The organism is Nocardiopsis sp. ATB16-24, assembly GCF_030271535.1.
Classification (GTDB): domain Bacteria; phylum Actinomycetota; class Actinomycetes; order Streptosporangiales; family Streptosporangiaceae; genus Nocardiopsis.
In genome coordinates this window covers 1-171180 of record NZ_JASCXJ010000012.1, presented here as the reverse complement: position 1 = coordinate 171180, position 171180 = coordinate 1, and the positions used below count along the sequence as shown (strand labels likewise).

Genomic DNA, 171180 nt, shown 5'->3' with positions numbered 1-171180 from the left:
CCGGGGTTGCGTAACCCGGTTTAGAAGATCATCGGTAAGCCGTGTGCGGGAAAACCGCACGCACGGATTGAAAGGGGGATGAGGAAACGGGCCCGGGAACGGGTACCGCGCCTCTGACTACCAATGACCCGCATCATCGCAGGGACGGCCGGTGGACGGCGCGTCCACGTCCCCGAGGGCCGCACCACCCGGCCCACCAGCGACCGTGCCCGCGAAGCGTTGTTCTCCTCCGTCCGCTCCGACCTCGGCGACCTCCGCGGACTGCGGGTGATGGACCTGTACGCGGGGTCGGGGGCGATCGGACTGGAGGCCCTGTCGCGGGGCGCGACGCACGCGCTCCTGGTCGAGGCCGACCGTGGGGCGGCCCGGACGGTCAGGAGGAACATCGCCGCGCTCGGCCTGGCCGGAGCCGAACTGGTGGTCGACCGCGTGGAGCGGGTACTCGGTCGGGGCAACACCGGTGACCCCTACGACCTCGTGGTCGCGGACCCGCCCTACACCGTCACCGACGCGGAGGTCGCCGACATGTTGGTCCGCCTGTCGGGCGGTGACTGGTTGGTCGATGACGCCGTGATCGTCGTCGAACGCTCCAAACGCGGAGCCGAACCCGCGTGGCCGCCGGGAGTGGAGCGCGACCGCAGGCGGGGATACGGGGAGGCGGTGCTCTGGTACGCCCGCCCCGCCCGGGACGGCGCCTTCCGCTCTCGGAGCCTCCCGACTCCGGGAACGCCCTGAAACGGGTGTTGCCCGCGAGGGCGTGAAGGCCAACCCCTACCATCGCGGTACTCGAACGTAGTTTCCGAAAGGGGCGATCCACCGTGCGTCGTGTCGTTTGTCCGGGCTCCTTCGACCCGGTGACCTACGGTCATATCGACATCATCGGCCGGGCGGCCAAACAGTACGACGAGGTCGTCGCCGCCGTGCTCAACAACATCAACAAGCGTGGCCTGTTCACCGTCCCCGAGAAACTGGACATGCTCCGTGAGGGCACCGCGGACCTCGACAACGTGAGGGTCAGCGAGTTCGACGGACTCCTGGTCGACTTCTGCCGGGAGAACGGCATCGAGACCATCGTCCGTAGTCTGCGCTCGGTCAGTGACTTCGACTACGAGTTGCAGATCGCCCAGATGAACTACCGGCTCTCGGGGGTGGAGACCGTGTTCATGACGGCCAACCCGCAGTACTCCTTCCTCTCCTCCAGCCTGGTCCGCGAGATCGCCCAGCACCGGGGGGACGTCTCCAGTCTGGTCACCCCCTACGTCCAGGACCGCCTGCGGGAGAAGTACGCCCAGCGGGCGGGGGAGGCGGGCTGACCCGATCTCCCTGTGCGACGCGGGCCCGGTTCCGGAGGGGCGTGAGCCGGATCTCCAGGAGGCCGGCTCGGGCTGATTTGGGTGGTCGGGTGCATGGTAGGTAGAATCGCGGTTCGACCATGCGTGTCGCCGGTGTTCGGCGTGCACTCACGCCGGCCGGCACGCGATCTTCTCGCGCCCGGCACACCGAACTCCTTGTGAAAGTCCGATGACCCTGTCTCGCCTAGATCCTCGTGACCCGTTCGTGGTCGACACCCGCCCGCTGGGCCGCCAGCCGGGGTCGATGCGCACGGTCAACCGCATCGTGACCGTACCCGAGGCGTTCTCCACGGCGGTCGCGACCGTGCCGGAGGGCAGTGAACTCGAACTGGACCTGCGGCTGGAAGCGGTGATGGAGGGTGTCCTCGTCACCGGCACGGTCCGGGGTCGGCTCAACGCCGAGTGCTCGCGCTGCCTGGATCCGATCTCGGACGAGATCGAGGCCGGTCTCCAGGAGCTGTACCGGTATTCCGCCGACGAGGACGACGTCCCCGGAGCGGTCGAGGACCCCGGCGACGACGATGAGGAATACTATCTAGAGGGCGATCTGCTCGACCTCGGTCCCGTGGTCCGAGACGCCGTCGTCCTCGCGATCCCTCTCATACCGCTGTGCGGTCCGGACTGCCCCGGTCTGTGCACCGAGTGTGGTGTCAAGCTCGCCGAGGCCGGTCCCGACCATGGTCATGGGGACGACGTCGACCCGCGCTGGGAGGCACTCCGCGGACTCGCGGAGGACCCCGGCGAACGATGAACTCGTGAACCGGTCGACGGACGGCCGCCCCCGGGCGTCCCCGTCGAGCGGAGCACGCATTCCCCGCCACAGCGCGCGGGGTGACCAGATAAGCGACCTCCCGCGACCGCGGGGGTGACCCAGGAGGATTGAAGTGGCCGTCCCGAAGCGGAAGATGTCGCGGAGCAACACCCGGACCCGCCGTTCCCAGTGGAAGGCGTCGCGCCCGGTGCTGGTCAACTGCCCGCGTTGCCGCGACCCCAAGCAGCCCCACATCGCGTGCCCGACCTGTGGCACCTACAACAACCGCCAGGTCACGAACCCCGCCTAGGGCCTTCTCGGTGGAGTTCTGCTCGGCCACCAGGGGTTCCTCCGGTCACCGGCTGAGACCGGCGGTGGGTGTGCGGGCATGTGATGAGAGCACCCCACCACGCACGGGACTCGGGCCCCGGCGCCCGACTCCCGAGTCGCTTCGGGGCGGACCCGTCTCACGGGTCCGCCCCGAAGCGCTGTCGCGGCGTGCCCGGACGCCGTGCCCTGGTGCGCGTGCGTCCGCACGGACCACCGCACACGCGGGACCGCGTTCGACCGGGGCGGGGCACGAGTCCCCGGACACCCCGAGCGTCGGCACGCGGGGGTTTGTAAAGTGAGTCGGAGAACACCGACGAACACCAGGATCGGACGTCGCACGAGTGACCCGGACGCCCGAGGTTCCCGAGCTCGTGGTGGTCGCCGGGGGAGTGCGCCTCCCGCGACGGTCACCTCGCTTTCGAGCACCCTGGCGGGGGCACGGGTCATCCACCACCATCAGTGCGCCTCACCACGGCGTGCCCGAGCAGGGAAGTGAACCAGTGGCCAGCCAACTCTCCGCATCCGAAGTCAGGTCCTTCCACAAGGCCATCGGGGTCGAGGTGGACCCGAAGGTCCTTCTGCGGGCCCTGACCCACCGCTCCTACGCCTACGAGAAGGGCGGACTGCCCACCAACGAGCGCCTGGAGTTCCTCGGGGACTCCGTGCTCGGCCTGGTGGTCACCGACACGCTCTTTCGCAAGCATCCCGACCTGCCCGAGGGGCAGCTCGCCAAGCTGCGTGCCGCCGTGGTGAACATGCGCGCCCTCGCCGACGTCGCCCGGAGCCTGGGCATCGGCGCCTACATCCGACTCGGCCGTGGTGAGGAGGGCACCGGCGGGCGTGACAAGTCCTCGATCCTGGCCGACACCCTGGAGGCCGTCATCGGTGCGGTCTACCTGGACTGCGGTCTGGACGTGGCCTCGGAATTCGTGCACCGCCTCTTCGACCCGCTCATCGCCACGGCCTCCGGACTCGGGGCGGGGCTGGACTGGAAGACCTCCTTGCAGGAGTTGACCGCCGCCGAGATGCTCGGCGTCCCGGAGTACCACGTGGACGAGAGCGGCCCCGACCACCAGAAGACCTTCCGCGCCACGGTCCGTGTCGCGGGCCAGAGCTACGGCCGGGGCGAGGGACGGAGCAAGAAGGAGGCCGAGCAGCAGGCCGCGGAGTCGGCCTGGAAGGCCATCAAGTCCCGTTCCGAGTCCGGTGGGACCGTCGCCGGTTCCACCGGCGGGGAAACCTCCGGCGCCGGACGGGGGTGAGGAAGGGTGCCCGAACTCCCCGAGGTGGAGGTCGTACGTCGCGGCCTGGCCGAGCACGCCCTGGGCCGTACCGTCGGCGCGGTGGAGGTCCTGCACCCCAGAGCGGTGCGCAGGCACCTGGCGGGTGCCACGGACTTCGCCGCCCGTCTGGCGGGACGCGTACCCGTCGAGGCGCACCGGCGCGGCAAGTACATGTGGCTTCTGCTGGACAGCGGTGAGATGCTCCTCGTGCATCTGGGCATGAGCGGGCAGATGCTGGTCCAGCCCACGGGCAAACCCGACGAGAAGCACCTGAGGGTGCGCCTGCCCCTGTCGGACGGTGTCGAACTGCGCTTCGTCGACCAGCGGACCTTCGGTCATCTGATGGTGGACGTGCCCGGTGTCCGCCAGGACGTGCCGGCCTCGGTGGACCACATCGCCCTGGATCCGCTGGACCCCGACTTCGTCCCCGAGGTCTTCGTACGGGCGCTGCGGGCCAGGAGGACCGAGGTCAAACGCGCGCTGCTGGACCAGTCGCTGATCAGTGGCGTCGGTAACATCTACGCCGACGAGGCGCTGTGGCGCTCACGGTTGCACTGGGCGCGTTCCACGCACGGACTGTCCAAGGCACAGGTCGTGGAGCTGCTGGGACACGTACGCGATGTGATGATCGAGGCGTTGGAGGTGGGCGGCACCACCTTCGACGGTCTCTACGTCGACGTCAACGGTGAGAGCGGCTACTTCGAACGCGGTCTCAACGCCTATGGTCGCCGCGACCGTCCATGCGGCCGGTGCGGCTCCTCGATCATCCGGGAGGCGTTCATGAACCGCTCCTCCTACAGTTGCCCGAGCTGTCAGCGGGCGCCCCGAGGTCGAGGCTGAGCCGTCGTCGCCGAACGCGGTGAGAAAAGTATGTCCGCCAGGTAAGTAAGGAGTCGGCTCGTGGGTGAGGACGCCGAAGCCGTCCGATTGACCGCGTGGGTACGCGGGCGCGTCCAAGGGGTGGGTTTCCGCTGGTGGACGCGGTCCAAGGCGTTGGAGCTGGGATTGAGCGGCGCCGCCACGAACCTTCGGGACGGCAGGGTCGAGGTGGTCGCGGAGGGACCCAGGGGCGCGTGCGAGCGACTCCTTGGTCATCTCAGGGGCGAGGGAACACCTGGCCGTGTGGACTCCGTGGTCGAACGTTGGTCCTCGGCCGGGGGGACCTTCAGCGGATTCGTCGAGCGATGAGTATGCTTATGGTGTAACGCGATTCGAGCACACCGTGAGGCCGCTGCGGCCACGAGGGGTTCGCGGTGGGCGGCCTGGCGGGTGAGGGGCGAAGGACGTGTGGCGTCCGCCCCGTCCCACGACGCTCCGGCGAAGCCCGGGGTGCCTGTGTTCGAATCGTGCGCTGCCACCTGCCCGGTTGCATTCGTCCGGACGGTGGTCGTTACGGACCGTTGTAATCAAATCTTGACCAGCGACGCGCACGGTGAGACTCTGGAAGGTACATCGCGCAACCTTTCCACCCGTAGGGAACATCGCCACTCGGCGTCACCACGGGCATCACGGGCGCGGATCATCACTGGTCACTCAGCGTGGAGGACCCATATCATGGCGAAGGCTCTGTTTGGCCACGTCGGCGGCTCTGACCCTCGGATGGTCTCGGAGATGAGGCGACTGCAGAAGCGGGTACGTGACCTTGAGGACGAGATCAGCCGTCTTCAGGCCAAGAACGACCAGCTCAGCATGGCCGTCACCGAAGTCGCTTCCAGCGCGACCGATCGCGAGCCCGCACTCGCCTGACCTGACACCGTCGACGACGGGGCCCCGTCAGAACGGCCTCGTGAGGTGAACGATCCACTCATGGGGACGCCGATCGTGAACCAGGCGTCCCTAGCCGGAAACGTCGACGGACGGGAGTGAGAGACTCCCCGCCGGCCGAGCCGCAGTATCTTCTCTTCCTTTCTTTGCGGACTCTTTGCCGTCGTTGTACCCGGCGGGCTCCATCACAACCCTCCGTGTCCGCCGGACTCCCCCGTCCTTTCCGTTCGGGCGAGGTGACATCACGTCCACCGGCCCGCTCCAACAGGGAACATCGGCCCGAACCTCACCCTTCGGTCACTGCTTCGTGGCACCCTTAGGTGGTCGCGGTGTGTACCAACGGTGGCCGTCGTGGGAGGTGCCGGTGTATCTGAAGAACCTGACGCTACGCGGATTCAAGTCGTTCGCGTCGGCCACCACCTTGCGTTTCGAACCGGGGATCACCTGTGTGGTCGGCCCCAACGGATCGGGCAAGTCCAACGTGGTCGACGCCCTGTCCTGGGTGATGGGCGAACAGGGAGCCAAGTCCCTGCGCGGCGGCAAGATGGAGGACGTCATCTTCGCCGGTACCTCCACCCGACAGGCCTTGGGCCGCGCCGAGGTCAGCCTCACCATCGACAACACCGACGGCGCGCTGCCCATCGACTACACCGAGGTCACCATCAAGCGGACCATGTTCCGCAACGGAGGCTCGGAGTACGCCATCAACGGCGACACCTGTCGCCTGCTCGACATCCAGGACCTGCTCAGCGACTCGGGGATCGGTCGGGAGATGCACGTCATCGTCGGGCAAGGGCAGCTCGACACCGTTCTGCACGCGGGTCCCGAGGAGCGCCGAGCCCTCATCGAGGAGGCCGCGGGCATCCTCAAGCACCGTAAGCGCAAAGAGAAGGCGATCCGCAAGCTCAACGCGATGCAGGGCAACCTGGACCGGGTCACCGACCTGACCGCCGAACTGCGCCGCCGGCTCAAACCTCTGGGGCGTCAGGCCGAGCTGGCCCGCCGGGCCGCCGTCATCCAGGCCGACCTGCGGGACGCCCGCCTGCGCCTGCTCGCCGACGACATCGTCACCCTCACCGAGCAGCTGGCCAAGGAGGAGGCCGACGAGAAGGAGATCCTCGCCCGCCGCACCTCCACCGAGACCGCCCTGGCCCAGGCCCAGGAGCGCGAGGCCGAACTGGAGGCGCAGTCCGCCGAGGCGGCTCCGGCCCTGGCCCGAGCCTTGGAGACCTACCACTCCCTGTCCCGTCTCACCGAACGTCTGGACGCCGTACGCGGGCTGGCCGACGAACGCCACCGCAACCTGGCCTCCGTCGACGACGAGCCCGTCCACCGCCGCGACCCCGAAGAGCTGGAGAGGGAGGCCGAGGAGGTCGCGGCCCAGGAGGAGGAGCTTCTCACCCGTCTGGAGGAGGCCCGGGAGGCGCTGGAGGTCACCGTCACCGAGCGGGTCGCCGCCGAGGACGCCCTGCACCGAGAGGAGAAGCGGTGGGAGGCCGCCGCCCGGGCCGCCGCCGACCGCCGGGAGGGACTGGTGCGGCTGTCCGCGCGGGTGGAGAGCCTGCGTGGTCGTCTGACCTCGCACGAGGCCGAGATCGCCCGCCTGGAGGAGGCTGCGGCACAGGCCGCCGAGCGCGCGGAGTCGGCCCAGGCCGAGTACGAGATGGCCGCCGAGGAGTCGGCCGGCCTCGACGAGGGGGACGCCGAACTCGACTCCGCCCAGGAGCGGGCCGCCCGGAGGCTTTCCGAGGCCGACGCCGAGCTCGACCGCCTGCGCGACGCAGAGCGCGCCGCCGAGGGCGAGAGGGCGGCTCTCGCCGCCCGGAAGGAGGCGCTGGAGCTGGGCCTGGCCCACAAGGACGGCGCCGGTACCCTCCTGGACGCCGATCTGCCCGGCACGCTCGGCAGTCTGGCCTCCCTCGTGCAGGTCGAGGCCGGTCAGCAGACCGCGGTGGCCGCCGCCTTCGGAGCCGCCGCGGGAGCCGTGGCCGTGGAGGACCCCGACACCGCCGTGGCCGCCCTGGACCTGCTCAGATCCGAGGACGCGGGCCGTGCGGGGATCGTCATCGCCCGGGCCACGGCCTCGGTGCCGCGCGGGGAATGGCCCCGACTGCCCGCGGGAGTCCGTTACGCGCGTGAGGCGGTCGTGGCCCCCGAGCACCTGGACGGCGCGGTCACGGCCCTGCTGGACCGTGTCGTCCTGGTGCCCGACGTCGAGACCGCCCGAGACCTGGTCGGCAAGGTGCCCGGAGTGCGGGCCGTCACCTCCGAGGGCGACGTGTTCTCCACGGCGCTGGCGCACGGCGGCTCGGTGGCGGCCCCCAGTCTGCTGGAGGTCCAGGCCGCGGTGGACGAGGCGGCCCAGAGGCTGGAGGAGGCCACCGAGGCCGCGGAGCGGATCGCCGCCGAGCTGGAGGAACGCAGGGGTGAACGCGAAGCCCTGGCCGTCGAGGTCGGGGAGCTGACCGCACGACGTCGCCAGAGCGACCGTAAACGCCACGAGTTCGCCCAGCGGCTGGGCAAACTCGGGGGCCAGGCGCGCTCGGCGGAGACCGAGTCCGAACGGTACGCGGCGGCCGCGGCCAGGGCCGTGGCCGCCAGGGACGAGGAGGCCGAGAAGCTGGAGCGGATGGAGCAGGAGCTGGCGGAGGCCGAGGAGACGGCCGCCTCCATCGAGGAGGAGGCCCCCGACGCCGACACCCGCGACGAGCTGGCCGCCCAGGCCTCGCGTGCCCGTGCCGCCGAGATGGAGCGCCGTTTGGCGGTGCGCACCGCGGAGGAGCGTGCCCGCTCGATCGCCGGACGCGCAGAGCGGCTGCGGGCCCAGGCCTTCGAGGAACGTCGCGCGGTGGAGCGCGCGCGGCGGCGCCGCCGGACCCGTATGGCGCAGGCCGTCATCGCCGAGGCGGTCGCCAGGAGTGCCCGGGAGGCCCTGGAGCGGATCGCGGTGTCGCTGTCGGCGGCCGAGTCCGAGCGGCGCGCGGCCGAGGCACGCAAGGAGGAACGCGACGCCGAACTCAAGGCGGTGAGGACCCGGGTGAGGGAGCTCTCCGTGGAACTGGAGAAGCTGACGAGTTCGGCGCACAGCGGCGAAGTGGCCCGGGCGGAGCGGCGTCTGCGCCTGGAGCAGTGGGAGACCAAGGCCAGGGAGGAGATGGGCGTGGACGTGCCCACCCTGATCGCCGAGTACGGCCCCCGTGTGCCGGTGCCTCCTCCCGCCGACGCCGGCGAGGACGCCGTCCCGTTGCCGTACGTGCGTGAGGTGCAGGCCAAACGGGCCAAGGCCGCGGAGCGTCGACTCCACCAGTTGGGCAGGATCAACCCGCTCGCGCTGGAGGAGTTCGCGGCCCTGGAGGAGCGGCACGCCTTCCTCAACGCCCAGTTGGAGGACCTGAAGAAGACCCGCCGGGACCTGATGGACATCGTCCAGGAGGTCGACGCCCGGGTGCAGGAGGTCTTCTCCGCCGCCTACCTGGACGTGGAGCGTGAGTTCGCGGCGATCTTCGGACGTCTGTTCCCCGGTGGGGAGGGGCGACTGCTGCTCACCTCGCCCGAGGACATGCTGACCACTGGTATCGAGGTGGAGGCCCGCCCACCCGGTAAGAAGGTCAAGCGGCTGTCGCTTCTGTCGGGAGGTGAGCGCTCCCTGACCGCGGTGGCCTTCCTGGCCGCGATCTTCAAGGCGCGGCCCTCCCCGTTCTACGTGATGGACGAGGTCGAGGCGGCCCTGGACGACACCAACCTCCAGCGTCTGCTGGTGATCTTCGAGGAGCTGCGGGCCTCCTCCCAACTGATCGTGATCACCCACCAGAAGCGCACCATGGAGGCCGCCGACGCGCTGTACGGCGTGACCATGCAGGGCGACGGCATCTCCCAGGTGATCAGCCAAAAGCTCGAACGCCCGGCCTGAGGCCCGGACGTGGCCGCGCGCGACCGGCGAGGGGCGGTGTCACCGGCCGTGTCCGGCCGGACGCACGAGGCCTCCCGCGCGGCCAGGGTCGGAGAACGGCCGGGGCCGCCCTCCCGAAGGAGGACGGCCCCGACTCAACGGACACGGGGTTCGGACGACCCCGCGCCGCGCGGCTATCCGCGGGCGATGGTGATCACCGGGGAGGTCCAGGTCTCCCAGTGCTCGGCGTTGTCGGGATCGCCGAGCGCCTTCAGCGCGCGGACCTCCAGACGGTACTCACCGTCCTTGACGGGCCTGATCCGGTCGTGCCTGTCCACGACCGTGCCGTCCCAGGGGTAACTGAAGAACGAGGTCCCGGTCGCGTTGCGGTGCACGTAGTCCACCGACACGCCGATGTTGCGGTGGGGGTGCACCGGGCGTCCGGTGCGCTCGTCGACGACCACCATCTGGAGCGTGGTGACGTGGTGGTCGAAGTGGGCGATCACGTAGGGCACGTCCGGCAGCCCGTCGACCCACCGCATGGTGTAGGTCGCGCCGTCGGGCTGGTTCTGGAACGTGCCACCGTCGGCGGCGGCGCACTCCAGACCGGAGAAGGCACCGCACTCGGTGATCTTGGTCAACCACGGCAGGTCGAAGGTCCCGCCCTCGGCGTCGGTGATCGGGGTCATGGCCTCGATCTCCTGGTAGTCGCCGTTGTAGGCGGCGTACGGGACGCGGTAGGTCTCACCGTCGACCTGGTCCACGGTGACGTATCCGCCGTAGATCATCTGGACGAAGTCCCGGGCGGGCGGAGTGACGGTCACCGCGACCTCGACCGACGCGCCGGCCGCGACGGTCACCTTGTCGGAGTCGAAGGAGACCCCGGCGAAGGCGTCGTTGTACCCGGGGGTGAAGGTGTTGCCGTGGGTGCCCAGGGCGGCCTCGTGACCCAGCTCGTAGACGGCCTCCTCGTCACCGTCGTTGGTGATGGTGAGGGTCTCGGTCACGGCGCCCTGCGTGGCGCCCAGGGACAGCTTGCCGGGAGTCACGGTCGTGGTGGCGAGCACCGCGCCGGGCACGTCCACCATGCCCGCGCCCTGACGGTGCACGTTGTCCGAGTGGCCCAGACCGGGGTTGCCCCACCAGGCCTGGGGGTCGGCGCTGTTCTGGAGGACGTCACGCACCTCGTGCGCCTTCAGGTCGGGACGGGCCTGCAACAGCAGGGCGACGCCGCCGGCCACGTGCGGGGAGGACATCGAGGTGCCGCTGAGGGTGGCGTAGCCGCCCTTGGCCATGGGGTAGGGGGCGTTGATCAGGCCGCCGGGGGCGCCGATGTCCGGCTTCAGGCTCAGGTCGGGGGCCAGACCGAAGGAGCTGAAGGAGCTGATGAGGCCGCCGGTCGGGTTCGGAACGGTGGCCTTCTCCCCGGTCCAGGTCAAGGTGACGGGCTCGTCGCCCTCCAACAGTTCGCGCAGGTGGGCTCCGGAGACGTCGGAGATCCCGATGGAGAAGGCACCCTGGTCGACGATGCCGCCGCCCGCGAACATGCCCGCGACGTTGTTGTACATGACCACGCCGGTGGCGCCCGCCGCCAGGGCCGTGTCGTACTTCTCGGCGAAGGGGCACTCACCGCGCACCATCAGCGCGGTCTTGCCCTCGGGGTCGCCTTCCAGCGTGTCGCCCAGGGAGGCGCAGCCCCGGCCGATGTAGACCAGTTCGTCGGTCTCACCCGAGGTGGGCGGTGCGGTGGCCTCTCCCATCGCCATGTAGGCCATGCTCTCGCCGCTGGGGTTGGCGGTCACGGACTCGGCCTGGATGTGGGTGTTGTCGAAGGAGGCGACGCCGATCACCTTCTCGCCCAGACCGGGGGCACCCGCGGAGTACAGGCCCGTGTCACCCGAGTTGCCGATGGAGGCGACCACGACCATGCCCTCGTCGACGAGGTTGTCGGAGGCGACCGCGGTGGGGTACTGCGGCCAGGAGTGCGCGGAGCCGATGCTCATGTTGAGCACGTCCATGTCGTCGGCCAGAGCCTGCTCCATGGCGGCGATCATGATGTCGGAGGTGGTGGATCCGCTACAGCCGAACACCTTGTAGGCGCCGAACTCCACCTCGGGGGCCACGCCGGTGATCTCTCCCTGGGCGCCCACGATCCCCGCCACGTGCGTGCCGTGGCCGTTGCAGTCCTGGGGGTCGTCGTCGGGGACCGGTACGGAGCCGGGGACGCCCGCGTTGAAGGCGTCACCGACGAAGTCGTGTCCGGTGACCACGCGGTCGTTGGGGAAACCCCCGCCGCCCAGGTCGGGGTGGGTGTAGTCGACGCCGGTGTCCATGATGGCCACCCGCAGGCCCTCGCCGGTCAGGCCGAGTTCGTTCTGGGCGATGTCGGCGCCGGTCATGGGCAGCGCGGTGTCCATGTCGGGAGTGCTGTCGTCGACCTCGGGGATCTGGAAGGTGACGACGGGGTGGATGGCCTTGACGCCGGGGATCTCCCTGGCCGTGCCCACTTGGGCGTCGTCCATCTCGACGGAGAAGCCGTTCCACAGGTCGCTGAACGAGTGCCGCTCGGTGTACTCCAGGCCGTATTCCTCGGCTTCGGAGCGGAACTCCTCGTGCTCGCTCTCGATCTCGGTGTCGGAGGAGCCCTCGACGGTGGGCGGGCTCTCCAGCTCGATGAACCACAGGCCGGCGGCCTGGTGGGTCAGTTCACCGTTCTCGGCGGAGGGGGCGGGGTACAGGGGTGCGAGTTCGGAAGACTCGTCGGCGCTTGCCGGTGTGGCCGCGACCAGGCTCGCTATGAGTGTCAACCCGGCGAGCGGAGCCAGGCGAGTTCGGTGGGGTACCACCTTGTCAACACTTCCTTTCTCGGTGCGCGCCGCAGGACGCCGGGGGAACGAGGTACCCCACTGGATACGACTGTGGTGCGCAGGGGGATACGCCGCTTAATGTCCGTAATTCGGTTAATCGGCGCGCATGGCAACGCGATCATTGCGGTGCGCAATAAGGGTGTCAATGTTCGCCAAGACTCAATCTGGCCACATAGTGGGACTGTCGGATGACCCCGCGTTATATATCCACAAAGCGGTCAAAATGCGCTTTTCTCTTTTTCTGGGATAAACAGTGACGAGTGGGCAGGGAGTCTCCCCAGGTCCGTCCCTCAGAGGCGGGGGTCGACACAGCTCCGGGGCGCCCGCGGCGGCGCGCACCGAGCCGAGTAGTCTGAGAGGACCGGGTCGCCCACGGGCGGCCCCCGGTGTCGAAGAAGCGAAGTCCGGTGCCCGCGGCCTCCAGGCCGCCCAACCCGGCGCTGTCCCGCAACTGTGAAGCCCCGTGACCGCACGGGGACGAGCCAGGTCGCCTTCCCGACGCCGACGTTCCCGTCCTCGTGGGAAGGACAGGCCGTCCCCACCGGACCGTGCTCCTTCCCCTGCCCCGAAAAGGAGCACCGTGCGAACCGCACGCCATCTTCCCCTCGCCCTCCTGGGAGCCGTTCTCGCGCTGACCGCCTGCGGTGCACAGGAGGACACCGGCTCCGGAGCCGACGCTCCCGCCGCCGGTGACGGCGCCTTCCCCGTCACCGTCACCGACGCCCTCGGCGAGGTCACCATCGAGGAGGCCCCCGAGCGGATCGTCTCGCTGTCGGCCAGCCACACCGAGATGCTCTTCGCCATCGGCGCGGGCGACCAGGTCGAGGCCGTCGACGAGCACTCCGACCATCCCGAGGAGGCCCCCACCACCGAGCTGAGCGGCTTCGAGCCCAGCGTGGAGGCCATCAGCGAGTACGACCCCGACCTGGTCCTGCTCGCGCGCAGTGCCGAGGCCACCGCCGAGCAGTTGGAGGCCGTGGGCGTCCCGGTGCTGGTCTTCGACGCCGCCACGGAGCTGGAGGACACCTACGAACAGATCCGACTGCTGGGAGAGGTCACCGGCCGGGCGGAGGCGGCCCAGACCGAGGCCGAGCGGGTGCGGACCGAGTTCGACGCGATCGTGGAGGAGGTCAACGAACAGGTCGGTGACACCGAACTGACCTTCTACCAGGAACTGGACGACACCTCCTACTCCGCCACCTCCGCCACCTTCGTCGGACAGATCTACGCGTCCTTCGGCCTGGTCAACATCGCCGACGCGGCCGACGACGGCAGCGCGGGCGGCTATCCGCAACTGTCGCAGGAGTACATCGTGGAGGAGGACCCCGACATGATCTTCCTCTCCTACGGCGACGAGTCGACGGTGGAGGACCTGGCCGGACGTCCCGCCTTCGACACCGTCACCGCGGTCGAGAACGACGCCGTCTACCTGCTCGACGCCGACATCGCCTCCCGGTGGGGACCGCGCGTGGTCGAGTTCGCCGACGTCGTCGGCCAGGCCGTCATCGAGAACGCGGGCGACTAGGGTGCGGGGCCGTGTCGGCCTACCGGCCGGGTGGCTCGCGGGCGGGTTCGTCACGTTGACCGTGGCCGCCCTCCTCGGCGTCTCCGCGGGCGCGGCCGACATCTCCTCCGCCGACATCGCCCGGCACCTGCTCAGCCTCCTGCCGCTCGACATCGACTCCCCCCTGACCGAGCGGCAGGAGGCCCTGCTCGTGAAGTTGCGCCTGCCCCGTGTGGTGATGGGCGCGGTCGTGGGCGCTCTCCTGGCCACCGCGGGCGGCGCCTACCAGGGGGTGTTCCGCAACCCGCTGGCCGACCCCTTCCTTCTGGGAGCCGCGGCCGGGGCCGGCCTCGGCGCGACCATGGTCATCGTCTTCGGCACGCAGTTCAGCGACTCCCCCCGCGCCCTGGTCCCCCTCGCTGCCTTCGTCGGCGCCCTGTTCGGGGTGGCCGCCGCCTACCTGCTCGGCGCGACCGCGGGCGGAGGCGGAACCGCCTCGCTCGTCCTGGCGGGCGTGGCCGTCTCCTCCTTCCTCTCCGCGGTGCAGACCCTCGTCCAACAGATAGGGGTGGACCAGCTCCAACGCATCTTCTCCTGGCTGCTCGGAGGGATCGGACGCGGCGGCTGGGACGACGTGCGTCTGGTCTGGCCCTACGCGGTGGTCGCGCTGGCGGTGTTGCTGGCCTGCGGCTACCTGCTGGACCTGCTCGCCCTGGGAGACGACAAGGCGGTCAGCCTGGGCCTGAACCCGGCGGTCGTGCGCGTGGTGGTGATCGGCGCCGCGTCCCTGGCCACCGCCGCCGCCGTCTCGGTGAGCGGCCTGATCGGTTTCGTGGGCATCGTCGTACCGCACGTCGTGCGCCGCCTGGTGGGCTCCGACTACCGGGCGATCCTGCCGGTCACCGTGCTCTTCGGCGCCGCCTTCATGGTCCTGGTGGACATCGTGGCGAGGACCCTGGTGGCACCCGCCGAACTGCCCATCGGCGTGGTCACCGCCTTCCTGGGCGCACCCTTCTTCGTGCTCATCCTGCGCACCACACGCCACCGCGGTATCTGAGGTGCCTCGCCCACGCGGGACCCGGCGCGCGGAGAACGTCCGTTCCCGGCACGCCACCCCTCCGTGACGCGAACGAGCCGCGTGCTCTGGAAGACTGGGGATGCTATGGACATCACCTTGCTCGTCGCCATCATCATCGCCGTCGTGCTGCTGGCCGCCGGCGGACTCTTCCTGGTCAGCACCCGGAGCTCGGTCAAGCCGGGCAAGGACGAGGAACGTCCCGAGGTCACCGGGGAGTCCGCGGGAGCGACCGCGGTCGAGGACCGGGAGCGGGACCCGGGAACCGTGACCACGCCGCCCGCACAGGCGCCTCCTCCCGTGGAGGAGGTCGTCGAACCCGTCGAACCGGAGCTGGAGACCCCGCCTCCCTCCGCCGGACGCATGGTCCGTCTGCGCGCCCGACTCGCGCGCTCACAGAGCTCCTTCGGCCAGGGGCTGCTCAACCTGCTCGCCTCCGACTCCCTGGACGAGGACACCTGGGAGGAGATCGAGGACCTCCTCATCACGGCCGACATCGGCGTGACCTCCGCCACGCAGATCGTGGAGAGCCTCCGGACCCGTGTCAAAGTGCTCGGCACACGCGGTCCCGAGGAGGTGCGCGCGCTGCTGCGCGAGGAACTCCTCACGCACATCTCCACCGACGCCGACCGCACCGTGCGCACCGAGCCGCACGGCGAGCGTCCGGCCGTGATCATGGTCGTGGGCGTCAACGGCACCGGTAAGACCACCACCACCGGCAAACTGGCCCGGGTCCTGGTCGGAGACGGACGCAGCGTGGTGCTCGGCGCCGCCGACACCTTCCGCGCCGCGGCCAGCGAACAACTCCAGACCTGGGGAAGCCGTGTGGGAGCCCCCGTCGTGAGCAAGGAGGAGGGCGCCGACCCCGCCAGCGTGGCCTTCGACGCCGTCTCACGGGGCATCGAGGACGGCGCCGACACGGTCATCATCGACACCGCCGGCCGCCTGCACACCAAGACCGGCCTCATGGACGAGCTGGGCAAGGTCAAGCGCGTCGTGGAGAAGAAGTCGCAGGTCGACGAGGTGCTGCTCGTCCTGGACGCGACCACCGGACAGAACGGCCTGCGCCAGGCCCGGGTGTTCGGCGAGGTCGTGAACGTGACCGGCATCGCGCTGACCAAGCTGGACGGCACCGCCAAGGGCGGCATCATCGTGCAGGTCCAACGGGAACTGGGGGTGCCGGTCAAGCTGGTCGGACTCGGCGAGGGCCCCGACGACCTGGCGCCCTTCGACCCGGAGGTCTTCGTGGACGCGATCCTCTCCCGGGACTGACGGACACCCGACCGACGATGCGGCCGGACGCCCCCGGGGGCGTCCGGCCGCACCCGTGCGAGAGGGGTGTCGCGTGCGGGGCCGCGTGCACGGACCCACGCCGAGGTCTCGGTTCACCGATCCTTCACACCTCCCGCCGACCCTTCACGTCCGCGTAACCTTTCGCGCCCCCCGAGGAAACACCCCGACCGGAGAGTTGCCGTGCGGTGTTCCCCGCGGGTCCGACGACGCACCCGCCGATCGCCGCCCCCACAGACGATCCCCGTCCGTCCCATGGAGGCGATGTGATGACCGACTCCGGCAACACGGCGTGGCTGCTGGTCAGCGCGGCCCTCGTGATGCTCATGACACCGGGCCTGGCTTTCTTCTACGGAGGCATGTCGCGGGCCGGAAGCGTGCTGAACATGATGTTGATGAGCTTCGTGAGCATCGCGACGGTGAGCGTGCTCTGGGTCGCCGTCGGCCACTCGCTCACCTACTCCGATGGTGGTCCCGTCGACCTCTTCGTCGGTGGCCTCGCACACGTGGGCCTGACCGATCTCATCGGCGGCGTCGAACCCTGGGACGGAGAGGGCGGTGGAGGCTACCCGCTCCTGGCCGACGCCGGGTTCCAGATGATGTTCGCCGTCGTCACGGTGGCCCTGATCAGCGGGGCCGTCGCCGACCGCGCCGAGTTCGGCGCCTGGGTGCTCTTCGTGCCGACCTGGACGCTCCTGGTCTACTTCCCCGTCGCCCACTGGGTCTGGGGCGGCGGTTGGATCGGCCGCCTGTCGATCGGTGGTCACGAGGTCATCGACTTCGCGGGCGGCACCGCCGTCCACGTCAACGCCGGTGCCGCCGCCCTGGCCCTGACCCTCGTGCTCGGTCGTCGCGAGTGCTTCGGCTCGGAGTCGACGCGCCCGCACAACCTTCCGTTCGTCCTGTTGGGCTCCGCGCTCCTGTGGTTCGGCTGGTTCGGCTTCAACGCCGGTTCGGCCTACGCCGCCGACGCCACCGCCGCGTTGGCCCTGGTCAACACCCAGGTCGCGACCGCCGCAGCGACGGCGGCCTGGATGCTCGTCGAGCGCCTCCGGTACGGAAGGGTCAGCGCTCTGGGCTTCGCCTCCGGTGCCGTCGCGGGCCTGGTCGCCATCACCCCCGCCGCCGTGAACGTCACCCCGCTCGGCGCGATCGCGGTCGGCGCTCTGTCCGGAGCGGCCTGCTCCTACGCGATCAGCGTCAAGTTCAGGTTCGGCTACGACGACGCACTCGACGTCGTGGGCATCCACATGGTCGGCGGCGTCGTCGGCTCCCTTCTGCTCGGACTCCTGGCCGCGGGAGCGACCGGTGGCGTCGACGGCCTGCTCCACGGGGGTGGGCCGGGCCTCCTGGCGGTCCAGGTCATCGCGGTCGCCGGCGTCACGGTCTACTCCTTCGCCGTCACCTGGGTCATCGCCAAGGGCGTCGATCTGCTCGTGGGGTTTCGTCTGCCCGCGGAGATCGAGACGAACGGACTGGACCACGAGCTGCACGCGGAATCCGCCTACGCCTTCGACGAACCGGCCAGAGGGGAGGAAAGGACGGTCTCCTCGCCGACGCCTCCGGGCGAGGAGACGGCCTCGCCGCGGGCCTGAATCCGGCCCCTCAGCGTCGAGGTACCGGATTCCACGCCCCTGACGCGGTGAGGTGTTCCCGGGGCCGACGGAGCGTGTTCTCCGTCGGCCCCGTCCGTGTGCTCAGCCACTTTTCACACCACGTATGGATATTCCCGGCGCTGTACTGGCCATACTCCTTGCGTCGGTTCGATACCCTTTCTTGGCGGTGCGGCGTTGGAGCGCGATCGTGCTCCGCCGACGGCGGTGGTCCTGTTTCTCACGGAACCGCCCGAGCTCCCTCCCGAAGAACACACGGCACAACCGGGAGCCGAGCATCCGCGTCCCATGTCATGAACGGGCCAGGGGTCGGCCTCTTCTTCCGCCGCCCACCCGGAAACCATGCTGATTCGTACAGTGCCCCGCAGGTCGGGGTCAGGAGGCAAGATGGCGCCGGTTAGTCATATCAGGGGTCGCAGGGGCGCGCGCGTCGCGTCCGCCGCCGCGGGCACGGTCCTCGCGCTCGGTCTGGCCGGATGCTCCATCGACCTCAGCGGTCTGCGTTCGGGGGGCGAGGCCGAGGAGGAGCCCAGCCCCGAGGCCGCCGAGCCGGTCGCCGCGGCTCCGCTCCTGGAGGAGGCCCTGGCCGACCTCGCCGCCTACCCGGCGCTGACCGCGACCGGACAGGTGGCCGACAGCGTCGGCTCCTCCGACATCCGTGACACCTCCCTGACCGTGGCCGACTCCGGAGCGGCCGGCGGCACGATCCGAGCCAACGACGCCGAGGCGGAGGTGATCAGCGCGGACGGCAGGATCTTCCTGCGCGCCGCCGAGGACTTCTGGCTCGACCAGGGTGTCTTCGGACCCGACTTCGACGACTTCGACGGCAACTGGGTGCGCGCCTCCAGCGCGCAGGCGGGGTTCGACCCGAGCGCCACCCTGGCCCCACCGGAGCTGTCCGCGATCCTGGGCGGCAAGGAACTGGAGTCGGAGGAGGCGGTCGAGGAGAACCTGGACGGGACCCTCACCTACCGGATCGACCTGGCGGGCGAGCGCGATCAGGTGTGGATCAACGCCGAGACCAACCAGATCCAGCGCATAGCCATCGAGGAGCTCGTCCCCGAGGAGGCCGAGAGCGGACCGCAGGTCCGCCTGGACCTGGCGGAGGCAGACACCGCCGCGGTCGAGGAACTCTACGACGGCATCATCACGACCACGGAGGAGGAGCTGACCGACTCCAGGGACGCCCGCATCGAGGTGAACTGGGACGGCAGCCCCGACATGTCGTGCGAGGAGGGTCCTCACTGCACCTGGTCCGGCACCGTGCGCGACGCCGGCGGCGACGGCAGTGGAACGGTCCACGTGCGCATGGACGTGACCTTCAGCAACGACGAGATCGGTGAGCAGACCTGCCAGGACAGCGGCAGCCTGGAGGCGGGCGGCACCCTGGACCTGTCGTGCAGCGCCGATTACGCGATCGTCAGCTCCGACCCGCAGACCTACCAGATCGGGGGCGAGTCGAAGCTGTCCACGCGCGGGCTGACCGGTGGCCGGCAGGAGGAGATGCTGGCCAACCTCAACGAGCAGCGCGAGGCCACCCTGTCGGGAGACTCCTCCCCGGAGGAGGAAGAGAGCGGCGACTGACCGCGCGCGGTCGGGGCGCGCCGGGGTGGTCCCCGCCCCCCGACCGGAGGTCTCCTCCTCGGCTCGCCGATACTCCAGGACGACCGGGGCGGGTAGGCTGGGAGATCAATTCCGAGACGAAGGACTGGCCACACTCGTGTTCGAGACGCTTTCCGACCGGCTGACATCGGTCTTCTCCTCGCTTCGCGGCAAGGGTCGCCTGTCCGAGGAGGACATCAACGCGACCGCGCGGGAGATCCGCCTCGCGCTGCTGGAGGCGGACGTAGCACTGCCCGTGGTCCGCGAGTTCATCTCACGGATCAAGGAACGCGCGCGGGGAGAGGAGGTCTCCAAGGCCCTCAACCCGGCGCAGCAGGTCATCAAGATCGTCAACGAGGAACTGGTCGAGGTCCTCGGTGGCCAGACCCGACAGATCCGTTTCGCCAAGAACCCGCCGACCGTGATCATGCTCGCGGGTCTGCAAGGTGCCGGTAAGACCACCCTGGCGGGCAAGCTCGCCAAGTGGCTGGCGGCCGACCGCAACACACCGCTGCTGGTCGCCGCCGACCTACAGCGACCCAACGCCGTCACGCAGTTGCAGGTGGTCGGCGAACGCGCGGGTACCCCCGTGTTCGCGCCCGAACCGGGCAACGGCGTCGGTGACCCGGTCCAGGTCGCCCGCGAGTCGGTCGAGCACGCGCGCCGCAACAACCACAACGTGGTCATCATCGACACCGCCGGCCGCCTCGGTGTGGACAGCGAGATGATGCAGCAGGCCGCGGACATTCGCGACGCCGTCGAACCGGACGAGATCATCTTCGTCGTCGACGCGATGATCGGGCAGGACGCGGTCAACACCGCACAGGCCTTCCTGGACGGCGTCGGCTACGACGCGGTGGCGTTGACCAAGCTCGACGGTGACGCGCGCGGTGGTGCGGCCCTGTCCATCCGCCACATCACCGGCCGTCCCATCATGTTCGCGTCCACCGGCGAGAAGCTGGAGGACTTCGACCTCTTCCACCCGGACCGGATGGCCTCGCGCATCCTGGACATGGGTGACGTGCTCACGCTCATCGAGCAGGCGCAGCGCACCTTCGACGAGGCCGAGGTCGAGAAGATGGCCTCGACCATCGCCTCGGACGAGGACTTCACGCTGGACGACTTCCTCCAGCAGATGTCGATGGTCCGCAGGCTCGGTCCGATCGGGAACCTGCTCGGCATGATGCCCGGTATGGGGCAGATGCGTGAGCAGATCGACAACATCGACGACAAGGACCTGGACCGTATCCAGGCGATCATCCAGTCGATGACCCCGGCCGAGCGCGCGAACCCCAAGATGATCAACGGCTCGCGTCGTCTTCGTATCGCCAACGGCTCGGGCACGCAGGTCAGCGATGTCAACGGTCTGGTCACCCGTTTCTTCGAGGCGCAGAAGATGATGCGCAAGATGAAGAACGGCGGCATGCCGGGGATCCCCGGCATGCCCGGGATGCCGGGCGCGGGCGGTGGTAACCGCAAGAAGGCCAAGGCCCAGGGCAAGAAGGCCAAGAAGGGCAAGCAGCGCAGCGGTAACCCGATGAAGGCCCGCCAGCAGGAGGCCGAGCGCGCGGCCGAGCGCCGACGCCGTCAGGAGGAGGGCGCCCAGCAGCCGCAGTTGCCCCCGGGCCTGGGCGGTGGGGACGGCGGACAGCCCACGCTTCCGCCCGGTTTCGGCGGTCCCAACATGCCGGACCTGTCGAACTTCAAGCTTCCCAAGAAGTAGCGGAACGGGACACAGGGACCGCCCTCCGCCCGCCGAGGGCGTGTTCGGGGGAAGGGCGCACGCCGTGAGTTCGGTGTGCGTCCGTCGGTCATGTCCTAGGATGCGGATGTGCTCTCCGCCTCCCGCGCCGCGGACACGAACGGGCCGCCGGCCCGCCGGGCCCGCCTCGTCGGTGAGCGGACGGCATGGTCGGGAGACCGGCCAGGCGGCCCGTCTACGTTCCGGGGACGGGCCGCCCGAACCCGGTGTGGTGTCCTGGGAACCTGTCGGAGTCTGGCACAATGAGGAGTTGACTAACGGTGTCGGGCCGGCCCTCTAACTAGCCCGTCACCCACGTCTGTCCCGCCGGGCGCCGCAACCCCACGTGGCCTACCCGCCGGGCGCACCACGCCGTTAATCGGGAGAAGACCACTCCAGTGGCTGTCAAACTGAAGCTCAAGCGTATGGGCAAGATCCGTACGCCCCAGTACCGCATCATCGTCGCCGACGCCCGCAACAAGCGTGACGGCAAGGCGATCGAGGAGGTCGGCAAGTACCACCCCAAGGAGCACCCGAGCCTCATCGAGGTCGACTCCGAGCGGGTCCAGTACTGGCTGTCCGTGGGGGCCCAGCCCTCCGACGCGGTCAAGGTCCTCCTGCGCAAGACCGGTGACTGGCAGAAGTTCAGGGGCCTTCCCGCCCCCGCTCCGCTCCAGGTCGCCGAGCCCAAGGACCCCGAGGCCAAGGAAGCCGCCTTCCAGGCCGCTCTGAAGGAGCTCGTGCTCCCCGGATCCGAGGGCAAGAAGACCGCCAAGAAGTCCGAGAAGAAGGCGGAGAAGGCGGACAAGCCCGCCGAGACCGCCGAGACTGAGAAGTCCGAGGGCGAGGCCTGACGTGCTTGAAGAGGCGCTGGAGCACCTCGTGAAGGGGATCGTTGCGAACTCCGACGACGTCCAGGTCAGAGCCAAGAGGCTCCGCAAGGGCAAAGTCCTGGAGGTCAGGGTCCACCCCGACGACCTGGGCAAGGTGATCGGTCGCAACGGCCGCACGGCCAAGGCTCTGCGGACCGTCATCGGCTCCCTGGCCGGGGGCCGCTACGTCCGCGTGGACCTGCTGGACCTTCACGAAGTGCGCTGACGCGCCTCACGGGGGCGCCGACCGTTCGCGGGCGGCGCCCCCAGCCGTGCCCGAAGACGGCCCGGCTCCTCCCCGTGTACGGGTACAAGAACGGGAGTTCCCATGCGACTCGTTGTCGGCCGGATCGGTCGCGCCCACGGCATCCGTGGCGATGTCGCCGTCGACGTGCGCACGGACGACCCCGAGGCCCGGTTCGCCGACGGCTCCGTCCTGGAGACCGACTCCGCCGAGGTCGGCCCGCTGACGGTCACCTCCACCCGCCGCCACAGCGGGCGTCTGCTGGTGCGCTTCAAGGGTGTGGACGACCGCGACGCGGCCGAGGCCCTGCGCGGCACCGCCCTGTACGTGGACTCCGCGGACATCGCCCCCTTGGACGACCCGGACGAGTTCCACGACCACGAGCTCATCGGCCTGAGCGCGGTCACCACCGAGGGGGAGACGGTCGGCACGGTGGAGGACGTCCTCCACCACGCACAGGACCTGTTGGTGATCACCACGGACGGAGGCGGTGAGGTACTCGTGCCCTTCGTGGCCGCGCTGGTGCCCGAGGTCGACGTGGCCGGGGGCCGTATCGTCCTGGACCCGCCGGCCGGTCTGCTCGACCTCGCCGACTGAGGAAGCACACCGTGCGCATCGACATCATCAGCATCTTCCCCGACTACTTCGGTCCCCTGGAACTGTCCCTGATCGGGAAGGCCCGCGCGTCCGGCCTGCTCGACGTGCGGGTGCACGACCTGCGCACCTGGACCCACGACCGGCACAACACCGTGGACGACACCCCCTACGGCGGTGGCCCCGGCATGGTGATGAAGCCCGAACCATGGGGTGAGGCACTCGACGAGGTCGTGGCCGGCGGACCCGCCCGCCTGATCCTGCCCACCCCCAGCGGTCGTCCCTTCCGGCAGGCGGACGCCGAGCGGCTGGCCAAGGAGGAGTGGCTGGTCTTCGGGTGCGGCAGGTACGAGGGCATCGACTCCCGGGTCGCGGTCGACGCGGCCGGGCGGATGCCGGTCGAGGAGATCAGCATCGGCGACTACGTGCTCAACGGCGGGGAGTCCGCGACCCTGGTCATGGTGGAGGCGATCACCAGGCTGCTGCCGGGGGTGCTGGGCAACACCGAGTCCGTGGTGCAGGACTCCTTCGCCTCCGGCGGTATGGAGAACCTGGTGGAGGGGCCGGTCTACACCAAGCCCGCCACCTGGCGGGGCCAGGAGGTACCACCGGTACTGCTGTCGGGCAACCACGGGGCCGTGGACCGTTGGCGCCGTGACCAGGCCCTGCGCAAGACCGCGCGCAACCGCCCCGACCTGGTCGAGGCGCTGCCGGAGGAGGCCCTGGACCGGCGCGACCGGGAGATCCTGGCGGAGGAGACCGTTCGAGACGCCACCTGAGATGTGGCAGACTGTACGGGTTCCCCCTGGTGACCGGTGGCATCCGCATGCCGGCGGCACGACGTCGGCCTCTGTGACGGTCACCCGGGCGGTTCGCAAGTTCAGACCCATGTAGGTCCCTCGCCCGCGCACCCCTCCCCCGACGGGGACAGGACGCGGAGCGCTATCGATGAGGATTCGCCAGATGCACACCGCCATTCAGGAGCTGGAGAAGGCCCAGCTGCGTTCCGACGTCCCGGAGTTCCGTCCGGGTGACACCCTCAACGTCCACGTCCGTGTGACCGAGGGCAACCGTACCCGTGTCCAGGTGTTCAAGGGTGTGGTCATCCGACGCCAGGGTTCGGGCAGCCGCGAGACCTTCACCGTCCGCAAGGTGAGCTACGGCGTGGGCGTGGAGCGCACCTTCCCCATCCACACCCCGGCCATCGAGAAGTACGAGGTCGCCGCCCGCGGTCGTGTGCGCCGCGCCAAGCTGTACTACCTGCGCGACCTGCGGGGCAAGGCCTCCCGCATCCGCGAGCGCCGCGAGCCCGCGGCCAAGTAGGCGGCGCCGTCCGACGCGTCTTCCCACGGACCGAAACCCTGTGTGCCCGACGGGTTGCAGGATAGGCTTCGGCTCGATGAACAAAGACGATGAGGACCTCGGCTCGGACGGGGTTCAGGACGAGGATTCCGCCCGGTCGGGACCGAAGGAGCAGCACGGCTCCGCCACTGGCTCCCGGGAGCACGGCGTGCCCCCGGGAGCCAGTGGTGTCTCCGAAGCCGGTGACCAGGGATCGGAGGAGAAGGCGGCCACCAAGATGAGCAAGTCCCAGAGCAGCGAGAAGAAGGGGTCCTTCTGGAAGGAACTCCCCATCCTGATCGTGATCGCCTTAGTGTTGGCGTTCGTGATCAGGACCTGGCTGGTGCAGGCCTTCTACATCCCCTCCACCTCGATGGAGAACACGCTGCTGGTCGGGGACCGCGTCCTCGTCAACAAGGTCGTCTACCAGATCCGCGACATCGAGCGCGGCGAGGTGGTCGTCTTCAACGGCGACGGATCATGGGACGATCCGAACACGGTCTCGGTTCCCGAACCGACCAACCCGGTCTCGGGAGCCTTCACCTGGCTACAGCAGCAGTTGGGGGCGGCCCCCACGGGCAAGGAGTACATCAAGCGGGTGATCGGCCTGCCGGGCGACACCGTGGAGTGCTGTGACGAGCAGAACCGCGTCATGGTCAACGGGATCCCCCTGGAGGAGGACGACTACCTCTATCCCGGCAGTGTGGCCAGCCATACGGAGTTCGGACCGATCGAGGTGCCCGAGGGCCACCTGTGGCTGATGGGGGACCACCGGGCGATCTCCTCCGACTCACGGCTGAACCAGAACAACCCCGGCGGCGGGGCGGTGCCCATCGACCACGTGGTCGGCCGGGCGTTCGTGATCATCTGGCCGTTCGGCCAGGCCGGTTTCCTGAGCGCACCGGAGTCCCTCAAGGAACTGGACACCGCCGAGGGGTGAGGTGCTCGCTCCCCTCGGTGTCGTGGGCGAAGCGCTTCGGCGAGGGTACGGACAGGGTCCTGTCACGGGCCCCGTCCCCCCCGATCAGCCGAAGGAAATCCGCCCGACCGGGTACACGAGCCCCTTCTGTGACGCATGATGGAGCTGGATCGTATCGGCGTTCCTCGCCGCGGGACCACCGTGGGGGAACAACCCGCGCGGTGGCGGTGTCCAGTGGAAGGGGAGCGGCACACGCGACCGGAGAGTGCGACGAAAGCGAGCGCGTGCATGAGTTCTGAGGACCTGGAGAAGTACGAGGCCGAGATGGAGCTCCAGCTCTATCGCGAGTACCGGGACGTCGTCGGGCTGTTCAGTTACGTCGTGGAGACCGAACGACGCTTCTACCTGACCAACCATGTCGACCTCCAGCCGCGTTCGACCGAGAACGGGGAGATGTATTTCGAGGTCGTGATGGAGGACGCCTGGGTCTGGGACATGTACCGTCCGGCCAGATTCGTCCGCAACGTGCGCGTGGTGACGTTCAAGGACGTCAACGTCGAGGAGATCACGAAGGCCGACCTGGAGATGCCGCCCACCGACGGCGGTGACCGGGGCTGATCCCCGGCCCCGCGCGGTCGTCCACAGGAACGGCTCCGCTCTGGTGAAGTGAGCGTCGATCACCGACCGTTGTGACGGGAGGTGGTCGACCTTGGAGCGGTGGGCCCGATACCGAAGGAACCTGGGGGACCACGGCGAGGAACTCGCCGTGGTCTTCCTCCGCCGTGCGGGCATGCGGGTGATCGCACGTAACTGGCGTGTCCCGGCGGGAGAGATCGACATCGTGGCCAGGGACGGCCCCGTCCTGGTCGTCGCCGAGGTCAAGACCCGCACCGGCCTGCGGTACGGACATCCGGTGGAGGCGATCACCCCGGACAAACGTCGTCGCCTGCGTCTGCTCGGCCACGCCTGGGCCGTCCGACACCGGGTCCCCCCGTACCCCCTGCGGGTGGACGGTGTCTGCGTGCTGCTCAGCGGCGGGCGCGTGTTCGTCTCCCACGAACGGGGGCTGGCATGATGACGCTCGCCCGCACCCGCTGCATCACCCTGCTGGGAGTCCAGGGGCACGTCGTCGAGGTGGAGGTGCACCTGGGCGGCGGCGACCACGGGGTGACCCTGGTGGGGTTGCCCGACGCCGCACTGCGCGAGGCCCGGGACCGCATCCGCGCGGCCGTGGTCAACAGCGGCGAGGACTGGCCCAGCGGCCAGATCGTCATCAGCCTGTCCCCGGCCAGCCTGCCCAAGGCGGGCAGCCTGTTCGACCTGGCCATCGCGGGCGCGGTCCTGGCCTCGACGGGGGCGGTACCGGTGGACCGGTTGCGGGACACCGTGCTCATCGCCGAACTGGGTCTGGACGGACGGGCCCGGCCGGTGCGGGGGGTCCTCCCCGCGGTGGTGTCGGCGGCCGAGCAGGGCCACCGCGCCTTCGTCGTCTCCCGGGACAACGCCGCCGAGGCCCGACTCGTGCCCGACATCGAGGTCACGGCGGTGGGCAGCCTGGCGGAGCTGTGCGGATGGCTGCGCGGGGAGGAACTCCCACAGGACCCCGAGGAGTCCGTGCCCAGGCCACGGGAACCCCGCGACCGGGGCCCCGACTTGGCCGACGTGCTGGGACAGCCGGTCGCGCGCCGTGCGGTGGAGATCGCCGCGGCGGGGGGCCACAACCTCATGATGCTGGGGGCCCCGGGCACCGGCAAGAGCCTGTTGGCCGAACGGCTTCCCGGCGTGCTGCCCCGACTGCGTCCGGAGGAGGCGTTGGAGGCCACCGCCATCCACTCGGTGGCGGGCACCTTGCCCTCGGGTTCTCCCCTGGTCACCGTGCCGCCCTTCGCCGCGCCGCACCACACCTCCACCCGGGCCGCCATCATCGGCGGGGGCAGTGGTCACCCCGCTCCCGGTTGGGTCTCCAAGGCCCACCACGGCGTGCTGTTCGTCGACGAGGCGCCCCAGTTCGCACGTGGAGTACTCGATTCCCTGCGCGAGCCCCTGGAACGGGGCGAGGTGGTCCTGGCCCGGGCGGCGGCCACCGTCACCTTCCCGGCCCGCTTCCAGTTGGTGATGGCGGCCAACCCCTGCCCCTGTGCCAAACCCGGTCCGCTGTGCACCTGTCCGGCCGGGGAGCGGCAACGCTACCTCTCGCGACTGTCGGGTCCGCTGTTGGACCGGATCGACCTCAAGGTCGAACTGCCACCGGTGTCCAGGGCCGAGTTGCTCGCCGACCGTGCCTTCGCCGAGTCCTCGGAGGTGGTGGCCGCCCGGGTGGAGAGGGCCCGAGCCCGTGCCACCGAGCGGCTGGCGCACACACCTTGGAGGACCAACGCGGCCGTCCCGGGGGCGTTGTTGCGCAGGGAGTTTCCGGTGGAGCCCGCCGCGCTGAGGGTGCTCGGCCGGGCCATGGACCTGGGGCAGATCAGCGCCCGGGGAGTGGACAGGGCACTGAGGGTGGCGTGGACCCTGGCCGACCTCGGCGACCGGGAACGCCCCGGTGAGGAGGAGACGGCCTATGCCTTCGCGCTGTGGTCGGGACGAACGTGGTGACCGGACGAGAGGGGTCGCGATGACGGCAAGGGACACGGAGGCGGAGGCCGACGCCAGGGCACGGGCCTGTCTGACGGCGGTGACGCCGCCGGGGGACCTGTGGCTGGGGGCGATGCTCGCCGAACACGGAGCCGCACGGGTCTGGGCGGAACTGGTGGCGGGAGCGGCTCCGCCGCACGTGACGGGGGAGGAGGAACCCGGGCCCGACGCACGGGCGCGCCTGCGGCGACGCTGGGACCGGTGGAGCGCGGGCGCGGCACGCGTGGACCCCGACGCCCTCCTCGCCGACTCCGCCGAGGCCGGGGTCCGCTTCGTCGCGCCGGGGGACCCCGAGTGGCCGGGGCGGCTGGAACAGCTGGACCTTCCGGGCGGACGTCGTTCGCACGGGCTGTGGGTGCGGGGCAGGGGCGACCTGCGCAATCTGTGCCTGCGCTCGGTGGCCGTGGTGGGGGCGCGCGCGGCCACCTCCTACGGTGAGCACGTGGCCTCGGAGATGGCCTACGGGCTCGCCGAACGGGCCGTCGTGGTGGTCTCGGGCGGGGCCTACGGTATCGACGGGGCCGCGCATCGGGCCGCCAACGCCGTGGGGAGCACGGTGGTGGTCCTGGCCTGCGGACTCGACGTGGACTATCCCCGTGGACACGCGGGCCTCTTCGCCGCCGTCGCCCGCACCGGCGTGTTGGTGAGCGAACGGCCGGTGGGCGTCGCCCCGCGTGCCCCCGACTTCCTCATCCGCAACCGGCTCATCGCCGCCCTCACCCCCGGCACGGTGGTCGTGGAGGCGGGGCGGCGCAGCGGCGCGCTCAACACCGCCTCGCACGCCGCCGAGCTGAACCGGGTGCTGATGGCGGTTCCCGGTCCGGTGACCTCGGCGATGTCGGTGGGCTGCCACCTGCTGCTCCGCGACTGGCAGGCGGGGTGCGTCACCTGCGCGGACGACGTCGTCGCCCAGGTCGCCCCCTTGGACGAGCGGTCACCGTCGTCCGGACCGTTGAGGGTGCGCGCCGATCTGGACCGGGACAGTGCCCGGGTCCTGGAGGCGGTGTCCTCGGTGGGGAGGGGACCGGCGGTGATCGCCGACTCCAGCGGCCTCCCCTTGGACGCGGCCATGCGCATCCTGGGGCTGCTGGCGGCCGCCGGTCTGGTGGAGCGCTGTGCCACGGGTTGGCGGCGGCCACGGTAGAGCGATCCCGGCCTGGGTACGGTGTCGCGTATGGCACAACCCTACAGTGACGCCCTGGTGGCGGACGGTCCCTTGCTGTTCGTCTCCGGACAGACCCCGGAAGGGCCCGAGGGAGAGGTCGTCGGAGATATCGCGGGACAGACCCGTCAGATCTTCGCCAACATGGAGGAGGTCCTGGCCCACCACGGCGCCGACCTCGGCCACCTGGTGAAGCTCACCTACTACCTGCGCCATATCTCGGACCTGGACGAGTTCCACTCGGCGCTGCTGGACTGCCTGCCGGGAACGCACCGTCCCGCCGCGTCGGTGGTGGAGGTGAGCGCCCTGGTCGACCCGGCCCATCTCGTGGAGATCGACGGGATCGCCTGCCTGCCGTCGGGGGGATAGACGTGCTGGAGCGTTTCTCCGCGTACCTGTCGGGCGAGTTGGGGCGCTCGCCCCACACGGTGCGCGGCTACCTGGCCGACGCGCGTTCGCTGTGGGCCCATCTGGAGGCCCGAGGGTACGGGCCGGGCGACATCGACCTGCCGCTGATCCGGAGCTGGCTGTCGAGGGCCCGGGAGAAGGGCGCGAGCCGTGCCACGGTGGCCCGGCGCGTGGCCTCGGTACGCGCCCTCACGCGCTTTTTGCACCGCGAGGGCGTGCTCGCCGTCGATCCCGGGCCCCTCCTGGCGAGCCCGTCCCAGCAGCGCTCCCTGCCCACGGTGCTCGACGAGGGGCAGGCGGCCGAGGCGCTCTCGCGTGCGCCGGCCCAGACCCCGACGGATCTGCGTCGTCACGCGGTGGTGGAGTTGCTCTACGCCACCGGTGTGCGTGTGGCCGAACTGTGCGCCCTGGACCTGTCCGACGTGGACCGCGAGCGGCGGACCGTGAGGGTTCTGGGCAAGGGAGCCAAGGAGCGTACGGTCCCCGTGGGCGAGCCCGCTTTGGACGCCTTGGACGACTGGATCGTCGCGGGCCGTCCGGCGATGGCCGGTGTCCACAGCGGCACGGCGCTGTTCCTCGGGGCCCGGGGCGGTCGCCTGGACGTGCGTCGGGCGCGTGAGGACGTGCACGCCCACCTGCGGGCCGCCGGGGTCGACGGCGCACCGCACGACCTGCGGCACAGCGCCGCCACTCATCTGCTCAACGGCGGGGCCGACCTGCGCAGCGTGCAGGAGTTCCTGGGCCACGCCAGCCCGCGCAGCACACAGATCTACACGCACGTGTCCGTGGAGCGTCTGCGTGACACCTACCGTCGGGCCCATCCCCGCGCCTGACCGGCCCCGGGCGGGTCGGGGCTCGGCCGGCCCCCGTGGGGTGAGGCCGGGGTGTCGTGGACGGGAGGGGCAGCAGTCGGACGTCACCGAGACCGAGGAGAGCGAGGGGGTCGAGGTGGGCGTCACCGCGGAGCAGCCCCCAGTGCAGGCACGGGCGGTCGCGACAGTGGACGGGCTCGGTGGCGAGCGTGCCCAGGGGGTCCCCCGCGGCGACCCGGTCGCCGCGGACCAGATCGGACTCCACCGGCAGGTAGGTGGTGCGCAGCTCACCGTGGGCGACGCTCACCACCGGTGTGCCCGCCACGGTGCCCGAGAAGTGGACCCTCCCGTTCCCGGCCGCGTGGACCTGTTGCCCCGGCTCCGCGTCCAGGTCCACGCCCAGATGACCGGGCAGCCACCGCTGTTCGGGGGGAGCGAAGGGGCGGAGGACCTCGGGCGGTTCCACCGGCCAGCGCCAGACGGGCACCGCGGGGTATAGGAGGGACAGGGCCAGGAGGAGACTCAGGAGGGGCATGTCCTTCAGGGTCCGTGCGGTGGGAGGGGATCGCCAGGGGGAGGATGAACCTGTGGAAAGCCGTCGCACGTCCCATCGGAGGATAGAATCATCCGTGGCTCTTCGGGGCCACCACAATACGCACGTCCACGAGCCTCCCCAGTGAGGGGCCGTGTCGGCGGTCCGTACCCTGCGAGGTGCGGCGGCACGGCCGGGGCGTCAGGCACAACCGAAGGCGGGAGACCCCCTCCCGCCACCGCAAGGAGGACCAGGTCATGGCCACAGTCGTGACGATCCGCCAGCTCCTGGAGAGCGGCGTCCACTTCGGGCACCAGACCCGACGCTGGAACCCCAAGATGAAGCGCTTCATCTTCACCGAGCGCAACGGCATCTACATCATCGACCTCCAGAAGTCGCTGGCCTACATCGACCGGGCCTACGAGTTCGTCAAGCAGACGGTGGCCCACGGCGGCACCATCCTGTTCGTCGGCACCAAGAAGCAGGCGCAGGAGGCCATCGACGAGCAGGCCCGCCGCGTCGGCATGCCCTACGTCAACCAGCGCTGGCTGGGCGGCATGCTCACCAACTTCTCCACCGTTCACAAGCGGTTGCAGCGCCTCAAGGAACTGGAGGAGATCGACTTCGACGACGTCGCCGGTTCCTCGCTCACCAAGAAGGAGCTCCTGAACCTGCGCCGTGAGAAGGACAAGCTGGAGCGCACCCTCGGTGGTATCCGCGACATGTCCCGCGTGCCCAGCGCCGTGTGGATCGTGGACACCAAGAAGGAGCACATCGCGATCAGCGAGGCCCGCAAGCTGAACATCCCGGTCGTGGCCATCCTGGACACCAACTGTGACCCGGATGAGGTCGACTACCCGATCCCGGGCAACGACGACGCCATCCGCAGTGTCAGCCTGCTCACCCGCGTGGTCGCCGACGCCGTCGCCGACGGCCTCATGGCCCGTTCCGGCGCCACCGAGGGCGCGGGCGAGCAGAGGGCCGCCGAGGAGCCCCTGCCCGAGTGGGAGCGCGAGCTCCTGGAGGGCAAGGCCGAGACCACCGAGGCCGAGGCCGGCGAGGCCGCCGCCGAGCAGGCTCCGGCCGAGACCGCCACCGTCGCTCCGGCCTCCGAGGTCGCCGCCGAGGCTCCGTCCGAGGCCAGTGCCGAGGAGGCTCCCGTGGACGCTGCGGTCAAGGCTCCCGAGACCGAGTAGTACCGGGCCCTGGCGCACCGCCGTCGCCCCGCCCGTGGGGAGGGGCGACGGCAGGGTGCCCGACCGGATCCGCTCCACTTTCCGTACAGAATCTTCAAAGGGAACCCGAGAATGGCGAACTTCACCGCCGCGGACGTCAAGAAGCTGCGAGACATGACCGGCGCGGGCATGATGGCCTGCAAGAAGGCCCTGACCGAGGCCGAGGGCGACTTCGACAAGGCCGTCGAGGCCCTGCGCGTCAAGGGAGCCAAGGACGTCGGCAAGCGTGCCGAGCGCACCGCCGCCCAGGGCATGGTCGTCCTCAAGCGGGAATCCGAGGGTAAGGCCACCCTCGTGGAGCTCAACTGCGAGACCGACTTCGTCGCCAAGAACGAGCAGTTCATCGAGCTCGCCGGCCAGGTCGCCGACTTCGTCTCCGCCCAGGACAGCGACGACCTCGCCACCGTCGCCGCCGCCGAGATCGAGCCGGGGACGAGCCTTCAGGCCTTCATCGAGGGCAAGAGCGCCGTCATCGGAGAGAAGCTGGAGTTCCGCCGCTTCGCCAGGTTCGAGGGCGCCTACGTGGCCAGCTACCTGCACAAGTCCGACCCCGACCTGCCTCCGACCACGGGTGTGCTGGTCGAGCTGGACAAGGCCGACGAGCAGGTCGGTCGTGACCTGGCCCAGCAGGTCGCCGCGCTGGCTCCGCAGTACGTCGACAAGGACGACGTCCCCGCCGAGGTCGTGGAGAACGAGCGTCGCATCGCCGAACAGACCACCCGTGAGGAGGGCAAGCCCGAGCAGGCCATCCCCAAGATCGTGGAGGGTCGCCTCAGCGGCTTCTACAAGGAAGTGACGCTGCTCGGGCAGCCGTTCGTCAAGGAGAACAAGAAGACGGTCCAGAAGGTCGTCGACGAGGCGGGCGTGACCGTCAAGCGCTTCGTCCGCTTCAGGGTCGGTCAGGCCTGAGGGCTTTGAGATGATGGAGGTGCCGGGGAGAACGTTCCCCGGCACCTTCGGTGGATATGGGCGGGTTCGGGACGTACGTCAGCCCGGCCCGCGGCAGGAGCACTCGGGGGACCCTGTGCCACTCGGGGACGACAAGGGAGGCTACAGGCCGTGAACGAAGTGACGAGCACCGAACCCGCCATGCACGACACCGGTTGGAAGCGTGTCATGCTCAAACTCTCCGGAGAGGCCTTCGCCGGTGGGGGAGGACTCGGGATCGATCCCGAGGTCGTCCAGTACGTGGCCGAGTCCATCGCCGAGGCGGTCTCCGAGGGGATCCAGGTCGCCGTGGTCGTCGGCGGCGGCAACATGTTCCGCGGCGCCCAGCTCACCGAGGGCGGTATCGAGCGGGGCCGCGCCGACTACATGGGCATGCTCGGTACCGTCATCAACTGCCTGGCGCTACAGGACTTCCTGGAGCGGCTCGGTGTGGACACCCGCGTGCAGACGGCCATCCACATGAGCCAGGTGGCCGAGGCCTACATCCCGCGTCGCGCCGTTCGGCACCTGGAGAAGGGCCGCGTGGTCATCTTCGGCGCCGGGCTGGGCGCACCGTTCTTCTCCACCGACACCACCGCGGCCCAGCGCGCCCTGGAGATCGGCGCACAGGCCGTCCTCAAGGGCACGCAGGTCGACGGGGTCTATGACTCCGATCCCCAGCGCAACCCCGGCGCGGTCAAGTTCGACAAGCTCAACTACAACGAGGTCCTCACCCGGGGCCTCAAGGTCATGGACGCCACCGCGGTCAGCCTGTGCATGGACAACGGGCTGCCCATCGTCGTGTTCGACCTGATGAGCCAGGGAAACATTCTGCGCGCGGTGCGTGGTGAGAAGATCGGCACCATCGTCGGGCCGACCCCCGCCTGAGACGGCCCCGCGACCACAGTAAGAACCACGACAGTCCGAACCGGGAGCGCCCACATGATCGAAGAGACACTCCTCGAGGCCGAGGAGAAGATGGAAAAGGCGGTGGTCGTCGCGAAGGAGGACTTCGCCGCGATCCGTACCGGCCGTCCCACGCCCGCGACCTTCAACAAGATCACGGTCGACTACTACGGCGCCCAGACGCCGATCAATCAGCTGGCCTCCTTCTCGGTTCCCGAACCGCGCATGGTGGTCATCTCGCCGTTCGACATCAATTCCCGCACCAGCATCATCAACGCCATCCGCAACAGCGACCTGGGCGTGAACCCTTCCGATGACGGTCAGGTCATCCGCGTCGTCTTCCCGGAGTTGTCCGAGGAGCGCCGCAAGGAGTACGTCAAGGTCGCCCGGACCAAGGCCGAGGACGGCAAGATCTCGATCCGCAACGTCCGACGTCACGCCAGGGACGCCTTCGACAAGGCCACGAAGGCTGGGGAGATCGGTGAGGACGAGGCGCACCGGGCCCAGGGCGAACTGGACGAACTGTCCCAGAAGTATGTCGGGACCATCGACGAGCTGCTGAAGCACAAGGAAACGGAACTGCTCGAGGTGTAGTCGGTGACCCTTCCTTCCTCCAGCGGCTCGGGAGGCGATGACCACTCGCCCGAGCACAGATCCGGCCAGGGGCCGTCCGAGGGCTCCGAACCGTCCGGTCAGCGCTTCGTGCTGCACAAGCCGGGAGGCGAGCCGGTGCGGACCGGCCGTAACCTCCCGGTGGCCATCGCCAGTGGGTGCGTCCTCGGCGCCCTGGTGTACTTCTCCATCTTTCCCTGGCCTCAACTGTTCACGATCATCACCTCCTTGGCGGTGCTGATCGGGTTGCGGGAGGTGAACCGGGCCTTCGCCGGAAAGGGCATGGGCCTGGCCGTCCTGCCGCTGGCGGTCGGAGGGGTGGCCATGCAGGTGGCCGCCTACTTCGGTGGGACCGAGTGGCTGGTGGGAGCAACCGCGCTGACCGCGATATTCGCCTTGGTGTGGCGGCTGCGCGGTGGCACGGAAGGGTTCGTGGCCGATGTCGCGGCGAACCTGTTCACGCTGGTCTACCTGCCGTTCCTGTTGGGAACGTGGTTGTTGCTCATCTCCCACCCGGAGGACGGGCAGTACCGTCTCGTGACCTTCATCGTGGTGACGATCTCCAGCGATATCGGCGGTTACTTCGCCGGGATCCTGCTGGGTCGACACAAGATGGCGCCGGTGATCAGCCCGAACAAGACCTGGGAGGGCTTCGGCGGTTCCGTGGTGGGCTGCTCGGTGGCCGGTGCCCTGTGCGTGACGCTGATGTTGGACGGGCCGTGGTGGGTCGGCGTGGTCCTCGGTCTGGCGGTCGTGCTCGCCGCCACCGCCGGAGACCTCATCGAGTCGCTGTTCAAGCGCGATCTCGGCGTCAAGGACATGGGCCGGTTCATGCCGGGGCACGGTGGGCTGATGGACCGCATGGACTCGCTGCTGATCGCCGGTCCGGTGGTGTGGATCGTGCTCAGCCTCCTGTTGTAGTGGACGGCCGGTGTGGAGGGGGCGGGTCCGTGTCGGACCCGCCCCCTCGGTGTCGGTGGGTCACGCGCGGGGATGGCCGGGCGGTGGGCGGACGGATACGCTCGACGGGTGGAAGAACCGCTGATCGAACGAATGCGTGTGTACGGTGAAACGATCTTCGCCGAGATGACGCGGCTGGCCGTGGAGACGGGTTCCGTCAACCTGGGGCAGGGCTTTCCCGATACCGACGGCCCGCGCTCCCTTCTGGAGGCGGCCTCCGGACACATCCTGAAAGGTGTGAACCAGTACCCGCCCGGTCCTGGGCGCCCCGAGTTGCGGGAGGCGGTGAGCAGGTACCGGGCCCGCCACTACGGCATCGAGTTGGACCCTGAGACCGAGGTCTACATCACCGTGGGCGCCACGGCCGGGATCGCGGCGTCGATGCTCGCCCTGCTGGAGCGTGGCGACGAGGTCATCGTCTTCGAGCCGATGTACGACTCCTACGCCGCCATGATCACCCTGGCGGGTGGGGTGCGCAGATCGGTCACCCTGCGCCCGGAACCGGAAACGGGACGTTTCACCTTCGACCGGGGGGAGTTGCGCGCGGCCGTGGGCCCGCGTACCAGGATGATCCTGGTGAACTCACCGCACAACCCCACGGGGACCGTCTTCACCGCGGAGGAGTTGGAGGAGATCGCCGAGGTCTGCCGCGAGCACGACCTGATCGCCTTCACCGACGAGGTGTACGAGTTCCTCGCCTTCGACGGAAGGCCGCACGTGCCCCTGGCGAGCCTGCCCGGCATGCGCGAACGCACGGTCTCGGTGTCGTCGGTGGGCAAGATGTTCGCCGTGACCGGGTGGAAGACCGGTTGGGTGATGGGACCCGAGTCCCTGGTCAACGCGGTACGGACGGTCAACCAGTTCCTGACCTTCTCGGCCAACGGCGCGTTGCAGCTCGCGGCCGCCGAGGCCATCGATCGGCAGTGGGACTGGATCGTGGCCCAGCGCCAAGCTCTCCAAGGCAAGCGTGATCGTCTGGCGGAGGGGCTGGCCGGCACCGGTTTCGACGTGAACGTGTGCGAGGGCACCTACTTCCTCATGGCCGACATCCGTCCGTTGGGGTACACGGACGGGGTGGAGGTGGCCCGCGCGCTTCCGAAGGAGGCCGGTGTGGCGGCGGTGCCCGCGCAGGTGTTCTACGACCATGAGGAGGAGGGCGCCCACCTGCTCCGGTTCGCGTTCTGCAAGAGGGACGAGGTGCTGGACGAGGCGGTCTCGCGCCTCACGGGTTGGCACGGACGCGGGGTCTGAGAGCCCGATGCTTCGAGTCCGTTCCCCCGCGTGAGCGTGAGGGGCCGGTGGGGTGCGGCGCCGAAGGGGCTCGGCCCTTCGGCGCCGCGCTCACTACCGCTCGGGTTCGAGCCAGACCGCGCCCAGCGGCGGCAGCGTGATCTCCGCGGAGAACGGCCGGCCGTGCCAGGGCGTGGCCTCGGCGTCCACGTGTGCGGGAGCGGGATACTCCGAACCGCCGAAGCGCGCCTCGTCGGTGTTGAGCAGTGAGTTCCACCGCCCCTCGCGCGGTAGGCCGATCCGCCAGTTCGCGCGCGGGACCGGTGAGAAGTTCACCGCGCAGGCCAGTACGGAGCCGTCGTCGCCATGACGCAGGTAGGACAGGGTGTTGCCCTCGTGGTCGCCGCCCTCCAACCAGTCGAAGCCCGCCGGGGCGGTGTCGAGCGACCACAGAGCGGCCCGCGGCCGGTAGATCTCGTTGAGCTCCTTCACCAGGCGCTGCACACCCGCGTGATGGTCGAACTGCAACAACCACCACGGCACACCCTCACGGTGCGACCATTCGTCGCCCTGCGCGATCTCCCCGCCCATGAACAACAGCTGCTTGCCCGGGTGGGACCACATGAACGCCAGGAGCGCGCGCAGGGTCGCCGACCGCTGCCACTCGTCCCCGGGGGGCTTGTTGAACAGCGAGCGCTTGCCGTGCACGACCTCGTCGTGGGACAGGGGCAGCACGTAGTTCTCGCTGTAGGCGTACACCATCGAGAAGGTGATGTCGTTGTGGTGGTGCTGCCGGTGGACGGGGTCCTTCTTGACGTACTCCAGGGTGTCGTGCATCCACCCCATGTTCCACTTGAACCCGAAGCCGAGTCCGCCGTGGTCGACCGGGGCGGTCACACCCGTATAGGCGGTGGACTCCTCGGCGATCATCGCCACGTGCGGGTTGCGCCGGTAGACGGTGGTGTTGAGCTCCTTGAGGAAGTCGATGGCCTCCAGATTCTCCCTGCCGCCGAAGACGTTGGGCTCCCAGCCGCCGGAGTCGCGGGAGTAGTCGAGATAGATCATCGAGGCCACCGCGTCGACCCGCAGGCCGTCGATGTGGAACTCCTCCAGCCAGTACAGGGCGTTGGCGATGAGGAAGTTGCGCACCTCGGTGCGCCCGTAGTTGAAGATGAGCGTTCCCCAGTCCGGGTGTTCGCTCCGTCGCGGGTCGGGGTGCTCGTACAGCGCGCTTCCGTCGAAGCGCGCCAAGGCCCATTCGTCCTTGGGAAAGTGCGCGGGGACCCAGTCCAGGAACACGCCGACGCCCGCTCGGTGCAGACAGTCCACCAGGTGCCGGAACTCGTCCGGAGAACCGAAGCGGGGGGTCGGGGCGTAGTACGACGTCACCTGGTAGCCCCAGGACCCGTCATAGGGGTGTCCCGCCACGGGCAGGAACTCCACGTGTGTGAACCCCATGTCGGTCACGTACGCGACCAGTTGGTCGGCCAGTTCCCTGTACCCCAGGCCGGGCCGCCAGGAGCCCAGGTGTACCTCGTACACGCTCATGGGCGCACGGTGCTGCTCCACTCCCTTGCGTTCGGCCATCCACTCCTGGTCGCCCCAGGTGTAGGAGGAGGTGGTGACGACCGAGGCGGTCGCGGGCGGGACCTGCGTGCACCGCGCCATCGGGTCGGCCTTGTCCCTCCAGTGCCCGTCCGAGCCCAGGACCTGGAACTTGTACAGGTCTCCGTCGCCCACTCCGGGTACGAAGAGCTCCCACACACCCGTGGCGCCCATGCTCCGCATCGGGTGGCCCACGCCGTTCCAGTAGTTGAAGTCCCCGATCAACCGCACTCCGCGCGCGTCGGGGGCCCAGACGGAGAACCCGGTGCCGGTCACCTCGCCCATCGCGGTGTCCTCGACGCGGGTGTGCGCCCCCAAGGCGTTCCACAGCTCCTCGTGGCGTCCCTCGCCGATCAGGTGCAGGTCCAACTCCCCCAGGGTGGGCGCGAACCGGTAGGGGTCCGCGGTCACGTGCTCGAGGCCGTCGGCCTCGTAGCGGGCGGCGATCCGGTAGTCGGCTGCGGCCCCCAGCCTGCTCTTGGCCACCTTGGCGCCGAACACGCCCCGGTGCAGGTGGTCCAGGCGCAGTCTCGAACCGTCGGCCAGGAGCGCGTGCACCTCCACGGCTCCCGGCCGTAGGGCGCGTAGCACGGTGCCCCGGCCCTCGGGGTGCACGCCCAGAAGGGAGTGCGGGTCATGGTGGTGGCCGTCCACCAGACGGTCCAGCGCGGCGATCAGTTCGGGATCGACCGGTGTCCTCTTCCTGGCCGTGGACGTGCCGCCGGGGGCGGTCCTTCCCGCTTTGGACCGATTCGTAGTGGTCTTCCGTGCGGTTCCGGACCTTCCCCCGGTGGTCGTCTTCTGCGCCGAGGTGGTCCCGGCGGACGCCGTGGTCCTTCTCGTGGTGGTCTTCTTCGTGGGTGCCCCGGACTTTCCGGTGCTCGTGGACGGGGCCCCGGTCACGGCTCCCGTCTTCGTGACCGGGATCTCCTCCACGACGGGTGTGGTGCCGTTCGCCGTGGAAGCGGCCTTGGTCGTCGGTTTCTTCGGATCGGCCTTGGCGGCGTCGGCGGGCGGGCGCTGTTCGCTGCGCGGCGAGCTCAATACGGACTCCGTTGTACTCGTGCGGACGGATCGGGGGGTGGTGGGCGGCCGGCATCCGTACGGGATGTGGCCGCCGGTCGGGTGGTGTGGTCTTCGGGGCTCCGCTTCGCCGTGGGTTCGGGCGCCTCGGTGCGGGAGCCCTCGCTGTCCATGGCGGGCCGACTCGTTCCTCGCGGACCCGCCCGTGGCACCTCCAGAGCTCCGCCGGTGCCCGAGCTAACCGGGGACGGGCGGCGCCGCGGCCGCTGTGGCGATGGACTCCAGCGGGACGCGTAGCCAGTTCGGCCGGTTCCTGGCCTCGTACAGCACCTCGTAGACGGCCTTGTCGAACTCGAACGCCCGTAGCACCACCAGGTGCTTCTCGGGGTCGGCTCCGCCTCCGTCGGCGTACCCCTGACAGAAGGCCTCCCGGTTGTGACGGGCCCAGGCCCGGGCCGCCCACTCCAGGGCGGGGTCGCCCGGGTTGGTGACCAGCAGGTATCCGGCCGCGTAGTCGAAGGAACGCAGCATCCCCGCCACGTCCCGCAACGGGCTGGACAGGCGCTGGCGGTCACGCACCGGCACGGTGGGTTCGCCCTCGAAGTCGAGCACCACCCACTCGGAGCCGTGCCGGATGACCTGCCCCAGGTGGTAGTCGCCGTGGATGCGCTGTATCGGCAGCGGCTCGTCCACCTCGGAGAAGTCGGCGTAGGCCTCCATCACCAGGGGCGCGTGCTCGGCCAGCTCGGGCACCTCGGCGCTGGCCATGGCCAGGCGCTCGACCATGGCGTCGGCCATCTCGGCCGTCCCCGCGGGTGTGAGCACGTCCGTGGGCAGCGTGCGGGCCAGTGTCTGGTGCACCTCGGCGGTGGTGCGGCCGAGCTGCTTGGCCTCCGTGGTGAACGCGGTCTCGCGCCCGCCTCCGGTCTGCTCCAACAACGCGCGTACGTTGGCGGTGGCGAGGACCCATCCGTCGGTGGCCTGAGGGATGTAGGTCTGGAGCATGGCCAGGGTCGTCGGCGTGGAGTGCCCGACCAGGTCGGCCTCTATCCATCCGCACGGTCGTGCCACGTACGGAGATCCGGACAGGGCCATGTTCAGCTCCAGGTCCGGGTTGGTCCCGGGCCAGAGTCTGCGGAAGGTCTTGAGGACGTAGTCCTCTCCGTAGACGAGCGAGGTGTTGGACTGTTCGCCGGTGAGCAGCCGCCCCGTCGACCCGGTGCGGACCCGACGGCCGGGCAGGGTACGGAAACGTACCCTGCCCGAGGGCTCGGCCCCGGTGGGGGCGGCGAACCGCTCCAGCAGCATTCCGGTCAGTTGCGCGTCATGGGCCGCGTCGTAGATCACCCTCGGTCTGCCGCCCGAGATCTGACACACGCCGATGGCGACGCTCGCCAGCTCCGGTGGCAGGGAGCGCGGCGGGCGCGAACCCAGCAGCAGCTGGTAGCGGGAGCTGCGTCCGCGCTGTCCCGCCTGGAGGACGAGGACGCTCAGGTCCGGACCCTCGGGGCGGGCCGAGACCAGCGTGTGCCTGCTCTCCACCCGGATCTGGCGGATGGGGATTCCCTTGCCGGAGAACCAGCGCTGTCGGGGCAGCCAGACGGCCAGGAGTTCTTCGAGTTGGGACATGTCAGAAGAACCTGTTCCCCTTCTCGTGGCCACCCCGGTCCGCGCACTCGGCCATCGGGACCGAGGAGCGCGAGACGTGTTCGCGTGTCGTGGCAACGGGTCCGGGTGCGCTCGCGTCGCACAGGGGGGCGCCACCGACCAGGGCGTCGGCCCCCACCTCCACCGGACGTTCCTCCCCGTGCGGTCGACGCGCTCCCGGGCCCTCCTCGGAGGCGTCGAAGGAGGTGTGCACGCGGACCCCGGCCGCGGGCAGACCGTAGGACGGTGTGCTGTCCCGGTCCGCGTCCGCGTGCTCGGGAACGGCGGCCGTGGGCAGCTGGAACCAGTAGAAGCCGTGACCGGGCAGGGTGAGCAGGTACGGCAGTTCACCGATCTCGGGGAAACGCACGCCTCCCACGCACTCCACCGGATTGACCCCCGCGTACCTGGACAGGTCCAGTTCCACGGGCTGCGGGTACTTCGACAGGTTGTTGACGCAGAGCATGCGGTCGTCACCGTACTCACGGATGAACGCCAGCACGCTGGGGTTGGAGGCGTTGAGCTCGGTGAACGCCCCCGTACCGAACACGGGGTGACGCTTGCGGATCTGGATCAGACGCCGTGTCCAGTTGAGCAGTGAGCCGGGGTTGTCGCGCTGGGACTCGACGTTGAGCGCCTGGTAGCCGTAGACGGGGTCCATGATCAGCGGCAGGTACAGCCGGGCGGGGTCCGCCTTGGAGAATCCGGCGTTGCGGTCCGAACTCCACTGCATGGGCGTGCGTACGGCGTCGCGGTCGCCCAGCCAGATGTTGTCGCCCATGCCGATCTCGTCGCCGTAGTAGAGCACCGGAGAGCCGGGAAGCGACAACAACAGTGCCGTGAACAGTTCGATCTGGTTGCGGTCGTTCTCCAGCAGGGGCGCGAGCCGCCTACGGATCCCCACGTTGGCGCGCATACGGGGTTCCTTGGCGTACTCGGCGTACATGTAGTCGCGCTCCTCGTCGGTGACCATCTCCAAGGTCAGCTCGTCGTGGTTGCGCAGGAAGATCGCCCATTGACAGTTGCGCGGGATCGGCGGTGTCTGGGCGAGGATCTCCGAGATCGGGAAACGCAGTCCCTGCCGTACCGCCATGAACATGCGTGGCATCAGCGGGAAGTGGAAGTTCATGTGGCACTCGTCGCCGCCGGACTCGAAGTCCCCGAAGTAGTCGACGACGTCGGAGGGCCACTGGTTGGCCTCGCTCAGCAGTACGCGGTCGGGGTAGAGCCGGTCCACCTCGGCGCGTACGCGCTTGAGGAACTCGTGCGTCTCCTTGAGGTTCTCGCAGTTGGTGCCCTCACGCTCGTACAGGTAGGGCACGGCGTCGAGACGGAAACCGTCGATCCCCAGGTCCAGCCAGTAGCGCAGGACCTCCAGGATCGCCTCCTGGACCGCGGGGTTCTCGTAGTTGAGGTCGGGCTGGTGGGAGAAGAACCGGTGCCAGTAGTACTGCCCCCGGACCTCGTCGTAGGTCCAGTTGGAGGTCTCGGTGTCGACGAAGATGATGCGCGCCTCTCCGTAGCGCTCGTCGGTGTCCGACCACACGTAGAAGTCGCCGTAGGGACCGTCGGGGTCCTCCCGCGAGGCCTTGAACCACGGGTGCTGGTCGCTGGTGTGGTTCATGACCAGATCGGTGATGACGCGGATTCCGCGTCGATGCGCCTCGTCCAAGAGCTCCACGAAGTCGGCGGTGTGCCCGAACTCCGGAAGGATCTTGAAGTAGTCCGAGATGTCGTATCCGCCGTCGCGCAGAGGGGATTGGTACATCGGCAGCAGCCAGATGCAGTCGATCCCGAGCCACTGGAGATAGTCCAGTTTCTGCACCAGTCCGGCGAGATCGCCGGTGCCGTCGCCGTTGGAGTCGTAGAAGCCTCGGGCGAGTACCTCGTAGAAGACGGCGTGTTTGTACCAGTAGGGATCACTGGTGCCACCGGAGGACATGAGAGGGCCGGTGGCGGCCCCGGTGGCCGGGGTGAGCGGACCGTGTTCAGCGGAACCGTTTCCGCCGGGGCCGGGCTCGTCTTTGCTCATCTACTGCTCCCCACCAAAATGTTCGACGTCGGATCAACGGGCGTTCGGGACATGGCGGGAGCACCGCCGGGTCGAACCGGCGGGCTCCGGACCTGTTCCGGGGCTGCTATCTGCCGCTGACGGTGAACACGTGTGCGGGACCGGTCGCGGGGTCGAGACGGACGTAGTTGTCCGCGCCCCAGGTGTAGGAACGGCCGGTCAGCTCGTCGGTCACCTTGAACTCCTCCTTCCGTGTGAGGCCGATGGACGGCAGATCCAGGTGCACCGTGGCCTCGCGGGCGTGGTGCGGGTCGAGGTTGACGACGGCGATGACCACGTCGTCGGGGTCTGTGGGGCCGGCGCCGGGCCGGTGCTTGGAGAAGCAGAGGAGCTCGGGCCGGTCCACGTGGTGGAAGCGCAGATTGCGCAGCTCCTGGAGCGCCGGGTGCTCGCGGCGCAGTCGGTTGAGCAGCGTGATGAGTCCGGTGAGGCTCTCTCCCGAGGCCTCGGCCGCGGCCCAGTCACGTGGCCGGTACTGGTACTTCTCCGAGTGCAGGTACTCCTCGCTGCCCGGTGCGGCGGGGGTGTTCTCGCACAGTTCGAATCCGGAGTAGATGCCCCAGGTGGGAGAGAGCAGCGCCGCCAGGACCGCGCGTACCGCGAAGGCGGGCCTGCCTCCGTTCTGGAGGTAGGCGTGCAGGATGTCGGGGGTGTTGGCGAAGAAGTTGGGGCGTAGGTAGTGGGCGGTCTCCCGACTCAGTTCGGTGAGGTAGTCGGTCAACTCCTCCTTGCCGTTGCGCCAGGTGAAGTAGGTGTAGGACTGGTGGAAGCCGATCTTGGCCAGGGTGCGCATCATCGCGGGGCGAGTGAAGGCCTCGGCCAGGAAGAGCACGTCCGGGTGCCGGCGGGCGACGTCCGCGAGCAGTCGCTCCCAGAAGACGACGGGTTTGGTGTGCGGGTTGTCGACGCGGAAGATGCTCACTCCGTGGTCGATCCAGTGCTCGACCACCCGCAGGATCTGTGCGTACAGCCCCTCGAAGTCGTTGTCGAAGTCGAGGGGGTAGATGTCCTGGTACTTCTTCGGCGGGTTCTCGGCGTAGGCGATGGAGCCGTCGGCCCGGGTGGTGAACCATTCGGGGTGCTCGGTGACCCACGGGTGGTCGGGTGAGCATTGCAGAGCCAGGTCCAGGGCGATCTCCAGGCCGTGCTCGCGCGCCTCGGCCACGAAGGCGTCGAAGTCCTCGATCGTGCCGAGGTCGGGGTGCACGGCGTCGTGACCTCCCTCGGCGGAGCCGATGGCCCACACCGATCCGGGCTCGCCGGGGCCGGCGGTCAGGGCGTTGTCGGCCCCCTTGCGGTGGGTGGTGCCCACCGGGTGGATGGGCGGCAGATAGACCACGTCGAAGCCCATGTCGGCGATGGCGGGCAGGCGCTTGGCCGCGGTGGCGAAGGTGCCCGAGATCTCGTGGCCGGGTGCCGTGTCGACCTGCGCGCCCTCCGATCGCGGGAAGAACTCGTACCAGGAGCCGAACAGGGCACGTTCGCGGTGCACGACCACGCTGGTGCGCTGGGACCTGGTGACCAGTTCGCGGAGGGGTGCCCGCTCCATCTCGGCGAGGACCTCGGGCGTGAGCGCCGCGGCCAGGCGCCGCGTCGGGCTGAGGGAGGTGTCGCGCAGGGTTTTGGCGGCCACGGTCAACACGGGCTTGCGGGGAACGCGGCGCGCGGCCCGGGCGAGCAGTCGGGCGCCCTCCTCCAGGACCAGGGCGGTGTCCTGGTCCAGCGGGACCTTGACCTGTGCGGTGTGGTGCCAGGTGAGGAAGGGGTCGGTCCACGACTCGACGGCGAACGACCACTTCCCCTCGGCCGGAAGACTGATCTCGGCCTCGTAGCGGTCGGTACCGGGAGAGTGTTCGCGCATGGGGACGAGGCGCTCGCGGCGTCCCTTGGGGGAGTAGACGACGACGCCCGCGGCGAGGGAGTCGTGTCCCTCGCGGATCACCGTCGCGCCCACGGTAAAGCGTTCTCCGGGAACGGCTTTGACCGGGCCGAGATCGTTGTCGGGAGTGATGTCGAGGATGGGCAGGCGTCCGATCACTGGCTACACCGTAATTGTCGTGGTTCGGGCGTTTTGGAGGAGTTCTGATTTTCGGCAGGCGAAAATAAGCAGAACTTGATGGAGGGCAAGGTGGAGTTAACGAAGCGTCCGGAACCGAAGCTGCCCGGATTGCGTCTTCGATGTCATCCACGGTCTATCGTCAGCCCTCTTGTGGGGTTTGGCGGAGTAGCCGGGCCGAATAATTTCTGTGATCCTCGCCACACCGGATGTCCAGGTGAAGAGCTGGTATTTGGCGGGTTCCTCCCGGACAAACCACCACAAAGCGGCCATAGAGTTGCAGCTGATGCAGGCGTCTCTGTGGTTGATTTGCGGCGACTTCTGGGGAAATGCCGAAAAACTCAGTGGTCACGTTGCGTCGCGCGGCGGGGTGGGTAGGGATGAACGAATGCGCCTCTGAGACCCGCGGGCCTATTCCGGACACCCCGGTGTGGCCGAAAGCCATCCGAAGAAGACCTTCCGCCGGGTTCGATTCTCCATGAGGGAATGGTTCTTCATGATTCCCCTGTGCCCTGCCGTTGTATATCTTGTCGTGCGTCTGTTTTGTGCCATTGGGGAAATATATTCACCCTGGGATGCTTTGCTGTGGATTGGTGAAGCTTTTCAGTGACACGCCCGGTTCTTGGGCTGCCTCTTCGCGGTGGGTCTGGGAGCGTGGTCGATGGACAGCTCTGTCCGCGCGATCCGCGGGCGGAGCGGGACACGGTCGTAGGGGGCGACGTGACGGAGTCGAACAAGCGCCCGCCGAACGGGCGGCACGAGATGCCGCGCGGGAGGGGAGAACGCGCCGCATCCTCGCTTCGGCGGTTGCGGGGCGCGATCCCCGAGCAGTGGCTCACGGTTCTGCGCGAGAGACTCTCCCGGCCGACGCCGGAGAGAACCCGCAAGGACACGGCCCGACGTCTGGCGGGGACCAGTGCGGTGGCCGGACTGCTGACGGCGGCGATGGTGCTGCCGTGGGCGGGGGCCCTGGGACTGGCGGCCAAGGACTCGGCGGCGGCCTTCATGGCCCTGCCCAGCGACCTGGACGTCCAGCCCTTGTCGGAGAGGATCCTGCTCACCGACGTGGACGGCGAGCCGATCGCCGAGGTCGCCGAGAGCGAGCGCGACGTGGTTCCCCTGGACGAGATCAGCCCCTGGGTGCCCGCGGCGCTCATGGCGATCGAGGACGACCGCTTCTACGAGCACTCCGGTCTGGACCTGCGCGGTCTGTTCCGTGCCGCGGTGCGCACCGCGTTGGGGGACACCCAGGGCGGCTCGACCATCACCCAGCAGTACGTGAAGAACCTCCTCATCGAGCAGGCCGACGACGAGGAGGACGTGGAGAGCGCCAGCGCGCAGACCCTGGCGCGCAAGATCCAGGAGCTGCGCTACGCCATCGAGGTCGAGGAGCGGTTCACCAAGGACGAGATCATGGCGGGCTACCTGAACCTCGCCTACTTCGGACAGGGAGCGCACGGGATAGAGATCGCCTCGCGGCGGTACTTCTCCGTTCCCGCCTCCGAACTGGACCCCGCACAGGCCGCCACGATCGTGGGGCTGGTGCGCGCGCCCTCGTACTACGACCCGCTCACCAACCCCGAGGCCGCCCGCGAACGGCGTGACGTGGTGCTGGACCGGATGGCGGCCACCGGACACCTGCGGGAGCAGGAGGCGGAGGAGTACAAGGCGACGGACCTGGCGGTGGACGCGACCCCACGCGGGGGCAGCTGCTACCACAGCGAGAACCCGTCCTTTTGCGACTACGTCATGCGGTGGCTGCGTGGGTCCGAGGAACTCGCCGATACCCAGGAAGAGCGCGACCGGATCATCGAGCAGGGCGGCATCACCGTGCGCACCACGCTGGACGGCGACATGCAGGCCGCCTCGAAGGAGGCGATCGAGAGGTTCGTCCCGGCGGACGAGTCCACCAAGTTCGCCGCCCAGGTGATCGTGGAACCGGGCAGCGGCCGGGTCCGCGCGATGGCCCAGAACATGGGCTACGGCTTCGACGACGAGCCGGGCACCACGTCCATCAACCTGTCCGTGGACCAGGCCGACGGCGGCTCCTCCGGATTCCAGGCCGGATCGACGTTCAAACCGTTCACTCTGGCGGCGGCCCTGGACTCCGGACTCAAGTACAGCACCAGCTTCTCCTCGCCCAAGACCGTGTCGGTCAAGGGGATGCGCAACTGCGAGGGCGGCACGATGGCCTCGTGGGACGTGCGCAACGCCGGCGAGAGCGACGGTGGCAGCCACGACATGGTCAGCGGGACCAAACAGTCGGTGAACACCTACTTCGCCCAGTTGCAAAAGCGCGTCGGCCTGTGTGAGACCGCGGAGATGGCCGAACGGCTGGGGGTCCACCGCGCCGACGGCCAGGAGATGGGCGTGTGGAACTCCTTCACCCTGGGGGACCAGGAGGTGTCCCCGTTGACCCTGGCGAGCGCCTACGCCACCTTCGCCGCCCGGGGCACCCGTTGCGAGCCGGTTCCGGTGGCCTCCATCCGGACGGAGGGCGAGGGAGCCGAGGAGATCGAGGTGGACACCGACTGTGAGAAGGAGGCGATCGACTCCGAGGTCGCCGACGGTGTCAACCACCTGCTTCAGCAGACCTTCGAGGGGGGCACCGCCGACGGCCTGGACATCGGACGCCCGGCGGCGGGCAAGACCGGTACGACCGACAGCGCCGCCTACGCGTGGTTCGCGGGATACACGCCCAATCTGGCCTCGACCGTGGTGGTCGGGGACATCCGCGGTGGCGAGGAGAACCCGCTTCAGGGCGTGACCATCGGCGAGCGGTACTACGGGATCGTCTACGGTGCCACCCTGCCCGGACCGATCTGGCAGGCCTCCATGCGCGAGGCCGTCGCGGGGCTCCCGGAGGAGAAGTTCGCCCCCTCACCGAAGGCCTATGGCAGTCCGTCCGGTAAATCCTCCGGTTCGGGTTCCGGAGACGGCGGTGGCGGCACCGGCGGTGGCGGTACCGGTGGTGGTGGAGGAACCGACACGGGCGGTGGCACCGGTGGTGGAGACACCGGTACCGGAGGCGGTACCGACACCGGTGGCACAGGCGGTGGTACCGGTGGTGGGGGCACCGGCGGTGGCGGTGAGGGAACCGGTGACGGTGGCGGTACCGGTGACGGTGGTGCCGGCGAGGACGGTGCCGGCGGTGGTGGTGACACCGGCGGTGGCGGTGGCGGTGACACCGGCGGTGGTGGATCCGACACCGGTGATGGCGGTACCGGTGGAGAGACCGGTGAGGGTGGCGAAGGAGGGACCTGACGAGACCGTGGAGAGCCCTGGGAACTCCGGGGCGGAGGGAGCCGTGGGACGGAACATCCCACGGCTTTCTTTGTTGGCCCATAATGGAAGGAACCGACAGGGGAGCGCGCGAGCGCTGAGAGTGCGGCACAGGGCCGCAGACCCTTACACACCTGATCTGGGTCATGCCAGCGAAGGAAGTCGTGGGAACCGTCACCGGCGGTGTGCTCCCGCGCACCGGGGAGGTCCCCGGCCGCGCGCCCGGCGCACACCCTCGGTGCCGCTCTCGGCCGTGCGGCCCTCGTCATCTCCGGCGAAGGGACACAGTCGTGAAGCAGAACACAGCCAGGACCGGCTTCTGGTGGGAGATCCTCGACCGGTTACGGAACTGGCGCACGGTTGACATCGTCGTGGCCGCGGTCCTCGGTGTCGCCGTCGGCGTCGTCTTCTGGCTGTGGAACATCGTGTGGTCGGTCGCGTCCCCGCTGTTCCTGGGCTTCCCACCCGCACAGGCCGTCCTCTACGGCATGTGGTTGATCTCCGGAGTCCTCGGAGGACTGATCATCCGCAAGCCCGGGGCCGCCCTCCTCACCTCCGTCGCCGCCGCCTCGGTGTCGGCGATCCTGGGCACGCAGTGGGGGGTCACCGTCCTCCTGGAGGGCACACTCCAGGGTCTCCTGCCCGAGTTGGTCTTCCTCGCCTTCGGTTACCGGCGCTGGGGCATGGGGGTCGCCGTGCTCGCGGCGGCGGCCGCGGGACTGTCCCCCGCCGTTCGCGACAACCTGGTCTACTACGTCACCTGGCCGCTCCACTTCCAGATCGTCTACGGCGTCATCCTCCTGATCAGCGCCGCGCTCATCGCGGGTGTGGGGAGCAGGTTGCTCACCACCGCCCTGGCCCGCTCCGGGGCCCTGGCGCCCTTTCCGTCGGCGAAGGGCTGATCCGTGAACGGTACGGGGGAAGGCGACAGGGCGGCGGGAGCTCGGGTGGAGCTGTCCGGCTGGGGGTGGCGGCACTCCGGGCGCACGGAGTACGCGCTGCGCGGTGTGGATCTGACCATCGAGCCCGGCGAACGGATACTGCTGCTGGGACCCTCGGGAGCGGGCAAGTCCACCCTGTTGCACGCACTGGCGGGTCTGACCGGTGATGACGCCGCCATCAGCGGGGACCAGGAGGGCGCTCTGCTCGTGGACGGGAAACCGGCCGACCGCGGTCGGGGCGCGGTCGGTCTGGTCGGCCAGGATCCCGAGACACAACTGATCATGGCGCGCGCGGGCGACGACGTGGCCTTCGGTCCGGAGAACCTCGGTGTGGACCCGGAGGAGATCCGGTCACGTGTCCACGAGGCGCTTCGCGCCGTGGGTTTCCCCTACGGGCCCCGTCACTCCACCGGCGCGCTCTCGGGTGGGGAGAAACAACGCCTGGCGCTCGCGGGGACGTTGGCCATGCGCCCGCGCCTGCTGCTGTTGGACGAGCCCACCGCCAACCTCGACCCGGAGGGGGCCGAACTCGTGCGGGGTGTTCTCGCGCGCCTGCTCGCCGAGACCGCGGCGACCCTGGTCCTGGTCGAGCACCGTGTGGCCGACGTGGTCGATCTGGTGGACAGGGTCGTGGTCGTGGAGCCGGGCGGGGGCGTGACCGCGGACGGTGACCCCTCCACCGTGTTCGCCGAACACGGGCGTGCGCTGGCCGCGCGGGGGGTGTGGGTGCCGGGGAGCGAGCCCGAACCGGTCCTGTCGGCGGCGCCCGGTGGAGGGGCGCGGTTGGAGGCCGTGGGGGTGACCGCGCGCACACCCTTCCGACTGGGCGCGCGTTCCGCGCCCCGGCGTGTGGTGCTCGAGGACGTGGACCTCATGCTGTGCGCCGGGACGGCGACGGCATTGACCGGCCCCAACGGCGCGGGCAAGTCCACGCTGTTGACCATGCTGGCCGGATTGTCCCGACCCCACCGGGGGCGAGTACTGCCCCACGGGCCGTTGGCGGAGGCCGACCGGCGCCCACTGGTGCGCTGGCCGGCCCGGCGGTTGGCCCGGCACGTGGGAACGGTCTTCCAGCACGCCGAGGACCAGTTCGTCACCACCACGGTCCGCGACGAGCTGAGGTTCGCCCCCCGGCGGGCCGGGATGGGCGAGAGCCAGACCGACGCCTGGGTGGAGGAGTTGATGTGGCGGCTGCGCCTCACCCCGCTGGCGGACGCGCACCCCTACACCCTCTCGGGAGGGGAGAAGCGACGGCTGTCGGTGGCCACCGCGCTCAGCTCCGGCCCCTCCCACGCACCTGACGTGCTGGTGTTGGACGAGCCGACCTTCGGTCAGGACACCCGTACCTGGACCGAGTTGGTGGAGTTGCTGGGGGCTTTGAGAGCGGAGGGGCGGGCCGTGGTCATGGCCACCCACGACGCCCTTCTGCTGCGGCACCTGGCGGACGTGCGGGTACGCGTGGAGGGGGGACGCGCCGTGCCCGGGGAGGGGGATCGCGAGGAGAGGGCCCCGGTGGGGGACCGGACCAGGAGGGCCCATGACTGAGCGTCGAGCCTCGGGCGGGGACATGTTGACGCTGGACGTGCCCGAGGACGGTGGGGTCCGCTACTGGTTGCTCGGGCTCAACCCCGTGGCCAAGCTGCTCGCCGCCCTGACACTGAGCGTCGGTCTCCTCCCGGCCATGGACGCGGTGACCGGCGGCGTGGTGCTGGTGGGCGTTCTCCTGCTCCTGCCGTTCAGCGGGATCGACGGGCGCACTCTGCTCGTTCTCGGCACGCCCTTCCTCCTCATGGGCCTGTCCAGTGGTCTGGTCAACTACGTGTACGGCGAACACGGGGTGGAGGGCGCGCTGGGGGCGTCGGTGCGTCTGTTGGCCATCGCCCTGCCGGGTCTGCTCGCCGCCGTGAGCAGTGACCCCACGGAGATGTTCGACGGACTGGTGCAGCGGCTGAAGGTCCCCGAACGACCCGCCATGGGGGTACTGGCGGCGCTGCGTCTCATCCCGTTGCTCGCGGACCAGTGGCGCACCATCACCCTGGCACGGCGGGCACGGGGACTGGAGGCCGGATACGACCCGGTACGGGCGGTCACGTTGTTCTTCGGTCGTCTGTTCGCCCTGCTGGTGCGCTCCATCCGTACCGGCACACTGCTGGCGACCGCGATGGACGCCCGTGCCTTCGGGACCGGTCCGCGCACATGGGTCAGACGGAGCCGCTGGCGGATCGCGGACACGGCGCTGCTCGTCGGCACGGTCCTGCTCCTTGGCGCGGCCTACACGCTTTCGGCCCGATGGGGCACCCTGGTGCTGCTCTTCTCCTGAAACAGGTGGTAGGCAGTTGCGGACGTTGAAGTCGAGAGGAACGAGGTGGAGATCGTGGGCGAGTTCGTTCGAGTGGAGAGGGACCCGGACCACGCGGCGGTGGCCGTGATCCGGCTGGACCGGCCGAAGGTCAACGCGCTCAACGCGGTGTTGACGGCCGAGATCGCCGAGGCCGCCCGGCGGGTGTCCGCCGACTCCGACGTCCGGGCCGTGGTGGTCTACGGAGGAGAGCGCGTCTTCGTTGCGGGCGCCGACATCAAGGAGATGGCCGACCGTACCGCCGTTCAGATGCGCGAGTACGCGCGTGACCTACAGAACGCGCTGACCCTCGTGGCGAGGATCCCCAAGCCGGTGGTGGCGGCGGTCACCGGGTACGCGTTGGGCGGAGGGTTGGAGTTGGCGCTGGCCGCCGACTTCCGGGTCGCGGGCGCCGGAGCGAAGCTGGGCGTCCCCGAGATCCAGTTGGGCGTGATCCCCGGCGCGGGCGGGACACAACGCCTGCCGCGTCTCATCGGTCCGGCGCGGGCCAAGGAGCTGATCTTCAGTGGTCGGCACGTGAGGGCCGACGAGGCCCGGGAGATCGGCCTGGTGGACCACGTCGTCCCGGACGAGGAGGTCTACGGGGAGGCCGTGGCGCTGGTGGCCCGGTACGCCGACGGCCCGGCCGTGGCGTTGGCCGCCGCCAAGGAGGCCGTGGACCGGGGACTGGAGACCGATCTGGACACGGGTCTGGAGATCGAGCGCGTGCACTTCTCCGGGCTGTTCGCGACCGAGGACCAGAAGATCGGTATGCGCAGCTTTGTCGAGCAGGGCCCCGGCAAGGCCGTCTTCGAGGGACGTTGAGCCGGGTGAGGACACTCTCACACGGGTGTTGAGCGGGGTGGGAGGGGCGGCGGTGGTTTTCGCCGTCCCCCCGGCCTTGGTGACGTTCAGGATGTTCTACGGCTTTCGCCGGGTCGCGTAGCGTGAGGGGAAGCCCCGAGCGTCCGCATCCGGCCGGCCCACGCGCGAAGAGGGGGGAACCGTGTGCCCGAGTTTTCCGTCATACTCGTGGTGGTCCTCCGAGCACGTACGCGTCTGCCGGGCCCGTACCACGCAGGCGCGGAAGCGACCGAACGGGCCCCGCACGGGCCACACAAGCCAAGGTTGACCCATCCCCCCGGCCGATAAGCTGGACGTGGCGGTATGCGGTCTTTTGAGGGGATGAGTTCTCGATGGCAATGTCGGCAGGTTTCCCCATGGGCGAGGAGCTGCCGGAGCGCATCGGCCATTACGTGATCCGCCGCCGTATCGGGCAGGGCGGCATGGGCGTGGTGTACCAGGCCGAGGACCCCCGGACCGAGCAGTTCGTCGCGGTGAAGGTCCTCAAGCCCGAGGTCGCGGGAGACCACATCGCCCGGGCCCGGCTCGCCCGCGAGGTCGAGACCATGCGCCGGGTGCACAGTCCCAACGTGGCCGAGGTCATCGAGGCGGACACCCAGGCCGAACTGCCGTGGGTGGTCACCGAGTACATTCCCGGACCGACCCTGGACGCGACCGTCACCGACCACGGGCCCCTGCGCGGTCGCGCGCTCACGCGGTTCGTGACCGGGCTGGCCCGGGCGATCAAGGACATCCACGCGGTGGAGGTGATCCACCGCGACCTCAAACCCGGCAACGTCATCATCTCCAACGGTGAGCCGATCGTCATCGACTTCGGTATCGCCCACGCCGTGGACGGCGCCAAGCTCACCCAGACCGGTACGTTCGTCGGTACGCCCAGTTACCTGTCCCCGGAAGTCATCGAGGGTACGGACCTGGGGCCGGCCACCGACATCCACGCCTGGGGCGGAACCGTCGCCTTCGCCTCCACCGGACGTCCGCCCTACGGCGCGGGCTCCTTCGAGGTCATCTTCTTCCGCATCCTCAACGGCGAGATCGACATGGACGGGATGCACGAGGCGCTGCGGCCCCTGGTCAACCGCGCCGTCTCCCGGGACATGGCCCGCCGACCCACGGCCGCGGAGCTCGTGGAGGAGACCAGCCGCCTCAATCTCGACCTGCCCTGGACCGAGGACCCGGGGAGTCGGACCGGGCTGACCGGCAACCACACCATCTACAACCCGGCCGCGGGCGGCCACCTGGGTGGGACCAGGGGCGGTGGCGAGGCGGGTGGGGCCGGTGGCGGCCTGGGCGGCGCCGCGGCCGCGGGCGCCGCCGGAGCCGGCCTCGGGGGAGCCATGGGTTACCTCGCCGGCCGCGCCGCCAAAGGAGACGAGGGCTGGGGGCCCTCCCACACCAGTGGTGGCGCCGACCCGGCCGCGGCCTCCTGGTCGCTTCCGAAGGATCCCCCACGCTCGACCCACGCCGCCCACTCGGGCGGTCCGCACGACGGCCCCGGGTCCACCGACGATCCGGGCGGGTCCCAGGGGACCGAGCCGATCACCCCCGGCGGTGCGGACGATCCGTACGATCCGCAGGGGACGATGCGGATCGACCCCGTGAGCGGGGGCGAGGATCCGGACGACGCGCAGGGCACCCGGCTCATCCAGCCCCAGGAGCTCGCGCGTGAGGACCCGCAGGGCACCATGATGCTGGACCCCGTGGACGCGGCCGATCACGGTGGGCACCCCGTGGCCCGGCACGAGGAGGATCAGCAGGCGCCGCAGACACAGTTCTTCAACACCCCATTGCACAAGGGCGACTTCGCCGACATCCTCACGCCCGTGGACGACGGTCGTCGTCACACGCGGACCCAGGAGTTCGACGAGGAGGACTACGGCGGTGGTGGCGGTTGGCTGAGCCGTTTCAGGCGGGGCAGCAACGACCGGGTGGGCGACTACTTCCGCGGCGACACCGGTGAGTACGACGACCATGACGACTACTACGAGGAGCAGGTCTGGCGGATGCATCCGCTGGTGCTCGTCCCCGTCATGGTCCTGTTGGCCGGGGTGGCCCTGTGGTTCCCCTGGTTCGGCGTCCTGCTGGGTGTGGTGCTCATCGCCGGGTTGAGCGCCCTGGACGTGGTCAAGGCCGAGCACGCCCGCCGGCTACAGACGCGGGGACCGCGCAGTTCCGACACCATGGTGGTCGCGCTCAGTTTCCCCTGGGCCTTCGGGCGCATGGCGTTGCGCACGGTCGGGTTCGGTCTGGTCTACCTGCTCGCCGGAATCCTGGTCGGCATGATCTACGCCTCCCTCATGGACGTGCCTGGTGAGGGGGCCAACTACACCGGTGCGTTCGCCATCTTCGTGATGATCCTGCTCAGCTACATCATGCCCAGTGGACGCGAGGCCAGACACCAGGCGGTCTGGCTGGTGGAACGGGTGCGCTTCCACAACCTGTACGTGTACATCGGCGTGATCATCGGCGTCCTGTTGCTGACCATGTTGGTCCTGTCCATCGGACTCACCGCCGCTCCGGAGTGGAGCCCGTTCGGCGGCCCCTCGGACTGGTTCTCCTGATCCGCGTCCGTTCGGTGGTGTCCGCCCTCCCCGAGGGTGCCCGACCGATCTCGTACGGCTCCGGAGCGCGGCGCCCCCGCCCGTCACGGGAAGGGGGCGTCCTCGCTTTCACGGACCTCCACCGGTGGTGTGACCGGTTCCGACGGAGCTCGTTGCGACTAGGGTGGAAAGCGGGCATCGAGGACCCCCATGTTCGACGTCGGCGCTGGTGAACCGCGGGAGGGCGGGGTGGTGGCGATCGATGGAACGGAGATGGTTAGGGTTGCCTCAGTCACACCGGGGGCCGCGGCTTGGCCCCCAAGCTACTAGCCAGTAACATTTGAGGCATGAGCACATCGCGGGACCGGTCGTAAGGCGGCCCCGCCGCCGGATGGCCGAACGGCATTCGGCATTGTTGGCATCAGGGGGCGCGCCAGCGTCCGGCCGCCTCACGGCGGATCATGGAGTGCAGGGAGGTCGGCCACCGGCCATGAATATTGTCGTTTTGGTCAAGCAGGTCCCGGACACGGCGACCGAGCGGAAGCTCAACGCCGATGACAAGACGCTCGACCGCGCAGCGTCCGACGGCGTCATCAACGAGCTCGACGAGTACGCGATCGAAGAGGCTCTCCAGCTCAAGGAGAAGCACGGTGGCGAGGTCACCATCCTGACGATGGGCCCGGACCAGGCCACCGACTCCATCCGCAAGGCCCTGTCCATGGGTGCGGACAAGGCCGTCTTCGTCAACGACGAGGCGATCCACGGCTCGGACGCGCTCCAGAGCGCCTACGCCCTGGCGCAGGCCCTGGGCGGCATCGAGTACGACGTGGTCGTGCTGGGCTCGGAGTCCACCGACGCCCGTACCGGCGTCGTCGGCGCCGCTCTGGCCGAGTACCTGGGGCTGCCGCAGCTCACCTTCGCGCGCAAGGTCGACATCGACGGCGACACCATCAGGATCCAGCGTCAGACCGACTACGGCTACGACGTCGTCGAAGCCCGGCTCCCGGCGGTGGTGTCCGTGGTCGAGAAGATCAACGAGCCCCGCTACCCGTCCTTCAAGCTCATCATGCAGGCGAAGAAGAAGCCGGTCGACAAGAAGTCCGCCGCCGACGCGGGCATCGACACGACCCGGGTGGGGCTGGCCAACGCCACCACCGAGACCGTCGACTTCGCCGACGCGCCGCCGCGTGCCGCCGGCACGGTCATCAAGGACGAGGGCGACGGCGGGACCAAGCTCGCCGAATTCCTCGTCGAGAAGAAGTTCGTGTAGGTACGGCGAGAGACTCAGGAAGGTTCAAGGATTATGGCTGAGGTCCTCGTCCTCGTCGACCACGTCGACGGACAGGTCAAGAAGGTCACCAGCGAGCTGCTCACCGCCGCCCGCCGTATCGGCGAGCCCGCGGCCGTGTGGGTCGGCGACGGCGTGGAGTCGGGCAAGGCCACGCTGGCGGAGTACGGCGCGGAGAAGGTCTACGTGGCCTCCGCCGAACTGAACGACCACGTGGTCGCCCCCAAGGCCGAGCTGCTCACCAAGCTCGCCCAGGACAAGGGCGCCGCCGCGATCCTGGTCTCGGCCACCGCCGAGAACAAGGAGATCGCGGGACGTACCGCCGTCAAGCTGGGCTCGGGCGTGCTCACCGACGTGGTGGACGTCGACGCCGACGTCGTCGCCGAGCACAGCATCTTCGGTGGCTCCGTCATCACCCACGCCCGGGTGCGCACCGGTGTGCCCGTCGTGGCCGTACGTCCCAACTCCATCCCGGCCGAGCCCTCCTCCGGCGCCGCCGCCGAGGAGGCCGTGTCGGTGGAGGTCTCCGACGCCGCCAAGACCGCCAAGGTCATCGAGCGCGTCCACGAGGAGCAGGGCGAGCGTCCCGAGCTCACCGAGGCCGCGGTCGTGGTCTCCGGTGGTCGCGGTGTCGGCTCCGACGACTTCTCCGTCGTCGAGAACCTCGCCGACGTCCTGGGCGGGGCCGTGGGCGCCTCTCGGGCCGCCGTCGACTCCGGTTGGTACCCGAACCAGTTCCAGGTCGGCCAGACCGGTAAGACGGTCAGCCCGAACCTGTACGTGGCCCTGGGCATCTCCGGCGCGATCCAGCACCGTGCGGGCATGCAGACCGCGAAGAACATCGTCGCGATCAACAAGGACCCCGAGGCGCCGATCTTCGAGCTGGCCGACTTCGGAGTGGTGGGCGACCTGCACACCGTGGCTCCGCAGCTGACCGAGGAGATCAAGAAGCGCAAGTAGTACCGACCGGTACCGCGCACGCGCGTCCATTCCCGAACGCCCGGCCAGGGACGACCCAGGCCGGGCGTTCGCGTTCACCACGGGCCCCTCTTCTCACCGGGGCATCACATCTAGGCGGGCCGCACGACGTGGAGGGGAGCGGAAGACGGCCACGAGGACGGCGTGTGGTGGAGGTGCGCCGATCGCCGCGCCGCTCACTCGGGAGGAGCCGGGGTCGGCGCAGAGGGCCGGCATCGAGCTGGAGCGCCGAGAACGCCCCTGCGCGGGACCGGGACCTCACGCGCGCTCTCCGCGCAGGGCTCCGGAGAGGCCGGAGCGAGGCGCGCACGGCTCTCGGACACCTCGGACGTGAGCGGGGAAGGCGGCGGGGGACGGGCGCCACGTCCGCTCCGGAGGCGGTGATCCGACCTCGTCCGGTGTGTGGTTCGTGGGTCTGGGGGAAGGAACCTCCTGTTTCGGGCGTCTACAGTCGATCTGGGGGAATCCCATGGAGGGCTACGAGGTCCAGATCGGCCTCGTGCTGGTCCTGATCGTGGCCAACGCCGTGTTCGCGGGCAGTGAGATCGCGTTGATCACCCTGCGGGAGGGGCAGATCAGACGGCTGGAGGGGCAAGGGCCGGGGGGTCGTGCGGTGGCCAGGCTGGCCCGTGATCCCAACCGGTTCCTGGCCACCATCCAGATCGGCATCACCCTCGCCGGATTCCTCGCCTCCGCCACCGCGGCCGTCTCCCTGGCCCGGCCCCTGGTCGAGCCGTTGGGTTTCCTCGGTTCCTACGCGGCCCCGGTCTCGGTCGTCCTGGTCACCATCGTGCTCACCTTCGCCACCCTGGTCCTGGGGGAGTTGGCCCCCAAACGCATCGCCATGCAGCGCGCCGAGTCCTGGGCGCTGCTCGTGGCCCGGCCGCTCGACGCGTTGGCCGTGCTCTCCCGGCCCGTGGTGTGGCTGCTCAGCGTCTCCACCGACCTGGTCGTCCGCCTGGGCGGGGTGGACCCCCGGGGTGACCGGGAGGAGACCACCCAGGAGGAGCTGCGTGACATGATCGCGACCCAGGGCGGTATGACAGCCGAGCAGCGCACCATTCTGTCGGGCGCCTTCGACATCACCGAGCGGACACTGCGTCAGGTCCTGGTTCCACGTCCCGAGGTGGACACGGTTCCGGCCGGTACACCCGCGAGGGAGGCGGCCCTGCTGCTCGCCGAACACGGTCACTCCCGTGCCCCGGTGGTCGACGGAGACGTGGACGACGTCGTGGGGGTCGTGCACTGGTCCGACCTGATCCGGGGCGAGGGCGAGGCGGGGGGCCTGGCCCGCAAGCCGCTTCTGCTGCCCGTCTCCTTGACGGTCTCCTCGGCACTGCACCGGATGACCATGGAGCGTCAGCAGTTGGCCGTCGTGATCGGTGAGAGCGGGGGTGTCAGCGGCATCGTCAGTCTGGAGGACCTGCTGGAGGAGGTCGTCGGTGAGATCTATGACGAGACCGACACGACGGAGGCCGTCCCCACACGTCTGGAGGACGGTGCCCTGCGACTTCCCGGCTCCTATCCCGTCCACGAACTGGAGGACCTCGGAGTCGTCCTCACCGACCGGCCGGAGGGAAGCTACGTCACCATCGCCGGAATGGTCCTGGTCCTGCTCGGCCACATCCCCGACGGGCCGGGGGAGGAGGTCACCGTGGGCGGTTGGACGTTCACGGTCGCCGAGGCCGATGGCCGTGTGATCGGAGCGCTCTTCCTCACCCCGGACCGATGAGGATTCCGAGCGCCCCGCGTCCACCGGACACGCGGTCAGGGGGTGGGAGGTCCGGGTGCGTGCTCCCCGCGCTTGCGCAGCACCAACAGCAGGTTCCACGTGACGATCTCGCGCAGCAGGGGGACGTGCACGATCGGTTTGGCCCATCCGGGCAGGTAACGAGGGCGGATGTCCACGGGGTCCACATCGGTGCGTCGGCGGACCCACCGCAGCATCTCCTTGGCGTACGCGGCGTACATGGTGTTGCCGAAGTCGTTCTTGGGCCGACGTCCGTGCCTGCGTGCGAACCGTTCGGCGGCGTAGGCGCCGCCCAGGTAGTGCCACGGCGAGGTCTCGTGCCCGCCCCACGGCGACAGCCACAGCGTGTACGACAGGTACACCAGCCCGCCCGGCCGGGTCACCCGCACCATCTCGTCGGCCATCCGGACGCGGTCCGGCACATGTTCCAGCACGTTGGAGGAGAAGCACACATCCACCGAGTCGCTGCGCAGCGGCAGGTCCAGCGCGCTGCCCTGGACGCCGTGGACGTCCGCCGCGCGTCCGTGCAGTCTCATCTCGTGGGCGTCGGAGTCCACGCACAGGCAACGCGCACCGGCGGCGCGCAGTTCGTCGGCGAAATAACCGGGGCCACCGCCCACGTCGGCCACGAGCCTTCCCCGCAGGGGGGTGTAGGAGCGCAGTTGCGCGACGGTGTCCCTCGCCAACGTGCCGTAGAAGTGGGCGGGGTCGCTCTGCTCCCGACGGAAGGCGTTGAACAGCCCCACCGACCGGCCCAGTGTGGCGCGAAAGGCCACGGTGCCGTCGGAGCGGGGCACGGAGGAGGTCATCGTCCCTCCTCCACCACCACGTAGTGGCGCAGATGGCGCCAGTGGTCCCCGCCCCAGTACTCGTCGGAGGCGACGATCCGGCCCTCGGGGACCAGCGCGGCGACCCTCTCGGTACGCAGGGTGTGCATCCGCATCGGTGCCGGATAGCGCAGCAGCACGCGCTGGGCCAGGGCGATCAGCGGCCAGGGGGCGTACCGGAACACCATCCCCTTGAAGGTGCGCCGCTCGGACTCGGGCACACCCAGCACCATCGCGCCGCCGGGGCGTACCACCCGCGCGAACTCGCGTACGTAACCCTCGGCCAGCTCGGGAGGCAGGTGTTGCAGGACGAGGTCGGTGTAGACGAGGTCGAAGGAGTCGTCCTCGAACATCGACAGGTCGGGGCGCTCGTTCAGCGCGAAGGTGATCCGGCCACCGGAGCGGTCCAGACGGCGGGCCTCGGCCAGCATCGGCGCGGAGATGTCCACCCCCACGACCTCGTCGAAGTGGGCGGCCAACGCGTTGGACAGCCGTCCCGCGCCACAGCCGAAGTCCAGGACACGGCCGCCGTCCGGGCGGATGCCCAGTTCCTCCAATCGGGCCACGGCCGGATCGATGTCGGCTCGGCCCGAGGCGAGGAACTCGTCGTCGTCCCAGCCTCCGTCCCGCTTCTGCGGGTCCACGCACACCGCCCACAGGGGCTCGGTGGAACCCAGCCGGGTCCAGTCCCGGCGTACCTGTTCGAGTCCCACCGGCCTCACCTCCACGGTGCTCACGACCCCGGCGGGACACGAAGGTGAATCATGTTCCTGTTCTGATCGTGCAAAGCCGGAAGGCCTGCGGTAAGGGCCGGGGAAGAAAGTGGAACGTGTTGTATTCTGGCACCCATCTTCCGGGTTGGCCAACCTGCGGCGGGAGGGAATCTATGCCGCCTGTCCCCCCTACGGCGAGTGAGGGTCCCAAGGCCCCGGAGACATCCGCCGCGGTAAGGGTACGACCTTCGGACTCCGAGATCGAGGAGGAGGGCCCCGCTCTCGGGGAGCGACTGCGTACGGTGGGGGTCGCGACCCGCCGGCTGGCGAGTGATCGCCTTGTACTGGCGGGGCTTGTGGTGGTCGCGGTGGCCGTGGGGCTGCGCGCGTACGTTCTGAGCGAGTCCTACTTCGTCGAGGACGACTACCTGTTCTTCGCCTCCGCCTACGCGGGCACCCTGAGTCCGGAGTACCTGTTCACCCTGCACAAGGGGCACCTGATGCCGGGCGCCCTGTTCCTCGTCTATCTCCAGACCACGTTGTGGCCCTACGAGTGGTGGTTCAGCGCGGGTTCCATGCTGGCCTTCCAGGCCGCCGCGCTGCTCGGTCTCCTCCGTCTGCTGTGGGTGCTGTTCGGTCGTCGCCGGGCCCTGCTGATCCCGCTGACGGTGTACGCGTTGGCCCCGCTGACGGTGCCCGTCCTGGGCTGGTGGTCGGCGGCGCTCAACGCGGTCCCCTTCCAACTCGCCATGGTGCTCGCCCTGCTGTGGACCGTGCGCCACCTGCGCACCGAAGATCCCCGCGCCGCCTGGTGGGCGGGTGGCGCGGTGGTCTTCGGCATGGCGTTCACGGTCAAGGCGATGTTCCTGCCTTTGCTGCTGTTCGGAGTGGCGGTCGCCCACCTCTACCCGGGAGGGGTGGTCGCGGGGGCCCGCCGCGCCTGGAGGCTGCATCGGCCGTTCTGGGCGGCGATGGCCGGTCTCTTCGTCGCCTACACGGTGTTCTACCTCGTGCGGATGCGCGCCTCGGAGGGTGGAGAGGGAGCGGGGGTGCCCGAGGCGCGGCCCGCGCTGACGATGTTGCGCGGACTGCTCACCGAGGTCTTCCCGGTCGGTGCCCTGGGCGGTCCCCTCGAATGGGGGCCGGTCACCCCGACCGGCGGTCTGATCGATCCGCGCGGTGTGGTGGTGTTGGGCGCCTGGGCGGTGTTCGCGGTGATCGTGCTGACCGGCCTGTGGTTCCGGCGCGGATCGTGGCGGCCCTGGGTGTTGCTGCTGGGTTATGTGGTGGTCGTGGACATCGTCCCGACGATCATCGCGCGAGGGCGCTTCCAGGACGTGGCCGCCACCGATCCCCGGTACGTGGCGGACGCGGCCCTGGTGTTCGCCCTGTGTCTGGCCCTGGCCTACCTGCCCACCCGGGAGGAGCGGGCCAGATCCCTGGTCGGCGGTGCGGGAGAGGGGGCGAAGACCGCGGTCGGGCCCTACCGGGTGCGGCCCCGGCGTGGCGCTCGGACGGCCGCGGTGCTGGCGACGGTGGTGTACGCGGCGGCCGCGGGCCACTCCACGTACGCCTACGCCCAGACCCTGAGCGGAGACCGTCTCCACTGGTACCTGGACACCGTGCGGGCGGCGCTGACGGACGTGCCCGAGGAGGGCGGCCTGTACGCGCGTCCGGTCCCCGAGGACGTGGTGCTGGAGTGGAACGGTCAACGTCGCCTGAGCTCCTGGGTGTTGCCGCCGCTGGCCTCGCCCGAGGTCGCCCGCAGGATGGTCGACCCCGAGGAGTCCGACACCGCGTACGTGTTCAACGACGCGGGCTACCTGGTCCCGGCCCGGCCCTCGGAGGGCGGCTACATGTTCGCCCCGGGCCCGGCCGACGACTGCCTGGAGCCCTGGGAGGGGCTCATGTCCTGGCCGGTGCGCGCGGACGGCGGTTCGGACCAGATCGTCTCCCTGGGCTACACGTCCGAGGAGGACGTCGACGTGGTCGTGGCGGTGGGCGACGACTGGATCGAGGTGGAGCTGCCCGCGGCGTCGGAGAACGGCACCTGGTATGTGCCGGCGGGCGCGGTCGGAGAGCAGTTGTCGGTGTTCGTGCCCCAGGACGAGGAGGACCGGGGAGGGCTGTGCCTGAGCTGGGTGTCGATAGGTCAGATGGAGCCGACCGTGGAGGGTGACCCCTGGGCCTCGGAGGAGGACGGGCGCGCGACGGGGGACTGAGGAGCACGGGGCCCGGGCGGGCGCGCCCCGGGTCCGCGAGCGGGCGCGGGCCGCGCTCGGCTAGGTTCGGAAGAACTTGCGGGACCAACGGCGGCAGGGTTCCTCCACCCATCGGTGGGTGGCCATGGCCAGCAGGATCGTCCCGAGGGTCACGGGCACCACGTCCAGCCAGAAGGAACCGGTGAAGATCTCCTGGCCGGTGAAGTCGCGCCACAGGTACAGCACCATGAACTGCCACAGGAACACGCCGTAGGAGATCCTCGCGAGGAACTGGCACACCCGGTGCCGCAGCAGCGTGTCCAGCCACCGGCCACCCCGCCACGCGGAGAGCCGCCGCAGCGGAAGCGGCGGTGAGGTGGGGCGGGGGGCCAGCGCGGCGGGCGCGATCACGAAGAAGGCGAAGCCGATTCCCGTCAGGGAGTCCACCGCCGAGGTCCAGATGTCGCCGGAGCCGATGAAACGGCCACCGGTGGCGTCGGTGGCGTTGAGGGCCAGGAATCCGCCCGCGACCAGCCAGCACAACCCCGGGGAGGCCGCGATGGTCCGGCACAGACGGCGCACCGGACCGTCCGGGCCGGGTTCGCGCCAGGCCCACTCCGAGAGCACGGCCAACGCCATCCCCGCCGCGAACAGCCCCATGGCCCGGGGGAGCCAGGCGTGCATGTACTCGCGGGGCTCGGGATAGAACTGCGGGACCAGTGCGGCCAGACCCAGCACGGCCAGCACGAGCAAGCCGGTGAGCAAGCGTCTGCCGCGGGCGTCCACGTCCCCGCCCCGGCGTGCCCACAGGGCCAGGACCAGACCGAACAGCGGCAGCAGCAGGTAGAAGCTCACCTCCACCGACAGACTCCACATCTGGCCCAGGCCGTAGGGGCCGGTGCCCACCCAGGAGGGGTCGGTGTCGAAGACGAAGGTCAGGCTCAGGACCTCCCACCAGTACCTGGGCGAGCCGATCTCCTCCTGGGAGTAGACGAGCAGCGCCACCACGGCCACCAACCAGTAGGCGGGGAACACGCGCGCGGCACGGCGCCACAGGTAGGGACGGGCACGCGGCCCGCGCACCCCGGACAGGGCGGCACGGGCCCAGGGCCTGTACAGCAGGACCCCGGACAGGGCGAAGAACAGGGGCACGGCCAGGTCGAAGGCGGAGAGCAGCCCGCCGACCACCCCGGGCGCCAGGGAGTCACCGGTCTCGGTCGCCACGTGGAAGACCAGGACCATCATGGCGGCCATGGCGCGGATGCCGTCCAGGCTTTCGTGTCGACCACTCACCTGGGGCAGGACCAGTGCGGGATCGGGGGCCGACGAGGGGGTGCGTGCGCCGCCGGAGGGGGCGCCGGTGGGCTCCTCGGGCGCGGTGGGAGTGGGCGCCATGGGCCTTCCAGATACGGGGAGGAGTGCGGAACGTCGTTCACTAGAACGTGTTATAAAAATTTCGACACGCCCTGGTGACGCCGTTCCCTACCGGGCAGTACTCTACCCGGAACTGAACCTAGTTTCATAAGGGTGTGTTCGATGGACGCCGCACGTGGTAAGGCGATGACGCGCGCCCTCCGAATATGCCTTGGACCCAGTTCCAGATCTGGACTCTCATACGCCCAGGAGGGCACATGCGCCGTACTGTTGCGGTCGTTCTCGTCGCGTTTGGGGTCTTCTTCCTCGCCCTTGCACCCATGACGCGTACGTGGCTGTCGAGCTCCCTGATGAAGACCCCCCTGGACTACTACAGCGAGACGGTCCTCACCGCCGAGGGGGCCACCTACTTCAACATCGAGGACGTGGAGCTGGTCGAGAACGCCAACCTGGAGGCCAACTCGACCATCCGGGCCGACGTGGCCTCCAGCACCGACGAGACGGTGGTGTGGGACCAGTTCACCTGGCTCAGGGACGCCGACACCGACTTCGGCATCACCTCCACCAGCCGTCGGGCCGGGCACGACCGCGTCACCGGTGAGGCCGTCGACTGCTGTGACGCCATGATCAACGACGAGGCCGTCGCCCAGAACGGCCAGGCGTGGAAGTTCCCCTTCTTCACGGAGCAGCGCGACCACGACTTCTTCGAGACCACCGTCCAGGAGAACGTCCCCATGCGCTTCCAGGGGACCGAGGAGGTCAAGGGGGTCGAGACGTACAAGTTCGTCCAGGAGGTCGAGGACGAGGTCGTCGGGGAACGCACCCTGCCGCGCTCGGTGGCCGGCCTGGAGGGCGACGGCGACGTCACGGGCGACGAGGTCTTCTCCATCACTCGCACCTACTGGATCGAGCCCGTCACCGGCTCCCCCCTGAAGATCGGCGAGGCTCAGAACCGCGTCGTCGTCGTGGACGGGGAGGAGGTCCTGACCATCCTGGACGCCGACCTGGTCTCCAACGACGAGTCGATCCAGAACGCCGTGGACAAAGCTGACGCGGGCCGTACCATGCTCCCCCTGCTGCACACCACCCTGCCCATCGTCAGCCTCGTGGTCGGTGTCGGATTCATCGGCATCGCCGTCATCCTGCTCCTCACCGGTCGCCGCAGTGACCACCACGGCTGATCTCCCCACCCACCCCGCACCGGTGCGCCCGCTCGGGCGCGCCGGTGCGGGCGTTCCCGCCTCGGGGCCATGGTGACGAAAGGGGTCCCGGACCCGGGGGCCGCGGTGGACGAGGGCCGGCACGGCGTCCTGGGGAGGGCGGCCGCCCTCCTCCGGGCATGCCGCCCTCGACAGTGGCTGAAGAACCTGCTCGTCCTGGCGGCCCCCGCCGCGGCCGGGGCGCTCACCCGCCCCGAGACAGCGGCGACCTGCCTGGCGGTGTTCGTCCTGTTCTGCGTGGCGGCGAGCGGTACCTACCTGCTCAACGACGCCCACGACGTCCATCGTGACCGCGCGCACCCGCGCAAGCGTCACCGGCCGGTCGCCTCCGGAGACCTCCCGGTCCCCGTGGCCGTGACCGCGGGGAGCGTGCTCTGCGTCGCCGCGCCGTCGGCCTCCCTGCTCCTGGACGACATCGCGCCGTCCCTCCTGCTCACCGGGTATGTGCTGCTCACGCTGGCCTACACCCACCGCCTCAAGGACCTCGTGGTGGTCGACCTGGTCGCGGTCGCCGCCTGTCACGTGCTGCGCGCCGTCGCGGGGGGCGTGGCGGTCGGGGTGCCGCTGACCTCATGGTTCGTCATCGTGGTGTCGTTGGCCGCGCTGTTGGTGGTGGTCGGTAAACGCGAGGCCGAACTGCGCGCCGGAGGGGTCGGGGACGAGGGCGCGGAGGCGATCCGACCCGCCCTGCGCGGCTACACCACCGACTACCTGTCCCAGACCCGCAGCATGGCCTCGGGCGCCATGATCGTCACCTACTGTCTTTGGGCCCTGGACCAGGGCGACGGACCACTGACGCTCTTCCACGCGGTGAGTATCGTCCCCTTCATCATGCTCGTCCTGCGTTACAACCTGCTCGTGTCCCGGGGAGTCGGCGAGGAACCCGAGGAGATCGCTCTGCGCGACCGCCCCCTGCAACTCGTACTCGTGGCGCTCGTGACGCTCGTAGGACTGGGGATCTACCTGTGAACGACCGGCGAACCCTTCTGCACGGGTGGGGGCGCACCTCGCCCACGGCCGCCCACGTGGTGCGTCCGCGCACACCCGAGCAGGTGGCCGAGGCACTGGCGGGGGCCGGAGAACGCGGAGCGCTGCCGCGCGGGCTCGGTCGCTCCTACGGAGACGCCGCCCAGGACGCGGGGGGAGTGGTGCTGGACTGCACCGGACTGACCGGTCCCGTGCGCCTGGACGTCGAACGCGGCGAGGTCACCGCGCCGGCGGGGACCAGCATGGACCGCCTCATCGCCCACCTGCTGGAGCGCGGCCTCTTCGTCCCCGTCACCCCCGGAACCCGTCACGTCACCCTCGGCGGGGCGGTCGCGGCCGACGTCCACGGTAAGAACCACCCGGCGGACGGCTCCCTCGGCGCACACGTACGCGCGCTCACCCTGGTCACGTCCGATGGGAGCGCGCGCCGTCTGCGCCCCGAAGGTGACGGCTCCGACCTGTTCTGGGCGACGGTCGGGGGCATGGGCCTGACCGGGGTGATCACCGAGGTGACACTCGCGGTGATCCCGGTCGAGTCCGCCTACATGCGGGTGGACACCGACCGGACCGCGGACCTGGAGGCCACCCTGGACCTCATGGCACGCACCGACCACCGCTACTCGGTGGCCTGGTTGGACCTGTTCGCACGGGGAGGGGACCTTGGCAGGGGAGTGGTCACCCGAGCCCACCACGCGCGCACGGGCGACCTGCCGCACGCCCTGCGCCGACACCCTCTCCGGTACGGGAGCACGAGTCTGCCGCTCCCGCCCCTCACCCCGCCGGTGGGGGTGGTGAACACGTGGACCGTCGGTGTGTTCAACGCCCTCCACCACGGACGGGCGCCCCGCCGCAGACGCGGCCAGGCGCGATCCGTGACCGCCTACTTCCACCCGCTGGACGCCCTGCGCGGATGGAACCGGATGTACGGGCGTCTGGGTGTGGTGCAGTACCAGTTCGTGGTGCCCTTCGGGGAGGAGGACACCCTGGCCGGTATCGCCGCGGACCTGTCCACGGCGCGGGCGCCCTCGTTCCTGGCGGTCCTGAAGAGGATGGGCGGGTCGACGCCCGGACCGCTGTCCTTTCCCCGGCCGGGATGGTCCTTGGCGGTGGACCTGCCCGCCGACGTGCCGGGACTCGGTGCGATGCTGCACGGGTTCGACGAGCGGGTGGCCGAGGCGGGAGGCCGCCTGTACCTGGCCAAGGACAGCCGGGCCCGGGCCGAGACCGTGCACGCCATGTATCCGGAACTTCCCGCCTGGCGTCGGGTCCGGGACCGGGCCGACCCCGACGGGGTCCTGATCTCCGACATGGCCAGACGCCTGCGACTGCTCTGAGAGCGACGACTGTGGAAGGGACGGGGAGCGCCGTGCGCGACTCGGTGGGATCGGTGCGCAGCGTACTGCTGCTGGGCGGCCGTAGCGAGATCGGACTGGCCATCGTCGAGCGGCTGGTCAGGGAGGGGGCCCGCGAGGTGGTGCTGGCCGCGCGGGGCGGGGTGGACCCCGTGCCGAACGCGCTCACGGGTTCGGGCGCCACCGTGCACTCGGTGGAGTTCGACGCCGCCAGAGCCGACACCCACACCGGCACCGTGGCCGAGGCCGTGAAGCTGGTGGGCGACCTGGACGTGGTGGTGGACGCCTTCGGGGTGCTGGGCGAACAGTCCGAGTACGAGGCCGACCCGGTCGCCGCCGCGCGCGCCGCCACCGTCAACTACACCGGACACGTGTCCGCGGGCCTGGCCGTGGCCGCCCGTCTGCGCGAACAGGGACACGGGACGCTGGTGGTGCTCTCCTCCGTGGCCGGGGTGCGGGTGCGCAGGTTCAACTTCGTCTACGGTTCGGCCAAGGCGGGCCTGGACGGTTTCGCGCAGGGTCTGGCCGACTCCCTGCACGGCTCCGGCGCGCGTGTGCTGGTGGTCCGGCCCGGCTACGTGCCCACACGCATGTCCGCGCACGTGGATCCGGCGCCCTTTCCCACGACCCCCGCCCAGGTCGCCGAGGTGGTCGCGGGCGGTCTGCGCTCTGGTGCCACGACCGTGTGGGCACCGCGTGTACTGCGACCGCTCTTCGCCGGGATGCGGTTGATGCCGCGCGCCCTGTGGAGGCGCCTGGGCCGTTGAGACGGGGGCGGGGAGGAACCCGACGCGGGTCGCGACCTCGTCACCGGCCGGGTCCACGTCGTGCGCCACGGCCACGGGCCGTCGCGGGGCGCGCTCACCGAGGCCCGTCCCGAGTTCCAAGGGAACTCGTGGGCGTCAAGGATCCGTATGCTCCGTGCGCGGTCGGCCTCGACGTTCAGGTTGTGGGCCCGGCTGTGGAGGGCGGAACGCTCCCTGCGGTTCCTCGGAGGGAGGGAGAAGCGGGGGGTAGGGCACGCGGCCGGGCCGCGTGCCATGGGTGGGGCCGCGGACGTCACCTCTCCGTGGGTTCGGGCTCCCCCGTCTCCGGCGTCGTCGTGAGGGCTTCGGAGGCGGAGGCCGGTGCCAGGCCCTGGCCCGGGGCGGGGACCCGGGAGCCCGTGGCCGCGATCTCCTCGGTGATCATGCCGTGCGGCACCGGGCATCCCTGGGGGAAGGTGCCGATACGGGACGGGTCGTAGCCGTCGGGGTAGCTGCGGATGTTGGGGCTCTGCCGGGCGAAGCGGGGTTCGGTGCGCGGGGGCATCAGCCGTACGATCCGCGCCCTCAGTTTGAGGGCGCCGGAGCTGATCTTGCGCCAGGCGGTCGAAGGTTCGGGGTAGCCGAAGGCACGGATGAGAGGCTCGTCCAGCAGCGCCTTGGTGAAGGGGCGTACCAACGGCCGCTGCCAGGCGGGGTAGAAGTTCACCATCAGTTCGAGGGTGGCGTCGGAGACGGCCCGGCCTCCGTCGCTGTAGGCGAAGTGCTCGTGCTCGTAGGAGTCCATCAGTTCACGGAACTCCGCGTAGGTTCCGGGGATGTCCTTGATCCCCATGTGCTTGCCGAGCTTGCGGTAGTAGTTGGTGCCGGCGGCGATCTCGTGGTCGGTGAGCCTGCGCCAGCCGTAGCCGTAGTCGTTGAGCCACCGTACGGGCATGACCACGAACGTGCTGAGCACGTACAGGTAGTCGTCGTTGCTGATGTCGTAGGCGCGGTGCATCTGGTTCATCCGGCGCAGCGCGTCCCGGCCTCTGCCGGGGCCGAAGCCGTGCTCCAGGATGTCGTTGAGGATCAGCGCGGTGTCGTCGTATCGGCGCTGGGTGCGCTCGGTGAACTCGCCGGTCCGCCCCAGCAGTTCGCCGACGCTGGGTACGGCGTAGGTGCGGTACAGGGCCAGACCCAGGGCCTGCTCGATGTCCCACGGAAACTCGTGTGCGCTGAGGATGCGCACGATCTGTTCGCAGTCGGCCTCTGCGTCCAGGGCGTGGATCCGGTCGCGCCACTCGAACCGCTTCATGGAGTTCTCCAGTCACCTTTGTGCGGACCCGTGCGAACGGGTCCATGGGCTGCGGGTGGGTGGTGCCTCACAGGCGTCCCACGGGGCGCACTTTACCTGGAAGCCCTTGGTGTACAGCGGTTCTGGGTACCAGTAATTTGTCGGGAGTCATCAATTGTGTCCTGAATGTGCGCTTGTGACTGCTTTGAGGGTGGCCGATGAGAAAAGGGCCGGGGGCGACGCCCCCGGCCCTGATCACGCGCCTCTCAGGCCGCCATTTGTTCGACCACGCGGTTGACCAGCGTCAACAGTACGTTCTTGGCCGACTCGCGTTCCCGGGCGTCGCACAGCACCACCGGGATCGCCGGGTTCAGACTCAGCGCCTCCCGGACCTCGTCGGGCTCGTAGGTGTGGGCGCCCTCGAAGCAGTTCACCGCCACCACGAACGGCACGCCCCGCCGTTCGAAGAAGTCCACCGAGGCGAAGCAGGTCTCCAGGCGGCGCGTGTCGGCGATGACCACCGCCCCCAGCGCGCCCTCGGAGAGCTCCTCCCACATGAACCAGAACCGTTCCTGCCCGGGCGTGCCGAACAGGTACAGCACCAGTTGCTCGTTGATGGTGATGCGACCGAAGTCCAGTGCCACGGTGGTGGTCGTCTTGGACTCCACCCCGGACAGGTCGTCGATGCCGTAGCTGGCCTCGGTCATCACCTCCTCGGTGCTCAACGGTGCGATCTCACTGACCGACGCGACCATCGTGGTCTTACCGGCCCCGAAACCCCCCGCCACGAGGATCTTCAGAGCCGCCGGAACAGGCGCCTGTGCGTCGTCAGAGTCTTTGGATGCCATCAAGAACCGCCTGGAGTACGTCCCGGCTTACCGGGCTCTTCGCTGTGTAGGGAGCACGGGCCAACGCGAGGCCGCGGTTGAGGAGGTCGCTCAGCAGGACCTTGACGACGGCCACCGGGATGTCCAGGTGCGCGGACACCTCGGCCACCGACTGGGGGCGACGGCACAGCTCCAGGATGCGGAGCTGCTCCGGCTCCAGCGCCATCTCGTCGACCTCGGCCCGCTTCGCCGCGATCACCACGCTGATCATGTCCAGCTGGACGGTGTCCGCGTGGTCGCGGCCCTGCGCGATCACGTAGGGCCGAACGAGCGGTCCCGCGTCGTCCACGGACTCCTCGTCGTATCCGCCGACCACATCGCGTTGTGGCAGGTCGTGCGGCCTCTCCTCCGGTGAAGATCCGTTGTGCGCTTGCATGCCGTCCCCTAACGTGAGGCTTCTCCGGAAGCGCCCTCATGCCTGGGCGCGGCGTCCATGTAGCGGCCCACCTGCTCGACCAGCACGTTCATCTCGTAGGCGATGAGGCCGACATCGGCACTCTCCTCGGCCAGCACGGCCAGGCACGCGCCACGTCCGGCCCCGGTGACGAACAGGTAGGCGTTCTCCATCTCCACCACGGTCTGGAGGACCTGGCCGCCGCCGAAGTGGCGTCCGGTGCCCCGTGCCAGGCTCTGGAAGGCGGACGCCACCGCGGACAGGTGCTCGGCGTCCTCCTTGACCAGGTCGCGGGAGCGTCCGATCAGCAACCCGTCCGCTGACAGCACGATGGCGTGTCGAGAGCCCACCGCGCGGTCGAGCAGCTCGTCCAACAGCCAGTTGATGTCCTTGCCCGCACCGCTTCCGTTGTCACGCTGGGCGCTTTCGGGAGTACTCGTCACGGTTACGTGTCCTTGTCGGTCTCGTTGGTCTGCTGCTTGCCTTCGCGCCGTCCGCGGTCGGTCCCCTGCTGGAACGCGGACATGTTCCGGCGTAGGCGAGCCAGCCGCTCCGTGTTCTCCTGGGGTGTGCTCGGGGCGGACGTGCCGCCCTCCGCGGGGCCGTTCCCCGAGTCGGTCTCCAGGCTGTTCGCCAGCTGCGGTGCCAGGTTCTCCTGGGGGCGCCGCTTGGGCAGCGGCGGCCTACCGCCTCGGGCTTGGACCATGCTCGGTGACGCGGCCCCGGAGTCCGGGGGGGTGGGAACCGTGCTGATCGTCGGCTTCCGTGTGGGCAGGGCAGGGCGGCCCGTGGCCTCGGATTCGATGGGAGCGTCGCCCAGGAGGTCTTCGTCTCTTCCGGCCCGGGGTCCCTCGGAGGGGGACGTGGCCTTGCCCGCGCCCTCCTTGTCCGGAGTGGAGACCGGGGACAACACGGGCTTGGCGCCGTTGCCGGGCTCCGGCGTGCCGGAGCTCCGCTCGAGGATCTCGCGCACGTCCCACGTGTTCTCGGCGGTGTCGCCCTCGGGGAGGGCGGTGCGTTCCCCGGAGATGAGCTCGTGCGGCAGCAGGACGATCGCCTGTACGCCCCCGTAGGGGGACGGGCGCAGGTGCACGCGGATGCCATGACGGTGTGCCAGACGTGAGACCACGAACAGGCCGAGGCGCATCTTCTCGTTCAGGCGCATGACGTCGAACTCGGGAGGACTGCCCAAAAGCTCGTTCGCGGCCTCGAACTCGCTCTCGGTCATGCCCAGGCCGCGGTCCTCGATCTCGATCGTCACACCGTTGGGCACCTCCTCGCTGCTCAGGCGCACATGGGTGTGCGGCGGGGAGAACATCGCGGCGTTGTCCACCAGCTCGGCGACCAGGTGGATGACGTCGGCCACGGCCGGACCGTTGAGGTGCACACGGGCCATGCGCTCGCGTTTGACACGGGTGTAGTCACCGGACTCGGAGATGGCGCCGCGCAACACGTCGATCAGCGGCATCGGACGGTGCCAGGTGCGTCCCGGCGCCTCACCGCCCAGGATGAGCAGGTTCTCGGCGTTGCGGCGCGAACGGGTGGCCAGGTGGTCGAGCTTGAACAGCTGGGCCAGCTGCTCGGGGTCCTCCTGCTCGCGCTCCATCGCGTCCAACAGGCGGAGCTGACGGTGGACCAGAGTCTGGCTGCGGTGCGCGATGTTGAGGAACACGCGATTGACGCCCTGGCGCAGTTCGGCCTGCTGCACCGCCTCGTCGATCGCGGCGCGCTGGGCGGTGTTGAACGCCTTGGCGACCTCACCGATCTCGTCGTCCTCCACGGTCAACGTGGACATGGTGGCCTCGGTGTCCACCCGATCACCGGCGTGCAGACGCCGCATGAGCTCGGGAAGACGGTTGTCGGCCAGGTCGTTGGAGTCGTCGCGCAGACGCAGCAGGCGCTCGGTGAGCGTCTGGGAGGAGCGGCGGGCGAGCAGGAAGGCGACCACGATGACGGCGGCGACGCCCAGGCTGCCCCCCAGGGCCACGAGCACGGCGCGGTTGGCGCTCGCGCGAAGGAGCGCGGTGGAGTACACGGCCTCGTCGGCGCCGATCTCGGTGAACTCGGCGAGCACGTGATCGTAGGCCTCGGACCACTCGGCCTGGTCCACCGGCATGGACAGGTCCTCGACCTCGTCGGGCATGAGGGTGATCGGGTCGGTGACCGTCTCGGTGGTGACCTGACGGTCGATGATGGCGTCCTGCATGCGGGTGAGGGCGGCGTACTCCTCGCTCTCCAGCACCGCGGTCAACCGCTCCTGCTGGCCGTCGCCCTCCAGGTAGTGGCCGTTGGCGGAGAGGAAGCTCTCGTAGGCCCCGACCAGCTCGGTGAACTTGCGCTGGTCCTCCAGCGTGAGCTCGTCGTTGGCGAAGGCGCGCGTGATCTGTGTGTCGGTCTGGGAGAACAGGTCCACCGCGCGAAAGACGTAGACCGCGGTGAAACCGGGGCTGACCGCATCCCCGGAGGTGCCGTAGCGGCCCTGGCTGTCGAAGCTGTCCGCTCCGTGCAGGACCAGTTGGTTGTAGTAGTCGAGGACGTCGCTCCGGGAGGCCTCTCCCGAGTCCACCGACTCACGCATCGCGCCGATGTCCTGGTACCGCTCGTGCAGCAGTTCGATGTGGAGACCGCTGTCACCGGCGGCCAGGTCGGCGAAGTCGATCAGCTCCTCGACGACCACGCCCATGGAGTCGTCGGTGCGCTCCCGGGCCTGTTCCAACCGGCTCTCCAGATCGGGGTCCTCGGGGTGTTCGAGGTAGGCGATCGTCTGTGAACGCTCCTGCATGATGTCCACGAGGCCGATCGCGGCGGGGATGACCATTTCGTCGGTGGCCTTGGAGCGGAGGAGCTGGATGACCGCGTCCCCGGTGAGGACGAGGGTGAGGATCAACCAGAGCACCACCAGGGCGGTGACGGGGATCATGACCATCGCGCGGATACGGGCGGTGATGCTCCGGCCGCTTCTTCTGGGTACTGCCTGCACGGTTCTCCTGTCGATCCGCGTCCGGGGTCCTTCGGGGGTGGGCCTTCGTCACCGGGTACCTGGGGTCCGGTACCTCACGGCCCGCCTGTGCGTGGCCCTCCGCCCGCGTGCGGCGCCCTCTGGGGGCTTCGGCCCGGGACCATCGCAGGGCGACCACGAACGCGGGATTTCGGCGTGGGGATCGTATCTCGCCGATGAAACGCTGAAATATCCGGGACGGGGGCAGTCTGCCACGAAGAGCGAGGATGTCCACTCGGAAAGAGGGGTGTCCACTTCCCAGATGCCTGTTAGGAGTGTTCTCTCCTGTTAAGGATGTGACAATAGGACAAAGGTCACATACGCGGGAGGTGTGCGCAACCTGCGCTCCGACCCGTTCGTCGCTTCGTCTCCGATCTCGGGTGACGCGTCCACGTTCCGCACACGACTAACGCCACTCCAGATAGCCCAACAGCAGTCCCGTGGACATCAGGACCACTCCCAGGGCCGCGAACATGCCCCGGACCCAGTGCGACAGCCACGGCGCGGCCACGATCCGGGCCAGGTCGGGCCGGTCGGGGTCGTAGGCGACGGTCACGATCTCCCCGGAGCGGGAGGCGGTCCATCCGGTGTTCTCGTGTTCGGCGTGCACCTCCTGGCCGTCCTCGGTGCGGAACTGCACGATCATGCGCGAGGCCGTGGAGGTCTCGTGGTAGCCGATCACCCGCGCCTTGGCCCGCATCCCGTGACGGACCAGGCGGAGTTCGACACGGGTGTCGCGCGCCACCACCCAGAGGATGACCACACCCGAGAGAAGGGGGAGCAGGGGGTAGAGGTGGACCATCGCGGGCGTCCTCCCAAAGTTTCCAGGGGACAGGCTGACATGGCGACGGTACTGCTCGAAGGGTCGTACACGTTCGGGACCCGCGCGGTCACGTGAGGCGTGGGCGGGAAGCGATCCCGAGGTTGGGATTGGATGGGGACCGCGGATCATCGAGGGAACAGGAGGAACCAGGGTGTCGGAGATCGCCGAACGGGTCGCGCGTGTCCTGGACGACCCCGAGAACTGGCCCGACGACCCCAAGGAGGCCGTCGCGCTCCAACGGCGCCTGGCCGACCGGGTGCGCGTGGAGCCGCTGGACGTGGACGCGGTGCGGCTGGTGGCGGGCCTGGACGTCAGTTACGCCAAGGACAACACGGCCCTCGCCGCCGCGGCCGTGGTCATGGACGTCCGGACCCTGGAGGTGGTCGAGTCCGTCACCATCTCCTCCGAACCCTCCTTCCCCTACATCTCGGGACTCTTCGGGTTCCGCGAGGCACCGCCGGTCCTGGAGGCGCTGGGCAGACTGCGGGTGACCCCCGACGTCTACCTGTGCGACGGCTTCGGCCTGGCGCATCCCCGTCGGTTCGGGGTCGCCTGTCATCTGGGGGTGCTGCTGGACCTTCCGGTGGCGGGTTCGGCCAAGTCGGTGCTCTACGGCAGACACAGCGTGCCAGGGAACGAACGGGGGGACTGGACCCCCATGGTCGCCGGACGCTCGGAGGTGGTCCCCGACTCCTTCGCGCTGGCCGAACAGGGCCGCGAGGTCATCGGGCGCGTGTTGCGTACACGTGTGGGCGTCAAACCCGTCTACGTGTCCGTCGGACACCGGGTGGACCTGGAGGGCGTGGCCGAGCTCGTGCTGCGGTTGGCCCCCCGGTACCGGGTGCCCGAGCCGGTCAGGTACGCCGACAAACTCTGCGGCGAGTACCGCAAGGCGGTACTCGCCGAGAAGGAGGAGGGAGGGGACGCGGCCCGATAGCGTGTTCCCTCGGGCCGGCCGCTCTGGCGGACCGGGCGGCCGACCCTCCCCACCGGGCCGGTGGCCTACCAGCTGGTGTGGACCGGGCGCCCCTCGTTGTAGCCGGCCGCGGACTGCACACCGACCACGGCACGCTCGTGGAACTCCGCCAGGGTGGTGGCGCCGGCGTAGGTCATCGAGCTGCGCACCCCGGCGATGATCTGGTCGATGAGGTCCTCCACCCCCGGCCGCTCCGGGTCCAGGTACATCCGGCCGGTGGAGATGCCCTCCTCGAACAGGGCCTTGCGGGCACGCTCGAAGGGGGAGTCGTCGGAGGTGCGCAGGCGGACCGCACGGGCCGACGCCATGCCGAAGCTCTCCTTGTACTGCCGGCCCTCGGCGTCGCGCATCACGTCGCCCGGCGACTCGTAGGTGCCCGCGAACCACGAGCCCACCATCACGTTCGAAGCGCCCGCGGCCAAGGCGAGGGCGACGTCACGGGGGTGTCGCACACCGCCGTCCGCCCACACGTGCCGACCCAGCTCGCGCGCCGCCTCCGCGCACTCCAGCACCGCGGAGAACTGGGGACGGCCCACGGCGGTCATCATGCGGGTCGTGCACATCGCCCCCGGGCCCACACCGACCTTGACGATGTCCGCGCCCGCCTCGATCAGGTCGCGGGTGCCCTGCGCCGTGACGACGTTGCCCGCCACGAGCGGCACCTCGGGCGACAGCGAGCGGACCTTGGCCAAAGCGGTGGCCATCTTCTCCTGGTGACCGTGCGCGGTGTCGATCACCAGCGTGTCCACGCCCGCGGCCAGCAGGTCGGCGGCCCGGCCCGCCACGTCTCCGTTGATGCCCACGGCGGCGGCCACGCGCAGGCGTCCCTCGGCGTCCACCGCGGGGGTGTACAAGGTGGAGCGCAGGGCGCCCGTGCGGGTGAGCACGCCCACCAGGGCGCCGTCACCGTTCACCACGGGTGCGAGTCGGTGTCGGAAGTCGTGCAGGATCCCGAAGGCCTCACGCGGCTCGGTGCCGGCCGGGATGGTCAGCAGTTCGGTGGACATCACCTCCCGCAGTTGCGTGAAGCGGTCGATACCGGAGCAGTCGGCCTCGGTGACCACACCGAGGGGACGGCGGGAGTCGTCGACCACGATCACGGCGTTGTGCGCGCGCTTGGGCAGCAGGTTGAGGGCCTCCCCGACCGTGCTGTTGGGGTTGAGCGTGATGGCGGTGTCGTGGACCAGGTGCCTCCGCTTGGTCCAGGCGATGACGTCGGAGACCACATCGATGGGGATGTCCTGGGGGATGACCGTGATCCCGCCGCGTCTGGCGACGGTCTCGGCCATTCTTCGCCCGGCGACGGCGGTCATGTTCGACACCACCAAGGGGATGGTGGTGCCGGTTCCGTCCGGCGAGGACAGGTCCACGCTCAGCCGCGAGCCCACCGCGCTGCGGTTGGGGACCATGAAGACGTCGCTGTAGGTCAGATCCTGTGGGGGAACCCGGTCGTTCAGAAAACGCAATGCCTCACACCCTGGTCGAGACCGAAAGGGGGTGGACCATTCGCCGCTCACGCGGGCGACCGCCTGTTGATCCCCCTCTTACCAGACAAGTATGACGCGATGGATTAGGTCGAAGGCCCTCCGGTCTGGCATGATGACTCGGATCTTCGCCGACATCGCCCTCCTCCCCGTCCTCGTCAGCGTGTCGTCGAGCGCCGGGACCCTGGTGGGGGGAGGGCCTTCCTGGAGAACCCGCATGCCGCGTTTCACGTTCGCGCAAGTCAAGGAAGAGACCTACAAGGCCAAGGACGCCTGGTGGACGGTCTTCCTTGTGGACCCACTGGCCGGACGCCTGGTCGTTTGGACCGCGAACCGCACGAGCATCACCCCCAACCAGTTGACGCTGGGAGCCGGGGTGCTCGGACTGTTCTCCGCGCTGTGCTTCGCCGCACCGGCCTTCGTCGACGGCAACGGTCGGCCCTGGTTGCTGCTGGGGGCCCTGCTGTTCCACCTCAGCTTCGTGCTGGACTGCATGGACGGCAAGATCGCCCGGCTGAAGGGTACGGGTTCGGTCTTCGGGAGCTGGGTCGACTTCGTCTTCGACCGCATCCGGTTCTTCGGCTGTGTGATGGCCCTCCTGCTCGGCCAGTGGGCCGTCACGGGCGAGGTCGCCTACCTGATCGTGGCTCCCGTGGTGGTCTTCTTCGACCTGCTGCGCTACCTCAACGGTACGCAGGTCGCCAAGACCCGCAGGTCCATGAAGCAGAAGATCGCCGAGCTGACCGGTGACACCGACCAGTTGCAGGCCGTGGGGCGGAGCGAGGCCGATCCCGAGGACGACGAGATGGCCGACGTCCCCGAACGTCAGGAGGGGGCCGCCTCCACCGGCTTCTACCCGCGTGTGCGCGATGCGCTGTTGCGGCACCGGGTGCGCCCGCACCTGTTCAGCGGCATCGAGTTCGAGATGTTCCTGTGCGTGGTGGCCCCGGTGACCGTGCTGGTGGCCTTCTTCACCCCGTTGAACAGTCTGATCATCCCGGTCGCGGTGTTCTCCGTCGTGGCCCTGGCCTTCTTCGAGCTGGTCCTGGTGCTGCGGCTGTGGAAGGACACGCGCAGGTTCGAGGCGCGTCGTCGCACGCTGCTCGCCTCCCGGGCCGTGGGCGCCGACCAGGCCGGCGTCTCGGCGTCCGGCGGCGGAAGCTGAGTCCGACCGCCACGCGGTGGCGGGAGGACGGGCGGGGCGGTGCGCCACGGCGCACCGCCCCGCCCGTCCTCCTCGGTCACCCGGTGATGCCCTGCGAAGAGGGTCAGGTCTTCGCCTCGTCCCGGTCCTCCTCCTTCGCCCTGGAGGTGTCGTCCTTCGCCCCGGAGGTCGGGCTCCGGTTCTCGGGGCGAAGAGGGGAGTCCTTGCGCAGGAACCATGTCAACTGGGGCTCCACGGCCCACCGCATGCCGCGGCGTACCCAAGGGGCGCACAGGACGAGGGTCAGCACCAGGGCCAGCGCGATCGTGGTGAGGAGCCCCATCGCCCCGGACATGAGGTCGTACCAGGGCGAGGCCTTGAGCAGGAGCAGCGCCACCGAGTGCCCCAGGTACACGTAGAGGGTGTAGGCGCCCAAGGCCGTGAACCACGTGCGTCGTCTCGGCGTCAACGCGAGCATGGCGATGGTCATCGCCAGAGCCAGGCCCATGAAGGCCAGCCGGAGGCCGAAGCTGGGCAGCAGCGGATCGATGTCCCGGTCGGTGAGGCTGTCCCTCCAAAAGAGCCAGTCCCGACTCAGGTGGTCGGAGATCGGCACGGCCAGGACCGCCGTCGCGCCCAGGACCAGCACGGACGCGATCCGGACCCACAGCCTGTCCAGGTGGGCGAAGTGCTCGCGGCGCAGGCTCAGCCCCAGGACGAAGAACGGCAGGAAACTCAGGACGCGGCCCAACGACAGCGTCCCTCCCAGGTCGGCGGTGGCGGCGAACATCGAGACGGCCACCGCGATGAGCACCGGCCAGCGCAGCCGCTTCCAGACCGGTACGCTCAGGCGCCAGAGGAAGAGGGCGACCAGGAACCACAGGGTCCAGGTGGGCTTGAGCACCGACAGGGAGTCGGGCATGCCGCCGCGCTCGACGAAGTAGATGCTCTGGTGGACCGTCCAGAAGAGGAGATAGGGCACCGCGAGGGACAGGACCAGTTTCTCCACCCGGTTCGACGAGGCGTCGAAGGACCGGGACAGGTAGCCGCTGATCAGGATGAACGCGGGCATGTGGAAGAAGTAGATCCAGTAGTACAGGGCACTGGTGGGCCCGTAGTCGCGTAGTGGCTCGATCGCGTGGCCGACGACGACCAGTGCGATCAGGATGAACTTGGCGTTGTCCAGACGTGCGTCACGGTTCGGTGAGGGTGCCGACTCAGCGGATGTCGTGTCCTTGGCCAGGGTGGTCGCGCCTTGCCCCGGTTCCGGACTCTGGGACGCCGGACTGATTGCGGATGAGGCCACGAGTGGACTCCGAGATCACTCTGTTTCTGGGACATGTGCGTGTTGTCCCCGGTCGCGTGTTCGTGACCGGGGCCGACGGGACGGGCCGGTACGCGGCAGGGATCGGTGTCGCATGGCGGGCGAGGGGGCACCGTGGTTTCGGGCGGAGGAACATGTGCTGCGTTACCTTACTGTGATGTAGCAAGGGATGCCAGCAGTTCTCCCCTTGATTGAGGAAAGTCACCGAAACCCTCCCCACACGGAACCTGTGGGACCGGTGTACGAGGGCGGCGCGGCGGGGGATGGCTTTCCGCATGCAGACCCTAACTCATACGACACGCCGAGGCACACCGTGGGTGAACGCGCCAGTGTGTGCCGGTGATCGGGTGCGCCGATAGGCTGTGCGGTCAGATGCCCGCTGGGCAGTTCCGACCCAGTCGAGATACGGAAGAAGGCGGTGGAAGCCGTGCCGCACGCGGTGGACCCCGACCGTGCCGCCCAGCACGGGAACGCGGTCATGCGACTCCTCGACGAGCTCTTCCCGCTCGTGGAGGGGTTCTACGTCGATCTGCACAAGAACCCCGAGCTCTCCCACGCCGAGCACCGCACCGCCAGCGCGGTGGCCGAGTGGCTCGTGCGAAGCGGTTACGAAGTGCACAAGGGAGTGGGCGGAACCGGCGTCGTGGGCATCCTGCGCAACGGCCCCGGCCCCACGGTGATGCTGCGCGCCGACATGGACGCACTTCCCATGGAGGAGAGGACCGGACTGCCCTACGCCAGCACCAGCCGCACCACCGACGCCGACGGTGTCGAGGTCCCCGTCATGCACGCGTGCGGGCACGACGCCCACACCGCCTGCCTCGTGGGCGCGGCCGACCTCCTCGCGGAGACCCGTGACGAGTGGGCCGGGACGGTGATGATCGTGGCCCAACCGGGGGAGGAGACCCTCGACGGCGCGCAGGCCATGCTGGAGGACGGGCTCTTCGACCGGTTCGGCCGCCCCGACGTCGTCCTGGGCCAGCACCTGGGTCCCCAGCCCGCCGGGCTGATCTCCCATCGCGCCGGTATCATCCTGGGCGCCTCTCACTCCTACCGGGTGCGGGTGTACGGGGAGGGAGGCCACGCCTCTCTGCCGAACACGACCGTGGACCCGGTGGTCATCGCCGCGAACATCGTCACCCGTCTCCAGGGAGTGGTCTCGCGCGAGATCAGCCCCAGTGAGATGGCGGTGCTCACCGTCGGCAGGATCCAGGCCGGGACGAAGGCCAACATCATCCCCGACGAGGCCTACCTGGAGATCAACACCAGGGCCCTGAACGACAACGTCGCCATGTTGTTGGAGACGGCCATCGAACGGATCGTACGCGCGGAGGCGGCCGCCTCCGGCGCCCCCCGCGAGCCGGAGATCGAGTGTTTCCAGAGTGCCGGCGTCACCTTCAACGATGCCCAGAGCACCGCCGCCGTCGCCGCCGCGCACCACGCCTACTTCGGTGACGACTACGTCATCCACCTTCCCGACCCTTCGCCGGCGACCGAGGACTTCGGTTACTTCGGCCTGCCCGGGGACTCGCAGCCGATCCCGTACGTGTTCTGGTTCGTCGGCGCCACCCCGCACGACGTGTGGGAGGCCGCCCCCGGGGCCACCCCGTACGAGAAGATGGGCAACGTCCCCAGCAATCACTCGCCGTTCTTCGCGCCCGCCCGCGAACCCACCCTGCGTGCGGGGCTCGCGGCGATCACCGTCGCAGCCCTCACCTATCTGGGCAGTGACACCAACAAGGGTCGTGCCTCCGCCGCCCCGGCGGGAACGGCCTTCCCCGGCCCGGCCCCCGAGGCCCCCGCCGATCCGTACGCGACCACCGGGGGCTCCTTCGAACCGCCGGTGGACCCACCCGCGCCGGACCCGCGGTCCGCTCCTTTGGGGCCGCCTCCGTCCGGTTCCCCCTTCGGCTCCAACGACGCCTACGACAGCGCCTACCTCGCCTCCTCCTGGGCCGGTCCGGAGGAGGACCACTCCACAAGGACCCATGACACCGACATGGACTCGGTGATGGGCGCCCAGGACCGGGAGTCGCGCGACGAGTGGCGTGGCGAGAGGGCCGAGGAGTCGACGATGTCCGCGGACATGGCCGCCCTGTTGGAGGACGACGACCTTCCGCAGGGCACGCCCCCGCCCCAGGGCCCGCCGGCGGGCCCCGCCTACGGGGGACCGCCGCCGCAGGACGGCGCGCACGACGGATCGCCCGGCTCGGACCCCGACGACGACCGGTCCGACCCCGACCACCGCCTCTGACCACGGATGGGGGTTCTCCTCCCCTGGCGGTGGGGTGACCGTCGTCTGCGCAGGTCCCTGCGTCATCCCCGGGAGATCCCCCTGCTCGTCATGTGCGTGGGGGTCACCCTGTTCACCGTGGTGGGCGCGTTCAGTCGAGCCTACTCCGGTGACCCCAACGAGCCGCTGTTGCTGCTCAGCATCCCCGCGCTCGTGTACTTCGTCCGCGGGCAGCTGTACGCGCGTCAACGCGTCAACGGCGTGCGCATCACGGAGGAACAGTTCCCCGAGGTCCACCGGATGGTGGTGGAGGCCGCGACCGCGTTCCACATGCGTCGCGTTCCCGAGGCCTACGTCGTACTGGGCAACGGTGTGATCAACGCCTTCGCCTCCGGGCACGGGTTCCGCCGCTACGTGGCCGTCAACAGCGACCTGTTCGAGGTGGGAGGGCGCCTGGCCGACCCCGACGCGCTGCGGTTCGTCATCGGTCACGAGGTCGGGCACATCGCCGCCGGTCACACCTCCTTCTGGCGGCAGTTCGGTGTCTCGGTGGCCAACGTGATCCCGGGGGTGGGCGCCACGCTGGGACGCGCACAGGAGTACACGGCGGACAACCACGCCCACGCGTTCTGTCCCGAGGGCGTCCAGGGGCTGCGGGTGCTCGCGGCGGGCAAGTACCTGTACAAGTCCGTGGACTTCGACGACATCGCCGCGCGCGCCCGTACCGACACCGGCTTCTTCGTCCTGCTGGTCAACCTCCTGTCCAGCCACCCGGTGAACACGTTCCGGTTCGCCGCCCTCGCCGACCGCGACAGACCCGGCCGCGTCCTGTGAGGGCGGTGTCGTTCCTCTCGTGTCCGCCCCCGTGGACGCGGGGGCCTTCGGTGTCGGACGGACTCACTCGCCCCGCGTGGGGGCGGGCAGCCTGGCGGCGACCTGTGGCGGCAGCGGTTCGTGGCGCAGGTAGGCGCGGGTGAAGACACCGGTGCCGTGCGAGACCGACCGCAACTGCACCGCGTACCGGATGATCTCCATCTGGGGCACCTCCGCACGCACCACCACACGCCCCCCGTCCGCGGTCTCGGTCCCCACCACCCGTCCACGCCGTGCCGACAGGTCGTTCATCACCGCGCCGAGGTAGGCCTCGTCCACCTCGACGGACACCTCGTCCACCGGTTCCAGCATCGACAGCCTCCCCGTGGCCGCCGCGTCCCTCAGGGCCAGACGTCCGGCCTTCTGGAAGGCCATGTCCGAGGAGTCCACCGAGTGCGCCTTGCCGTCGTAGAGCGTCACCCGGATGTCCACGAGCGGGTACCCCGAGTCCACGCCGTCCGCCATCTGGGCCCGTACACCCTTCTCCACCGAAGGGACGAACTGGCGGGGCACGACCCCGCCCACGATCTCGTTGACGAACTCCAGACCCGAGCCCGACTCCAACGGTTCCACGCGGATCCGGCAGACCCCGAACTCGCCGTGGCCGCCGCTCTGTTTGACGTTGCGCCCCATGCCCTGCGCCGGCACCGCGAAGGTCTCCCGCAGCGGTACGCGCATCTCGCCGGTCCTCACCCGTACTCCGTGGCGGTGCTCCAGGCGGTCCAGAGCGGCGTCCAGGTGGGCCTCGCCCAGACTCCACAACACCATCTGGCGGGTCTCGGCGTTCACCTCCACCCGCAACGACGGGTCCTCCGCCACCAGCCGGGACACCGCCTGTGACAGCCGGTCCTCGTCACCGGAGGAAGCCGCGGTCAGCGAGACCGGTAGGAGCGGTTGGGGGAAGCGCCACGGCCTCACCCGCAGCGGGCGGTCCGGATCGGAGAGGGTGTCCCCGGTACGGGCGTCGGGCAGCTTCGCCACCGTGCACATGTCACCGGCGATCACCCGGCCCACCGGACGGCCCTCGCGACCCAACGGGACGGACAGGGCGCCCAGGCGCTCGTCGTTGCCGGTGCGGTCCAGGTCCTCGGCGCCCCTCAGTCCGCAGGGCACCCCATGTCCGTGCAGGTGGACCTGGGCGTCGGGGTACAGGGTCCCGGAGAAGACGCGTACCAGACTCACGCGACCCACGTAGGGGTCGGTGGTGGTGCTCAGCACCTCCGCGACGAGGGGGCCGTCCGGGTCGCACGACATCTCCCCCGGCGTCCTCCCCCCGAACGACTCCACCGACGGGAACGGTCGCCGGGTGGGGTCGGGACACGACAGCGGCAGTTCGCGCAACAGTTCGCGCACACCCACGCCACGGGTGGAGTCGATGGCCAGGACCGGGTGGAATCCACCTGCGGCGACCGCGCTCTTCAGGTCGGCGACGAGCAGATCCGGATCGAGTTCGCCCCCCTCCATGTAGCGCTCCATGAGATCCTCGTCCTCGCTCTCGGTGATGATCTCCTCGACGAGGGTCTCTCTGAGCGGGCCGACGGTCTCGCGCAGCCACGCGGGCACGGGGCGCGGGGAGGGAGGGGACCCGCTGGCGTCCTCCCCTGAGTAGTCGTAGTAGCGCTCGGAGACCAGACCCCACACGCCGACCACGTGGCGGTCGTCCCCGGTGCCCTCCACGGCGGGGACGTAGGCGGGGTGGACCCCGGGGCCGAAGGCCTCCCTGCACCGGGCGACCATCTCGTCGTAGTCCGCGCGGGGATGGTCGATCTTGGTGATCGCCACCGCGCGGGGCATGCCCACGGCGGCGCACTCCTCCCACAACACCCGTGTGCGCCCGTCCACGCCGTCCAGGGCGGAGACGACGAACAGGGCGGCGTCGGCGCCGCGCAGGCCGGCACGCATCGCTCCGATGAAGTCCGCGTAGCCCGGGGTGTCGATCAGGTTGACCTTCACGTCACCGACCATGAGCGGACTGACGGTGAGGTGGACCGAGCGTTTCTGACGGATCTCCACCTCGTCGTGGTCGCTGACGGTGGTGCCCTCCTCCACGCTGCCGAGGCGACCGATCTCTCCGGCGGCCAGGAGCAAGGCCTCCACCAGACTCGTCTTGCCCGCGCCGGACGGCCCGACCAGCGCGATGTTGCGGATGTTCTGGGGCCTGTCGGCCCTCGGTACCTCTACGGCTCGGTTGACCATCCCTACCACCCGACCCTTCGGGAGACGGGCGGTGGGCCCGCCGGTCCGGACGCCACCGCCGTGGGTGTGACCTGTGACACTTCTACGGTCGCCCTTTGTGGCCTGCACGGCAAGAGGTCGTCGAGGGTTGATATCCGGCAAGTGCACTATGACTCTTTTCGGCCCTCTACTATTGCCCCGTGCCATGGTCGGATTCCCTTCCTCAGTTCAGTCTCGCCGGAACCGTTCTGACGGTCCTGCTCCTTCTCTTCGCGGCCGTCGGTGAGCCCTTCCTCGGTAGGAGGGCCTTTCGCTGGCTGTCCCGCAGACGCGACAGCGACGGGCGGGCCCTCACACGCGTGTACGCCGCCACCGTGGGAGTCCACGTGCTGTGGGGACTCGCGGTGGTGGGGGTGCTGTCGCTGTCGCCGAATCTCGACGCCGCGGACCTCGGGCTGCGCTCCCCCCATGCCTGGGGCCCGGTGGTGGGAGGTGCCGTCGGCGGAGTGATGGCGCTGGCGGTGCTGTGGGTGTTGGTCAACGGACTTCCGAAGAACCTGCCTCTGCCCGTGGGCGGAGCCGGGCGAGGCGGCAGGGGAAGGCGCTCGGCCGGATCCCGGGGCCGTGACGAGCTTCCCGGGTCCTCCGGAGAGGAGGTGCGGGAGGCTTCACCGGAGGACGGCGCCGACGACGCCCGCGCCCCCGGCCGCCGCGGACGGCGTGCCGCTCCCGCACCGCTCACCCTGCCCGAGCCCGAGCGCGAGCGCGGACTGCTCGCACCGCGCACCACCACCGAACGCGCCCTGGCGGCGGGGGCGGCCGTCACGGGGGGCGTGTTCGGAGAGCTGCTCTACCGAGGACTGTTCATCGTCCTGGTCGCCGGCATGGGCGTCCCGCTGTGGATCGCCGCGGTGTTGTCGGTCGCGCTCTTCTCCGTCGCCCACCTCTACCAGGGGTGGTGGGGGCTGGTCAGCGCCGGCGCGTCGGGCACCCTGTTCACCGTGCTCTACCTGGGCACCGGAAGCATCTGGGTGCCGATCCTCGTGCACGTGGCGCTCAACCTGCGCTCCTTGGCGTTTCCGCCCGCGGAGGTCCGCGAGGCCGCACGACGAGGTGAGGACGGCTACGAGGAGGAGTACGGCGACGAGTACGACGAGTACGACGACGCGGTGTACGACGACGAGTACGAGGACCTCGGCCACGGGCGGTCCCACCGGTACGAGGACGCCCATGGCGGTCACGGAAGCGGGCCCGTGACCGGGCCACCGCCCGGAGAGGGCGGTGAAGGCGGGGACACGACCTTCGTGCATCCGCCGGTCACCACGGCCTTCCACCGGGACGCCCCCGCGTCCCGAGGCGGTGCGCCGGGGGACGGGGCGCTCGGAGCGACCCCGCCGTACGGAACCCCCTCACGTGGTGCTCCGGACTACGGCGACGCGGTGGGTCCGCCCACCGACACCCGTGCCCCGGTCTTGGGCGGGCACCCGGACCGGAACGTGGAACCAGGACACGGGTGGACCCGGGGACCCGCGCCGGTGGAGGGAAGCCCTCCGGTGCCCCACGGGCCCCGTGGCGGCGTGTCCGGTCGCGAGGACGCCTGGAACCCGCCCCCCACCCCTTCCCCGGGTCACGGGGTCTTCGGCCACGAGCCGTCCCACGACGCCTCCGCACAGGCGGGGCCGGCGGGAGCGTCCTACGGCGCCATGGGCCATGACGGTCCTTCGGAGCGGTCCCACGTCCACGACCGCCCCCTGTCGTCCGGCGACGACCTCGGCCCCCGGTCGTCCCACGACGCCCCCTCCTGGGGGGTCCCGCCCTCGGACCGGCCCGCCCGGGCGGCCGTCCCCGGCCCCGAGTACGGACCTTCCGGCGACCCGACACAGGGCGGAGCGTCGTCTCACGGCCCTTCCTCCGGTGACGTCCTCGACGGTCCGGGCGACGTCCTGGGAGGCGCCGGGGAGAGACCTCGCCCGGAGGAAAGGGGCCTCTACCCCGACGAGTGGATCGATCGCAGGTACGGTGAGGGAGATCACACGTCGGGGTCGGGCTCTGACTCCTGGAGATGATCGGGCACGATGGTGGGGTGTCCGACGCCATTGATCACCCGCTCTCCCGGCCTCGGGAGAACCGTTACCGGCTGACCACCTCCGACGGGGTCGGGATCGACGCCCTGCTTCTGAGCGGCTCCCGGCCCCGTGCCACCGCGGTGGTCCTCGCCAACGGATTCACCGGCAGCTACCGCAACCCCGGTTCCCGCGCCGTCGCCGAGGCGTTGCTACCGGTCGGCGACGTGATGACCTTCGACTTCCGGGGGCACCACGGTTCGGGAGGTCTCAGCACCGTCGGGAACGCGGAGATCCACGACGTCGAAGCGGTCGTCTCGCATCTGAGGGAACTCGATTACGACTCCGTCTCCGTGGTCGGCTTCTCCATGGGCGCGGCGGTCGCGATCCGACACGCCGCCATCTACGGCGGTGTCGACGCGGTGGTCTCCGTGAGCGGCCCCAGCCGCTGGTACTACAGGGGCACGCGTCGCATGCGGCTGCTCCACCTCGGGATCGAGGCGAGCGCGGGCCGCTTCTTCCTGCGCAACTTCCGCAAGGTCCGGGTCATCGACCGTCAGTGGGATCCGAGACCGGCCGAGCCCCGTGAGGTGGCCGGGGAGATCTCCCCGGTGCCGCTGTTGGTCGTGCACGGGGACGCCGACACCTACTTCCCCGTCTCCCACGCCACGGAGATATACGACGCCGCCCGTGAGCCCCGCGATCTGTGGATCGTTCCGGGGATGGGCCACGCCGAGCGCGCCGTCGGCCCCGAGCTGGCGGCACGCATCGGGGACTGGATCGTCGAGAAGACCGCCGCCTCCGGCGACTGATCCCGGAGCACACCGGTGGGTGGGGTGGTATCGCGGCTCCCACCCGTCCGTGCGGGCACGCCATCCGACCTGGCAAAGGGTGTGAACGCGCCCGAGGGGCACTTTGTCGACAGGTGTGCTCATGTGGGCTACAAAGGACGAATGGTCCGATCTCGTTCTTCCTCATCCGGGAACGGAACACCGTCCGACGAGGACACCGCGGACACTCTGCCGGGTCTGCGCGGTAAGGGCTTCGCCCTGTTGATCGCGGCCACGGCGATCAGTCTGTGCGGTTTCGCCGCCGTCCTTCCCCTCGTCCCGCTGTGGGCCTCCCGCGGCGGCGCGGGCGAGTTCGGCGCGGGAAGCACCACGGCCGCCTTCATGCTCACCACCGTGCTCACCCAGATCGCCATGCCCTGGCTGCTGGAGAGGGGCGGATACAGGTGGGCGTTCCCGGTGGGATCGCTGATCCTGGGCCTGCCCACACCACTGTTCGCCCTGACCACCGACCTGGGGCCGCTGGTGGCCATCTCCGCGGTGCGCGGGATCGGCTTCGGCATGGTCAGCGTCGCGGGCACCGTCCTGGCCGCCCGTCTGGTGCCCCAGCGCCAGGTCGGCCGGGCCACGGGTTACTACGGATTGGCCGTCGGCCTGCCCCAGGTCCTCATCCTGCCCGGCGGGGTGGGGCTGGCCCTCAACATCGGCTTCACCACCGCGTTCTGGATCATCGGACTGTGCTCACTGGTGGGCGCGGCCCTGGCGGGGGGGATCTGGTTCGCCGACGGAGGGCGCAACCGTCCGGCGCTGCGCAGCGACGACCGGTCGAAGCGGAACGTCCCCGAGGAGTCCCAGGGCGCTCCGCTGATGCGGGCCCTGCTGGCACCGTTGGTGCTCATGCTGCTGACCGCGTCCTCCGCCGGCGCGATCATCACCTTCCTGGCCATTCCCCTGGAACAGGCGGCGTGGCTGGTGGGCGGAGCCCTGGCCGCCTACGCGATGGCGGTCGTGGTGGGCCGCTGGAGCGCCGGAATGCTGCACGACCGCTACCGACGCACACTCTTGCTGCTGCCCGGCATGCTCTGCGCCGTCCTCGGCATGGCCCTGGTCACCGCCGGCCTGTGGTCGGTCGAGAACGGTCCGGGGCCGGCGACGGCGGTCCCGGTCCTCCTCGGCTCGGCCATGCTCGGTCTCGGCTTCGGCGCGGTGCAGAACGAGACCGTCACCCTCATGCTCAACCGCGCCGGTCCGGCCGGTTACGGCAGAGCCGGCGCGGTGTGGAACATCGGCTACGACGCGGGCGCGGGCGCCGGCGCGATGGGCCTGGGCCTGGTGATCCAGCTGCTCGGCTACGGCCCCGCCTTCGCGGTCATGACCGTCGCACTGCTGGCCGTCCTACCGCTCGCCCTGGACAGGAGAGCTCCCCGCGCTTGAGCGTGTACGGACTCCGCCGACGGTGGGGGCCACGGAACGGCCGCCCCGGCCGGGCGGGCCTCCGCGGTCGCACCCGGTCGTCAGTACGACGAGATGTGTACGTGGTCGTAGTGGTTCTGGGTGTAGCTGCCGCGGTCCTCCATCCACTTCCACTGGCGGTTGGCGGAGTGCCAGATCTGCTGCTCCCAGATGATGTACTTGACACCCAGACGGTCGGCGTTGTCGATCGCGTACTGGGAGATCTGCATGCCGAGGGCCTTGTTCTCGGCTGAGGGCAGGGCGCCGTTGGCGCTCATCATGAAGTCGCAGGCCTGCCCCGTGCCGTGGTCGTCCGCGCTGCTGCGCAGGCAGCCCACCGGATAGGGGGCACCGAACCGCATGACGATCTCGTCACGGATGGCGGCCATACGAGGGGTGGCCCCGCTCCAGCCCCAGCCCTTCGCGCTCTCGGGGATGGTGCCGTTGCCGGGCGTCTCCGGAGGATCGGGGACCTGCTGTTCCTCGTACTCCTTGATGCGCTCCGCGACGTTCTCGCGCTCGGCCTCCAACTCCTCGATGAGCTCCGCGGCCTCGTCCTTCTCGCTCTGGAGTTCCTCCGCGACCTCCGCGGCCTCGTCACGTGTGGCGATGAGTTCGGCGATCTGTTCGGCCTGGCTCTCCCCGAGGTAGGCGAGGGTCGCCGCGTCGGCGAACATCTCCTCCGGGTCGCTGGAGAAGATCACCTCGAAGGCGGGGTCGAAGGCACCGCCGCTCTTGTACTGGGTGGAGGCGATGGTGGAAACCCCGACCCGGGAGGACTCCAGCCGCTCCTCGATCTCCTCCAGGTCCTCCTCGGCCTTCTCCACGCGTTGCTTGATCTCGGTGAACTGGAGCAGTTCACCGTCGTAGGTCTCCTCCAGCTCTTCGGCCCGCCGGGTGAGTTCGTCGATGTCCACCTCGTCGTCGTCCGGTTCCGCCTGAGCGGTGCCCGGAAGGGCGACCAGGATCGCCGCGGCCAAGGCCGTCAGGGAGAGGGCGGCACGCCTGCCGCGCGGAAAGGAGGGAGGAGTGGGTGTCATGTCTCTTCTCCGGGGATGGTCTGAGCGCATCCTGTCGACCGACGGCGTGCGGCGGGGAGTGCCGTGGCGGAGGGGGTGCTCAGCAGACCATACGAGATCTTGGCGTTATATGCCTAGTGCGTTGACTCATGTGAGTTGGGGGAGTGCGCGGGGATGTGTCCGAAGATACCCGGAAGAGGAACCCGATCCGACCGGTGGGGCGAGGATCGGCGGCGTGAGGCCGGTCGACGGAGTCCCTCAGCCCGTCCCCCCGAAGGCGCTGGGAAGACCGGCGATGGTCTTCTCGGGCCGACCGTCGAGCATGAACCAGTCGGAACGGCGAACGTCGCGCCGGGCCTGTTTGCGGATCCGGGGATCCAGACGTTCCAGGTAGAGGATGCCGTCCAGGTGGTCGGTCTCGTGTTGGAGGCAGCGGGCCATCAACCCGGTCCCCTCCAGGGTGACCGGCTCGTTGCGCAGGTCGACGCCGGTCACCACGGCGCGCTCGGCACGCGTGGTGGGGTACCACAGTCCCGGCACCGACAGGCAACCCTCCTCACCCTCCTGGAGTTCCTCGGACAGCTCCGCGATCTCCGGGTTGATGACGTAGCCGATGCGTCCCTCGACGTTGTAGCTGAACACGCGCAGGCCCACCCCGATCTGGGTGGCGGCCAGGCCCGCCCGCCCGGGGGAGTCGACCGTCTCCAACAGGTCCCGCACCAGCGCCTCGGTGTGCTGGTCGAACCTGGTCACGGGGGTGGTCGGTGTGGTGAGGACGGGGTCGCCGAAGCGGACGATGGGGCGCATGGTCATGAATCCCAGATTAAGGGGAGAACGCGGTGGGGCGTACGCGAGTCCAGGGCCGGGGGAGGCTCCTCAGACGGCCAGGCCCGGACGCAGGGCGTCGTCCAGCACCATCTCGATGTAGTCCAGGGCGGCCCGTCTTCGCGCCAGGGCGCTCTCGTACAGGGAGGGGGAGTCGGCGCTGCGACGCACCCGTAGGCACTCGTTGACGATGCGCTGCCAGCGCTCCGGGAAGGCGTGCAGGGCATAGGCGCCCGCACCGGACTTGGAGGTGATCTCACCGGTCTTGAGGGTGAAGTGCAGGCGGCTGACGCTCAGCACGCTCCACGAGGGCGCGAGCGAGCCCAGGACGGCCAGGCCGCGTGGGGTGACCAGCCGTCCGGCCTTCTCCCGCCAGCGCCGCCAATGCTCGTCCAGGGAGCCGAGGGACCAGGTGCGCAGACTCTCGGGCTCGTCCCACACGTCGAGTTCGACCGGGTGCGGGCCGCGGACGGTGACGCCGTGTTCGGCCAGGATGTGCCAGGTGACGGGATTGACGTCCGCGCCGGCGCGGTGACGAAAGCGGCCACCGGTGACGGAGGCGACCGGGCCGCAGGCCGCGGGGTCGTCGACGAGGTCCTCCCAGGTGACGTGGATGCCGTTGAACTGGGGGCGGGGGACGTCGGCACGGGTGCGCGCGTGGGCGTCGCGCAGCAGGTCGAGTTCGCGAGGTCCGGGCCTGTGGCCGGTGACGATGACGAAGTCGACGTCGCTGGCGTGGGGACGGAAGTCGCCGAGGGCGACGGAACCGGTCAGATAGAGGCCCTCGACCAGGCCGGGGGCCCCGTGGTCGGCGTGTGCGAGGAAGGTCTGGGCCAGCGTCTGCACCCGAGGGTGGACGGCCATGCTCACTCCAGTCTGAACGATTCGATGCGGCGCCTGGAACGATCCCGCGGTGTCCGGCCTGCGAAGATCCGTTCCATCGCTACCAAGTGTGGGCGGACCGGGCGGCCGTGGCAAGCGGTCGCGCCCGACTCGCATCCTGCCTCCCCCTGCCGGGTGGTGCGTGGTCACGGGGCCGTGGGGGAGTACGCACCCTTGACAGGAGGGGTGCGGATATGACATGTCACCCGTCCGGCGTCCGCGCCGGCCCCCCGCGAACCCGTTTTCGTCGTTTTCCTCGCTCACCGAAAGTCCGGTCGAGGTATCGGCGCACGTGCATCCGCACCGGGCAAATGCATGGGAAGGATTTCGTCGGTGATTTCTCTAGAGAAGTCACGGTGGAAATGGGCGACTTGTTCGCGGGGGAATCGAGGTGTGATGTCCGTCATGTCGTGCTAGGTGGTTTTGTGTTATTTCGGCAGTTCAAGGGGCGCCTTCCCGCTCTTCCTCGCGGTGGATTTCCTCTCCGTCATGGGCGGTGAGGTGCACGCCACTCTTCGGTGAAGTGGACACTCCGGAGGTTTTTGGAGATTGTTATGGTTCACCGGTGGTTCCGGCGGCGATAACCACCACAGCCATTGTTCGCGGTTTTCCTCCATGTGACATGACAGAAACCCCCCGGAGTAAATCCGCTCATGTCCGACGGATTCTCCCAAGCGATGCACGAAGGAGCCCTGCATGGTCCCCACGATGGTCCTCGTAGCCGACGACTCGCGTGACACCCAACGGAGAGAGGCGCTGCGCGGCCTGGCGGAGGCCGTCGCCGGCAGGGGAGAGGCGCCCGTGGCCCCGGCCTTCGGCACCCCGGAGGACGTCACCGCGGTCATCCGCTCCGTCCGGGGGCCCAAGGTGGTCGTTCCCGCCTTCGTGGCCGGCGGTGACGTGGCCAGCGCCCGCCTTCTCTCCCGGATCGGCCTGGGGCGGATGGAGAACTCCTGCCACACCGCGCCCCTCGGTGCGGTCCCCTCCATCGTCGCCGACCTCGCCGGACGGCTCGCCGACGAGGGGTGGAAGCCCTCCGACGGCGTGGTCCTGGCCGCAGACGGCACCACCGGCATCGAGGAACGCCAGGTCGTCATGGACGTGGCGCGCATGCTCAGCCGCCGCATCGACTCCCCGGTACAGGTCGGTTACCTACGGACCTGGGCGCCGTCGGTGTCCGACGCCGTCGACAGACTGCGCCGCCACGGCCACGACAAGGTCGTCGTGGCCACGTGGCGACTGGTCGACGGCCTCGACTCCGCCCTGTTGCGCGAGTTGGACGTCACCGCGACCACCGCGCCCCTGTGGCCCTCCGACCTGGTCGTGGACACACTGCTGGCCCAACACCGGGCGGCGAAGGGACGGCTGGCCTGACGGCTCGCCGAGGTGCGACGCCGTTATCGGAGGCACGGGGGTGGGTATGACCCCGACCGGGCGGGAGCCTCCCGCACCCACGAGAGCGGTACCCGCCCTCGCGTCCGGAGGCGGAACGGGCGTGGCCCCCTCCGCGGTCCCGTGTCGAGGCGGAGGGTCGCACACGCCCGCCCGTGCCCACAACAGCGCTCGTGAGACCAGGTGTCACCTGATCCGTCGGCCTTCGGCCGGTGTCGGCGCGAGCGATCTAAGGTGGAGGTATGAACGACGTCACAGCCCGGTTCGTCGATGACCAGCAGCGGCGGCGTCTCGAACGGCGCTTCGGCAGTCACGTCGAAGAGTGGCTGACAGGGCTCCCCCGAGTCGTGGAGGAACTCGCCTCGGAGTGGGAACTGACCGTCGAGGGTCCGGCACCGCACGGCCGGACCTCCGTCGTCATCTGCGTGCTTCGTTCCGACGGCGCCCTCGGAGTGCTCAAGATCTCCCCGGACGGCGGCCTGGCCGTGTCCGAGGCCAGGATGCTGCGGATATGGGAGTCCTCCGGGAGTGTGCCCGTGGTGTGGGAGGTGGACGGCGAACGGGGCGCCATCCTGATGGAGTGGATCGAGGGCGACACCGTCGCCGCGGGCGGGGTGGTCCCTCCCATGGAGGTGATCGGCGCGCTCATCGGCCGACTGCACGCCGTCGAGGTGCCCCACAGGGAACTGCTCGAACTACGTCCACTGGCCTCGCGTGTGCAGTTCGTCTTCGACCTGTGGAACCGGGAGCGCAACGAGGGGCCGGCGGCCGAGTTCGTCTCCGCCTCCTCCATGCACCAGGGTTTCTGCCGGGCCCGCGACCTGGCCAACGGGGAGGTCGACGTCGTGCCGTTGCACGGGGACCTGCACCCGGGCAACGTGATCGACGGGGGAGAGCGCGGACTGGTGGCCATGGACCCCCGCGCCTGTCTGGGGGACGGTGCGGTCGACGCCGTGGACTGGGCGTTGTGGAAGGCCACGAACCTGCCGGAGGTGGTCCACCGTGTGGACGTGCTCTCTCGGGTCCTGGGAGTGGACGGCGACCGGATGATGGAGTGGGTCCGCGCCTTCGCCCCCTGCCTGGCGGTCGCCAAGGCCAATCGAGGGCATGTGGGAACCGAGGAGTTCGACATGCTCATCGAGCTCTCCGAGGGTCTGACCTTCGCGATCTGACCTTGAGGACCCCTGAAGCGCTCCGGCCGCGGAGGTGACCGCACGACCGGGGGCGGGAACACTGGAGAACGACGTCCCCGACGCGCTTCCACGCCTTGATCCGGGGCGGGGGACGATTCCCGGCCGTACCGCGCGGCCGAAGAGGACGGGGGAGGAGGCGCGGCGTCCGTCCACGCCGCGGAGCCGATGACCGATCTTCCGAACGACGGTTCGTTCCCCGGACGAGGACCCGGCTCCCACGACGGGCCGGGCTTCGACGGTGGGCCGGCGACGCCCTCCGGCGATCCGACCCCGCGCCCCGGACACGGCGCCCCTGGCGGGACCCCTCCCGGTCCGCCACCGGTGCCCGGCCACCCGGAGCGGCCGGACGGCCCTCGACGACGCGGGACGGCGCTGATCGTCGCCGCGGTCGCCGCCACGCTCCTGCCCGCGACCTCCCTCGGTGTCGTGATGTGGAACACCGTGGGCGATCGCCCCTACGCCGACCTGCCCTCGTGCCGCCGTCTGATGCCCTCCGACATGCTCGTCGGCGTCCCCGGCGCGGACCGTCTCCACGTGAACGGTGAGTACTACGACGTGGAGGAGGAGACCACGCCCCTGGAGGACGAGGAGGTCCTCGGCTATCTCAACTGTAGGGTCGAGGACGGCGACGGCGTCCGTGTGTACGTCGACGTCGGCCTGTTCGAGTACGAGGACGACGGCGAGGCCGCGGAGAAACTGCGTCGGGAGGCCGAGGAGGACCTGGAGGACCGGCGGGCGGAGAACCATCCGGAGGAGGGCGGGGAGGGGCTCGTGGTCCTGGCGTGGCGACCCGTGTCGGCGGGCGACGTCGGGCACGCGGTCCTCTACGAGGGCGACGGCCATCTCGTCGAGGAGTCCTTCGGCGTGGCCACCTTCGTCACCGCCAACCTCGTGGTCAGCCTCTCCTACGTCGTGGAGGACCCCGACCTCCGGGACGAGGAGGTCCTGGGCTTTCTCGACGACTTCGCCGGGCAGGTGGAACGGCAGCTCTCCCGGGAGGCGGAGCGGGCCTGACGGCCCGCCCAAGGACGCGCGTGGCGGGCCCGAACCGCGATCTCCCGCGCCCACGGCTCTCAGGGGTCGGGGATGAGTTTGCCGGGGTTGAGCACCCCCACCGGGTCCAGCGCCGTCTTCACGGCCCGGAGCACCTCGCCGCCCAACGGCCCGATCTCGGCGTCCATCCATGGCCGATGGTCGGTTCCCACCGCGTGATGGTGGGTGATCGTCCCCCCGTGCGCGGTGATCGCCTCCGAGGCCGCACGCTTGGCCCGCCCCCATCGTTCCAGGGGCGCGGAGCCCGCCGCGGTCGCCACCGTGAAGTACAACGAGGCACCGGTGGGATAGGTGTGCGAGACATGGCACATCACCACGACGCCGCCCTCCTCGCCCTCCAGGGCGTGGGTGAGCGCCTCCGACACGGCCGTGTACAGCGGCAACAGAGCCGACCAGGAGGCGGCGGTCTCCAGGGTCTCGGTGAGGACTCCCGCCGACAGCAGGGTGTCGCGCAGGTAGGGCGCGGAGAAACGGTCGCTTCGCCAGTGCGCCACCGGTTCGGCCCCCAGCACGGTACCGCCCGAGGACTCCATGACCTCCTCGACCGCCGCCGTGAGGACCTCCACCTCCGACTCGGTGCCCTCCAGGCCCAGCACGACCTGGCAACCCGGCGTCGCCTCGCGTCCGCCCATGGCCGCCCCCACGAAGGTCTCCGTCTCGTCCGACACCCGTGCCATGGTCGGACGAAGGCCCGACTGGGCCAGGACCCGCAGCGCCTCCACACCGGTGGGGAAGTCGGGGAAGGACCACGCCTGGTCCACCACCCGTTCCGGGCGTCGGCGCACCCGGAGTCCGACCTCCGTGATCACGCCCAGAGTCCCCTCCGACCCCAGCAGCAGACGGCCCAGGTCGGGGCCGGCGGCCGAGGCCGGGGGTCCGCCCGTCTCCAGCGTGCCGCGCGGGGTGGCGACGCGCAGCGACACCACCATGTCCTCGAAGCGGCCGTACCCGGAGGAGGCCTGACCACTGGACCGGGTGGCCGCGTACCCGCCGATGCTCGCGTACTCGTAGCTCTGCGGCAGGTGCCCGAGCGTGCAGCCATGATCGGCCAACATCGCCTCGGCCCGTGGAGTGCGCACCCCGGCCCCCAGGACGGCCGTCATGGACGTGGTGTCCAGGGACACCAACCGGTCCAGACGGCGCAGGTCCAGACAGACCACGGCCTCGAAGTCCCCACGGAGCGGAGTCACCCCGCCCACCACACTGGTGCCGCCGCCGAAGGGCACCACCGCCACGCGTTCGTCCGAGCACACCCGCAGCAGACGCTGGACCTGGTCGTGGTCCGCGGGATACAGGACGGCATCGGGGGCGGGATCGGCCATGCCCGCGCGGCGTAGGAGCAGGTCGGGGGTGCTCTTGCCGCCGCTGTGGCGCAACCGGACCGCGTCGTCGGTGCGCACGTGCTCGGCGCCGACCACCTCGGCGAAGGCCGCACGCAGGTCCGGGCCCAGTCGTGGGGGAGCGAGCTCCACCCGCTCCTCGGAGACCGGGGGCAGGTCCGTCAGGGGCGCCCGCAGTACCTGGGAGACCAGGTCGCGCAGGTCGGGGTCCAGGGTGCCCGTACGTCCGGGGTCGCCCCAGGCGTACCAGCTCATGTCCGGCGCGTGATCGGTCCCGATGTCATCGGAAGGGGAGGTGCTGTCAATCATGCTCTACAGTTTTACACATGGCGTCAAAACGTAACGTTGAAGATCGGATCCTGGACGCGACCCGCGCCTGTGTCGAGGCCTTCGGTGTGCGTCGCACGACTCTGACCGACGTCGCACGCCGCGCCGGGGTCAGCAGACCCACGGTGTACCGGCGTTGGCCCGACGCGACCGCGCTGGTGGCGGACCTGCTCACCAGGGAGCTACGGCGGATCCTGGAGGAGGAGGCCTCGGAGGTCGCGGCCGGGGAGAACGTGCGCGAGCGCCTGGTCCGGCACGCGGCGGGGGTGGCGCGCGCCATGCTCGCCCACCCCCTCCTCACCCGGATGGTGGACACCGAACCCGAACTCCTGGCGACCTACACCTTCCACAGGCTGGGGGCCAGCCACCACGCCGCACTGGAGATCGTGGAACCGGTCGTCTCCGAGGGACAGCGGGACGGATCGGTACGAGAGGGCGACCCCGAGACGCTGGCCCGCTTCGTCCTGGTCACCGTCCAGGGCACCGTCACCGCCCGACGCCTGTTCGCCGACGTGCTCGACGAGACCGGACTGATCGACGAACTCACCGCCGCGCTGGACGGCTACCTCGCCGTCCGTCGACCGGACGAACGCCGACGCGCCACCGCTCCCCGCGACCGGACCGACCACCAGACATCGACGAACGGAGCATGACCGCTCATGAGCCCCGCAGTGTCCGCCTCCTCCCTCAACGCCGTACGGCGAGCCACCGACCTCACGGCGCTGGAACGAGACCCCCGCGTGGACGTCCTGGTCGTCGGTGGAGGAGTGACCGGTGCCGGAGTCGCGCTCGACGCCGCCTCGCGCGGACTGTCCACCGTGCTGGTCGAACGCCATGACCTGGCCTTCGGCACCAGCAGGTGGAGCTCCAAGCTCGTGCACGGAGGACTGCGCTACCTGGCCCGTGGACAGGTCGGCATCGCCTACGAGAGCGCCCGCGAACGGGACGTGCTCATGCGGGTGACCGCACCCCACCTCATCCGACCCCTGCCCATGGTCATCCCCGTCCATCGCGGCACCGGGGCGGCGCGCGCCCTGTTCGTGCGCGCCGGGGCGGGACTCGGCGACCTGTTGCGGGTCCTGGCCTCGACCCCGGCGGACGTGCTCCCCCGCTCCCGCCTTCTCAACGCACGCCAGACCCTCCGGCTGCTCCCGGGGGTGGCGCGTCAGGGCCTGCTCGGCGGCATCCTCTCCTTCGACGGGCAACTCGTGGACGACGCCCGACTCGTCGTGGGGCTGGCGCGTACGGCGGCCCGGGAGGGGGCCCGGATCCTCACACGCTGCTCGGCCGAGAACCTCTCCGCCGACGGGGCCGTCCTACGGGACGGGATCACCGGACGGATCCTGCCCCTGCGCCCGCGCGCGATCGTCAACGCCACCGGTGTGCACGCCGACCGACTCGACCCCCATGTGCGACTGCGCCCCAGCAGGGGCAGCCACCTGGTACTGGACGCGGCCACCCTCGGGCACCCGAAGGCCGCGCTCACCGTGCCCGTGGACGGCGCCACCGGCCGGTTCGTGTTCGCCCTGCCCCAGCAGGACGGACGCGTCCTGGCCGGGCTCACCGACGAACCCGTGGACGGAGCCGCCCCGGCCGTCCCCGACGTGCCCGAGGACGACGTGGACTTCCTGCTCGGCCAGTTCAACCGGGCCCTGGAGACCCGGCTGGACAGGGACGACGTCATCGGCGCCTTCGCCGGGCTGCGCCCGCTGGTGTACGGGGCGGGGGACAGCGCCGACCTGTCGCGCGAGCACTCCGTCACGGTCTCCCCCAACGGCGTCGTCACCGTGGTCGGAGGCAAGCTCACCACCTACCGCGCGATGGCCGAGCAGGCCGTGGACACCGCCGTACGCGCTCGCCGCCTGCCCGCGGGCCCCTGCCGGACCCGCTCCCTGCCACTGGTGGGCGCGGCCTCCCCCAAGGAACTCCAGGAGGTGGACGCCCCGCCCCGACTGGTCGCCAGGTACGGCACGGAGGCCCTCCGGGTGCTGGCCGAGGCCGAGGGGGACGCCGCGCGACTCGCCCCGGTCGTACGGGGCGTCACCGGAGCCGAACTCCGGTTCGGGGTCCGTCACGAGGGGGCCATGGACGTCGACGACCTGCTGGACCGGCGTACACGCGTCGGCCTGGTCCCCGCCGAGCGGGCCGGGGCGGAGAGGGCCGCGGAGGAGGCGCTGGCCGCCGTCCGGTGACGGGGCCGGAGCGCCCGGAGAGGCGACCGTGGGCCCGAGGGCCGTGGCGCGCCGGGATTCGAGCGACGTGCCACATCCGGATCCCCTGTCCCCCGGGGAACCGATCGCGTAAGGTCATAGCCGTTCCGTGCCGCCCTCCCCGCAGGCGGCGCCCGAACGCTCCCGCAGCCGCCCCTCGTGGTTCGCCTGCCCGTCCGAACCGCTCCGCCGAAGGAGTTCTTCATGCCCACGCTCGTTTCCGTGCCCGCTCTGGCCAAGGCCAAGGAAGGTGTCCTCGCGGGCGTACCGGACGAGTACCGGCACTACTTCAACGGACGACCGCCGGTTCCGTTCACCAAACGCCACTGGGAGTTCCCCGGTGAACCCGCGAGCGTGCCGCTGGCCCGCGCCTTCCTGGACACCTGTGCGGCCGCTCGGGACGCCGACTACCGGTACGTCTTCTCCCTGCTGGGCACCGAGTTGGCCACCAACGCCATCCGGCACAGTCGCTCGGGAGAGGAGGGCCAGACCTTCGTGTTGCGGGTGACCCGGGTGGCCAACGGCCTCACCCTGGTCTGCCGGGACAACGGCAGACCCACACGCTCCACCTCCGGGGAAGGCCCCCTGAGCGCCGAACCGATGGTGGGGGACCGCCTCACCGCCGAGAACGGCCGGGGACTGGCACTGGTCGACAGCTTCGCCACGGCGTGGGGCGACAACGGGCACCCCAGTATCCGCAAGGTCTGGTTCCACCTCGCCTACGACCTCACCGGCAGCTCCTGGCCCGCCGCCTGAGGGAACGACCTCCGGCGCGGCCGGCCCCGTCTGCGTCAGCGGGACCGGCCGGGGGAGGGGCCGGCTCTTGTCCTCGGGGCTCCGGCATGCCAACATACCGATCAGTACGCACGATGTGACGTGGATCACGGGAGGGCGTGACTCCCTGGTCCCCGAGCCCGCGAGCCCGGGAAGACCGTCCGCGGAGTCACGTCGGCACCGTCACCGGTCCGCGACGGCCGGCCCCTCCGGTCGATGTCCCCCCCGACCTCCGAGTCGCGCGGCCCCACGCGACCCCGTCCCCGAGGTGATCCCCCATGGACTCCACCATCGCCACGATCGCGCTCCCCGCCGCGCTCGCCGTCATCATGTTGGGCCTGGGTCTGAGCCTGACGGTCGACGACTTCGTCCGACTGACCAGGATGCCCGGCACGGTCGCGCTCGTCCTGTGCTGCCAGATCCTCGTCCTGCCCCTGTTCTGCCTCGTCCTGGTACTGCTCTTCCAGCCGCCCCCCGCCCTGGCGGTGGGCATGATGCTGCTGGCCGCGTCCCCGGGCGGGACCACGGCCAGCCTGTACAGCTACCTGTTCAAGGGCAACGTCGCCCTCAACATCTCCCTGACGGCGCTGAACTCCCTCACGGCCATGGTGACCCTGCCCCTGATCACCAACCTGTCGATCGCCTACTTCATGGGCGACGGTGACACGCTCGGACTCCAGGTCGGCAAGGTCCTCCAGGTCTTCGCGGTCATCCTGGTCCCCGTCGTCCTCGGCATGATCGTCAGGGCCAGGGCCGCCTCCTTCGCCCGACGCATGGAAAGGCCCGTCAAGATCGCCTCGATGCTGGTGTTGTTCGGCGTCATCGCCGTCGCCATCCACCAGGAACTGGACAACATCGCCGACTACATCGTGGCCGTGGGTCTGATGGTGCTGTTGTTCAACATCGCCAGTCTCCTCATCGGGTACTGGGCTCCGCGGGCCATCGGCACGGGCCGCCCCGAGGCGATCGCCTCCTGCATGGAGATCGGCCTGCACAACACCACGCTGTCCCTGGCGATCGCGCTCAGCCCCGCGCTCCTCGACAGCACCGAGATGGCCGTCCCCTCCGCCGTGTACGGAGTGCTGATGTTCTTCACGGCGGCGGTCACCGGAGTGCTGCTCACCCGTAGGAGCACCCGACAGGAGACCGCGGTGGTCGGCTGACCCGCCGGCTTGCGCACCGGGAGGGTCCGAGGGGAGGCGGGGGTCTTCCGAAGGCGGGATCGTCGTAGGCGTCGCGCGTCCCGACGGTGTGAACCGGTTCTCCTCCGTCGACCTCCCTTCCCCATGGGCCGACGCCGCCCGGCCCCCGCTTCCCCGAACCTGGGAAGAACGTGAGGTCCTCCCCGCCGGACACGCCAGCCACGACGGGCACGCGGACCCGCCGCGCGAACGTGTCGACGGTGCCACGGGGCACGAGGACGCCATCCTGTACGGGGTCCACCGCGCTCCACGGGCCGTCGGACACCGTCTCCGGGTGGGGGAGGGCGCGCACTCGGCCGAGCCCTCATGTGGCCGTCACGGCGGCGGCCGGTTATGGTCGTAGGCGATCGCCCGTGCCCCGTCTGCGATCTGAACCGATCCCCGCGGCCCTCGGAGCGCACGTGACCTCTCCCGAACCGCCCTTCTCCCCCCTACGGCCACGTGATCCCCGATCCGTCGGCGGCTACCGGACGGTGGGCCGCCTCGGCGCGGGCGGCATGGGCGCGGTGTACGCGGCACGGGACGCCTCGGGCACCCTCGTGGCGGTCAAACTCGTGCACGGAGACCTCGCCGCGGACCCCGAGTTCCGCGTCCGGTTCCACCGGGAGGCCGACCTCGTACGTCGTGTCGTCAGCCCCTGCGTGCCGCGCTTCCTGGCCAGTGACACCGGAGCCGAGCAGCCCTGGTTGGCCACCGAGTACGTCGCCGGACCCACCCTGAGTCAGCACGTTCGCGAGCACGGCCCCCTCACGGGCCCCGGCCTGCGGGCCTTCGCCGTCGGCGTCGCCGAGGCGCTGCGGGCCATCCACGCGGCGGGGATCGTGCACCGCGACCTCAAACCCGGGAACGTGGTCCTGGCCCCCGACGGGCCCAAGGTGCTGGACTTCGGGATCGCCCGGGCCTTGGACGAGACCGCCATCACGCGCACGGGCGGACTGTTCGGCACCCCCGGGTGGGTGGCGCCGGAGCTGTTGCGCGGCGGCCCTCCCACCCCCGCCGCCGACATGTTCGCCTGGGGAGGCCTGGTCGCCTTCGCCGCCACGGGACGGAGCCCGTACGGGAAGGGCTCGGCGGAGACCGTCGCGGTGCGGGTACTGGACGGCCGTCCCGACCTGGACGGGGTACCCGAGGACCTGATGCCTCTGGTGACCGCGGCCACCGGGTCCGACCCCGACCCGCGACCGACCGTCGACCAGGTACTGGAGCGGCTCCTGGGCCGGAGCGCGCCGGACTCCCAGGAGGAGGCCACGGCCCTGGTCACCCAGGTGCTCCGTGAAGGGTGGAAGGCCCCTCCACCGCCCACCGCGGTCGCCGCGACGCGTGTCCCGCCCCCGGTACGGCCACCCGTGAGCCGCCGGAAACGACTGCTGGTCGGAGCCGCCGCCGTGCTGTCGTTGGCGGCGGTGGCCAGTGCCGGGTGGATGTGGGGAAGCGGCGTCGGCGGTCGTGGCCCGGGACCGGAGGCCGTCTCCGAGACCGTGGACGGCACACGGGCGTCGGAGGCCGGGAACGAGGACGGTTCCTCGAACGGCCGGGAGATCGCGACCGAGGTCGTCGGCGACGGACTGCTCACCGTCTACGCGGCCGAACCCGGGGAACTGGGGATCACCCAAGGCTTCGACGGGGTGGGGAACGTACTGCCCGAGGACGTCGAACGCGCCGAGTACGCCATCGCGACGGTCCGCCTCAACACCGTGTACGCGGACTCCGTCGCCCAGCGGGGCATCAAGGTCTTCGGAGAGGTCGAGTACGTCGCCGACAGCGGCGAGTTCACCCTTCACACCGACGACCTCGTGCTGTGGGAGGTCGGCGACGGGCTGGACCCGCTCCCCGAGGACCCGGCCGCCGACGGTCGGCCCGCCCACGTCGCCGACACCGACGAGGTCCTCGCGACCGTCACCCCCGACGCTCCCTCCGCCGAGTTCGAGGTGGTCTTCCCCCGAGCCCCGGAGAGCGGCCTGCTCGGCTACCTGCCCGCTCCCACGGCGCACGGCGAGGACGGAGACAGGGTGCGGGGCTCCTACATGTGCTACATGAACTGGCATCCGCTGCCACCGGTCGACATGGCCGACGAACAGTACGTCCCCTGCCCGGAGGAGCCGCCGGCGTGAGCGACCACCACACCTCCACCAGGCCCACGGCCCCGGGGTTCGCCCCGTTGCGACCGGACGACCCGGACACCCTCGGGGGCTTTCGCATCGTGGGACGGGTCGGCACCGGGGGGATGGGCACCGTCTACGCCGGACGCCCACGGCGGAGAGGGACCGGATACACGGCGATCAAGGTCATCCGGGAGGAACTCACCGGGGACCCCGGTTTCCGTGCCCGGTTCGACCGGGAGATCCGTCTGCTCTCGCGGGTGCGCAGCCGCTCGATCCCGGCCTTCCTCGGAGCGGGGAGGGACGGGGACGGTCCCTGGTTGGCCACCGAACTCGTGCCCGGCCTGTCCCTGTCCGACCACGTCCGACGTCACGGGCCGTTGCCCCCCAACCTCCTCCTCGGCCTGGCCGCCGGGGTCGCGGAGGCCCTGCACGCGGTCCACACGGCCGGTGTGGTGCACCGCGACCTCAAGCCCGGGAACGTCATCCTGGCCCCCGACGGGCCCAAGGTGCTGGACTTCGGGATCGCCCGGGCCCTGGACGAGACCGCGCTCACCCGTACCGGCGGCCTGGTGGGCACCCCCGGATGGATCGCGCCCGAGGTCCTGCGCGGGGCCCCGCCCGCGCCTCCCGCGGACATGTTCGCCTGGGGCGCCCTGGTCGCCTTCGCCGCCACCGGCCGCGCTCCCTTCGGAACGGGTTCCACGGACTCCCTCGCCCACCGGGTGCTGGACCGCGATCCCGACCTGACGGGTGTGCCGGGACACCTCCTCCCGCTGGTGGCCGCCGCACTCGACCGGGACCCCGCGCGTCGGCCCACCGCGGCGCAGGCGGTCGCGGCACTGACCGGTCACCCCGGCGGGGCGGGGGTCGGTGCGGCCGTGGGCGCGCTGCTGGATCGTGAGTGGCGCGGTGTCCACGCCACGCTTCCCGTGTCCGAACCGCGCCGGCTCCCGACCGCGCTCGTGGCCGGGGGAGTCGCCGTCCTGCTCCTCGGGGCGGTGGGCGGCGGAGTCCTGGCGGCCCGTACGCTCGGCCCCGACGGGACCGAGGAGTCGATGACGCCGGTGGGAGGGACGGTGGCGTCCCCGTCGCCGGTGGCCTCGCCGACGGAGACGGAGGAGGACTCCGAACCGGAGTGGGTGAGGCCCGAACCCACCCCCTTCGACACCAACGCCGAGTGGTTGGCCGAGGTGATCACCTCACCCGACGGTCATCCGACCTTCCAGACCACTCCGGACACCTACGAGACGTTGACCTACCTGTCCTTCTCCGACGTCGAGGCGACCCCCGAGGGAGTGCGGTTCACCCTCACCGTGGAGAACCTGGTCGAGGGGCACGACGTCAGGGACCTGCTCACCGTCACCACGCCCGAAAGGCCGATCGGCCCGGACGGGGCCGGCACGGCTCCCCCCGCCATCGGTGACGAACTCGCCCTGACCTTCCCCGGTGCGCCCGAGCGGGGACTGCTCACCTTCGGGGACCCGGACCACGTACCGGGGGTCTCGGGCTTCCCGCCGGTCAGCCAGTGCTACGACGCCGAGGCCGGGACCCTGTCCGTGGACTACGAGGATTGTGACCAGGGAGGATGACCATGCCCGAGCTGCGTGACGACAGTGACGCCGGAGTCACTGTCGACCGTCGGTGGTGACGCTGGGCGCACTCTCGACCCTCGGCGGTGCCACTGGCGCCACTGTCACCGGTGCTCCCCCCGCGCACGCGGGCGGATCGCGGGCCGGGACGGAAGGCGACGGGCCAAGAAACACGAAAGGCACCCCGCAGGGTGCCGTATCGCCTGTTCAGACCGGCGATGCCGCCGCTCCGACTCCTGCGCCCTCTGCAGGATTCGAACCTGCGCACACGGCTCCGGAGGCCGTTGCTCTATCCCCTGAGCTAAGAGGGCTGGCTTGCGAGAACAACTGTAGCAGGGGCGTCGCGCCCTTCGTCCACTCGTCGCCCGCACACCGACAGAGGGCGCCGATACCCGCAAAGCGGTGGTGCCCCGTCCTCTCCCCCCGGTAGTGTCGCGCCCGTGAACGCCCTACCCACACGGGTTCTCGTCGTCGAGGACGACGAGGTCATCCGGGAACTCATCCGCCTGAACCTCGAACTGGAGGGGTTCGAGGTGTTCACGGCCGTGGACGGGCAGGACTGCCTCGACAGGGCCGCGCACATCGACCCCCACGTGGTCACGCTGGACGTGATGATGCCGCGCATGGACGGCTGGACGGCCGCCGAACGGCTGCGCGCCGACGCCCGCACCCGTGACCGGCCCATCATCCTGGTCACCGCGCGAACGCAGGAGGAGGACCATCGGCGCGGGGAGCGCATCGGCGTGGACGCCTACCTCACCAAACCCTTCGATCCCGACGTGCTCGTCGACGTCATACGCGACCTGGTCGCCGGGGGGCGGGAGTGAACCCCGGACGTATGGAGGCCCTCGTCCGTGAGGCCGCGGTACGGGCCTTCGGCCTGTCCGCCGACGCGGTCCCGTTCGTGTGGCCCCGCAGCGACCACGCGGGGGAGGGCGCCGACGCGGCCACCGCGCTGCCGCCCCGCCTCGCCGGGGCCCTGGCCGACCGTCTCCCTCCTCCCCGCAGTGGCCATCGCACCGCGGCCGCCACCCGGATCGCCGAACGACTGTCGGACATGCGCGACGAAGGTGCGGTGGACTTCGACCGTGTCTTCGTCGACGGTCGCGGCTTCCTCAACATCACTCTCACCGCTCGGCAGCGCGAGGCCCTGCTCACCGAGGCCGCCGACGGTCCCCGCTACCTCACCGGACGTGCCTGGGACGGCGCGGGGACCTGGCCGATCTCGGCCCTGCACGAGGCCGGACCGGTGGCGCAGGCCCGCAGGCTCGCTCGGGCCGACGCCCGTGCCCGCCTTCTCCTGGCCTTCGGCCCGCAGCCCCCGCCGCCCGGCCCCGACGGGGCCTCCTGGCGTGACCCCTACCTGGACGGGGACCACCGGGAACTGATCACGCCCGCGGCCCGTGCCCTGGGGGCGATCGGCGAGGACAGCGCCCGCGTCGCCTTCTGCCGCTCGGTGCCCGAACGTCCCCGCGACACCGAGACCACGGGACGCGACCTGCCGGTGCTGCCCTCCGCCGAGTATCCCGGCGCCTGGGCCCGTCTGACCGACGCCAACCCCGCCTTCCGGCTGCGCTACGCCCACGCGCACGCGGTCAGCATGCTCCGCTGGGCCACCGAGGGCGCCCCGACGCACACGGCCTGCCCCGGGCACACCGATCCCGTCCGGGGTCTGCTCTTCGACGGTCCCAGCGTCCTGGACACGGCCGCGCGCCGAGAGGAACCCCATATCCTGGTCCGCTACCTGGAGGCACTGGCGAGTGCCTACGATGAATGGCGGACGTGTCCCGTCTCGGTCCCCGCGGAGCGGACCACCGCGGAACCGGTCCTGCCCGCCGCCGTCGCCGGAGTCCTCAGAACAGGGCTCTTCCTGCTCGGGGTGTCAGCGCCCACAAGGCTGTAGACGCCCAGGGCCGCACGCGGTGGAGTTCACCCGACCCTCCCGTCCCGATCGGTTTGATGGACAATAGGCAGGGGACGCCGCAGACCCGCACAGCCGTACATCCAGTCGAAAGCCCATCATGAGCCGCTATGCCCACCCCGCCGGTTCCCGCCACGCGGAGATCCTGCCGGAGGACAACCCGCCGCTGCCGCCCGAGGACCTCAACGATCTCGACGCCCGGGTGTGGCCGGCCACCGCGCGTCGCGCCGACGGCGAACTCACCGTCGGCGGCGTCGGCGTGCGTGAACTCGCGGCCGTTCACGGCACGCCCCTCTTCGTCATGGACGAGGAGGACTTCCGTGGCCGTGCGCGCGACTACCGCACCGCCTTCTCCGACGCCGACGTCTACTACGCGGGCAAGGCCCTGCTGACCAAGGCCGTCGCACGCTGGGTCATGGAGGAGGGCCTCAAGCTGGACGTGTGTTCGGGGGGCGAACTCACCGTCGCGCTGGCCGCCGGGTTCCCCGCCGAGCGCATCGGCATGCACGGCAACAACAAGTCCACTGCCGAGCTGCGCCGCGCCGTCGAGGTGGGGGTGGGTCGTATCATCGTCGACTCCCTCGACGAGATCGGGCGCCTCGAAGCCATCGCCGCCGACCTCGACGCCCGCCCCAAGGTCCTCGTCCGCGTCACCACCGGTGTGGAGGCCCACACCCACGAGTTCGTCGCCACCGCGCACGACGACCAGAAGTTCGGCTTCGCGCTGAGCACCGGAGCCGCGGCCGAGGCCGTACGGCGGGTACTGGACTCCCCCCGACTGGAACTGGTCGGACTGCACTCGCACATCGGCTCGCAGATCTTCGACACCTCCGGTTTCGAGGTCGCGGCCCGTCGCGTCACCCGGTTCCTCGCGGGGATCCACCAGGAGCAGGGCGTCACCCTGGACGAACTCGACCTCGGCGGAGGTCTGGGCATCGCCTACACCTCCGGCGACGACCCGCTCGACCCCAAGACCATCGCCGAGAGCCTCACCTCCATCGTGCACCGCGAGTGCGGGGACGCCGGGCTTCCCGTACCGCGCATCGCGGTGGAGCCCGGACGCGCCATCGCCGGTCCGGCCGGGATCACCCTCTACGAGGTCGGTACCGTCAAGGACGTCGAGGGCATCCGGACCTACGTCAGTGTCGACGGCGGAATGAGCGACAACATCCGCACCGCCCTGTACGGCTCGGAGTACACCAGCCAGTTGGTCTCGCGTGAGAGCGACGCCGAGCCCATGCTCTCCCGGCTGGTGGGCAAGCACTGCGAGAGCGGCGACATCATCGTGAACGACCTGTATCTGCCCGCCGACCTGCGGCCGGGTGACCTGGTGGCGGTCGCCGCCACCGGCGCCTACTGCTATTCCATGGCGAGCAACTACAACCACCTGCCCCGACCGGCCATGGTCGCCGTCCACGGTGGAAGCGCCCGTGTCATCGTGCGTAGGGAGAGCGAGGAGGACCTGCTCCGCCTCGACGTCGGCTAACAGTCCTCCACGGCGGCGCCGCCGCCCCAAGACAGGACACGAGAGAAGTGGGAGTCATGCCCAAATGGCGATGAAGGTGGCGCTGCTCGGATGCGGCGTGGTGGGTACGGAAGTCGTTCGCCTGGTCGATGAGCAGTCCGAGGAACTGGCCGCGCGGGTGGGCACGCCGATCGAGATCGGCGGTATCGCGGTGCGCCGCCTCGACCGCGACCGCGGTGTCGATCCGGAGCTGCTGACCACCGACGCCACGGCCCTGGCCACGCGTCCCGACATCGACGTGGTCGTGGAGGTCATCGGTGGCATCGAACCGGCCCGTTCGCTGATCCTCGCCGCCATCAAGGCGGGCAAGTCCGTGGTCACGGCCAACAAGGCGCTGCTGGCGGAGGACGGGCAGACCCTGCACGCCGCCGCCCGTGAGGCCGGTGTGGACCTGTACTACGAGGCCTCGGTCGCGGGGGCCATCCCGCTGCTGCGTCCTCTGCGCGACTCCCTCGCCGGGGACAGGGTCGACCGTGTCCTGGGCATCGTCAACGGCACCACGAACTACATCCTCGACCGGATGGACTCGCTGGGTGCGGGGTTCACCGAATCCCTGGAGGAGGCACAGGCGCTCGGGTACGCCGAGGCCGACCCCACCGCCGACGTGGAGGGTTTCGACGCCGCCGCCAAGGCCGCGATCCTGGCTCGACTGGCCTTCCACACCCAGCGGGTGACCGCCGCCGACGTGCACCGCGAGGGCATCACCAACGTGTCCGCCGGCGACATCGCCAGCGCCCGCGCGATGGGTTGCGTGGTCAAGCTCCTGGCCATCTGCCAGCGCTCGCAGGACGGGGAGTCGGTGGGCGTGCGCGTCCATCCGGTGATGCTCCCGGTGGAGCACCCGCTGGCCGGTGTCAAGGAGGCCTACAACGCGGTGTTCGTGGAGGCCGAGTCCGCGGGGCGCCTGATGTTCTACGGGGCCGGCGCCGGAGGCACCCCCACCGCGAGCGCCGTTCTGGGGGACCTGGTCGCGGTGGCGCGCAACCGGCTCGCCGACACCTCCGTCGCCGAGGGCGGGCACGACACCGGGCTGCCGGTGCACGACATGGGCCAGACCATCACCAGCTACCACGTGGCGCTGGACGTGGCCGACCGTCCCGGTGTGCTCTCCAAGGTCGCCGAGATCTTCGCCGACCACGGGGTCTCCATCAAGAACGTGCGTCAGGAGGGCAGCGGGGACGACGCCCAGCTGGTGCTGGTCAGCCACCCCGCGTCGGACGCCGCGCTCAGCGCCACGGTCGAGGAACTGCGTACGCACGACATGGTGCGCGAAGTGGCCAGTGTGATGCGTGTGGAGGACTTCGCCCACTGAGCGACCGCAGCGGGCCCCGGTGCCCATGGGCCGCGTGGACGCCGCGCGGCCCACGGCTCATCCGCGGATATCCCACATGACGAGACATAAAAGACCGCGATTCGAGATCGCCGCGGTGGGGTCATAGACTCGTGGCTGGTGGGAGCGGCGGGGACGTCATGGCGCTACCCGGCCGACCCACCGCGTCCACCGCGCGTCAATCGAAGCCGCACCCACCCGAAAGGGACACAGTTGTGAGCATGGCACGGGCGTGGCGAGGCATCGTCGAGGAGTACCGCGACCGCCTCCCCGTCAACGAGAACACCCCCGTTGTCACCCTCCAGGAGGGCGGCACGCCCCTGCTGCCCGCCACGCGCGTTTCCGAGCTCACGGGCTGTGAGGTCTTCCTCAAGGTCGAGGGACTCAACCCCACCGGCTCCTTCAAGGACCGGGGGATGACCATGGCCATCACCAAGGCCGCGGAGGACGGCGCCAAGGCGGTCATCTGCGCCTCCACGGGGAACACCAGCGCCAGCGCCGCCGCCTACGCCATCCGGGCGGGCATGACCTGTGCCGTACTGGTCCCCCAGGGCAAGATCGCCATGGGCAAGCTCGCCCAGGCCCTCGTGCACGGGGCCCGCCTCCTCCAGGTCGACGGCAACTTCGACGACTGTCTGGAACTGGCGCGCAAACTCAGCGTCGACTACCCGGTCGCGCTGGTGAACTCCGTCAACCCTTACCGTCTCCAGGGGCAGAAGACCGCCGCCTTCGAGATCGTCGACGCGCTCGGCGACGCCCCCGACGTCCACTGCATCCCCGTGGGCAACGCGGGCAACATCACCGCCTACTGGATGGGGTACACCGAGTACTCCAGAGACGGGATCACCACCCGTAACCCGCGCATGTTCGGTTTCCAGGCCAGTGGCGCCGCGCCCATCGTCGACGGCGCCCCCGTCACCAGCCCGAGCACCATCGCCACCGCGATCCGCATCGGCAATCCCGCCTCCTGGAAACTCGCCGAGCAGGCGCGCGACGAGTCCGACGGCCACATCGACAAGGTCACCGACCGCCAGATCATGGCCGCCTACAAGCTCCTCGCCGCGGAGGAGGGCGTGTTCGTCGAACTGGCCTCCGCCGCCAGCGTGGCGGGGCTGTTGCGGGCGGTCGAGGCGGGACGGGTCCAGCGCGGTAGCCGTGTGGTGTGCACCGTCACCGGCAACGGACTCAAGGACCCCGACTGGGCACTGGCCGGAGCCTCCTCCGCCATCACGGTGCCGGTGGACGCCCAGGCCGCGGCCGAGGCCCTCGGCCTCGTCTGACGTCTCCGCGCGGTCCGATCCGCCTGTCCCCGGGACGCCTCGAAAGCGTCGGGGGCGGGCCGGCTCCGGACGAGCGCGGGGAGCTTCGGCCTCCGAGTCCCAGAACAGACAGGGAAAGAGCACACCGTGACATCATCACGCCCTACCCGGGTGTCCTTTCTCACCCCCGCCACCAGCGCCAACCTCGGTCCCGGCTTCGACGCCCTCGGGCTGGCGCTGGGGCTGTACAACGAGTTCGAGGCCCGTCTGCGCGACGACGACGAACTCCGTGTGCGGGTCGAGGGGCGGGGCGCCGGGAAGGTACCGCTCGACGGACGTCACCTCGTCGTGCGCGCCATGCGCGAGACCTTCGCCAGGGCCGGTGAGAAGCTGCCCGGACTCGACCTGGACTGCGTCGACAACGTCCCGTACTCCAGTGGGCTCGGCTCCTCCTCCTCGGCGATCGTCGGCGGGGTGGCGGCCGCGAGCGCGCTGCTGGGGCGTACCGGCCCCGACGGAGGGCCGGACCGCGACTGGATCTACCAGGTCGCCGCCGACATGGAGGGTCACCCCGACAACGTGGCTCCGTGTGTCTACGGCGGATACACCGTCGCCTACCGCCAGGCCGACCGTTGGGAGGCGCTGTCCCTGCCTCCGGACCCCAGGATCCTGCCGGTGTTGTGCGTCCCCTCATGGGGCCTGTCCACCGAGCGGGCCCGCGATCTGCTGCCGGATCGGGTCCCCCACGTCGACGCGGCGTTCAACGCGGGCCGCGCCGCGCTGATGACCGCGGCCGTTTGTGGCCACCCCGAGGCCCTGTACGCGGCCACCGAGGATCGGCTACACGAGTCCTACCGGGAAGCGGCCATGCCGCGTACCCTGGAACTCGTTCGCGACCTGCGCGCGTACGAGGGACTGCCCGCGGTGGTCTCCGGAGCGGGGCCCACGGTGCTGGTCCTGTGTTCGTCGGAGGGGGGCGTGGAATCGCCGGAAATCAGCCGACAGGTTGATTTGATTCGTCGGAGGGCGGGTAAGAACTGGGACGTACGCCCCCTACCCGTGGATCCGGTCGGGGTGCGGTCCCCATCTCCCCATTCGTAGCATCTGTGTCGAGGAATAGCTGTGGCCTCCGGTGATGTTAGGCTAGGTGAAGCACCAGATGCCCCATTGCGGGGCGAGTGCTCATCCGCCACAGCGGTCTCCGCGTCTCCATACTCCGGTGGTCCGGTCCCACGACCACTCGGAAGCGGCGGCCAACGTGTCGAGTCAGCGGTTCTTCCGCGACTGTGCCAACGTCATCGCAGCCCGCTCCTCCTCGGATGAGCGTGTATCCACGATCGACGGGCAACACCACAGAGCCATCCGCCCCGACGTCTGGCTGTACCCAGAGTCCGCCGCGATTGGGTAGGGGACCGTCTTCGACGCCGGTTCCGACATCCACGTGGGGCACGCCCTACCCGGCCCTGCCGGTTCGCACCATCGGGCAGGCCGCTCCAGCACAAGCTGACGGCCGAAGCCCGCTCCTTGGGAAGGACCCTTAGTGAGCGACACCACCGAACTCCGAACGGACGCGGCGGTCGACAGCCAAAACACCACCGGCGCCTCCGAAGCGGAGGCTCGCGACGCTGCGTCGACAAGCGCGCCGTCGCGGTCCCGCGCGGCGTCGCGCGGTACCGGACTGGCGGCTCTGAAGCTCCCCGAGCTACAGAAACTCGCCACCAGCCTGGGAATCACCGGTACGGGGCGCATGCGCAAGAGCGACGTCATCGCCGCCATCGAGGCCAAACAGGGCGGCCCCGTCAGTGGTCCGACGAAGACCAGATCGGCAAAGGGCACCGAGACGGCGCCCAAGGCCGATAAGGTCGAGACCACCGGTGGCCGGACCGAGGCCCAGACCCCTGACGCGTCGGGTAAGGACGGGGCCCCTCAGGGGAGCGCGGTCGAGCAGCCGTCGGACCAGGCCGTGACCGACTCCCAGGGTGGGCGGGACGACAAGCAGTCCCGTGGTCGGCGCTCGTCCCGCAGACGCGGAGACGAGACCGGTGAACAGCCCCGATCGTTGGACGGCGCCGAATCTTCTACCTCCGCGAGCAGCGTGACCAAAACATCCAGTACCCCCCAGAAGAACGGCTCCGACTCCGCTGAGGACCGTGACAACAGGTCCGGGCAGGGGCGCGAGCGACAGCGCAACCGCCGCAACCGCAACCGAAGCGGCGACGACCAGAGCACCGGAGGCAACGCCCAGCAGAACAACGGGCCGAGCCAGAACCGGAGCTCGGGAGGAGACGACGACGACTTCGGAGGCGGTCGCCGACGCGGCCGTCGCCGGGACCGACGGGAGCGTCGCGGACGCGGCGGCGGTCAGGAGACCGAGCCGGTGATCGGCGAGGACGACGTCCTGCTGCCGGTCGCGGGCATCCTGGACATCCTCGACAACTACGCCTTCGTGCGCACCACCGGCTACCTGCCCGGGCCGAGCGACGTCTACGTCTCCCTGGCCCAGGTCCGTAAGCACGGCCTGCGCAAGGGCGACCACATCATCGGCGCGGTCCGTCAACCGCGCGAGGGCGAGCGGCGCGAGAAGTTCAACGCCCTGGTGCGTCTGGACTCGGTCAACGGCATGTCGCCCGACCAGGCCAAGGGCCGTCAGGAGTTCTCCAAGCTCGTCCCGCTCTACCCGCAGGAGCGACTGCGTCTGGAGACCGAGCCGCACATCCTCACCACGCGCATCATCGATCTGGTGGCGCCCATCGGCAAGGGGCAGCGTGGTCTCATCGTCTCGCCGCCCAAGGCGGGCAAGACGATGGTGGTGCAGGCGATCGCCAACGCCATCACCGAGAACAACCCCGAGTGCTACCTGATGGTGATCCTGGTCGACGAGCGACCCGAGGAAGTCACCGACATGCAGCGCACGGTCAAGGGCGAGGTCATCCACTCGACCTTCGACCGCCCGGCCGAGGACCACACGGTCGTCGCCGACCTGGCCATCGAGCGGGCCAAGCGGCTCGTGGAGATGGGCATGGACGTCGTCGTCCTGCTGGACTCCATCACGCGTCTGGGCCGCGCCTACAACCTGGCCGCCCCGGCCAGCGGGCGCATCATGTCCGGTGGTGTGGACTCCACCGCCCTCTACCCGCCCAAGCGCTTCTTCGGCGCGGCCCGCAACATCGAGGGCGGCGGCTCGCTGACCATCCTGGCGACCGCGCTGGTGGAGACCGGTTCGCGCGCCGACGAGGTGATCTTCGAGGAGTTCAAGGGCACCGGCAACATGGAGCTCAAGCTCAACCGGAGCCTGGCGGACAAGAGGATCTTCCCGGCCGTCGACGTGGACGCCTCCAGCACCCGTAAGGAGGAGATCCTCATGTCGGCGGAGGAGCTCAACGTGGTCTGGAAGCTGCGTCGGGTGCTGCACGCCCTCGACACCCAGCAGGCGATCGAACTGTTGCTGGACAAGATGCGCGAGTCCAAGAGCAACGTCGAGTTCCTGCGTCAGGTGCAGACGACCACCGTGGGACCCGAGCGCTAGTACGCCTCACACGGACGATCGGCCCCCTTCCCGTACGGGAAGGGGGCCTCGTCGTGTCCGCGGACACTCCCGCGGAAGCCGAGCACGCGTGATCCGGTGTTCTCCGAACGGGGGGAGAGGGGACCGCGGAGCACGGAAAAGGCCATGAGCGTGTCGTGGGTCACAGGCAAGGGCGGGCGTCCACACGTGCGAGACGGCTCCCGGCCACGTCCGGCCCGGGAAAGGGATCTCCGGGGGAGTGGTCCCCTCCCCGCGGGTCTCCTCGCGGTGCTGGTGGGGACCGTCTCGCACATCGGCGCGCGGGCGAGGCGGGCCGCCATCGTGGCAGGTCGACGGCCTCGCGCCGTCTCACCGGGCGGAAACGTGACGAGGAGGAGGGAAGAGGTACTGGTCCCGGCATCGTCGTGTGTCTGGCAAACTGGTAATGAGGGCTGGTCCGCCCCCGCTTCGAGGGGACCGCCATCCCGTTGCCTGGATCGCCGCGGCACCGGTTCGCGCATGACCCACGACGCTCACCCCGTTTCCGGGTGGTGCGGCCTGTCGTGCGTCCGGCGGTCGCGCCCCTGACGAGGAGACACACATGAAGGCCGACATTCACCCCGAATACGTCGTGACCGAGGTGACCTGCACCTGCGGTGCCCACTTCACCACCCGTAGCACGGTCGCGGAGGGCAAGATCCGTGCCGAGGTGTGCTCTGAGTGCCACCCCTTCTACACCGGCAAGCAGAAGATCCTCGACACCGGTGGTCGCGTCGCCCGCTTCGAGAAGCGCTTCGGCAAGCGCAAGTAGCGCCGCTCGCCGTTCCGCGGTACCGGCTCGCCCGGTGCCGCGGCGGGGGCAGGTCGTCCCCGCGAGGGGGAGTACGGACGAGGCGGACACGACAGGATGGGGACGGGCGAAAGTGAAGCTGGACGACCTTCTGGGGGAGTACTACGAGCTGGAACAGCAGCTCGCCGACCCCGAGGTACACGCCGACCAGGGCCGGGCACGCGCGCTGGGCAGGCGTTACGCGGAGCTCACCCCCATCATCGAGACCTACCGTGAGCTCAAAGAGGTCGAGAACGACATCGGAGCCGCGCGAGAGCTCGCCGCCGAGGACTCCTCCTTCGCCGAGGAGGCCGACCGCCTGACGAAGGAGGCGGAGGCCCTCACCGAGCGTCTGCGCGTCCTGCTCGTCCCACGCGACCCCGCCGACGACAAGAACCTCATCATGGAGGTCAAGGCGGGCGAGGGGGGCGAGGAGTCGGCGCTGTTCGCCGGGGACCTGGTCCGCATGTACCTGCGCTACGCCGAGAGGCAGGGCTGGAAGACCGAGGTCATCGACGCCACCCATTCCGACCTGGGCGGGTACAAGGACATCACGATCGCCTTCAAGAACAGGGGCGCGCCCGAACCCGGGACGGGCGTGTGGCCCATGCTCAGGTTCGAGGGCGGAGTGCACAGGGTCCAGCGGGTCCCGGTCACCGAGTCCCAGGGGCGTATCCACACCTCCGCCGCCGGGGTGCTGGTCGTCCCCGAGGCCGAGGAGATCGAGGTCGACATCCAGGAGAAGGACCTGAGGGTGGACGTCTACCGTTCCTCGGGACCTGGAGGGCAGAGCGTCAACACCACCGACTCGGCGGTGCGCATCACCCACCTGCCGACCGGCATCGTCGCCTCCTGCCAGAACGAGAAGAGCCAGCTCCAGAACAAGGAGCAGGCCCTGCGGATCCTGCGGGCCCGTCTCTACGCCGAGGCCCAGGCCAGCGCCGACGCCGAGGCCGCCGCCGAACGCAAGAGCCAGGTGCGCACGGTGGACCGCTCCGAGCGGGTCCGGACCTACAACTTCCCCGAGAACCGCATCTCCGACCACCGTGTCGGATACAAGGCCTACAACCTCGACCAGGTCCTCGACGGGGAACTCGACGGGGTCATCAAGGCCCTCATGGACGCGGACACCAAGGAAAGGCTCGAAGCGGCCCAGTCGTGATGAACCTCCTGCTCGACGAGGTCGCCCGCGCGACGCTGAGACTCGCGGAGGCGGGTGTGGCCTCACCACGCACCGACGCCGAGGAGCTCGCGGCGTTCGTGCACGGTGTCCGTCGGGGGGAGCTGCACACCGTCGCCGACGCCGACTTCGACGCCCGGTACTGGGAGTGCGTGGCCCGTCGTGAGGCTCGCGAGCCGCTCCAGCACATCACCGGTCGGGCCTACTTCCGCTACCTCGAACTCCAGGTCGGGCCCGGCGTGTTCGTGCCCCGCCCCGAGACCGAGATCATGGTCGACTGGGCGATCGAGACCCTGCGCGCCATGGACGTGGCCGATCCCCTCGTGGTCGACCTGGGGACCGGATCGGGCGCCATCGCCATCTCCATCGCCCAGGAGGTACCGCGCTCGCGGGTGCACACCGTGGAGATCGATCCCGTCGCCCTAGAGTGGGCCCGACGCAACATCGAGTCCAGTGGTCACGGCGACCGTGTCACCGCCCATCACGCCGACATGCGCACCGCCTTGCGGGAACTCGACGGCCGGGTGGACCTGCTCATCAGCAACCCGCCCTACGTGCCCACCCGCGAGGCCACGGCCATTCCGCCCGAGGTGCGCGACTATGACCCGGCCCCCGCGTTGTGGTCCGGTGAGGACGGCCTGGACATGATCCGGGAACTGGAGGCGGTGGGCCGCAGACTCCTGCGTCCCGGTGGAGCGATGGCCGTCGAGCACCACGACGGCCAGGGCATCGACATTCCCTGGCTCTTCCCCGAGGACAGGGGATGGCGCGACGTCCTCAACCGCAAGGACATGGCCCGGCGTGACCGCTTCGTGGTCATGCGCCGCGCCGACGAGGATGACTAGCCGTCGTCCGGCGGGCCCCTCGCCGACCCGAAGGTCCGGGTCCGCACGGGGCCCCGGAGGTACCGGAGACGGACTCGTGAGCGACGAGTGGACACGTCGTGGGCGCCGACGGTTCCCGTCTCCGGGGACGTCCGGGCATGGACGAGACGCGGCGAGGGGCCCGCGAGGACACGGGCGCGCCGACCGCTTCCCCCTTCGGAACCCTCCGAAGAACGACCGCCCGGGGCCGTGTGGTGAGTGCGCGCCCCATCCCCTTATCCCCGTGCGACCGTGAACGCGGTCGGACCCGTTCGAAGGACGAGGTGAACGCAGTTGAGTCGCATCTACGACTGCGCGGACGACACCGCCCGCAAGGACGGCATCGCCGACGCCGCCTCCGCGGTGCGTCGAGGCGAGCTCGTGGTGCTGCCCACGGACACCGTGTACGGCATCGGCACCGACGCCTTCAGCCCGACCGCGGTGGCCGGACTGTTGGCCGCCAAGGGACGCGGGCGCGAGATGCCCCCGCCGGTCCTGGTCGGTTCCATGCGCGCCGCCACGGCCCTCATCGACGACCTGGGCAGCCACGGTCGTGACCTCATGGAGGAGTTCTGGCCGGGGCCGCTCACCCTGGTGTGCGTCGCCACTCCCAGCCTTTCCTGGGACCTGGGCGACACCAAGGGCACCGTGGGCGTGCGTATGCCGATGGACCCGGTCGCCCTGGAACTGCTCAAGGAGGTCGGGCCGATGGCGGTCAGCAGCGCGAACAAGTCCGGCAGGCCCTCGGCGACCCGGGTCGAGGAGGCCATCGAGCAGCTGGGCGACGAGGACGTCGCCGTCTACCTGGACGGTGGTGAGGCCGAGTCACGGGTCGCCTCCACCATCGTCGACCTCACCTACGCGGTTCCGCGCGTGCTGCGCGCGGGAGCCGTCTCCATCGAGCAGCTCAGAGCCGTGTGCGGCACCGTCATCGGCGAAGCGCCCAAGGGCCGGAGCAAGGCCGCCGAGGAGGAGGGGGAGCGGGAGGAGGGTCGTGAGGACCCGCCCGGGGCGGAGGACGGTACGCCGCGACCTCCCGCCTCCGACGGGAACCAGGACTAGAGGGGCCAGGCCGTGCGGGAGTACGCACTCACCTTCGTCATCGCCGCCGCGGTGACCTATCTGCTCGTTCCGATGGTGCGCAGATTCGCCATCGCCTTCGGCGCCACCCCACCGGTACGCGACCGCGACGTGCACACCGAGCCCATCCCCCGATTGGGCGGGCTCGCCATCTACGGAGGGTTCGCCGCCGCCCTGCTCATCTCGGCCCAGCTGCCGCACCTGCAGAACGTCTTCGTCGCCGACACCTGGAGGGGGTTGCTGCTGGCGGGCGGGCTCATCACGGTCATCGGGGTCATCGACGACCGCTGGGGGATGGACGCGCTGAGCAAGCTCGCGGGACAGACCGCCGCCGCGGGCATCCTCGTCTGGCAGGGGGTGCAGCTGCTGTGGCTGCCGTTGCCCGGTACCCAGCTCTCCCTCGGCCCCTGGTTGGGCGCGATGGTCTCGATCCTCCTGATCGTGGTGACCATCAACGCGGTCAACTTCGCGGACGGGCTCGACGGGCTCGCGGCGGGCATCGTCGGTATCTCCGCCTTCGCGTTCTTCGCCTACTACTACGTGGTCGCGGTGGAGCAGGGCTTCGTCCGGCAGTCCTATCCGGCGATGATCGCGATCATCCTGGCGGGCACCTGTGTCGGTTTCCTCTTCCACAACTTCCATCCGGCCAAGGTGTTCATGGGGGACACCGGGGCGATGTTGTTGGGTCTGCTGTTGACATCGATCACCATCACGGTGACCGGCCAGTTCGACGCCAACACCGCCCGTGAGGAATTCAACTCCGGTCTGGTCGTGTTCCTGCCGATCGCGTTGCCGCTGCTGGTGATCGCCCTCCCTCTCGCCGACCTGGTGCTGGCCGTGTTGCGTCGCACACTGGCGGGCAAGTCCCCGTTCGCCCCCGACCGTGGCCATCTCCACCACCGTTTGCTGGACATGGGGCACAGCCACATGCGCGCGGTGCTGTTGATGTACCTGTGGGCGGGGATCGTGTCCTTCGCCGCGGTCGCGTTGTCGGTGTTCGACTCCCCGGCGATCGTGCTGACCGTGACCGCGCTGGTGGCCACGTGTGCGGTCGGCCTCATCGTGCTGCCGCGGTTGCGCCGGCGTGGCCTGCTCGCCAGAAGGCGTAAGGAGGGTGCGGGGGTCGGAGGAGATCACAATTCGCCATCTGATGCCTGACGGTACGGTCTCCGCGGAGGTCGGGTGGTCGAGATAAAAGCGGCACTGAACTGCGGATACACTCTTCTGTGATGAAGGTGGCGAAAGTGACATGAGAGGCGGATCCGCCTCGGAAGGGGCGCTTTGTCGCCCGTTAAGGTCACGTTCAGGAACCCTCGGATCCAGCACCGAAAACCTTGTGATAGCTTTCACGAACAGGAACCCACGACCATCAGACGGAGCTTCGCCATGCAGGAAAACGACGCCCGGATCTTCCGTGGCGCCGCGCTCCCCAGCGTGGCGTGCGGGGCTCTGGCCATGGCGGTGTCGGCACTGGCGGCCGGCCTCTCCGGCCTGATGGGCTCGGCTCTGGCGGTGCTCATCGTCCTGGGATGTTTCGGACTCGGCCAGTGGGCGGTCATCGCGGTCACACGTCGCAACAAAGACCTCTTCCTGGCCGCGAACCTTCTCGGTTTCGTCGTCAAGATGGCGGTGTTGGGCGTCATCCTTGTCACCCTCGGACGCAGTGCCTTCGTCGCGGACCTGAGCGACACGGCCTTCGTCTACAGCGCGCTGGCGGTGGTGCTGGTGTGGCTGGGAGGACAGACCTGGGCGACGTCGAGGGCGAAGATTCTTCACGTGGACCCGGCCGAAGAGTCGGGGGCCAAGTGATGGGACGCCCCGCCAGCACCCGCCAGAACGGGCGTAATACGATGCTTTCCGGCAGGTTCGCGGAAGCGTCCCGGCCAGGGCCCACATGCTATATTCCGGAGCGAGATGAGCGGCGAGCCAGCAAGGAAGACGAAGACGCGAGAACCCTCGGTGCCGCGTCAGTCCGACGGCTGGGCGCTCTTCTCCACTCTGCTCTCGGGTGTGCTCGTCTGGAGCGCCATCGGCTGGGGCGTGGACAGGCTCCTGGGATTCCAGGCGCTCTTCCTGCCGATCGGGGCGGTCTTGGGAATGGTGGGCGCGATCTATCTGATCGTCGTCAAGACACGCCAGTCCTGATCCCCGCCGTCGGTCCGGCGTCGCCGGTCGGGCGGCACCGCTCCGCAACAACCATCAACGAGGCTTTCTTGCGTCACGACGAAAGGATTCGCCGTGAGTGCTGACGCGCGCATTCTCGCGGCCGAACCTAACTGCCACCTGTTCGGTGACAACGGATGCGGGTTCACCCCGCCCTCCATCGGAATGTTCTTCCCGGAGCCGTGGTACGCCGACATCGCTGGCAGCACGGGTATCGACCTGTACCTGGTCCTGCTGCTCGTCGCAGTCGGCGCCGTCCTGCTCCTGTGGTCGTGGTTCAGCAAGAAGCTGAGCCTGGTCCCCGGCCGCAGGCAGAGCGTCGGAGAGATGCTGGTCCTCTTCATTCGGGACCAGATCACCCGTCCGACGATGGGTGCCAAGGGTGACCGTTTCATCCCGTTCCTGACGGGGGTCTTCACGCTCATCCTGGCCATGAACTTCACCGGGCTCATCCCCGGAATGCTCCCGGTCAACAGCAACCTGGCCTTCCCCGCCATGCTGGCGGGGGTCATCTACGTGATGACCCTCGTGATCGGTATCCGCAACCAGGGCGGATGGGGCTACTTCCGGAACCAGATCTTCCCGCCGGGGATGCCCAAGCCGATCTACGTGCTGGTCACGCCGATCGAGATCCTGTCGGTCTTCCTCATCCGTCCGGTCACGCACGCCCTCCGTCTCTTCGCGACCATGTTCGCGGGCAGCCTGCTGCTCGGTGTGTTCGCCTACGGCGGCTGGTACATGCTCAACCTGACGGCGGAACCGCTGCTCGCCGGTGTCTCCGTCCTGTTCTCCGGAGCGGCGCTCATCGGCTACCTGGCCTTCTTCCTCTTCGAGATCCTGATCATGCTCGTCCAGGCGTTCATCTTCACGCTGCTGGCGGGCCTGTACCTCAACGACTCGCTCGAAGCGGCCCACTAAACCCCTTCCCGTTCCCGCCGTCCTCGGACAGGGGGAGCGGAAAGTGACAGACCCGTCCACCCCGGCGAAATGACCAATCACGACGCGTAACGCCGGACGTCGAGTAAAGGGAAACATCAATGGACATCGCTGCGATCACCGGCAACATCAACACCATCGGTTACGGCATCAGCGTCATCGGCGCCGGTATTGGTGTCGGTATCGTCTTCGGTCTCGGTATGCAGGCCATCGCCCGCCAGCCCGAGGCCCGCGGTCCCCTCCAGACCAACATCTACCTGGGTTTCGCGCTGATCGAGGCCCTGGCGATCCTGGGCTTCGTGCTCGCCTTCGCCGCCCCCAGCGGTTCCTGACCGAGGTTCGCCGACGGATTCTGATGGCAACTGACGCGAAGGAGGGCTGACCATGTTGGTGGAGTTGGCAGCCGAATACAACATTCTGCGGATCGACTGGGTGAAGTTCACCTTCGGTGCGATCGCGCTCGCCGTGGTCTACCTCTTTGTGGTGCGCAAGGCGGTGCCGAGGATCATGTCAGTCCTCGACGAGCGTCACGACGCCATCGAGGGCGGGATCGAGCGCGCCAAGAGGGCCGAGGCCGAGGCCGAGGAGATCCGACAGCAGTACCGCGAGAAGCTCCAGGAGACTCAGCGCGAGTACTCCCAGGAGCTGGAGAAGGCCAAGGAGCAGCGCGCCGCGATCATCGCCGAGGCCCGCGAGGAGGCCCAGGTCGAGGCACGCCGCATCGTGGAGACCGCCAAGGCCCAGATCGAGGCGGACCGCCAGCAGGCCATGGTGCAACTGCGCAACGAGATCGGCACGCTCTCCGCGGAGCTGGCGAGCCGTATCGTCGGCGAGACCCTCAGCGACAGCGCCGCCCAGAGCCGTGTCATCGACCGGTTCCTGGACGAGCTGGAGCGGAGTGAGGACACGCAGCAAGTCGAGGTGCGCTGATGCGTGGTATCAGCCGCACATCGTTGGCCGAGGTGACCCGACGCCTGGACGAGAACGTCCTGGCGTCGGCGGGCACCGCGAGTAGTGGCGTCTCCCTCGGAGGCGAGCTGTTCGAGGTCGTCGCGCTCTTGGCCGAGGAGCACTCCCTGCGCCGGTGGCTCGCGGACCAGTCGAACCCGGCCGAGGCCAAGTCCACCCTGATCGGACAGCTGTTGGAGACCAAGGTCTCCCCGTCCGCGGTCATGGTGGCCAGCGACGTGGTCTCGGCCAGGTGGTCCGGCGCCCGCGATCTGGTGGACGCGATGGAGCGGATGGCGGTCTACGTGACCGTCGCGGGTCTCCAGAGCGCCTCGGCGCTCGACGAGCTGGAGGACGAACTGTTCCGCTTCCAGCGGATCGTCGTCGCCGAGCCCGAACTGCGCGACGCCCTCACACGTGATGGCGCGGCCCCCGAGCTGCGTCTCTCCCTCGTGGAGGACCTGCTCTCGGGCAAGGTGAACCCCGCGACGTTGACGTTGATCGGCGAGGCGGTCACCCGGCCCAGGGGACGTACCCTGGAACAGGCGCTGGACGACTACGGGCAGCTTGTCGCCGAGCGCGCCAAGCGCTACGTGGCCGTCGTCCGCAGCGCCGTCGCCCTGAACGAGAACCAGCAGTCCCGGCTCGGTGCCGCGCTCTCGCGCGCCTACGGCCGTGACATCCACCTGAACATCGAGGTCACCCCCGAGGTCGTGGGGGGCCTGTCCATCCAGGTGGGGGACGAGGTCATCGACGGGACGATCGCCGGGCGTATCGCCGAGGTCCAGCGTCGCCTGGCCGGTTGACAGAACGCAAGGCAAGCACGCACGGCGCCAGCCCGGCGCCATTTGAGAGCAAGGACAACGTAGAGATGGCGGAGCTGACGATCCGGCCGGACGAGATCCGGAACGCGCTGCAGCGCTTCGTCCAGTCGTACGAGCCTGAAGCCACCCGCGCGGAAGAGGTCGGTACCGTCACCTACTCCGGTGACGGCATCGCCCGCGTCAGTGGCCTCCCCTCGGCGATGGCGAACGAGCTGTTGAAGTTCGAGGACGGCACCCTGGGCCTGGCCCAGAACCTTGAGATCGGTGAGATCGGTGCCATCGTGCTGGGCGACTTCACCGGTATCGAGGAGGGCCAGAAGGTGCGCCGCACCGGCCAACTCCTCTCGGTGCCGGTGAGCGACGACTTCCTTGGTCGCGTGGTGGACCCCCTGGGCGCCCCCATCGACGGCAAGGGCGAGATCGAGTCGACCGAGCGTCGTGAACTGGAACTACAGGCCGCGACCGTGATGGAGCGCAAGCCCGTTCACGAGCCGCTGCAGACCGGTATCAAGGCGATCGACTCGATGACCCCGATCGGCCGTGGCCAGCGCCAGCTGGTCATCGGCGACCGGCAGACCGGTAAGACCGCGGTCTGCATCGACGCGATCATCAACCAGAAGGCCAACTGGGAGACGGGCGACCCCGAGCAGCAGGTCCGCTGCATCTACGTCGCCATCGGCCAGAAGGGCTCGACCATCGCCGGTGTGCGTCGCGCCCTGGAGGAGGCCGGCGCGATGGAGTACACCACCATCGTCGCCGCCCCGGCGTCCGACCCGGCGGGCTTCAAGTACCTGGCCCCCTACACCGGTTCGGCCCTGGGCCAGCACTGGATGTACGAGGGCAAGCACGTCCTCATCGTCTTCGACGACCTCACCAAGCAGGCCGAGGCCTACCGCGCGGTGTCGCTGCTGCTGCGCCGTCCGCCGGGCCGTGAGGCCTACCCCGGTGACGTCTTCTACCTGCACTCCCGCCTGCTGGAGCGCTGCGCCAAGCTCTCCGACGAGATGGGCAGGGGCTCGATGACCGCCCTGCCGATCATCGAGACCAAGGCGGGCGACGTCTCGGCCTACATCCCGACCAACGTCATCTCCATCACCGACGGTCAGGTCTTCCTGGAGGCGGACCTGTTCAACCAGGGTCAGCGCCCGGCGATCAACGTCGGTGTGTCGGTCTCCCGTGTCGGTGGCGCCGCGCAGACCAAGGCCATGAAGAAGGTCTCCGGTACCCTGCGTCTCGGGCTGGCCCAGTACCGCGAGCTGGAGGCGTTCTCCGCCTTCGGTTCGGACCTGGACGCCGTGTCCAAGCAGCAGCTGGAGCGCGGTGCCCGCCTGATGGAGCTCCTCAAGCAGGGCCAGTACTCGCCCTTCTCCATGGAGAAGCAGGTCGTGTCGATCTGGGCCGGTACCACCGGTCGTGTCGACGACGTCCCGGTCGAGGACGTGCGCCGCTTCGAGGAGGACTTCCTGGACTACCTCGACCGGGAGCACTCCGGTCTCCTCGCCGGCATCCGTGAGAGCGGTAAGTTCGAGGACGAGACCGAGCAGGCCCTCGACGCCGCCCTGGAGAAGTTCAAGCAGGGCTTCCAGACCTCCAGCGGCACCCTCCTGGGCACCGAGGCCGAGGCCGAGGCGCTCGACGAGGAGAAGGTCGGCCAGGAGACCATCAAGGTCGCCAAGGGCGGGAAGTAACCCATGGGTGCACAGCTTCGCGTCTATCGCCGGAGGATCCGCTCGACCAAGTCGATGGCGAAGATCACCCGTGCGATGGAGCTCATCGCCACGACGCGCATCACCAAGGCGCAGCGTGCGGCGGAGGCTGCTGGGCCCTACGCGCGGGAGATCACCCGGGCGGTCTCCGCCCTGGCCAGCCGGGTGAGCGATCACCCCCTGCTGACCGAGGCCGAGAACCCCACCCGTGCGGCCGTCCTGGTCATCACCAGCGACAAGGGCCTGGCGGGTGCCTTCTCGTCCAACGTGCTCAAGGAGGCGGACTCCCTCACCCAGCTCCTGAAGGAGCAGGGCAAGGAGGTCCTCACCTACATGGTGGGCCGGAAGGGCGTGGGTTTCTACAAGTTCCGCGACCGTCCGCTGGAGGCGCAGTGGGAGGGCATCACCGAACGCCCCACCTACGCGCACGCCCAGGAGATCGGCTCCGCCCTCATGGAGAAGTTCATCACGGACACCGAGGAGGGCGGGGTCGACGAGATCCACGTGATCTCCACGGAGTTCGTCTCCATGCTGACCCAGCGCGCCCAGGCCGTACGCGCCCTGCCGCTGGAGGTCGAAGAGGTCGAGAGTTCCGAGCTGGAGGCCGTGCACGGCAGTGAACCCCTGCCGCTGTACGAGTTCGAGCCCTCGGCCGAAGAGGTCCTGGACCAGCTGCTGCCGCAGTACGTCACCAACAGGATCTACTTCGCGCTCCTGGAGTCCGCGGCCTCCCAGCAGGCGTCCCGTCGTGCCGCCATGAAGGCCGCCACCGACAACGCCGAGGAGCTCGCAAAGAACCTGACCCGTCTGGCCAACCAGGCGCGTCAGGCCGAGATCACCAACGAGATCAGTGAGATTGTCGGCGGTGCCGACGCGCTCGCTGCTGCCAGCGCGGGAAGTGAGTAACAGAAGTGACTGCGACTGTTGAAGGGACGGCTGGGGCCGGCACCGCCACCGGCCGTATCTCCCGGGTCACCGGCCCGGTCGTCGACGTGGAGTTCCCCGTCGGCTCCCTGCCTGCCATCTACAACGCTCTGCACACCGACGTGACCATCGGTGGCGAGACCAAGACCATCACCCTGGAGGTCGCCCAGCACCTGGGCGACAACCTGGTGCGCTCCATCTCCCTGGCCCCGCAGGACGGCCTCGTCCGTGGCGCCGAGGTGCGCGACACCGGCGCTCCCATCAGCGTGCCCGTCGGTGACGTCGTCAAGGGTCACGTCTTCAACACCCTGGGCGAGTCCCTGGACGTGAAGACCTCGGAGCTGAACGTCACCGAGCGCTGGCCGATCCACCGCAAGGCCCCGGCCTTCGACCAGCTCGAGTCCAAGACCGAGATGATGGTCACGGGCATCAAGGTCATCGACCTGCTCACCCCGTACGTACGTGGTGGAAAGATCGGTCTGTTCGGTGGCGCCGGTGTCGGCAAGACCGTGCTGATCCAGGAGATGATCACCCGTATCGCCCGTAACTTCGGTGGTGTGTCCGTGTTCGCCGGTGTCGGCGAGCGTACCCGTGAGGGTACGGACCTCTTCCTGGAGATGGACGAGATGGAGGTCCTCCAGGACACCGCTCTCGTCTTCGGTCAGATGGACGAGCCCCCGGGCACCCGTCTGCGCGTGGCCCTGTCCGCTCTGACGATGGCGGAGTACTTCCGTGACGTCCAGAAGCAGGACGTGCTGCTGTTCATCGACAACATCTTCCGTTTCACCCAGGCGGGTTCGGAGGTCTCCACGCTGCTGGGCCGTATGCCCTCGGCCGTGGGGTACCAGCCCAACCTGGCGGACGAGATGGGTCAGCTCCAGGAGCGGATCACCTCGACCCGTGGTCACTCGATCACCTCGATGCAGGCGATCTACGTGCCCGCGGACGACTACACCGACCCCGCTCCGGCCACCACCTTCGCCCACCTGGACGCGACGACCGAGCTCTCCCGCCCGATCTCGCAGAAGGGCATCTACCCGGCGGTGGACCCGCTGACCTCCACCTCCCGCATCCTCGACCCGCAGTACGTGGGTGAGGAGCACTACCAGGTGGCCCAGCGGGTCAAGGAGATCTTGCAGCGCAACAACGACCTGCAAGACCAGATCGCGATCCTCGGTATGGACGAGCTGTCCGAGGAGGACAAGATCATCGTCAACCGGGCCCGTCGGATCGAGCGCTTCCTGTCGCAGAACATGTTCGTGGCCGAGAAGTTCACCGGCACCCCGGGCGTGTTCGTGCCCCTGGAGGAGACCATCGCCTCCTTCAAGGGCCTGTGCGACGGTGAGTACGACCACCTGCCCGAGCAGGCATTCCTCGACGTCGGCAACATCGACATGGCCGTCGAGAAGGCCAAGAAGTTGCAGGGCTAGTTCTTGTTGCGCCGGTCCGGCCCCCGACGACGAGCCGGGGGCCGGACCGGCCGAACCCACCTGCTAGCCGAGGAGTTTGTGGCAGTGTCGAAGAAGCTTTTGGTCGAGATCGTCTCGCCCGAACGTCAGGTTTGGGCCGGCGAGGGCGACATGGTCATCGCGAAGACCGTCGAGGGCGAGATCGGTGTCCAGCCCGGGCACGTCCCGGTGCTCTCACTGTTGGCCCACGACGCGGTCGTTCGCGTGCTGGGCGCGCGGGAGACCGGTGAGGTCCGGGTCGCCGCGCACAGCGGGTTCGTCTCCGTCTCGGGTGAGGGGCGTGTTTCCATCCTCGCCGAGATCGCCGAACTCGCCGAGGACATCGACGTGGACCGTGCGCGCACGGCGTTGAAGAAGGCGGCCGACTCCGGTGACACCCTCGCCCTGGGCCGCGCGCGAAGCCGCCTGCGCGCGGCGGGCGAGGAAGTCGCCTAGCGTACGGGGACGGCGGGACGGTTGGGGATGGAACGGCTGCTGCCGGAATGGTCGGGGTCCGCTCAATGGGTGCTCTACGCCCTGCTCCTCGTCCTCGTGCTGCTGGTCCTCGCGGGTGCCCTACGCCGTTGGATACTGGTACGCCGTGGCGGCGCGGTGGAGTGTTACCTGCGCGCCGTCGGTGCGCGGGGACGGCGGGGCTCCTGGCGTATCGGTTTCGGCCGGTACGGTACGGAGAACCTCGGCTGGTTCCCGATCTTCTCGCTCCGACCGCGGCCGACAGCGAAGCTGTCGCGCCGCGGTCTCGTCGTTGTGGGGAGGCGTGCTCCGCAGCAGGGGGAGGACCTTCCCGCCGACCTCACCGTGCTCCGGATCGGCTGGGCCGACGAGGCCGGCGCCGATCCCCACGAACCCTCCTACGAGATCGCCATGAACGAGGGGACCCTCACCGGTTTCCTGTCGTGGCTGGAGTCGATGCCTCCGGGGACCCGCTGGCAGGCCTGAATCCCGGGCGCGTCGATGGTTCCCCCGGGCGGGACCCTGTGCTTAGCATGGCCGCATGAGTACGACTGTTGCGTTCTCCGTGGCCCCTCTCGGTACCGGCGAGTCGGTCGCCCCCTCCGTCGCCCGCGCGGTGAAGGTGGTCCGGGAGAGTGGCCTGCCCAACGAGACCTCCGCCATGTTCACCACGGTCGAGGGTGAGTGGGAGGAGGTCATGGACGTGGTCAAGCGTGCCGTGGCCGCCGCGGGAGAAGGGGCCTCCCGCGTGAGCTTCACCATCAAGGGCGACATCCGCGAAGGCGTCACCGACGCCCTGCACGAGAAGGTCGAGGCGGTCGAGCGCGAACTCGGCAACCTCTGAGCCCGTATGGAACGTCGCTCTGGTGACGGGTGACGTCCCGCCTCCCGGCCTCCTGTGCGCGGTCCCCTCCCGGGCGGCCGTGGACACGGGGCCGGGGCGGGCGCGCGTCCTTGAGGCCGATGTTCACCGAACATCCCTTCCGCGGGGCCCCCGGACACGGCAGGATGCGGTCTCATGTTCCCTTCCCGACTTTCCGGGTTCCTCGTTCTCGTGCTCTGTACGCCCCTGATGGTCGCGTGCCTGCCTTCAGGCGGTCACGTGGGCGCGGTGGCCACGGGGCACTTCAGCGCCCGGCACAAGTTCCCCACCCTGATCGTGGCCTGGTGCGGTGACGCCGGCCCCCGACAGATCGACCTGGTCAGCGAGGACCTGCGCAGACATCTGATCGCGACCCGTGAGTTCGAGGGCACCCGTATGGAGGTCGATCTGTCCGCCCCCGGCGAGGACTGGCGGATCACCGACGAGGAGGGGGCGCAGGTCTACAGGCTGGTTCCGGAGTCCTCGGAGAAGGAGTACTTCGTCGGAATCGGCTCTGAGGCCGCGGCTCCGGGGGAGGAGACCGAGCACGACATCGGGACCCTCGTGTTCACCACCGAGGCGCTGGCCGGCGAGGAGGGCGTGTACGCCGACGCCGGAGAGGCCTCGCAGGCGGAGTTCCTTCCGCAGGAGGATTTTCCGCCGGAGTGCTGAGGACGTGTACACGGTGGCGCGCCCGGCCCGTGGGAGGGGTGACGGGCCGGGCGCGGTCTTGGAGGGCTTCAGCCCGTGCGGGAGTGGGTCCGTTCCACCGGAGGCGCGGTGGAGAAGAACTCCTTGGCGCTGGTGGAGTTGGCCAGTCCGGCCACGATCAGGGCGATGCCGGCCATGACGATCTCGGGGATCCCGCTGACCGGCGTGGTCAACAGTGCCAGGATCACGACGGCGTAGGCGGTGTTGACCGTTGTCACGGCCTTCCTCGTGCCGGGACGGTTCCGGTGGACCATGACGGCCAGGACGACCGCGGCCGTGCCGTACGCCAGTCCGATACCGGCGGCGGTGAGCACGGCCCAGGTGGGAACCGAGGCGCTCTCGGCGACCGCGTCGACGGTCTCCATCGCCGCGGCCCCGGTGAGAGCCGCCAGGCTGCCGATGAGCTGGTAGACCGCCACCAGGATCAACAGGATGAGGACCGTGGAGACGGCCCCCGGTCGGGTTCGGGTGGTCATGCGCGCTCCTTGGTGAAGGTGTAAAGAACCCATAACCATGGCTTTGCGCGCGACACATGATTTCCGGAACATTCTGCGTTCGCGCAGGTGGCGAAGGTGTGGTGGAACGGCGTTCCCGGCGCCGAGGCGTGACGCGCGAAAGAGGCCCCTCCTCACGGAAGCGGGACCTCTTCCGTCCGTGGTGGACTAGCGTTCCCCGCCCGGTTTCCACAGGACCTCGTCACCCTCCCCGGCCACGTACCGGCCGAGGATGAACAGAAGGTCGGAGAGCCGGTTGAGGTACTGGGCGGTGAGGGGGTTGACCGTGTCCCCGTGTTCCTCGATGGCCGCCCACACGCTGCGCTCGGCCCTTCTGACCACGATCCGCGCCGTGTGCATCAGGGCCACCGTGGGGGACCCGCCGGGCAGGATGAAGCTGCGCAGGGTGGGAAGGTCGGCGTTGTAGGTGTCGCAGGCCTCCTCCAACCGGGTGACGTACTCGGGCAGGACCCGCAGGGGCGGATACTCCGGGTCGGGAACGATCGGCGTGGACAGGTCGGCGCCCAGGTCGAACAGTTCGTTCTGGACGCGGGTGAGCAGGGCGCGGACGTCCTCGGGCAAGGTGCCCAGCGCCAAGACCACGCCGATGGCCGCGTTCGCCTCCTCGGCGTCGGCGTAGCCGATCAGGCGTGTGTCGTTCTTGCTGGTCCGACTCATGTCGCCGAGCGCCGTGGTGCCGGCGTCTCCGGTACGCGTATAGATCTTCGACAGCACGACCGGCTTGTCGATGTCCCGTTTGGTCATGTCGACACCCTAGAGGAGTCCTTCCGGGCGGCGGGGACGCAGGAGGCATGTGGTGAGCACGGTCGGAAGGGGCCCGAGCATGATGACGGCCGCCGCCCCCAGAGGCGGCGGCCGTGTTCCACGTGAGGGCCGGGCGGGCCCGACTCAGGCGGGGACGGTCAGAAGGGAGCGCAGTTGCTCGGCCAGCGGCTCGTCCAGGCTCTGGGGCAGGCCCTGGTGACGGGGGTCCCGGCAGGCCCGGCGGAAGGCGTCGGGGTCTCCCGTGAGGTCGGTGGTGGCACGCCTGAGTTCGTCCAGCGCGCCCTTGAGGCGGTCGGGCGTACCTTCCCACGCGCTCTCGTAGGCCCGGAGTGCGTGGAAGAAGCGGACACAGGCCAGATGCGCCGATTCCTGGGTGCTCTGGCGTTGGATGTGCTCGGCCACCGCGCGGGTCCTGCGCAGGAGGCAAGGCATGTGATCACCGTTCTCTGATCGATGGGACACGAGCTCTCGCTCCGAGGGACGCGTTCCGGCCGGCGGCCGGAACGTCAGGGGTTCGGGCACCGAAGAGGTTCGGGCATCGATGCCGTGAGGTCGGTCGTCGCCCTGGCCGATACCGATCTCGCGCGGCCCGGCCTGCTCGGTGATGGGGACGCACAGGGTCGGGACGCCGTCGGTGCGGTCGGCCCGGATGGCTTCGGTCCGCGGCGTCTCTCCCGGGAGCGGTTGTCGGGAGGCGGTGCCGGAGGGTCTTTCGGTGGCCACCACCGAGTCACGACCGCGCGTGGTGTCGGGGCGCTCGGCGGTCACGGTGAGGACGTTGCGCTCGTCCTCGACGTCGATGGAGTCGACGTTCGCTCCCGGCAGGTCGAAGCGGACGACGAAGACGTCCCCGTCCCGATAGGCGTCGACCGGCCATCCCGGTCGGCTCGACCGCCTCTCCCAGGCTCCGCAGGGTGAGGTGATCGATGTCGTGGAAGGGGTCCGTGCGCATCAGCATCATGAAACCTCCCTGTCATCGGTCACAAAAACTGATGCGAGGCGACGCAAGTTTTATGCCCCGATCTGAAGGAGATAAACCTCAGTGCAGGTCCAAGGGCCCGGCCTGCGCGGGCACGGGCGCGGCGCACGGCGGGAAAGGACGCGGTCGATGGCAGTACCTTCCAGGGATTCCGCCCGGGGCCTGTACACGATCTCCGTGGCGGCGGAGCTCGCGGGAATGACGCCGCAGACCCTGCGCTCCTACGAGGGGCGCGGGCTGGTCGCTCCGGCGCGCACCAGTGGCGGCACGCGGTTGTACAGCGACGACGACATCGCACGCCTGCGCAGGGTGGCCCGGCTCGTCGAGGAGGGGGTCAACCTCGCCGGGGTCGGCAGGATCCTGGACCTGGAGGACGAGAACGCCCGGCTGCGGGGGGACTCCTGAGCGCGGCGTGGTGGCGCCTTCCGTGCTCCTCCCGGTGCCCGTCCTCGGGGCCGTACGCCCCTTCCCGTCCTTTCGTGCATCTGGTGAGGGTCGAGCGGTTTCCGGGGCCTCGGGAGCGCCCGTCGCGCCGGTGGGCCGCGTCCACGGGCGCGTCCGACGAAGGGTGCGCGCCATGGCTTCGGCGCCGCCGTCACGCGTTCGGTACGGAAGTGGCGCACATCACTGATACATTAAGGAGCGATGGGGCTACGCAAAGTAGTTCCCGGCGGTGTTCATGAGTGCCGCCCGGAGGTGAGGGGACCATCGGGCGGTCACAGAGGGGGAGACACCGAAGAGGCGGGTGGCGTGGAATCGGGGGATTCACGCCACCCGCCCCCGTTCAGGACGTGCGGCCACCCTCCCGAGGAGGGTGCGCGAGATGGTGCGGACTACATGCGCCAGGCGTCCCCGACCTGCGGGAACTCGGACTCGACGGCGCGCAGCACACCGTTGACCGGCAGGGTGCTGTTCGACAGGAACTCCACGCCGTGCGCACCGGCGGCCGACAGCTCGGCCACCGAGTCCCAGTTGACATTCTCCATGGTGTCGTCCGGGGTGTGGTAGTACGGGTCGAACTGCTCACCCGCGGTACCGCCGTACCACTCCACCTGCTCCTCGGTCTTGACGCCGTCGGCGCCGCTGAACAGGCCGCCGGAGGGGATGCCCGCCACCATGAAGGCCTGGTAGTCGCTGCGTCCGCTCAGCACGCCGGGTTCGCTGACCTGTCCCTGGGACTCGAAGTAGTCCTCGAAGACCTTCGCGATCGCTCCGGAACCGGAGGGGGCGCCACCGGACCCGGGAAGCTCCATCCGGCCGTCGAGGACGAACCGGCCGTAGTTGTGGGAGCCGATCATGTCGAAGTTGAGGTACAGGGCGATGTCGTCGATCTCTTCGGGGGTCAGGTCCGCCACGTAGCGGTCGGAACCGATGAGCCCCTCCTCCTCGGTGCCCCAGAAGGCGAAACGGACCTTGTTCTTGGGGGCGTCCTGCTTCGCCAGCTGGATGGCGGTCTCCAGGACGAACGCCGTGCCGCTGCCGTTGTCGTTGATGCCGTGCCCCTCCTCGACGCTGTCGAGGTGCCCGCCCACCACGACGACGTTGTCGTCACGGCCGCCCGGGGTCTCCGCCAGGACGCTGTAGGAGGACTCGGTGGTGACCTGGGCGTCGACGCCGACCCGCAGTTCCAGGCCCTCGGTGGCCAGCAGGTCGGCGCCCGCCGTACCCGAGACGCCCAGGGCGGGGATGTCGGAGAGCTCGCTCACGGTGCCGAGGAAGACCTCGTCCTGGTTGTTGACCACCAGAGCGGCGGAGGCCCCGGCGTCGGCGGCGTTCTGGACCTTCTCACTGAAGGGGCAGGTGCCGCGCATGGTGATCGCGACGGCGCCCTCGGGGAAGTCGGCGAAGTCGTCGGCCGAGCACCCGCTCTCCGCGCTACCGGTGTTGACGGCCACGGCGGGGGCGGTCACGTCACCCGAGCCGGAGTAGCTCATGGTCACGTAGTCGGTGCCGTGCTCGTAGGCGACGTCCCCCGGGGCGGTCTGGGTCAGTACCGCGGTGGACTGCTCACGCCACAACTCGTACTCGTACTCGTGCCGGTAGGGCTCGTAGCCGGCACGCTCGAGCTGGTCCTCGACGTACAGGGCGGCCACGTCGTAGCCAGGGGTGCTCGTGGCCCGGTTGCCGCCGTTGTACTCGGCGATGATGTCGAGGTTCTCCAGGTGGGCCCGAATGGCCTCGGTGGTGACCCTCTCCGACAGCGGCAGGTCGTCACCGGGCCTTCCCGGCCTCTCGGGCTTACCCGGCCTCACCGGCTTGCCGGGTTTGCCGGCGTGCTGGGGCGGTCCCGCGTGGTCGGGGGCGCCGGCGTGCTCCGGCGGCCCGGCGTGCCCGGGCGGGCCGGGTTCGGCGTGGGCCGGGGAGGCGGCCAGGGTGCCGAGAGCCATCAGGACGGCCGCGGCGCCGGCGGTGACGGCACTACGCCGGAAGGAGGCCGTCCGGCGTGGTGAGGGGCCTTCGTGCGTGGGGTGCAACGATCTTCCTCCGTGGTGCGGGGTCCATCGTTCCGTGTTGCTGGGGGATGGACACCTTGGGTAGGCGAAGAAGTACCGATGCAGCCTGACATCAGAAGAGTTCCACGGCAAGGACCGATCGCAACAATTGCCACAATCAGCCACAAGGCTTACATGCGGGGTGCCACTGTGGTTCTCTGGAGGGCTCAGGGCGGACAGAACGTCTTGTGTCCGGCCCTACTCCTCGTCCTCGTCCTGGTGCTTGCGGGACCGATACTCGACGCCCACCCCGCCCATGACGGCGATACCGCGGATGTGCACGATCGGCGCGTCCGGATCCACCACGCTGGGGGTGTGGTTCGAGATGCCGAAACCACCCATCAGGGGAAGCCCGTGCACCCGTACCTGGACGTCGTCGGGCACGATGACGGCGACGCCGCCCATGAGGCTGTAGGTCCAGATGGTGGTCTCGCGTTCGGTGAACCGGGCCTCGCGCAGATCCAGGTTGACACCGCCCATCACCGCGACCGCGGTGAAGCTGCGGGGCATGATCCAGCTCCCCGAGCGATCGGCGCCGCCCATGAGGGCGATCGCGGCCTGGCTCGTGGGCCGCTGCCCGCTGACGACACGGCCACCGCCGTAGACCGGGCGGGGCGAACGGAAGTCGGTGGGGGCGGGTGAGGAGCCCGAGCCGCTGGGCTCGGGGAGGTCCTCGGTGAGGGGGACGAGCTCGCCGAGGGTCTTGGCCCGGTAGACGGCGTCCAGCCGCTCGCTGTGCTCGTCCGGGTCCAGCCGGCCCTCGGCCAGGGCCTCCCGCAGTCGGTGCGCGACGGAGTCACGGTCGGCGTCGGAAGCGCGCATTCGACCGTGCTCGGGGGGTGTGATCTCACTCATTCGTTCCACCATACGCCGATCCTTCCAAGGAAGCCCGTCCACCGCATCCGGGAAGGTCCCTGAGAGGGCCCTGACTTCCGGCGGGGCGTTCGGACACCCGCCGAGTCGAGCGGTGGGCACGTCAGCGTTCGAGGAGCAGACCACGGCGGATCGCCTGGCTCACGGCGGCGGTCCGGTCGCCGACCCCGAGCTTGTCGTAGGCCCGCATCAGATGCGTCTTGACCGTGGTGGGGCTGATGTGCGGGGCACGACCGATCGCCGCGTTGGTGCGACCCTCCGTGGCCAGAAGCAGCGCCTCCACCTCACGGGGGGACAGGACAGGGGGTTCGGCGCGCCGGCGCATTCCGGTGACGAGTCCGCCCGCCAGGCGCCCGGTCAGGACCGTCTCGCCTCGCGCGGCGGTGCGCACGGCCTCCGCCAGTTCCGCGCGAGGGGTGTCCTTGAGCAGGTATCCCGTGGCGCCCGCCTCCACCGCGCGCAGGATGTCGGTGTCGGTGTCGTAGGTGACGAGCACCAGAACGTGCACCTTCGGGTGCTCGTTTCCGATGAGCTCGGTGGCCTCCACCCCGTCTCCACCGGGCATGCGCAGGTCCATGAGCACCACGTGTCGGTGTCCTCCGTCCGGAGGACACCGACACGACCGGAAGGGACGACGGGGTCGACGTCGGAGTGGGTCGTCCCTCGGACGAAGACCCGTCGGGGGCGTCCGGTGGGCGAGGGCCCAAGGTCAGAACAGGCGCAGGACGTCGGGTTCGATACCGCGCAGTTCGTCATAGTCCAGCACCACACAGGCGATGCCGCGATCCTCGGCCAGCACGCGGGCCTGCGGCTTGATCTCCTGTGCGGCGAACACGCCGCGCACCGGGGCCAGTTGCGGGTCCCGGTTGAGCAGTTCCAGGTAGCGGGTGAGCTGTTCGACGCCGTCGATGTCCCCGCGTCGTTTGAGCTCCACCGCCACGGTGGCGTTCTCGCCGTCCCGGCACAGGATGTCGACCGGACCGATGGCCGTGGGGTACTCCCGCCGGATGAGCGTGTAGCCCTCACCGAGAGTGGTGATGTGCTCGGCCAGGAGTTCCTGGAGGTGGGCCTCGACGCCGTCCTTCTGTAGCCCCGGGTCCTTGCCCAGTTCATGCGAGGAGTCGTGCATGACCTCCTCGATGGTCAACACCAGCTTCTCACCGGACTTGCCGTGCGTGACCGTCCACACGTCGGGACCGTCCTCCACGGTCTCCTCGCGGAGTTTGCAGGGCGGGTTCATCCAGTTCAGGGGTTTGAACGCCCGATCGTCGGCATGGATGGACACGCTCCCGTCCGCCTTGATCAGGATCAGGCGGGGAGCCATGGGCAGATGAGCGGTGAGCCGGCCGACATAGTCGACACTGCACCGAGCGATGACGAGACGCACGAGAGGCACGTTACCCCCTCGACGGAGTGGGCGGAGCGGGACCGTGTGAGCGGGGTCGGACCTTCCGTAGGGCGCCGACCGCGTCCACACTCGTGTGCCCGCGGAGGAAGGCAGTTGTGTCCTTCTCGCGTCATGACTGAGCGAGGACGTGACTCTAACGTCGCCAGAGGACGGTGACGGTCCGCAACATCCACACGACGAAGGGGCACCTATGTCGCTGACGGTTTCACCGGACCTGTTGGAGAAGGCCCAGCACGGTCCGGTCGACGATGCCGACTTCCTCTCCTGTATCAGGGAATCCCTGCCCTACGCCTGGGGCGTGGTCAGTGGCCTGGCCGAGGGGGCGCGCAACTCCGAGTCCGGCTTCGAGGCCAACGAGGTACCTCCGCCGGGGGAGGAGGAACGGGGCCAGTTGCTGCGCCTGCTCGCCAGCGACGCCATGCGGGGCGCGGTGGAGCGGCACTTCGGCCTGCGTCTGGCCTTCCAGAACTGTCATCGCGTGGCCCTGTTCTCTCCCGAGGCGGAGGCCGCCTACGCCGAGTTCGTCTCTCCCAGGGCCCAACTGCTGAACCAGTCTCCCGAACTCGTGGACTGCTGAGGCGACGTCCTCGCGGGACGCAGACGTGGCCGTCGCGTCAGGGGAGCGGCGCGGCGGCCACACGGCCGGAGCCTTGATGGCACTGAGTGCCTTTGTTGGGCATCCCGTGCGCGAAGAGGGAAACGCAGACCCGTACTCTGTGCGTATGGTGCAGGAATTTGACAAGGTCGGTGTCGTCGGACTCGGCACGATGGGCGCGGGCATCGCCGAAGTGTTCGCCCGTGCGGGGTTCAACGTCATCGGGGTCGAGATCGACCAGGCCGCCGTCGACCGCGGCCGAGCCCATATGGACAGGTCCCTCTCGCGGGCGGTCGGCAAGGGCAAACTCACAGAGGACGAACGTGCCGGGATCGAGAGCCGGATGACGTTCACCACCTCGCGTGAGGAGCTCGCCGACGCGGACTTCGTCGTGGAGGCCGTCCCCGAGCACATGGACATCAAGAAGGACGTCTTCGGCGACCTGGACAGGATCTGCCCGCCCGGCACGATCCTGGCCACCAACACGTCGTCGCTCTCGGTGACCGAGATCGCCGCGCTGACCAGCCGCCCGGACAAGGTCGTGGGTCTGCACTTCTTCAACCCGGCGCCGGTCATGAAACTGGTCGAGGTCATCACCACGGTCTCCACCAGCGCCCAGACCGTCGACCTGGTCTCGGAGGTCGCCAAGCGCGTCGGCAAGACGCCCGTGGCGGTCGGCGACCGTGCCGGTTTCGTGGCCAACGCCCTGCTGGTGCCCTACATCAACGACGCCATCCGCCTCTACGAGCGCAGGATCGCCACGCGCGAGGAGATCGACTCCGCGGTCCAGAAGGCCGCGGGCCTGCCGATGGGTCCGCTCACCCTCGCCGACATGGTCGGCCTGGACGTGTGTCTGGCCGTCATGGACGTGCTGTGGGAGGAGTACCGCGACCAGCGCTACTCCGCGTCCCCGCTGCTGCGCCGCATGGTCGCCGCGGGACGTCTGGGTCGTAAGTCCGGTCAGGGCTTCTACGCGGGCACCGACGAGGCGCCCGAACCGATTCCCACCGGACGCTACGCCCAGATGATCCGCGAGGAGGAGACCCTGGACCTGGGCGAGATCCTTCTGGCCCCGCAGATCGACGACGCCATGCGCATGATCGGTGACGGCTACGCCACGGCCGAGGACGTCGACACCGCCATGCGCTTCGGCTGCGGGTACCCCAAGGGCCCGACCGAGCTCCTGGCCGAACGCGGCGCCGAATCCGTGGTCACCACCCTGGTCGCGATGGGCGAATACGATCTGACCAGTATCGCCGTGCCCGCGCCGTTGCTGATGGACCAGTTGCCCGACGCCGAGGAACCTCATGGGGGCTGCGCCTGCCAGAGTTAGCACCCGTTCTCCGAAGGTCCTTCTGAGCGCGGTCGGAGCGCGGTGGAGGGCGTAAGGAGAACACGGCCGAGAGGGGGGGACCTCGGGGGTGCGGACCCCGGGGTTTCCGCCCGGTGCCGGAACGTCGAACCCGGACGGTCACCGCGCCGAACGACACGTGCGTGGCGGTGGCCACCACCCGTTCTCTCCTAGGCTGGAAGATGTGAGCCCGCGTCGTAATTCCTCCCGTCGCCAATCCTCCCGAAGGCGCCGTAAGGCGCCCGGCGGTGTCCCCGAGGACGAGGACGCCCTCATGCTGCGCATCACGGGCGGACAGCGCCGTGAGACCGGCCCCGACGGGGAGTGGGTCACGCGCCGCATCCCCGGAGCGGCGGCCACCAAGGTCTACCGTTGTCCCGGCTGTGCCCAGGAGATCCCCGTGGGCATGCCCCACATCGTGGCCTGGCGCCCCTACGGAGACGGCGGCGACCGGCGTCACTGGCACTCCTCCTGCTGGGATCGGCGCTCCCATCGCGCACCGCGACCTCCCCGTTGACGCGCCCAAGTCACCGACACACACGAGGAGCCATGGAGATCCGAGCCACCACGGTGCTGCCCGCCGTGAGACGACCCATCACCCTGTACACCGCCGACGGTCTGGAGCTGGTCGGGGAACTGGCCCTGCCCGAGGGACGTGACCCCAAGGCCACCCTGGTGTGCCTGCACCCGCTGCCCACCGCCGAGGGCATGATGGACAGCCACGTCCTGCGCAAGGCCTCCTTCCGTCTGCCCGCCCTGGCCGACCTGGCGGTACTGCGGTTCAACACCAGGGGCACCAGCTCGCGGCACGGCACCAGCCAGGGCGAGTTCGGCGAAGGCGAGACCGAGAAGCACGACGTCCTCGCCGCCATCGAGTTCACCGAGTTCGAGGAGCTCCCCGACCCCTGGCTGCTGGGGTGGTCCTTCGGCACCGAGCTGGCCCTCAAATGGGGAGCCGACCCCCAGGTCAAGGGGGCCATCCTGCTGTCACCGCCGCTGCACCGGGCGGACGAGTCCGACATGCGGGCCTGGGCCGAGACGGGCAAGCCCGTGGTCGCGCTCGTGCCCGAGCACGACGACTACCTGCGTCCGGCCGAGGCCCGTGAGCGCTTCAGGCCGCTCACCCAGTGCGAGGTCGTCGGCGTGGAAGGGGCCAGACACCTGTGGGTGGGTGAGCCGTACGTGCGCCGGGTCCTGGACGAGATCGTCAAGAGGGTCAACCCCCAGGCGTATCCGCTGCCCGTCGAGTGGGACGGCCCGTACGAGAAGGACACCCAGCCCCTGGGCTAGGCGACGTTCTTCGGGGCCTGTGGAACCTTCAGGACCCGGCGTGGACGGGCAGGTGGAGGCCCGGGACCGAGCCCCGAAGGGCCGTACCGACGACGAAGGGCTCGTTCTCCCCCGCGGGGGAGAACGAGCCCTCGGCCGTCATGTGAGCACGGGTCAGGTGCGCAGAACCGCGCTCCCTACTCCTGCCACCAGTCCTCGTCGTCGGTGCCCTTGCCGGAGTGCGCGGGCTGCCTGGTCTCGTCGGAGGCCGAAGCCGACTCCTGCGGGATCGCGGCCGGAGCCGGAGCCGCCGGCGCGGCGGGCGCGGCCGGGGCGGGCCCGCCACCGCCGAGCAGCTGACGCAGCTGCTGGAGGTGCGACTGGATGCTGTCGCGCTGGCGGTTGAGCTCGTCGACCTCCTTCTTGGCGGCCGTCATGATCCGGTTGGCCTCGGACTTGGCGTCGCTGAGCTGGTGCTCGGCCTTGGCCTTGGCCTCCGCCTCGATCTGGGCGGCGTTCTTCTTGGCGTTGCCGACCAGCTGCTTGGCGTGGTTCTCGGCGTCGCGACGGGTCTGCTCGGCCTGCTGGCTCGCCTTGGTGGCGCGCTGCTCGGCGCTGGCAGCCCGCTCCTCCGCCTCGTTGACCATCTTCTGGGTGGCGGCCTGGGCGGCGGCCAGACGCTCGGCGTCCTGGCGCTCGGCCTCGGCGCGGCGGTCGGCCAGCTGCAACTCGAACTGGTCCTCGGCCTCGGTGCGGCGGGCCTCGGACTCGGCGAAGGCGCGCTCGGCGTTCTTGCGCAGCTCCTCGGCCTGGCTCTTGGCGGCCTGGATGGTCTCGTCGCGCTCGCGCTTGGCGGCGGCACGGGCCTGGGCGCACTCACGCTCGGTGGTGGTGCGCAGCTTGGCGATCTCACCCTCGAACGTGGCGCGCTTCTCGGCGATCTCGTGGTCGACCGCGGAGCGCTTCTTCTGTACCTCGCGCTCGGTGGTGGAGGACAGCTCGTCGGCCTCGCGGCGCGCGGTGGTGGTGATCTCCTCGGCCTCGGCCTCGGCGGTCTGACGCAGCTCGTCGGCCTCGCGCTGGGCGAGCGTGCGCACCTCGGTGGCCTCGGACTCGGCCGCGGCGCGCATCTCGGCGGCCTCGACCTTGGCGGCCGAACGGATGTCGTTGGCGTCGATCTGCGCGCTCTGGACCAGCTCGTTGGCCTGCTCCTCGGCCAGACGCAGCAGCTCCTCGATACGCGAGCCCAGCCCGGAGTAGGAGGGACGCTCACGCTCCTGGAGCTGGCGGTTCTTGGCGGCCAACTCGGCGGTGAGCTTCTCGACCTTCTTGTTGGCCTGTTTGACGTCGTTGCGCAGGCCGGCCGCGTAGTCGTCCACCTGGGTGCGGTCGTAACCACGCAGCACCACGTCGAATTCTTGGGGGGTGTTGTCCTCGTCGAAGATGTTGTTGAGCTGGGTATCGATGTTGTTTGACGGCATGTGTCGGGATTCCTGAACGGTGCGAGACGGCTGCTTGCCTAAGGCCGGGGACAGCAAGGAGGGCGACTGCGTCGTCCCCGGGGGACGGGTGGGTCCGGGGCGGTGAACCCGGGGTGGCACGGCGGGCTGGTAAGCCCCTGACCACCTCCGTGGTCGTCTGCGTGCGCCCTGTCACCTGACACTGCGGCACGGCCGACCTGGCTCGACCACCGGACTGCAAGAGATGGACCAACGCCGGAACAGTGAATCCGGCAGCTAGCCGACTTTATCAAGCGCCGAACCCCTGGGAAGAGGGTTTCGGGTAACTTCCGGTGACCTCTACGGTCTGGTGGCCCTGTGGCACTCAACCCGTGATGTGTCCGGAACGTCCCTGTGACGTTCTGCCCTGGGAGCGGACGGACAAGTCATACCCCATCCCGGGGAATCCTTGTTCAGTGGGCGCTCTGTACCAGTTCGGTGAGGACGCCCCCACAGTCCTTGGGGTGCAGGAAGGTGATCTTCGAACCGGCGGTGCCCCTGCGCGGCTCGGCGTCCAGGACGCGCACGCCCCGCCCGCCGATCCCCGTCGCGCTGGTGGCCACGTCGGCGGTCCCGAAGGCGATGTGGTGCACTCCCTCACCGTTGCGCTCCAGGAACCTGGCCACGGGGGAGTCGTCGCGGGTGGGCTCCAGCAGTTGCAGGTACGTGGCGCCACCGTCGTCCGTACCGTTGATCCGCAGCATGGCCTCGCGCACGCCCTGTTCCTCGTTCACCTCCTCGTGCTCGACCTCGAACCCGTAGGTGGAACGGTAGAACTCGATCGAGGCGTCGAGGTCGCGGCAGGCGATCCCCACGTGGTCGAGCCGCGTCAACCCCGAGAACGGTACGGACGGGGGGGAGGAGGGACCGGTGAAATCGCTGGCCGAGTGTGGTGCGCCGCTCATGGGTGAACCTCCTGGGAATCGCTGACGGCCTTGTAGGTATCGTTGCAGACCAGGTGCGTCACCCATCACTTGGAGGCCAGTTACGATGCCCGGTTCCGTCATCGTCGGTGGGGCACGGACCCCCATCGGCAGACTCCTCGGCTCCCTCGCCGGGTTCTCCGCCGCCGATCTCGGGGGCTTCGCCATCAAGGCCGCGCTGGAGCGCGCCGGCGTCAGCGGCGAACAGGTCGGATACGTGGTCATGGGCCAGGTGCTCCAGGCCGGTGCCGGACAGATCCCCTCCCGCCAGGCCGCCGTCAAGGCGGGCATCCCCATGAGCGTGCCCTCGGTGACCATCAACAAGGTCTGCCTCTCGGGCCTGGACGCCATCGCCCTGGCCGACCAGCTCATCACCGCGGGCGAGTTCGACGTGGTGGTCGCCGGTGGCATGGAGTCCATGACCAACGCGCCGCACCTGCTGCCCAAGTCGCGTAAGGGCTACAAGTACGGTTCCATCGAGGTCGTGGACGCCACCGCCCACGACGGCCTGACCGACGCGTTCGAGGGCGACTCCATGGGCGCCTCCACCGAGCGGCACAACGGCAAGCTCGGTCTGGGGCGTGAGGAGCAGGACGCCTTCGCGGCCCGCTCCCACCAGCGCGCCGCGGCGGCGGCCGCGGCGGGACACTTCGACGCCGAGATCGTGCCGGTGGAGATCCCGCAGCGCAAGGGCGACCCCATCCTCTTCTCCGCGGACGAGGGCATCCGGCCCGACACCACCGTCGAGAGCCTGGCCAGGCTCCGACCGGCCTTCGACAGCGAGGGCACCATCACCGCCGGCTCCTCCTCCCAGATCTCCGACGGCGCCGCCGCCGTGGTCGTGATGAGCCGGAGCAAGGCCGAGGAGCTGGGCGCCACGATCCTGGCCGAGATCGGGGCGCACGGTAACGTCGCGGGCCCCGACAACTCGCTGCACTCCCAGCCCTCCAACGCCATCAAGCACGCTCTGGCCAAGGCCGGGCGTTCGGTGGAGGAACTGGACCTGATCGAGATCAACGAGGCCTTCGCCTCGGTGGGGATCCAGTCGGTGCGGGACCTGGGCGTCTCGGAGGACATCGTCAACGTCAATGGCGGCGCCATCGCGATCGGTCACCCGATCGGCGCCTCGGGAGCGCGGATCGCCCTGCACCTGGTCCACGAGCTGCGCCGTCGTGGCGGCGGTCTCGGCGCCGCGGGGCTGTGCGGTGGTGGCGGTCAGGGCGACGCCCTGCTGTTCACCGTGCCCGCGCCCTAGCGAGCCGTTCCCACGGCCGTCGCCGGCCGGACATCGGCGGCGGCCCGACCCCGGAGTCCGGCCGCGGGCCAGGGAGATCCCCGACCGCTCGCGTGGCGGACCCGTGGAACCGACCCGACCAGAAGACACTGTGTGTATCCGGGACAGCCCCGGAGACCACGACGCACCCGACAGTCGCGGGGCGGGGGCCACGAGCCCTCGCCCCGTACTGCTTCCGCCGACACCGAGGAGTCGTCATGCAGGCCCCCCAGTTGGTCGAGCGGATCCGTGGAGGTGACCGCAGGGCGTTGGCCCGCGCGCTCACCCTGGTCGAGAACGGATCCGGTGAACTGCGCGAGATCATGGCCGGCCTGGCCCCGTACACCGGCCGCTCCCGCGTGGTGGGCCTCACCGGCCCCCCGGGGGTGGGAAAGTCCACCACCACCAACGCCGTCGCGCGTGCGGCACGGGTGAGGGGGCTGACCGTGGCCGTGCTGGCCGTGGACCCCTCCTCGCCCTTCACCGGGGGCGCCCTGCTGGGTGATCGGGTACGGATGCAGGAGCACGCCACCGACCCGGGGGTGTTCATCCGCTCCATGGCCAACCGCGGGCACCTGGGCGGGCTGTCCTGGGCCACACCGCACGCGCTGCGGGTGTTGGACGCGGCGGGCTTCGACATGATCCTCGTGGAGACCATGGGGGTGGGACAGGCCGAGGTGGACATCGCCGGGCAGGCCGACACGACGGTGGTGTTGTACGCCCCGGGCATGGGCGACTCGGTGCAGGCGGCCAAGGCGGGCGTGTTGGAGATCGCCGACGTCCTCGTGGTCAACAAGGCCGACCGCGACGGCGCCAGGGCCACCCTGCGCGAGTTGCGTCAGATGGTGGCCATGAAGGACCGGGGCGACCGGGAGTGGAAACCGCCGATCGTCATGACCGTCGCCTCCGAGGGCGAGGGCGAGGGCATCGACGAGTTGTGGGACCGGATGGAACAGCACCTCGCCCACCTGGAGGCCGAAGGTGGACTGCTCGCGCGTCGACGCGCCCGGGCCCGGGACGAGGTGCGGGCCATCGTGCTGGACACGCTGCGCTCACGGATGGGCGGGACGGGCGACGCCGGCGATCTGGACGCCCTGGCCCGGGAGGTCGCCGAAGGAGGCAGGGATCCGTACTCGGCCGCGGAGGTCCTGCTGAAGGAACTGGGCACCGCTCCTCGTTAGCCGGCAGATGTGTCGGGGGCCACCGGAACGGCCCCGGGCCCGGGGCCGTGTCCCCGAGGCCCGTCCCGTCACCCTCCACCGGCTCCGAGGGTCCTCACACGCGGCCTCCTCCGGGGACCCGGGACCCTCCGGGCGAGCGGACCCCCCGCACGGGTGTTCCACCGGCGAGGACCTTGCGCAGCACCTCGGCGAACTCCTCGGGGGCGTCGGCGAAACCGCCGTGCCCTCCGGGGAAGACGACCGGTTCGGTGCCGAGACGATCGGCCAGGGCCCGGGTGGTGCGCGCGGTCAGCAGTGTCGCCGACTCGGCCCCCAGACCCGGCACCGTCCGCACGGGTCCCGCGCTCAGGGCATCGGTGTCGGGCATGTGGCGGGTCGTGCCGCGCAGTTCGTGAAGGTAGAAACGCCCGCTGTCGGCGAGCATCTGTTCCGTCGGCTCCTCTCCTGGCACGCCGTCGTCGGACTCCTCCACCGGGAATCCGGCGTTGGCCATGAACGCGGCCCACGCCGCGAACACCCCCTTCTGAAGGTAGGTCTCGATGACGCTCTCCGTCGCGGCGTGCTGTGCGACGGCGTCGGGAAGCAGCCCGAGGAGGGGCGGCTCGTGCGCCACGACCGTTCCGACCCGATCGGGATACCGCTCGGCCAGCGCCAGCGAGGTCACCGCGCCGCCGCTGGAGCCCAGCACGTCGGCGGAGTCCGCGTTCAGCGCGTTCAGGAGGGCGATGAGATCGTCGGCCCGAAGCTCGGGCGTGGAGTCCTGTTCCGGATCGTCCAGCGGACTACGGGAGATGCCCCGCGGATCGTGTGTGAGGACCGTGTGGTCCCGTGCGAGCAGGTCCGCCAGTGGTGCGAACTCCTCGGCGCCCATGGGCGCGCCGGTCAGCACCAGGACGGGCCCCTTCCCCCGGAGTTCGTAGTACAGGGTTCCGTCCGCGGTTCTCAGGGTGTGTGCGTCGACCATGACCGTTCCTTCCCGAGCCCGCCCCACGGCGGGCTCACAAGGAATGGACCCGAGGGGAGGAGGGAAATCATCGCACCACCGGGAAAAAGGCCGGCGCGGATCGAGGGCGTCCGCGCCGGCTGGAAGGAGGGCGCTATCCGTTCAGCGCCGTGTCGATGGCGGTCATGAGGCTGCCGTCGGCGTCGTCTCCGTCGATGGACCAGATCATGACGCCGCCGAGCCCGTTGGCCTGGGCCCACTCCGTCTTCTGGGTCATGGAGACCTCGTCGTCGTAGGTCCAGAACGTGGACCCGTCATAGAGCCAGGCGGTGCCCCGCTCGTCGTCGCGGTACAGGTCGTACCCTTGCAGGTTCTTCAGGACCTTCCAGTCCTGGATTCCGGCCTCGTAGCCACCGGGGGCGGGACCGGTGGCGCTCTGGAACAGGCCGTCGCCGTTCGGCCCGGGGGCCACACCGGTCCAGCCGCGCCCGTAGAAGGGCACGCCCATGACCATGTCGGCGGGGTCGACGCCGTGGTCCAGGTAGGCCTGGATCGTCGTCTCGGAGGCGTAGACGTCGGGACCGGGGTCGTCGGGGTGGACACGCAGGTTGGACTGGTGGTTGGTGGTGTTCTCCCAACCGCCGTGGTAGTCGTAACCCTGCACGGTGATGAAGTCGAAGTCGTTCATGAGCGGCCCCATCTCGAAGCCGAGTTCGATCTTCTCCGGGTCGGCGGGCAGGAAGGCGGTCAGTTCGAACTCCCGGCCGGTCTCGCCCTCCAGGGCGTCCAGCTGGTCGCGGAACTCGGCCACCAGGGCGGTGAAGTTCTCCTTGTCCTCGGGGCGCACGGTGTTGTGCTCGTGGCCCTCCGAGCCGGGCCACTCCCAGTCCAGGTCGATGCCGTCGAAGACCCCGTAGGCGGAGCCGGCACCGCCGGCGCCGTCGAACAGGGGCAGGTTGCCGCGCAGGTACAGGTCGATGCACGAGGACACCATGCGCTCACGCGACTCCGCGGTCAGCGCGGCGTCGGAGAAGTGCTCGGACCAGGTCCAACCGCCAAGGGAGATGTTGACCTTCAGGTCGGGGTACATCTCCTTGAGCTTGCGCAGCTGGTTGAAGTTGCCGCGCAGATCCTGGTCCCAGGTGTCGGCGGTTCCGTCCACGCTCTCTCCGGCGCTGAAGGAGCGGCCGTAGTCGGCCCAGGCGTCGCCCTGACCCTGCTGGTTGGCCATGAAGCACTCACCGCCGGCATTGACGTTGCCGAAGGAGTAGTTGATGTGGGTGAGCTTCTCGGCGGTGCCGGAGGTCTCCAGGTTGCGGACGAGGTAGCCGCGGTCGTAGATGCCCCACTGGGTGAAGTAGGCCACCCGACGTTCCTCGGGCGGATCGGTGGTCCCGCCGCCGTCCTCCTTGGTGGTGACGGTCACCGGGGCGCTCTCGGGCCCACGGTTGTTGGAGGTGTCGTAGGCGCGCACGGTGAACGTGTGCTCGCTCCCCGGAGCCAGCCCGGTGATCGTGGCGCCGGTGCCGGCGACGGCGCGGACGACCTCACCGCCGGAGAGGACCTCATAACCCGCGACCCCGACGTTGTCGTCGGAACCGGTCCAGCTCAGCGACACGGTCGTGGCGGTGGTCCCGGTGACGGTCAGTCCGGTCGGAGCGGTGGGGGGCTCGGTGTCCTCCTCGCCCGCTTCGCCCGAACAGGGGTTTCCGTTGAGGGTGCAGTTCACCGGTGTGGTGTCGCCGCCGTTGTGCGTTCCGTTGAACCCGATGGAGTAGCCGCCTCCCGCGGGGATGGTGGAGCCCCACGAGGGCGGGGTGATGGTGTGGGTGGTGCCGGACCGGGTGAGGGTGGCGTTCCACAGGGTGGTGATCTCCGTGCCGGAGGGGAGTCGGAACTCGATGGTCCAGTCCGAGAGGGGCGCGTTCGAGCCGTTGTCGATGGTGAGCTGCCCGCCGTAACCGGTCTCCCAGCGACTGGTCTCCACGTACGTGACGGTGACGTCGGTGGCCTGCGCGGTGGCGGGGGCCGGCGACAGGACGAGGGGTAGGGCGATCACGGCGGCCGTCAGCGCCGCGATCCGACTTCTGAGTGCTGCTCTCACTGGTTGCTCCTGAGGTGTGAGCGGTGCGGGGGTGACCTTCCGCCGCCGGCGGCGACGGTCGGCTGTGGGGGAGTGCTCCCAAGGGGTGCGTGTGGTGAACGAGGTCCGGTGGTGCGCGGGGTCGGTGACGCGCGGGGCACGGGGACATGGCGGGACACCTCCGACATGGGGAGGAGGGGGGTGGCCGGCGCAGAGCGTCGCACATCGCCGCGCGCCGGCCGTGAGCGGCGATGCTCCCCGGATCAGAGCACCGACGCCGCTCGTACTCCGCCCGGACCCTCCGGGCGGCAGGTCAGCCGCTCAGGGCGGTGTGGACGGCGCTCATGAGGCTGCCGTCGGCGTCGTCTCCGTCGATGGACCAGATCATGACGCCGCCCAAGCCCTGTTCCCGGGCCCATGCGGTCTTCTGGGCCATGGCGGTGGGGTCGTCGTAGGTCCACAGGGTCCGGCCGTCGTAGATCCAGGCCGTACCGGCCTCGTCGTTGCGGAAGAGCGCGAACTCCTCGGAGGCGGCCTTCTCGGCGAGGACCCTCCAGTCCTCGGTGCCCGCCGCGTACGTTCCCTCGGCCGGGCCCGTGGCGGGCTGGAAGAGGCCGTCGCCGTCCGGACCGGGCTCCACACCGGTCCATCCCTGTCCGTAGAAGGGGACTCCCAGAACGATCTTGGCGGGGTCCACTCCCCGGTCCAGGTAGGCGTCCAGGACGATCTCGGAGGAGATCACCGGCTCGGGGTCGCGGGCGTCCACGACCAGGTTGGACTGGTGGTTGGTCACGCTCTCCCAGGTGCCGTGGTAGTCGTAGCCCTGCACCGTGACGAAGTCGAAGGCGGGCATGAGCTCGTCCAGTTCGTATCCGGCGTCCAGACGCCAACCTCCGGCGGGCAGGAAGGCGGTCAGCTCGTAGTGGCGGTCGGTCTCCTCGCCGAGCGCGTCCATCTGGTCGCGGAACTCCCGTACCAGCGCGGTGTAGTTCTCCTTGTCCTCGGGGCGGACGGTGTTGTGCGGATTGCCGTCGGAACCGGGCCACTCCCAGTCCAGGTCGATGCCGTCGAAGACCCCGTAGGCGGCGCCCTCGCCACCCGCTCCGTCGATCTCGGGCAGGTCGCCCCGCAGGTACATGTCGACGCAGGAGGAGACCAGTTTCCGGCGGGACTCCTCGGTGAGGGCGGCGTCGGAGAAGTCCCGTGACCAGTTCCAGCCGCCCAGGGAGATGTTGACGACCAGGTGGGGGTACATCTCCTTGAGCTTGCGCAGCTGGTTGAAGTTGCCGCGCAGATCCTGGTCGGGATGGTCGGCCACACCGTCGACGCTCTCCTCGGCGGGGACCGCACGGCCGTAGTCGGCCAGGGCGTCGCCCAGACCGGGCTCGTCGGTCATGAGGCACTCACCGTCGGCGCCGACGTTGCCGAAGGCGTAGTTGATGTGGGTGAGTTTCGCGGCGCTGTCGGTGTCGACCAGGTCGCGTACGTGGTAGTCGCGCTCCTCGGCGCTCCACTGGGTGTAGTAAGCCACGCTGTGGCTGCCGTGGGAGGGGCCTCGTCCGCCTCCGGTGCCGTCGCAGGCAAGGCCGTTGACCAGACAGTCCACCGGCTCCGTGGCGCCGCCGGAGTGCAGGCCGTTGAAGCCGAAGGAGTAGCTCCCTCCGGCCGGGACGTCGGCGCCCCAGTGCGGAGGGGTGATCGTGTAGCCCTCGGGGGTGCCCGACAGCGTGGCGTTCCAGAGCTGGTGGATGCGACCGTCACCGGGCAGAGAGAACGTGATGGTCCAGTCCTCGACCGGGGTGTTCGAGGGGTTGTGGACGGTGATCTCACCGGTGTACCCGGTGTTCCACCGGGCCGACTCCACATAGGTGACGGTGAGGTTCGAAGGGCCCGTCTCCTCCGCGGAGGCCGAAGGCGCGATCGACACCGGTAGGACGAACAGTAGGCCGGCCACGGTGGCCGCGAGACGGTTGCTGAGACGGCGTGCTCTCACGTCGGGTGTCTCCTGGTGAGTGAGCGGGGGACATGACCACCGCGGTGCCGTGAGGACGGGGGCCGCGGAGCGGGCGGTGGACGACGGTGGTCCGGTGGACGGGGAGGGCCTCCGCGGGCCGCTCCAAGATCCGGGGGCACAGGCGGTCACACCCGACCCTCTGACATGGGGGGATAAATTTTTAGGAAACTTAACTAATAATTACGGGTGTCGTCAACGTCTGCACCGGAACTTTCTGGGTCCTCTGTGAGTGGGACCGGGTTCCGGCGGAGGGCTTCGCTGGTGGCCGACCTTTTCGGACCCGGCGGGGCGACCGGTTTCCTCGTGGGGGAATGTCCCCTTGTGGCCACGGAAAAGTATTGATTTCTTTCCTTGTGGTTGCTAAAGAGGGTTCGCCCTCTTCCGGGCCCGTGCCCGGAGCACGCTCGCTCCGGCCTAGAGTGAGCCTGTGGGTAACCCGTTGAATCTTCCGTTCGACCCGATCGAACGCGCGCACGAGAACTGGACACGCAGGTGGGGGGCGTCGCCCGCCATGGCGGCGGTCACCTCGATCATGCGCGCGCAGCAGCTCCTGATCGGGGAGCTGGACGCGACCCTCAAACCGTTCGGCCTGACCTTCGCCCGCTACGAGGCGCTCGTGCTGCTGACCTTCAGCGGCTCCGGCTCCCTGCCCCTGGGCAAGATCGGCGAACGCCTCATGGTGCATCCGACCAGCGTCACCAACACCATCGACCGGCTGGAGGGGCAGGGCTTCGTGCGCCGCCGTCCCAACCCCAGCGACGGTCGTGGCGTACTGGCCGAGATCACCGACTCCGGGCGTCGTGTCACGGAGGAGGCGACCCAGGCGCTGCTCTCCATGGACTTCGGCCTGTCCTGTTACTCCGATGAGGAGTTGTGGCACGTCCACGAGATGTTCACCAAGCTCAGGGTGCACTTCGGGGACTTCCCCGCACGTGTGGCGGAAGTGGCCGAGGGGCACTGAGGCGCCCGCCGTGACGGCGATGCGCCACGGGCGTCCTTGCTGTACATCATTAGTCGGACGTCCTACTGTTCTTGTATGGCGAACACCACGGGAGACCCCGTCGACGGTGGCGGAGCCGAGGAGATCGAGGCCGGTCGTGAACGCTGGCAGCGCCGTCACGACGCGGCGCGCGAACGCGACGCCGACTTCACGACCCTGTCGGGACGCACCCTGCGACCCGTCTACGGTCCGCCACCGGGCGCCGAGGTCCCCGGCTTCGAGCGCATCGGCTGGCCGGGGGAGTACCCGTACACGCGCGGCCCGCACACCACCGGTTACCGAGGCCGCACGTGGACCATTCGTCAGTTCGCGGGCTTCGGCAACGCGCGGCAGACCAACGAGCGTTACAAGATGATCCTGGCCTCGGGCGGGGGCGGGCTCTCCGTCGCCTTCGACATGCCCACCCTCATGGGCCACGACTCCGACTCACCGCACTCCCTGGGAGAGGTCGGCCACTGTGGGGTGGCCGTCGACTCCGTGTCCGACATGGACCTGCTCTTCGACGGAATCCCGCTCGGTGAGACCACCACCTCCATGACCATCAGCGGCCCCGCGGTCCCCGTCTTCTGCATGTACATGGTGGCGGCCGAGCGTCAGGGCGTGGACGTCGGCACCCTCGACGGCACGCTCCAGACCGACATCTTCAAGGAGTACATCGCCCAGAAGGAATGGCTGTACCCGCCGGGGCCACAGCTGCGGCTGATCGGCGACCTGATGGAGTACTGCGCGGAGAACGTCCCGGCGTACAAGCCACTGTCGGTGTCCGGCTACCACATCAGGGAGGCGGGGGCCACGGCCGCCCAGGAGCTCGCCTACACCCTCGCCGACGGTTTCGGCTACGTGGAACTGGGTCTGTCCCGGGGCCTGGACGTCGACCGGTTCGCACCCGGACTGTCCTTCTTCTTCGACGCGCACATCGACCTCTTCGAGGAGATCGCCAAGTTCCGCGCAGCACGTCGCATCTGGGCACGTCGACTGAGGGACGTCTACGGCGCGAGGAGCGCAAGGGCGCAGCGGCTACGGTTCCACACCCAGACGGCGGGTGTCTCCCTGACCGCGCAGCAGCCTCACAACAACGTCGTGCGCACCACAGTGGAGGCGCTCGCCGCCGTGTTGGGGGGCACGAACTCGCTGCACACCAACGCCCTGGACGAGACCCTCGCACTGCCCACGGAGCAGGCGGCCGAGATCGCCCTGCGCACGCAACAGGTCCTGAGGGAGGAGACCGGGGTCGTCAACGTCGTCGATCCTCTCGGTGGTTCCTGGTACCTGGAGTCGCTCACCGACGAGCTCGAGGCCGAGGCCGAGCGCGTCTTCGCCCACATCCTGCGGATGGGCGGAGGCGAGGAGGTCGAGCACGAGATCGGACCGATGACCTCCGGCATCCTCGCGGGGATCGAGAACGGCTACTTCGGGTCCGAGATCGCCGAGTCCGCCTTCCGCTACCAACAGGCGGTGGAGAAGGGCGACAAGAGGATCGTGGGGGTCAACTGCCACACCGACACCGTCTCCGAAGAACCGGACATCCTCAGGATCGGCCACGAGGTCGAACACGAGCAGAAGCGGGTGCTCGGTGAGCGCCGCGCCGAACGCGACGGGACCGCCGTGGACCGGGCCCTGGCCGCCCTGCTGGAAGGCGCGCGCGGGGACGGCGGCAACCTGGTCCCGCTGATCATGGACGCGGCCCGCGCCGAGGCGACGCTCGGTGAGATCTGCGCGACCATGGGGGAGGAGTTCGGGGTTCACATCGAGGAACCCCGTTTCTGAGGCCGTACACGACGGGGTCCACCGGAGCGCGTCCGGTGGACCCCGTCGTGTACGGCCTCAGAGGGAGTCGGCGACCTTGGCCAGACGGATCCACTGAGCGGGAGGAAAGGAGAGGCAACACTCCTCGGGGTGGACGGAGTCGCGTACGTCCGTCCCCCACTCGTGCTCGCGCACCTCCACGCACTGTCCACCCGTACTGCTGTAGCTGGACTTGTGCCATTCACCGCTCATGTGCTCAACCTCTCCAGAACCTCCATCGACTGCTCCAGCGGAAGCGCGCTGCCAAGAGCGCGTTTGACCAGTTCAGAGAGCCGATCGAACCCTATTGTCTCGTCGTAGAGGACGTTACCGGAAACGTGGTCGCTGGACGCGGCGCGTGACCCGTCCACGAGTCGGCACAGCAGCAGTGGCGAGGTGATCCCGATCAGGGCCGAGCCCTCGGGCACGAGATGGACGCGCACCCTTCCACGCCGTCCCAGCGAGACCAGATGTGCGGCCTGTTCACGCCGCACCTCGTCGGGCACACAGGTGAGCGCGCTGTGGGGGAAGACCGCGACGACCTCGGGGTCGTTCCGTTCCCGCAGACGATCGTAACGGGCACAGCGCATGGAGACGAGATCGTCGATCTCGGCCGGGCCGGCGAGCGGCTGCCCGTGCTCGAAGACGATCCGGGCGTAGCCGGGGGACTGGAGGAGTCCGGGGACCAGGACGGGCGACAGGAACTCGATGTGGACGGCCTCCTCCTTCAGCCGCCACAGGTCCTGCATCCACGGGGGGAGCGAGGAGCCGGAGGTCTGGGTCTCCCAGACCTTCAGGAGTCGCCCCGAGGCCCGAAGGAGTTCGTCCAGCTTCTCCACGTGGTCGCGTTTGGGGGTGTTCTCCCCGGACTCCCACCTGCAAAGAGAGGAGGAGGACGTACCGATACGTGCCGCCAGTTGGCGTTGGGTGAGGCCTCGGAGCTCGCGCCACTTCGTGATCTGGGAGGGGAAGGGAGATTGCACCATGTCCCAGATAATAGTGATCGAGTTGCAAGTAAAACCGCAGCTTTGAGAATCCACCGCAGTTGCTCGCGGGACAGGCTTTGAGCCGTCAGGGTGGGACACCGAAGGCGACGCTGGCTCTTCGGGGTTTCACGAGGACTCACCCGTAGGGGCCGCCGTCCAGTCGTCTTCAGGGGAAGCCCCGTGCTTTTCCACCGCCTTTCCGCTTCATGTGGCGTACGTTCCGTATGTACGCGAGCGACCACGGAACATGTCGTCGGTGCGGGCGGTGTCGAACACGGGCGACCGCGAACGGGTCGTTCCCGGTGCCGCCCTGCCGCGGTACCGGGGACGGACACGGTTCGCAAAGGTGAAGAGCCCTCTCCGGGGAGGGGCCTCATGGGGGATGAGGCTGGAGGGGGTCGGCCGGAGAAGAGGGACAGGAGCCCGGACTCGGGGGTCGGGCTCCTGTCCACGGCCTCGGGGAGACGGCCGCGAACCGCTCGCGCATACGGCAGGATGGAAGCATGCAGCCTTCGGACTTTTCACCGAACAGTGCCGTTGACCTCGGCGCGCGCAAGGCGGCCATGGAGCGTGAGGCCAAGCAGCGTGCGGCGGAGTCGGCGGGCCGATCCAATCCCTACGCCGTCAACGTCGACGAGTCCAACTTCCAGGCCCAGGTCCTGGAACGGTCCATGGCGTCCCCGGTCGTACTGGCCGTTCTCGCGGGCTGGTCCGAACAGTCCAAGCAGGTCGAGGACGCGTTGGACAGGCTCTCGGCGGCCTCGGGCGGCAACTGGTTCCTGGCCAAGGTCGACAGCGAGGCGAGTCCACAGCTGGTCCAGGCCCTGCGGGTGCCCACCGCGCCGATGATCGTCGTGGTCGTCCAGGGTCAGCTCCTGCCCGGTCCCGCGGGTCCGGCGACGGAGGAGCAGCTCAGCGGTTGGCTCGACGAGGCCTTCGCCGCCCTCAAGGAACAGGGCGCCCTGCCTCCGGAGCACCCCGGCACCGTCACCGGGGAACCGGGGGCCGAGGACCAGGCCACGGGAGGCCCCGAACAGCCCCAGGCCCGACCGGTGGACGTCGAGGCCCAGGAGGCGCTGGAGCGGGGTGACTTCGAGGCGGCGGCGGACGTCTACGCCAAGGCGGTGGAGGCCGACCCGGGCGACACCGAGTCCAAGAGCAAGCTCGCCCAGGTCCGCCTGGTCGGCCGCCTCCAGACGGTGGACGCCGGTGCGGTCCGTCAGAGGGCCGCCGACCACCCCGAGGACGTCGAGGCCCAGATCACCGTGGCCGACATCGACATGTACGGCGGTAAGTTCGAGGACGCCTTCGACCGGCTCATCGCCACCGTCAAGCGCACCGGTGACAAGGAACGCGACCGGGTGCGCACCCACCTGCTCGAACTGTTCGATCTGTTGCCCCCGGGCGACCCGAGGGTCGGCGCCGCCCGCCGCAAGCTCACCTCCGCACTGTTCTGAGCCGCGGATCGGAGGCCGAAGGACACGGAGCGTCCGTGCCGGCGACCGGCACGGACGCTCCGTGTTCCCAGGGGCGGGCGTACGGTGGTGCGCGGACGGGATAGCCCGCGGCCAGTGGGGTACAGAACCGCCAAGAAGCGGGTATACGGCCCGCACGGCAGGTTGGCAGGTGCCCCATGGCGACCCATGACCCCTCCCAAGGGCGCGTGACCCCGGTGGTCACGATCTCGGCCGCCTACGGCGCGGGGGGCGGCGTGATCGGTCCGGCCGTCGCCGCGCGACTGGGCGTGGCCTTCCTGGACCGCGCGGTCCCCAGCGCGGTGGCCGCGCAGATCGGATGTTCCCTGGACGAGGCCCTCCAACGCGATGACCGTGCGCCGGGTCGACTCGAACGCCTGCTCTCCAGCGCGGCCCGCCTGCCCACCGTCACCATCGGCAGCGTGGACACCGTCTTCATCGGTACCACCAACGACGAGGGCCGTCTCCTCTACGACCACGAGTTCGTGGAACAGACGGAACGGGTCGTGGGCGAGGTCGCCCACAAGGGCGGCGTCGTCCTCGGACGGGCCGGTGCCGTGGTGCTCGCGGACCATCCCACCGCCCTGCACGTGCGTCTGGACGGCGACCGTCACGCCCGCCTGCGCCGGGCACGGGAGTTGTGGGAGGCGGGTGACCGCACCGAACGTTGCGGTCACGACTGGGGCGGTGAGGCGCCCACCCTGCGTCTGCTCGACGACAACGACCGCGCCCGGGCGGCCTACGTGCGGCGGTTCTACCGGACCGACCCCGCCGATCCGCGTCACTACCATCTGGTCCTGGACGCGCCGTCGCTGACGCTCGGGGCCTGCGCGGACCTCATCGTGCGAGCGGCACGCGACCGCGCCGCCGCAACGGACACCGGCGCCTCGTCGATTGATCGCGGAGACACGCAAGAGTCATCATAAATTGTGCGATTTTTTCCTATAGCGGGAATTGTTGCTTTGTGCTGAAGGTGGGGGCTTGACTCGGGTAGGGTGAGGCGACTCGGTTGCGGGCTCAGGACAGTCTCCCCCGAACCGGGTTTCGCGCGCGGGCGGTACCGGAGGTGCCCCGCGGACGCACGACACAGAGCAAGAGCCGAGGAGCGACACGTGGCCACCCTTCCCAGCGTTTCCTACTCCATCACCGTCCGTCTCGAACTGGACGCTGGGGGCAGTGCGGTCGGCAGTCTCACCAACGCAGTGGAGCGGGTGGGCGGCATGGTCACCGCGCTGGACGTGGCCGCGGCCGAGCGGGAACGCATCCGGATCGACGTCACGTGCGCCGCCCGCGACACCGAACACGCACAGGCCATCATCGCCGCCCTCGGCGCCCTCGAGGGCGTGGTCGTGCACAAGGTCAGCGACCGCACCTTCCTCATGCACCTGGGCGGCAAGATCGAGATGAAGTCCAAGGTGGCGCTGCGCAACCGCGACGAGCTCTCCATGGCCTACACCCCCGGGGTCGCCCGCGTCTCCCAGGCCATCGCCGCCAACAAGGACGACGCCCGCCGGTTGACCATCAAGCGCAACAGCGTCGCCGTGGTCACCGACGGCTCCGCGGTCCTGGGACTGGGCAACATCGGACCCGAGGCCGCCATGCCGGTCATGGAGGGGAAGGCCGCCCTGTTCAAACGCTTCGCCGACATCGACGCCTGGCCCATCGCCCTGGACACCCAGGACGTGGACGAGATCGTCCGCACCGTTCAGATCCTCGCCCCCGGGTTCGGCGGCATCAACCTGGAGGACATCTCCGCCCCCCGCTGCTTCGAGGTCGAGGCCCGCCTGCGCGAGCTTCTCGACATCCCCGTCTTCCACGACGACCAGCACGGCACGGCCATCGTCGTCCTGGCGGCCCTGCGCAACGGCCTGCGGGTGGTGGGCAAGAAGCTCGACGAGGTCCGTATCGCCATGTCCGGTGCGGGCGCCGCGGGCACCGCGATCCTCAAACTGCTCAAGCACGCCGGTGCCCGTGACATCATCGTCAGCGACGTCCACGGAGCCGTGCACACCGGTCGTGAGGACCTGGACGCCAACCTGCGGTGGATCGCGGAGAACACCAACCCCACGGGCTACAGCGGCGACCTGCGCGGCGCCGTGACCGGGGCGGACGTGTTCATCGGCGTGTCCGCGCCCAACGTGCTCAGCGGCGAGGACATCGTCGAGATGAACAGCGACTCCATCATCTTCGCGCTGGCCAACCCCGAACCCGAGATCGATCCGGACATCGCCCACCTGCACGCGGCCGTCGTGGCCACCGGCCGCAGCGACTACCCCAACCAGATCAACAACGTCCTGGTGTTCCCCGGCTTCTTCCGCGGTCTGCTGGACGCGCAGAGCCACTACGTCAACTCGGACATGATGGTCGCCGCCGCCGAGGCCCTGGCCGACGTGGTCACCGAGGACGAGTTGGGTCCCAACTACATCATCCCCAGCGTCTTCCACTCCGACCTGTCCCACCACGTGGCCACGGCCGTGCGGGAGGCCGCGCAACGCGACCGGGACGCCCGCGGAAAGTGATGCCGCGGACCTCACCGGGGATAACGGCGTGGAGAACACGGGCACGTCGACGCGAGTTCCGGGGTAGGTGTGGGACATGGACCAGCCGACGATGACCGGACGCCTCCTCGTGGCAGCCCCCCTTCTTCAGGAGGACTCCTTCCGTCGTTCGGTGGTGTTCGTCGTCGACGACACCTCCGACGGCACCCTCGGCGTGATCCTCAACCGGCCGTTGAGTCTGCCCGTGGACGAGGTCGTCACCGGCTGGGGCGCCTACGCCAGCGAACCCGCGGTGATGTTCTCCGGAGGGCCCGTGGGCCCCGGTTCGGGTATCGCCCTGGGGGTGGCCGGCCCGGGAGAGCCGCCACCGGGATGGGCGCCGCTGGACGGGCTGAGCCCACGGACGGGCCTGGACGGTGTGGGCGTGGTCGACCTCGACGGTCCTCTCCGGACACTGGGCGGGGCGCTCGGCGCCTTCCGCGTCTTCGCCGGATACGCCGGGTGGAGCGAAGGCCAGTTGACCGAGGAGATCGACGAGGGTGCCTGGTACGTGGTGGACGCGTTCGCCGACGACATCTTCACCACGGCCCCGGAGGGACTGTGGTCCCGCGTGCTGCGCCGTCAGGGCGGTGACATGGCGTTGCTCTCCACCTTTCCCGAGGATCCGACCATGAACTGAGTCCGCCAGGGCGGGGCGCGGCACCCTATAACGTGGAACACAGACGTCGAAAGGTGTGAGGCACGATGGCGATGGACATTCTCAACAAGGTCCTCCCGGACAGCGAGACCAAACCGGATATCTCCCACGGTGACGGGGATCGGGAACGGTTCGCCCATTACGTGCAGAAGGACAAGATCACCGAGAGCGCGGTCACGGGCAACCCGGTGATCGCCCTGTGCGGCAAGGTCTGGGTGCCCAACCGGGACCCGAAGAAGTTCCCGGTGTGCCCCGAGTGCAAGAAGGTCTACGAGGAGATGACGAAGTAGGCCTCCTCCCCCGGTCCGGTTTCGCGCGGGGGAACGGTCGCGGATCATCGCGGCGTACGCCCAGGGCCCTGGTACACGACACGGTGTGCGTCAGGGCCCTGGGCGTCGGTGCTCCCAGGGGCGGGAAGGGGCACAGGGGATGCCGCCGAGCGTGCTCTGACGCGCTCTCGGGGAGGCCGTGTCCCACCTCGCCGGACGGCGTCTTCTCACGCTCGGGTGCGGGGGGCGGGTGCGGGTGATGTCCGCCCGAGCCCCGGCCCAGGACACCCGACCGTTCCCGCCGAACGAACCGACGGCCGCGTCGGACCTTCGACACCGGGAACTCGTACCGGGCATCGCGGAACAGCTCACGGAGCGCGGTGGGGCGGTTATCGTGGTGCTGCACGATTTGGGGCTTGCGGCAGCCTACGCCCATCGTGTGGCGATACCGTCCGGAGGGCGGTGCGTCGCACAGGGCTCCCCCGCGGACGTGTTCACAGCGTCGCTGCTCAGCTCCGTCTACCAGCACGAGGTCGAAGTCCTGCCGCATCCGCGTACCGGGGTTCCTCTGGTCGTTCCCCTCCGGTAGGTAGCCGGTACGTCCGGAGGCGCCCACAGAAGTAGGTCGTATTGGTGTCCACAACTGAACGGCAGTTCCACGAGGGTTCCCGGTCCGAAGACGGACGGAGCCGTGGACGTCGAGCTTCGGGCGGCCGGCGCCGCCGTGCCCCCAAACCGAGGATCACCCCCGGCGACGTCGTACGCGGTACCGTCAGGTTCTTCGGCGAGATCATGCTGACGGCAGGCCTGGTCATGCTCTTCTACGCCGCTTACGAGGTCTACGGATCCCAGTGGGAGACCGATCGCGAACAGCAGGACCTCGCCCAAGGACTGGAGGAGGCCTGGGCCGCCACGGAGGAGGCGGGGCCGGAGTCGGAGCCGCTGCCGGGCAGCGCCGACAGCCGTCTGTACCTGCCGTCGTTGGACCTGGACTGGGTGGTCGTCAACGGCACCACACCGGATGACATCCGTTACAGTCCCGGCCACTACACGGAGTACCCCAGCACACCGGGTGGAGAGGGCAACTACGCGGTGGCCGCCCACCGCACGCCGGGATTGTTCTGGGACCTGGACCTGCTGGAGAACGGCGACGTCATGGTCCTGGAGGACGGGGAGAACTTCTACACCTACGAGGTCTTCCGGGAGGAGACGGTCCTGCCGACGGACGTGTGGGTGATCGAACCCGACCCGTTCGCCGAGGAGACCGAGGGCGCCGAGACCGAGGAGGGACCCGGGCGCTCCCTGCTCACCCTCACCACGTGCGCGCCCAAGCTGAACAACACGCACCGCCTGATCGTGTGGGGAGAGCTGGTGGAGACCACCCCCAAGTCGGAGGGGATGCCCGACTCGATCGCGCACATGGCCCCCGCCGCAGACGAGTGAGGAGTGAGGAACACGAATGTACGGTCTGATCTGGCGTGTCCTGCCCGGTCCCTGGGCCTCCAAGTTCATCATGGCGGTCGGCCTGTTGGCCGGAGCGGCCGCGCTGCTGTGGTTCTTCGCCTTCCCGGCGATCTCTCCGCACATGCCCTTCAACGACGGCGCCGTGGACGTCGAGGGCGCCGGTGCGGGCGGTGGTGAGGAGGTCGGGATCCCCGGAGAGGGGGAGGAAGCCGTGATTCCCGGTGAGGAGGGGGCTCCCGTGGAGCAGGTGCCCGAGGGAGAGGGGTAGTCGCTCCGGCCGTGGAGCACAGGGGAAGGGTACGCCGTGTGCGCGGCGCCACTGGTCCGCTTCCCGGATCGGTGGGGTGTGGGGGCTAACCTCTTGCAGGTGAGTGATGGGGGATGGGCCGAGGCATGACGGTGACGCAGACCACGACGGAGGACCGGCTGAAGGGCCTTCGCGCATGGCAGCGGGAGGCGTTCGAGGAGTACTTCCGCCGCGAACCACGCGACTTCCTCGCGGTGGCGACCCCGGGTGCGGGGAAGACCACCTTCGCCCTCACCCTGGCCAAGGAACTCCTCCACCGACACACCGTGCGCGCGATCACCATCGTGTGCCCCACCGAACACCTCAAGAAGCAGTGGGCCGAGGCCGCCGCCAGGTTCGGCATCGCCATCGACCCGGACTTTCGCAACGGACAGGGCGCTCTGGGGCGCCAGTACGTCGGGGCGGCGGTCACCTACGCCCAGGTGGCCGCGCATCCGATGCTGCACCGGAACCGCACCGAGGCCCGCAAGACCCTCGTCATCTTCGACGAGGTCCACCACGCCGGGGACTCCCTGTCCTGGGGCGAGGCCGTACGTGAGGCCTTCGACCCGGCGGGCAGGCGGCTCAGCCTGACCGGTACCCCCTTTCGTTCCGATATCAACCCGATCCCGTTCGTGGACTACGTTCAGGACCCCTCGGGGGTACGCCGCTGCTCGTGGGACTACAGCTACGGCTACGGGCCCGCGTTGAACGACGGGGTCGTGCGCCCGGTCATCTTCATGGCCTACTCGGGCGAGATGCGCTGGCGCACCCGCGCGGGCGACGAGTTGGCCGCGCGGCTGGGCGAACCGCTCACCCAGGACGCGCTGTCCCAGGCCTGGCGCGCGGCACTGGACCCCAAGGGCGACTGGATCAAGCGGGTGCTCCAAGCCGCGGACCGCCGCCTGACCGAGGTCCGCAAGACACACCCGGACGCGGGTGCGCTGGTCATCGCCAGTGATCACGAGAACGCCCGTGCCTACGCGCGCATCCTGCGGCAGATCACCGGCAAGGGCGCCACCGTGGTGCTGTCCGACGATCCGACCGCCTCCAGGAAGATCTCCCGGTTCGCCGCGAGCGACGACCGCTGGATGGTCGCGGTGCGGATGGTCTCCGAAGGGGTGGACGTGCCCCGGTTGATGGTCGGCGTCTACGCGACCTCCACCAGTACCGCGCTGTTCTTCGCCCAGGCCATCGGCCGCTTCGTCCGTGTGCGCCGGCGCGGTGAGGTCGCCTCGGTCTTCCTGCCCTCGGTGCCGACTCTGTTGGAGTACGCGGGGGAGATGGAGCGTGAGCGCGACCACGTGCTGGACAGGGCCCCCACCGAGGGGGACGAGTATCCGGAGGAGGACCTCCTCAAGGAGGCCAACCGGAAGAGGGACACCCCCGACGCCGGGGAGGAACTGCCCTTCGAGACCATGGAATCGGCCGCGGAGTTCGACCGGGCCCTCTACGACGGAGCCGAGTACGGTGGAACGCCGGGATCGACCGAGGAGGAGGACTTCCTGGGACTGCCCGGTCTGCTCGACCCCCAGCAGGTCTCCCAACTCCTGCGCAAGCGCAAGGCCGAGATCAAGGCCAACGAGCTCAAGGCCAGGAAGAAGGGCGAGCCCGCCGTCGAGGACGAGGGTCCGACTCATGAGGTCCTGGCTGACCTGCGCCGTGAACTGAGTGGGTTGGTGGGCGCCTGGCACCACCGCACGGGCAAGCCTCACGGGGTGATTCACAACGAGCTCCGGCGTGCCTGCGGTGGGCCCCCGGTCGCGCAGGCGACCCCGGAACAGATCCGCGAGCGGATCGCCAGGATTCGCGCCTGGGCCGTTGGCGGACGTTAGCCGCCTCATCATCCCAAATCGGGCAAATACTTTGTAAGCCCACGCATGTGCCATAAGCACTATGTGTTCACTCGATTACCTTTCGTGAGATGAGTGGACAAAACCCTCGCGGCGGGTCGGCCGCGTTCTGGACCGGACTGGTGATGTGCGGGTTCGCCCTGACGGGCGTGGTCGCGACCACGGCGCCCGATGCGGTCGAACCCGCTCACATGAGGCCGGCACCGGTGGTGCCGGCGGAGTTCGAGAAGTGCCCTCCCGGCATGGAGATGCGCGTGAGCGACCCCGGAGGCGCGGGTCCCCCGGAGAGCGGCGCACTGACACCGGAGCAGGCGGACCGCTACCACCGACAGCTCCGTGACGCGCTCGTGCCCCTGCGCGGGCAGCAGCTCGAACCGCCGCACACCGTTCCCGTCGTGGTGCACGTCATCTCGGCGGAGGACGGCAGTGGTGACGTCAGCGACGAACGCATCCACGAGCAGATCGACGTCCTCAACACCGCTTACAGCGGTGGCTACGCCGGTGTGACGGCGCAGGAGGTCGGGGTCGGCGAGACGGCGAAGCGGTCCGCCGGTGTGAAGGCCGCGGAGGAGAACGCCGCCGACACCGGCTTCCGTTTCGAGCTGGCGGAGATCACCCGTACGGTCGACGACGACTGGTTCACCGGTTTCGACCAGCACCGCGACACCATTCGCGCGCGACTCCGTCAAGGGGGCGCCGAAACCCTCAACATCTACACCGCCGACCTGGGGCCCGGTCTGCTCGGCTACTCCACCTTCCCGCAGGACTACAAGGACAAGCCCGAACAGGACGGTGTCGTGGTCGCTCACGACACCCTGCCCGGTGGGGACCGCGACCGCTTCAACCTCGGCCACACCGGCACCCACGAGATCGGTCACTGGCTCGGGCTCTTCCACACCTTCCAGAACGGCTGTACACCGCCCGGCGACTACGTGGACGACACCCCCTACGAGCGGGAGGCCGCCTCCGGCTGCCCCGTCGACCGTGACACCTGCCCCGACGAACCGGGCAAGGACGCGGTCACCAACTTCATGAACTACAGCGACGACGCCTGCATGACCCACTTCACCGAAGGGCAGGGTCGGCGCATGGTCGAACACTGGGCGGCCTTCCGCTCCTGAGCCGAGGGACCGGCCCGATCCGGTCCGGGGGCAGGCCCGACGTACCCGGTGTGCGTCGGGCCGCTCCTCCCGGGGCCGCGTGCCGCACACCCGGGAACCGTACCGCCGCTACCCTGGAAGGCATGGCAGCGAACACCTACCTGACCGGGATCAAGCCCACCGGGGACTTCCACCTGGGCAACTACGTCGGCGCGATCAAACCGGCCCTGGCGGCCGCGGAGGTCTACGACACCTACTACTTCATCGCGGACTACCACGCGCTCAACACCATCAAGGACGCCGACGAGCTCCGTCACAGCATCCGGTCAGGCGCTGCCACCTGGCTCGCGTGCGGCCTCGACCCCGACAAGACGGTCATCTACCAGCAGTCCAAGGTGCCCGAGACCTTCGAGCTCACCACGATCCTGAGCGCCCTGACCCCCAAGGGCCTCATGAACCGCGCGCACGCCTACAAGGCCGCCCGCGACCGTAACAACGAGGCCGGGATCACCGACCTGGACGCCGGCGTCAACATGGGGCTGTACAACTACCCCATCCTCATGGCCGCCGACATCCTCATCATGGAGTCCACCCACGTCCCCGTGGGGCGCGACCAGACCCAGCACATCGAGTACACCGCCGACATCGCCGGATACTTCAACCACCGCTACGGCGAGGTCTACGACTTCCCGATCCCCGAGGGCGTCATCGACGACGGCGAGGCGAGCATCCTGCCCGGGGTCGACGGCCGCAAGATGAGCAAGTCCTACGACAACCACATCCCGCTCTTCCTCCCCGAGAACAAGCTCAAGAAGGCCGTGCGCCGGATCCCCACCGACTCCACGCCGGTCGAGGAGCCCAAGGACCCCGACGGTTCGGTGCCCTTCCAACTGCTCACCCACTTCGCCGACGCGGACAGGATCGCCGACGTGCGCAAGCGGCTGGAGGCGGGCGGTATGGGCTGGGGCGACCTCAAGAACGAGCTCTTCGAGGTGCTCAACGCCGAGCTCGCCCACAAACGTGAGCGCTACGAGGAGCTGATGGCCGACCCCGCGCGGATCGACGCGATCCTGGAGGCCGGTTCCGAACGCGCCCGCAGGCGTGCCCGCGCCACCCTGGACAGGGTGCGCGCCGCCATCGGCGTGGCCTGACCCGCGCGGAGCAGGCGGTGACCGGGGGCGGCGGTGGGAGCACCGCCGCCCCGTCCGTACGCCGGCCCTCAGCCGACCAGCGGCTCTCCCTCCAGGGTCACGCCCGCCTCACGCATCTGCTCCAACGCCGCGTCCACCGTCGGACGCGCCACACCCGCGGTCATTCCGAGCAGGACCCGCGTACGCAGACCCTCCTTGACGGCGTCCAACGCCGTGGCCCTCACACAGTGGTCCGTGGCGATGCCCACCACGTCCACCTCCTCCACCCCGTGCTCGCGAAGCCACGCGACCAACGGGGTCCCCTCCTGCCCGGCCACGCCCTCGAAGCCGCTGTAGCCGTCCGAGTACTGGCCCTTGTCGAAGACCGCGTGGACCAGCGAGGAGTCGAAGTGGGGATGGAACTCCACCCCCGGAGTCCCCGCCTCACAGTGACGCGGCCAGCTCCTGACGAAGTCGGGGTTCTCCGAGAAGTGCTCCCCGGGGTCGATGTGGTAGTCCCGCGTGGCCACCACGTGGTCGTAGTCACCGGCGCGGACGTGTTCGGTGATCGCCGCCGCCGTGCTCGCCCCGCCCGTCACGCCCAGGCTCCCGCCCTCACAGAAGTCCTTCTGCACGTCCACCACGATGAGTGCCTTCATCGTTCCACTCCTTCTCCCACGTCCTGGTCCTTACCGCCCGGTTCCTCGCCGGGCACGGCCGTGCCCACGAAAGCACGTCCTCAGTGGAACACCGTCGGCAACGCCGCCTCGCCACGGGACATCCGCAGAGCCTCCTCGGGCAGTTCCGCGATCGTCGCCCGATGCCGTTCCCGCGCCTGGTGCACGGTCTCACGTCCCACCACCTCGCCGCCGGCGACCAGGGGACGCAGAAGGGGACGCGTTCCCGCCTGGGCGGTCGGCCGATGGGGATGGACCTCCTCGGCCACGGCGGTGCCCTTGTCGTCCAGACGGCGTACCGCCCACTTGCGTCCGCCCCTGCTGGGTTTGCCCACCGAGCGCTTGGCCACCGGCTCCAGGGGCGAGTCCTCCTCCAGGCCCCGTGCCCGTGCCACCAGCTTGTACACCAGGGACACCGTCGGGGCTCCCGAGCCCGTCACCAGAGAGGTTCCCACCCCGTATCCGTCCACCGGCGCCACGGCCAGAGCCTGGATGGCGTGTTCGTCCAGGTCGCCGGTCACCACGATGCGGGTTCCGGTCGCCCCCAGGGCATCCAGCTGGGCACGCACCCGCGTGGCCTCCGCGGCCAGGTCGCCGGAGTCGATCCGTACCGCGCCCAGCCCGGTTCCGGCCAGCTCGACCGCGGTGCGTACCGCTCGCTCCACGTCGTAGGTGTCCACCAGCAGCGTCGTCTCCGTGCCCAAGGACTCCACCTGGGCCTTGAACGCGTGCCGCTCGCTGTCGTGCAGCAGCGTGAAGGCGTGCGCGGCCGTCCCGCCGGTCGGCACTCCGTAGGTGCGTCCGGCCTCCAGGTTGGAGGAGGTCGCGAAACCGGCCACGTAGGCGGCCCGTGCCGCCGCCACCGCGGACCGCTCCTGGGTACGGCGCGATCCCATCTCGATCAGCGGCCGATCCCCGGCCGCCACGGTCATCCTCGTCGCGGCAGAGGCGATCGCGCTGTCGTGGTTGTACACCGACAGCGCCAGGGTCTCCAACACCACGGCCTCGGCGAAGGAGGCCTCCACCACCAGGATCGGGGATCCGGGGAAGTAGGCCTCCCCCTCGCCGTAACCCCACACGTCCCCCGAGAACCGGTAGTCGGCGAGCCAGTCCAGTGTGCGTTCGTCCACGACCCTGTTGTCGGACAGGAAGTCGAGTTCCTTCCCACCGAACCGGAACCGCTCCAACAGGTCCAGGAACCGTCCCGTTCCCGCCACGACGCCGTAGCGGCGCCCCTCCGGAAGCCTCCTGGCGAACATCTCGAACACCGAGCGGCGGGCGGCGGTCCCGCTGTGCAGGGCGCCCTGGAGCATGGTCAGTTCGTAGTGGTCGGTGAGTAGCGCGCTGCTGCTGTCCTCGCTCATGGGCCAGAGCCTAATCCGTGGGGGTGGGGCGGGGAGGGGGCGGCCCGGCCATGCCCGTCCACCGTGATCCACCTCGCACGACAACAATACCCATTTGGTTGGTAGGAAAGAAGGTACGGGTACTCTGGACGCATGCTGAGGATTGATCGCTCGATCTACGACAAGATCGTCGCCCACGCCCGCCGCGATCACCCTGACGAGGCGTGCGGCATCGTGGCCGGGCCCGAGGGGACCGACCGCCCCGAGCGGTTCGTCGAGATGACCAACGCCGAGCGGTCGCCGACCTTCTACCGCTTCGACTCCCTCGAACAGCTCAAGGTCTGGCGTGAGATGGACGACCGCGACGAGGAACCCGTCGTGATCTACCACTCCCACACCGCGACCGAGGCCTACCCCTCGCGTACCGACGTCTCCTACGCGTCCGAGCCGGGCGCCCACTACGTGATCGTGTCGACCCGCGAGCCCGACACGGTCGAGTTCCGCTCCTACCGGATCATCGACGGTCGGATCACCGAGGAGCCCGTGGAGATCACCGAGGCCCAGGGAGCCGAGTAGGTTCCGCGGGACGGGTCGTGCGGGTCCAGGAATGGACGCCGAGCCCGCCCTGTTGGCAATGAACGCACACTGACAACCGCTAACGGAGACACCTTCATGGCCATCGAGGTCCGTATCCCCACCATCCTGCGCAACCTGACCGGCGACGCCAAGGTCGTCGAGGGTTCCGGGGCCACCATCGGTGAGCTCTTCGCCGACCTGGACCGCCGCTACCCGGGTATCGAGGAGCGCCTGGTGGAGGATGGCAAGCTGCGCCGCTTCGTCAACGTCTACCTCAACGACGAGGACGTCCGCTTCGTCGGCGGGCTGGAGGCCAAGCTCAAGGACGGGGACGACGTGACCGTCCTCCCCGCCGTCGCGGGCGGAAACCACTAGGTCCGGTATGCGCTACGACTCCCTGCTCGACTCCCTCGGTGGTACGCCGCTCGTCGGCCTGCCCAGGCTCTCGCCCTCGCCGCGGATCCGGCTGTGGGCGAAGCTGGAGGATCGCAATCCCACGGGTTCGATCAAGGACCGCGCCGCGTTCTACATGATCGAACAGGCCGAGAAGGACGGGCTGCTCTCCCCGGGCCGCACCATCCTGGAGCCGACGTCGGGGAACACCGGCATCTCCCTGGCCATGGTCGCCAAGCTGCGCGGCTACCGCCTGGTCTGCGTCATGCCGGAGAACACCTCCTCCGAGCGCAGACAACTGCTGGCCATGTGGGGTGCCGAGGTCCACTTCTCCGACGCGGCGGGCGGCTCCAACGAGGCCGTCCGCGTCGCCAAGGAGATGGCCCGGGACAATCCCGACTGGGTGATGCTCTACCAGTACGGCAACGCGGCCAACGCTCGGGCCCACTACGAGACCACCGGGCCCGAGATCCTCGCCGATCTTCCCGAGATCACCCACTTCGTCGCCGGGCTCGGTACGACCGGCACTCTGATGGGCGTCGGTCGCTACCTGCGCGAACACCGCCCGGACGTGCAGATCGTGGCCGCCGAACCGCGATACGGCGAGTTGGTGTACGGGCTGCGCAACCTCGACGAGGGGTTCGTGCCCGAACTGTACGACGAGTCGGTGCTCACCACCCGCTTCTCCGTGCCCTCCGACGCCGCCCTGAGGCGGACTCGGGAGCTCCTGGAGAAGGAGGGCGTCTTCGCGGGCATCTCCACCGGTGGAGCGCTGCACGCCGCGCTGGGCGTAGCCCGTAGGGCGGAGCGGGCGGGAGAGCGCGCCGACATCGCGTTCGTCATCGCCGACGCGGGGTGGAAGTACCTGTCCACCGGAGCCTACGAGGGCACCCTCGAAGAGGCGGAGGAGCGGCTCGACGGCCAGCTCTGGGCCTGACCCGAGGCTGGGGTCGGCACCGGGTGCCGACCCCAGCGCTGTTCGAAGGCCTGCCGATTCCCCAGGGAGCATGATCGGGCAAAGTGGGATAGAAGGCGTCAAAGCGTGTGAAAAATTCACACGTGATCGAGGTCGCGTGAGACCCGGGCCACATTTTGTACCACCCGGGCGGTCATTGGGGTACACCCGTAACAACGGGACATCCGCAGAACCAGCCGCCATCCGCACCCCTCACCCACTCTCGACGGGGGTGCCACGGACGCCGCGCGGCCCATCGAGAAGGCGACGACGACGTGCGACTCACGATTATCGGGTCCTCGGGGAGCTTCCCCGGGCCGGACAGCCCGGCCTCCTGTTACATGCTCGAAGCGGACGGCTATCGCCTTCTGCTCGACATGGGCAACGGCGCGCTCGGCGCGCTCCAACGGTACGTCGACATCTACTCGATCGACGCCGTCTACCTGAGTCATCTGCACGCCGACCACTGCTTCGACCTGTGTTCGTACTGGGTGGCCAGAATGTTCCACCCGGGCGGGACCAAGTCCCGCATCCCGGTCTACGGACCCAAGGGCGTGGCCCGGCGCCTGGCCGAGGCCTACGGTCTGGACGCCGATCCGGGCATGACCGAGGTGTTCGACTTCCATGAGCTCGTGCCCGGCGAACTGCGGATCGGCCCGTTCGACCTCCGGGTCGACCACGTCAACCATCCGGTGGAGGCCTTCGGTGTCCGTCTGGAGCACGGTGGCAGGTCCATGGCCTACTCCGGTGACACCGGGGCGTGCGACTCCCTGGTCGAACTGGCGAAGGACACCGACCTGTTCCTGTGCGAGGCCGCTTTCCAGGACCACCTCGAACATCCCAAGGACATGCACCTGACCGGAAGCGAGGCCGGTGAGCACGCCAGCCGCGCCCGTGCCCGCAGCCTGCTGCTCACCCACCTGGTTCCGTGGAACGACGACGAGGTCACACTCGCCGAGGCCCGTTCCACCTACGACGGTCCGATCACACTGGCCCGCAGCGGACAGGTCCACCTGATCGGTGGATGAGCGGGACGGTTCCCCTCTCCACCGGCGGCGGCGATACGCTCTTGACCATGGCCCGACCTGACGGACGCGTTCCGACCCAACTCCGCCCTGTGACCATCACCCGCAACTGGCTCCGCCACGCGGAAGGCTCCGTGCTCATCGAGTTCGGGGAGACCCGAGTGCTGTGCGCGGCCAGTGTCGAGGACGGTGTGCCACGCTGGCGCCGTGGCACGGGCGAGGGGTGGGTCACCGCCGAGTACTCGATGCTGCCCCGCGCCACCGACACGCGTGGCGCGCGTGAATCGGTCCGCGGCAAGATCGGCGGCCGCACCCACGAGATCTCCCGCCTCATCGGTCGCTCCCTGCGTGCGGTGGTGGACTTCAAGGCGATGGGGGAGCACACCATCACCCTGGACTGCGACGTGCTCCAGGCCGACGGTGGTACCCGGACCGCCGCGATCACGGGTGCGTACGTGGCCCTGGCCGACGCGATGAAGTGGCTGCGCAAGCGTCGCAAGCTCAAGAACAACCCACTGACCGGCTCCCTGGCCGCGGTCAGTGTGGGAGTGGTGCAGGGACAGCCCCGACTGGACCTGAACTACCTGGAGGACTCGGTCGCGCAGACCGACATGAACGTGGTCCTCACGGGGGAGGGGGAGTTCGTGGAGGTGCAGGGCACCGCCGAGGACCGACCCTTCGACAGGAAACTCCTGGACCAGCTGCTCGACCTCGCCGTCTCCGGTTGCGAGGAACTGACCGCGATACAGAAGAAGGCCTTGTCGGAGTGACGGTGAGAATCGTTCTGGCCACGCGGAACAAGAAGAAGGTTCCGGAGATGCGGACCATCCTGGCCGACGCCGGGATAGAGGCCGAGGTGCTCTCGCTCGACGCGTTCCCCGACGCCCCCGAGGTTCCCGAGACCGAACCGACCTTCCTGGGAAACGCACTGCTCAAGGCGCGTGCCGTCGCCGAGCACACGGGGCTGCCGGCCGTCGCCGACGACTCCGGGCTCAAGGTGGACGAGCTGAGGGGTATGCCCGGTGTGCTGTCCGCGCGCTGGGCGGGTCGCTTCGGCGCACGGGATCAGGACCGGGCGAATCTGGAGCTGGTCCTGGACCAGTTGGCCGACACGCCATCGGAGCGCCGGGGCGCCCACTTCGTGTGTGCGGCGGCGTTGGTCATGCCGGACGGTACCGAGGCCGTCGTCGAAGGGGTGCTGCGCGGACGCCTGATCAGGGAACCGCGGGGCTCGAACGGTTTCGGTTATGACCCGGTCTTCGTCCCGGAGGGGGAGAGCCGGACCACGGCGGAGCTGTCCCCGGAGGAGAAGAACGCCATCAGCCACCGCGGGGTCGCCTTTCGCAAACTGGCTCAGGAGCTGGTGGAGATCCTCTGAGGCAGGGGCCGCCGACTTCTCGCTGAAGGTACGGTCGGGGCGGCACGGGGGGTCTCCTTCCGTACCGTCCCGGCCGCACCCGCGAAGGGGAGGGGACGAACGGGAGCGGTGTCGGGAGGGTCGTGGCCGGGGAGACAGGGAGCCCGCCGAAGGATCTCGGTGGAAATTCCGGCCTCCCATGTTTGGCCCAGGCCCTCCTGGGGAGGATCACCCTCGCCTGACAAACGAACCGACGCAACCTGAGACGCGGCCCTCGATACCGGGGACCGGCGGTCCGGCGGACATCACCGCGTGGGCGGGGCAGGTCGATCATCAGCGGCCCGGTCCGACACGGAACGTCCGAGCACACGGGGATCCCCTCCTCGACCAGGCGGATTTGACCGCGCCGGATCGGTTGCCTACACTCGATCGGGTCGCTGCGGGACGGCGAGAGGCTCCGAGGGAGCCGACTCGGAACCGGACCGCGTTCTGCGAACCTCCTTCCGAACTCCATCCGGTCCGAGCATCGCCTCGGAGCGGGTAAGCTCAGGAGGCCGCCTCGCGAGAGGCACCTTCACTTCCTCTCAGAGCG

Annotated in this window: 149 protein-coding genes, 1 tRNA gene, 2 pseudogenes and 1 riboswitch; of the genes and pseudogenes, 113 read left to right on the top strand and 39 right to left on the bottom strand. The window is 69.5% G+C overall.

Features of this window, described 5'->3' with window-relative positions; genetic code table 11:
- The first annotated feature begins 123 nt into the window (after positions 1 to 123).
- The 9 genes from rsmD to smc all read left to right on the top strand — a co-directional run bounded on the left by rsmD (position 124) and on the right by smc (position 9390).
- The gene (rsmD, locus tag PFX91_RS15015) at positions 124 to 735 is read left to right on the top strand and encodes a 16S rRNA (guanine(966)-N(2))-methyltransferase RsmD (RefSeq protein WP_285732304.1); all 612 of its coding nucleotides are present in this window, start codon (positions 124 to 126) and stop codon (positions 733 to 735) included.
- An 83-nt stretch (positions 736 to 818) separates the two neighbouring features.
- Entirely contained in the window at positions 819 to 1313 is a 495-nt protein-coding gene (coaD, locus tag PFX91_RS15010; RefSeq protein ID WP_285732302.1) for a pantetheine-phosphate adenylyltransferase, read from the top strand.
- 208 nt (positions 1314 to 1521) lie between these two features.
- Complete coding sequence (locus PFX91_RS15005; protein WP_285732300.1) at positions 1522 to 2103, top strand: YceD family protein; 582 nt, start codon at positions 1522 to 1524, stop codon at positions 2101 to 2103.
- Positions 2104 to 2236: 133 nt separating this feature from the next.
- Positions 2237 to 2413 (top strand): 50S ribosomal protein L32, encoded by a 177-nt coding sequence (gene rpmF, locus PFX91_RS15000; RefSeq protein ID WP_013151268.1) that lies wholly within the window; start codon positions 2237 to 2239, stop codon positions 2411 to 2413.
- A 520-nt stretch (positions 2414 to 2933) separates the two neighbouring features.
- Positions 2934 to 3695 (top strand): ribonuclease III, encoded by a 762-nt coding sequence (rnc, locus tag PFX91_RS14995; RefSeq protein ID WP_285732277.1) that lies wholly within the window; start codon positions 2934 to 2936, stop codon positions 3693 to 3695.
- A gap of 6 nt (positions 3696 to 3701) precedes the next feature.
- Positions 3702 to 4556 carry a bifunctional DNA-formamidopyrimidine glycosylase/DNA-(apurinic or apyrimidinic site) lyase gene (mutM, locus tag PFX91_RS14990; protein ID WP_285732275.1) on the top strand — a complete coding sequence of 285 codons (855 nt, stop codon included), beginning with the start codon at positions 3702 to 3704 and terminating at the stop codon, positions 4554 to 4556.
- A 60-nt stretch (positions 4557 to 4616) separates the two neighbouring features.
- Entirely contained in the window at positions 4617 to 4904 is a 288-nt protein-coding gene (locus tag PFX91_RS14985; RefSeq protein WP_285732274.1) for an acylphosphatase, read from the top strand.
- Positions 4905 to 5270: 366 nt separating this feature from the next.
- A complete protein-coding gene (locus PFX91_RS14980) occupies positions 5271 to 5462 on the top strand; it encodes a hypothetical protein (protein ID WP_285732272.1) in 192 nt (63 codons plus the stop codon).
- A 382-nt stretch (positions 5463 to 5844) separates the two neighbouring features.
- A complete protein-coding gene (smc, locus tag PFX91_RS14975) occupies positions 5845 to 9390 on the top strand; it encodes a chromosome segregation protein SMC (protein ID WP_285732270.1) in 3546 nt (1181 codons plus the stop codon).
- 173 nt (positions 9391 to 9563) lie between these two features.
- On the opposite strand, the gene PFX91_RS14970 is transcribed toward smc, so the two are convergent.
- Entirely contained in the window at positions 9564 to 12215 is a 2652-nt protein-coding gene (locus PFX91_RS14970; RefSeq protein WP_285732268.1) for a S8 family serine peptidase, read from the bottom strand.
- A gap of 601 nt (positions 12216 to 12816) precedes the next feature.
- On the opposite strand from PFX91_RS14970, the gene PFX91_RS14965 reads away from it, so the two are divergent.
- The 18 genes from PFX91_RS14965 (at position 12817) to PFX91_RS14880 (ending at position 30068) form a co-directional block, all read left to right on the top strand.
- Complete coding sequence (locus PFX91_RS14965; RefSeq protein ID WP_285732266.1) at positions 12817 to 13761, top strand: helical backbone metal receptor; 945 nt, start codon at positions 12817 to 12819, stop codon at positions 13759 to 13761.
- A 1-nt stretch (position 13762) separates the two neighbouring features.
- A complete protein-coding gene (locus PFX91_RS14960; protein WP_285732265.1) occupies positions 13763 to 14797 on the top strand; it encodes a FecCD family ABC transporter permease in 1035 nt (344 codons plus the stop codon).
- A 105-nt stretch (positions 14798 to 14902) separates the two neighbouring features.
- Positions 14903 to 16087: a signal recognition particle-docking protein FtsY gene (gene ftsY, locus PFX91_RS14955; protein WP_285732263.1), complete on the top strand. Its 1185-nt coding sequence runs from the start codon at positions 14903 to 14905 to the stop codon at positions 16085 to 16087.
- A 287-nt stretch (positions 16088 to 16374) separates the two neighbouring features.
- Complete coding sequence (locus PFX91_RS14950) at positions 16375 to 17700, top strand: ammonium transporter (protein WP_285732261.1); 1326 nt, start codon at positions 16375 to 16377, stop codon at positions 17698 to 17700.
- 405 nt (positions 17701 to 18105) lie between these two features.
- Positions 18106 to 19302: a hypothetical protein gene (locus PFX91_RS14945; RefSeq protein ID WP_285732259.1), complete on the top strand. Its 1197-nt coding sequence runs from the start codon at positions 18106 to 18108 to the stop codon at positions 19300 to 19302.
- A gap of 136 nt (positions 19303 to 19438) precedes the next feature.
- A complete protein-coding gene (gene ffh / locus PFX91_RS14940) occupies positions 19439 to 21043 on the top strand; it encodes a signal recognition particle protein (RefSeq protein WP_285732258.1) in 1605 nt (534 codons plus the stop codon).
- A gap of 416 nt (positions 21044 to 21459) precedes the next feature.
- Positions 21460 to 21915 carry a 30S ribosomal protein S16 gene (gene rpsP, locus PFX91_RS14935; RefSeq protein ID WP_285732256.1) on the top strand — a complete coding sequence of 152 codons (456 nt, stop codon included), beginning with the start codon at positions 21460 to 21462 and terminating at the stop codon, positions 21913 to 21915.
- Between the two features lies 1 nt (position 21916).
- A complete protein-coding gene (locus tag PFX91_RS14930) occupies positions 21917 to 22159 on the top strand; it encodes an RNA-binding protein (protein WP_073704564.1) in 243 nt (80 codons plus the stop codon).
- A gap of 102 nt (positions 22160 to 22261) precedes the next feature.
- Positions 22262 to 22774, top strand: a complete 513-nt coding sequence (gene rimM, locus PFX91_RS14925) for a ribosome maturation factor RimM (protein WP_285732249.1) — start codon at positions 22262 to 22264, stop codon at positions 22772 to 22774.
- Between the two features lie 11 nt (positions 22775 to 22785).
- Complete coding sequence (gene trmD / locus PFX91_RS14920; protein ID WP_285732247.1) at positions 22786 to 23550, top strand: tRNA (guanosine(37)-N1)-methyltransferase TrmD; 765 nt, start codon at positions 22786 to 22788, stop codon at positions 23548 to 23550.
- A gap of 184 nt (positions 23551 to 23734) precedes the next feature.
- Entirely contained in the window at positions 23735 to 24094 is a 360-nt protein-coding gene (gene rplS / locus PFX91_RS14915) for a 50S ribosomal protein L19 (protein ID WP_285732246.1), read from the top strand.
- A gap of 76 nt (positions 24095 to 24170) precedes the next feature.
- Complete coding sequence (gene lepB, locus PFX91_RS14910) at positions 24171 to 25052, top strand: signal peptidase I (RefSeq protein ID WP_285732244.1); 882 nt, start codon at positions 24171 to 24173, stop codon at positions 25050 to 25052.
- A gap of 267 nt (positions 25053 to 25319) precedes the next feature.
- The gene (locus PFX91_RS14905) at positions 25320 to 25649 is read left to right on the top strand and encodes a DUF2469 domain-containing protein (protein ID WP_285732243.1); all 330 of its coding nucleotides are present in this window, start codon (positions 25320 to 25322) and stop codon (positions 25647 to 25649) included.
- Positions 25650 to 25740: 91 nt separating this feature from the next.
- A complete protein-coding gene (locus tag PFX91_RS14900; protein ID WP_285732241.1) occupies positions 25741 to 26106 on the top strand; it encodes a YraN family protein in 366 nt (121 codons plus the stop codon).
- Positions 26106 to 27626, top strand: a complete 1521-nt coding sequence (locus PFX91_RS14895) for a YifB family Mg chelatase-like AAA ATPase (RefSeq protein WP_285732321.1) — start codon at positions 26106 to 26108, stop codon at positions 27624 to 27626. The genes PFX91_RS14900 and PFX91_RS14895 overlap by 1 nt, the downstream gene beginning before the upstream one ends.
- A 19-nt stretch (positions 27627 to 27645) precedes the next feature.
- Positions 27646 to 28809, top strand: coding sequence for a DNA-processing protein DprA (locus PFX91_RS14890; RefSeq protein ID WP_285732239.1), 1164 nt, complete (start codon positions 27646 to 27648; stop codon positions 28807 to 28809).
- Positions 28810 to 28839: 30 nt separating this feature from the next.
- The gene (locus PFX91_RS14885) at positions 28840 to 29196 is read left to right on the top strand and encodes a RidA family protein (RefSeq protein WP_285732237.1); all 357 of its coding nucleotides are present in this window, start codon (positions 28840 to 28842) and stop codon (positions 29194 to 29196) included.
- A gap of 2 nt (positions 29197 to 29198) precedes the next feature.
- The gene (locus PFX91_RS14880; protein ID WP_285732236.1) at positions 29199 to 30068 is read left to right on the top strand and encodes a tyrosine recombinase XerC; all 870 of its coding nucleotides are present in this window, start codon (positions 29199 to 29201) and stop codon (positions 30066 to 30068) included.
- A gap of 166 nt (positions 30069 to 30234) precedes the next feature.
- Here PFX91_RS14880 and PFX91_RS14875 read toward each other — a convergent pair.
- Positions 30235 to 30582 (bottom strand): annotated as a pseudogene (locus tag PFX91_RS14875) (peptidoglycan DD-metalloendopeptidase family protein); the annotation flags it as partial.
- A gap of 254 nt (positions 30583 to 30836) precedes the next feature.
- Here PFX91_RS14875 and rpsB point away from each other — a divergent pair.
- The 6 genes from rpsB to PFX91_RS14845 all read left to right on the top strand — a co-directional run bounded on the left by rpsB (position 30837) and on the right by PFX91_RS14845 (position 36470).
- Positions 30837 to 31775, top strand: a complete 939-nt coding sequence (gene rpsB, locus PFX91_RS14870; RefSeq protein WP_285732234.1) for a 30S ribosomal protein S2 — start codon at positions 30837 to 30839, stop codon at positions 31773 to 31775.
- 111 nt (positions 31776 to 31886) lie between these two features.
- Positions 31887 to 32723, top strand: a complete 837-nt coding sequence (gene tsf, locus PFX91_RS14865; RefSeq protein ID WP_285732232.1) for a translation elongation factor Ts — start codon at positions 31887 to 31889, stop codon at positions 32721 to 32723.
- Between the two features lie 180 nt (positions 32724 to 32903).
- Positions 32904 to 33629 carry a UMP kinase gene (gene pyrH, locus PFX91_RS14860; protein ID WP_285732320.1) on the top strand — a complete coding sequence of 242 codons (726 nt, stop codon included), beginning with the start codon at positions 32904 to 32906 and terminating at the stop codon, positions 33627 to 33629.
- Positions 33630 to 33683: 54 nt separating this feature from the next.
- Positions 33684 to 34241, top strand: coding sequence for a ribosome recycling factor (gene frr, locus PFX91_RS14855; RefSeq protein ID WP_285732230.1), 558 nt, complete (start codon positions 33684 to 33686; stop codon positions 34239 to 34241).
- 3 nt (positions 34242 to 34244) lie between these two features.
- A complete protein-coding gene (locus PFX91_RS14850; RefSeq protein ID WP_285732228.1) occupies positions 34245 to 35180 on the top strand; it encodes a phosphatidate cytidylyltransferase in 936 nt (311 codons plus the stop codon).
- 108 nt (positions 35181 to 35288) lie between these two features.
- Positions 35289 to 36470 carry a pyridoxal phosphate-dependent aminotransferase gene (locus tag PFX91_RS14845; protein ID WP_285732226.1) on the top strand — a complete coding sequence of 394 codons (1182 nt, stop codon included), beginning with the start codon at positions 35289 to 35291 and terminating at the stop codon, positions 36468 to 36470.
- 93 nt (positions 36471 to 36563) lie between these two features.
- Here PFX91_RS14845 and glgB read toward each other — a convergent pair whose 3' ends face one another.
- The 4 genes from glgB to PFX91_RS14825 form a co-directional block, all read right to left on the bottom strand.
- On the bottom strand, positions 36564 to 39098 hold the full coding sequence (gene glgB, locus PFX91_RS14840) for a 1,4-alpha-glucan branching protein GlgB (protein ID WP_502888319.1): 2535 nt from the start codon (positions 39096 to 39098) through the stop codon (positions 36564 to 36566).
- A 216-nt stretch (positions 39099 to 39314) separates the two neighbouring features.
- Positions 39315 to 40706, bottom strand: a complete 1392-nt coding sequence (locus PFX91_RS14835; protein WP_285732224.1) for a maltokinase N-terminal cap-like domain-containing protein — start codon at positions 40704 to 40706, stop codon at positions 39315 to 39317.
- A gap of 1 nt (position 40707) precedes the next feature.
- The gene (gene treS, locus PFX91_RS14830) at positions 40708 to 42756 is read right to left on the bottom strand and encodes a maltose alpha-D-glucosyltransferase (RefSeq protein ID WP_285732222.1); all 2049 of its coding nucleotides are present in this window, start codon (positions 42754 to 42756) and stop codon (positions 40708 to 40710) included.
- Between the two features lie 106 nt (positions 42757 to 42862).
- Entirely contained in the window at positions 42863 to 44833 is a 1971-nt protein-coding gene (locus tag PFX91_RS14825) for an alpha-1,4-glucan--maltose-1-phosphate maltosyltransferase (protein ID WP_285732220.1), read from the bottom strand.
- 738 nt (positions 44834 to 45571) lie between these two features.
- Here PFX91_RS14825 and PFX91_RS14820 point away from each other — a divergent pair.
- The 9 genes from PFX91_RS14820 to PFX91_RS14780 all read left to right on the top strand — a co-directional run bounded on the left by PFX91_RS14820 (position 45572) and on the right by PFX91_RS14780 (position 58814).
- On the top strand, positions 45572 to 48115 hold the full coding sequence (locus PFX91_RS14820) for a transglycosylase domain-containing protein (protein WP_285732218.1): 2544 nt from the start codon (positions 45572 to 45574) through the stop codon (positions 48113 to 48115).
- Between the two features lie 88 nt (positions 48116 to 48203).
- A riboswitch (TPP riboswitch) is annotated at positions 48204 to 48311 on the top strand.
- A 112-nt stretch (positions 48312 to 48423) separates the two neighbouring features.
- Complete coding sequence (locus PFX91_RS14815) at positions 48424 to 49035, top strand: ECF transporter S component (protein WP_285732216.1); 612 nt, start codon at positions 48424 to 48426, stop codon at positions 49033 to 49035.
- A gap of 3 nt (positions 49036 to 49038) precedes the next feature.
- Positions 49039 to 50619: an ABC transporter ATP-binding protein gene (locus PFX91_RS14810; RefSeq protein WP_285732214.1), complete on the top strand. Its 1581-nt coding sequence runs from the start codon at positions 49039 to 49041 to the stop codon at positions 50617 to 50619.
- Positions 50612 to 51394 (top strand): energy-coupling factor transporter transmembrane component T family protein, encoded by a 783-nt coding sequence (locus PFX91_RS14805; RefSeq protein ID WP_285732212.1) that lies wholly within the window; start codon positions 50612 to 50614, stop codon positions 51392 to 51394. The genes PFX91_RS14810 and PFX91_RS14805 overlap by 8 nt, the downstream gene beginning before the upstream one ends.
- 54 nt (positions 51395 to 51448) lie before the next feature.
- A complete protein-coding gene (locus PFX91_RS14800; protein ID WP_285732211.1) occupies positions 51449 to 52237 on the top strand; it encodes an enoyl-CoA hydratase/isomerase family protein in 789 nt (262 codons plus the stop codon).
- Positions 52238 to 52608: 371 nt separating this feature from the next.
- Positions 52609 to 54837 (top strand): protein kinase domain-containing protein, encoded by a 2229-nt coding sequence (locus PFX91_RS14795; RefSeq protein ID WP_285732209.1) that lies wholly within the window; start codon positions 52609 to 52611, stop codon positions 54835 to 54837.
- A 469-nt stretch (positions 54838 to 55306) separates the two neighbouring features.
- Positions 55307 to 56086 (top strand): electron transfer flavoprotein subunit beta/FixA family protein, encoded by a 780-nt coding sequence (locus PFX91_RS14790; protein ID WP_285732207.1) that lies wholly within the window; start codon positions 55307 to 55309, stop codon positions 56084 to 56086.
- 33 nt (positions 56087 to 56119) lie between these two features.
- A complete protein-coding gene (locus tag PFX91_RS14785) occupies positions 56120 to 57064 on the top strand; it encodes an electron transfer flavoprotein subunit alpha/FixB family protein (protein WP_285732204.1) in 945 nt (314 codons plus the stop codon).
- Positions 57065 to 57551: 487 nt separating this feature from the next.
- Positions 57552 to 58814 carry a hemolysin family protein gene (locus tag PFX91_RS14780; RefSeq protein ID WP_285732202.1) on the top strand — a complete coding sequence of 421 codons (1263 nt, stop codon included), beginning with the start codon at positions 57552 to 57554 and terminating at the stop codon, positions 58812 to 58814.
- Positions 58815 to 58849: 35 nt separating this feature from the next.
- Here the strand turns inward: PFX91_RS14780 and PFX91_RS14775 are convergent, their stop codons facing one another.
- On the bottom strand, positions 58850 to 59641 hold the full coding sequence (locus PFX91_RS14775) for a class I SAM-dependent methyltransferase (protein ID WP_285732200.1): 792 nt from the start codon (positions 59639 to 59641) through the stop codon (positions 58850 to 58852).
- The gene (locus tag PFX91_RS14770; RefSeq protein WP_352231680.1) at positions 59638 to 60372 is read right to left on the bottom strand and encodes a class I SAM-dependent methyltransferase; all 735 of its coding nucleotides are present in this window, start codon (positions 60370 to 60372) and stop codon (positions 59638 to 59640) included. The genes PFX91_RS14775 and PFX91_RS14770 overlap by 4 nt, the downstream gene beginning before the upstream one ends.
- Positions 60373 to 60545: 173 nt before the next feature.
- Between PFX91_RS14770 and PFX91_RS14765 the strand changes: the two genes are divergently transcribed.
- On the top strand, positions 60546 to 62594 hold the full coding sequence (locus tag PFX91_RS14765) for a hypothetical protein (RefSeq protein ID WP_285732198.1): 2049 nt from the start codon (positions 60546 to 60548) through the stop codon (positions 62592 to 62594).
- A gap of 60 nt (positions 62595 to 62654) precedes the next feature.
- Here the strand turns inward: PFX91_RS14765 and PFX91_RS14760 are convergent, their stop codons facing one another.
- Positions 62655 to 63968 (bottom strand): acyltransferase family protein, encoded by a 1314-nt coding sequence (locus tag PFX91_RS14760; protein ID WP_285732197.1) that lies wholly within the window; start codon positions 63966 to 63968, stop codon positions 62655 to 62657.
- A 236-nt stretch (positions 63969 to 64204) separates the two neighbouring features.
- Here PFX91_RS14760 and pgfA point away from each other — a divergent pair, with 236 nt between their 5' ends.
- From pgfA to dprE2, 4 genes are all read left to right on the top strand, one after another.
- Positions 64205 to 65128, top strand: coding sequence for a cell envelope lipid trafficking protein PgfA (gene pgfA, locus PFX91_RS14755; RefSeq protein ID WP_285732195.1), 924 nt, complete (start codon positions 64205 to 64207; stop codon positions 65126 to 65128).
- A gap of 69 nt (positions 65129 to 65197) precedes the next feature.
- Positions 65198 to 66136 carry a decaprenyl-phosphate phosphoribosyltransferase gene (locus PFX91_RS14750; RefSeq protein WP_285732193.1) on the top strand — a complete coding sequence of 313 codons (939 nt, stop codon included), beginning with the start codon at positions 65198 to 65200 and terminating at the stop codon, positions 66134 to 66136.
- Positions 66133 to 67488 carry an FAD-binding oxidoreductase gene (gene dprE1 / locus PFX91_RS14745; protein WP_285732191.1) on the top strand — a complete coding sequence of 452 codons (1356 nt, stop codon included), beginning with the start codon at positions 66133 to 66135 and terminating at the stop codon, positions 67486 to 67488. Before PFX91_RS14750 ends, dprE1 begins: the two co-directional genes overlap by 4 nt.
- 32 nt (positions 67489 to 67520) lie before the next feature.
- A complete protein-coding gene (dprE2, locus tag PFX91_RS14740) occupies positions 67521 to 68273 on the top strand; it encodes a decaprenylphospho-beta-D-erythro-pentofuranosid-2-ulose 2-reductase (RefSeq protein WP_285732189.1) in 753 nt (250 codons plus the stop codon).
- Between the two features lie 292 nt (positions 68274 to 68565).
- On the opposite strand, the gene PFX91_RS14735 is transcribed toward dprE2, so the two are convergent.
- The 6 genes from PFX91_RS14735 to PFX91_RS14710 form a co-directional block, all read right to left on the bottom strand.
- Positions 68566 to 69567, bottom strand: coding sequence for an oxygenase MpaB family protein (locus PFX91_RS14735; protein ID WP_285732187.1), 1002 nt, complete (start codon positions 69565 to 69567; stop codon positions 68566 to 68568).
- A 245-nt stretch (positions 69568 to 69812) separates the two neighbouring features.
- Complete coding sequence (locus PFX91_RS14730; protein WP_285732185.1) at positions 69813 to 70394, bottom strand: GTP-binding protein; 582 nt, start codon at positions 70392 to 70394, stop codon at positions 69813 to 69815.
- Positions 70375 to 70809: a DUF742 domain-containing protein gene (locus PFX91_RS14725; RefSeq protein WP_285732183.1), complete on the bottom strand. Its 435-nt coding sequence runs from the start codon at positions 70807 to 70809 to the stop codon at positions 70375 to 70377. Before PFX91_RS14725 ends, PFX91_RS14730 begins: the two co-directional genes overlap by 20 nt.
- A gap of 8 nt (positions 70810 to 70817) precedes the next feature.
- Positions 70818 to 71270, bottom strand: coding sequence for a roadblock/LC7 domain-containing protein (locus tag PFX91_RS14720; RefSeq protein ID WP_285732181.1), 453 nt, complete (start codon positions 71268 to 71270; stop codon positions 70818 to 70820).
- Positions 71271 to 71272: 2 nt separating this feature from the next.
- Positions 71273 to 73807, bottom strand: coding sequence for a sensor histidine kinase (locus PFX91_RS14715; RefSeq protein WP_285732180.1), 2535 nt, complete (start codon positions 73805 to 73807; stop codon positions 71273 to 71275).
- A gap of 424 nt (positions 73808 to 74231) precedes the next feature.
- Positions 74232 to 74627, bottom strand: a complete 396-nt coding sequence (locus PFX91_RS14710) for a DUF3592 domain-containing protein (protein ID WP_285732178.1) — start codon at positions 74625 to 74627, stop codon at positions 74232 to 74234.
- A gap of 172 nt (positions 74628 to 74799) precedes the next feature.
- On the opposite strand from PFX91_RS14710, the gene PFX91_RS14705 reads away from it, so the two are divergent.
- Positions 74800 to 75585 (top strand): endonuclease V, encoded by a 786-nt coding sequence (locus PFX91_RS14705; protein ID WP_285732176.1) that lies wholly within the window; start codon positions 74800 to 74802, stop codon positions 75583 to 75585.
- A gap of 65 nt (positions 75586 to 75650) precedes the next feature.
- Here the strand turns inward: PFX91_RS14705 and PFX91_RS14700 are convergent, their stop codons facing one another.
- The gene (locus PFX91_RS14700) at positions 75651 to 77090 is read right to left on the bottom strand and encodes a GuaB1 family IMP dehydrogenase-related protein (RefSeq protein ID WP_285732174.1); all 1440 of its coding nucleotides are present in this window, start codon (positions 77088 to 77090) and stop codon (positions 75651 to 75653) included.
- A gap of 235 nt (positions 77091 to 77325) precedes the next feature.
- Here PFX91_RS14700 and PFX91_RS14695 point away from each other — a divergent pair, with 235 nt between their 5' ends.
- Positions 77326 to 78273, top strand: a complete 948-nt coding sequence (locus PFX91_RS14695) for a CDP-alcohol phosphatidyltransferase family protein (protein ID WP_285732172.1) — start codon at positions 77326 to 77328, stop codon at positions 78271 to 78273.
- 103 nt (positions 78274 to 78376) lie between these two features.
- Here PFX91_RS14695 and PFX91_RS14690 read toward each other — a convergent pair whose 3' ends face one another.
- Positions 78377 to 79558 (bottom strand): acyltransferase family protein, encoded by a 1182-nt coding sequence (locus PFX91_RS14690; RefSeq protein WP_285732170.1) that lies wholly within the window; start codon positions 79556 to 79558, stop codon positions 78377 to 78379.
- A gap of 436 nt (positions 79559 to 79994) precedes the next feature.
- On the opposite strand from PFX91_RS14690, the gene PFX91_RS14685 reads away from it, so the two are divergent.
- Together PFX91_RS14685 and PFX91_RS14680 are read left to right on the top strand one after the other, a co-directional pair.
- Positions 79995 to 81830, top strand: a complete 1836-nt coding sequence (locus PFX91_RS14685) for an amidohydrolase (protein ID WP_285732167.1) — start codon at positions 79995 to 79997, stop codon at positions 81828 to 81830.
- Positions 81831 to 81836: 6 nt separating this feature from the next.
- A complete protein-coding gene (locus PFX91_RS14680; RefSeq protein WP_285732165.1) occupies positions 81837 to 82643 on the top strand; it encodes a M48 family metallopeptidase in 807 nt (268 codons plus the stop codon).
- Between the two features lie 63 nt (positions 82644 to 82706).
- Here PFX91_RS14680 and PFX91_RS14675 read toward each other — a convergent pair whose 3' ends face one another.
- Entirely contained in the window at positions 82707 to 84878 is a 2172-nt protein-coding gene (locus PFX91_RS14675) for an elongation factor G-like protein EF-G2 (RefSeq protein ID WP_285732163.1), read from the bottom strand.
- Between the two features lie 179 nt (positions 84879 to 85057).
- Between PFX91_RS14675 and PFX91_RS14670 the strand changes: the two genes are divergently transcribed.
- From PFX91_RS14670 to PFX91_RS14660, 3 genes are all read left to right on the top strand, one after another.
- Entirely contained in the window at positions 85058 to 86923 is a 1866-nt protein-coding gene (locus PFX91_RS14670) for a CPBP family glutamic-type intramembrane protease (protein ID WP_285732162.1), read from the top strand.
- A 17-nt stretch (positions 86924 to 86940) separates the two neighbouring features.
- Complete coding sequence (locus PFX91_RS14665; RefSeq protein WP_285732160.1) at positions 86941 to 87732, top strand: alpha/beta hydrolase; 792 nt, start codon at positions 86941 to 86943, stop codon at positions 87730 to 87732.
- A 141-nt stretch (positions 87733 to 87873) separates the two neighbouring features.
- Positions 87874 to 89142: an MFS transporter gene (locus PFX91_RS14660; RefSeq protein ID WP_285732158.1), complete on the top strand. Its 1269-nt coding sequence runs from the start codon at positions 87874 to 87876 to the stop codon at positions 89140 to 89142.
- 80 nt (positions 89143 to 89222) lie between these two features.
- On the opposite strand, the gene PFX91_RS14655 is transcribed toward PFX91_RS14660, so the two are convergent.
- The 3 genes from PFX91_RS14655 to PFX91_RS14645 form a co-directional block, all read right to left on the bottom strand.
- Positions 89223 to 90200, bottom strand: coding sequence for a coiled-coil domain-containing protein (locus tag PFX91_RS14655; RefSeq protein ID WP_285732157.1), 978 nt, complete (start codon positions 90198 to 90200; stop codon positions 89223 to 89225).
- Between the two features lie 237 nt (positions 90201 to 90437).
- On the bottom strand, positions 90438 to 90992 hold the full coding sequence (gene def / locus PFX91_RS14650) for a peptide deformylase (RefSeq protein WP_285732155.1): 555 nt from the start codon (positions 90990 to 90992) through the stop codon (positions 90438 to 90440).
- Positions 90993 to 91055: 63 nt separating this feature from the next.
- The gene (locus PFX91_RS14645; protein WP_285732153.1) at positions 91056 to 91868 is read right to left on the bottom strand and encodes a nucleotidyltransferase domain-containing protein; all 813 of its coding nucleotides are present in this window, start codon (positions 91866 to 91868) and stop codon (positions 91056 to 91058) included.
- Positions 91869 to 92582: 714 nt separating this feature from the next.
- Here PFX91_RS14645 and PFX91_RS14640 point away from each other — a divergent pair.
- From PFX91_RS14640 to PFX91_RS14630, 3 genes are all read left to right on the top strand, one after another.
- Positions 92583 to 93260, top strand: coding sequence for a sirohydrochlorin chelatase (locus PFX91_RS14640; protein WP_285732150.1), 678 nt, complete (start codon positions 92583 to 92585; stop codon positions 93258 to 93260).
- A 260-nt stretch (positions 93261 to 93520) separates the two neighbouring features.
- Positions 93521 to 94450, top strand: coding sequence for an aminoglycoside phosphotransferase family protein (locus tag PFX91_RS14635; RefSeq protein ID WP_285732148.1), 930 nt, complete (start codon positions 93521 to 93523; stop codon positions 94448 to 94450).
- A gap of 186 nt (positions 94451 to 94636) precedes the next feature.
- The gene (locus tag PFX91_RS14630; protein WP_285732146.1) at positions 94637 to 95485 is read left to right on the top strand and encodes a hypothetical protein; all 849 of its coding nucleotides are present in this window, start codon (positions 94637 to 94639) and stop codon (positions 95483 to 95485) included.
- Between the two features lie 59 nt (positions 95486 to 95544).
- On the opposite strand, the gene PFX91_RS14625 is transcribed toward PFX91_RS14630, so the two are convergent.
- Entirely contained in the window at positions 95545 to 97173 is a 1629-nt protein-coding gene (locus tag PFX91_RS14625) for an FAD-binding oxidoreductase (RefSeq protein WP_285732144.1), read from the bottom strand.
- Positions 97174 to 97190: 17 nt separating this feature from the next.
- Here PFX91_RS14625 and PFX91_RS14620 point away from each other — a divergent pair, with 17 nt between their 5' ends.
- From PFX91_RS14620 to PFX91_RS14595, 6 genes are all read left to right on the top strand, one after another.
- On the top strand, positions 97191 to 97844 hold the full coding sequence (locus PFX91_RS14620) for a TetR/AcrR family transcriptional regulator (RefSeq protein WP_285732142.1): 654 nt from the start codon (positions 97191 to 97193) through the stop codon (positions 97842 to 97844).
- A 6-nt stretch (positions 97845 to 97850) separates the two neighbouring features.
- Entirely contained in the window at positions 97851 to 99383 is a 1533-nt protein-coding gene (locus tag PFX91_RS14615; protein WP_285732140.1) for a glycerol-3-phosphate dehydrogenase/oxidase, read from the top strand.
- A gap of 222 nt (positions 99384 to 99605) precedes the next feature.
- Complete coding sequence (locus PFX91_RS14610; RefSeq protein ID WP_285732138.1) at positions 99606 to 100157, top strand: ATP-binding protein; 552 nt, start codon at positions 99606 to 99608, stop codon at positions 100155 to 100157.
- Between the two features lie 296 nt (positions 100158 to 100453).
- Complete coding sequence (locus PFX91_RS14605; protein ID WP_285732136.1) at positions 100454 to 101338, top strand: bile acid:sodium symporter family protein; 885 nt, start codon at positions 100454 to 100456, stop codon at positions 101336 to 101338.
- 440 nt (positions 101339 to 101778) lie between these two features.
- Positions 101779 to 103488, top strand: a complete 1710-nt coding sequence (locus tag PFX91_RS14600) for a serine/threonine-protein kinase (protein WP_285732134.1) — start codon at positions 101779 to 101781, stop codon at positions 103486 to 103488.
- Complete coding sequence (locus tag PFX91_RS14595) at positions 103485 to 105068, top strand: serine/threonine-protein kinase (RefSeq protein WP_285732132.1); 1584 nt, start codon at positions 103485 to 103487, stop codon at positions 105066 to 105068. Before PFX91_RS14600 ends, PFX91_RS14595 begins: the two co-directional genes overlap by 4 nt.
- 239 nt (positions 105069 to 105307) lie before the next feature.
- Here the strand turns inward: PFX91_RS14595 and PFX91_RS14590 are convergent.
- A tRNA-Arg gene (locus tag PFX91_RS14590) sits at positions 105308 to 105379 on the bottom strand.
- Between the two features lie 129 nt (positions 105380 to 105508).
- Between PFX91_RS14590 and PFX91_RS14585 the strand changes: the two genes are divergently transcribed.
- From PFX91_RS14585 to PFX91_RS14465, 25 genes are all read left to right on the top strand, one after another.
- Positions 105509 to 105895 carry a response regulator gene (locus PFX91_RS14585; RefSeq protein WP_285732130.1) on the top strand — a complete coding sequence of 129 codons (387 nt, stop codon included), beginning with the start codon at positions 105509 to 105511 and terminating at the stop codon, positions 105893 to 105895.
- The gene (locus PFX91_RS14580) at positions 105892 to 106971 is read left to right on the top strand and encodes a DALR anticodon-binding domain-containing protein (RefSeq protein WP_285732128.1); all 1080 of its coding nucleotides are present in this window, start codon (positions 105892 to 105894) and stop codon (positions 106969 to 106971) included. Before PFX91_RS14585 ends, PFX91_RS14580 begins: the two co-directional genes overlap by 4 nt.
- A gap of 118 nt (positions 106972 to 107089) precedes the next feature.
- Positions 107090 to 108475 (top strand): diaminopimelate decarboxylase, encoded by a 1386-nt coding sequence (gene lysA / locus PFX91_RS14575; RefSeq protein WP_285732126.1) that lies wholly within the window; start codon positions 107090 to 107092, stop codon positions 108473 to 108475.
- Between the two features lie 64 nt (positions 108476 to 108539).
- Positions 108540 to 109826 carry a homoserine dehydrogenase gene (locus PFX91_RS14570; RefSeq protein WP_285732124.1) on the top strand — a complete coding sequence of 429 codons (1287 nt, stop codon included), beginning with the start codon at positions 108540 to 108542 and terminating at the stop codon, positions 109824 to 109826.
- Positions 109827 to 110065: 239 nt separating this feature from the next.
- Positions 110066 to 111124: a threonine synthase gene (gene thrC, locus PFX91_RS14565; RefSeq protein ID WP_285732122.1), complete on the top strand. Its 1059-nt coding sequence runs from the start codon at positions 110066 to 110068 to the stop codon at positions 111122 to 111124.
- A 150-nt stretch (positions 111125 to 111274) separates the two neighbouring features.
- Positions 111275 to 112204: a homoserine kinase gene (gene thrB, locus PFX91_RS14560; protein WP_285732314.1), complete on the top strand. Its 930-nt coding sequence runs from the start codon at positions 111275 to 111277 to the stop codon at positions 112202 to 112204.
- A 439-nt stretch (positions 112205 to 112643) separates the two neighbouring features.
- Positions 112644 to 114629, top strand: a complete 1986-nt coding sequence (rho, locus tag PFX91_RS14555; RefSeq protein WP_285732120.1) for a transcription termination factor Rho — start codon at positions 112644 to 112646, stop codon at positions 114627 to 114629.
- A 580-nt stretch (positions 114630 to 115209) separates the two neighbouring features.
- Positions 115210 to 115419, top strand: a complete 210-nt coding sequence (rpmE, locus tag PFX91_RS14550; RefSeq protein WP_285732118.1) for a 50S ribosomal protein L31 — start codon at positions 115210 to 115212, stop codon at positions 115417 to 115419.
- Between the two features lie 112 nt (positions 115420 to 115531).
- Positions 115532 to 116599 (top strand): peptide chain release factor 1, encoded by a 1068-nt coding sequence (gene prfA, locus PFX91_RS14545; protein ID WP_285732117.1) that lies wholly within the window; start codon positions 115532 to 115534, stop codon positions 116597 to 116599.
- Entirely contained in the window at positions 116599 to 117462 is an 864-nt protein-coding gene (gene prmC / locus PFX91_RS14540) for a peptide chain release factor N(5)-glutamine methyltransferase (RefSeq protein ID WP_285732115.1), read from the top strand. The genes prfA and prmC overlap by 1 nt, the downstream gene beginning before the upstream one ends.
- Positions 117463 to 117774: 312 nt before the next feature.
- A complete protein-coding gene (locus PFX91_RS14535) occupies positions 117775 to 118542 on the top strand; it encodes an L-threonylcarbamoyladenylate synthase (protein ID WP_285732113.1) in 768 nt (255 codons plus the stop codon).
- Between the two features lie 12 nt (positions 118543 to 118554).
- Positions 118555 to 119718 carry an MraY family glycosyltransferase gene (locus PFX91_RS14530; protein ID WP_285732111.1) on the top strand — a complete coding sequence of 388 codons (1164 nt, stop codon included), beginning with the start codon at positions 118555 to 118557 and terminating at the stop codon, positions 119716 to 119718.
- A gap of 228 nt (positions 119719 to 119946) precedes the next feature.
- Positions 119947 to 120369, top strand: a complete 423-nt coding sequence (locus PFX91_RS14525; RefSeq protein ID WP_285732109.1) for a Cg1360 family ATP-synthase-associated protein — start codon at positions 119947 to 119949, stop codon at positions 120367 to 120369.
- A 105-nt stretch (positions 120370 to 120474) separates the two neighbouring features.
- The gene (locus PFX91_RS14520; RefSeq protein WP_285732107.1) at positions 120475 to 120705 is read left to right on the top strand and encodes an AtpZ/AtpI family protein; all 231 of its coding nucleotides are present in this window, start codon (positions 120475 to 120477) and stop codon (positions 120703 to 120705) included.
- Positions 120706 to 120798: 93 nt separating this feature from the next.
- Complete coding sequence (atpB, locus tag PFX91_RS14515) at positions 120799 to 121641, top strand: F0F1 ATP synthase subunit A (protein ID WP_285732105.1); 843 nt, start codon at positions 120799 to 120801, stop codon at positions 121639 to 121641.
- A 119-nt stretch (positions 121642 to 121760) separates the two neighbouring features.
- A complete protein-coding gene (atpE, locus tag PFX91_RS14510) occupies positions 121761 to 121991 on the top strand; it encodes an ATP synthase F0 subunit C (RefSeq protein WP_285732103.1) in 231 nt (76 codons plus the stop codon).
- 55 nt (positions 121992 to 122046) lie between these two features.
- A complete protein-coding gene (atpF, locus tag PFX91_RS14505; protein WP_285732312.1) occupies positions 122047 to 122589 on the top strand; it encodes a F0F1 ATP synthase subunit B in 543 nt (180 codons plus the stop codon).
- Positions 122589 to 123413 (top strand): F0F1 ATP synthase subunit delta, encoded by an 825-nt coding sequence (locus tag PFX91_RS14500; protein WP_285732101.1) that lies wholly within the window; start codon positions 122589 to 122591, stop codon positions 123411 to 123413. The genes atpF and PFX91_RS14500 overlap by 1 nt, the downstream gene beginning before the upstream one ends.
- A gap of 65 nt (positions 123414 to 123478) precedes the next feature.
- Positions 123479 to 125119 (top strand): F0F1 ATP synthase subunit alpha, encoded by a 1641-nt coding sequence (atpA, locus tag PFX91_RS14495; RefSeq protein ID WP_285732099.1) that lies wholly within the window; start codon positions 123479 to 123481, stop codon positions 125117 to 125119.
- 3 nt (positions 125120 to 125122) lie between these two features.
- Positions 125123 to 126043 carry a F0F1 ATP synthase subunit gamma gene (locus PFX91_RS14490; RefSeq protein WP_285732097.1) on the top strand — a complete coding sequence of 307 codons (921 nt, stop codon included), beginning with the start codon at positions 125123 to 125125 and terminating at the stop codon, positions 126041 to 126043.
- 5 nt (positions 126044 to 126048) lie between these two features.
- Positions 126049 to 127491: a F0F1 ATP synthase subunit beta gene (atpD, locus tag PFX91_RS14485; RefSeq protein ID WP_285732096.1), complete on the top strand. Its 1443-nt coding sequence runs from the start codon at positions 126049 to 126051 to the stop codon at positions 127489 to 127491.
- An 84-nt stretch (positions 127492 to 127575) separates the two neighbouring features.
- Entirely contained in the window at positions 127576 to 127965 is a 390-nt protein-coding gene (locus tag PFX91_RS14480) for a F0F1 ATP synthase subunit epsilon (RefSeq protein ID WP_285732093.1), read from the top strand.
- Between the two features lie 27 nt (positions 127966 to 127992).
- Entirely contained in the window at positions 127993 to 128469 is a 477-nt protein-coding gene (locus PFX91_RS14475; RefSeq protein ID WP_285732091.1) for a DUF2550 domain-containing protein, read from the top strand.
- Positions 128470 to 128524: 55 nt separating this feature from the next.
- Positions 128525 to 128827, top strand: coding sequence for an MTH1187 family thiamine-binding protein (locus PFX91_RS14470; RefSeq protein WP_285732089.1), 303 nt, complete (start codon positions 128525 to 128527; stop codon positions 128825 to 128827).
- Positions 128828 to 129001: 174 nt separating this feature from the next.
- Entirely contained in the window at positions 129002 to 129517 is a 516-nt protein-coding gene (locus PFX91_RS14465; RefSeq protein WP_285732087.1) for a hypothetical protein, read from the top strand.
- A 68-nt stretch (positions 129518 to 129585) separates the two neighbouring features.
- Here the strand turns inward: PFX91_RS14465 and PFX91_RS14460 are convergent, their stop codons facing one another.
- From PFX91_RS14460 to PFX91_RS14450, 3 genes are all read right to left on the bottom strand, one after another.
- Positions 129586 to 130032 (bottom strand): hypothetical protein, encoded by a 447-nt coding sequence (locus PFX91_RS14460; protein WP_285732085.1) that lies wholly within the window; start codon positions 130030 to 130032, stop codon positions 129586 to 129588.
- Between the two features lie 186 nt (positions 130033 to 130218).
- Positions 130219 to 130815: a cob(I)yrinic acid a,c-diamide adenosyltransferase gene (locus PFX91_RS14455; protein WP_285732084.1), complete on the bottom strand. Its 597-nt coding sequence runs from the start codon at positions 130813 to 130815 to the stop codon at positions 130219 to 130221.
- 144 nt (positions 130816 to 130959) lie between these two features.
- Positions 130960 to 131637, bottom strand: a complete 678-nt coding sequence (locus tag PFX91_RS14450) for an Hsp20/alpha crystallin family protein (RefSeq protein ID WP_285732310.1) — start codon at positions 131635 to 131637, stop codon at positions 130960 to 130962.
- Between the two features lie 307 nt (positions 131638 to 131944).
- On the opposite strand from PFX91_RS14450, the gene PFX91_RS14445 reads away from it, so the two are divergent.
- The gene (locus tag PFX91_RS14445; RefSeq protein WP_285732082.1) at positions 131945 to 132220 is read left to right on the top strand and encodes a heat shock protein transcriptional repressor HspR; all 276 of its coding nucleotides are present in this window, start codon (positions 131945 to 131947) and stop codon (positions 132218 to 132220) included.
- A 428-nt stretch (positions 132221 to 132648) separates the two neighbouring features.
- Here PFX91_RS14445 and PFX91_RS14440 read toward each other — a convergent pair whose 3' ends face one another.
- The 4 genes and pseudogenes from PFX91_RS14440 to nucS form a co-directional block, all read right to left on the bottom strand.
- On the bottom strand, positions 132649 to 134202 hold the full coding sequence (locus PFX91_RS14440) for a M28 family peptidase (RefSeq protein WP_285732309.1): 1554 nt from the start codon (positions 134200 to 134202) through the stop codon (positions 132649 to 132651).
- Between the two features lie 303 nt (positions 134203 to 134505).
- Positions 134506 to 135174, bottom strand: a complete 669-nt coding sequence (locus PFX91_RS14435) for a DUF1707 SHOCT-like domain-containing protein (RefSeq protein WP_285732080.1) — start codon at positions 135172 to 135174, stop codon at positions 134506 to 134508.
- 109 nt (positions 135175 to 135283) lie between these two features.
- Positions 135284 to 135766: pseudogene (locus tag PFX91_RS14430) on the bottom strand (response regulator); the annotation flags it as partial.
- Between the two features lie 123 nt (positions 135767 to 135889).
- Positions 135890 to 136567, bottom strand: a complete 678-nt coding sequence (gene nucS, locus PFX91_RS14425; RefSeq protein WP_285732078.1) for an endonuclease NucS — start codon at positions 136565 to 136567, stop codon at positions 135890 to 135892.
- Between the two features lie 211 nt (positions 136568 to 136778).
- Here nucS and PFX91_RS14420 point away from each other — a divergent pair, with 211 nt between their 5' ends.
- The 4 genes from PFX91_RS14420 (at position 136779) to PFX91_RS14405 (ending at position 139824) form a co-directional block, all read left to right on the top strand.
- Positions 136779 to 137165 (top strand): SCO5389 family protein, encoded by a 387-nt coding sequence (locus tag PFX91_RS14420; RefSeq protein ID WP_285732076.1) that lies wholly within the window; start codon positions 136779 to 136781, stop codon positions 137163 to 137165.
- 145 nt (positions 137166 to 137310) lie between these two features.
- Entirely contained in the window at positions 137311 to 138516 is a 1206-nt protein-coding gene (locus tag PFX91_RS14415) for a 3-hydroxyacyl-CoA dehydrogenase (RefSeq protein WP_285732074.1), read from the top strand.
- 202 nt (positions 138517 to 138718) lie between these two features.
- A complete protein-coding gene (locus tag PFX91_RS14410; RefSeq protein ID WP_285732072.1) occupies positions 138719 to 139051 on the top strand; it encodes an Rv1322 family protein in 333 nt (110 codons plus the stop codon).
- 32 nt (positions 139052 to 139083) lie between these two features.
- Positions 139084 to 139824 (top strand): alpha/beta hydrolase, encoded by a 741-nt coding sequence (locus PFX91_RS14405; RefSeq protein WP_285732070.1) that lies wholly within the window; start codon positions 139084 to 139086, stop codon positions 139822 to 139824.
- Positions 139825 to 140000: 176 nt separating this feature from the next.
- On the opposite strand, the gene PFX91_RS14400 is transcribed toward PFX91_RS14405, so the two are convergent.
- Together PFX91_RS14400 and mce are read right to left on the bottom strand one after the other, a co-directional pair.
- Positions 140001 to 141284: a DivIVA domain-containing protein gene (locus tag PFX91_RS14400; RefSeq protein WP_285732069.1), complete on the bottom strand. Its 1284-nt coding sequence runs from the start codon at positions 141282 to 141284 to the stop codon at positions 140001 to 140003.
- A 431-nt stretch (positions 141285 to 141715) separates the two neighbouring features.
- The gene (gene mce, locus PFX91_RS14395) at positions 141716 to 142207 is read right to left on the bottom strand and encodes a methylmalonyl-CoA epimerase (protein WP_285732067.1); all 492 of its coding nucleotides are present in this window, start codon (positions 142205 to 142207) and stop codon (positions 141716 to 141718) included.
- 85 nt (positions 142208 to 142292) lie between these two features.
- Between mce and PFX91_RS14390 the strand changes: the two genes are divergently transcribed.
- On the top strand, positions 142293 to 143480 hold the full coding sequence (locus PFX91_RS14390; RefSeq protein ID WP_285732066.1) for an acetyl-CoA C-acetyltransferase: 1188 nt from the start codon (positions 142293 to 142295) through the stop codon (positions 143478 to 143480).
- Between the two features lie 236 nt (positions 143481 to 143716).
- The gene (gene meaB, locus PFX91_RS14385; RefSeq protein WP_285732064.1) at positions 143717 to 144679 is read left to right on the top strand and encodes a methylmalonyl Co-A mutase-associated GTPase MeaB; all 963 of its coding nucleotides are present in this window, start codon (positions 143717 to 143719) and stop codon (positions 144677 to 144679) included.
- 94 nt (positions 144680 to 144773) lie between these two features.
- Here meaB and PFX91_RS14380 read toward each other — a convergent pair whose 3' ends face one another.
- The 3 genes from PFX91_RS14380 to PFX91_RS14370 form a co-directional block, all read right to left on the bottom strand.
- Positions 144774 to 145643, bottom strand: coding sequence for an alpha/beta fold hydrolase (locus tag PFX91_RS14380; protein ID WP_285732062.1), 870 nt, complete (start codon positions 145641 to 145643; stop codon positions 144774 to 144776).
- A 133-nt stretch (positions 145644 to 145776) separates the two neighbouring features.
- Positions 145777 to 147726: a glycoside hydrolase family 18 chitinase gene (locus tag PFX91_RS14375; RefSeq protein WP_285732060.1), complete on the bottom strand. Its 1950-nt coding sequence runs from the start codon at positions 147724 to 147726 to the stop codon at positions 145777 to 145779.
- A 292-nt stretch (positions 147727 to 148018) separates the two neighbouring features.
- Positions 148019 to 149698 carry a glycosyl hydrolase family 18 protein gene (locus tag PFX91_RS14370; protein ID WP_285732058.1) on the bottom strand — a complete coding sequence of 560 codons (1680 nt, stop codon included), beginning with the start codon at positions 149696 to 149698 and terminating at the stop codon, positions 148019 to 148021.
- A 460-nt stretch (positions 149699 to 150158) separates the two neighbouring features.
- Between PFX91_RS14370 and PFX91_RS14365 the strand changes: the two genes are divergently transcribed.
- Together PFX91_RS14365 and icmA are read left to right on the top strand one after the other, a co-directional pair.
- On the top strand, positions 150159 to 150680 hold the full coding sequence (locus PFX91_RS14365) for a MarR family transcriptional regulator (RefSeq protein WP_285732307.1): 522 nt from the start codon (positions 150159 to 150161) through the stop codon (positions 150678 to 150680).
- Positions 150681 to 150755: 75 nt separating this feature from the next.
- Entirely contained in the window at positions 150756 to 152486 is a 1731-nt protein-coding gene (icmA, locus tag PFX91_RS14360; protein ID WP_285732056.1) for a coenzyme B12-dependent isobutyryl-CoA mutase large subunit, read from the top strand.
- A gap of 57 nt (positions 152487 to 152543) precedes the next feature.
- Here the strand turns inward: icmA and PFX91_RS14355 are convergent, their stop codons facing one another.
- Together PFX91_RS14355 and PFX91_RS14350 are read right to left on the bottom strand one after the other, a co-directional pair.
- Positions 152544 to 152717, bottom strand: a complete 174-nt coding sequence (locus PFX91_RS14355) for a DUF397 domain-containing protein (protein ID WP_285732055.1) — start codon at positions 152715 to 152717, stop codon at positions 152544 to 152546.
- On the bottom strand, positions 152714 to 153490 hold the full coding sequence (locus PFX91_RS14350; RefSeq protein WP_285732054.1) for a helix-turn-helix domain-containing protein: 777 nt from the start codon (positions 153488 to 153490) through the stop codon (positions 152714 to 152716). The genes PFX91_RS14355 and PFX91_RS14350 overlap by 4 nt, the downstream gene beginning before the upstream one ends.
- A 503-nt stretch (positions 153491 to 153993) precedes the next feature.
- On the opposite strand from PFX91_RS14350, the gene PFX91_RS14345 reads away from it, so the two are divergent.
- From PFX91_RS14345 to PFX91_RS14300, 10 genes are all read left to right on the top strand, one after another.
- Complete coding sequence (locus PFX91_RS14345) at positions 153994 to 154947, top strand: tetratricopeptide repeat protein (RefSeq protein ID WP_285732052.1); 954 nt, start codon at positions 153994 to 153996, stop codon at positions 154945 to 154947.
- 176 nt (positions 154948 to 155123) lie between these two features.
- Positions 155124 to 155891, top strand: coding sequence for a cytidylate kinase-like family protein (locus tag PFX91_RS14340; RefSeq protein ID WP_285732050.1), 768 nt, complete (start codon positions 155124 to 155126; stop codon positions 155889 to 155891).
- Positions 155892 to 156077: 186 nt separating this feature from the next.
- Positions 156078 to 157484, top strand: coding sequence for an NAD-dependent malic enzyme (locus PFX91_RS14335; RefSeq protein WP_285732049.1), 1407 nt, complete (start codon positions 156078 to 156080; stop codon positions 157482 to 157484).
- Positions 157485 to 157560: 76 nt separating this feature from the next.
- Positions 157561 to 158142: a YqgE/AlgH family protein gene (locus PFX91_RS14330; RefSeq protein ID WP_285732047.1), complete on the top strand. Its 582-nt coding sequence runs from the start codon at positions 157561 to 157563 to the stop codon at positions 158140 to 158142.
- Positions 158143 to 158207: 65 nt separating this feature from the next.
- Complete coding sequence (locus PFX91_RS14325; RefSeq protein ID WP_285732045.1) at positions 158208 to 158450, top strand: DUF3039 domain-containing protein; 243 nt, start codon at positions 158208 to 158210, stop codon at positions 158448 to 158450.
- 609 nt (positions 158451 to 159059) lie between these two features.
- The gene (locus PFX91_RS14320) at positions 159060 to 159872 is read left to right on the top strand and encodes a class E sortase (RefSeq protein WP_285732043.1); all 813 of its coding nucleotides are present in this window, start codon (positions 159060 to 159062) and stop codon (positions 159870 to 159872) included.
- A gap of 16 nt (positions 159873 to 159888) precedes the next feature.
- Entirely contained in the window at positions 159889 to 160161 is a 273-nt protein-coding gene (locus PFX91_RS14315) for a hypothetical protein (protein WP_285732041.1), read from the top strand.
- A gap of 125 nt (positions 160162 to 160286) precedes the next feature.
- Positions 160287 to 162014, top strand: a complete 1728-nt coding sequence (locus PFX91_RS14310; RefSeq protein ID WP_285732039.1) for a DEAD/DEAH box helicase — start codon at positions 160287 to 160289, stop codon at positions 162012 to 162014.
- 89 nt (positions 162015 to 162103) lie between these two features.
- On the top strand, positions 162104 to 163153 hold the full coding sequence (locus PFX91_RS14305; protein WP_502888318.1) for a zinc metalloprotease: 1050 nt from the start codon (positions 162104 to 162106) through the stop codon (positions 163151 to 163153).
- A 122-nt stretch (positions 163154 to 163275) separates the two neighbouring features.
- Complete coding sequence (locus tag PFX91_RS14300) at positions 163276 to 164283, top strand: tryptophan--tRNA ligase (protein WP_285732037.1); 1008 nt, start codon at positions 163276 to 163278, stop codon at positions 164281 to 164283.
- Between the two features lie 68 nt (positions 164284 to 164351).
- On the opposite strand, the gene PFX91_RS14295 is transcribed toward PFX91_RS14300, so the two are convergent.
- Both PFX91_RS14295 and PFX91_RS14290 read right to left on the bottom strand, forming a co-directional pair.
- The gene (locus PFX91_RS14295; RefSeq protein WP_285732035.1) at positions 164352 to 164921 is read right to left on the bottom strand and encodes a nicotinamidase; all 570 of its coding nucleotides are present in this window, start codon (positions 164919 to 164921) and stop codon (positions 164352 to 164354) included.
- Positions 164922 to 165001: 80 nt separating this feature from the next.
- Positions 165002 to 166303, bottom strand: a complete 1302-nt coding sequence (locus PFX91_RS14290) for a nicotinate phosphoribosyltransferase (protein ID WP_285732033.1) — start codon at positions 166301 to 166303, stop codon at positions 165002 to 165004.
- 132 nt (positions 166304 to 166435) lie between these two features.
- Between PFX91_RS14290 and PFX91_RS14285 the strand changes: the two genes are divergently transcribed.
- The 6 genes from PFX91_RS14285 (at position 166436) to rdgB (ending at position 170609) form a co-directional block, all read left to right on the top strand.
- A complete protein-coding gene (locus tag PFX91_RS14285) occupies positions 166436 to 166858 on the top strand; it encodes a M67 family metallopeptidase (protein WP_285732031.1) in 423 nt (140 codons plus the stop codon).
- 96 nt (positions 166859 to 166954) lie between these two features.
- Entirely contained in the window at positions 166955 to 167233 is a 279-nt protein-coding gene (locus PFX91_RS14280; RefSeq protein ID WP_285732029.1) for a MoaD/ThiS family protein, read from the top strand.
- Between the two features lie 7 nt (positions 167234 to 167240).
- Entirely contained in the window at positions 167241 to 168188 is a 948-nt protein-coding gene (locus PFX91_RS14275; protein WP_285732027.1) for a PLP-dependent cysteine synthase family protein, read from the top strand.
- Positions 168189 to 168481: 293 nt separating this feature from the next.
- Positions 168482 to 169234: an MBL fold metallo-hydrolase gene (locus PFX91_RS14270; RefSeq protein WP_285732025.1), complete on the top strand. Its 753-nt coding sequence runs from the start codon at positions 168482 to 168484 to the stop codon at positions 169232 to 169234.
- Positions 169235 to 169281: 47 nt separating this feature from the next.
- The gene (gene rph, locus PFX91_RS14265; RefSeq protein WP_285732024.1) at positions 169282 to 170001 is read left to right on the top strand and encodes a ribonuclease PH; all 720 of its coding nucleotides are present in this window, start codon (positions 169282 to 169284) and stop codon (positions 169999 to 170001) included.
- 2 nt (positions 170002 to 170003) lie between these two features.
- Complete coding sequence (gene rdgB / locus PFX91_RS14260) at positions 170004 to 170609, top strand: RdgB/HAM1 family non-canonical purine NTP pyrophosphatase (protein ID WP_285732021.1); 606 nt, start codon at positions 170004 to 170006, stop codon at positions 170607 to 170609.
- Positions 170610 to 171180 lie beyond the last annotated feature (571 nt).

Coding starts and splice junctions, on each gene's coding strand:
- treS (WP_285732222.1), bottom strand. CDS start 42,756: ATGAGCAAAGACGAGCCCGGCCCCGGCGGAAACGGTTCCGCTGAACAC.
- PFX91_RS14615 (WP_285732140.1), top strand. CDS start 97,851: ATGAGCCCCGCAGTGTCCGCCTCCTCCCTCAACGCCGTACGGCGAGCC.
- rplS (WP_285732246.1), top strand. CDS start 23,735: ATGCACACCGCCATTCAGGAGCTGGAGAAGGCCCAGCTGCGTTCCGAC.
- ftsY (WP_285732263.1), top strand. CDS start 14,903: ATGGACATCACCTTGCTCGTCGCCATCATCATCGCCGTCGTGCTGCTG.
- PFX91_RS14520 (WP_285732107.1), top strand. CDS start 120,475: ATGAGCGGCGAGCCAGCAAGGAAGACGAAGACGCGAGAACCCTCGGTG.
- PFX91_RS14290 (WP_285732033.1), bottom strand. CDS start 166,303: ATGAGCGAGGACAGCAGCAGCGCGCTACTCACCGACCACTACGAACTG.
- PFX91_RS14695 (WP_285732172.1), top strand. CDS start 77,326: ATGCCGCGTTTCACGTTCGCGCAAGTCAAGGAAGAGACCTACAAGGCC.
- PFX91_RS14420 (WP_285732076.1), top strand. CDS start 136,779: ATGTCGCTGACGGTTTCACCGGACCTGTTGGAGAAGGCCCAGCACGGT.
- PFX91_RS14725 (WP_285732183.1), bottom strand. CDS start 70,809: ATGCAAGCGCACAACGGATCTTCACCGGAGGAGAGGCCGCACGACCTG.
- PFX91_RS14435 (WP_285732080.1), bottom strand. CDS start 135,174: ATGGTGGAACGAATGAGTGAGATCACACCCCCCGAGCACGGTCGAATG.
- PFX91_RS14340 (WP_285732050.1), top strand. CDS start 155,124: ATGGCGACCCATGACCCCTCCCAAGGGCGCGTGACCCCGGTGGTCACG.
- thrC (WP_285732122.1), top strand. CDS start 110,066: ATGGCACGGGCGTGGCGAGGCATCGTCGAGGAGTACCGCGACCGCCTC.
- PFX91_RS14525 (WP_285732109.1), top strand. CDS start 119,947: ATGCAGGAAAACGACGCCCGGATCTTCCGTGGCGCCGCGCTCCCCAGC.
- PFX91_RS14390 (WP_285732066.1), top strand. CDS start 142,293: ATGCCCGGTTCCGTCATCGTCGGTGGGGCACGGACCCCCATCGGCAGA.
- rsmD (WP_285732304.1), top strand. CDS start 124: ATGACCCGCATCATCGCAGGGACGGCCGGTGGACGGCGCGTCCACGTC.
- PFX91_RS14730 (WP_285732185.1), bottom strand. CDS start 70,394: ATGGCATCCAAAGACTCTGACGACGCACAGGCGCCTGTTCCGGCGGCT.
- PFX91_RS14980 (WP_285732272.1), top strand. CDS start 5,271: ATGGCGAAGGCTCTGTTTGGCCACGTCGGCGGCTCTGACCCTCGGATG.
- PFX91_RS14625 (WP_285732144.1), bottom strand. CDS start 97,173: ATGATTGACAGCACCTCCCCTTCCGATGACATCGGGACCGATCACGCG.
- PFX91_RS14310 (WP_285732039.1), top strand. CDS start 160,287: ATGACGGTGACGCAGACCACGACGGAGGACCGGCTGAAGGGCCTTCGC.
- PFX91_RS14945 (WP_285732259.1), top strand. CDS start 18,106: ATGGCGCCGGTTAGTCATATCAGGGGTCGCAGGGGCGCGCGCGTCGCG.
- PFX91_RS14775 (WP_285732200.1), bottom strand. CDS start 59,641: ATGACCTCCTCCGTGCCCCGCTCCGACGGCACCGTGGCCTTTCGCGCC.
- PFX91_RS14905 (WP_285732243.1), top strand. CDS start 25,320: ATGAGTTCTGAGGACCTGGAGAAGTACGAGGCCGAGATGGAGCTCCAG.
- PFX91_RS14680 (WP_285732165.1), top strand. CDS start 81,837: ATGGGGGTTCTCCTCCCCTGGCGGTGGGGTGACCGTCGTCTGCGCAGG.
- PFX91_RS14795 (WP_285732209.1), top strand. CDS start 52,609: ATGGCAATGTCGGCAGGTTTCCCCATGGGCGAGGAGCTGCCGGAGCGC.
- PFX91_RS14805 (WP_285732212.1), top strand. CDS start 50,612: ATGACTGAGCGTCGAGCCTCGGGCGGGGACATGTTGACGCTGGACGTG.
- PFX91_RS14470 (WP_285732089.1), top strand. CDS start 128,525: ATGAGTACGACTGTTGCGTTCTCCGTGGCCCCTCTCGGTACCGGCGAG.
- PFX91_RS14660 (WP_285732158.1), top strand. CDS start 87,874: ATGGTCCGATCTCGTTCTTCCTCATCCGGGAACGGAACACCGTCCGAC.
- PFX91_RS14790 (WP_285732207.1), top strand. CDS start 55,307: ATGAATATTGTCGTTTTGGTCAAGCAGGTCCCGGACACGGCGACCGAG.
- PFX91_RS14380 (WP_285732062.1), bottom strand. CDS start 145,643: ATGGTCGACGCACACACCCTGAGAACCGCGGACGGAACCCTGTACTAC.
- PFX91_RS14640 (WP_285732150.1), top strand. CDS start 92,583: ATGGTCCCCACGATGGTCCTCGTAGCCGACGACTCGCGTGACACCCAA.
- PFX91_RS14280 (WP_285732029.1), top strand. CDS start 166,955: ATGGCCATCGAGGTCCGTATCCCCACCATCCTGCGCAACCTGACCGGC.
- PFX91_RS14405 (WP_285732070.1), top strand. CDS start 139,084: ATGGAGATCCGAGCCACCACGGTGCTGCCCGCCGTGAGACGACCCATC.
- PFX91_RS14490 (WP_285732097.1), top strand. CDS start 125,123: ATGGGTGCACAGCTTCGCGTCTATCGCCGGAGGATCCGCTCGACCAAG.
- atpA (WP_285732099.1), top strand. CDS start 123,479: ATGGCGGAGCTGACGATCCGGCCGGACGAGATCCGGAACGCGCTGCAG.
- atpE (WP_285732103.1), top strand. CDS start 121,761: ATGGACATCGCTGCGATCACCGGCAACATCAACACCATCGGTTACGGC.
- PFX91_RS14500 (WP_285732101.1), top strand. CDS start 122,589: ATGCGTGGTATCAGCCGCACATCGTTGGCCGAGGTGACCCGACGCCTG.
- PFX91_RS14735 (WP_285732187.1), bottom strand. CDS start 69,567: ATGAAGCGGTTCGAGTGGCGCGACCGGATCCACGCCCTGGACGCAGAG.
- rpsB (WP_285732234.1), top strand. CDS start 30,837: ATGGCCACAGTCGTGACGATCCGCCAGCTCCTGGAGAGCGGCGTCCAC.
- PFX91_RS14785 (WP_285732204.1), top strand. CDS start 56,120: ATGGCTGAGGTCCTCGTCCTCGTCGACCACGTCGACGGACAGGTCAAG.
- PFX91_RS14345 (WP_285732052.1), top strand. CDS start 153,994: ATGCAGCCTTCGGACTTTTCACCGAACAGTGCCGTTGACCTCGGCGCG.
- PFX91_RS14415 (WP_285732074.1), top strand. CDS start 137,311: ATGGTGCAGGAATTTGACAAGGTCGGTGTCGTCGGACTCGGCACGATG.
- PFX91_RS14885 (WP_285732237.1), top strand. CDS start 28,840: ATGGCACAACCCTACAGTGACGCCCTGGTGGCGGACGGTCCCTTGCTG.
- PFX91_RS14675 (WP_285732163.1), bottom strand. CDS start 84,878: ATGGTCAACCGAGCCGTAGAGGTACCGAGGGCCGACAGGCCCCAGAAC.
- PFX91_RS14620 (WP_285732142.1), top strand. CDS start 97,191: ATGGCGTCAAAACGTAACGTTGAAGATCGGATCCTGGACGCGACCCGC.
- PFX91_RS14760 (WP_285732197.1), bottom strand. CDS start 63,968: ATGGCGCCCACTCCCACCGCGCCCGAGGAGCCCACCGGCGCCCCCTCC.
- icmA (WP_285732056.1), top strand. CDS start 150,756: ATGGCGAACACCACGGGAGACCCCGTCGACGGTGGCGGAGCCGAGGAG.
- PFX91_RS14630 (WP_285732146.1), top strand. CDS start 94,637: ATGACCGATCTTCCGAACGACGGTTCGTTCCCCGGACGAGGACCCGGC.
- PFX91_RS14605 (WP_285732136.1), top strand. CDS start 100,454: ATGGACTCCACCATCGCCACGATCGCGCTCCCCGCCGCGCTCGCCGTC.
- PFX91_RS14765 (WP_285732198.1), top strand. CDS start 60,546: ATGCCGCCTGTCCCCCCTACGGCGAGTGAGGGTCCCAAGGCCCCGGAG.
- PFX91_RS14835 (WP_285732224.1), bottom strand. CDS start 40,706: ATGTCCCAACTCGAAGAACTCCTGGCCGTCTGGCTGCCCCGACAGCGC.
- pyrH (WP_285732320.1), top strand. CDS start 32,904: ATGCACGACACCGGTTGGAAGCGTGTCATGCTCAAACTCTCCGGAGAG.
- PFX91_RS14455 (WP_285732084.1), bottom strand. CDS start 130,815: ATGACCAAACGGGACATCGACAAGCCGGTCGTGCTGTCGAAGATCTAT.
- PFX91_RS14655 (WP_285732157.1), bottom strand. CDS start 90,200: ATGACACCCACTCCTCCCTCCTTTCCGCGCGGCAGGCGTGCCGCCCTC.
- PFX91_RS14635 (WP_285732148.1), top strand. CDS start 93,521: ATGAACGACGTCACAGCCCGGTTCGTCGATGACCAGCAGCGGCGGCGT.
- frr (WP_285732230.1), top strand. CDS start 33,684: ATGATCGAAGAGACACTCCTCGAGGCCGAGGAGAAGATGGAAAAGGCG.
- PFX91_RS14465 (WP_285732087.1), top strand. CDS start 129,002: ATGTTCCCTTCCCGACTTTCCGGGTTCCTCGTTCTCGTGCTCTGTACG.
- meaB (WP_285732064.1), top strand. CDS start 143,717: ATGCAGGCCCCCCAGTTGGTCGAGCGGATCCGTGGAGGTGACCGCAGG.
- PFX91_RS14325 (WP_285732045.1), top strand. CDS start 158,208: ATGGCGATGGACATTCTCAACAAGGTCCTCCCGGACAGCGAGACCAAA.
- pgfA (WP_285732195.1), top strand. CDS start 64,205: ATGCGCCGTACTGTTGCGGTCGTTCTCGTCGCGTTTGGGGTCTTCTTC.
- lysA (WP_285732126.1), top strand. CDS start 107,090: ATGAGCCGCTATGCCCACCCCGCCGGTTCCCGCCACGCGGAGATCCTG.
- PFX91_RS14460 (WP_285732085.1), bottom strand. CDS start 130,032: ATGACCACCCGAACCCGACCGGGGGCCGTCTCCACGGTCCTCATCCTG.
- PFX91_RS14895 (WP_285732321.1), top strand. CDS start 26,106: ATGACGCTCGCCCGCACCCGCTGCATCACCCTGCTGGGAGTCCAGGGG.
- PFX91_RS14710 (WP_285732178.1), bottom strand. CDS start 74,627: ATGGTCCACCTCTACCCCCTGCTCCCCCTTCTCTCGGGTGTGGTCATC.
- def (WP_285732155.1), bottom strand. CDS start 90,992: ATGACCATGCGCCCCATCGTCCGCTTCGGCGACCCCGTCCTCACCACA.
- tsf (WP_285732232.1), top strand. CDS start 31,887: ATGGCGAACTTCACCGCCGCGGACGTCAAGAAGCTGCGAGACATGACC.
- PFX91_RS14445 (WP_285732082.1), top strand. CDS start 131,945: ATGGCAGTACCTTCCAGGGATTCCGCCCGGGGCCTGTACACGATCTCC.
- PFX91_RS14305 (WP_502888318.1), top strand. CDS start 162,104: ATGAGTGGACAAAACCCTCGCGGCGGGTCGGCCGCGTTCTGGACCGGA.
- PFX91_RS14475 (WP_285732091.1), top strand. CDS start 127,993: ATGGAACGGCTGCTGCCGGAATGGTCGGGGTCCGCTCAATGGGTGCTC.
- PFX91_RS14890 (WP_285732239.1), top strand. CDS start 27,646: ATGACGGCAAGGGACACGGAGGCGGAGGCCGACGCCAGGGCACGGGCC.
- rpmE (WP_285732118.1), top strand. CDS start 115,210: ATGAAGGCCGACATTCACCCCGAATACGTCGTGACCGAGGTGACCTGC.
- lepB (WP_285732244.1), top strand. CDS start 24,171: ATGAACAAAGACGATGAGGACCTCGGCTCGGACGGGGTTCAGGACGAG.
- PFX91_RS15005 (WP_285732300.1), top strand. CDS start 1,522: ATGACCCTGTCTCGCCTAGATCCTCGTGACCCGTTCGTGGTCGACACC.
- PFX91_RS14750 (WP_285732193.1), top strand. CDS start 65,198: ATGGTGACGAAAGGGGTCCCGGACCCGGGGGCCGCGGTGGACGAGGGC.
- mce (WP_285732067.1), bottom strand. CDS start 142,207: ATGAGCGGCGCACCACACTCGGCCAGCGATTTCACCGGTCCCTCCTCC.
- PFX91_RS14350 (WP_285732054.1), bottom strand. CDS start 153,490: ATGGTGCAATCTCCCTTCCCCTCCCAGATCACGAAGTGGCGCGAGCTC.
- prmC (WP_285732115.1), top strand. CDS start 116,599: ATGAACCTCCTGCTCGACGAGGTCGCCCGCGCGACGCTGAGACTCGCG.
- PFX91_RS14300 (WP_285732037.1), top strand. CDS start 163,276: ATGGCAGCGAACACCTACCTGACCGGGATCAAGCCCACCGGGGACTTC.
- PFX91_RS14440 (WP_285732309.1), bottom strand. CDS start 134,202: ATGGCTCTCGGCACCCTGGCCGCCTCCCCGGCCCACGCCGAACCCGGC.
- PFX91_RS14950 (WP_285732261.1), top strand. CDS start 16,375: ATGACCGACTCCGGCAACACGGCGTGGCTGCTGGTCAGCGCGGCCCTC.
- PFX91_RS14295 (WP_285732035.1), bottom strand. CDS start 164,921: ATGAAGGCACTCATCGTGGTGGACGTGCAGAAGGACTTCTGTGAGGGC.
- PFX91_RS14570 (WP_285732124.1), top strand. CDS start 108,540: ATGGCGATGAAGGTGGCGCTGCTCGGATGCGGCGTGGTGGGTACGGAA.
- PFX91_RS14780 (WP_285732202.1), top strand. CDS start 57,552: ATGGAGGGCTACGAGGTCCAGATCGGCCTCGTGCTGGTCCTGATCGTG.
- rph (WP_285732024.1), top strand. CDS start 169,282: ATGGCCCGACCTGACGGACGCGTTCCGACCCAACTCCGCCCTGTGACC.
- rimM (WP_285732249.1), top strand. CDS start 22,262: ATGCGACTCGTTGTCGGCCGGATCGGTCGCGCCCACGGCATCCGTGGC.
- PFX91_RS14315 (WP_285732041.1), top strand. CDS start 159,889: ATGTACGGTCTGATCTGGCGTGTCCTGCCCGGTCCCTGGGCCTCCAAG.
- PFX91_RS14330 (WP_285732047.1), top strand. CDS start 157,561: ATGGACCAGCCGACGATGACCGGACGCCTCCTCGTGGCAGCCCCCCTT.
- PFX91_RS14645 (WP_285732153.1), bottom strand. CDS start 91,868: ATGGCCGTCCACCCTCGGGTGCAGACGCTGGCCCAGACCTTCCTCGCA.
- PFX91_RS14400 (WP_285732069.1), bottom strand. CDS start 141,284: ATGCCGTCAAACAACATCGATACCCAGCTCAACAACATCTTCGACGAG.
- PFX91_RS14355 (WP_285732055.1), bottom strand. CDS start 152,717: ATGAGCGGTGAATGGCACAAGTCCAGCTACAGCAGTACGGGTGGACAG.
- PFX91_RS14610 (WP_285732138.1), top strand. CDS start 99,606: ATGCCCACGCTCGTTTCCGTGCCCGCTCTGGCCAAGGCCAAGGAAGGT.
- PFX91_RS14275 (WP_285732027.1), top strand. CDS start 167,241: ATGCGCTACGACTCCCTGCTCGACTCCCTCGGTGGTACGCCGCTCGTC.
- PFX91_RS14285 (WP_285732031.1), top strand. CDS start 166,436: ATGCTGAGGATTGATCGCTCGATCTACGACAAGATCGTCGCCCACGCC.